The sequence below is a fragment of the Providencia sp. PROV267 genome (genome assembly GCF_028477825.1).
Lineage (GTDB): Bacteria > Pseudomonadota > Gammaproteobacteria > Enterobacterales > Enterobacteriaceae > Providencia > Providencia stuartii.
This window is the reverse complement of the sequence record NZ_JAMPLX010000002.1, coordinates 173,015-380,697: the sequence shown is the minus strand read 5'-3', so window position 1 is coordinate 380,697 and position 207,683 is coordinate 173,015. Positions and strand designations below refer to the sequence as shown.

Genomic DNA, 207,683 nt, shown 5'->3' with positions numbered 1-207,683 from the left:
AGACTGAACCAGCCGACGTTGACCCGCGTAAAGCCGCTGTCGCTGCCGCTATTGCCCGTGCTAAAGCGAAAAAAGCGGCGCAACAAGCAGAAGCTGAACCTGCAACGGCAGAAACTGAGCCAGCCGACGCTGACCCACGTAAAGCCGCTGTCGCTGCCGCTATTGCCCGTGCTAAAGCGAAAAAAGCAGCCCAAGAGAAAGCACAACTTGAGGCTCAAGTGAGTGAGGAGGAAATGCTGTCACCTGCTGCTGAACAACCCATTGAAGAAGAAACAGATCCTCGTAAAGTTGCGGTTGCTGCGGCGATAGCTCGCGTAAAAGCCAAACAAGCTCAAAAACAAAACGAACAAACAATGATAGAGTAAGTGATTAAACACCATGAAATTTAGGCCTATTGATCCAAATAACCGTCGTTTAAAAATCGCTAGCGCGCCATTTACCCATGATAACCAAAGCACTAGTCTTGTTATGCTTTGGGTTTTATTGGCTGCGATACCGGGTATTGCAGCACAAATTTACTTCTTTGGTATTGGCACTCTCTATCAAATTGTTTTAGCCATGCTGGCTGCTGTGATCACAGAAGGCATCGCTATCCGTTTACGTAAAAAGCCCGTTATTAACGTTCTTAAAGATAATTCAGCCATTGTTACCGCGCTATTACTGGGTGTGAGTCTACCGCCATTAGCACCTTGGTGGATGATCGTTCTTGGAACTGCCTTTGCCGTGATCATTGCTAAACAATGTTATGGTGGTTTGGGGCAAAATCCATTTAACCCTGCAATGGTGGGTTATGTCGTATTACTAATTTCTTTTCCTGTACAAATGACCAGTTGGCTCCCGCCCTCTGAATTACAGACTCTTAATATCAATGCACTAGAGAGCCTTTCAATTATCTTCACTGGACATACTCCAACGGGGATCACGCTGGATGCCTTGCGAATGGGTGTCGATGGAATGAGCCAAGCAACACCATTAGACAGCTTTAAAACAGGGCTATTAACTCATTCGATTTCTGATGTTTTACAGCAACCAATTTTACAAGGCTCTCTGGCGGGTATTGGTTGGCAATGGGTCAATATTGCCTATTTAATCGGCGGCCTCATAATGTTAAACCGTCGGATTATTAGTTGGCAGATCCCTGTTTCATTCCTTGCCACCTTAGCATTCTGTTCAGTAGTCAGTTGGTTATTAGATGATGGTCGCTACTCGCCACCACTAGTACAGTTACTCTCCGGCGCAACTATGCTAGGGGCATTTTTTATTGCAACAGATCCAGTTACGGCATCGACGACACCAAAAGGCCGCTTGATTTATGGTGTAATGATTGGCTTATTAGTGTGGCTAATCCGTGTTTACGGTGGTTATCCCGATGCTGTCGCTTTCGCTGTGCTACTAACTAATATTGCGGTGCCTCTCATTGACCATTATACGCAACCTCGTGCATACGGGCATGGACATAAGTAAGGAGCCTATATGTTAAACACAATGCGTCGTCATGGAGCCATCTTGGCTATTTTTGCAGCCGGCACAACTGCACTTAGTGCGGCTGTTTATACCTTAACGAAAGAGACAATCGCACAACAAGCGGCGATCGTACAAAAACAGCTACTTGACCAAGTCGTACCAACTAGCCTGTATGATAATGCATTTGGGCAGGAGTGTTATTTAGTCGGAGCAGAAGCTGAGCTAGGCAGCAAGCAACCACATCGGTTATATATTGCGAGAAAGAATGGTGAGCCTGTTGCCGCCGCCCTTGAATCTACAGCACCCGACGGCTATTCAGGTGCAATACATCTCTTAGTCGGTGCAGATTTTAATGGAAATGTGCTAGGTGTTAGAGTGACAGAGCATCATGAAACACCGGGTCTCGGCGATAAAATTGAAACACGAATTTCAAACTGGATCACTTTGCTCACAGGGAAAGTTGAATCCGACCATGACCCCAAATGGGCAGTTAAAAAAGATGGCGGTGATTTTGACCAATTTACTGGGGCAACCATAACCCCAAGAGCGGTTGTTAATGCGACCAAACGTACCGCCGTTTTTATGCAAAAAATACCACAAAATCTCTCTAGCTATCCTATTTGTGGAGCTGAATAATTATGAGTCAATCTAAAGAACTTTTTGTACAAGGCTTATGGAAAAACAACTCGGCACTTGTACAGCTTTTAGGCCTATGCCCATTACTGGCTGTTTCATCAACAGCGACCAATGCATTAGGGTTAGGACTTGCTACAACATTAGTGCTGGTTTGTACCAATGTTGCCGTATCCGCATTTCGTCGTTGGGTACCAGCTGAAATTCGTATTCCTATTTATGTTATGATCATTGCCTCTGTCGTTAGTGCAGTACAGATGCTTATTAACGCCTATGCGTTTGGCCTATATGAATCGCTGGGCATATTTATTCCGCTGATTGTGACCAACTGTATTGTAATTGGTCGCGCTGAGGCTTATGCCTCACGGAATCCTGTACCACTTTCTGCTATTGATGGCCTTGCGATGGGGTTAGGTGCAACGGCAGCCTTATTCGTTTTAGGGGCTATGCGCGAGATTTTAGGTAATGGCACACTGTTTGACGGTGCAGATTTACTACTAGGATCATGGGCCAAATCATTGCGAATAGAGGTTTTACACCTTGACTCACCATTTTTACTCGCTATGCTGCCACCGGGCGCCTTTATCGGCCTCGCCCTGATGCTTGCGGGCAAATATTTAATTGATGAGAAAATGAAAAAACGAGCCGCCCTAAAATCGGGCCAACAACCTGAACGTGAATACCAAAAAGAACAAGGATGCGGCAGCCATATTTCTAGATAAGATTAATTGTGAGCTATGAATAAATCAAAACGTATTGAGATATTGACTCGCCTGCGCGATAACAATCCCAATCCAACAACTGAGTTACAATTTAACTCCCCTTTTGAGCTGTTGATAGCGGTTTTGTTATCTGCACAGGCGACTGATGTCAGCGTTAATAAAGCAACAGCCAAATTATATCCTGTCGCTAATACTCCTGAAGCCATGCTCGCTTTGGGCGTCGATGGTATCAAAGAGTATATAAAAACAATTGGTCTGTTTAACACTAAAGCTGAAAGTGTTATCAAAACCTGCAAAATCTTAATTGAAAAGCATAATAGCCAAGTTCCTGAAGATCGCTCAGCTTTAGAGGCCTTACCCGGCGTTGGTCGTAAAACAGCAAATGTGGTGTTAAACACGGCTTTTGGCTGGCCAACCATTGCTGTTGATACGCATATTTTTCGAGTTTGTAATCGTACCAATTTTGCTCCGGGTAAAAATGTCGTTGAAGTCGAAGAAAAACTTCTCAAAGTCGTTCCCACAGAGTTTAAAGTCGACTGCCATCATTGGTTCATTTTACATGGTCGCTATACCTGTATCGCACGCAAACCGCGCTGTGGGTCTTGTATTATTGAAGATCTCTGCGAATTTAAAGATAAGGTGTACCCTGAGAATTAACATTACACTGCTCCCAGTTATTTGTTCACAATGCAAATTTTTTCTTGCTCTAAGACTTTGTCTTACGTAACAATGGGAGCCAAACTCAACCTCCATAAAAACGGTAAGTATGTTCCAAGACAACCCATTGCTCGCGCAACTTAAACAGCAACTGCACTCCCAAACGCCTCGCGTTGAAGGATTGGTAAAAAGCACCGATAAAGGTTTCGGTTTTCTCGAAGTAGATGGCCAAAAAAGCTACTTTGTTCCACCTCCACAAATGAAAAAAGTGATGCATGGCGATCGCGTTATCGCGGCCATTCATACAGACAAAGACCGTGAATTCGCTGAACCAGAAGAACTTGTTGAACCCTTTCTCAGCCGCTTTGTCGGGCGCATTCAGAAGAAAGATAATGACAACCGCTTATTTGTGATCCCTGATCACCCACTGCTAAAAGATGCTATTTCTTGTCGCCCAGTAAAAGACATCGACCATGAATTTGCTCAAGGTGATTGGGTTGTTGCACAGATGCGTCGCCATCCTTTAAAAGGTGATAAAGGTTTTTACGCTGATATCACTGAGTACATCACCGATGCTAATGACCATTTCGCCCCTTGGTGGGTCACTTTACGTCGTCATCAACTTGATCGTGCTGAGCCGCAAATGGTTCACAGTGAACGCGATGATGAAGGTATTGAGCGTGTTGACCTTACCGACCTGCATTTCGTGACTATCGACAGTGCAAGTACAGAAGATATGGATGATGCTCTGTATATTGAAAGAACAGCAGACGGTCATTTAAAACTTTATATCGCTATCGCGGATCCAACCAGTTATATCAAAGAAGGCAGTGAATTAGATAAGCTCGCTTTAGCTCGCGCTTATACGAACTACTTGCCTGGCTTTAATATTCCGATGTTACCTCGTGAGCTTTCAGATAACCTCTGCTCTTTACGCCCAAATGAGCGCCGTCCAGCATTAGTGTGTGCCGCAACCATTTTGGATGATGGTAACCTAGCTGAAGATATTCAGTTTTTCAGTGCATGGGTTGAGTCTAAATCAAAGCTGGTTTATGACGAAGTTTCCGATTGGCTAGAAAAATCAGGTAGCTGGCAACCAACTAATGATGCAGATCAGCAACAGATTGAATTACTGAAAGAAATGGCGGATAAGCGTCATCAATGGCGTCAACAAAATGCGTTAGTCTTTAAAGATCGCCCTGACTATCGTTTCTTATTAGATGACAAAGGGAATGTTATTGACATCGTCGTCGAAAGCCGCCGTACGGCAAACCGTATTGTCGAAGAAGCGATGATCACCGCTAACTTATGTGCCGCAACACAGCTCAAAAACACATTAGGCTTTGGCGTATTCAACGTTCATATGGGCTTTGAGCCATTACAAATAGAGCAAGTTGTACAAACATTGAAAGAGCATGGTATTGAGACAACGGCCGAATCCCTGCTCACCTTAGAAGGTTTCCGCCAACTACGCCGCCAATTAGATGCACAACCGACACAATTCTTAGATAGCCGCATTCGTCGATTCCAAACCTTTGCAGAAGTCAAAGGCGAACCCGGCCCTCACTTTGGATTAGGTTTTGAGGCTTACGCAACGTGGACATCACCAATCCGTAAATACACGGATATTGTTAACCATCGTCTACTTAAATCGGTTATTGCGGGTAAACCCTCAACTGATAAACCGACAGAAGAGTTATCGATTAAATTAGCGGAGCGTCGCCGAGCCAATCGCATGGCTGAACGTGATGTTGGTGATTGGTTATATGCGCGCTTTTTAAAACCTTTCGAAGGTACAGACAAGGCATTCCCTGCGGAAATTATCGATATCACACGTGGTGGTGTACGAGTGAGGTTAACCGACAATGGTGCCGTAGCCTTTATTCCAGCGCCGTTCTTACACGCTGTACGCGATGAGATCCAGTGCAGCCAAGAAACAGGTAGCGTGTTAATCAAAGGCGAACCCGCATACAAACTCAACGATATTATTAATGTTAATATCGCTGAAGTACGTATGGAAACTCGCAATATTGTTGCTCGCCCTGCCGCATAATTACTTTTGATGCTATAATAAATATGCTACTGGTTTTAGCAGTAGCATATTGTTTCTTACTTTTCCTTCTTAATGAGTTCCACTCAGATATATTGTCGCTTTTTATATACATTAATTCCCGATAATTCTGATTCGTATAATTACTGATTGTGATAATTTGGTAGCGTCCTTAAAACTCGGAGTCACTAAAATGAACACGACAAGTAAACGCATTATGACATTCACACTTGCAACCCTTATCGCAATAAGCGTTAGCGCATGCTCTAATATGTCAAAGCGAGATAAGAATACGGCTGTAGGTGCTGGCGTAGGTGCTGTAGGCGGTGCTATCCTAACGGGCGGTAGTGCACTGGGAACGGTTGGTGGCGCTGCAGTTGGTGGGATTATTGGTAACCAAGTCGGAAAATAAATCTATGGATAAGGGGGGATGCCCCCTTATCCTATATTGTGTTATCCACCCGCTAACTTCACTTGATAACCTTTTGCTTCAAGAAGTTGCTTAATCAGCTCTCTCTTATCACCCTGAATTTCAATATCACCGTCTTTTACTGAGCCACCGCAACCACATTTTTTCTTTAATTCCGCGGCCAATTTAGCCAGTGCATCATCTTCAAGATCGAGTCCTGTCACCACGCAAACGCCCTTGCCTTTGCGACCCGATGTTTCACGGCGGATCCTGACAATACCATCTCCTTTTGGGCGTTGTGCTTTCGGTTTTTCCTCTTCGATGCGACCGATATCCGTGCTATACACTAAACGGCTATTTGTATCCTTCATGCACAATCCTTAATAGATTGGTTGATCTGCTTTAATGTGAGTGCAGGGTTATCACTACGCGTAATAGGACGGCCGATAACCATATAATCAACCCCGACTTTTAATGCTTCTTGAGGTGTCATGATACGGCGCTGATCCCCAACATCACTACCAATTGGGCGAATACCTGGTGTCACTAATTTAAAATCATCACCACACAATGATTTCAGTCTTGCAGCTTCATGTGCTGAACACACCACACCATCTAAGCCACATGCTTTTGTCAATAAAGCTAAACGTTCAGCATGCTCAGCTGGCGTAGCATTAATACCAATGCCAGTCAGATCGGATTGATCCATACTGGTTAAAACAGTGACCGCTGTTAATAATGGCGCCTCTTTTCCATAAGGCTCTAATGCCTGACGAGCCGCTTCCATCATACGGCTGCCACCACCAGCATGAACGTTAACCATCCAAACGCCCATTTCTGCTGCTGCCCCAACCGCACGCGCAACCGTATTAGGAATATCGTGAAATTTTAAATCGAGAAATACATCAAAACCACGTTGGTGTAGTGATTTCACAAATTGAGGGCCATTGAAGGTAAACATCTCTTTACCGACTTTCAAACGACATTCACGCGGATCAATAAGGTCAACAAATGCCAATGCCGCGTTTGCATCTTCATAATCGAGCGCAACAATAACTGGCGAGTGAGTAGATACGCGAGCGTGGTTCTCAGTTGAAGAAATCATTTAGTAGTAGCCTTAATCATATTTGGTAATAAAGTGACGCTGTCACTGCCCATCTAAACCACGAATTGGCTTAATGGTGTCCCATGAACGACAAGACGGGCAGTGCCAATATAATGAATGCGAAGTAAAACCACATTTGTGGCAACGATAGTCAGGTTTGGTTCTAATTTGTTCCCCGACCATTTTCCGCAGCAAAATCAGGCTCTCTTTTGCTCGCCCTTCTTCTGCTTCTTTTAAATGGTAATCCATCAAACGATAAAATAACCGCATTGTTGGGTGACGTTGAATCTGATCGTTAATATAACTTGCGGCGGCTTCATGACTTTGCTTCTCAACAATAATGTCGGCGAGATACAGTTCAGCGACTGCCCCCGTATTACCCGCAACACATTGGCGTAGATACACTTCCCAAGCATCCATATCTGCGATTTGTTGATAGCAATCATAAAGTAAAGGTAAAGTTTCAGCCACCAGCTCTCTATCTTGTTCGTAGACTTGTTTAAGAACATTGATAGCTTTGTCGTAATGTTCCTGCTCGATAAAAATTCGCCCTTTCATAATTGAAACACGGGCACAATTTTTATCCGCCTGTTCGGCTTTATTCAGAAGGCTTAAAGCCCCATCAAGATCGTCACTGCCTAAGTGTTGATTGGCTAATTCACAATAAAAATGCGCAATATTTTCGCGTAACTCTTCATTACCCAATTTAACCAACTTAGTCGCCGTTTCGATTGCTTTCGTCCAATCACTGGTTAATTGAAAAATCGCCAATAATGACTGTAGTGCACTTTGCTTAAAATCCACCTCATCCGTCAATTGCTGGAACATATTTTCAGCACGATCGTAAACCCCTGCGGCCATATAATCACGACCGAGTTGTTGCGTGGCTAATAAGCGTTGTTCAAAGGATAATGCGGCACTTTCAACAAGTGACTGATGAATACGGATGGCTCGTTCAACTTCACCACGTGAACGAAATAAATTACCTAAGGTTAAATGCGCTTCAAAGGCGGAACTGTCTTCCTTGAGCATATCAAGGAATAAATCAACCGCTTTGTCTTGCTGATTTGATAAAAGAAAGTTAACGCCCGTAACATAATCACGTGACAGGCGGTTAGCATGTTGCTGCTTGTCTTGTTGAGCGCTTCGACGCCCCATATACCAGCCGTATGCAGCGGCGACAGGTAACAACAGAAACAGCAACTCAAACATACAAGATTATTCCTTGCTCTTTTGAGCCACAACTTCTGTAGATTCAGAGATGGTTTTATCATCCACACTCAATTGTGATTCAAGACGTCTAATTTTACGGCGTGCATTTTTCAAGCTCACCACAGCACGCAGATAAAATAGCCCTGCAACTAACCAACCCAGTACAAAGCCGACACCAAACAAAGAGGCTAAAAGTGAAGATAATGCAAAATCTCCTTGTGCAATCAGGTAGTTAAATGTAATAACCTGATTATTGCTTGAGCCTAGCGTGATTGAAATAATAAAAATAACCACAGCTAGTAATAATATCAGAAAATATTTCACATTCTTTCCCGTTATCCGTTCTTATGAAAACAAATTATCTACCTGATAAGGTAGCATTTCTGGCGCACTCAGACAAAGTAATTTATCTTATACGCCCACTTTGTTAATGTATATTGAACCTTATTTAACCTACATGTTTTTACTTTCACTCAAATTGGGTGTTTTATCCCTTAAGAGCGTACACGCCATCATCGCTAAAATTGCACTAATGATAATAGAAGCGATTGCATCTGAAGGCCAATGCATCCCTAATAATAACCGACTAAATACGATAGCTTCCGCCCATACCGCCAGCACGATGGCAAGTGCATATTGACGACGCTGCCAAAATAATCCAATCAATAAAAGTGCCCAGCCAGCCGCAAATAGTACATGCCCAGAAGGAAATGAGTAGCCAGTTTCCGCTTGCCAATGTTTGCGTAACCATGAAGGAACCTGATCACTTTGTTTAACGGTTTGTTTGATAACGTCTGCTCGCTGCTTTCTTTTTAAGTCATAAAATTCTGTCGCTGAAAGCCCATATTCTTTTTCTAGCCAAACCACATATGGGCGCGGCTCTTGGAAACTATTCTTAACAACGCTTTTGATCCCTTGTCCTACCAAAATACAGCATACAACAATAACAACCCATTGAAGGACACTTTTCAACTTTGGTTTACAGATATAAAGGGTCAAGGCTAATAATACGATAGAGGTTATCAGACTATAAGGGAGACCAGCCGTTTCTGTTAGCCAAAATAACCATTTAACCGATTCTACATTCTGAGACGGCAGCCAACTCCACCCTACCATCAGTAACGCTGTAGGAGGTATGATTAATAAAACAGCAAAGACTAATATCGGGTAAATTGATTTATTCATTTTATGCTATCCATGTCAGTTGACTGTTCGAATCAATAAAATTAGATTCACAAATGATTAACTCTGTTATAGTAATGCATAGTGGACTGTGTGCAAATAAATGTCTGCGCTATATGCTAGATGTCATATAGTATCGATAAGCAATATTTTTATCGATTAACGTTATTAATTAAGCAAGAGTTATCTCAACTAATGAATGAAAATATGCAGCTAAAACGCGTTGCCGAAGCCAAATTACCAACTCCTTTCGGCGAATTTTTAATGGTAGGGTTTGAGGAAATCGCAACAGGTCGTGACCATGTCGCACTGATTTTTGGCGATATTTCAGGTCCAGAGCCTGTTCTCAGTCGGATCCACTCGGAATGCTTAACCGGAGATGCATTATTCAGTTTACGCTGTGATTGTGGCTTCCAATTAGAAGCGGCACTGTCTCAGATCAGCAAAGAAGGTCGAGGCGTACTGCTCTATCATCGCCAAGAGGGTCGTAATATCGGCCTACTTAATAAAATTCGTGCTTATGCCTTGCAAGATCAAGGTCTAGACACCGTAGAAGCCAATCTCAAACTAGGCTTCAAAGCGGATGAACGCGACTTTACGCTCTGCTCTGATATGTATAAGTTATTAGGTATTAATGAGGTTCGCTTATTAACTAATAATCCAAAGAAAATAAATATCATGCGTGAAGCAGGTATTAATGTCGTTGAACGTGTGCCATTAATTGTTGGTCGCAATCCAAGTAATGCTCATTATCTCGATATTAAAGCTGAGAAAATGGGCCACATGTTATTTAAACATCAATAATCCTTCTCATAATGGAAGAGTATGACACTGCTCTTCCTTGACTAATATTAAAATGATAACAATCGGTTGTAGCACTTTTGCCGATTGATATATTCACTTTCATTTCATAAGGTTTATACTGTTTATCAACAATGATCTCGATGAATAAATTTAATACGTTAAGTTTATTTTTCTGATAACAAGGAGCTACGGTGAATAACCTGCATTCTATCCAACGCATGAGAAGATTACGTAAGACAGAAAAAATGCGTGATCTCTTCCAAGAAACGCATCTTTCTCTTAATGACCTGTGCCTTCCAATCTTTGTTGAGGAAGGGCTTGATGATTATAAGCAAATTGACAGCATGCCAGGTGTTGTACGTATTCCAGAAAAACGTTTAGCTTATGAAATAGAGCGTATTGCCAAAGCAGGTATTAAATCTGTTATGACTTTTGGCGTCTCTCATCATTTGGATGAAACAGGGAGTGATGCTTGGCAAGAAAATGGTCTTGTCGCACGCATGTCTCGTATCTGTAAAGAGACAGTACCTGAAATGATTGTGATGTCAGATACCTGTTTTTGTGAATACACTTCACACGGCCATTGTGGGGTAATGCATGGCGATATCGTTGATAACGATGCCACTATCCATAATTTAGGTTTACAAGCTGTTGCAGCCGCCCGTGCAGGTGCTGATTTTATCGCCCCTTCTGCTGCAATGGATGGGCAAGTTGCCGCTATCCGCCAAGCTCTAGATGCAGCTGGTTTTAAAGATACCGCCATTATGTCTTATTCGACTAAATTTGCGTCAGCACTCTATGGCCCATTTAGAGACGCGGCAGGCTCTTGTTTAAAAGGGGATCGCAAAACCTATCAAATGAATCCAATGAACCGCCGTGAGGCAATTCATGAATCCTTAATTGACGTACAAGAAGGCGCGGATGCATTGATGGTTAAACCAGCAGGTGCCTACCTTGATATTATTCGTGACCTACGTGAACGTACTGAATTGCCTATCGGTGCTTATCAAGTCAGTGGTGAATATGCACAAATTAAATTTGCTGCAATGGCTGGGGCTATCGATGAAACCCGCGTCACTCTGGAAACATTAGGCTCTATCAAACGGGCTGGCGCTGATATGATTTTCACCTATTTTGCCCTGCAATTAGCCGAAGATAAAATTTTGTCACGATAATGAGCGCGTGAGAAATAACAACATGCCCGCTGTCGAGTCGATTAGCGGGCATGTTATTTTAATAAACAGCAATGTTTGAGGGTACTTAAACAAAATCGCCTGTTATGCTTTTTGTGCTGCCAGTTGCTCTGTAAAGCGCTGAGCATAATTTAACGCAATGCGAGGTTCATAGAGACCCGTAATAAGTAATTTCTGTTCGCCATTCAATGTATTAGCCACAACGCCCCATGATCCAATATCCTCTCTTGTTTGATAGATTTCATCTGGAACTGGCGATTTTTCTGGCATTGTAACTATCTCATTAGCGAAAGATAATGGTACGATTTCAAACGAGGCATAATCGGCATTTCGTCCTAATGGGAATTCCCTATCAACCAATAAACGAAGATCGCAGACTTCAGTTTCTGGGGTTTGCATGACAATGGAATAGAGATTCGGAATATGTTCAAGAATATCTCGGACTTCATCTAAATAATGATGATTTGGCGAGGTGGTAATTAAAATGTCAGCCGCCCAAAGCGCCCCTTTGTAAAAATCCGTTGCGTTAATATCTGCCATATATTAATACCTCACGTTGGTGATTTTATTGGTTTTGTGACGTCTGATTTAATGTCAGCAACCCCACATTTATCTTGGCTAGTTTAAATATGAGCCATAATCTCTACTCGTTTTTGCCTCACGATAAAAAGTAAAACATACCTCTTTCCAATAACGAAATTTTTAAAATGATATCTCTGCATCACTCAATATAGATAGGCAATCATCATAGCCTAGACTCAATCCTCATATATTGCGAAATAACAATAAAAAACGCCCATCGTGCAAACAAACACAGATGGGCGTTGTTAACTTAGAGATTAAAGATTAATGGAGCATTTGGCGGATCACATAATGCAGGATGCCACCATGACGGTAATATTCCATTTCTGTTGAGGTATCAATACGGCAACGTGTTGCAATTTCTTTGACCTGTCCATCACCATAGGTAATTTTCACAATAATATGTTGACCCGGCTCAATGGATTGCAAGTGTTCTATATCGATACGTTCATCCCCTTTAAGGCCCAATGTCTTACGCGTTGTACCTTGTGGGAACTCTAATGGGATAACCCCCATACCAATTAAGTTAGAGCGGTGAATACGTTCGTACGATTCCGCAATAACGACACGGACACCAAGTAAATTAGTACCTTTAGCCGCCCAGTCACGGCTTGAGCCAGAACCGTATTCTTTACCTGCAATGATAGCGAGAGGCAGCTTTTCCTTTTGATACAGCATCGCCGCATCATAGATCGCCATCTGTTTACCTGTAGGGATATGTTTCGTATATCCACCTTCAACCCCCGGCACCATTTCGTTGCGAATACGGATATTGGCGAACGTACCACGCATCATCACTTCATGGTTACCACGACGAGAGCCATATGAGTTAAAATCGGCGGCAGCTACGCCATGCTCTTGCAAATAACGCCCAGCTGGACTATCCGCTTTGATATTACCCGCAGGTGAAATATGGTCAGTCGTTACCGAATCACCCAATATTGCCAAGATATGTGCGCCATGAATATCTTGAACCACTTCCGGCTCTGCTTTCATCCCTTCAAAGAACGGTGGATGGCGAATATAAGTCGAATCTGGCTGCCAATCATACGTGGAAGAGCTTGCCACTTGTAATGCTTGCCATGCCTCATCACCATCGAAAACCGCACTGTACTCTTTGCGGAACATTTCTGTTTTAACTTTTTCAACGGCTTGAGCAATTTCAGCACTGGATGGCCAAATATCTTTTAGATAGACATCATGACCTTGTGCGTCTTTGCCTAATGAGTCAGTTTTAACATTAATATTCATGTTACCCGCTAACGCATAAGCAACCACCAGCGGAGGTGACGCTAACCAGTTCGTTTTGACTAAAGGATGGATACGGCCTTCAAAGTTACGGTTACCCGACAATACCGCACCAACGGTTAAATCCGCCTCTTTGATCGCTTGCTCAATCGGATCAGGTAATGGCCCAGAGTTACCTATACAGGTTGTACAGCCATACCCCACTAAGTTAAAGCCGAGTTTATCAAGATAAGGTGTTAGTCCTGCCAGAGCTAAATAATCCGTTACCACCTTAGAGCCTGGTGCCAACGAGGATTTCACCCAAGGTTGACGAGTTAGACCTTTTTCTACCGCTTTTTTAGCGAGTAAACCTGCCGCCATCAACACACTTGGGTTTGATGTGTTCGTACAAGAAGTAATCGCTGCAATCACAACAGCACCATCGGTCATTTCAAAGGTTTGTCCTTGATAATTGACTGTCGGATGTGCACCTTTCTCTTTTTTGTTAAGCTCCAGCTCAATAGCGGCTTGGAATGCTTGCGGAACTTGACCCAGTTCAACACGATCTTGTGGACGTTTAGGACCGGCTAAACTAGATTCCACCGTCGACATATCCAATTCTAATGTGCTCGTAAAGATAGGTTCATCACCCGCATGACGCCATAAACCTTGCTCTTTACAATAGGCTTCCACCAGCGCAATTTCATCATCGCTGCGCCCAGTTAACTTCATATAATCTAATGTGACGTTATCGACAGGGAAGAATCCGCAAGTAGCACCATACTCAGGAGACATATTGGCGATAGTCGCCCTATCAGCCAGCGGAAGATCAGCTAAACCATCACCATAAAATTCAACAAATTTACCGACAACACCATGCTTACGTAGCATTTGTGTGACTGTCAGTACCAAGTCTGTCGCTGTAATACCTTCACGCAATTTACCCGTCAGTTTAAAACCGACAACGTCTGGGATCAGCATGGATACCGGTTGACCTAGCATTGCAGCTTCGGCTTCAATCCCACCAACCCCCCAGCCTAATACGCCAAGACCGTTGATCATCGTGGTATGCGAGTCGGTGCCCACAAGGGTATCTGGATAAGCATATAACTTCCCATCCACCTCTTCATACCAAACCGCTTTACCTAAATACTCTAAGTTGACTTGGTGGCAAATACCGGTTCCTGGTGGCACAACCCTAAAGCGATTAAAGGCTTTTTGCCCCCAACGTAAAAAGAGGTAGCGTTCATGGTTACGCTTCATCTCAATTTCAACGTTGTCATCAAATGCTTTATCCGTGGCAAATTCATCAACCATTACCGAGTGGTCAATGACCAGATCAACTGGCGAGAGAGGATTGACTTGCTCAACATTACCACCTAATGATTTAACCGCTTCACGCATTGCAGCTAAATCCACGACCGCAGGTACACCCGTAAAGTCTTGCATTAGTACCCGAGCTGGTCGGTAAGCAATTTCTCTATCTGCATGCCCTGTTTTCTGCCAATCAATAATGGCTTGCAGATCGGCTTCTACTACCGATTTGCCATCAATATTTCGCAATAAGTTTTCAAGTAATACTTTAAGGGATTTGGGTAATTTTGTGGCATCACCGAGTTGCTGAGTCGCAATCGGTAGACTGAAGTAATTATAGAGCTTGCTTCCGACACTGAGTGTTGCTGCACTCTGTGTTTTAAGACTCAACGACATAACTCCTCCTTGGTTTTTTATGATGATTATCGGTCATCTTATTTACCTAACAAATTACAGTGAATTTGTTAATTAGTTGTAATTATAGTTGCTGAAAATATTTACTTTATGGATTTTGTGTCAAATCCATAAATTTGCTGTGCTTATCATCAAAAAAACAGTAAATGGCGGGGAAATTTAGCCAAGTGACTCATAAAAAGAGTAGTAGAATGCTAGGATTTTGAACTTGTCAATTGAACGCTGACATTGGAATAGCTAAATAGAGAACAAAAAAGTGAGTCACTAAGCTTCTAGTTGAATTCACATCAGTCACTAAAAGCTTAGCTCTCGTTTGAAAGGCAACCTAAAGTTAGATGATAGGCAATTTAATGTCTTTAAACATTTCCTCAATATCTTCATTGTTGCGCAGTGCAATCGCCCTATCTACAACATCACGGGTTAAATGAGGGGCAAATCGCCAAATAAAGTCATACATATAGCTACGTAAAAAACTGGTACGTTTGAAGCCAATTTTCGTTGTGCTATAACTGAATTTATCGCGCATATCGATGACAACCAGATCACTATCCAACTCTGGGTTAACCGCCATACTGGCAATAATCCCAATGCCCAACCCAAGCCTTACATAGGTCTTGATAACATCCGCATCTGTCGCCGTAAAAATAATTTTAGGTTCTAAATTGGCTTTTTGGAATGCCACATCTAATTCAGAACGCCCCGTAAAACCATGGGTATATGTTACGATTTGGTATTGTGCAACATCTTCAATCGTCACATTTTTCTTTTCGGCTAACGGATGCCCTTTTTGCACCACAACACAGCGGTTCCAGTGATAACAAGGTAGCATGATCAAGTCACTGTATAGGTGTAACGCTTCAGTAGCGATCGCAAAATCACTATTCCCTTTGCAAACTTCCTCTGCGATTTGCGTTGGGGAACCTTGTTGCATATGCAGTGAGACATGCGGATAGCGCTCGATAAAACCTTTGATTACCGGCGGAAGCGCATAACGTGCCTGAGTATGTGTTGTTGCAATATGCAAAGTGCCTTTATCTGGATAAGTATGCTCCCCTGCAACGGAACGGATCGCCTCAATTTTTGAAAGCACTTCCCGTGAAATACGGATAACTTCTTCCCCTGCTGGCGTAACATGAGTGAGATGTTTTCCGCTGCGAGCAAAAATTTGGATCCCCAATTCGTCTTCCAACATACGCACTTGTTTGCTAATACCCGGCTGTGAGGTAAATAACCCTTCAGCGGTTGCAGAGACATTCAAGTCATGATTAACCACCTCAACAATATAACGTAATTGCTGCAATTTCATTTTTAGGTCCACCTATACAGAGCCGTAAGGAATTCGCTATAGCTAAAAATTATTATTTATAACTAAAAGCTATATGTATATGATTTGATATAACCAATATATCATCATTATGCTGAGTGTGAATAGCTAGATGATAAAATTTCACCTAAAATAGTTTAAATTTGAAATTATCTTCATTGTTAACTAGTAAGAAAATGCAAAGTTACATTTAAATTTTCCCAATCTATGCTTGAATAGCTGATAGGCAGTTTTGCAAGATAAATGAATCGGCTTTAATCTTAAGTAATGGAAACAATAATTCTCAACGAAGAGAGGGTATTACATGCAGAAAAAAATTTTGGCGCTCCTTATCAGTATGTCAACCATCGCTATAGCGCCTAGCCTTTATGCCAAAGAAGTTTCTTATGGCGACCAAAAGATTGTTTTATCTGATAATATCGCTTCAGGGGATGATTTTTATCGCTACGTCAATCAGGACTGGATAAGCAAAGCGAAGATCCCAACAGGCATGCCGCGCATTAACTCATTTGTTGAGTTATACCTCACGACAGAGAAACAACTACAAAGCATCATCGATCAGTTGCAAAGCTCACCAGAGAAGGAACTCAATCATAATCAACGCAATATTCGTAATTTATATGTAAGTTATCTTAATGAAGACGCGATAGAAAAAATAGGAATAAGCCCTCTCAAAGATGACCTTGATGCAATTACTAATGCAAAAAATCATAATGATATTAGTAAATTAATGGCACTTCCGGCCTATACGCCATTTATTTCTTATTGGGTAGACTTGGATGCTAAGCAGCCGGATACTTATGTTTTATACCTTGGGCAAGGCGGTTTAGGCTTACCGAACCGTAATTATTACCTCGACGATACCCCGCAGATGGAGGAGATCCGCAAAAATTATATCGCCTATATTGCCACTATTTTAAAACTGGCGGGCGAAAATGATGTTGAGAAAAAAGCCCAACAAATTTTCGCACTGGAAAAATCAATGGCACAGGCTCATTGGAGCCCAGAAGCGCGCCGTGACACAATCAAAAATTATCACCCAATGACACTGAACGATATGAAAAAGTTCACTCAAGGCTTTGCATGGGATAACTTTATTCAACAGTGGCAACTTTCAGACAAACAATTGAATAAGGTGATAGTTGAAACGGATACCGCAGTAGAGCAATTAGCCAAAATTTATGCCAATACCCCTGTATCGACACTTCAAGACTACCTACGTTTTCACTATTTAAGTGATCAAGCCCCCTATTTGAATCGCGATTTTTCTGACGCCCGCTTTGATTTTTATTCGCGTAAACTTAACGGCGTAGAAAAACAGCGGACACGCAAAGAGCGTGCTCTGGAAACCGTCAATCGCTTACAGGGCGAGCCTATGGGGCAAATCTATGTTGAGAAATATTTCAACCCTGAATCAAAAGCGAAAATTACCGATCTTGTCAGCTATGTCAGAGGAACGTTTAATTCTCGCTTAAAAGATAATGATTGGATGGATGATGCAACACGCCAAGAAGCGCTTAAAAAACTTGAGCAATTTACCGTTAAAGTGGGTTACCCTGACAAATGGAATGATTTCAGTAGTATCAATCTAAAACCCGATACGCTACTGGATAACTACAAACAGGTCTTAAACTGGGTCTATAACGACAATATGAGTAAGATAGGACAACCTGTCCGTAAATGGGAATGGGGGATGACGCCTCAAACCATTAATGCATACTTTAACCCAGTGCAAAATGAGATAGTGTTCCCAGCCGCAATACTACAGGCACCTTTCTTTGATCCTAATGTTGACCCTGCCTATAACTATGGCGCAATTGGCGCTGTAATTGGCCATGAAATGGGCCATGGGTTTGATGACCAAGGCAGCTTGTATGATGGTACTGGTCAGTTGCGTAACTGGTGGAGTGATGACTCTAAACAGCACTTTAAACAAAAAACCGATAAACTGGTTGAACAATATAATAGCTTCTCCGTTGATGGACAAAAGGTTAATGGTCAACTCACATTGGGTGAAAACATCGGTGATTTAGGCGGGCTGAACATTGCTCTGAGCGCTTATAAGCAATTCGTTAAAGAGAATTATCCAAATGGCGAAGCGCCAATTATTGATGGGACAACCGGTCTGCAACGATTCTTTATTTCTTGGGCAAGAACTTGGCAAGAGTTATCCAACAAAGAGTCCGAGCGTAATAAAATTTTGACCGACCCACATAGCCCTAACCAGTTCCGTGCCAATGGTGTTGTTCGTAATATGGATGAATGGTATCAAACTTTCGGTGTCGATAAAGACAGCAAATTATACCTTGAACCTGAACAACGCATTCGTATTTGGTAAATGCGCTTTCCCCCTTGATATCTGCGGCTTTCATTTGAAAGCCGCAACCTTCAATTCTCATATCGGTTATATCTACAGGTAACGTTCAATCGTATTAACCATTCCCTGTTAAAAACAAATAAATTTTCTTTAAGCACCTATTTTATTAGTTTTCAAATAGTTAAAAGCTCTGAGTATTTCAGAGCTTTTAGATTAAGTCTCAAAGTAGTACGGTTTTATCAATTACTGTTTAAATATACAGTATCAACTATTTGATCACACCACAAGCCATGCGTGCACCACCACCACCTAACGCTTCAGGATGGTCGGAGTAATTATCCCCACCCGCGTGTACCATCAGTGCACGGTTTTCAATCTCTTTTAGTGTTTTTAAGCGCGGTGCTAATACGGCATAATCGGCATTACCTTTGGCATCAACCACTAAGCCCGGAAGATCCCCTAAGTGGCCTGTATTGTCATAAGGCCCTTTATGGACACCTGTTTTTGCCGGATCCATATGTCCACCTGCTTTTAATGCTGGTACTGATTTGCCATCTTTTTCAGCAGGCTCACAGCTTGGGTTTTCATGGATATGGAAACCATGGATACCCGCTTCTAAACCTGCTAATTTTGGGGTAAACAATAATCCATAATCGGTTTCAGAAATAACAACTTCACCAATCGCCTTGCCTTCACCTTGTGGTGTAGCTTCTTTCAGTACTACTGTTGTTTCTGCTGCATTTGCTGCAAAAGCCGTTAATAAGCCGGCCAGTAAACACATTTTGAATTTCATTCTACCTCCAGTTGTGAGCTTTCTAACCTAATCGCTGCTTGTGATGTTTATTGCTTAAAAGCAAATACACATCAATAAATTATTATTTATTGATAATTGCTATTTATCAGCATAGCAAACCGTCATCATATTGCTTTGCGGTTAGCCACATAAATCAACACTTAAGCCAAATAAGTGCATTTTTAAGACGGCTCCTGAAAGGAGATCAAATCATCATAAAAATAAGATGGAGGGAGAGTCTGTCTGTGGTTAATGATAAAAACCTCGTAGGCTCACAGAAAATGATGAACAACAGAAATGAAAAAGGCGATAGAAATTAACCTATCGCCTTTTAATCGCTAACGTCAGTGAATGATTATTTCTCTTTCACTTCCCATTTGCCGTCTACAAAAAATGCACTCCAACCTGTGGCTTTGCCATTTTTCTCTGAAGAAACATATTGCTGTTTCGTCTTACGGCTAAAACGCACAACGGTTGGATTACCATCAGGATCTTTTGCAGGCGCGTCAGCTAAATAAACCAGCTTTTCAGGTAGTCTATCTCTAAAGCGTTGCAACTCCTCAACCAATGGCGCTCGCGTTTCTCGTGATTTCGGGAAGGTGTTTGCCGCTAGGAATACGCCAGCCGCACCATCGCGCAACACAAAATACGCATCTGATTTTTCGCAAGGTAATTCAGGTAATGGTACCGGATCCTCTTTTGGTGGAGCAATCTCACCATTTTTTAAGATCTTACGGGTGTTTTTACACTCTTCATTTGTGCACCCCATATAAGGCCCAAAGCGCCCTGTTTTTAGGTGCATTTCTGAACCGCATTTATCACACTCAATTACTGGGCCGTCATAACCCTTAATGCGGAACTCACCCTCTTCAATCTCATAACCTTCACAAGCTGGGTTGTTACCACACACATGCAGTTTGCGTTGATTATCAATCAGGTAGCTATCCATTGCTGTACTGCATTCTGGACAGCGACGCTTAGCACGCAGCGCGTTGGTTTCCGCATCATCCCCCTCAAGAATATTCAATACTTCATGTTCAGGGATCAAATTGATGGTTTTTTTGCAGCGTTCTTTTGGTGGTAACGCATAGCCTTCACAACCGAGGAACACCCCTGTTGAAGCTGTACGGATCCCCATATGACGTTCACAATCAGGACAAGTAATTGAAGTGATCACCATAGGGTTCGTGCGCATTCCGCCTTCTTCAGGATCTCTCTCTGCAATATCTAGCTGTTTGCTAAAATCAGAGAAAAATTCATCAAGCACCGCTTTCCACTCTGCTTCGTGATTAGCAATATGGTCAAGCTGATCTTCCATGCGCGCAGTAAAATCATAGTTCATTAGGTCATTGAAGTTTTCTTCCAACCTATCTGTCACGATTTCACCCATTTTCTCCGCATAAAAACGACGGTTCTCAACCTTAACGTAACCTCTATCTTGGATCGTAGAGATAATTGCCGCATAGGTTGATGGACGACCAATACCGCGCTTCTCAAGCTCCTTAACTAAGGAGGCTTCGCTAAAACGTGCTGGTGGTTTCGTAAAGTGCTGACTTGGCAACAATTCAACCAGCGACAATTCAGAGCCTACTTGGATTGGTGGCAATGTTTTGTCTTCATCATTTTTGCGCAGTGCAGGCATCACTCGCGTCCAACCATCGAAACGCAATGTACGGCCTTTCGCTTTTAGCTCAAAATCCCCTGCTTTCACCGTTAATGTTGTTGAATCATATTTTGCAGGCGTCATTTGACATGCCACAAATTGATTCCAAATTAACTGATAGAGCTTTTTCGCATCTGATTCCATATCTTTCAGTGCATCGGGTAGAACATCAACACTGGAAGGACGGATAGCTTCGTGCGCTTCTTGCGAATTATCTTTGCTAGTGTAAATATTGGCGTCTTTAGGCAGATATTTTTCGCCAAAATTATCGCTAATATAGCCACGTACCATATTTAATGCATCTTGGCTCAAGTTAGTTGAGTCAGTACGCATATAGGTAATATAACCCGCTTCATAAAGGCGCTGAGCCATCATCATGGTCTTCTTCACACCAAACCCAAGACGGGTGCTAGCGGCTTGTTGCAGCGTTGATGTGATAAAAGGCGCACTCGGCTTGCTGGATGTGGGTCGGTCTTCACGGTCAATCACTTGGAAGCGTGCTTTTTCTAGCAAACTCACCGCAGCGTCAGTTTGCGCCTTAGTGACTGGCTTGAACGCTTTGCCTAATTGATGCGTAACCTGCATACGTAATGCAGCCGTACTTTTATCCGCCAAATCCGCATGAAGTTCCCAATATTCTTCCGGCACAAACGCTTTAATTTCACGTTCACGTTCGACAATCAAACGTACCGCAACGGATTGTACGCGACCTGCAGATAACCCTCTCGCCACTTTTTTCCATAACAGCGGCGATACCATATAACCTACTACGCGATCCATGAAACGGCGAGCTTGTTGAGCATTAACTCTATCGATATTGAGTTCGCCAGGGCTATCAAACGCCTGAGTGATCGCATTTTTAGTAATTTCGTTAAACACAACACGGCTAAAGCGAGAGTCTTCACCACCAATCACTTCGCGTAAGTGCCATGCAATAGCTTCCCCTTCGCGGTCAAGGTCCGTCGCAAGATAGACATGGTCTGCATCTGCCGCTAAAGCTTGTAATTCAGAAACCACCTTTTCCTTACCCGGTAAGATCTGATAGTTTGCTTTCCAACCATGGTAAGGATCGACCCCCATACGCTTTACAAGCGCGGCTTGAGGATCTTTTTTAACCTTTTTAGTTTTGTCGGTAGATGAGCCTGTACTCTTTTGTGAGCCGGACCCGCTTTTCGGCAGATCGCGAATGTGGCCAACGCTGCTTTTTACAACGTAGCCACTGCCAAGATACTTATTGATCGTTTTGGCTTTTGCCGGGGACTCCACGATAACAAGAGCTTTACCCATATTTACCTTTACCTAAATTTCTACAATGGCGCATTTCTACATGAAAATGCACAAAATGAAAATCTCTTTTTTATATTGCGGCACAATTGCAATATATCAATATAATTTCTTCAAATAGTTTGCGTTTACGCAAAAACTACCAAGCTAATCACGCTATGCTAAAAAGAACATAAAGTGTTCTAGCTGACTGATTTTAGCCATATAATGGCTAATTATTGCCAACGAAAAGCACACACTCTACCTGATAAAACGCCAGACGCAACCAATTATTTTTTTAAGGGGGCTAACTTATGGACAACAATATCCAATCTATAACACAAAATGAACTTCTCGAAAAAGCTAATGAGATCATAAGGAAACACGAAGACTTCATTCATGGCATGTTCGTTGATACGGTAGAGCAGCATCGTGATACCTTAGTGTTCAAAGGTGAATGCTTTTTAGATGCCAATGGTATTCCAACAGCGAAAAGCACGGCGGCATTCAACATGTATAAACATTTGTCTCATATTCTTTCTGAGCAATACCGTCTTAAGTAAAGAGACGTAGCCAAAAAATTACCGGCTAAGCGCCGGTAATTAATGATAGTTACGAAATCTATTTTTTGCGAGAAAACCGAATCTTAATTTAATTACATAAAAGGTTTTTGCCCGCGCTGCCACCAACGCAATAACAATTTATCAATATTTTCAGACATGCTACCCGTAAAACGTTCTAACATCTTTTTACCTTGTGTATAGCGAATACTGATGATTTCTTTAGTCTCTATTGCTGAAATAATAATATCGTCACTCACGCCAATTTGGTCAATTAAGCCTTTATCAAGTGCTTGAGTACCATACCAATATTCTCCAGTAGCCACCGCGTCAATATCTAATGATGGACGATTATGATGCACAAACTGTTTAAATAACTCGTGAGTTTCATTCAGATCTTCGATGAATTTCTTACGTCCTTGTTCGGTATTTTCACCAAGCATAGTTAATGTGCGTTTGTATTCACCCGCCGTATGCAATTCAACATCTACATCATGTTTTTTTAATAAGCGGTGAATATTTGGCACTTGTGCAACTACCCCAATAGAACCAATGATGGCAAATGGAGCCGCAACAATCTTCGACGCAATACACGCCATCATATAACCGCCACTTGCGGCCACTTTATCAACCGCGATAGTCAACGGAATATTTTTTTCTTTTAAACGGGAAAGCTGTGATGCCGCTAAGCCGTATCCATGTACCATGCCCCCAGGGCTTTCAAGACGCAGCAAAACTTCATCGTCTTGTTCCGCCACGGCTAGAATAGCGCTGATTTCTTCTCTTAAAGAGCCGACTTCACGAGCATCCATACTGCCTTTAAAATCTAAGACATATAAACACGGTTTTTTGACCGTTGATTGGCCTGCTTTTGCCCCTGCTTTTTCACTTTTCGCCTTTGCTTTCTGTTGCTTTTTAAAGGCTTTTACCCAAGCTTTATGCTCAGAATCATTCATTTTTACTTGCTGCATTTGGCGCTGGCGTTCGCGATAACGTTCCCCTAAGTCGGTAATTTTCAATTCACCTCGCCCACCTTGGCGACGCATTCCGACACCAAAAACAAAAACAGCCAAAGCAATAATTGCAACGACTATTGTGACGACTTTTGCCAAAAACAGTCCATACAGAGAGAAATACTCCACAAAATCATCCTTCTCATATTTATCTTGATAAAAATAGTCTCATGATTGCTATTAAACAACCAGTAAAATAACGTCGTTTCTATCGTAATCTTACTTAAATTTCTACGCTACATTAGCCAATAGCATCAATCAATGAGATGATATCGTAACTGTTAACAAATAGGATAGGAAAAATACCATGCTCCACTATCAACCTAAACATGACCTTTTAAGTGGCAAAACCCTTTTGGTTACTGGGGCCGGTGATGGAATTGGCCGTGAAGCCGCATTAACCTATGCTCGCTTCGGCGCCTCTTTGATTTTAGTCGGTAGGACACAGCATAAACTTGAAGCCGTTAGCCAAGAAATCGAAACATTAACCGGTAAGGCCGCAGATATCTATGTCGTTGACTTGTTGACAGCACCTCATGAACAATATGTTGAGTTAGCCAACGATATTGCTAAAAAACACCCTTATCTAGATGGCGTATTGCATAATGCAGGTCTTTTAGGGGTTGTTGCCCCAATTATCGAACAACCTGTCGATTTATGGCATGACGTTATGCAAGTTAATGTCAATGCGTCGTTTATGTTAACTCAAGTGCTGTTGCCTTTATTACTGAAAGCACCAACAGCATCGCTCGTTTTCACCAGTTCCAGCGTCGGTAAAAAAGGCCGTGCAGACTGGGGAGCCTACTCAGTTTCTAAATTTGCCACTGAAGGCTTAATGCAGATCCTTGCCGAAGAGTATAAAAACAGTGGCTTGCGTGTTAACTGTATCAATCCAGGGCGTACTCGCACCAGTATGCGTGCCAGTGCAGCACCAGATGAAGATCCAATGACTATCAAAGCACCAGCCGACATTATGCCAATTTACTTATATCTTATGAGTAATGATAGCTTGCGTAAAACAGGCATTAGTTTTGACGCTCAACCCGCTCAAAATGTTAAAACAACGGAGTAATTTTTATGTCTCAAAGCCGGCATGAAGAGCGTCAACAACGTTTGAAAGAAAAGGTTGATGCTCGAATTGAATCTGCGCAAATCGAACGAGGTATCTTGCTAGTTTTTACAGGAAACGGCAAAGGTAAAACAACAGCAGCGTTCGGTACAGTATGCCGTGCTGTCGGTCATGGACAAAAAGCCGCTGTCGTGCAATTTATTAAAGGCAGTTGGGATAATGGTGAGCGAGAATTATTAGAGCCTCACGGCGTTCCTTTTTATGTCATGTCTACCGGTTTTACCTGGGAGACTCAGGACAAAGAAGCTGATACTCTCGCTTGCCTTGATACATGGCAATATGCGCTGCGGTTACTGGCTGATCCATCCATCGATTTAGTGGTACTTGATGAGATCACCTATATGATTAGCTATGACTATCTGCCATTGGAAGAGGTTATAGACGCATTAACTGATCGCCCTGAGCACCAATCAGTGATTATTACTGGGCGAGGCTGTCACCGCGAACTGCTTACTTTAGCTGACACCGTTACTGAAATGCGCCCTGTGAAACATGCTTTTGATGCTGGAATAAAAGCACAAAAAGGGATTGACTGGTAATCGTATTCATCTGCCGATACATAGCAACTGTGTATCGGCAATTTAATTACATCATCAGAATGCCGGCACCGAAGATCGCTCGGGTTTGCTGCATAAACTCTGCATATTTGCATTTTTCAAGTAATGCCGTGCCATCATTTCTCATTTGGCTATAAATCACTGCCATGTGTGAAATTTTATTGTGGTATTCGTTATAATAGAACTGTTTTCGTTGTGGGTCTAAAGAGCGACGAAAACTATTAACCAACCCAACCACTTCTTGTGCATACATTTGCAGAACTTCATCGGTAAAATTAGGTGTCGTGAGTGGGTAATCGAAATGCACTGTGACCGATTGCTTTTCACCATGAGGCACTTTTTTCACCATTAATTGTGATATAAAGGCATCGCCACGGTGGATTAGGTCAGTCAGCTCCTTATGTGTTAAACACTTCGTTTTTACTTGGCTAACGGCAGCCGAGCTTGATAGCGCTTCTGGTGCTTGTTCACCAACTGGAATATCACAGTTAAACACATTATTATCAATGATATAATCGTTACTGCTATTTATTCTACCACTGAGTTGATAGTGACCCACCACCAGCGATTGTTTGTTCAGATGGTGAAGTGATGGGATCCCTTCTGTCCCATACACATAATTGTACGCGTAATAAAATTGCTGAGTTGGGTTGAGAATGCCACCTTTATTGCCTGGGTAAACAATAAACTGAACAGGTTCCCCCGTCGTCGTTATCATAACGTGGACACCAGGCTTCAATAAGAGGCTTCCCACACTTTGATTAGGAACAACAATCGGATGGTAATCCATAAAAAAAATGAAACTATCTGATGTATCATTCGTAAAATAAAAACGCCCGCTTTCTGATATTATGCTTTGATTATTATCACATCCACTAATCATTACGCTTAAGCAAAGTATCATCAACGCCTTTATTAATCGAAAACTAAACATGTAGTATAATTTACCTTTGTTTATTCCTTTACATCATAACGGTAACTTAAACACAGAATATTCTCAAATGAGTTTGTATCATTTTGTGACAAATACATAACCAAAACTAATAAAAAAGGTTATAGATAACTCTATAACCTTTTCGATAAATCAACACAAGCCAAAGTCATTAAATGCGTGTACGACGCTTTGCTGTTGGTCGAGATGATTGACGTTTAGACGCAGGCCTTGCTGCTACTTGTGAATGGCGTTTAACCGCACGACGGATCTGGTTTGCTTTGATGCGTCGTTGGTCTCGTTCAACAGCCACCTTAGTTTCTGTTTCAGCTTCAAGCCCAACCAACTCTCTTAGGTAATTGGTTTGTTGTAGGCCTAACTCAGTCCAGCCACCACGCGGCAGACCTTTAGGCAGGTCAATATCACCGTATCGCACCCGGATCAAGCGGCTGACTTGGACCCCAACGGCTTCCCACAAACGGCGTACTTCACGGTTACGCCCTTCTGTTAAGGTCACGTTATACCATTGGTTCATCCCTTCACCGCCACGGAAAGAAACCGTTTTAAATGCGGCCGGGCCATCTTCAAGCTGAACGCCTTGAGTTAATTGACGTATTTTTGCATCAGTGATTTCCCCAAATACACGAACAGCATATTCACGCTCAACTTCGCGACTTGGATGCATTAAACGGTTAGCCAGTTCACCATCGGTAGTAAACAGTAATAACCCACTTGTGTTCACATCGAGGCGACCAACCGCAATCCAGCGAGCTCCCACAAGTTTTGGTAAACGCGTAAATACTGTCGGGCGACCTTCTGGATCATGGCGAGTACATAGTTCACCTTCTGGCTTGTAATAAGCCATGACACGACAGATCTCTTTTTCAGGTTCTTTTATCGCTAATATCCGACCATCTAATCTAATTTTAGTCGCCGGTTTTACTTCAATACGATCACCTAGCGTCGCGATTTTACCATCGACACTAATGCGCCCTTCTTTTAGAAAAGTTTCAATTTCACGACGGGAACCATGCCCAGAGCGGGCAAGAATTTTTTGTAGCTTCTCAGTTTTTTGCGGTTTAGCGCTCATATAACCCTCAAATGTCGCCTTCACAGGCGTCAAATAGTTTTTCGTACACAGTGACGAAAAATAACGAATTGGAAAACCTGCGTATTATACACAGGTTTATGAGGATGCCCTATTATTAATCGACCCGCGATGATTATCGCTTATTCGAAAGGAGATGGGTCACCAGTACCGACACGAACGACAACCGGGCTATCATCCGTGAAATCAATTACTGTTGTGGGTTTTTGACCAATGTAACCACCGTGGATAACTAAATCGACCTGTTTACCGAGTAAATCACGGATCTCTTCAGGATCTGACTGCGTAAAGTCATCCCCCGGCATAATGAGGCTGGTTGACATTAATGGCTCACCAACAGCTTCAAGGAGGTCTCGAGCGATAGGATTAGACGGAACCCTTAACCCAATGGTTTTACGTTTTTCATTCATTAAGCGGCGAGGTACTTCTTTAGTTCCGCGCAGAATAAACGTGTAGTTGCCGGGCGTATTATTTTTAATTAACCGGAATGCCGTATTATCAACATGTGCATAATTTGATAGCTCAGAGAGATCTCTGCACATCAAAGTAAAGTTATGGTTGGCATCAAGTTGACGTATGCGACAAATACGCTGCAATGCCTCTTTCTCTTCCAACCGGCAGCCTATTGCATACCCAGAATCGGTTGGGTAAACGATAACGCCGCCCTTATTTAAAATTTCAACACTCTGGTTGATTAACCGAGCTTGGGGATTATCCGGATGGATATAAAAAAACTGACTCATACAGACCTCTGATCTTTAGTATTGACAGCATCATCCGGTAAAAACCTTAAAATGGCACTATCTATTTACAATAAGAAAACACATCTCTAAAAAGACGCACTACTTTAATGACTTTCCAAATCACTCAGGTTGTTTCACTGGAAATGAGAATATCGAGAGGATAACTATGTGGCTAGCATCGTGCTCGGTATATCACTCCCACTGCACACTCAACCCAAATTGAAGTATCACTGTTATATTTTACACCGCATTTATTATACATCAACGCATTATGTCGTTTTTACTTCGTCCCATAATGTCCAAACCGCCCGTTGATCATCAGGCAGCCACAGGTTACGCCCAAGTTCAATCCACGAACATGGACGATGGAAATCGGAGCCCATTGACGTTTTTAAATTCGCGGATTGTGCAAGTTCATCTAGATACTGCTTTTCATTGGCAGGTTGCTGACAATGAGACACTTCCATTGCATCCCCCTGACACTGTTTAAAATAAGCTATCAAGCGTTTCAGCCATTTATTCGAAAGTTGATATTTCGAGGGATGCGCGAGTACAGCCACGCCCCCAGCTTGCTGGATCACCTTAACGGCCTCATCAATGGTGCACCATTTTGCCGGAACATAGCCCGTTTTCCCCTTTGATAGATAACGCTTAAAAACGTTACTGATAGTTTTCTCTTTCCCCGTTTTTACCAAATACTGAGCAAAATGCGCTCTGGTGACTTGTCCACCTTGGGCTATTTCTAACGCATTTTCCCATGCATCCGCTATGCCTGCTTTTTGTAGGCGACGGCCAATCTCCTTTCCGCGCTCGACCCGTAATACCGATTGCCGCTCTAATAGCTCAACCATTGCGGATGCTGTAGGTGAAAAATTTAATCCCACAATATGAATTTCAATATTTTCCCATAAGGTGGAAATTTCAACGCCATTAATCAAGGTTAAAGGGCGTTGTGCGTGTGAAAGGTATTCACGAGCCTCAATAACACCTTCACAGGTATCATGGTCAGTAATAGAAAGTACGTTAACCCCCATCTCAATTGCTCGCTCAACAACCTCAATGGGCGACAAATCACCGTCAGAAGCCTGAGTATGGCAATGTAAATCATATCGGGTCATTAATGGGCTCGAAAATTGTGACATAGCCTATTTCACTCCTTTTTCCCGTTTCTGGATATTTTTCCTAAATATAAATAACAAACCGCTTGACACAACTCACGTGATCCAGTTTACTAGTACACGAGACAAGTTACTGACCCGTATTAATGTGATTATCCAGAGAGGCACTGTATGAATATTCTTAATCTATCAAATCGTTGGTGGCGCAACTTCCCAAATTGGGCGGATGCCGCACACGCATAGATTAAATATGCCTAAGTGCCTAACCCGCCTTCACCAGCGGGTTTTTTTATGTCTAAAAACTGTTAAAAGGCAATAAAATGAATAACCAAAACACAACATTAGCACATTTTAGTTTTCTGGATAGTCCAATTAACTATCAGCAAGATCCAACATTGCTGTTTCATCACCTGTGCCACGACATTCCAGCAACTATGTTACTGGAGTCCGCAGAGATCAACAGCAAAGCCAATTTACAAAGCCTATTGATTGTCGAAAGTGCGCTACGCATTCGTGCATTTGGTCAACGGGTAGACGTTGAAGCATTGACTGAAAATGGTGCTCAATTACTCCCAGTCATAGCAACACAACTAGCTGATAAAGCTCAACATTATGAACTATCAGCACAACATTTGACGATGACATTTAGCCAACCGAATGGTGATCTTGACGAAGACAGCCGCTTAAAAAGCGCATCATGCTTAGATGTATTGCGTTTATTGCCAACATTGGCTCAAGCGACTTCACAAAAATCTGAAAACCTATTTGTCGGTGGGTTATTTGCCTATGATTTAATTGCCAGTTTTGAATCACTTCCTGAAGTGAAAACGATAAATAATTGCCCTGATTACTGTTTTTTTGTCGCAGAACACTATTTAGTGATCGACCATCAAAATCAAGCGGCACGCCTAAAGAGCGCTATTTTTTCGACTGTGGATAGCCATGTAGAAACGGTCACACAACGTCACAACGAGCTGATAGCGGCATGCCGTCCGTTCTTATCGCCTCTTCCATTAGGGAAAACGGAACAATTTCACGTTGAAACCAACAAAAATGATCAGCAATACGGTGCGGTAGTCAATGCAATGAAACAAGCCATTTATCGTGGTGATATTTTCCAAGTCGTGCCATCACGGAAATTTTCAATGCCTTGTCCTTACCCATTAATTGCTTATCAAAAGTTAAAGGCACAAAACCCGAGTCCTTACATGTTTTTTATGCAAGATCAGGACTTTTCACTGTTTGGCGCATCACCTGAAAGCGCATTGAAATACAGTGCAAGTGACCGCAAAGTTGAGATCTACCCTATCGCAGGAACTCGCCCTCGTGGTCGTGATGCCTCGGGAGCGATTGACTTAGATCTTGATAGCCGCATCGAACTTTCCATGCGTACTGACCAAAAAGAGTTAGCTGAACACCTCATGTTAGTCGACTTAGCCCGTAATGACTTAGCGCGTATTTGTGAGCCTGGTAGTCGCTATGTTGCAAACCTCACAAAAGTCGACCGCTATTCATTTGTTATGCATCTAGTATCACAGGTGGTTGGCACACTACGCAGAGATCTCGATATCTTTCATGCATACCAAGCGTGTATGAATATGGGCACGCTGACCGGAGCGCCCAAAGTTCGCGCTATGCAATTAATTGCTGAATATGAGCAGGAGCGCAGAGGCTCTTACGGTGGCGCTGTAGGCTATTTTACTGGTAAAGGGGATTTTGATACTTGCATCGTGATCCGCTCAGCCTATGTGGAAAATGGTATTGCTACGGTACAAGCGGGCGGAGGTGTCGTTTTAGACTCCTCCCCGCAAGGCGAAGCCGATGAAACACGTAACAAAGCTCGCGCAGTGATCCGCGCAATTGCCCAAGCACACCAAGCAGAGGAGTTATTTTAATGGCTAACATACTATTACTCGACAATGTTGACTCCTTTACTTACAACCTCGTTGACCAATTGCGCTCAGGGGGCCATCAAGTGGTCATTTATCGCAATACCGTCAGCGCAGAACGTATTCTATCTGTCCTCAATAACATGGATTCCCCTTTGCTGGTGTTATCACCGGGACCTGGGAAGCCAAGTGACGCGGGTTGCATGCCAGCGATCCTTCAACAAGTGATCGGTAAATTACCAGTGATAGGTATTTGCTTAGGGCACCAAGCGATTATTGAAGCCTATGGCGGGCATGTTTCCTCTGCTGGAGAAATTTTGCATGGTAAATCATCCATGGCCACCCATGACCAACAAGCGATGTTTGATGGTCTCGATAACCCAATTCCCGTTGCGCGCTATCACTCTTTGGTCGGCAGCCAAGTCCCTGAAAAACTGACAATTTGTGCACAATCTAACGGCATGGTTATGGCTGTTCGCAATGACAGTGATCGTGTTTGCGGTTTTCAGTTCCACCCCGAATCTATCCTAACAACTCAAGGGGCTATTTTACTGGAACAAACCGTTGCATGGGCGCTTTCAGCATCGATTGGCACAACAACACCATCATTTTAACCAGGGAAGAGACTCTATTATGCAAACTATTTTCGATAAACTATTCCGTGCACAAGCATTAACACAACAAGAAAGCCAACAGCTCTTTAATGGCATTATTCGCGGTGAATTAACGGAAGCCCAATTGGCTGGAGTGCTCGTCAGTATGAAAATGCGAGGTGAACAACCCGAAGAGATCGCTGGAGCCGCTTTAGCTTGCTTAGAAAACGCACAACCTTTTCCACGCCCTGACTACCCATTTAGTGATATCGTTGGTACTGGCGGTGATGGTGCCAATAGCATCAATATCTCAACGGCGAGTGCTTTTGTTGCCGCTCAAGCGGGGATCAAAGTCGCAAAACACGGTAACCGTAGCGTTTCTAGTCGTTCCGGCTCATCTGATCTACTCGCTGCTTTTGGTATTTCATTAGATTTAAGTGCACAAAGTGCGCGTGACGCATTGGATGAATTAGGCGTTTGCTTTTTATTCGCACCTCAATACCACAGCGGTTTCCGTCATGCGGCTCCTGTACGCTCTCAATTAAAGACACGCACGTTATTCAATGTGTTAGGCCCATTAATTAACCCTGCACGACCGCCTATTGCATTAATCGGTGTGTATCAAGCGTCATTAATTGAACCTGTAGCAAAAACGTTACAAATGCTTGGTTTTACACGTGCAGCTGTGGTACACAGTGGTGGAATGGATGAAGTTTCTCTTCATGCAACCACGCAAGTTGCAGAATTGAACCAAGGCGCTCTGTCTTTCTATCAGCTCAATGCCGACGATTTTGGGTTGCAAGCTTATCAGCTATCTGATTTAGAAGGCGGAACGCCAGATGAAAATCGAATTTTGCTAAGTAATTTGTTACAGGGTCACGGAAAGCCTGCACATGAAGCCGCCGTTGCAGCCAATGTCGCCATGCTAATGCGGATCAATGGTTATGAAGACCTAAAAGCCAATAGTGAACACGCTCTAAATATTATTCGTAGTGGTGCTGCATTTGATCGCGTCACTGCGCTCGCTTCAAGGAACCAATAAAGATGAAAGCAACCGTACTGCAAAAAATTGTTGATGATAAGCTAATCTATCTGGAAGAGCGTAAACAACAACAACCTTTAGACAGCTTTATTGATAAAGTGCTCCCATCGAGCCGTCGTTTCTATGAAGCACTGTCCGCAAAACGCCCTGTATTTATACTGGAATGCAAAAAAGCATCACCATCAAAAGGGCTAATTAGGGAAGATTTTGATCCTGCCGTCATAGCGAACATTTATGCACCCTATGCGTCAGCTATTTCCGTCTTAACCGATGAAAAGTATTTTCAAGGGAATATGGCGTATTTGACCACTGTCAGTCGTACGGTTAAGCAACCCGTTTTGTGTAAAGACTTCATTGTTGACCCATACCAAATCTACCTTGCGAGATATTATCAAGGCGATGCTATTTTACTGATGCTCTCTGTCGTGAGTGATGAGCAGTACATTGCACTTGCAGAAGTCGCACACCAACTGAATATGGGTGTACTGACTGAGGTGAGTAACGAAGAAGAGTTAGAGCGAGCCATAAAACTAAAAGCGCGAGTTGTTGGCATTAATAATCGTGACCTCCGCGATTTATCAATCGACCTCAATCGTACCCGCGAATTGGCACCGCGTCTGCCAGAAGGCACCATTATTATTAGTGAATCCGGCATTCACCGCCACCAGCACATTCAATCTTTGAGCCAGTTTGCCAACGGTTTTCTGATTGGTAGTGCTTTAATGGAGCAAGCCGATCTTAACAAAGGATTGCAAAAATTATTAATTGGGGAACATAAAGTTTGTGGCCTAACCCGAAGCCAAGATGCGCAAGCCGCCCTTGCTGCGGGAGCAACTTACGGCGGCTTAATTTTTGCTGAAAACTCCCCGCGAAAAGTGACCCTGTCACAAGCAAGGCAGATAATACATGCCGCTCCACTACAATATGTTGGTGTTTTCCGTGACCAATCTGCTGATTTTGTTGCCCATATGGTCGAACAGCTGGCTTTATCAGCAGTGCAGCTCCATGGTCATGAAGATGCCGATTATGTGAAAAATCTACGTAGCCATTTACCTGAGCATTGTGAAATCTGGAAAGCCGTCAATATGTCACAACCTGATTTCAGCCAGTTTGATGGGCAACCGATTGATTTGCTGCTACTTGATAATGGTCGTGGCGGCAGTGGTCAAACTTTCGATTGGAGCAAGATCCCAAATAGCAGCCAATTTCGCGTGATGGTTGCAGGAGGCTTAAATGCCGACAATTGCCGTCAGGCTGCGACACTATTATGCAATGGATTGGATTTTAACTCAGGCGTTGAAACTGAACCGGGCATCAAAAGCGAGAAAAAACTGAATCAAGTTTTCAGTTCATTAGCACTCTAATCATCAAGAAAAGTAGCGCAATAGTGACTAAGAACTGAAATTGAATATGAATAGCATGACATCAAGAGACGAATAATAATATGAGTAAATTAGACCCCTACTTTGGTGAATTCGGTGGACAATATGTTCCTGAGATTTTAATTCCAGCCCTTAACCAACTGGAAGATGCCTTTATTGAGGCTCAAAACGATCCGACATTTATTAAAGAATTTCATGATCTCCTTAAAAATTATGCCGGTCGCCCTACTGCATTAACACTCTGTAGGAATTTAACCGAAGGCACTAAAACGAAACTATATCTAAAACGTGAAGATCTACTTCATGGTGGCGCACATAAAACTAACCAAGTATTAGGCCAAGCATTATTAGCTAAGCGAATGGGTAAAACAGAAATTATTGCTGAAACGGGTGCAGGTCAACATGGCGTCGCAACCGCTCTAGCGTGTGCTTTGCTTAATATGAAGTGCCGTATTTATATGGGGGCAAAAGATGTTGAGCGCCAATCACCCAATGTTTTCCGTATGAAGCTAATGGGTGCGGAAGTGATCCCTGTACACAGTGGCTCAGCTACCTTAAAAGATGCTTGTAATGAAGCGCTTAGAGATTGGTCTGGCAGTTATGATAAGGCGCATTACTTGCTAGGAACAGCGGCAGGCCCACATCCATATCCAACCATTGTCCGTGATTTTCAGCGTATGATTGGCGATGAAGCAAAACAACAGGTACTCGAAAAAGAAGGAAGGCTGCCTGACGCCGTGATCGCTTGTATTGGTGGCGGCTCAAATGCAATTGGCCTCTTTGCATCATTTATTCCTGAAGAAAATGTGCGCCTTATCGGTGTGGAACCTGCGGGTTTGGGTATCGAAACAGGCCAACACGGTGCACCACTCAAGCATGGTCGCGTCGGCATCTACTTTGGTATGAAGTCACCGATGATGCAAACGGATGAAGGGCAAATTGAAGAGTCCTACTCTATTTCCGCTGGGCTTGATTTCCCATCTGTTGGACCACAGCATGCACATTTAAACAGTATTGGGCGAGCGGATTATGTTTCCATTACCGATGATGAAACCTTAGTTGCCTTTAAATTGCTATCACGTAAGGAAGGTATCATCCCTGCATTAGAATCATCACATGCATTAGCGTATGCACTAAAACTCGCGGAAAAAGAGCCAAATAAAGAACAATTACTGATTGTGAACCTTTCTGGCCGTGGCGATAAAGATATTTTTACCGTACATGATATTTTAAAAAGTAAGGGAGAAATCTAATGGAACGTTATACTCAACTTTTTGAACGCTTGAACCGCGTTAACCAAGGTGCTTTCGTTCCGTTCGTAACATTAGGCGATCCTGACGCTGAGCTATCCTTAAAAATTGTAGATGCCCTAATTGCTGGTGGCGCTGATGCATTAGAAATTGGTATTCCTTTCTCCGATCCTCTCGCTGATGGTCCTACTATCCAAAATGCGAATTTAAGGGCGTTTAAAAGTGATATTACCCCAACATTGTGCTTTGAACTTTTGGCTCAGATAAGGCAGAAACACCCTGATATGCCCATTGGCTTACTTGTCTATGCCAATTTGGTCTTTAGTAATGGCATCGATAACTTTTATTCACGTTGTCAACAAGCTGGTGTCGATTCAGTATTGGTCGCAGATGTTCCTATGCGTGAGTCAAAGCCCTTTCGCGAGTCTGCCTTAGCACATGGTATTGCGCCTATTTTTATTTGCCCGCCAAATGCTGATGAGCCATTACTCAAGCAAATTGGTGAATATAGCCAGGGCTATACTTACTTATTATCAAGAGCAGGAGTGACAGGAACAGAAAAACGTGCTGAAACACCATTGACTAACTTAATTAGTCGGTTAAATGAGTATCAGGCAGCACCACCACTACAAGGATTTGGTATTTCTGAACCATCTCAAGTTAGCGAAGCAATCGCTAATGGCGCAGCTGGTGCCATTTCAGGCTCTGCCGTGGTTAAAATTATCGAAAATAATCTTCATCGCCCTGATATTATGCTGGCAGAACTTACCCAGTTCGTGGCAAAAATGAAGGCAGCAACACAAAAATAACGATCCCCCCACCCTCGATAAACGCCATATCCTGTATGGCGTTTTTTATTTACGATTTTAATTTGCCATTACGGACGTCTATAAGTTGAATTTTTTCCACTTTCTACTGATACTAAAATTATCAGCAAGAAACTAATTGTAATCATTGTTTATTATGCTGATAAGATCTTGTTGGATGACTTAACCATCACGTATTTTGGCGTTTGACACCTTAGGAGATAAAGGATGAAACTATTCAAATCTGTTAGTGCATTACTTGTCGCTTTCTTTATGGCTTTCACGCTAGCTGCTTGTGCACCAACCGATAAATCTGAAGGCACTGGTGGCTACATTGATGATACTGTCATTACGACTAAAGTAAAATCTGCCCTACTGGCTGAGAAAAACCTAAAATCAACTCAGATTAGTGTTGAAACCTTTAAAGGACGCGTGCAATTAAGTGGCTTTGTCGATTCTAAAGCAGATGCAAATAAAGCCATAGAGGTCACTAAAAAAGTAAAAGGCGTCCAATCTGTCATTGACTCAATGAAAATCCGCTAATACATCATCAATCAACCATTATAAATATCAGCTCAAATTGGGCTGATATTTATATCAGAAATATGTCTTACATATTTCCTAAAAATAATAATTACGTTACTTTAATACATTAACAATTGTTGGTATTTTGTTATTTTATCGTTATAAAAAATAGAGGTTATTATTTTCTATGAAATCGTATAATAGATAAATTACATTTTTAGTTAAAAAAATATTCCTAATTTGTATCCAAAAAAAATCCGAGAATAAATATTCTCGGATTTACTACTACATTCCATTTCAAGTTAGGCATCTGCCTATTATGCATCCTGCAAATTCGATTAGAAGCGGTAACCTACGCCAAACATAAATACGAATGGGTCAAGGCGAGTATCAACTTTTTGTTGAGCGCCGTTAAATTTAAATTTAACATCCGTATCAATATCCATCCACCAAAGAGAGGCGTTTAACATCCAATTTTCAGTCAGCATGTAGTCCATACCGGCTTGCGCTGCAAAGCCCCAAGAGCTAGACAGGTCAAGGTCACTCAAGCCCAGCTGTTTTGCCCCTGAATTAAATTTCTCATCAAAGAAGAAAGTATAGTTAATACCTGCACCTAAGTAAGGGCGTAATTTATCTTCTTTACTACCAAAATAATATTGTGCCATCAAAGTAGGAGGTAAATGATGAACTGTCGCAATATTGCCTAATTCACCTAAACTAACTTTATGCTCGAATGGCGTTGCAGCTAATAATTCCACACCGATATTATCGGTAACCATGTAGCTGAATGTCAGCCCTAATTGAGTATTATTATTTGCATTAAAATGACCTAGGCCACCTAATACATCATCAGAGCCTGCATTCGGACGGACAGTTGCAGTACCTGCACGGAAAATAAAATCGCCAGCTTCATGAGCAAATGAAGCAGCTGGTGCAAGCGTTGCGGCAGCTAAGACAAGCGCAGTGAGTTTTTTCATTATTAATCCCATTCCTGTGTTTATTATTTTGGTTTAAATATACCGTTTAATTTTATTTAATGTTCAAATCAAGATCACATCTTTTAATAAAGATAACCTAATCTGACTAAGTTGAATTTATTATTCCATTTATAATTTTTTTGATTTTGATGTAAATCAATTTTTGTTATATATACTTTAAAATAAGAATTGATTACCTCACTTTTAAATTTAATACACCACTTAAAGTTGCATTTAAAATATCCCTTAATAAAGATAGTAAAAATAAATGAAATCGCCTTTGCTAATCAGTCTTCACGCTGACTGCTCCTTTTTTGCTCACCCCCAGTCTTTTCTGATCTTTCTCTACCTATGCGATAGATACTCAGTTACAATCAGCTAAAATTTTATCCCGTTTGTAGATAGGAGCAGTTACATGTCCATTTCGGCCAACTCACTCATCAATGATAGTGTGAATTTTTTCAAAAATCAGTTAGGTGGCCTATTCACAATAGCGCTGTTAGCAGCTGTTGTGAGCGTTATTATTTACGCTATATTGATACCCGATCCACAACTCTTTGTGACTTATCTAGAATCTCTTAAAAAACTCACTGAAGTAGGGAGTCAGGGCGCCCAATACTGGTTGGAAAATATGACAGATCAAGAAAAAAATGCGATCATCCATGTTTTCTTTGGTACACTCCTCCCCACTATCTTAGGTAGCACCATATTAATTTGTGGGGTTTTATCCTATATCAACCGTCTTTCACGTGGTGAAGATATTACTGCTATGCAAGCCCTATCCTCATCATTGCCAAAAATCCCTTCTATTTTTTTACTCGTCCTCATTTGCTCTTTGCTTGTGCAGATAGGGATTAACTTGTTTATCGTTCCTGGGGTTCTTCTTGCAATTGGCTTTTCCTTAGCCCCTGCCGTGCTAATCAGCGAAAATGTGAGTCCATTTAGCGCAATAGGTAAAAGCTGGAAAATAGCCTATGCAAATTGGCGTATCATCTTACCTATGATTATGATTTGGCTAGCATCACAAATGCTGATCGCTTTACTTTTTAATATGTTTGAACTGAATTATATCGTATCTAACGGGATTTCATTTTTTGTCAATAACCTGATTGCAGCCTTTGTCCTGCTTTATTTTTTCCGCCTATATATGCTGGTGAACCTCAAATAGTGTTGTTCACTGGCACCATAAAAAAACTGCACCTAGTTATTATTAGGTGCAGTTTTTCATTTTAAATCGAAACTAGAGCGTAACTTGTTCTTCCATCTCTTTTATCTGTTTTTGTTGCTTACTTTGGATCAAACGGATAGCAAAATAGATATCAGGTACGACTAACAGATCATCATCTGAGCGACTAATTTTATTTTTCTCTAGCCAACTGTTGATTGATGTTCTTCTCCCCGCGAGTACTAACGTCACTCCTTTTGCCTTTAATCCAGTCACGATATCGTTCAAGGCCGAAAAAACACTCACATCATTATGAGTGAAACTAACAGCAGCATCGACAATCACCCATGCAGGACGTTTAGGCTGGTTATCCAAATGCTTATTTAAACGCTCTTTAAAATAGTTAACGTTAAAATAGGTCAATGGAGAGTTAAACCGGTAGATAAGCACGTCTTCAACAGGTTGAACGCCATTATCTTTAGAAATCGAATGCAACATTCCTTGGTCATCGACCCCTAACAATTGGTCTGTTGGGCGGAAAATAACCCTGATAAATTGTAATAACCCCAGTAAAACTGCCAATCCCACGCCGTTAATCAACCCTGCCACCAGCACTGCACCTAACGTAAAAATGCTCAGTGTAAAGGCTTGCTTATTACGTTTACGCATCGATAAAATATTACGAAAACTAAGTAGTGACCATGTCGATACAACCAGTACCATTCCCAACGCTGGCATTGGGATGTACTCTAATAGATCAACCGAAAATAAAAGTACGATTAAAATAGCTAACGCCGCAACAATAGAGACGAGTTGGGTTTTACCCCCCATCATATCATTAACGGCAGTACGGCTGCTGGCGGCACTTACAGCAAATCCTTGTGACAACGCTGAGGCGAGATTTGCCATTCCCAATGCTCGTAACTCTTGATCGGCATCGACAGAATAGCCATTTTTACTTGCAAAACTTCTTGCCGTCATCATAAAACTAACAAAGCTAATAACGGCTAAGTTAAGTGACGGAGTGATCAGGTCACGCATTAAACCAGGATCAAACTGCGGCATTGGAATAAAAGGTAACCCCTCACCTAAATCCCCTACAATACTGATACCATATTTTTCAATATTAAATACATAACTGACCAAGGTTGCCAAAACCATTGCAATTAATAGTGATGGCCACAGATTACGTACTTTTTTGATCACAATGATAACCGCGAGCGTCGCAACTGACATCAGTAACGTAGGAATATGACTATCTAATAGCGCGGTAGGAAACGCCACCAAACGTTCAATAAAACCGCTCGGTAACTGAGTAATACCAAATATTTTCCCTATCTGGCTGACAATAATAGTTAATGCGACTCCATTTAATAACCCTTGCAAAATAGGTCGTGATAAAAAATCAGCAAAAGTTCCTAACCTAAATCGTGCGGCAATTAAACACCAAATCCCTGTCATCAAACTCATGACAATTATCAATTGCCATCGCGTCGCATCATCCCCCATAGCTAAAGGACTGACCGCCGCAGCGATTACCGCACAAGTCGCCGCATCGGGACCAATAATTAACTGTTTAGATGTGCCAAATAATGCGTAGATAATCATTGGAAAAACACAGGCATATAACCCTATAATCGCGTTTATTCCCATGAGTTCGGCGTACGCAATTGCAACAGGCAAAGCGACTGCAGCAACCGATAACCCCGCTTTTATATCAGGACCAAAATCAGCAAAACGATAATTAAATAACGTTGCTAAGCCGGGCATCCAGACAAACAGTCTCGCCTTTATCATTGTCGGAAAACTCTCTAAAAATTAATGAGTTAAATTATTATAAATACTATATATATCCGATATATTAAAGATTATCTATCACTTATCTCAAATAAAAGTAAAATAGTGCAAATATGATTGGTAACAAAGCATGTTTATTGGTAAAAAGAAGCAAATTTTTAACAATTAGCGCAAAAATCAGTTAAACTACCTCATTATTTTTTATGCAAGGCTTCGGTAACCACGGTTATGAAACAACTTATTGATTTTATCCCTCTGGTGATATTTTTTATTGTCTATAAAATTTATGGTATCTATTATGCCAGTGGTGCTCTATTAGTAGCGACGCCTCTTGCGTTACTCGCAACTTATTTAATTTATAAGCACGTCGAAAAAGTGGCCAAAATCACCTGTCTGATTGTGATGATTTTTGCTTCTCTCACTCTTATTTTCCACACGGATTCTTTTATAAAGTGGAAGGTGACCATTATCTATGCACTGTTTGCACTGGCATTATTGATTAGCCAATGGTTTACTGAAAAACCATTAATTCAACGTATGTTAGGCAATAATCAAGAAATTAGGCTGCCAGACAACATTTGGGTCAAGTTAAATAGTGCATGGGTGATTTTCTTTATTGCATGTGCTGCGCTGAATGTTTATATCGCATTTTGGTTGCCTTTAGATGTTTGGATGAATTTTAAGGTATTCGGTTTAACCGCTGGCACTCTGATTTTTACTGTGCTCAGTGTGATTTATATTTATAAAAATATGTCCAAAGAGCCTAGAGAGCAGCCAACAGAACAATCTAAAGAAGAAAAATAAACGTATTCAATAAAAAACCTGCAAAAGCAGGTTTTTTTGTCTTTAACGTCCTTTACCTAATGCTTGTTCGATTTTCTTATCTGTATTGTATTGCGATAATGCATACACTGACCAAATCGCTGCTGGAAGCCAACCGATTAAAGTAATTTGTAAGATCAGACAAATAATACCTGCAAATGGGCGACCAATAGTAAAAAATTGCAGCCACGGTAGCAAAATTGCCAATATTAATCTCATGTCACCTCTCCACTACAGACTTAAAAACCTAGGATATCGCCATTGTAGACAGTCAACTTTCAATATGAAATATAAAAAACACTTCTTGCAGTTTCTTTGCATTTTTTTAGTCTATTACATTGATTATGTTTATGGTTTACCCTGCATAATAAACAATTAAAGCTCCCCTTTGCTGTTTTTGGCAGCAATGAAGTCGTCGAAACATGATTCATCGTGACGAATACTCTGATTCTAGTTTATGATAAAAAACGAATTTGAATCGTTTTATATTTTGATAAAGAGTTTGATATGCAATTACCAAACGGGGAATTAGTTCTACGTACTTTAGCTATGCCTGCCGATACAAATGCAAATGGGGATATTTTTGGCGGCTGGCTAATGTCTCAAATGGATATAGGTGGCGCGATATTAGCCAAAGAGATCGCGCTGGGTCGTGTGGTTACTGTGGCGGTGAATGGTATTAAATTTCAAAAGCCCGTCGCCGTAGGTGATGTGGTATGTTGTTACGCTCGTTGCTTAAAAACGGGCAAAAGCTCCATTACCATTAATATCGAAGTATGGGTTAAAAAAGTGGCAACGGAGCCTGTAGGCCATCGTTATCGTGCAACCGATGCCGTTTTTACCTATGTTGCCGTTAATGATGATAATACACCTCGTGAACTGCCAAAAGAGAAACAGCATTTTCAGTTAGAAAGCACTGAATAGCGCCTGCATATCTATCGCCCTTAACGATAAAACCCCCACAACACTCTCTGTTATGGGGGTTTTATTTAGGGTCTATTTTGATTATTGCTTTAAACTTGGCTCACCGTACCATCAATTTTAAAGTAGATTTCTGTGACATAACCTTTTGCTGGAAGTTTTTCAAAAACCCAACGGTTCATCGCGCGTTTTACATCACGTTCAAATAAACCTTTAGGTGAAGATTCTACAAATTCAATATTCGTAACGCGGCCATCTTCAGTGATGTCATAACGTACTTTAACATAGCCATCTTTACCTAAGCGACGAGCGCGGTCTGGGTATGCAGGTGCCTGCTTGCGTAGCGCTTTAGGGCCACGACGCTCTGACGATTGAGCACTGTTCGTTGCCCCTTTGTTATTCGCCATGACGTTTGTATTCGATTTAGGTGCCCCTGCGTTAAGATTAGATAACGGTTTCAGATCATTTTTCGCTAACTGTTTCTCAACAGGTTTAACATCCTTTTTGATTTCACGCTTTTCTTCTTTCTTAGGTTTTGGTTTTTTCTTAACTTCAGGTTTCTTTTCTAGCGCGATCGCAGGTTTTACAACAGGCTCAGGCTCAACAATCGGCTCGGGTTCAGGTTCTGGCTCGGGTTCCGGTTCGGGTGCAGGTTGAGGTTCAGCGGCAGGCACCTCCGCTGGTTCATCTGATTCAAACGAGACCATGGCAACCGTTATTGGCTCCACCACAGGGGGCATTTTCGGTTGATTGAAAATCCATGCCATAGCAAGCCCTGCGTGAATAGACAATGAAATGATAATAATAAGAGGCCAACGGATCCAACGCATAAGAATTTTCTACCCTACGACTTTAAACCTTAAGAATATGACTGATAGTTTAAATGCAAATAGCAATCATATTCAATAAGGTTTGTCACTCAAAGCGAAAATTGTGAAACCGGACCTCAATCTTTTCACTCACTCCACTGGGTAAATAGCAAGGAGCGACGGCGTTTGTAGATATCAAATTTTCTTATCGCGTAAATAGTCATATTGCGCCTTGAGTGCCCTTCAAGCCAGCGACGACGGCGACGTAATGATTGTCTCAACATCCGCCAGCGACCAACTTCATGCCTACTACGTCTCATTTTTCTATCCTTTTATTACTGAGTTTAACTACGTATGAAATTGGCAAAATATTATAGACCTTTGGTCACGCTAGCCAAGAAATACCTGTCATTTGATAAAAAAACCGTTCGAATAACGATGTTCATGATGCTAAAGGGGAACTTATAAATAGAATTAATTGTTTTTTCACCATTAATCTATAAGATTTAGCAAAGCTTTTACGATGAATGTTTGCTAAATTCTATCAGTGTTAGCATCAATTTTTATTTTTTATCAAATCTGTTTCATTTTTTGACTATTTTTACACTCTCCAATTTGTGAGGCATGTAATCGATTATGGCAACTGTGTATACGCTATTGAGCTGGTTATTATTTTTCGTCTATTGGCTAGTCATTGCAGCAATTACCGTTCGAATCCTTGTTAAACGACGCCCTGTCACTTCAGCGATGACCTGGTTACTGATCATCTACATTCTGCCATTGGTCGGTATCATTGCTTATATTGCCTTCGGTGAGTTGCATTTAGGTAAACGGCGGGTTGATAAAGCGCAACAGATGTGGCCCTCTGTGGCAACTTGGCTCGAGAATTTACGTCACTCTAAACACATTTTTGCCACTGAAAATAGTCCTGTTGCCGAGCCTCTGTTTCAATTGTGTGAGAAACGGCAAGGTATTGCTGGCGTTAAAGGCAATCGAATTCAATTGATGACCACTTGTGAAGAGTCATTAAAATCGATTGTCAATGATATCAATAATGCACAGCACTCAATCGAGATGGTATTTTATATCTGGCAACCCGGGGGATTGGTAGATGGTGTCACTGAAGCCCTACTCAATGCCGCTAAGCGAGGTGTCAAATGCCGTATTATGGTTGACTCGGCGGGTAGCTGGCATTTCTTCCGTAGCGATTACCCCGATAAAATGCGTGCGGCAGGTATTGAGTTTATCGAATCCTTAAAAGTCAATTTAATGCGTTTTTTCTTACGCCGCATGGACTTGCGTCAGCACCGCAAAATTATCGTGATTGATAATTATATTTCATATACTGGAAGTATGAATATGGTTGACCCTCGCTACTTTAAACAGGATGCAGGGGTCGGTGAATGGGTGGATATCCTTGTGCGTATGGAAGGCCCTGTCAGCACGACATTAGGTATTGTCTACGCCTTTGACTGGGAAATGGAAACGGGGCAACGTATTTTGCCCCCCCCCCCAGACACGAATATTATGCCATTTGAGCAAGCTAACGGTCACACCACTCAAATGATTGCATCTGGGCCAGGGTTCCCTGATGAGTTGATCCAACAATCACTGATGACGGCTATTTTCTCTGCCCGCAAACAGCTTATCATGACGACCCCTTATTTCGTGCCGAGTGATGATCTATTGCACGCGATTTGTACTGCTGCCATGCGCGGAGTTGATGTCAGTATTGTTATGCCAAGGCAAAATGATTCATTTCTCGTGCGCTGGGCAAGCCGTTCGTTTTATACTGAACTACTTGAAGCTGGCGTGAAAATTTATCAATTTGAAGATGGCCTGCTACACACTAAGAGCGTTCTGGTCGATGGTGAACTAAGCCTCGTTGGTTCAGTTAACTTAGATATGCGAAGCTTATGGCTGAATTTTGAAATAACTGTTGTGATTGATGATAAAAACTTTGGTAGTGACCTTACTCTTGTTCAATATGATTATATCGCACGTTCCACACGCCTTGAGATAGAAGAGTGGGAGCAACGGCCTTTCTGGAACCGAGTTGTTGAACGTTTATGCTATTTCTTTAGCCCATTATTGTAATTTTTTATTTTAGGAACTGTCATGACTAAGCCACAATCCATTAAACTTATTGATGAAGATGAAATCATTGAGATAGCCTATGACCTGTTCCTTGAGCAAGCAATGGATAATTTAGAGCCAGCCGATCAGGTTATTTTTGCATTGCAATTTGAAGAGTGTGGCGCGGCTGAAATTGTTCCTCTCAGCCAACATTGGCAGGATGTTATTCAGCCTGATTTTGATTTAGATACATTGAGTGAAGTGATTATTGGGTTGGCGCAATCCGATGACGATGAAATTGCTGACATTTTTGCCCGCATTTTAATTAGCCGCCATCCAGCCCAACCTTTTCACCATATTTTATGGAAGCGCTAGTTTCGTTAAACATGCCGCAATGAAGATATAGCAACCTGCTATTATGCTATTAAAAGTAATCGTGAATTTAAATTCGCTAACCGCGCCCTAGCCTTTGAGTTAGGGCGCGATTTTTATGGTCAATATCAATAAATGATCCCAAGAAAAATGCCAGTCAGCATCACTAACTGGCATTCTAACTAGGCATACAAATCCGTTATAGTGGATCGACTTTTAAACAAGATACCGCATGTTTAAAGCTCCCTTCTAATAAAGGTTTTGTTTTAGCACAGCCTTCATCAGCAAGTGGACAGCGAGTTCTAAATACACAACCTGAAGGCGGATTAATGGGTGACGGCAGTTCCCCTTCAAGTAATTCAATGGTTTTATTTTTTTCCTTGTCAGGATCAGGAACGGGTACCGCAGACATTAGTGCTTTGGTATAAGGATGAAGTGGATTGTTATACACTTCATCATAGGTGCCTAATTCAACGGCATTTCCCAAATACATCACTAATACACGGTCAGAGATATGTTTGACGACCGCGAGGTCATGGGCAATAAATATTAAGGATAGGCCCATTTCCCTTTGAAGCTCTTGTAATAAGTTAACGACTTGCGCTTGAATAGAGACATCAAGTGCAGAAACAGGCTCATCACAAATGACCAGTTTAGGCTCAAGGATCAATGCCCTTGCTATCCCAATACGCTGGCACTGCCCCCCTGAAAATTCATGGGGATAACGGTTAATCAGATTAGGTAATAACCCTACCCGCATCATCATTTTTCTGACCTTTTCGATCACTTCAGATTGCGGCATTTTTGGATTATACGTTTTCAGTGGCTCGGCAATAATGTCGCCTATCGTCATGCGAGGGTTCAGCGATGCCAAAGGATCTTGGAAAATCATTTGAATATCGCTACGTATATCCCGCCACTGTTTTTCATTTAATCCTAATAAATTATTCCCCAGCCAGCTCACAGAGCCGCCTGTCGATTTTACTAAGCCAATAATGGCACGTGCGAAAGTTGATTTCCCGCACCCTGACTCCCCAACAACACCTAATGTTTCGCCTTCATACAGACGTAACGTCACGCCATCAACAGCTTTTAAGCTTTTATCAGGCTGCCAGAACCACTGTTTTTTATCTCGAATAGAGAAATGCACTTTTAAATCATTGACCTCGAGCAAAACTGGCCTATTTTCATGTTGTGTCATACCAGCTCCTCCACCGGCTTAAAGCAAGCTCTTAATCGACCCGCTGAAAATGCATTCAGCTCAGGCTCTTGTTCAATACATTGTGCATTCGCATATTGGCAACGTGGCGAGAATGGGCAGCCTTTTGGTAAGCGCAATAAGTTAGGAGGGTTACCCGCTATGGTCGCTAGGCTTTCATCATCGCCATCCAAACGCGGCACTGCGGCAAGTAGCCCTAATGAATAAGGATGAGAGGGTTGATAGAAAATATCTCGGGCTGAGCCATACTCCATAGTGCGCCCCGCATACATCACTAACACTTTGTCACACACGCCTGCGACGACACCTAAGTCATGGGTGATCAAGATAATAGCGGTATCAAACTCTTTTTTCAGTTCATTTAACAGAGTCATGATTTGTGCTTGAACCGTGACATCTAACGCGGTTGTCGGCTCATCGGCAATCAATAACTTAGGCTGACACAATAACGCCATCGCAATCATAACCCGTTGACGCATCCCCCCAGAAAACTCATGGGGATACATATTCATTCGTTTACGTGCTTCTGGCATTTTAACGGCATCTAACATGCGAACAGATTCCTCAAATGCCTCTTGCTTACTCATCCCTTTATGTAGCATTAACACTTCAGATAATTGTGTGCCAATCTTTAAATATGGATTGAGAGAGGTCATCGGGTCTTGGAAGATGATAGAGATTTCTTCCGCACGCATCTTATTTAACGCTTTTTCTTTTAAATTTAAAATTTCACGCCCGTTAAATATCGCTGAGCCACCTATTTTGCCGTTACGCGCTAACAGCCCCATTAATGCAAATGCTGTTTGTGATTTTCCTGAGCCTGACTCACCGACAATACCCAGTGTTTCGCCAGCACGTAGTTCAAAATTCAACTTGTTGACTGCGGTGACATCACCATCAGGAGTTGAAAAGGTCACATTGAGATCTTTTACACTCAAGAGAGGGTTAGATGATTGAATATTAGACATAATAGCTCCCTCTAACGGTCTTTCGGGTCGAGGGCATCACGTAAACCATCGCCGATAAAGTTAAAACAAAACAGAGTTACTACTAGAAAACCCGCGGGGATCAGTAATAGCCATGGCGTCACTTCCATTGAGTTTGCCCCATCACTCAATAACGCTCCCCAGCTACTAAGCGGCTCTTGTGTCCCTAACCCTAGAAAGCTTAAAAATGATTCAAATAGGATCATACTTGGCACCAGTAATGACGCATACACCACAACCACACCTAATACATTAGGAACGATATGGCGCAAAATAATATGGCGAGTACTCACCCCACAAACTAAAGCAGCCTCAATAAACTCTTTGCGTTTCAGTCCTAAAGTTTGCCCACGAACGATACGCGCCATATCCAGCCAAGAAACCATCCCTATCGCAACAAATATCAATAAGATATTTGTACCGAAGAGTGTTACCAACAAGATCACAAAAAACATAAATGGAAATGAGTTTAAGATCTCCAACAAACGCATCATGATGGAGTCCACTTTCCCGCCAACATAACCTGCAATAGAGCCATATAAGGTACCAACAACCACAGCAACCAATGCAGCAGCTACCCCTACCATCAGAGAAATTCGTCCACCAATCGCTACCCTCACCAAAAGATCACGGCCAGAGGCGTCGGTGCCAAAATAGTGACCACTTGCCAAATCAGGAGGCATCGACATCATTTCCCAATCAGTATCATCATATAAAAAGGGAGATAACATGGGGGCAAAGATGACAAATAAGGTGATCAAAAATAGGATAAAGAGGCTAAAAATTGCCGCTCGGTTATGCATAAACCGACGTCGTGCATCCTGCCATAAACTGCGCCCTTCAATATCTAATTGCTCAGAAAGCTTTTCCAGAGCTTCACTATTTTTTTGATTTAATAACATAGCGTTCTCTCCGGACTAATAGCGAATTTTCGGGTCGATAACGGCATACAGCACATCGACAATAGCGTTAAAGGTAATCGTTAATACGCCAACTAAGATTGTTAGGCTAAGCACCAAAGAGTAATCACGGTTCAACGCGCCATTAACAAACAATTGCCCTATACCTGGTAAACCAAAGATAGTTTCAATAACCATCGAACCCGTAATAATCCCCACAAAAGCAGGCCCCATATAAGAAAGCACAGGGAGTAATGCTGGTTTTAAGGCATGTCGTAAAATGATCGTACGCAGTGGTAAGCCTTTTGCGCGTGCTGTACGAATAAAGTTGGAGTGCATGATTTCAATCATGGAGCCACGCGTAATACGCGAAATGCTTGCAATATAAGCTAGTGATAATGCCACCATCGGCAAAATCATATGTTTGAGGTTACCACCATCCCAGCCACCACCGGGGAGCCATTTCAAATGAATGGCGAATATCAGCACCAATAACGGTGCCACAACAAAGCTTGGGATGACAACCCCCGTCATGGCGAACCCCATGACTGTAAAATCCCATTTGCTATTTTGATTCAATGCGGCAATAACCCCCGCTGTCACACCAAAGAAGACGGCGACGATAAAAGCAGTTGCACCTAATTTCGCAGACACTGGGAAGGCTTTTGCCACTAAGTCGTTAACGCTGTAGTCTTTATATTTAAATGATGGACCAAAGTCACCTTTAGATAATTGAACTAAATAGCTGAAATACTGTTTATACATAGGGTCATTCAGATGGTATTTCGCTTCAATATTTGCCATAACTTCAGGTGGTAATTTACGTTCCCCCGTAAAAGGGCTGCCTGGTGCTAAACGCATCATAAAAAATGAAATTGTAATAAGAATAAAAAGTGTCGGGATCGCTTCAAGTAAACGCCGTAAAATAAATTTTAACATTGCCCTTTCCTACTTCCGTTGCTTAGTCGGACCAATAATCATATTGTTATCCGGCTCCGAAGAGCCGGATTATTATTGTTAGTGCTTGATAATATAAAGGTCTTTTGTATGCAGGTTGTCTAGCGGGTCTTTTCCTGTATACCCACCTACATACGGCTTAACTAAACGAGTATTAACATAGTAATAAAGAGGCACAACAGCGGAGTCTTTATCTAGGATTTTTTCTGCTTTATTGTACAAATCAGAACGTTCTTCATCTGTTTTCACTTGCAAAGTCTGCTTCATCACCGCATCAAATTCTTTGTTCTTATAGTGAACCGTATTATTACTACTATTAGACAGTAACATATTGAGGAAGGAAGACGGTTCATTATAGTCAGCACACCATCCTGCACGTGCGACATCATAAGCACCTTGGTGTCGGCTATCTAAGAAGGTTTTCCACTCTTGGTTTTCCAATTTCACTTCTGCGCCGATATTTTTCTTCCACATTGATGATGCAGCAATGGCAATACGTTTATGTAAATCGGAGGTGTTATACAGCAGGTTAAATTTCAACGGATTTGATTTATTATAACCAGCCTCTTCAAGTAGCTGTTTCGCTTTTTCATTGCGTTGCTCTTGCGTCATGTTGGTATACCAATCCGGTTTTTCAGTTTTCATGCCACTGGTAAATGGCGGTGTGAAACCATATGCCGGAATATCCCCTTGAGCCTTCACTTTATAGGTGATCACATCCCTATCCATTGATAGCTTCAATGCCTCTCTGACTCGAGGGTCATTAAATGGCGGTTTTTCGTTATTAATTTCGTAGTAATAAATGCACAGATATGGGTTCACGCGTAACTCATTAGGCATGCTTTTTTGTAGGCTCTTAAATTGCTCAATTGGTAAATTGCTATAGGTCATATCAATTTCACCGCTGCGGTAGCGGTTAACGTCAGTCACCTCTGAAGAAATCGGCAGGTAGGTCACTTGATCGATAATGGTATTAGCGTTATCCCAATATGTTGGACTACGCTCAAGAACGATACGTTCGTTAACGGTCCAATCTTTTAGTTTATAAGCACCATTGCCTACAAAGTTTTGTGGTTGCGTCCATTTAGCGCCATATTTCTCAACCACTTTTTTATTAACTGGTGACATTGATGAGTGGATCATCAATTTGGGGATATAAGGAACCGCCTCACTTAACTCCAGCACAAGAGTATGATCATCTAATGCTTTAACACCCAGCTCTTCGGGTTTTTTCTTTCCGGTAATAATATCATCGACATTCTTAATGTGTGCATATTGTAAATAGCTCGCATAAGGAGAAGCGGTATCAGGGTCAACGATACGTTGGAAACTATAAACGAAGTCTTGTGCTGTTACAGGGTCACCGTTTGACCATTTAGCCCCTTCACGAATTTTAAACGTCCACTCTTTAAAATCTTTATTTTCCCAACTTACAGCTGAGCCAGGTAAGATTTCACCATTAGGACCCACGACCGTTAAACCTTCAAAGAGATCACGCGCTAAAGCCGATTCAGGAACACCTTCAATTTTATGTGGATCTAGGGATTGAGGTTCAGAGCCATTATTACGGACTAACGTTTGTTTTTCTGCAAGTTCAACACCAGCAGGCACTGTAGCGGCAAAGCTGCTCGCTATCCCCCCTGTCATCAATCCAGCGGCAACACCTAAAGCAATCATGGTTTTATGAATGTGTTTACTCATTTTATCCGTTACTCCCATACCATATATTATGGTGACATTGTGGATTAATATGTTTACCCATTCGGTAAACTGTTTTTTTAATTATTTAATTACTATTTATTATCTTGATTTATATATAACCGTTTAATATCCATATTATCAAGAGGGTCTTTTCCTTTGAATCCACCAACCGAAGGTTTAATTAAACGCACACTGACCCGATAATAGACGGGAATAATCGCTGAATCTTGATCGAGTAGTGCTTCCGCCTGCTGATAGATTTGTTTACGACTGGCGTCATCTGGCGCGCTCAATGCCTTTTCTAACAAAGCATCGAATTTTGAGTTTTTATAAAATGCGGTGTTATTACTGCTATCTGACGACATAATATTTAAAAATGCCGATGGTTCATTATAATCAGCGCACCAAGTCACACGCACAACATCATAGTTACCATCATGGCGACTCTGTAACGACGTCTTCCATTCTTGATTTTGTAAACTTACCTCGGCTCCAATATTTTTTTTCCACATTGAAGCTGCGACGATAGCCTGCTGTTTATTTTGATCGGATGTGTTATACAGAAGTGAGAATTTCAGTGGATTTTGCGCATTGTAACCCGCTTCTTCCAAAAGAGCCTTTGCACGCTGGTAGCGTTTTTCATTACTCCAATTTGCCCACTCTGGTGGGGAAAAATCGCCATTATTAATGAAAGTAGGTGTAAAACCATAAGCAACAATTTGCCCTTGTGCCATTATTTTATTCGTAATGGTTTCCCTATCTAACCCGAGCTTTATCGCCTCTCGCACTCTCGGATCGGTAAATGGTGGTTTGCTATTATTAATCTCGTAGTAGAACGTACATAGGTAAGGACGAATATATAATTCGTTCGGCCGTTCTATTTGCATTTTTTTATAAAGAACAGGCGGAATTGCTGAATTACTGATATCAATTTCACCGCTACGATAACGGTTTACATCACTCACTTCTGAAGAAATAGCTAAAAATGTCGCTTCATCAATTTTACTGTTTTGATTATTCCAATACTGTGGATTACGCTTCAAAACAATCCGTTCATTGACAACCCATTTATCTAATACATAGGCTCCATTGCCGATAAAATTTTTGGGCTGAGTCCATTTATCGCCATATTTTTCAATCGCCTTTCTGTTTACGGGCTTCATCGCCGTGTGATTAAGCATATCGATAAAATAAGGTACTGGATGGGTCAACGTGACTTGCAAATGTTTCTCATCCAACGCTTTCACACCAAGAGACTCAATTGGCTTTTTACCTTTTAAAATTTCAGAAGCATTCTCAATATAGGCATTTTGCAAGTAACTTGAATAAGGAGAGCCTGTTTTAGGGTCGGCTAACCGCTGCCAGCTATACACAAAGTCTTGTGCAGTCACTGGTGTACCATCGCTCCACTTGGCATTATCTCTGAGAGTAAACACCCATGTAGTATAATTATCATTAGTCCAACTTTCGGCAACACCGGGTGTCACCTTACCATCCACATCCGTATAAACGAGCCCTTCAAGAAGATTAAGAATAATATTGCTCTCAGGGATCCCTTCGACTTTATGGGGGTCTAATGACGAAACCTCTGTGCCGTTATTAATGGTAATCGCTTGCTTAATCGACGCAGACACTGGATCTGCATTAGTGTGTAATGCAACTAAAAATATAGGTAGTGAATACAAACTCTTGGTAAAAAAATTCATTATCACCCTCAACGGTTATTTGGTTGCTACAACAAACTTCAGCATCCTATCTGGTTATTTTGTTTCGCGTCATACCCTGAAACTTAGAGTATTTCCCTTTGGATTAGTTTTAATAATCCACTTTTGGCCTCTCACATTTTTGTTACAAAATGTTAAAATTGTGTAATCACCCGCAAGCTAGACAAGCCTGTGTTAAACTAAAAGCGTTATGATTTTATTGTATAAATAGATGATTATTCTGTTATTCATCTATTCGCGCAATTGAGACTTGTTTAAACATATCATTAACATTGAATAAATTAAATAGCGCAAAAATTTACTTGGCTCACATTTCCTTACTTTTTATGCCTTATTTAGCAAAAAATGCGACATATTATTATAAGAAAGGGGAATTGAAATCAGCACAAAATAACAGCAGATTAGCAGGCAAAAGATAATCTATTTATGACTATCATTTAGTAGAATAACACCATCATTTTTTATTAGTGATACCTATAAGGTAAAAAACGATAATGGTGTTTATTTGTTTGGCGTTTTTTTAATCGGAATATTATTACTAATGTAATAGACACTTATAGATCACCATATAATAGTGATCTATGAGCAAGAGAATTAGTATGTCAAAAAATGATTATAGAAGACCGGGAAATATTGCTTTAACCCCCGTAACAATAAACTCTATTCCCAGAGACATCAGAAGCAGTCCCATAATTCGCGTCACCACGTTAATCCCTGTTTGCCCTAAGTAGCGAACAAGCAATGATGCCGAGCGGAACAGTAACCAACAGCAAAATGCAAACACAATACTTGTCAGCGCCAGACCGATAAAGTTTTGCCAACCATGCCACCGAGATGACCAAACGATACAAGAGCTAATTGCCCCCGGCCCTGCCATTAGCGGTAATGCAAGTGGTACTACCCCGATACTATCTCGCACTGCTGTTTCTGTTTTCTCTTGTTTATTTTGTTTGTCTTCACCGATTTTCCCACTGATCATCGACATTGCAATCGTTACAATTAATATTCCACCCGCAATGCGGAATGAATCGATAGAAATACCAAATACTTGCAGAATTGAATCGCCGATTAATAATGATGTACATAAAATGATAGCGACAGAAGTATTCGCTATCGTATTTGTTTTGTTACGCCCAGCGCTACTTTGATAATTAGTCATGCTAATAAACACAGGCAGAATTCCCACTGGGTTTACTAACGCAAAAAGACCAATAAAAAATTTTATATAGCCTGATAAATCAAGTAATCCTGCACTCACGCATCAGCACCTTTAAATAATCAGATTTAAGAAAATCACAGATAGTTAAAGTTTATCACTAAATAAATAAAATAGATTCTGCTAAGTTTTATTTTAGCGGTTACTGTTAGTTATTCGCTTAAACTTCATGCAAATAATATGATTTTTTAGCTCTTTTTATTCGTTATCAAAAAATATTGTGTCTAATTTCAACAAAAAACATGCATTCCCTCAAAATAGGCTTGCTGAAAGGAGTCAGCTTTGGATTTTTGTGATCTAGATCACATCAATAAACACAAATAATGCTAATCTATTCTTAACTGATAGAGGGAGTTAATTTAAGAAAAGTACGCTTTTCACCTTGTACTAAAAGCTTTTTAAGCCAATAAGCGGATAAATAAAATATGTTAATAAATATAAACTATAATTTATCTACTCAGTTTTTAGCGTTTTAATGTTTCAAGAAGCACTGCTCATTGGCTTAAAAAGTTTAACATTTATCAGGAGTAATCTCTATGTCAGTAACTAATGTTACCGAACTCAATGACCTCGTTGCTCGTGTCAAAAAAGCTCAGCGTGAATTCGCTAACTTCTCTCAAGAGCAAGTTGACCGCATTTTCCGCGCAGCAGCGCTTGCAGCAGCAGACGCACGGATCCCGCTCGCTAAACTTGCTGTAGAAGAATCAGGTATGGGTATTGTTGAAGATAAGGTGATCAAAAATCACTTTGCCTCTGAATATATTTATAATGCCTATAAAGACGAAAAAACCTGTGGCGTGCTTTCTGAAGACCCAACTTTTGGAACAATTACTATCGCTGAACCTATCGGTATTATCTGTGGTATCGTTCCAACCACTAACCCAACCTCAACCGCCATTTTTAAATCTTTAATTAGTTTAAAAACGCGTAATGCAATTATTTTTTCTCCGCACCCTCGCGCTAAAAATGCAACCAATAAAGCGGCAGAAATTGTTCTTAAAGCAGCTATCGAAGCTGGTGCACCAAAAGATATTATCGGTTGGATCGATGCACCATCGGTCGAATTATCTAATGCATTGATGCATCACGAGGATATCAACCTGATTTTAGCAACAGGTGGTCCTGGTATGGTGAAAGCGGCATACAGCTCCGGTAAACCTGCTATTGGTGTAGGCGCAGGTAATACACCGGTTGTTATCGATGAAACAGCCGATATCAAACGTGCTGTGGCGTCTATCTTGATGTCAAAAACCTTCGATAATGGCGTCATCTGTGCATCCGAGCAATCCGTTGTTGTCGTCGATGAAATTTATAATCAGGTTCGTGAACGCTTCGCGACCCACGGTGGCTATATACTGCAAGGTAAAGAGCTTAAAGCCGTTCAAGATGTTATTTTGAAAAATGGTAGTCTGAACGCAGCAATTGTTGGTCAAACTGCATATAAAATCGCTGAAATGGCCGGTGTTACTGTACCTGTAACCACGAAAATACTTATTGGCGAAGTCAAGGTAATTGCAGATTCAGAGCCATTTGCCCACGAAAAATTATCGCCACTCCTTGCCATGTATCGCGCTAAAAACTTTGAAGAGGCTGTAGACAAAGCCGAGCAATTAGTCGAAATGGGGGGTATCGGTCACACCTCTTGTCTATATACAGACCAAGATAACCAAGCTGAACGTGTTAATTACTTCGGCGTCAAAATGAAAACCGCGCGTATCCTCATCAATACGCCCGCTTCACAAGGGGGTATCGGTGACCTCTATAACTTTAAATTAGCGCCTTCTCTCACACTTGGTTGCGGTTCATGGGGTGGTAACTCAATCTCTGAAAACGTTGGACCAAAACATTTGATCAATACTAAAACCGTGGCGAAAAGAGCTGAAAATATGTTGTGGCATAAACTTCCTAACTCAATCTATTTCCGTCGCGGTTGTCTCCCTATTGCACTTGAAGAGATCGCAACGGATGGCGCAAAACGTGCATTTATCGTCACTGATGGCTATTTATTTAACAATGGCTATGTTGAAGAAGTGGTAAATGTACTGAAAAAACACCATATTGAAACCGACGTTTTCTTTGAGGTTGAAGCTGATCCTACATTAACGGTCGTCCGTAAAGGTGCCGCTCAAATGAACGCCTTTAAACCTGATGTCATTATTGCATTAGGTGGTGGCTCCCCAATGGACGCGGCCAAAATTATGTGGGTTATGTACGAACATCCAGAAACGCATTTTGAAGAATTAGCACTACGCTTTATGGATATCCGTAAACGTATTCACCGTTTCCCTAAAATGGGAGTGAAAGCAAAATTAGTTGCGATTACAACGACCTCAGGAACAGGCTCTGAAGTTACCCCATTTGCAGTGGTAACGGATGATAAAACAGGTCAAAAATACCCATTAGCGGACTATGCACTGACTCCAAATATGGCTATCGTCGATGCAAACCTTGTGATGAATATGCCGAAATCACTGACCGCATTTGGTGGTCTGGATGCTGTGACTCATGCGATGGAAGCCTATGTTTCTGTATTAGCGAATGAATACTCTGATGGTCAAGCATTACAAGCGCTTAGCCTATTAAAAGAGTACCTACCGACGAGTTATCATGAAGGGGCAACCAATCCTGTTGCAAGAGAGCGTGTCCATAACGCTGCAACCATCGCTGGGATTGCATTTGCAAACGCATTCTTAGGGGTTTGTCACTCAATGGCCCATAAATTAGGCTCTGAGTTCCACATACCACATGGGTTAGCGAATGCCTTATTAATTAGTAACGTCGTTCGTTATAATGCTAACGATAACCCAACTAAACAAACGGCATTTAGCCAATATGACCGTCCACAAGCACGACGCCGTTATGCTGAAATAGCCGATCATTTAGGTTTAACAAAATCTAGCGACCGTACCGATGCTAAAATTGAAAAACTATTAGCATGGCTTGAGGAAATCAAAGCAGATTTAGGTATCCCTAAATCCATACGTGAAGCGGGTGTGCCTGAAGCAGACTTCTTAGCACGCGTTGATAAGCTCTCTGAGGATGCATTTGACGACCAATGTACCGGTGCAAACCCTCGCTATCCATTAATTTCTGAATTGAAACAGCTATTACTGGATTCCTATTATGGACGCGAATTCACTGAACAAACATCCACAGCAACAGCAGCAAAAGTGGAAAAGAAAAGTTCAAAAAAATAGTTAGGTAGCTAATTAATAAGAGAGGCACTGATTTAAAACTCAGTGCCTCTCTTTTTTAATAAGGATAATAAATGATTATTATCCTTATAATTTTTATGGGAAAGTGACTTTCCCTATTACACGATTAACTTAAATCTACTTTTAATTGTTATACGCAATTAATTAAAGTGAATCGCTTTTTTGGGAATAATGCCTTGGTTCATTAACTTAGCCTGTTCGATGGCTTCTGTATAATGCTTACGGCAGACAGAAATATACTTCTCATTACCGCCTATATCGACCTGTGCCCCTTCATAAAGAGGAATACCATCACTCCCTATCCTTAATACTTTATTGGCCTTACGGCCGCAATAACACACGGTTTTTAATTCAACTAATTTATCAGCCCAAGCTAATAAATATTGGCTTCCAACAAATAGTTCACCTGAAAAATCAGTTCTCAGCCCATAGCATAAAACAGGTATATCACTGTTATCGACAATATCGCATAACTCTTCAACTTGCTGTTTTGTTAAAAATTGACACTCATCAATTAAGACACAATGTACCTTTTTTGTGCTATTTTCATTTTTAATGACTTCCGCCATATTTGTGGTTGGCGTAAATAAAAGTGCATCTGCAGACAACCCAATACGCGATGAAACTTTACCCTGCGCAAAGCGATTATCGATTTCTGCCGTGAAAATCAGCGTACGCATCCCCCGCTCATTATAGTTATAAGAAGATTGCAACAAGGATGTCGATTTCCCTGCATTCATCGCAGAATAGTAAAAATATAGCTGAGCCATCAGCCTAGTTCCTCTAAATTAATAAACAAGATAATTTTACCATAAAACATGTCATTAGATTAACAGTCATCATCTGGAAGCACTTAAAAATACAGGCATCAAATAGAGATATCGCCATTGATTTTGCTAAATCTTACCAATAGTAATCACTCTTTTCCCTCTTAAAACAGGTAAAATATCGAACTATCATTGGTAATGATATAGCGTGCTCCTTAAAACATAGTACTAATTTACTGTATCAAAAAAAGAAAATTTACGTTTAGTCTCTCTTATTTGCTTCATTATCATGCCACTAATAACCTGACGTATTCTCGATGCGCCCTTCAAATTATAATCAAAAAAATTTCCAGCTAATTGAATCCGTTTTTCATTAGTTTGGATATTGATAATAGTGGTATATATATATCAGTGAAAAGTTAATATTTCTTTTGTAAAAAAATTGCTTTTACTAAAGATAACTTTTAAACTAATAGTGCAAATTAGCTATTGCAGAAAATAAAATAGCATTCTATTATTAGTGTACACAGGCCAACAATTAAATTTGAGACCAGGAAAATGAGCGAATCTTTAAAAGCATTAAATAACATCCGTACTCTTCGTGCTCAAGCAAGAGAAATTGCTTTAGAATCACTGGAAGAAATGCTGGAAAAATTAACTGTCGTTGTTGAAGAACGTCGTGAAGAAGAAAATCAAGTTCGTGCAGAGCAAGAAGAAAAGAACCGTAAGCTAGAAAACTTCCGTCAAATGGCAGAAGAGCAAGGTATTGATCTGAACGAACTGGTTCAAATTTTAGATACAGGTAAAGGCTCAAGCACTCGTGCTAAACGTGCTGCTCGCCCAGCTAAATATAAATACGTTGATGAAAATGGCGAAACTAAAACTTGGACTGGCCAGGGTCGTACCCCAGCAGTTATCAAAACCGCCATTGAAGAACAAGGTAAATCTTTAGACGATTTCCTAATCTAAGATCCATAACCTTATTCCCCAAAAACACCCTTATATAAGGGTGTTTTTTTTATCCTACGTTTAAGTTTTATTATCACTTATGCCGCTATTAGCCATTAAATTGTTAATCCCCTCCTGCTCCAAGGATAAGCAATCCTCTTTCGCTCGTTTTAGTCATCCTTTTATCTGCTAGTCATTTATTAATATTATTTAAATTTAAGCCATCGCTAAAAGTAAAGTTATGTAATCCTACTCAAACTTTTTAAGCATACGATTGAATAATAAAACTTATACGATACAAAAAAAATTGATGTATTTTTCTTCTAAATACGTAAATTAAATTAAGCAATAATTTACATTAATTGATACTTAACTATTGAAAAGCTACAAGGCGCACAAACAAAAAAAGCTAACATCTAGAGTTAGCTTTTATAAATCATCATAAGAAGAAACTGTTTATTTTTCTGCTTTAGAACTGTTCAATTTATTCGATATGGTTTGGATCCACTCAGAAAAATCTTCCCCTAATGAATCATGTTGCATACCATATTCTACGAATGCTTTCATATAACCTAGCTTATTACCACAGTCATGACTTTTACCACATAGATGGTACGCCTCTACAGGAGACTTATTTTCCATCATAATCGCAATAGCATCGGTTAATTGAATTTCATCCCCTGCCCCTGGTGCTGTTTTTGCTAGTGCATCCCAAATTTTTTCCGATAATACATAGCGGCCAACAATCGACAGATTTGATGGTGCTTCTTCTTTCTTCGGTTTTTCTACCATGCGGCTAATCGGTTTGCTTTCACCAGGAAGCAACGTTGCACCATTACAATCTACAATCCCATAATTAGAAACTTCATCTTCAGGAACGGGCTCAACCAAAATTTGGCTTGCTCCCGTTTCTTCAAAATGGGCCAGCATTTCGCTCAAATTAAACTTGGTTAAATCGGTGCTATAACGATCTAAAATAACATCGGGCAGAATAACCGCAAAAGGCTCATTCCCCACAAGAGGCTTAGCACATAAAATCGCATGACCTAAGCCTTTAGCAATACCTTGACGCGTTTGCATGATAGTTACGTGACTTGGGCAGATAGATTGCACTTCATCGAGTAATTGACGCTTAACACGAGCTTCTAAAATTGCCTCAAGCTCGAAACTCGTATCGAAGTGGTTTTCAATCGAGTTTTTTGATGAATGAGTCACTAAAACAATTTCATTAATACCAGCAGCGATACACTCATTAACAACATACTGAATTAAAGGTTTATCAACGAGTGGTAACATCTCTTTGGGAATTGCTTTAGTCGCGGGTAACATACGAGTGCCAAGACCTGCGACAGGGATTACTGCCTTGCGTACCTTTCTATTTGTCATTTTAGTCATAACTCCAGAATTCTCCTAAGCACCCAAACTCTTTATATAATCAACGGTAATAAAGGTGCGTTTTTAGTGCGAGGCAGTATAACAGGAATAATTTTTGGATAAATAGTACAAAGCCCTAATTAGAGCCAATATGACACTTACTGGAGTAAATTTAAACAAAACTTAAGATTCAGGATTAAACATTAATTTAATATTTTGGTGGTTATTCCAAATTCGACATTGCCAAAATGTCCCTCGTACATCGAGATGATTGGAGGGTTGATGTTTTAAAGTTCCCAATGGAACACTCCTAGATAAGCTATATTGAGCATTCTCTGTTGCAACTTCCGCTTCTAACCCTCCACTAGCCAGAATAATCGCTTTATTACGCGTATTGAAGTACCCCAGTAATATCGGAAATTGCCCACTAAATCCGGAATCCTCTAATAAATAATTTATTTGATTAATAATTTTATCGATATTAGGTAGTTTTTTATCTGGAAAACTTACCGCATTTTTTAATAAATCGTTAAATACAACACGGATCAAGAACGCTGCCATAATTCCCTCCTGTGGAGAGCGTTCTATATCAAGGCAATAAAAACCAATTTGAGTATCTGATATTGGTGCGAGATCAAGAAGTAGCCCGAATCGGTTAATTTCATTTAATTGACGGTAATTAACGCGATAGCCATTAATCACTTGATTTATAGGTGGCTGCAATTGCTTTAACACTGGCGTGATATCTTGGTTATCATAGTTTATCAGTGTGGGTTGTAACCTATTAACAACTTGATCGTTGTATTGCTCAGGATACAAGTTACTCTGAATAGTAACTTTCAACTCCTCTAAATTTTTTATTGGTTTCAATAAAGCATCTTTTGCACCTAACCGTAGCATACGGTCAAGCTGCGTGAAATCTGTTGTTGCAGAGATGACAATAACAGGGATGTGAATATTTCGTGTGACCAACTCTGCCATAAAATCTTCACCACTCATGACAGGCATATTCAAGTCACACAAAATCACATCAGGGTTAAGGTTTTCTTCGGTGAGACGTATTAATGCACTCTGACCATTATCCGCGACAAAGACTTGCATCCCCTGAGCATGTAAGTACCCTTCTAACATTGAACGAAAAACTTTTTCATCTTCAACGATGAGTATCTTTTTATTTTTCATATTTAACCTACTTCTAGCTTTCATCGGTTATTTACTACCAATACTATTATTCATATGACAAAATCATTGTACTGTCATTTTTAAAGTATAGTTATTTTTATACCTTATACTTATTTTTATAGAGTAGAAGATGGAACAATCCCTAAACAACTGTTGTTTTTGTGGCAATTCACTCCCTTTTAGCCAATGCTGCCAACCTTATCTCGATAATCAGGCAATCCCTGAAACACCCGAGCAATTGATGCGCTCTCGCTATAGTGCTTATGTGACAAAAAATGCCGATTACCTTATCGCAACTTGGCATCCTGATTGTCATGCCAATAACTGGCGTGAAGAAATAGAACAAAGCTTCTTACAGACACAATGGCTTTCTCTTCGTGTCATTAGTTCTTCTTATGCTAAAAATAGCGATGAAGGTTATGTGGAATTTTCAACTTGCTTTATTGATGAAAAAGCTGATCATAAACAGCTTATTCATGAACGTTCCCGTTTTCTGCGTATAGAAAAACGTTGGTATTACATAGATGGTATTACACCTAAAACAGGTCGAAATGATCTATGTCCATGTGGTTCCGGCAAAAAATTCAAAAAATGCTGTAACAATCATTAGTGGTCATGTTTTACCCATCGTAACGGAAATGCATAATGTATCGTTTGCTTATGTGCGCTCTAAGCCCTTCAAGCTACTGCTAAAACGATGCGCGAAAACATCTATTTATCGGATAGATGCAAGCCCTGTTTGCGCTATTTACAGTCACTTGAAGTATGATGAGTATGTAAGCTTTGTAAGTTAAGGATCAGACACTTCCATGCAACAAAAGAATGTACAAAAAAAAGTCCTTCGCACCATTTGTCCTGATGCAAAAGGCTTGATCGCAAAAATCACCAATATTTGTTACAAACACCAGCTCAATATCGTACAGAATAATGAATTTGTTGATCACCGCACTGGTCGCTTCTTTATGCGTACAGAGCTTGAGGGGATTTTTAATGATGAAACCCTACTCGCTGATCTCGATGACGCCCTGCCGGCAGGTTCAAAACGTGAATTAAATTCATCAGGCCGTCGCCGTATTGTCGTTATGGTCACCAAGGAAGCTCACTGTCTAGGTGACTTATTGATGAAGAGTGCATACGATGGTTTAGATGTAGAAATTGCGGCGGTTATCGGTAACCATGACACATTGAAAGGCCTTGTCGAACAATTCGGTATTCCTTTCCACCATATTAGCCATGAAGGTCTAACGCGTGAACAGCATGATGAAAAAATGATTGCGCAAATTGACCAATATCAGCCTGATTATGTGGTCTTAGCAAAATACATGCGTGTATTAACCCCAGCGTTTGTACAGCATTATCCGAACCAAATCATTAATATTCACCACTCATTCTTGCCTGCATTCATTGGTGCCCGTCCATATCATCAGGCATATGAACGGGGCGTTAAGATCATTGGTGCGACGGCTCATTTTGTTAATGATAATCTTGATGAAGGCCCTATCATTACGCAAAACGTTATTAATGTAGACCACACCTTCACAGCCGATGATATGATGCGCGCAGGTAGGGATGTTGAAAAAAATGTCCTTAGCCACGCATTATATTGGGTATTAGCTCAACGTGTTTTTGTTTACGGAAACCGTACTATTATCTTGTAATACGAATATTTGCTGTTTAAATATGCATGAAGCGCAAAAAAACAGCATTTGAACAGCTTTTAAAAAATTAATACTTTACAGGGGCGCGTCATTTGATATGATGCCGCCCGCTGTCAACGAATACAGCAACTCAAAATCTGGTGGGATACCCAAGCGGCCAAAGGGAGCAGACTGTAAATCTGCCGTCACAGACTTCGAAGGTTCGAATCCTTCTCCCACCACCATTCAAGCGTTCCCTTCACCTAAAGTATCAATTGTGTCTATAAATCGATTTAATACACTAGAGTGTGACTTAGACTTATAAACATAGCAGCAGCAATCCTCAATAATTGAATTCAACGGAATATAGTTAAGCAACTTATCATTCACGTCATTTTCAGGGTAGTAATCAATAATTGCAATAAAATCACCAACTTGAAGAAAACTCTGGCAGTTACCAATATTATCCATTTGCCGAATACTGGCCTTATTACCTTCTAGTTCAACCTGATTAAGCAGCTCCCCCATTAAACTGCTCTTATAAAATGCAGGATCACACAGCCATGTGCATTGCCTTAATAGCGCCATAATATTGTAATGATATTTTTCATATAATTCATTACGACAATAAATTCCTAATGATGCATTCTCTATTTTTCTTTGTAAGGAAAAACGCTCACTGACGACAGGTTGAGAACTTAAAATAACCGTATTACCATCGTAATCAACAATTTCATCAACCTCCTCATAATTAAACCTCAATATATTAATTTGAACATTATTTTTATTTGCTGCCTGATAAAGGTGAATAAGAAAATTTTCTTTCCCCCAGTCATAATAAATATTGGCTTCATTGACAATATAACCTGTGAAATGTTTCTTAGTTATTTCCTTCTCTTGTAAGTAAAGATCACGTAAGTCATTATATAACTCTTGACCATCCTTAGTTAAAGTCATACCAAACTTTTCTCGTTTAAATAGGCGTTTTCCTAAGCTTGTTTCAAAGTCTTTAATTGACTTAGCAATTGGTGGCGTCGTTCGGTTCATTACCCTAGCAGCCTTACTTAATGAGCCATTTTCAACAACTGCCATAAATGCCTCTAATTTTCTTGAAAAGAACATATCTATGACCCCATTCTGTTTATTAAACATGCAAAATTCAACATTATTAATCATTAAAAACAATATGTTGAATAGCCCATCACTTGACATATCAGATGAAAATTTTAATTTAATTTTTCATTGAATGAGTAACAATTTTTCATAAAACTATTTTTATATTTTCCAACAATGCAAAGCAATATATTATACTGTTTCATTTCATTATTTTTTATGACTCGACTATTAAATCACATTAAATATAAATCACCAATTTGAAATCAGTGAACATATTTTTCATTAATTGTATAACTAATAATCTTATTTAAATTTTAAGATAAAACATTACGATTATAATTAGAGCTATAAATATTCATTAAGCATAATTCAATTTATATTTAAATAGTTATTTAATAGTTACAGTCTAGTCATCATCTGTTAGAATCTCGATGTACAGACAAAAATCTAATAGGTGATAAAAGACCATGAAATTTATCTCTTTCAACATAAATGGCCTCCGTGCTCGCCCACACCAATTGGCAGCTATCATTGATAAGCATCAGCCAGAGGTGATAGGTCTACAGGAAACCAAAGTTCACGACGAAATGTTTCCTTACGATGACGTTAGCAAGTTAGGCTATCATGTATTTTATCATGGTCAAAAAGCACACTATGGCGTCGCTCTCCTGACTAAAAATAAGCCTGTTGCAGTTCGAAAAGGCTTTCCTACCGACGATGATGATGCACAACGCCGGATCATCATGGCAGATATTGAAACCAATCATGGTTTATTAACTGTCGTAAATGGCTATTTTCCTCAAGGCGAAAGCCGTGAACACCCAGTAAAATTCCCTGCTAAAGAGAAATTTTACCAAGACTTACAAGACTATATTACATCAACCCAGACCCCTCAATCACAGCTATTGATCATGGGTGATATGAATATTAGTCCAACTGATCTGGATATTGGTATTGGCGAAGCGAATCGTAAACGCTGGCTAAAAACAGGTAAATGCTCATTTTTACCCGAAGAGCGCGCATGGATGGAACGACTGCTAAATTGGGGGCTTGTCGATACTTATCGCGCAATGAACCCTGACGTGGATGATTGTTACTCGTGGTTCGACTACCGTTCAAAAGGTTTTGATGATAACAGAGGCTTACGTATAGATTTACTCTTAGCGTCTACGGCTCTTTCTACACGTTGTGTGGCAACAGGGATTGACTACGAAATACGGGGAATGGAAAAACCTTCAGATCATGCCCCCGTTTGGGCCGAGTTTGATTTAACCAAAGGCTAACTACTCTTTTTTGTTCGATAGGGAAGATTTTCCCTATCGACCTCTCCGATAACCATCAAATGGCTCACACTCACTAGTAGACTACTCTTGCTCACTTTTTTTCGGTTTTTTCGCCGATTTTGCGGGCTTTTTAGTCGTTTTATTCTTTGTGACAGGCGGTAACTCTCGAAATGCTCGTAAGTTAGTAAACTGACGGGCGTGATGAATAAGCTGCGTTAATGTCGCACTAAGCGGATTCATAAAATCAATATAACGCGTTTGTTTTTCACTGATTTGCGTCAAAATAGATTCCCAATGCGCCGTCATATCTGGCAATGTGGCCATATCAGGCAATACATGAATTAACGCTCTGCCCGCTGGAGTTGAGTGAATATAGCGACCTTTTTTATATAAAAACTGACGCTTAAATAGCAGATCAATAATACCTGCTCGCGTCGCTTCAGTGCCTAACCCATCAGTTTCACGCAATACCTTTTTTAAGGCTTTATCTTGAACAAAACGCGCAATCCCCGTCATCGCGGATAATAGTGTCGCATCCGTAAAAGGCCTTGGGGGTTGCGTTTGTTTTTCAAGCACTTCGCCTTTTTCACACAGTAACTCATCCCCCTTAGCAACAACCGGTAATGGGCTACCGTCATTTTCAGCATCGCGCTCTTTACTGCCTAATACGACTCGCCAACCCGCTTCCGCTAAAAAACGCGCTTTCGCAATAAACTTGCCCTTTTCAATGTCAAGCTCAATCGTACATTTACGGTAAACGGCATCTGACATAAATTGAATGATATATTGACGGGCGATCAGTTGATAAATATTGGCTTCATGCTCCGTTAGTTTTACTGATACGGCTTTTGCGGTTGGAATAATAGCATGGTGAGCATCCACTTTTTTATCGTCCCAGCAGCGATTTTTTTTATCTAATTCAGGTAATTCAAACTGGGTTAATTCAGGTTGATGTACTGAAATCGCATTCAACACAGAATGACGTCCAGCAAAATGCTCATCCGGTAAATAACGGCTATCTGAACGTGGATACGTGATCAATTTATGAGTTTCGTATAAACGCTGGCAGATATCTAAAACTTCTTGAGCGCTTAGCCCAAACTTTTTAGCAGCTTCAATTTGTAGTGCAGAAAGGGAGAATGGTAATGGCGCAATTTCAGATTCGCGTTTGTCCTGATACTGCGTAACAAAAGCAGGCTTCCCTGTAATACGCGACACCACATGTTCAGCAAGAGGACGATGAAATAAACGCCCTTCTTCATCTTGATAATCAATACAAGATTCACTTGGTTGCCAAGTAGCCACAAAACGTTCATTTTCTGGCGTCACAATATGGGCGCGTACCTCAAAATAATCTTTAGGTACAAAGTTTTCAATATCTTCATCACGGCGAACAACAAGGCCTAATACAGGGGTCTGTACTCTCCCTACTGATAATACGCCTTGATACCCGCCACGTTGCCCCAACAATGTGTAGGCACGCGTCATGTTAATACCGTATAGCCAATCCGCTCTTGCTCTTGCTAATGCCGAAACGCATAAAGGAATAAACTCTCGGTTTTCACGTAACCGTTCGATGGCTCTTTCAACGGCTTGAGGGTTAAGGTCATTGATTAAACAACGTTTGACTTGCTTTCTTTTCTCATCAGAAAGCTTCAAAAAATCTAATACCTCATCCACCAGCAGTTGCCCTTCTCTATCAGGGTCTCCGGCATGAACGACTTCCGTTGCCTGTTTGAGAAGGGAATCAATCGTTTTAAGCTGCTTTGTCACTGCGGAACGTGGTTTTAACAACCACTTTTCAGGAATGATCGGCAGATCTTGCAGATTCCAGCGAGCATACCGAGGCTCATACGCATCTGGCTCAGCTTGTTCCAATAAGTGGCCTATACACCATGTCACTATTTGGTCATCACCGCACTGGATAAAACCATCCCCTCTCTTATGAGGTTTTGGCAACACATCCGCTATTGCCCTAGCGAGGCTGGGCTTTTCCGCAATAAACAAACGCATGAATTAATCTATCACTTCAATTAAAGGTACATTTTCCCGATGGGGTAATAATTTGCCGATAGACTGTAACAAAACACCTTGCTGCTGTGCAATGTCTTTAATTTTAGCGACCTCAGAAGGTTCTACTGCTATCAGTAAACCACCCGATGTTTGTGGATCGCATAATAATTTGCGTTGAGCCTCTGTCATCGGCCCAATAAGATGCCCATAACTTTCAAAGTTGCGTTGGGTTCCCCCAGGCACACAACCGGCATCGATATAATGTTCAACATTTGCAAGTTTCGGTACTCGGCTAAAGGATATTTCTGCTCGTACCTTTGAGCCTTCACAAATTTCACTCAAATGCCCAAGTAGACCAAAACCCGTCACATCAGTCATTGCAGTCACGCCCGGTAACGGTGCAACAACAGCTCCCAGTTTATTCAACTGACACATTGTTTGTGCCGCAAGATTTTGGTGCTCTTCGGCTAATAACCCTTTTTTCTCTGCGGTCGTTAATACGCCAATGCCCAGCGGCTTAGTCAGAAAAAGTTCACAACCTGCTGTTGCTGCACTATTTTTCTTCACATGCTCTGTATTTACCACCCCAGTTACCGCTAAACCAAAAATCGGTTCTGGTGCGTCAATAGAGTGACCACCTGCAAGCGTAATCCCTGCATCGGCACAAGCCGCTCTCCCTCCTTCAATGACTTCTCTTGCCACTTCGGGAGATAGTTTCGCAATAGGCCACCCTAAAATAGCAATTGCCATAATGGGTTTACCGCCCATAGCAAACACATCACTAATCGCATTAGTCGCCGCGATACGACCAAATTCATATGGTGAATCAACAATGGGCATAAAAAAATCTGTCGTACTGATAATCCCTATGCCATTGCCTAAATCATAAACAGCCGCATCATCTTTTGTTTCGTTACCTACAAGCAGATGAGGATCATGAAATTTGGCCTGCTCTGTATGAAGGATTTGTTCCAAAACTTTTGGGGCAATTTTGCAACCACAACCTGCACCATGGCTATACTGTGTTAATCTAATTTTTTCCATTACGCTCGGCCTTATCAATTAAAAGTAAGAAACAAATTCTTGCATATCAGGGATCTGTACTTTTGCAGGTGCTTTCAGTTCAGGCGTACCTAAATATAAAAAGCCCACAATGCGATCTGTCGGTGCACAACCTAATCCTTCACGCACAACCGCATCTTCCGTCCAAGAACCTGAACGCCAAATTCCCCCAAACCCTTGGGCAACCGCCGCCATTTGCATCGCTTGTACCGTACAACCAGCAGCAACAACTTGTTCCCACTCAGGTACTTTAGGGTGTGCTTGAGTCTTCGCGATAACTGTAATAATCAAAGGTGCTCTAAACGGGGCATTACGCGCTTTCTCTTCCACTTCCGGCCCTAAGTTGCCCTCTTTCGCTGCTTTTTCAAGTAATTGGCTAAAGTGATTTAACCCTTCGCCTTGCATCACAATAAAATGCCAAGGCCGTAAAGCACCATGATCAGGAGCACGCATACCTGCCGCTAAAATATTTTGCAATTCATCGCCTTGTGGTGCTGGGGTTGTTAGCCGTGAAGCTGAACGGCGGTTCAATAAAAGGGTTAAAGCATCCATATTCCTCTCCGATTCAGAGTAAACTGATATAATAGTCATTCAAACAAGCAATCATTATTGCGCTGATTAATGATTAAATACCCCAACCAGGGTTAGGTACTCAGCTTAAAAACTTATCATTCATCTTATTCGCTAACGAGTACCATGGTGTTATATTGATTAATTGATTGAATTATATCATTTGTGTATGTTGAAAAATATCATCACGACATTGTACAACGCTCCAAAGCGTATTGTTATGAATAAAAATATTATTCATTTGCAGACAACTGTTTTTATTTCGTTAAGATAACAAGTGCAAATTCGTGTGTCGGAGAAATTATGCGTCAAACATGGAAAATCATCGCCACTGTATTTAAATTCAGTTGGCGAATACTAAATTTTATTCGGGAATTGGTTTTCAACACTATTTTTCTTATATTGTGTTTTTTAGTTATTGGTTCGATAGCGCTATATCAATCCGATTCTAAACCTGACCAAAACTATTTTGGTGCACTTTATGTTGACTTACAGGGTATTGTCGTTGATCAGGTCTCAACCCCCGATCCTTTTGGCCGCATGAGTCGTGAGTTATTGGGAACCCCTAACAACCGCATGCAAGAAAACTCACTATTTGACATTGTCGATACCATTCGTAGTGCAGCAACCGATGATCGTATTACTGGCATGGTATTACGTTTAGATAACCTCGTTAGTGCAGATCAGCCTTCCCTAAACTTTATCGGGAAAGCGATTACTGAATTCAAAGAGTCTGGAAAACCTATCTATGCTGTTGGCGATAGTTTTAGTCAGTCTCAATATTATTTAGCCAGTTACGCTGATCATATTTTTCTATCCCCTCAAGGTATGGTGGGGATCCAAGGCTTTTCAACAAACACCCTTTACTACAAATCCTTGTTAGAAAAATTAAAAGTCAGTAGCCATATTTTCCGTGTGGGGACTTATAAATCTGCTGTTGAACCGCTAATGCGAGACAATATGTCACCAGAAGCACGCCAAGCGACTAAACAGTGGCTAGATGCGTTATGGAATAACTATCTTGATACACTAGCCAAAAACCGCCAAACCACTGCGAAAGGTATCTTCCCTGGGGCAGATGTGTTACTTAGTAAGTTACGTGCCTCCGGTGGTGATAACGCAAAATACGCATTAAATCAAAAATTAGTTGATAAGATTTATACGCGTGAGCAAGCAGAAAATGTGCTTAAGAATCAATTTGGCTGGAATAAACAAGAGAAGCATTTCAATTACATCAGTATTTATGATTATTCAGGTAAGCTGACCAGCACAACTGGCTCTGAAACATCAGCCACAGCGGGTAATATTGCCGTTATCATCGTTCAGGGCGCTATCATGGATGGCCCTCAATCTCCGGGTATTGCAAGTGGTGATTTAATTAGCTCACAAATTCGCGAAGCCCGTTTGAACGAAAATATTAAAGCAATCATCTTACGCGTTAATAGCCCTGGTGGTAGCGTAACGGCTTCTGATCTTATCCGCAACGAACTCGCGTCTGCACGTGCTGCAGGTAAACCCGTCGTCGTTTCAATGGGCGGCATGGCTGCATCTGGCGGCTATTGGGTTTCAACCCCTGCGAACTATATTGTGGCAAGCCCGAATACGATTACGGGTTCGATAGGCATCTTTGGCGTAATCAATACCTTTGAAAATGCCTTAGATTCTGTCGGAGTGTATACTGACGGTGTATCAACCACCCCACTTGCCGATATCTCTGCAACCAAAGGAATTAGCCCTGAATTTTCCGATATGATGCAAATTACTATCGAAAATGGTTATAAAACCTTCATAGGTTTAGTCGCGAAGTCACGTAATAAAACGCCAGAAGAAATTGATAAAATCGCCCAAGGCCGTGTTTGGATTGGCAGTGACGCGAAAAAAATTGGCTTAGTCGACCAATTAGGAGATTTCGATGATGCCGTGACTAAAGCGGCTGAATTAGCCAAACTCAATGACGTCTCATTAGATTGGATGCAACCTGAGTTGTCATTTATGGATCAGTTAATTTTAGAACTCAGTAGCACTGCCCAAGCAGTGATGCCTGACATTCTACAGGTCTTCTTACCAGAAGCTGTTGCTACCGACATTCGTCAACAGGCACAATTCTTCTTAAAAATGAACGATCCTCAAAATCGTTACGCATTCTGTTTAAATTGCGCCGAAATTAACTAACTTCCCTGATCCCCTTTAGCACACCTAAAGGGGATCCCTCTATTTATCTTGCCTCTCCTCTCGCAAATCCCACTTAAACAGTAGATAACAATAATTAAATGAGTCAAAATTGTTATATCTTCATATAAAACAAAGGATAGTAATAGCTGCTTATATTGTTATTCATGCTATTCGTCGAACATTAGGTAACTCAATGCAGAAGAAATCGATTTATGTTGTGTATACTGGCGGAACCATTGGTATGCGCCACTCCCCACAAGGTTATATTCCAGTTTCAGGGCACCTTCAGGCCCAATTAGCTAAAATGCCCGAGTTCCATCGCCCTGAAATGCCTGAGTTTACCATCAAAGAACACCAGCCTTTAATCGACTCCTCTGATATTACGCCAGAAGATTGGCAAATCATTGCCGATGATATCAGTGAAAACTATGCGCTGTATGATGGCTTTGTTATCTTACATGGCACTGACACAATGGCTTATACGGCATCAGCATTATCATTTATGCTAGAGAACCTACGTAAGCCTGTAATTGTGACAGGGTCACAAATTCCCTTAGAGGCATTGCGTTCAGACGGCCAAACTAATCTACTTAATGCCTTATATCTCGCTGCGAATTACCCCATTAATGAGGTCGGTTTGTTCTTTAACAATAAACTGTATCGAGGAAACCGCACCGTAAAATCGCATGCCGATGGTTTCGATGCGTTCACTTCCCCCAACTGTCCACCATTAATGGAAGCAGGTATTCATATTCGTACTTTTAATACCTGCCCAGCCCCAATCGGTGTTGGCCCATTAATCTGCCACCGGATCACACCACAACCGATTGGTGTCGTTATGCTCTATCCCGGACTGTCTATTGAAATTGTACGTAACATACTCCAACAACCTGTAAAAGCTCTGATTTTACGCTCCTATGGTGTCGGAAATGCCCCACAACGCCCTGAATTACTGAAAATTCTCCATGATGCTACAAACCGAGGCATTATTGTGGTAAATCTGACACAGTGCATTTCAGGTCGAGTCAATATGGAAGGCTATGCGACAGGACATGCACTTGCCGAGGCAGGCGTTATCAGTGGATTTGATATGACATTTGAAGCTGCATTGAGTAAGTTACATTACTTACTTAGTCAAGAATATACACCGGCACATGTTCGGGAATTAATGCAACATAATCTTAGAGGTGAACTCAGCTATGCCGATGAATAAGCCAAATGAGGATTTAGTTAAATCCGCTTTACTGTTAGTTGATCTACAAAATGATTTTTGTACAGGTGGTGCCCTTGCTGTCGCCGATAGTGAAACGGTAATAAAAACAGCGAATAAGGCGATAGAGTTATGCCAACGACAAAATATTCCGATTATCGCTAGTCAAGACTGGCACCCCGCTAATCACCTGAGCTTTGCTGTTAATTCAGGAACACAAGTTGGTGACATTGGTACGCTTAATGGCATTCCCCAAGTGTGGTGGCCCGTTCATTGCGTTCAAGGGGAAGTTGGCGCTGAGTTTCATCCGGAACTCAACCAAGATGCCATTTGTGAAGTTTTTACGAAGGGTGAAAATCCGCAAGTAGACAGCTACAGTGCTTTTTTCGACAATGATAAAGTAAGCCAGACGCGATTACACGCTTGGTTACAAGAGCAACAAATTACCCAATTATTCATTATGGGGATAGCGACCGATTATTGTGTCAAATTCACGGTACTTGATGCGTTAAAGCTGGGATATAACGTTGATGTACTTACCGATGGTTGCCGAGGCGTAAATTTATCCGCAATGGATAGTGAACTCGCATTAGCCGAGATGTCACAAAAAGGGGCGACCCTACTCACCACCGATTCTCTGCAATAATTAACAACGACGTACCTTGCCCTTTTAAGGCAAGGTATTGGCTAGTCGCTAACACTATTGGTTGTTTGACATAGATTGAATAAAAAGCACACGCGAGTACCTCTCCCCCATATCCATGTTTTATCAACGCTGATTGCGCCATTTTCAACCACGGCGACAAGGCACACTGTTCATTTCGTTTTTCTGTATGCCTAGCGTGTTATTTCGCCTGTCGCCTGCCTCTAATTGCGATTATTCGTCTTTATTTTGTGGCTTCAAGGTTGCCAACATTTCCCCTTGAAACATCGATTTAAGTTCCTGCTTACTTTTCATCGTGATCTGCCCATCCGTACCAATGGTCATATGTTCAGGATCATGATTATGACGAGACTGCCATAACATCACCATCTGTAAGCTATGCTCTTTTTGCTCAGGGGTTAATGCGACACCATCAGGCCATTTTCCTAATTCAACGGCTGTCACCAAACGCTGATAAATTTCAGGGGTCATCACTGATAACAGTTGCTCTAATTGCTCTGGCTCTAAATTTACACTCACTTCACAACTCCTTCAAAGAGACCCAGTTAGTAGTTCATTTGACATATTATCTATTTCAACTTAGCTGAATCGATATTGCTTAATTTAGTTTTCAGCGTCAGCTAGCTTCAGCACCCTATCCACGGGTCTTTTCGCCAGTTTTCTCATCGATAAAACTTAATGATGCTGAATTAATGCAGTAACGTTGCCCCGTTGGTTGTGGACCATCAGGAAACACATGTCCTAAGTGGGCATTACAATTTTGACAACGCACTTCAATCCGATGCATTCCATGGGAGAAATCTTCGATATACTTAATCGCATCTTCAGTCATTGGTTGATAAAAACTCGGCCACCCGCACCCTGCATCAAATTTAGTGTCTGATAGAAAAAGTGGTGTACCACAACACAGGCATTCATACACCCCATCTTTACGATTATGCAATAACACACCAGTGAACGGACGCTCGGTCCCTGCCTGCTGAGTGACATATTGCTGAATATCATTTAGCTCCGAGATATCAATCGGTTGCTTACTTTTATCTGTCATATCAAACCCAAATATTGAAATAACTGAGTGGTATTAAGCTAAGAATACCCCCATTTGGTGCAACAAAAAATTAACAACACGTTTTATAAAGATATTCTAAACTAATTAACATAGTGCTTTGTGTTTTGATTTGTGACGAGTTTCACATATATCACTGATAGCAGGTTTCATTATCCCGCACAATCCCGATAATACGTGCGGATGTATTTGCCTCTAAAGTGGCTGACAAGTAAGCAATTAGTGCGAGTTGTTTTGATTTTTTTCAATAATTGACACGATTCCGCTTGACGGCTGGCAAGGTTTTGGTAACTTTAACTACAACTTAATTCACGAATAAATAGCTGGTGGAAATACTATGACTATCAAAGTAGGTATTAATGGTTTTGGTCGTATTGGCCGTATCGTTTTCCGTGCTGCACAAGAGCGTTCTGATATCGAAATCGTTGCTATCAACGACCTGCTCGATGCAGACTATATGGCATACATGCTGAAATATGACTCTACTCACGGTCGTTTCAACGGTACTGTTGAAGTTAAAGATGGTCACCTAGTTGTAAATGGCAAAAAAATTCGCGTCACTGCAGAGAAAGATCCTGCAAACCTGAAGTGGAACGAAGTTGGTGTTGACGTTGTTGCAGAAGCAACAGGTATCTTCTTAACTGATGAAACTGCACGTAAACACATCCAAGCAGGCGCGAAAAAAGTTGTTCTGACTGGCCCTTCAAAAGACGACACGCCAATGTTCGTTATGGGTGTTAACCATAAGAGCTATGCAGGTCAAGAAATCGTTTCTAACGCTTCTTGTACAACTAACTGCTTGGCACCTCTGGCTAAAGTTATCAATGACAAATTCGGCATTATCGAAGGTCTGATGACGACTGTTCACGCAACAACAGCAACTCAAAAAACTGTTGATGGTCCTTCTCACAAAGACTGGCGTGGTGGTCGTGGTGCTTCTCAAAACATCATCCCATCTTCAACTGGTGCTGCTAAAGCGGTAGGTAAAGTTATTCCTGAGTTGAATGGCAAACTGACTGGTATGTCTTTCCGTGTTCCTACTCCAAACGTTTCAGTTGTTGACTTAACTGTACGTATGGAAAAACCAGCCACTTACGCTCAAATCTGTGACGCTATCAAAGAAGCGGCTGCGGGCGAGCTGAAAGGTGTTCTGGGTTACACTGAAGATGACGTTGTATCAACTGACTTCAACGGTGAAAAACTGACTTCAGTATTCGATGCTAAAGCAGGTATCGCACTGAACGACAACTTTGTAAAACTGGTTTCTTGGTATGACAACGAAACAGGTTATTCAAACAAAGTTCTAGACCTGATCGCTCACATCTCTAAATAAGAGTTATTAGCGTTTTATGGTTAATTTGAGCCGCCTTTAGGCGGCTCTTTTGCTTTTATTCGCTCCTAAATTGTCAGGAGCCCCTCACTTACCTCTTAGAGTGAATGACGGTTTTCCTAAGTTCTGCTAACCTATTTGTATTCACTGTTTCTCTATTCACAGGCAAATAATTATGCACGATAAACTCTTTGCTTTACCGGTGATTAAGCAACTTTCAGCCTACATTAGCCAACGCCAATTGGGTGAATTACCCTTAATTATTGTTTCGCATCCTAAAGTGCGTGGTGCCGTTAGTATTCAAGGTGCACAATTAATCGATTGGCAACCTTGTGGTCAAAAACCGTGCATCTGGCTAAGCAGTGAAAGTGCTTTCAAAGCAGGTACAGCCATTCGTGGGGGTATCCCTATTTGCTGGCCTTGGTTTGGCCCCGCGGGTAGCCCAAGTCATGGTTTCGCCCGCATTTTACCGTGGCAATTTACTGCACATAATGAACATGAAGATGGCGTGATCCTCACCTTCACTCTGACAGATAACGAATATACACGCAAACTATGGCCGCATGAGTTTACATTGATATTGCGAATGAAACTCGGTGAGACCTGTGAGTTAGAATTAGAAAGCTATGGTGATTTTGAAACCACAGCCGCAATGCACACTTACCTCAATATTGGTGATATCCAAAAAACCACGGTGTACGGTTTAGGTGGCCACTACTTTGATAAAGTCAGTGACCGTGAAGTTTATGAAGATAAGCCGCTAAAAATTAATAGCCATACCGACAGAATTTACTCTGAGCCAGAGGAATATAGTTTGATCCGTGATGATAGCTGGTCACGAACCATTGAAATACACCATTACCATAACTCTGACGTTGTATGTTGGAACCCATGGGCTGAATTGTCATGTAGCATGCAAGATATGCCAAACAATGGCTACAAACAGATGGTTTGTGTTGAAACGGCGCGCATTAATCAACCGATGAAAAGTGAAAATCAGCACCCCGCTCGCCTTTCTCTCGTTATGATGACACGCGATAATAAGCCACAAGACTGATAGTGACCTCCGCGATGAGGCGGGCTCTTTTCTCGCCTCATCATGCTGTTACGTCACTAAGGATGGCGCAAGCAGCACTTCTTCATATACCTTTTCTCTCCAACGAAATAGTACGTGATATAAAAAACCGTCTACACATTGTAAAGCATCAATAATTAAATTTAAGATAAGTATTGATTTCTATCCCACTAAAAAATGAACTCAATGAATAAGTACACCTTGTTATTATTATTGTCTGCCCCTATTGCCGTCTCTGCCAACTACTGTGACGACTTATATAAAAAATATAGTAATAGTTGGATGAGAGATATGCCAAAACAGGTATGCGAAGATGCGGTTAATGGTGATGCCGAAGCACAATTTAGCGTCGCGTCATGGAACACACGGTATCTAAGGCAACCTGAAGAAACTTATCGCTGGATAAAGATGTCAGCAGAACAAGGTTGTGCTAAATCACAGTATGTTTTAGGACTGCACTATTATGAAGGAAAAGTTGTTGATACAGATTGGTTTAAAGCGTTTGCTTGGATTAAAAAAGCGGCTGATAATGGGATTCCCGATGCTCAGGCTATGCTTGGTTTCATGTATCAACATGGTCATGCAATTGGTCAAAATTATACAATAGCTCTAGAGCTGTATCATAAAGCGGCTGCACAACATAACGAAGATGCCTATCTCTATTTAGGCCGAATGTACGAAAATGGCATGGGGGTTACCAAAGATTATGCAAAAGCTTATGAGTATTTTGCAAAAGCCAAGATCGCTCACGTCTTATCCTACCTCCCCGATTATCCTTGCGATATTTATAAAGATCCTGACTAAAATAGCCATCTACCACCAGCAAATTCGCCATAATCAACCATGTCAGCAACTATTCGTGCCCTGTTCAAATACCAATAAAAAATCCCAAAAGCACAAAGCGCATTTTGGGATTTTTTGTCAAGTCGTGGTTAGCAATTAGAAGGTATAAGTTACCCCACTCCAAACAATTGCAGAAACTGATTTATTAACCATTGGACTATCTTTCACTTCATTTGGCAGACGGTCAATACGCCCCATTGCAAAGGCACTCCAATTATCATTGAACTTATAGTTACCTGATAATTCAACATATGGAGTCCAGCTATCACCCGGACGATAGCGAGCTAAACCACTATTACGCGACTCTTTTGAAGAGACACCATACTCATAGCGGTTTTGATTTTTGCTATCCCACTTGATACCTACACCTGGAACTAACGACCAATTGTCGCCATAGAAACCATAAAGGTAAGCAACTTCTGCACGCAAACCATTACTGATCCCTAACATATCCCCCGACGCAACGGTACGGATTGTTCCCCAATCGGCTTTGTGTTTGTACGTCAAGCCCCCCATTACCGTATCGCGGCGACGATCAAGCTCACGCATATCACGGTCGTCGTTATCTTTCGGTTTGAAGAATTGAGGGTAATAATAAGCATCAAGCGAAAGTTGATCCTCTTGGTCATTCCACAAGTAGTAACCTACTGCTAACGTACGAAAATAGAAGTTTTCACCTTCATAGTTAACAATCGGTACTGGCGTAACATAGTCTTTCGATTTTATACCTTTATAAGGTGTTGATTGCGCCAAAACCGAACCCCCTACAGACCAAGTTCCAGCCATAGCTGCGGAGGATAATAAACCTAATGCGACAGCAAGTGATGTTAATTTGATTGTTTTACGCATATTAACCTGAAATATTAGAAGATTGAACAATAGTGCGCATCATACCTTGATGTGCTCTTTAGCCAAAACACTCCCACGACTGATCACATTTTTAGTTAAATTTATAACTATGTCTAATACTGTTTACACAATCATTCTAATTTTCATATACGACTGGTACTCTTTTCGCCAACGCGCACATCAGTTCATAACCAATAGTGCCTGCCGCCTGAGCAACGTCGTCTATCGGTAAGTTTTTACCCCATAGCTCAACGCGATCACCAATCTTAGCAGTTGGGCATTCGCTAACATCTATTGTTAGCATATCCATTGAAACAGTTCCTAATAGAGGACAACGCGTTCCATTTAACCAAATGGGGGTGCCTGTTGGCGCATGACGTGGATAGCCATCCGCATAACCACAGGCGACTGTGGCTATCTTCATTGGGTAAGGTGCTGTAAATTTACTGCCATAACCAATAGATTCCCCAGCTGCAATCTCATGTGTTGCAATAATTTGTGATTGCAATGTCATTGTCGCACGTAAATCTTTATCCGCAATGTCTTGCCAACGACCACTTGGTGATGCGCCATATAAGATCACACCAGAGCGAACCCAATCATAATGGGTCTTTGGGTGCCATAACGTCGCCCCTGAATTGGCAATACAGACAGGAAACTGACCATCGCTAAACTGTTTAATTATCGCATGAGGTTTATCTGTGCCTGTCGATAAATCCGAATTCGCAAAATGTGTCATTAAGGTGACCGTCTCTACATTTTCCATTGCAGACAATCTATGCACCACTTGAGCATATTCCGGCGGCTCAAAACCTAAGCGATTCATTCCGCTATTTAGTTTGACATACACGGAGATGGGATTTTGAAAGTGCCTATTTTCAATCGCATCCAATTGCCAATAACTGTGCACCGCCGTAGTCAATTGGTATTGATCTATGACTTTTAAATCATCAGGCTGGAAAAAGCCCTCCAATAACAAAATAGGCCCCTTCCAACCTTGTTCACGCAATAAAATGGCTTCATTTAGATCTAAAATCGCGAAGCCATCCGATGCCGCCAGTGCTTTCCACACATGTTTAATACTGTGACCATAAGCGTCTGCCTTCATGACAGACCATATTTTTGCATGCCCAACGTGCTGACGAACTACGGACAAATTATGAGTAAAATTTTGCAGATGAATTACCGCACTGATTGGGCGAGGCATATCTCTTCCTTCTTTTTATACTATCCGAATATTTTTCAGCCAATTGCTCAACGCGCAGGCGATAAATCACCACTATGGGTTAATTTTGTATTAAAGCCATCAATATATCTAAATACCGATAAATCGTCGGATGCAATATCAGGCTTATTCCCTGAAATCAGATCAGCTAATAACTTACCTGAACCACATGCCATCGTCCAACCTAGCGTTCCATGCCCCGTATTTAAATATAAATTGCTATAAGCCGTTGGGCCGACTATCGGCGTTCCATCTGGCGTCATAGGCCTAAGCCCCGTCCAAAACGTCGCTTGAGAAATATCACCGCCACCTTGATAGAGATCTTGTACTACCATCTTCAATGTTTCGCAGCGTTTTTTCAGCACATCCAAATTAAAGCCAACCACTTCTGCCATGCCCCCAACACGAATGCGGTCATCAAAGCGCGTTACTGCGATCTTATAAGTTTCATCCAAAACTGTTGATGTCGGTGCGCGCTCAGCATTAATAATTGGCATTGTTAATGAATACCCTTTTAATGGATAAACGGGTATTTTCACTAAATTATGCAGTAATGATGTGGAATATGAGCCCATCGCAACTACATAGCGATCCGCTTGTAATATTTCACCATCACAACGAATACCACTCACTTTATTGCCATCCGTCAGGATCTGTTCAACATGACGACCAAACTGGAATTTAACCCCCGCATCTTGGGCCATTTTCGCCAGTTTCTTAGTAAATTGTTGGCAATCACCCGTTTCGTCATTAGGTAAACGTAAGCCCCCCGTCAATTTATCCTTCACATATTCAAGCGCAGGCTCCGCTTTCGCTAACTCATTGGCGGTCAACAGCTCGTATGGTACGCCTTCTTTCTGTAAGACAGCGATATCATTGGCGGCATTATCAAACTGCTTTTCGGTCCTAAACAGTTGCAATGTTCCACCTTGACGGCCTTCATAACTAATCCCTGTATCTGCACGTAATTGGCGAATACAATCACGGCTATACTCCGCTATCCGCACCATACGGCTCTTATTCATCGCATAATGTTGAATATCGCAATTTTTAAGCATTTGCCACATCCAACGTAATTGGAATAATGTGCCGTCAGGCCTGATGGCTAATGGAGCGTGCTTTTCGAACATCCATTTAACCGCTTTTAATGGGATCCCTGGGGCACCCCATGGAGTCGCATAGCCCGGGGAAATTTGTCCAGCATTACCCGCACTCGTCTCTTCAGCAACATCCATTTGCCTATCTAATACGGTCACTTCATGCCCTTCTTGTGCTAAATACCAAGCTGTAGTAACACCGATGACCCCCGCACCTAAGACCAAAACTTTCATCACTCCCCCTGCTGCTTAGCACGAATATTTTCATTAGAATAATATTCTAGTATTCATTTTCCAATATGGTTAATTAACACTTTTAACAATTCAGACAATTAATTCAAAAACAGTTACAATTACTTTACACCTCAGATTTAAATGCTAGTGCCCATTTCTAATTGAATAGTTAAAAACAGAATAAAAACAGTCAATTAATAGAAAATTAATTTCGATTGAATTATTTTCTCATACGTTAATTTAGAGTTTTATACTATCTTGTTGGTATATTATTTTGATGACCTATTTTTTAATATATGTTATTTCCATGCAATAACATAGAAAATAAATTCACAAATTTACCTTAAAATGAATTATAGTCTTGTTGATTTTTTTATTTCAGAATTGTAGATAATTTAGTGATTTCAAGCACAAAAACAATTACCCATTTTTATCGCAAAAAATGGTTTTTGCTCTTTTCTCGTATTGGATGAATCAGATTTACAAAGTATAAGCCTTCTGGGTCTCAGTCTGCTGAAAACGCCTCTTTCTCTATCTTATTGAATCCACAGTGTATAAAACAATATAGAAACGAACGTTAATAAACGTTAATTATTACTATAAATCAAAATGTTACCACGTGAAATTAGCTGCTAAAGTCAGCAGTCAATTAATAAAATCTGACGGAGGGAGCATGATAAAAAAACGACCATTTCTTATTTTAATCGTAATGTCCTGTTTAATGACCAATCGCAGTGTAGCAGATTCAGATTGCATATCATTTAAACATTTTAAAGTGGAGCACGAGGGAAAAATTTGTTTTAGCATTCGCCCTCTGCTCACTTGCCATACTGAATGTGAGGCTGTCGAAACAATCCATAGCAAAGTACTATTTCAATGTTATTATCCTGATATAAAGCCACAATCACCCGAAATGATCACTCAAGCAGAAAATATTGCTCTCAATATTGAATACCCCATATCATGTGTGCCCAAAAAAGCGTCAGGCAATATTCAGTAGCTGACCAAGTCACTTGCAATTTCTGGTTTTCTGACAGCCAAAAGGCCAGTTGGTTAATAGCACCAAACTGGCTTCAGACATCATACAGTAACGTGAGTTAAAATTAGGATGCGCGGAATGGTTAGCGCGCATTTGCGAGGTCGTTAGGCATATTCCCTTGCATACTATGCCAAATCGTACCACTTTCTTTACCGTAATTTCTAACGGATTCCATAATACGATCGTACGCTTGTTCGCGGCATAAGTTTGACAATTGTTGATAGAAATTGAGCGCAAGGCGTCGTGCTTCCGGGTTAGAGAAATAGTAACGACCAACACGGGTATAAAGCCCTTTTAAGCCATTAATAATCAAGCCATAAATAGGGTTACCCGACGCGAAAGCCAACCCGCGGAATATATTGTAATCTAAGGCACTAAACGCATCTGCGTTATCTTCGACCTTCTCACGCTCAGACAAAACTTCCAATGATTTTTCAGGATTTTGACGAAAAGCAGTACGGATAAAAATAGCAGCGATATTGGTTCTCACCGCTAGCAAATTATCAATCAGTTGTGGCACACGGTCATGATCTAACCTTGCTAAGGTTTCAAGAATATTCAGGCCTGAAGTCTCCCAATAATTGTTCACTTTGGTTGGTTTGCCATGTTGTATCGTCAACCAACCATCACGCGCTAAACGCTGTAATACTTCACGAAGCGTCGTACGTGTTACACCAATTAACTCCGAGAGTTCCCGTTCAGCAGGTAAAATCGACCCTGGTGGAAAGCGATTGTTCCAGATGCTCTCAATAATATACTCTTCCGCAAACCCTGCAGGACTTTGAGCTTTTATGACCATATTTTTATTATTCCAAACATTTTCAGACGGATTATTATAGAAATCATACCAGATTGTCGTAAATTGAGATAGTTAGACCCCACATAAACAACAAAACCAATCATAAACTCCCATATAATGAATATATTATCTATTACTGATCAGACTTAATTTATGTAAAAGATAAGAGTAGTATGTGAATTTACTGTACAATACATCAAGTAAGAGGAAAACAATTCATAATGGATTTTAGTGTAAAAAGAGCTTTTTTAAAAAATTTTCTAGGGAATTCTCCAGATTGGTATAAGCTCGCAATAATAATATTTCTAATTATCAATCCACTGGTATTTTATTTTGTCAGCCCGTTCATCGCCGGGTGGTTACTTGTAGTAGAATTTATCTTTACCCTCGCCATGGCACTCAAATGCTATCCGCTGCAACCCGGTGGGCTTTTAGCCATTGAAGCCGTCATCATTGGCATGACAACCCCAAAACAGATCTCTCATGAGATCAGTAACAATTTGGAAGTCATACTGCTGCTGATCTTTATGGTCGCCGGTATCTATTTTATGAAACAACTGTTGTTGTTCGTCTTCACCAAACTGTTACTGAATGTTCGTTCTAAACGTACGTTGTCATTAGCTTTCTGCTTAGCAAGTGCCTTCTTATCTGCTTTTTTAGATGCGCTCACTGTTATCGCCGTTGTGATTAGCGTCTCCATCGGTTTCTATTCTATCTATCATCAATACGCTTCTAGCCAACACAGCAATACTGATCTACAAAATGACAGTTATATCGATACGGCTGAGAAGAAACAAACACTTGAGCAATTTAGAGCTTTCTTGCGCAGCCTCATGATGCATGCCGGTATCGGTACAGCATTAGGGGGGGTCATGACGATGGTTGGTGAACCCCAAAATCTGATTATTGCTAAGCATGTCGATTGGGATTTCGTGACTTTCTTTATACGTATGGCCCCCATTACATTACCTGTTTTTGCGTGCGGTTTAATTGTGTGTTTTTTGGTCGAAAAATTTAAATTATTTGGATATGGGGCGGAATTACCTGCAACCGTTCGCCAAGTCCTGACTGATCATGACCAAAAAAATAGCACTAAACGGACACAAAAAGAGAAAGCACAACTTATTGTGCAAGGCTTGATTGGTATTTGGTTAATCGTCGCCCTTGCCTTCCACCTCGCTGAGGTCGGGCTTATCGGTTTATCCGTCATCGTATTAACCACCGCCTTCTGTGGCATTACAGAAGAGCATGCCTTAGGTAAGGCGTTTGAGGAAGCATTGCCCTTTACCGCACTACTGACCGTCTTTTTCTCCGTCGTAGCGGTGATCATCGACCAGCAGCTATTTACACCATTTATTCAATTTGTATTGCAATCGTCTGAATCATCACAACTCTCCTTGTTCTATCTATTCAACGGTCTTCTTTCCGCTGTTTCAGATAACGTCTTCGTCGGTACTGTCTATATTACCGAGGCATTAAAGGCATCAAGTGAAGGGCTAATTTCACACCATCAGTACGAGTTACTCGCCGTTGCCATTAATACGGGAACCAACCTTCCGTCGGTTGCCACGCCAAATGGGCAAGCGGCTTTCCTATTCCTGCTGACGTCTGCATTATCGCCATTAATTCGCCTCTCCTATGGCCGCATGGTATGGATGGCTTTACCTTATACCGTCGTCATGACTGTGGTTGGGTTAATCGGTGTTGAGTTTTGGTTAATACCTGTCACACACTGGTTAGAAAGCTTAGGTTGGATTAGCCTACCTTAAGTTTAATCACCACCAACTCACCTATATTCAAAGCTACTCACATCGTCAGATGGAGTAGCTTTTGTTTACTCTATCCCCCTAATTCGGCATTACTCCTTATTTGAAATTACAAATAAAATGGTTTAGTTTGTAATGTTAGGTAAAGGCTTATTTAAAATCGCATAATTATTCTCTGGCACCTTTTTTTGTCTTACCAATAGGGGCAAAATGTGCGTACCATTAATTTAGGGAAGTAAAGTATGTTCAGATTCTTTAACTACTGCTCACAAGGACGAGGCGCTTGGCTGTTAATGGCCTTTATTGCGTTTATGCTTGAATGTGCAGCGCTCTATTTTCAGCACATTATGAAATTGCAGCCTTGTGTCATGTGCATCTATGAACGTGTTGCACTGTTTGGCATTATGATTGCAGGGTTAATTGGCGCAATAGCGCCACGCAAAATCGCTTTACGTTGGGTTGCCATCATTATTTGGGGCTACGCTGCATGGCGCGGTTTAGATCTTGCTTGGGAGCATACCATGCTGCAACTCAACCCTTCACCATTTGCATCATGTGATTTCTTCGTCAATTTCCCCGAGTGGTTACCATTAGATAAATGGGCGCCTGCTGTCTTTGAAGCAACGGGTGACTGTACGGTTAGGCAATGGGATTTCTTAGGGTTAGATATGCCACAATGGCTAATTGGTATTTATGCAGCTTATCTTTTAGTGGCTATCATTGTCGCTATCAGCCAATTTTTTCCATCACACAAAAAAGCATAGCGTAAATAGTACAATTCGCGTCCTATAAAGCGCATTGGCAGGCGCTAATGCGATGGCTCCCGATGAATGCCATTGGGAGCCACTTCTTATCATGGCATCTAGATTAAAAAATAAAAACTCATTCTGTTTTATCCACTCATGCGCTGCATTCATCCCCCTAGCTAAAAATAGCCGACCTACTGCCAACGATTTTTAAATAAATAACAGCCGAAATTACCCGCATTATTTAGATAATTGCGTGCGCTTTATCATTTAAATGAAAAGCAAGGGAGCGAAACGTGGAAATAAACTCAACAAATGGGTTAACTACAAAATTGATATAAAAAAGCCCAACATGATGCGTGATGGACTTTTTATCTGAGGGAATTTAACTAAATACAACTGCCTGTAAGTATGACATCAGCGGCACAACGTTTACCATTAGCAAATTGACAAACGGCGGTTTGGGCGCCATTCAATTCTAGGTTTAATGAAGGTAATCCACCCGCAGAAACACACGCTTCTTGCGCTTGAGGCCCTAAATTAACCACCTGTTGCGCATATTGGGAAGCTGAGCGATCGACATGATGTGCCGTATTTATGGTTTCTGAACTCCCACAACCTGCTAAAACAAACAGACTACCAACGAATAGGCTATTCCAAAAAGTAAACTTAAGCAGACTGCTTTTTTTTCGATTCATCCTAATCCCCATCCATAACTGTTTCTGTTCCCTGAATCAGTGAACACTGCTTTTAGAAAACAGATTGATGACCAAAACACCGACTATGATTAATAGCATACCAATAATTGCAGGTAAATCGAGTTTCTGTTGATAAATAAATATTGCAGCGACCGAAACGAGTACAATGCCTAAACCGGACCAAATTGCATAAGCTATCCCTAAAGGGATCAATTTAACCACTTGGGATAATCCCCAAAAAGAGACCGCATACCCAATGACGACAATCAACGATGGCCAAAAACGACTAAAACCATCTGATGCCTTTAATGTCGTTGTAGCAATCACTTCTGCGACTATAGACATCAATAAAAAACCTAGCCCCTTCATCAAGTCACCTTTTTATTATCTAACTTTATCAAAATGCTAAGAAATTTAGCATAGTTATCAATTGCTGTAATGAGCAAATATAAAAAAATACCCTGCAATAGAATCATTACTATTACAGGGGATTAAACATGTTAAGTAGTTTATTTAGTGTGCCATTGGCGCTGTTTTAACTTGTTCGCGAAATGACGCGCTATAGCGTCTAAATATAAAAGTACACCAAATTAATGAGATCAAGCCAAATATCGCCCCCACATAACCGATACTTGCCATCCCCATATGCACAATCACTTGGTTACCGAGCAAAGCACCACCACCGATACCAATATTGAAGATCCCCGAATAGATTGCCATTGCAAGGTCAGTGGCATCCGGTGCAAGATCAATCACCTTCACCTGCATACCCAAGCCCACGCACATGATGGCGATCCCCCAGAATATGCTTAAGATAACCAGCCAGCTTACATGACCACTGATTGGCATTAACAATAATAAACATATCGTCAAAACAGCAATCGCCACAGGTAGAAATGATAGTGTATATTTACCACTATAACGGCTAAAGATCATACTTCCCGCAATCCCCGCCACACCAAAAATCAGCAATAATAGGGTTGCAAAATTTTGGCTCTGTAGCGCGATATCGCGAACAAAAGGTTCGATATAGCTGTAGGCGGCAAAATGCGCTGTGACGACCACGACCGTCAGAACAAACAATCCGACTAACGCTTGGCGTTTAAAAAGTACTGGCAAGCTTTTTAATGAACCTGAATGCTCACTCGGCAATTTAGGTAAAAAGCGAATCAATGCAATCATGGTTAATAATGCGATAGCACTAATACATAAGAAAGTGACACGCCACCCTAATAACTGACCAATAACACGCCCTATTGGTAAACCTAACACCGTTGCTAACGCAGTACCTGTCGCTAATAAACCTAACGCTTGAGCCTTTTTACCCGCAGGTGCAACGCGGATAGCTAACGAGGCGGTGATCGACCAAAATATCGCATGCGACAATGCAACCCCTACTCTCGCCACAATCAAAACTTCAAAATTCCATGCAAAACCAGAAAGGATATGGCTTAAAACAAAGACAATAAATAGTAATGCTAATAACTTACGCCGTTCAATTTTGCTCGTAAGTAGCATCAGCGGCAATGACATAATGGCCACTACCCACGCATAAATGGTGATCATCAACCCGGTATGGGCTACTGTCATGTTAAAACTCGCCGCAATATCACTCAGTAATGCAACGGGAACGAATTCGGTGGTATTGAAAACAAATGCGGCGACCGCTAGTGCCACAACTCGGATCCAAGCTGTTTTTCTAGAAACCTGTGTCATTGTCTTTGCTTGCGCCTTTGTTGATATCAGCAAAAACCCATCCCCCAATCAAAAGCTGATCGGTATAGAAGCCACGTTATTGGATTTAAGCTGAGGTTTGATATTGCTTCGTTTCAAGGATTGAAAAGCAATCTAATTTATGTGAATGGTATCACATTTTTCTCAGGTATTTAAAGTGAGTCAATGCGAGAACATCAATAAAAAGTTGCTCTATTTCTGATAGCTCGCGCCTCATCAATGATTTCATGAGCCGTTAACCCAATAGGGCCTATACCTTTTTCTATTAGTAAGTCTGCCGCTTTACCATGCAACCAAACGCCGGCTCTCACCGCTTCTTCAATGGGTAATGATTGCGCCAATAAACTGCCGATAATCCCTGATAACACATCCCCACTCCCCGCTGTAGCTAACCCACTATTACCCGTTTCATTGCGCCAAGTTTGGCCATTCGGGGCAGAAATTATTGTATGGTGACCTTTTAACACTGCCCAGCAACCAAACCGCTGGCTGAGATGTTGCGCGGCACTCAACCTATCCGCTTGTATCGCCGTGACTGTTGTTTGTAACAACCTTGCGGCTTCTTTAGGGTGCGGCGTGAGTACTGTTTGTGATGATAAGGTTTGAGATAGGGGCATCTGAGCAAGTAGATTCAGGCCATCAGCATCAATTAACACGCTTTGCTGCTGTTCAACAAATGATAATGCTCTATCTATCAATAATTGCGCATCTGAAGATATACCTAAACCACAACCAATAACCCATGCTGTTGGTGTTTCACCATTTATCACTTCATTGGCTTGGCGCAACATTAATTCGGGGGCATGCTCTATAAGTTGCAATGTGAGTGGCGATTGATTAAACCCAATAATCACTTTGCCACAGCCACTTTTGAGCGCGGCAACGCCAGCAAGTACGCAAGAGCCGGTCATTCCTGCACTACCACCAATAATATTTAGCGTTCCAAACGTGCCTTTGTGACTCTGCTCTGGTCGAGGCTTAACAAATAAAGGGAATTGCTCTGCTAGCCACTGTTTTTCTATTAAAGTTAACATCACTAATCCTTTTGATATTGCATTGCGACCTTTTAATTCCTATCTGAATTCTTCATCTTAATTCATCATGTTATGGCGCAATCTATAACCTTTCTATGATACAATATTAGCAAACTCACGAATTTTTAAAGGATACTTTATTAATGAAAGCACATTTTCCAACTCAACCTGATGTGAATGAATTAGCAGCAGAAGTGACCTGTATAAAAAACCTGCTTGCACATATGCTCAAAGCAATTGGTCAAGCTGATGCAGGTAAAATTCTGATTAAAATGGAGCGTGAAATTGTATCGATGGAAGATGAAAAACAAGCTGAGACTTATCGTAATACGCTTGAACAGATCAAAGCAGGTTTTCGCCAATAGATTATTTTAACGATAAGTGCTATTTAAGGGGCTTTGTTGTTCAATTACACTTAAAACTGCACAAATAACTAAATATCCTTTATCGAAATAATTTATCTTTGCTCTCGAATTAAACCATTCTTTATTCATTTAGCTCCCCCTTCAAATCTCTATGAAGGGGGCTTTTTTTATTCTAGATTAATCTTTGACTTTTCCGTTATAAATATCTTGGCAATGTTGGATATATTTTTCCAACGTTATTTCGCCAGATGGGTCACGGTGCGCTTTTTGTTCTTCAAAAGCCCATACAGTAAAAGCCTGACCTAAATTAGCACCGGACATTCCTACTTCTTTATACATGCGGTGATAAAAACCCGTTGGAGATTGGTAAATTTCAAATTTAAAGGGAACTAAGCGCGCTGGATTTTCTACCGTCATAAACTCATTGCCAAAAACCAACGTTTTTACAAGTATGTCCATTTTATATCCTTAATATTATCTAATTCTGTTAAGGCTCATTTTCATCATTTCTTCGTTCATCATAGACCCTTCATCTACCTGACCCCAAAGAAAATCTACGAAATTCCACTTAAAGAATACACTAATTTGATCTGCATTAAATTAATTTTTGCCCATAATAAAAAACCCATGATAGATTTTTCACTACCATGGGTTTTCATCAATTTTTATGGCTAATTAGCCAACTTAACTATTTCAAATATTCGCCAGAACGTAGCGCTTCAATACGTTTATCTAATGGCGGGTGTGACAAGAAAAGTTCACTAAATGCTTTGCCACGACCATTGATACAAAACGCCATTAAACGGCCTTCTTCTTGTGGTTCATAACTGGTTTTCAAACGTTGCAGCGCAGCAATCATTTTTTCTTTACCGACCAACTTCGCTGAACCAGCATCTGCATGGAATTCACGATAACGAGAGAACCACATGGTAATAATGCTCGCTAAGATACCGAATACAATTTCTAATACCATTGAAACGGCAAAGTAAACCATTGGGTTACCGTTACTGCTTTCGCTTTCTTCATCATTGCTCGACATAAAGCCAGAAACGAATTGAGCGATGATACGGGAAATAAAGATCACAAACGTGTTCACAACACCCTGTAATAGCGTCATTGTCACCATATCGCCATTTGCGATATGACTGATCTCATGGGCAATAACCGCTTCTGCTTCATCACGGCTCATATTTTCTAGTAAACCCGTGCTAACCGCTACTAATGATGCGTCACGACGTGCTCCTGTAGCAAATGCGTTAATATCCGGCGCGTGATAAATCGCAACCTGTGGCATTTGAATACCCACTTGCTGAGCTTGGCGGCTTACCGTATTGATTAACCATTGCTCAGTTTCATTGCGGGGCGATTCAATCACTTCTCCACCAACCGATTTAAGTGCCATCCATTTTGACATTAACAGCGAAATAAACGCACCACCAAAACCAAATAGGCCAGCCATAATCATCAGGCCTTGAACACTGCTCCCTTTAACACCTGTTAAGCTTAAAATTATCCCAAACACAAACATAACGGCTAAGTTTGTGAGTAAGAATAAGGCAATTCGCATCATCTTTTTTTGATTCCTTGGTAAAAATAAATATCACGAAGAATTTAGGGTATAAATAAGGTTTTTTCATACTTTTTCAAGTGTTTTAACACGAAAAAACCAAAAATTAACATAACTTTACACAGGCTATGAAAAAGGCCAGCGATTGCTGGCCCTAATTTAATTTACTGTTTAACCAAATTATTTTTTATTTGGCAATAAATGGGTATCAGGATTAGCAAGATCAATAGCAATTTTAACTGTTTCGTCCAAATACGGGTCAGGCCCTTCGTAATCCTTAGGTAAATCATCAATTGACTTCAATAGAGGCTTACCTTCTTTTGCATTACGCTCATTGATACGTTTTAGTTTCGTTGCTTCAATTTCATTATCTTCCTTCAGACGTTGTGCATAATTTAACGAAATAAGATTTTTACTCTCTTTATTCGCTTTATAATGTGCAATGTCCTCATCGATATACTTAAACTCTGTATCTTGGCTAATACGTGCTAAGTGTTTAGTTTTTAAGTCTGATAAATCGGAAGTCACATCCCCGACCTTACTATAATTGGCAGGCGGAATACTATCCCATGGCAATGCGTTATCTTCAAAGCTTTCCCCCGTTTCAGCAGGATCTTGCCCTGTAGGCATAACAATATCCGGTGTTACCCCTTTACGCTGAGTACTGCCACCATTAACACGGTAGAATTTTTGAATGGTGTATTGCACTGAGCCTAATGCAGGCCAATCAGGCTTCAGCATTTGGTCATAAACACGACTCAAACTTCTATGTTGTTGAACAGTCCCTTTACCAAAAGTTGGTTCGCCGACAATCAGCGCCCGACCATAATCTTGCATTGCCGCCGCAAAAATTTCAGAGGCGGAAGCACTAAAGCGGTCAACAAGAACAACTAACGGCCCTTTGTAGTAAATGACATCGTCATCGTCTGCATCCTGACGCACTTGCCCATTATTGTCACGGACTTGCACAATTGGCCCTTTAGGAATAAACAAACCGGATAATGAAACGGCCTCTGTCAATGCACCACCGCCATTACCTCGCAGGTCAATAACTAGGGCAGAAACGTTATCTTTCGCGATTTTCTGTAGTTGCGTTTTAACGTCATTGGTTAAACCAACATAGAAACCCGGAATATCTAGTACGGCGACTTTTTCATTCCCGACTTTTTTAATGTTCAGTTTAACGGCACGATCTTCTAAACGAATTTGTTCACGAACGATAGTGACTACATGGGGCTTAGCCCCTTTTGTGTCAGATACCACTTCCAAACGGACCTTACTTCCTTTAGGCCCTTTGATCAGTGCGACCACATCATCGAGTCGCCAACCAACCACATCAACCATCGGCTTACCAGTTTGGCCTACACCGATAATTTTATCGCCTACTTTTAATTCTTTACTTTTTGCTGCCGGCCCACCCGCAACCAATGAATTAATCACTGTATTTTCATCGTCTTGCTGCAAGACTGCACCAATCCCTTCTAACGACAAACTCATTTCAGAATTAAACTGTTCAGTATTGCGCGGAGAAAGGTAGCTGGTATGAGGGTCGATTTCGCGAGCAAAAGCATTCATGATTAATTGGAAAACATCTTCACTTTGCCCTTGCGTCAAACGTCTTAAAGCAAAGTTATAACGCTTAGTGAGTTTTTCCTTAATCTCTTTATCATCTTTGCCTGATAGCTTCAGGTTCAGCCAATCATACCTGACCTTTTGATCCCAAAGCTTATCTAATTCTTGCTTATCTTTTGGCCAAGGCATTTTACTACGATCGACTTCAATAAAGTCATTCGCATCAAAATTCATTGGTTGCTCAAGACGAGCTAATGCATATTGGAAGCGTTCAAAGCGTCTTTTCTGAGAAAGGTTGTACAGGTCATAGAACGTATCTAGTTTTCCATTTTCCAGCCATTCACCGACTTTAGCTTTATCTTTTGCATACTCATCAACATCTGACTGAAGCAAAACGTTATGACCGTAATCCAACATATTCAGATAACGATCAAAAATTTTACCGGAAAACGCTTTATCCAAATCAAATTGGCGATAATGAGAGCGGGTAAACCTAGATGTTACCCTTTCACTTACTGTGCCATGCTGAGTATCCTGTTTTAATACAGGTAACTGAGCAGCAGTGAACTGTGTCACTGCTTGAGGATTCGCAATTGCACTACCAAAAGTGGCAACACTAACGACTAATGCAATCTTTAAAAGTTTGTTCATGCCCTGATTGACCTCCGTATCAGAACTTTAAATGTTCCGCGCGCACAATCATTGCCATTCCTGTTGGCAACTGAACTCTGACACCATCTTTAGCAATTTCCAGCACAGACGCATCCATCAGACTTGTACCAACTTTCACTTTCAGAGTCTGACCGACCTGAAGTGCGTTAATATCAGTCACTGATTTCAATTTTTGCTCTGGAGATGCTGCACCACTACGGCGCTGAGGTTTAGTCGAAGAGTTTTGTGGGCGTTCTTTATTTTCTGACTGGCGATGGCGCGGCGCTTTGTCTTTTGCTGCTGCCGGATTGCGGGTGTTTTTATCACCTGATTTTTTGGCTGCTGGTCGTTTCTGCGCTTTTTGCTCTGCACGTTGCGCTTGAACTCGAGCTTTTGCCTCAGTCAATTGTTGACGAGCATGCGTAATATGCTCCGCCTCTAATTCACCACAATCATTACCATCTAAGTCAACGCGCTTAGCGCCTTCTTTAACACCGTAGAGATAACGCCAGCTAGAGGTATACATACGCAATGCCGAACGCAATTGCGTTTTGCTAATACCATCTTCTTCGGTCAAACGCCCTACGATATCTTGAAAAATTCCGACTTTTAACGGACGTGCTTCGCCTTCAGCGATAAAACAGCGTGGAAAACGCTCAGCCAAAAACGCGATAACTTCTTTACTACTATTCAACTTAGGTTGATTTTCCATGAAATTTCCTGATAACAACGATTTTGCCAACCAGCACGGGCATGAACAAGCCGACATTATAATAGCGTTGCAGACAATTGCCACGTTCCTATTAAGTTAACATACCAATATTTAATGATAATTTGGCATCGAACACATTGCCAGATGTTGACACAACTGGCTTACAAGATGTTTTAAACCAATTTCATCATTTTGATCAAAGTGATTGAAATTTGGACTATCAATATCCAGCACGCCTAAAACCTGACCATTAACTTCCAATGGAAGCACGATTTCGGCATTACTTGCCGAATCACAGGCTATATGACCAGAGAAAGCATGCACATCATCAACACGCTGAATTTTATTTTGGCTATATGCCGTACCGCAGACACCTTTGCCAAACGGTATTCTGACACAGGCTATCTTTCCTTGAAAAGGACCAAGCACTAACTCTTGTCCACTTCTTAAGTAAAAACCCACCCAGTTAATACCTTCTAGGCGCTCATACAACAACGCGCTTGTATTCGCCAAACTTGCAATTAAATCATATTCTCCTGCCAATAGTGCAGACAAACTATCTGAAAGTTCGTGATAATACTTGTTTTTATCCATAAAATTTTCTTGTAATAATTAAATGATGCAATAGAGTAAACAATTTGTGCACCCTGTAGGTTAGCAAGTTGTCACTAAGCCGTAAATTTTTTTACACTAGATTACACGCGCGGCTAACAACTCCATGAGTAAAACAATGAATCACATTAATCATAGTGACATAATTTCGCAACACTGCTGCTATTGCAATCTTAAATTATCTATTCCTTCACATGATACTCAACAGGTTGTGATATGCCCGCGTTGCCACAGTCAGCTTGACGATGGCCGTTCTTGGTCACTAAACCGCTTATTTATTCTTTCTATTACATTATTAATGTTGGCACCTATCGCATTTTGGCAACCATTGATTTCAATCCATTTATTGGGGACACAAATCTATGCCAACGTGATCGAAGGTATTAGGCTCATCAATTCTCAAGGTGACCCATTCACTGCGAGCATTATCGCCTTCTGTGCCATCGGCGCACCTCTGCTTTTGCCGATTTCTATCGTTTATCTCTATATAGGAAGGCGTGTTCGCCTAAATCTACGCCCCGTCCTACTGATACTAAGTCGTTTAAAAGAATGGGTTATGTTGGATGTCTATCTTATTGGATTGGGGATTGCTGCAATCAAAATGCAAGATTACGCCAGCGTATTTTTGGGAAATGGTTTAATCGCTTTTATTACCATGACAGTAATTAGTCTGTTAATATTAATCCACCTAAATGTCGAACAACTTTGGCAGCTCTTCTACCCTAAAAAAGAGCAAGCTAATGACCCTCATGCTTTAACATGCCAAGCTTGCCACTATACCGGGCCTGCAAATTCACGAGGAGTCTGCCAACGCTGCCATCGCCCCTTACACTACCGCGAGCCATATAGCCTACAAAAAACATGGGCCGCACTGATTGCAGCGATGATCTTGCTTTTTCCTGCTAACTTAATGCCAATTTCCGTTGTCTATCTTAACGGGCAACGCATGGAAGACACCATTTACTCTGGTGTCGTTTCATTAATTGAATCAGGTAATTGGCCCATTGCTATCATTGTTTTTATCGCCAGTATTTTAGTGCCTTTTATTAAGATCCTGATCATGATTTTACTGTTATGCTCCATTCAACGTTGCAGTCAGACGGATCCGGTATTGAGGATGAAGTTATTAAAATTTGTGACATGGATTGGCCGTTGGTCAATGCTGGATTTATTTGTTATCGCACTCATGATGACGCTGATTAACCGTGATCAGCTAATGTCTTTTACTATGGGCCCTGCCGCATTGTTTTTCGGTATCGCTGTAGTTTTAACCATACTCGCTGTCGAGTGGCTTGATAGTCGTTTAATTTGGGATTCTTATGGAAAATCAAAATCAACAAAATGAACCTGTAGAGCAAGAGGCGATTTTACGTAAACGAGCACGTATATCACCCTTTTGGCTATTGCCTCTTGTCGCTGTGTTTATCGCAGGTTGGTTACTTTTCCAACATTGGTTGGAACAAGGTACTGAGGTGACAATTGAATTTTCCTCTGCTCCCGGTGTAGTTTCAGGTAGAACACCGATCCGCTACCAAGGTGTCGAAGTTGGGTTGGTGCAATCTGTCACCGTTAGCCAAGATATGAAGAAAATTATTGTTAAGGCCAGTATCAATAAAGATATGAAGCCCGCACTCACCTCTGGCACCAAATTTTGGCTCGTCACACCTAAAGCCTCATTAGCCGGTGTTTCTGGCTTAGATGCACTTGTTGGCGGTAACTACATCGGTATGCAACCTGGGGCTGGTGAAGAGCAACACAACTTTATCGCTCAAGACTCCCCGCCACAACTACAAACCGAAGAGGGGCAATTACTCATTTATCTCACGGCTAAAGACTTAGGCTCATTGCATGAAAACTCACCGATTTATTATCGCAAAGTGCCCGTTGGTTATATTTCTGACTACACGATTTTGCCTAATGACCAAGGGGTTTCTATCGCTGCCATAATAGAAAAACGGTATACCCGATTAGTGAGAGAAAACAGTCAATTTTGGAATGTTTCAGGCTTCCAAGGCGGCTTTGATTTAAAATCTGGTGTGAATGTCAAAATGGAAAGCCTTTCTGCTGTAATCAATGGTGCTGTTGCATTTGATTCACCGACTAATAGTGCCCCAGCACAGGAAGGGCAACAATTTGTTTTGCATCCAAACAGGCATGATATTGGACAGGATGAACAGCAAAATAAAAATAGTTTAGTGGTTTCATTATGGTCTCCTGACACCTATGGCGTCGATGCCGGACAACCTATCGTTTATCGTGGAATAAAAATAGGTGAAGTGTTACAGCGTAACTTACTTGATGATAAAGTTACCTTCCAAGTTGCGATTTTGGATGAGTACCGCCATCTTATCCGTAACGATACCAAGTTTGTTGCCAATAGCCGCGTTGATGTCCAACTTGGCTTAACGGGGATCCAGTTTCAAGGTGCAACGCCGCAAGAGTGGTTAGATGGTGGAGTTCATTTATTGGTTGGAAAAGGTAAAGAGCCATTGCCTGAAACGTTCCCATTATATCGAAGTGATGATAATGCTAAGGCGGGTATAACAGGTTCATCACCCACCACCACAATTACATTAAACACTAACACCCTTCCTGATATTCAGGCAGGTTCAGTAGTACTTTACCGCCAATTTACTGTCGGTGAAATAGTCTCAATTAACCCAACCAAAGACGGTTTCGCGGTTAATATTCATATTTCTAGTCAATACCGTCATCTACTAACAGATAAAAGCGTCTTTTGGGCAGAAGGCGGCGCTAAAGTCAAACTCAATAGCAGTGGATTAACCGTTCAGGCCGCTCCTCTTACACGAGCAATTAGAGGTGCCATTAGTTTTGATAATATTCCAACGGCCAAACTTGATAGTGCAAGGCAACATACCCTCTATCCAAACGAAACTGCGGCAAAAGCCATTGGGAGTGTCGTGACTTTAACCACTTTTGATGCGTCTAAATTGTCAGAAGGGATGCCGATTCGCTATTTAGGTATCGATATTGGACAAATCGATTCATTGAAATTATCGCCAAATAACCGCGAAGTGAATGCACGCGCGATCCTTTATCCAGAGTATGTGCAAGCTTTCACGAAAAGTGGCAGTCGCTTTGCTATTGTCACACCAGAGCTTTCTCCTTCTGGCGTCAATAACCTCGATACCTTGATCCAACCTTATATCAGTGCCGAGCCAGGACGAGGAAATAGAAATCGTTACCAATTTGAACTACAAACGGCCAATATTACAGACTCGCGTTACTTAGATGGCTTAACAATTATATTAGATGCCACCGAAGTTGGCTCTATTCAGGTTGGAACCCCTCTTCTCTTTAGGGGAATGGAAATTGGTACAGTTACTGGTTTATATTTGGGAGAGCTTTCCGACCGCGTATATGTTGCGACTCGAATTGGTAAAGAGTTCCAATACCTGATCCGCGACAATACCCAATTTTGGATCTCTTCAGGTTATAACCTCTCCTTTGGCCTCACAGGCGGCATGATCAAGAGTGGCACCTTCAAGCAGTTTGTTCGGGGAGGTATCTCCTTGGCGACCCCACCAACGGTGCCTCTCGCGCCGAAAGCGAAGCCAGATCAGCATTTCATTCTAAAATTAGAACCTCCTAAAGACTGGTTAGAATGGGGAACATCCATCCCTAAACAGTAATCACTAGAAAGGTGCATATTTTAACAATATTGCACCTTTCTTTTAACTTGCCCTTAAAAAACATTTTGGAAATCGATTCCATTTGTACTATGCTTAATTTTGTTGAGTCGTAACGCCACAGCTACACATTAATCGAGAGGTAACATTATGCGCATAGTTAATTTGAAAATATCTTCCTATGAAATCAATGACGCCATCATGTCAGATCATAAAAGTGATACCCTCAGTATACCTTGTGACTCTGATACTGAGTTTTGTATGCAATTAGATGGTTGGGATGAAAATACCAGTATTCCTGCACTCATCAATGAGAAACCCGTTCTGTTATACCGTCATCGTTATGACAAAGATAATCATCATTGGGTGATGAGAGTGGCTTAATTGATGAAATCACTATTAGGTGGGCTACAAACAACAGGCAAAAAAAGAGGCCTGGTAGATTCCGATTACCGGGCCTTGGGAAATGGCTCTGGCAGAGCCGTGCGCTAAAAATTGCCATTGAGACGTAACAAAGTACAATTTAATACTAGCTTGCTAAACGCACTCTTACCATACTAATTATCAATTATTTTACATATTATTAACACAATTTATTTCTTAATATTCCAATATCGAGCTATTTGATTGATAGGTACACCCTATATCGATGATAAGTACAACCTTTCAACTTTTTGTTGATAATAAAAAATGCCACAAGTTATAAGCATAATCGCCTATAACCTATGGCATTGCTCTTCTTTAATAAAGATGAGGTTACGAGTTGTTACACAGCTTCTTTGCCGCTAATTTGAGTGGTTCTACGCGCTCTTCCGCGCTTTTTTCCGTCTCAATTGGCTTTAATAAAATATCGATCGGCTGTGCTTTGATCTCTTTTTTCTCCATTTGAGCCTGTGCCACATCATTGAGTGGGTACTGCATGAGTGTGGCAGGGTTGATAACAATCAGTGCACCATTACTTCTACATTCCAGCATCACTTCTTCTCGGGTAAATGGCCAATCATCACCAAACTGCTTTTTACTTACTGTCTCAATGGGTGCCGCAGCCACCGTAAAGCTAGTACTTGCCAGTAATACAGAACACAGCGCTAATTTCAGTTTCATACAACTTACCTTGTTAAAACATCAAGTTCACTATCAGGTGATTATACAGGTTGATAGGTCGCAAAAATAGCAACGGCTAAAATTGCCGTAGTACCTAACAGTAGCTCAATCCAACTATTAATAATCAAATACTGTAACCGCCCTTTTCTTTTAATATTCGGGACCAGTATATAGCGGTTCACTAAGGCTAAAATGACCATTAGTGCAACTAAGCTGATTTTTAACCAAAGCCACGATTGGTATTCTGAACCGGTATAATTAAACGGCCAATTTGGCAGTAATGTCATCGAGCTGATTATGCCTGTCACCACAACAATAATGACAGCAACGTGCCCTACACGAGAAAAACGGATCAAACTAGCAAAAATTTGCTTATCTAAGCCTGGCGCTAATTCTTTTTTATCTCGCAAGAACTGAATGCAAATCAAAAACGGCCATAATCCGCCAAACCAATAGGCTGAACTTATAAGATGAAGAAATTGATTTAAACGGTTTAACGCCCCAATGACACCACCATACATCGCGGCATGGCCAATCAAGGCATGTAAACCGAGGAGCACAATAGAAAGTAGTAATAACAGATAAAGCCGGATATTTTGTGAACGGATAAAAATCACACCTAATGTGATGACAGCAAACACCAATTCCCAACGCCAAACCAGCCCAAACGTTGTGCCAAATACACTTGACCAAATATCAAAGTCTAGTGCTTCTTCCCAGCCATCCCCCATCAGCCCAGCTTGGGCAGCCATCCAGCCAAAGGCTGTAACCACGGTGACTACTGCACTAAAGATAATCGCTCGATTAAGATAGCGACGAAGGATTTGACTAAAAGCACCCACACTTAATATCGCTGCGAATATTGACATTCCACACATCAACATCGCAGCAATAAAATGGGAAAAGCGTATAACTGTATAAAATGCCTCTAAAGACATGATTATTTCACAGTAAAGCTATATTCGCCTTTCGTTTTATGACCATCAACGGATACCACACTCCAATTTACATCATACTTTCCTGCTTCTAATTTGCTTTCAATTGGAATGATAACCTTGGTGTCATTGTTTGAATCTAACGCAGGCTTGCCTGTTTTCACGACGCTGTCATTAGGCCCCGTCACTTTCACTTTTGCAAAATTAATCTCAATACCTTCAGAGAAATTAAGGGTGATTGATTCAGGAGCCTTTTCAACCGCCGCACCTTCTGCTGGTAGTTGATCTTTTAAGTGCGCATGAGCGAATGCCTGTTGAAATGACATACCTAAAAATAGGACTGCAACAGCACTCAATTTACGCCAAGATGATTTGATTTGATAGATTGCCATAATTAGTAACCCCTTAATTTGCAGGTGAATTTGGATTATTTAGCAATCATTATACGAAAGAAACAAGCTTTCGCTGCCAAAAAATGAATTTGGCTGTTGAAGATGTGATTATCAACACAAAATGAAAAGAAAAAGGCTCATGAGCATTGAAATTAATCACTACAAATCATGAACCTATTGATGTTTTATATTAAACGTGGGCGGATGTAGACATATTTTTTAAATCTTTATCCAATAGGAATAGCGCTTTGCCACTTTCACCGACCATATCCAATTTGTCTAAGATTGATTTGAACAATTTCTCTTCTTCATGTTGTTCAGCAACATACCACTGTAAGAAGTTAAATGTGGAATAATCTTGGGTAGTGATGGCTAAATGAGCCAGTTTATTAATTTCCGCTGTAATTTGTTGCTCGTGCTGATAAGTCAGCGTAAATACATCACCGATTGATTTAAAATCAACAGGAGGCGCGGCGATTTGACCTAATTTTGGCAGTGCACCAGTATCGCTAAGATAGTCAAATAAACGCTGCATATGCTCCATTTCTTCTTGAGAATGTGCTTTTAAAAATGCCGCAGCACCTTCAAAACCTTTATCGCTACACCATGCGCTCATCTGTAAATATAAATTCGCAGAATAAAACTCGAGGTTTAACTGCTCATTTAATTTATTGATCATGTCATTCGTTAACATATTTTCTTTCCTTAGTTATCAAGATTAATGCTTTTATTATGCACATTCTAAAAATAATTAAAACCCTAAAACAATAATAAAACAAAAAAATACAATTTACTGATAATTAATAACTTTTTGTAAAATTAATAATAATCAATCTCATTATCCTTAGTGGTATTTACTTGTGTTTTAATGAAAAAAATTATCATTGTTATTTAATAAAATAATACATTCTCATTATAATCAATAGTTGAGTTATTAAATATAATCTTACGTAAAAATAATTATTTCTCTCAATCAATTCAAAATATTATTTCCCTATATTTACGCCATAAGTAACGAGGCAGCTAGTGATTTTTTCCGATAAATTGCTACACTACCCCCTCTACATTGAAGTGATTGAGAGTGGATATGAGTCATAACCTTGCATTGTTACCCAAAGACGAAATGGATAAAGTCAATGTTGACCTACAAGCCTCGGGGGTTGCCTTTAAAGAGCGCTATAATGTTGCCGTGATCGCAGAAGCTGTCGAGCAGGAGCAACCTGAGCACCTTAGAGCCTATTTTCGTGAACGGTTAGCCCACTACCGCCAGCTTTCACAACATTTTTCTCGTCTACCCTACGAGCCCAAAAATCGCTAAATATGATTTTTAGGCACGAATAACTAAAAAGGAGAAGCATCACTTCTCCTTTTTAGGACATCGCTACAAATCGAGATAGATTATTTTACAGAGTGATATGTAATAGTGGATTTTTCACAATCAACAGTCACATTATATTGCAGATCTTGCTTAGAGCCTCTGACTGTTAATGGCACTTGGTAACCCGTCTCTGTTTTCGTCACATCTTGATTATTAACCCATGCGACGGCTTTTTTACCAACTAATGCCTTTTCTTCTGCCCAACGTGGCAAGCGATTATTCATAAAATCGTTTTTAACTTGTGCAGCAATTTGAGGCTCTGCCAATTTTCCACAACTAATAAACGGAGCCGCTTTACCTTCTTCTTGGTTGGCGCTGAATGCAATCGAACTAAATAACAGTGCGCAGCCACCTAAAGCAAAACCAATTTTCTTACCAGCCTTCATGCTTCCTCCGATCCCTATAAAAATGTTGGGTAACAAATTATATCAGTGACCATAGTTAATTTTATACGACATTTATCTAATATAACTAAAATAGTAGAAATAATTATAAACTGCCAGAATGGTATGACTTAACTAATATGTATCAGATTTTAGCATAAATGTTAATAGTTTGTTTTGTTAACGTTCATTTTCTTCATCAAAACGTACTTGAATCTGCTCTTTATCTTTGTATCTTTCACGGATTTCCTGTGCAACGAGCGCAATCGCTTCTCCGCTACTCATCCCATCAGCCATTAATTGGTGGATACGTTCAACCGCTTCTTGCTGTTGTTGATGATTAAGCGCTGGCATACCTGAAAACATGTCAAAACCCCTTCTTAACTGGTTAGTTTTAAATCGTGCGGAGAGAAAATAAAAAATTTTAGCTTAATTTTAACAGCTCTTGGCTTCTTAAGATAAGATATATGCTAATCTGGTTATCAGTTCTTTTTTATCGACTTAGCGTTTAGTATATACAAATGGTTATCAATAAAATACAACTCCCCTATTATCCTGATGTTGCTATTGACTATTTTACGCCACTAGCCCATCAACCTTGGTCAATGCTGCTCCATTCAGGCAATGCCGAGCATTCGCATAACAGATACGATATTGTTGTGGCTGATCCTATTGCAACGCTAACCACTATTGGCGATAAAACGACGATCACCCACCCGCATTCGGTTGAGAGTTCAGACGCAGACCCATTTAACCTCCTTCAACAAACTATTGAACACTACGCCCCTGACCATGCTAGTGATGATACGCTTCCTTTCACTGGCGGTGCTCTCGGTATTTGGAGCTACGATTTAGGTCGTCGTATCGAAAAAATGCCACACATAGCGACTACGGATTTATCGTTTCCAGATATGGCCGTTGGGATATATCAATGGGCGTTGATTGTCGATAATCAAGAAAAAACGGTCACCTTATTCAGTTATTCTGATACCAATAAACGCCTTGATTGGTTGAAGAAACAAAAAGCTTCACGTAAAACCAAGTTCGCCCTTACCAGTTCATGGCATTCAAATATGTCACAAGAGCAGTATCACGAGAAAATCGGCCAAATACATGAATACTTGCGTAGCGGTGATTGCTATCAAATAAATCTAGCGCAGCGTTTTCAAGCAAAATATAAGGGTAATGAGTGGGATGCATTTTTATTATTAACCCGAGCAAATCGCGCCCCTTTCTCTTCTTTCATTCGTCTTCCTAATAATGCGGTGATCAGCATTTCGCCTGAACGCTTTATTCAGTTACAAGATGGTGAGATACAAACACGTCCAATCAAAGGCACACTACCTCGTTTAGAGGATGAACACGCCGATGCCATGCAAGTCGAAAAATTGGCGAATTCCCCTAAAGATCGTGCTGAAAACTTGATGATTGTCGATTTACTCCGTAATGATATTGGTCGAGTTGCACAACCAGGAACAGTCAAGGTCCCTGAATTATTCGCTGTCGAAGCCTTCCCAGCGGTTTATCACTTAGTTAGCACAATTACTGCAACACTTGATAAACCCTATACGGCAACAGATCTTCTGCGTGCAAGTTTCCCGGGAGGCTCAATTACTGGTGCCCCTAAAATTCGGGCAATGCAAATCATTGAAGAGCTTGAACCTCATCGTCGTCATGGCTATTGTGGCGCTATAGGCTATATTAGTTTTTGTGGCAAAATGGATACCAACATTACCATCCGTACACTGTTAACAGATAAAAAACGGATTTTTTGCTGGGCTGGCGGTGGTATTGTGGCAGATAGCCAAGCGGATAAAGAGTATCAAGAAACCTTTGATAAGTTACGGCTGATATTACCCGTGTTAGGAGAAGTAAAGCACGATGACCAAACTGAATGAGTTTATAAACCGCTTTCAGTTTACCCTGCCAGTGACTCGCCGAACTCAACGGACGGCGAGCAAATCTGCTGCCGTTCTTCTGCCTATTATCAATAAAACCACTCCCACATTATTATTAACGCAGCGTTCCCCTTTTTTGCGTTCACATGCCGGACAAGTGGCTTTCCCAGGAGGGGCACGTGACCCTGAAGATGGCTCTCTAGTGACTACCGCGCTGCGAGAAGCCTATGAAGAAGTGGCTATTCCCCCAGAGAAAGTCCAAGTACTTGGGCAACTCTCGCCACAACAAAGTATTGGCGGTTACGAAGTCACCCCAATCGTCGGCCTGCTCCCCGAAGGCATTAATTATCGCCCTAATCCTAGTGAAGTGGCCTCTGTATTCGAGGTTCCGCTATTTGATGCGCTGTCACTGAATCAACATAAATATGTTGATATCAAACGTGCTGGTCAAAGTAACCGTATTTTCTTCTATTGGCATAATGGACATCTCGTTTGGGGTCTCACTGCCGCCATCCTTCATCAGCTAGCTCTGCAACTCAAGTAGTCATTTTGTGCCATAATTGAATACATTTTGTGCTATTCTGTAGCAATTGGCCTTTTGTTACTACCTTATTTTAAAAAATAATTTAAACTTACTGGTTAACACTACTAAATAACAGTAAAGTAGCGCCCTTTAAAATAAATCACTAAATATCTACTTTTTTTAAGGAGTCCTGCGTGATAAGCGTATTCGACATGTTTAAAGTGGGCATAGGTCCTTCAAGCTCTCATACCGTCGGCCCAATGAAGGCGGGAAAAGAATTTGTCGATGATTTGGTAAGCAAACAATTATTACCAAGCGTCACACGCATTGCGGTCGACGTTTATGGCTCTCTTTCACTCACTGGAAAAGGCCACCATACTGATATTGCAATCATTATGGGCCTTGCTGGCAATTTACCTGCTACTGTTGATATCGAATCTATTCCTGGCTTTATTGAAAACGTTGAAAAGACTGAAAAGCTACCCTTAGCTAACGGCACTCACACGGTAGATTTCCCACGGGAAGGTGGAATGAACTTCCGCCTAGATAATCTGCCTTTACATGAAAATGGTATGACTATCCATGCCTTTGCAGGCGAAGAAGAAATTTATACCAAAACTTACTACTCAATTGGTGGCGGTTTTATTGTTGATGAGGAACATTTTGGTCAATCTGTTCTGGATAGTAAACCCGTTTCCTACCCATTTAACTCAGCAGAAGAACTTTTGCTTCACTGCAAAAAAACGGGGTTATCCATCTCTAGCTTGATGATGAAGAATGAGCTTGACCTTCACACGAAAGAAGAGATCGATGCCTATTTTGCCGATGTGTGGAAAACCATGCAGGCTTGTATTGAACGCGGGTTAAATACCGAGGGAGTTCTACCGGGGCCACTGCGCGTACCTCGTCGTGCGCCAGCATTGAACCGTCTTGTCACATCATCAAGCAAACTGTCCAATGACCCGATGAATGTCGTTGATCTCATTAATATGTTTGCATTAGCGGTTAACGAAGAAAATGCGGCAGGTGGTCGCGTTGTTACTGCCCCAACCAACGGTGCCTGTGGTATCGTTCCTGCGGTTTTGGCTTATTACGACCACTGCATTGAGCCTGTTACGCCGGAATTATACACACGTTATTTCCTTGCGTCGGGGGCTATTGGTATTCTTTATAAAATGAATGCGTCTATCTCTGGTGCGGAAGTGGGTTGCCAAGGCGAAGTTGGTGTTGCTTGCTCAATGGCAGCGGCAGGCCTTGCTGAATTGTTTGGTGGTAGCCCTGAACAAGTTTGTGTTGCCGCTGAAATCGGTATGGAGCACAACCTTGGTTTAACCTGTGACCCTGTTGCAGGACAAGTTCAAGTACCTTGTATTGAGCGTAATGCGATTGCATCCGTCAAAGCCGTCAACGCAACGCGTATGGCACTCCGCCGTACGAGTGAGCCACGTGTTTCTCTCGATAAAGTAATTGAAACGATGTACGAGACGGGCAAAGACATGAATGCCAAATACCGCGAAACTTCTCGCGGAGGTTTAGCAATAAAAGTCCAATGTGACTAGGGTCTTTATTCACTAGTCATTAATTGAATCACTTCACCGATGCCGCGTATTTTACTTTGATTAAACACGCGGCATTTTTTATCAAGTATTGTTGATTATTATCTGACTTAATTGTTTAGGGTGATCTTTAATACGTCATTTTTCGCCTACTTGGCTTTTCTATTTTTAATTTGTAACAAAAACTTAATTAAATCGTTACTTAAATCCCTTGTTTACAAAACAAACGTTTTTCAGAACTTCCTACTGCTGAAACGTGTCATTTTTCGTCTATTTTTTGCCCAACATTTTAAATCCCTTACTCTTTTTGCTATTTTTTTGTTACCGATAACAGTCACATACACTGTTTTTGTCATATATATAGTTTATTTATTTAATAAAACCAATATACTCAGACAATATATGTATTTTATTTAAAATAAAATACATGTTTTTAATTTTCTGACGCAAAACAAGTTTTTACACTAATGCGAAATGTTATGCTACGGATATTGACTCTAATGGTTAGCAAATTAACAGTTTTCTAACTGAATAAAATAGAGTGAATTTATTCAGCTAAAATTATCAATATCATTTTCTATTAGGAGGTTTAATTAAGCTGATTCAATTTTGACCTGATTTACAAATTCCGTTCTATATCTGTTAAGAGGGAAATCAAGTGAGTATAGCTATTATGATTGGTACACACGGTGTGGCGGCAGAGCAACTTCTACGAACCACCGAAATGTTGATAGGCGAGCAAGAAAATGTCTCGTTTATTGACTTTGTACCAGGGGAAAACGCAGACACCCTATTTGATAAGTACACAGCAAAACTAGCTGATTTAGATACCTCCCAGGGGGTAATATTTTTAGTTGATACATGGGGAGGTAGTCCCTTTAACGCAGCTAGCCGTATCGTAAACGAGCATGAAAACTATGAAATAGTCACTGGCGTTAATGTGCCTATGTTAGTTGAAACTTTTATGTGTCGTGACGATAACCCTTCAATAGACGAATTAATCTCCGTTGCTTTAGAAACAGGCCGTGGTGGTATTCGGGCACTGAAATTTAAAGAGCCAGAAGCCGCTGCTACTCCATCCCCAGCACCCGTTCAACAACCTGCTCCAGTACAAACAGTCACTGCTGGCCCTGGCGAACATATGGTGATTGCACTTGCGCGTATTGATGACCGATTAATCCATGGTCAAGTAGCTACACGCTGGACAAAAGAAACTCGCGTTAAACGCATTATTGTCGTCAGCGATGAGGTGGCAAAAGATCAGGTACGTTCAACATTACTAAAACAAGTTGCTCCTCCTGGCGTAACAGCACATGTCGTTGATATTGCTAAGTGTATTCGTGTTTATAACAACCCAAAATACGCAGGCGAACGCGTCATGTTATTGTTCACAAACCCAACGGATGTACAACGTTTGGTTGAAGCTGGTGTTGATATCACCTCTGTCAATATCGGTGGTATGGCGTTCCATGAAGGAAAAACTCAAGTTACGAATGCGGTTTCTATCAACCAAAAAGATATTGAAGCGTTCAACTATCTGAATGATAAAAATATTGAATTAGAAGTACGAAAAGTCGCTTCTGACAGCAAAGTTCAGATGATGGATTTGATTAAAAAATTTAAAAATTAGTCTTAGTTAAACCGTTAATATTATTTAATTTTAACCATTACTCGAAAACAGATTTACCAAACTTGTTTGGTTACAGGAGATTAAACAATGGAACTCACCGTTGTTCAAATAGTACTGGTTTTCATCGTGGCCTGTATCGCTGGTATGGGTTCTATTCTCGATGAATTCCAGTTCCATCGCCCACTCGTTGCCTGTACGCTTGTCGGTATCGTTTTGGGAGATATGAAAACCGGTATCATCATCGGTGGTACGCTGGAAATGATCGCATTAGGTTGGATGAACATTGGGGCTGCTGTCGCACCTGATGCCGCACTTGCATCAATTATTTCAACCATTCTGGTCATTGCTGGTGGACAAAATATCGGAGCTGGTATCGCCATCGCAATTCCACTGGCGGCGGCTGGACAAGTCCTTACCATTATTGTGCGTACCGTTACCGTTGCATTCCAACATGCTGCTGACCGTGCTGCCGTCAGTGGTAATTTAACTGCTATCAGTTGGATCCATGTTTCTGCATTATTACTTCAAGCAATGCGTATTGCGATCCCAGCGCTTATCGTTGCAGTTTCTGTTGGTACCTCTGAGGTAAGAGAACTACTGGATTCAATTCCACAGGTCGTTACTGATGGTCTGAACATTGCTGGTGGTATGATCGTTGTTGTCGGTTATGCAATGGTTATCAATATGATGCGTGCAGGCTATCTAATGCCATTCTTCTACTTAGGCTTTGTTACTGCGGCATTTACCGAATTTAACCTTGTTGCGCTGGGTGTGATCGGTGCGGTTATGGCTATCCTGTATATCCAACTCAGCCCGAAATACAATAAATCTCAAGTTGTTGTCGCACAAAATAATAGCAACAACAACCTTGATAATGAATTAGACTAGGAGGAGCGCAACCATGGTAGATACAACAAATCCAACAGCGAAAAAGCTTACACAAAGCGATATTCGCGGCGTCTTCTTGCGTTCTAACTTGTTACAAGGTTCTTGGAACTTTGAACGTATGCAAGCGCTGGGCTTCTGTTATTCAATGGTTCCGGTGATCCGTCGCCTGTATCCTGAAAATAACGATGAGCGTAAACAAGCAATCAAACGCCATCTTGAGTTCTTTAACACCCACCCTTACGTTGCTGCGCCTGTTTTAGGTGTCACCATGGCGATGGAAGAGCAACGTGCGAATGGTGCAGATATTGATGATGGTGCCATCAACGGTATTAAGGTGGGTTTAATGGGACCTCTTGCCGGGGTTGGTGACCCAATCTTCTGGGGTACTGTTCGTCCTGTATTTGCAGCCCTAGGCGCCGGTATTGCAATGACTGGTAACCTACTCGGCCCAATCCTCTTCTTTGTTCTATTCAACCTTGTTCGCCTATTAACGCTCTACTATGGCGTTGCGTATGGCTATAAAAAAGGGGTTGATATTGTTCAAGATATCGGTGGCGGATTCTTACAAAAACTGACTGAAGGTGCATCAATACTGGGGCTATTTGTTATGGGTGCCTTGGTGAATAAATGGACCAAGGTCAACATTCCCGTCGTTGTTTCCAATATTGAGAACCCAACAACAAAAGTTATGGAAATCAAAACCATTCAAGATATTTTGAATGATTTGATGCCTGGTTTAGTTCCATTATTACTAACTTTTGCATGTATGTGGCTACTTCGCCGTAAAGTTAACCCACTGTGGATCATCATTGGCTTCTTTGGCCTTGGTATCTTAGGTGCTTGGTTGAAGTTCTTAGCACCATAATTTGCTGTAATAAACTGAAATGGGAGGTTGCAGCCTCCCATTTTTACTTTTAAGCTCTCTAGCACGTTTACTTAGCCAAGGGCACTGAAAATGACCTTAAATGATTTCATACTAGCCATTATTATTTTACTGATGCTGCTGTATGCAATTTACGATGAGTTTATTCAACATTTACTTAAGGGAAAAACCCTACTCAAAATTAACCTCAGACGTAAACATCGTGTCGATGCAATTATCTTTATTGTCTTAATCTGTATCGTTATTTATACCAATATTTCACGACACGGTAGTATGTTAACCACTTATTTATTAATGGTTACAATTTTAATGTCAGTCTATTTGGCTTTTATTCGAGCACCAAAGCTATTTTTTAAACAAACAGGTTTTTATTTTGCAAACACATTTATATTGTACGACAGAATAAAAACAATGAATTTATCAGAAGACGGAATTCTAATTATCGGATTAGAGCATAAGAAAATCCACATTCAAGTTTCTCAACTTGATGATTTACAAAGAATATATGAATTTTTCATTAATCATAAATAATGGTTATATATATTCACATTAAGATTGAGGTTAATAACAAATTTAATTAACCTCAATTTTTTTATTTCTGCAAATGAAAATTATTCTCAATAAATTTTAATATCCACATAAAATTAAGTGTTGCCTTTCAATTAATTTATGATATCTTTCGAACCACGTCATTGGGGAGTAGCCTGTTCTGGAAATATATCCAGAATGTCCGTATCAACATACTCGTTTGTTTTTTAAACGTGGTGCGGACGCCATCTTGGTTGGCAAGACCATAGACACATGAATAAGCCTTTTGGTTGGGGGTAATTCATGTGTATATGGATGCACCCAACCGAGGTTTATATTATGAGCTTTTACGCTACGCTTATTTTAGCACTCGCCCTTTCCATGGACGCATTTGCTGTCGCTATCTGTAAAGGTGCTGTTCTGCACAAACCCCGCTTTAAAGAGATCCTCCGCACTGGTTTTATTTTCGGTATTATTGAAGCACTCACCCCAATTATAGGCTGGGGAATTGGTATTCTCGCAAGCCAATATGTTATTCGTTGGGATCATTGGATTGCTTTTGGCCTGCTCTTCATTCTTGGCTCTCGTATGATTTGGCAAGGTATTAAAGCCAAAAGCGATGATGACTGCTGCACACCGCCTTCACGCAACAGCTCTCTTAGCTTAGTACTTTCTGCTATTGCCACTAGTCTTGATGCAATGGCTATCGGACTTGGTCTTGCATTTTTACAAGTTGATATTGTGCATACCGCAATGACAATTGGCCTCATGACCATGATCATGGCCACGGTAGGTATGATGATTGGTCGTTATGTGGGGCCACTATTAGGAAAAAAAGCAGAAATTATCGGTGGGATAGTATTAATCGCTATTGGCTTTAATATCCTCTTCGAACATCTCGAAGTATTTATGTACAGCGCATAATTTATAACCCCCTACTGAACTGGTAGGGGGAGTAACCTCATTTTGTTAATCAATAAGTTGATACACCCGTATCAGAAAATCAGCCGTATAATCTTTTGGTTCTGACTGTTGTAATGTATTTTTAACATCCACAGAAGCTCGCCATGCAAAAGGGGTCATTTCTAATAATGCAAATGCTTCATCCCCTGTTAAGTGCATTGAGTACTTTAAATTGGTTTCATCCACTAATTTAAATTGCGGCAAGGCTTCTTCTTTAATTGGATGTAATTTAACCTCACTATAAATCAACTGTTTCAATTCCTGTAAGTGTTCAGGAGCCGGTGTTACAGTAATCAGTATTCCCGAACGTTGCAGAACTCTAGCTAATTCTTCCGCTTTGCAAGGTGCATAAATACGAACAATCGCATCAATACTTTGTTCAGGGAAAGGCAAACGGTGACTAGAGGCAACACAAAAATTGACTGATGGATAGCGTTTTGCTGCATAACGAATAGCGGCTTTTGATACATCTAACCCAAAAACAGCTTTAATTGCCCGCTGTTTTATTAAGCTTTGCATAAAATAGTCAGTGTAATACCCTTCTCCACAACCAATATCTAATACATTTTCACTCTGCTCAGAAAGGTATTGCGCTAATTTCTCAGTCACACATTGACGCATTGGATCATAATGACCTGCATTTAAAAATTGCCGCCGAGACTGCATCATTTCGGCACTGTCACCAGGATCCTTAGAACGCTTATGTTGTACTGGCAGTAAGTTCACATAACCTTCTTTTGCACGATCAAATTGATGGTTATTGGAACACTGCCAACTATTATTATTCAATTTTAAAGGACTAAAACACAGGGGGCATTGATAGCTCATAACAGGTATATCTTGATAAATAAAAAGCAGTATACCATATAGATTCAGCGCCACGGGCTGTATATTTCCCATGGCACTGAGACTGGATTGACATTAGTGGTGGCTCATTAACCTTTAGTAGAGTCTGGAGTCTTTTTCTTTACTGGTTGATTATGAGCTTTGCTGTTGCTCGATGAATGCGATTGGCTACTTTGCTGTGTTTTCACCGTAGGCGATGTTTTCCCCTCTTTTGCTGTACCTGCAGCGAGTGCCGAACCCGAAATGGCTAATGACAATACCGTCGCAATTGCTAATAACTTTTTCATTCTAAATACCTTCAAATTTATGTATACAAGGATGTTCTTGCGATATCAATAAATCATATTTTTTAAATACACTACAATAGGAAAAACTTAAAGATTTATAAATTTTTTATAGGTTATTTATGGGGTAATATTTATGCGATTTGTTGATGTTCTATTTACTTTATTAACAATGAGTCTAATGATAGAAAATTCCTTTTAGTGATAACTTTATTTTCTTTACCTATTCATTTTTATTAAAAAAATAACACCAATTACTCATTGATTTATTTATTAAACAAAAACAACAAGATAACAAAATGCGAGGCACTCATAAAAACCAATTGAATTTATTTATTGAGTAATATCATGATAAAGAAGCCATTTTACCGCTTCAAAGTAAATATAAAAAACCACATAACACAAATTACAACATTTTAAATTATCCGACAGGCAACAAATCAAAAAAAATCGTCATCTATTGGCTGTGAAATATCAATGAAAGCTCAACAAGGAGTCAATCTATTTTTTATTTTCCAAATTTACTCTTTTTACATATAAAAACGATCGCTTGTTTTAATTGAGCGATCGTTTCATATTTATTAAGTATATTATTTGTTTAGATAGTTATTAATTGCATTAAAAACTAATGAGGCTTCTAACGGCTGCCCATCTTCTGCTGGATGAGCAACTGGCCATGTGGACCACTGAACAATGACTAGCTGCTCTTTTGGATTGACCACAATAATTTGCCCAAAAATTCCCAATGCCCACAATGTATTGTTCCCATCTAGGCCCTCTTTAGGTTGTGCATTTTGCATTTTTTGCGGAACGCTATTGTTCCACCATTCAAAGCCATAGATCCCTTCTGGGTAACTTGGATTCACCGAGTTTTTCGCTTGTACCCAGCTTTTAGACTCATTCACCCAATTATCCGGTAATGATTTGTGACCATCTGGCAAGACTCCATTCCCTGCAAAAAATAGCCCAAACTTACCCCAATCCTCTAACGTGGCATTAAAACCATGTGCCCCTGTATTATGTTTATTTAATTCATAGCTTTGCCATACCCCGTCGCTCGTCATACCAAAAGGTTGCCATATCTTATTTTCGAGATATTGTGCTATCGATACACCCGTTGCTTTTTCAAGTGTATCCCCTAATAACCACGCACCGCCTGAATTGTATTGCCACACTTCCCCAGCTTTTGCATAGGATTTTCGTTTAGGATTGATAACTAACTGTTGCACACACTCATAGATTTTCGGGTTTGCTTCACACTCGGTCATTTTGGCAAAATCTGAGTTTAGGTTTTCATAATCTTCCCCCCACTCAACCCCAGAGGTGTGTTGTAACAACTGCCTTATTGTCACATCTTCCCAAGCGGTTCCTTTAACACTTGGATTGTATTTAACGATGGCATCGTCTAATGAGGCTATTTTACCTTCCTGTAGTGCTATCCCAACTAGAGTTGAAACAACTGATTTTCCGACCGAACGCGAGGTCCATAACGTTTTTGGCGTGTTTCCTTTACCATAATATTCAAAGACGACTTTTCCCTGTTTTATCACCATTAATGCAGTAACATCATTACGCTTAATATAGTCATCAAGGTTATATGTCATCCCTTTCAATTGGTAAGTGACATCAACTAAGTTTTGAATTTCTCTTTCTAGCGGTTTGGGATTAATTGCATGGAATACATCTCCGGGGTAAGAGCGGTAATCATTACGAAAACCAAGCAATCGTTCATTTTGATCCCATGTCAGCATGTCTTTAACATTTGGGTAGTGACTATCAACAGGCTGAGGGCATTGCGATAAAGCAGGCACATGACATTCGTTGTCAGTTTGATTTGCATAACCATAGAGCGATGTAAAGAATAAAGCCGAGAATAAACATACATTTACTTTGTATTTTTTCATAGGGTGACCTTTTATAATAATAATAACAACTAGCTCTTTTTATTGTCATTAATATCTTAGCGTTGGATTTTATTATCGCTATCGACCAAAAAGACGAAGGGATACGGCTCTTTTATGGGATTACTTTTAATCTTCAGCAGTACTTTGGTGATTAAGTTGTTTATTAATCTGATTTCTGATTTGATAACACAGAAATTTATTATGTAACTGGGGGCTTAATGGAAATTAGACTCGCTGTACCATCTGAAGCCGAACAACTTTGGTTTATCAGAAATAACGCGATTCGTCACTCTTGTAAACAAAGCTTTAGCCATAGTGTGATTATGGCGTGGACGCCAGACAAAATGCCAGAAAGCTATCGAACTATGGTGGAAGAAAATCCATTTTTTGTGGTTGTTAATGAGCTTAATATTCCAATCGCCACAGGTTTCTTAAACCTTAAACAGCACAGTGTTGATGCTATTTTTACTTTACCTGAATATTCAGGTTTAGGCGCAGCCCGTTTAATTATGGACAGGATCAAACAAGAAGCTAAATTCCGTCATATCAAACAACTCACTTTAGAATCGACACCTAATGCCGAACGGTTTTATCAAAAGCAAGGGTTTATTTCTCAAAACAAAGGCCAATATTATTCTGCATTAGCTCAAAGCTATCTTCCTTGTATTAATATGACCTTATCGCTTTAGCAACCTATTTCAGCCGTTTAATGATGACTAAACGGCTTTATAATTTAAAAATCAGCAAATTCAGGAATGGCTTTTCTTCCATGTGATTCAAGAAAATCCAATACCCTGCGGGGAGTGACATTTAAGATCTGCTCTTGGGGAAAATCAATCGCGGTTAACATCTCAACCACTTTATCAAAATTACCTAAATATCCCGCATAATGTGAATCAGAGCCCAATGAAACCCAGCCACCCACTTCTTTCACTGCTTTAGCTATTGCCAGACAATTTGATTCACTGCCAACGCGAGAATGCAAAAATGATGAGTTATTCATTTCCAATGCGACATTACACTCTTTTGCTGCTTGAGCAACCGCACGAATATCAATCGGGTATTTAGGGTTCCCCGGATGCGTAATAATGTGTACTTTGCCGCTTTGAATTGTGGCAATCATCGCTTCTGTATTATCTGCCTGACTTTGTGGTGCAAGAACTGGTTCATGAAAGCCCGCTAAGATAATATCTAATTGCCTGTTCATTTTTTCATTACAGTCGATTTCACCTTGCTTATTTTTAATATTCGCTTCAATACCGTAGAGCAAACCAACGCCATTCACAATACGTGGCAAAATAGGCATATTGGCAAAATGCCACTGATGTGGAGCATCGTCCATTTCAGGGCCATGATCTGTAATGGCAAACAGTTTTATCCCTCTACGTGCTGCCTCGGAAAAATACTCATTAACCGTGCTATAGGCATGTGTGCTGGCAATAGTATGCGCATGCAAATCAACTTGATACATATGCTACCCTTCTAATTCTATTGTGTGCCTTCCGACACTATCAAATAATCAAATGATCATTCAAGCTAACATATCAAGATGTTATTACGATAGCGATGCCATAACTCATATTTTAATGGATACGCCAATATCAGCAGTGACACGCCTAAATAACAAATAAAAAGAGCGAATATCTACTCGCTCTCTTTTCCTACTGCAATGCTATCTTTAATCAACAAGAATACGTTTGTTGGTCGCTCCCCAAAGAATTGACATTTCAGTAAATAATGCTCCACTGATATCTTCAACCTCTTCGGCAGTGATTTCACCATTACCTTGTTTACCAAAGAAAACAACTTCATCTCCGGGTTGGACTTGCTTTAAGTCAGTCACATCGACCATCACGGTATTCATTGATGTTTTTCCTAATACAGGCACCGTCTGCCCATTAATTAATGCGTGCCCCGCATTGCTGAATACTCGGCGGTAGCCGTCAGCATAACCGACAGGAATATTAGCCAATACAGAGTCACGTTTTAACGTATAGGTTCTGTCATAACCGACCGTGTTTCCTTTAGGGTAATGATTCACCGAGGCAATATTCGATTTTAATGTCATGACACGCTTATAGTCTTTCGTTGCTACCGTGTCACCATAGAAAATACCGCCAACACGCACCATATCAAGCCATGACTCAGGTACAGTGATGGTTGCATAGGTATTCGCTACATGCAAAATGACATCTTCACGCTTCAATCCAGTTACATCAAGGACTTGTTGTGACTGCTTTTTAAACTTCGCTAAATCTTTGCGGATTTGAGCCTCATCTTCTTCAGGGTAATGCGACATGATGCCAACAACTTTTAGCTGAGGTAATTGAGCAATCATTTTTGCGTCATTGAGGCCTTGCGCATGACTCACTTCTAGCCCATTACGTGACATTCCCGCTGAATTCAACGCTAATTGGATTGGTATTACTTTATTTTGCTTTTTACCAATATCATTTAAACGCTGTGCCATATCGAGATTACCGATAAGCTCTTCAACGTCATAGGCTGTTGCTTGTGCCATTTCTTGTTCAGTGGCATTACGCACTCTCATCAAACGGCCTTTGAAACCTAACTCTCTGACTTGTTTAAATTCTTGATTATTTGTTAAGCCAATACATTGCACATTATTTTCAATCATCAGAGGCGTTACCAGCGTCAAATCATGACCATACGCATCCCCTTTCAATACAGCACAAAGCGATGACTTATCCCCCAGCAACGCCTGCACTTTTTTAATATTGAAATCGAGTGCACTACGAGAAATTTCTATCCAAGAATTATTCACAATAATGGGTTGGACTTGTGCGTCAGGGATCGCTTTGGTGTTGGTGTTTGCAGGTTGCTGGCAAGCTGTTGCGACCAATAGAGGAAGTAAAGCAAGATATCTCAACCGAAATGACATCTTTTATATCCTTAGTAATCAATGAAATAGATTCTCCAATAAATTATTTTTATAATTATGGAGAGTGAAAATATACATTTGATGCATATAGGATAGAAATAATATCAAGTTGAATATTTTGAACAAGCAATTAATGCAGTAAAAGTGAATAATTAATTATTTTGATTAAGGGTAAATAATAACCAGGTCATTCAACAAAACAAACATAACCATTTGATAAATTTACATTAAAAAAGGTTTTCCTATCGGCATTAGCTAAAAGTACGTTTCTATGACGCGCATACAAACCCGATTAATCATGCTATTTATCAACGTTGTTTAGCCCATCATGGAAGTAACGTATTTAGTCACTTCCATAAAGCGAGCTTTACATCTAGTTATTTTGACGAATTGACAATATTAGTTAACTTTGTCAACATCCAAATAAGATTGTCTAATAATGTCAAATTCGCATTAGCCTATATGGAGCGTGGATGTGCCAATAAAGATGCACCAAGAAGAAATTAATCAACGACAAACGCATATTTTACAATCTGCTCGTTGGTGCTTCTTAAATTTTGGATTTAAAAAAACCTCACTTGAGGATATTGCGAACAGAGCCCATCTTTCTCGTACACTGTTATACAAACATTTTAAAGATAAAGAGCAAATTTTTATCAACGTATTTGTTGAATGGTTGGTATCAAGGCAACCTAGCGCCAAAAAAGTGGCTCACTCACAACGCTCCTCACAAGAGCGTTTAATGCAAGTTAGCCAATTACTGATCCTCGAACCTTGGGCTGACAGGATAGGCGCACCGATGGGTGCAGAATTTTATGATATCTGTGAGCAGCTTGCCCCTGGTATTGTGCAGCAGCACCAGCAATTTATCCTGCAATGTGTTGCAGTCATTTTACAAGATGAGATGGCAGCAAAGGTCTTTTTATTGGCATTAAATGGCCAACTTGCAGATAACCCAACCACCACCGAATTATTTCAACGCACAAAAATACTCGTTGACTGTTTTACAGCTCCCGTTTCGATTTGTTAAAAAATCAGTCAATCACCATCATGTAGTAAGTTGTTTTCCATATTGAAATTAAGAGCGCGGGGCTTTTTTAGTGCTCATATATTAAGGAGAATTACATGAAAAAGAACCTATTCGGTGCCACCTCCACCGCTGATGACGTTTTAAATAACATCGATTTAAGTCATAAACGTATTCTCGTTACAGGAACTTCTTCTGGTCTTGGCGTTGAAATTGCTAGAGCATTAACCGCACGTGGCGCTCATGTTATTGGTACCGTTCGCCATACTGCTAAAAGTGAAAAGCAAGCTCACGCTATTCGTGGCGCTAACCCACAAGGCAGTTTCGAGCTCGTTGAATTAGATCTTTCATCGCTTGCCTCTGTACGCACATGCTCTGACAAACTACTCGCAGCCGGAAAACCAATTGATATTATCATTAATAACGCTGGTGTGATGGCGACACCATTTGGTCATACTGCCGATGGTTTTGAAACTCAGTTTGGTATTAACCACTTAGGTCATTTTGTACTTGTTAATCGCCTAATACCTTTATTAAATTCAGGCGCTCGTGTTATTAGCGTTTCCTCAGCAGGACACCGTTTATTCGATTTTGATATTAACGATCTTAATTTCTCCTATACTGACTATCAGCCACAACTTGCCTATAGTCGTTCAAAGACTGCCAACATTTTATTTGCTGTTGAATTTGACCGCCGTTATCGCAACCTGGGTATTCGCGCTTGCGCTATTCACCCCGGTAATATTGCTACTAACTTGAGCCGCAATATGTCAGCTGAAGATCAAGCCGAAATTGGCACCATGATCAATTCACTTAACCAGCAAGCCGGTTTATCCAGTTTAGAAACTAAAACAATCCCACAAGGTGCAGCAACCACCGTATGGGCTGCTGCCGTCGCTGATGCGGATGAAATTGGTGGTCAATATTGCGAAGATTGCCAAGTTGCACAAGTTAATGATGGACCGGGTTTTTTCGGTCTTCGCACTTATGCTATCGACCCACAACTCGCCAAAGCATTATGGCTAAAAAGCGAACAAATGGTTGGTGAAACATTTCCTCAGAATAGTTCACTGCCGATAACTTAATTACCCCTTTGCACGGTAAAAGTTATCTAGTCCATCCGCCCCTTTTCAATTAAGGGGCTTTCAAGCGTGTTTGCCTTTACGCGGTTTATCAACAACAAATAAACTAATCTTTATAAAGTTCCATTTTAGTTACTTTAAATGAGTATTTTTATGCTAAAGCTCTTTTTTGGTTACACTACCAGCAACCTTTACTTAATAAAAATAAAGTACCAAAATAGTTACATTATCAGTTATTTTTGCATTTAAAGTCACCAAATAGGGTCTTTATATGAATAATAAAATAAGTGCTATTGCACTTGCAGAGCAACTTGGAGAACGATTAAAACAGGCTCGCTTGAATCAAAACCTAACACAATCTGAGGTCGCAGAATTTGCTGGTGTCGCACGTAAAACAGTTATCAATGCTGAGAAAGGTAAAGCGCAACTAGAAATTTTTATCGCTATCATGCAGGCTTTAAATTTAACGGAGCAACTTGATTTATTTTTACCTGCACAACCTATTTCACCTATACAACTAGCTAAATTACAAGGAAAAAAGCGCCAAAGAGCATCTGGTCAGCGACAAGAGAATGAAGAGGAGCACATTGAATGGTAATGGAAGTTATTAATGTCAATTATCATAATCAAACCATCGGTGCACTCAGTTTTGATACAGAGAGAAAGATTGGTGCGTTTGAATATGAGCCCAGTTTTCTCAAAAAAGGGATTGAACTATCCCCTTTAAAAATGCCTTTGTCTTCAACAATATTTCGCTTCCCAGAATTAGACTTTAACACCTTTAAAGGCCTTCCTAGTTTAATCGCAGACTCCCTACCCGATGACTTCGGTAATGCAGTCATCGATGAAACGATTGAACATGTCTCGAAATGGCCAACGTTAGCGAAGGAATGGGATGTGCCAAAGTCATTAATCGACGAGGTAAACGCGAATTTAAGGTTGAACATTTAATAAGGCGGCAATCACTTTCCGACCATTCGATTAATACTTCTTCACGCGTAAAAACCATCTATCCATACTCTCTCTCTTAGCTAACGCTTTGTATTTTATCGCCTCTTTAATGATGCTTAGCCTTGTTCTTAATCACCTAATAAAAAATTCAATCTTCAATTATCTTACGCTTAGTAAATTGACATTACGACATCATGATGTCATGATTAGCGAATGAAAATTGAACAAGAACACACTCCACTTTATGCTCAAGTCCAAGCGGCTTTAGCAGCTGACATCTCTACCGGTATTTTACCCCCCGGTAGTCAGCTCCCATCCGAAGAACAATTGGTCGAAAGGTTCAATGTCAGCCGCACGACTATCCGTAAGGCTATTGAAAACCTAGTTTCTCGTGGGCAAGTCGAAATCCGAAGAGGCAAAGGCACTTTCGTCACAGAGCCTAAAATCACACAAGAGTTGACCGAATTGACAGGCTTTGTTGAAGATATGTTGGCTCTAGGCCGTACACCAACGGCTCGTTTGCTCGGAACACAGGTCGTGCCCGCTAAAGCTGATGTCGCTAAGCAGCTTTCAGTTTCAACAGGCAGCTTGGTGATGCAAATTTAAACGCGTCCGTCTAGCCGATGGTGTCGCAATGTCTTTTGATGAGACGTACCTACCACAGGAGATTGGTGAAAAGATCACTACGCATAACCTTGATGTTGAGCCAATTTTTTCTCTACTGGAAGATAAATATCACTTACCACTGACCGAAGCAGAATATCGACTTGAAGCGGTTACCGCTTCTGCTGAAGTCGCACAGGCTCTCAATATTCAGCCGGGGGGTGCTGTCTTTATGATTGAACGTACATCCTATACTCATGGGCATCGCCCTATTGATTACGAAAAACTCTATTACCGTGGCGATCTAATTCGTTTTGTGACTCGCTTGGTTCGACGTCCACGTGACCGTTCATGATAGGGAAATTAAGTCATGGGATCTTTATGGCTAGTTTTAGCTGCATTTAGCGCAAGCGCCCTTGGCGGCGTATTAGGTATGGCAAGTGGCATCTTTATTGTACCCATCCTGATATTCATCTTTGGTATTGATATTCATATTGCGATCGGAGCAAGTCTTATTTCTGTGATTGCTTGCTCATGTGTGAGTGCTGCTCCCTTTCTTAAAAGACGCCTTGCAAATGTAAGATTGGCCATCGTTCTTGAAACGGCTACGACGATTGGAGCATTAACGGGTGTGTTTCTTATCGGAATAATTTCAACGCCAGTGTTATATGGGCTATTCGCTATTATTCTTGGGCTTTCTGCTAAACAAATGTTGACTCGAAGGCATCAAACACATCATGTCACTTCTCCACCTACAAGCTGGGCAAGTCGATTACAATTACACGCCAGCTACCCTGACCGTGTCGGAAAAGAAGTCAGTTATCAAATAGGGCATTTACCACTCGGTATGTTACTTATGTACGGTGCAGGTTTACTTTCCGCACTACTCGGTATTGGTTCTGGTGTTCTTAAAATTCCTGCGATGGATTCTGCTTTACGACTCCCTCTTAAAGTTTCTTCTGCCACATCAAACTTTATGATCGGTGTTACTGCGACTGCCAGTGCCTGCGCTTATTTTGTTCGTGGTGATATCGATATTGATATTGCGGGGCCTATCACTTTAGGCTCGGTTATTGGTGCGCTCATTGGCGCGCGCTTACTGATGTGGTTACCAGCGGAAAAATTGCGGATCTTTTTCGTCATCATTCTCGCACTATTGGCAGTTCAAATGCTGTTAAGTGCTTTTGATATCCAACTTTTGGTTGAGTCTGTGTAGAATGAAGAAGCTCACAAGAAATATAGAAATACGGGATCAACTTATTGCGAATTTGCTCTGGTATGGTACATGGTTTGCGACAGTACTGATAGCCATCGGCGTTATTATCAATGCACTTGCTGCCTATTTCCCATTATCATTCGGCGGTTATCCCATCATAAAAATAGGTATTATTTTATTTATTTTTCTTCCTGTTGCTCGAGTCATACTCATGCTAGTGCTATTTTTACGTGAGCACGATTATCTCTACGCTACGATTGCTTGTTTTGTTCTATGTACAATAGCGGCAGGTGTATTTATTGAAATAGACCTCCCCTAGCCTGACGTGTTGTCTATTCTTCTTGGATCACAAAAGTTTATACGTCTGTTTTAGAGCCTTCTCTGTAGAAAATAAGGAACATTATTCACCAGATGGAAAAACTAGCCCAGATGGGAGTTTAGCGTACTTTAGCAATAACTAATCATAATCCTAAAGCAAATTCATTATATGTTTGATAAAAAGGAAACTCTCTATCCTGAATTTCAAAGAATAAAATGAAACGGTTCTATTTATATTTTTTGTTATTATTTTCAATATCATTACATGCCAATGAGCAATGCGATCTTATCGCTTCTATATATGGTGCTGAAGCTGGATTTAATTACCAAACAATGGTAGTCAAAGACGGAAGTAGAGCTTATTTTTATTCTGCACCGGATAAGAATTGCCGATTAGCAACATTTATTATTTCAGGTGATCAAGTAGAAGTCTTCCGTGAAATTGGTGAAATAAAGGGTGTAGAGTATTTATATATTCGTTATCGAGATATAAATAATCAATTTGTCACAGGATGGGTACAAGCACAATTTTTTCAAAGTCTGAAAAGTAAAATCACAACCTCTAAAAAGTGTGCGAATATAAAAGAACAACAAATCGGTATTAGTTTTCCTGTAAAGAATAATCACTATCAAATTATCGGTAATAAAAAAGCGAATTTTTACTCAGCACCTGATGACTCATGCATCGTTGACGACGTATTTGTTATCCCTGGAGACCAAGTTTCAGGGCAAGAAGATGCTGAAGGTACATTTATTCTTGTTAATTATTATACATCAACGGGTGAAATTGTTAGAGGATGGATAAAAAAAGAGCGGTTGTGGCAGTTAAATCATGGTGACAGTTATCGCAATGATATTAATCCATCCAGCCTTGATTTAGCCATTAGAGTTGTTTCGCTCTGGATGAATGTAGAATATTCCTGCCACTTTTATGAAGGTATAAATGATAATAATAGGTTTCGTTTATTAGTACGTGAAGATCACCAGTCGTCGCGCTGTCGAGGGGGAGGTGGTGATCCAGCAACCACTCCCGTTGTTGCTTATTTTGATATTGATAAAATAACAGGTGAAGTCGACTTTGATGGACTAAACAATGAACTATAAGTATATAGGCGATATATTAAGGCTAAGAGTTTTTTTGACTACGTAGATAATTAAAGCATTATTCGCTAAATTTTCTAAGTAACTAAGCTCAATTGGATTCTTAATTTTAATACTACCAATAGCTTGATCGCCCTTTTTAGCCATTATTATTTCTGATAGCGTCAAAATTATCGGCAATTATCAACAATTAAAGACTGTTAAAAACAAAAAGGCACCAGTAAGTAACTGATGTCCTTAGATTTATCGACAACTAAAAACTGTTATCAACAATAGCTAAATTATTCCCACTCAATTATAAATCACCAAATAATAATCATATAAATCAACATATTGCAAGGAGACTGACTTACTGAACCATGAAAAATACCATGTTCAAATCAGCGAAGTAGAGTGCGCCCTCTCTCGGCATCATGCAACCTCACATTACCTGCTAAGAAAGTGTCTATCTGCCGCAGCAGAATGGCCAGCTCGCCCGGGTTGCCGTCGCGGCGAACTTCAGCAAGCAGCTCCGCTGCATAGGTCGGATCGGCGCGGAAGTGTTCGGCCATCGCCGTGTCATGCGATCTATCTCTCACGTACTCTCCTCATCCCGCTTATTCTTCGGTCAAATGCTCCTATGGGCCAGTCAATGTTACCAGTTCACCACATCTCCTACACCATAACTTTCGAGGTCAAATCTGCTTACTTAGACTTAGCGATTGAAAACGGAAAGCCTTGGCCTTTGTCATCAGCAGCAGAGCATGCGATAACATACTATCCAACACAATGATGCAGACAAATCATGCGGAACATACTTAATCGAGTTATGAGAAGAAAATCCTCCGACGAAGAGAGTGCTGTGAAAACATATTCAGGCCCAAACACGCCCCTAGCAAATTATCTAGCATACTATAGCAATCTCAAGTCTCCGGGTTACGCCGTTCTAATAACGGGACCATGGGGTGTTGGCAAAACTTATCAAGTAAAGCAATTAATACCAGATTCTGAGAGTTACTTTGTTAGCCTGTACGGCATTGATACTGTTGATGGCATTCACGATGCGGTGCTTGCATCATGCTTACCGAGCCTCAATGCCAGCGAATATGTATCAACAATCGGAGAGGTAGGAAAGGCAATGGGCGATAAGTACGCTCTTGCCGGCTTCGCGAACAGTGTATGGAATGTTTTTCTAAGACAACGGTTAAAACCAGATCGGACGATTATTTTTGATGATTTAGAACGCAGCTCTTTATGGGCAAATCAAAAGAGTGAATTACTGGGTGCAATTAATCACTATGTTGAACATCGCGGCTTCCGCGTTATAGTTATTTGTCACGATGAGCGCATAGCTGATCAACTAGCCGAGCTTAAGGAAAAAACATTTGGCCATACTGTTATGGTCGAACCACAAATTCATGCGGCTTTTGAAGCGTTTCTAACTGATATTCAAGATAAAGTTGCACAAGATTTTGTCACCAAAAGAAAATCAATTATTGAAGAAGTTTGGTCGCAATCCGAGCAGTCTTCTTTGAGAATACTGAAACACGTTATCAACGATGTTGCTAGACTTCGTTTAATAATGAAAGACAGGCATCTAGAAAATAAAGACGCTATAGAGCACATTATAAAATTTTTCTGCGCCTTGGATATAGAGGTGCGTGCGGGAAATTTAACACGAGATCTACTCCTTAACCGGATGAAACTACATATCGAGGAGAGGATGGATCGCAACAATCAAGACAATATTCGGCCATTAAGTAAAATAATTTCAAAATATTCATCATCTGATATTACAGGATCAATTCTCAGCGATGAAATTTTAGAGTCAACCCTCATAGAGGGTAGATTTGATTCTGAAATGCTTGCAGCATGGCTCGATCAAACACCTTATTTTATCCAAGCCTCAGATACCCCTCCGTGGCTCATAGTAATGAAATTCGATGAGCTCGATGATGAAATTATTAAAGAAGGCATATCTCGGATGCAAAAGCAGTTCGATGAGCGTGCCGTAACTGAAATCGGAGAGTTTCTTCACATCGCGGCACTTCGGCTAATGATGGTTGAACAGGGCGTTATTGCCCACTCTATGGAAGAAGAAACATCACTCTGCACCGCGTATATTGACGACCTTTTAGCAACCAAAAGAATGCCTCCAAAACCTTTGGAATACTCATTTGAGAGGCTATTTGAGGCTTATGGTGGTTATGGTTATTGGGTTTCAGAGGTTGCGAGACCACATTTCAGGGCCATTTGTGAGCACGTGGACCAAGCGCGGCAACAAGCGCTAGAGGCCACTTATCCAAGTCATGCCGCAGAAATTTTGCGTCAACTCAAAGAAGATCAAGCGTCTATCTTTAAGACAATTTCACCAACAAACTCTGGAAGCAACACTCTCGCGCATGTTCCTATCCTCAATCATATACCTGTGAATTCTTTCTTGGACGCTTGGCTTAGCGGTCCGCGCAGTGGATGGCGACAAACAACTATGGCACTCGACAATCGATATGAACATGGTCAACTCGATCGGAACTTGAGTACCGAAAGACCTTGGTTAATTGACCTAGAGCGGGAAATGAATGCGCGAATAGATAAGGAGACTGGTCTCGACGCATTTCGATTGAAGCGAATAAAACCAAAAATATTTAGTGAGTTACAAGAAATAGAGGCACCAGATCAAAGATAGGGAAATATGGATTGCGCAATCCAAAAGCATCGTATGGTGGCAGGTGATCCCACCTCCACCATAGTTCTTGGACCTAAAAACCAAGAGCGCTAGATCAAATTTCCACCCCTGCACTCTGACCATCTTTGCTGCCGCGACGGCGAGAAGTTTTCCTTGAGTCAGCCTTACCTGAATTCTCCATTTCCTTATGCTCGACCGTCTCGCGGCGCACCTGCTCCATCGCCGGATCGGTGAACGTGACCTTGAGGCTGTGCATACCGGCGAGTTGGGCGACTTCAAGCCGGAACTCGTCTGTGCCTTCCACGATGAGGGCTTGGCCCTCGAACCGCTTGGACGCCAGTTCGAGCGCAACCAGTGCCGCGCCGGTCGTGGCTTTCTGCGCCTGCACGTGCGTCTTCCGGTCGATCACCATGCCGCCGTCGATGGTGCTGTACGCCACCGTCCCGTCTTTCCGGGCCTTGGGCTTGAGCTTGTCGAGAACGATAGCTTTGGCCTTGTCGGCCCGGTCGGCAGTCAGTAGCTCCCCGTTCCAGCGGCGTGTCCGTTCCTCGCGGTCGCGCAGCACGGCCAGCGCCTCGGAGTTGCCGCGTTCCGCCTGCTGCGTTAGCCAGTCGGCCCAAGTGGGCATCGTCGTCTGTTTGAACAGTGCCTGACGGCGAGCGTCTGCGCTCTGCCGGTTCTTCTGGCGCGAGGCGTCGGCCTGCTGTTTGATAGTGCCGTACATCAGACGTTTGGTGGGCCCCTTGCCCGCGACCTTCAAAAGCATTCGCTCTGTCTGGCTCCACTGCCTCACTTGCGCATTGAAAGCCGCACTCTCGCGCTTGATCTGGTCGAGGCCCTGACGGCGGGCCAGAATGGCCGCCTGTCGCTCGCGCTGGTAGTGGTTGAACAGGCCCGCTGTCGTTGGGTTGTCCGGCCGCCGGGGTCGTGGCTTGTACCGCTTGCGGTTCGCCTTTGCCTCGGCCTGCCGTTCGGAAGGCTGGAACGGGCCAAGAAGGTCGGTCAGGGCCTTCATGGAAAGGTCGCGGCCGACGTTGCTGGCCTTCGCCCAAATGCCTAAATCCGGCTCGCCGATGACAAGGCCAGCGCCGCGCTGGCGAACCTCTAGGCCGTGCTCGGCCGCTGCGTCGTGCAGCTCCTGCCAGCTCGTCGCCTGCCGCATCGCCGGGGCCAGCTCGCGAGCCGCGTACCCGGTCAGTGTCTCGATGCCGGAGTGCGCCTCCACGCTGGCCACCTTCGCGCCGATGCGGACTGCCTCTGCTTTATCTGCTGACTGCTTCTGTAGACGGGTATCGGACAGCTTGCGCAACCCGTTCAGGGTTTTGGCTTCGGGAGGCTCCGATATGCTGAGGTCGCAAGCGTTTCTAAGGTGTTTACGGAAAAGGCTATCGCGCTGCTCTGGGGCTTTCGCTGGCAACAGCTCAATGTCGCGGTTCTGATGCCGCTGCTTTGCCTCCAGACCATGAAACGTTCTTTGCAAGCCATGCTCTACCTCAAGACGCTCACAGGCCTCCATCAGGCGGAACTGATCGTAATAGGGTTCGATGTTCTGTAAACCGGTCGGGTGAACCTTGTTGATGGCTACATGCACATGCAGGTTATCGGTGTCGATGTGAACCGCTGATACACGCTGGTGCTCATCGAGGCCGATGGCAGCGCATAGTTCGTCTTCGATGGCGTGCAGCGTCTCAAGGTCTGGCTGCTCGCCGGGCGGGAAGGAATAGACAAAGTGGTAGGTCTTTTCTGCCTTCGACCTAGTGTTCGCCGCTTGCGTGGCTTGGATTAAGATTGCGGCATCTGCCGGATCATCCGTGCCGCAGTTGGTAACGCGGTAGCTGGCGACCTTCTCGCCCTCGGTCGTGCCATTGGCGGAATCCAGAATGTAATCGGCCGTGCGCTCCCAGCTCGTCGGGTCAATGCCGCCCTTGGCCGCCACCATATACTTGATTAACCGGGCTGGGCTTGAGGCCTTGCGTTCACGGTTGATGCGATGTGCGATCATTTGGAAATCCTCCCCATGAGCGCCCGCATGTCCTCTTGGATTGCGCGGAAATCCATCATCATCGCTTCTACGTCAATCGGTCGCGCGCCCTGACCGCGTTTCTCAGCGAGCCACAATTTCAGCAATCCGGCCACCCGGCCTAGGTCGCCATTCACCTTTGCCAACTGGCGAACAGCTTCCAAATCGGCCCGTGAACCTATAGGCAGATTCAGCCCAACAGCGCGAAGGAAAGCGGCATTCGACAATCCCGCCTGATCGGCCCTTTCGGCTAACTCTTTTTTCTCATCAATGCTGACCCAAACCTCAATTCGCTCCCGCCGTGGACGTGTCCCACGCGAATGCGGCTTGATAGCCTCAATCGCATTTTCACCGGCCATAAGCCTTTCCTCTTTGGTGTAAATGTCGCGGAGCGACTGACAGCCTCGCAGAGCAAGATGCCGTCGAACCGCAGGTGAGTAAGGGGCGGTGTTGGACTGGTGCGGGCTTGCCCGTACCGGTACAACACACATCTTGCCGTACTGCTCAGTGCAATTTTAGGCAATTTAACGCTAATGGCCAGCTTCGCTAACATCAGTTGCGTTCATTTTCCTATAATTGCGCTAGTTTTCCTTAAATCGCGCAGCGTCGCGTTATTACGAGCGCAGAATTGCGTAAAATTGCGCTAATTTTCTTTGCTTGGATATACTGGTTTGGACCGAACGTCGAGAACGGAGAAAGGCACATGACCGACCATCAAAATGCAAATACTGAACGTCGCCCTCAACGCCGTGGCCGCGCATCGTTCGTGGCGGTACTGGATGAGGTGCGGAAGGAGCACGAACGCGGGGTACCGCTGGTATGGATTTATGAGGCATTCGCGGACCAGCTCGAAATGGGATACACCCAGTTCACCAAATACGTCACACGATACATCAAGCAAGGTCAGCCAATCCTCGCTCCCTACAAGCACGACGGGAAGCGATGATCCTGTTATGGCCAAACATGCCGACGGCCGTTAGAATGCAATTACATTCAACGGCGTAAAGCCAAAATGGCACCAAAGAGGAGTGGATAAATTGGCCAGAAAGACACTTTCAGAGCGGCGAGCTGATGCGCTTTCGGAGCTTGAAACGGCAAAAGCAAGGCTGGCAAAACTTGACAATGAGGCAGCCGAAAGAATCGGAAGAATTGCAATAAAATCAGGATTGGTTAATCTTGAACTGACGGACGATCAAGTCCGGGAAGAATTCGACAGAATCGTGGAAAGGATCAGCAAGGGGAATTGATCATGAAGACAGCTCACCGCATCAGCGCATTGGCCAATCAACTCAACGAACTGCAAGCCTGCCTCGGTCGAGCCAGTGGGCGGCCTAGCAAGAGCGTTATGGAAGCCCAGCGCATTGCGGCCGAGCTGGCTTCTTTACTCGAAGAGTGGCACCTTGAAACGTTGCACATCCCTGAAACAGAGCGTGACCTCTATCGCGTACAGAATCCCTATTACGCGGCCCACTGACGCCACGCACCGGCTTATCAAAAGCTCACTTCGGTGGGCTTTTTTTGTCCGCAAAACGTATCAAAACGGACAGCCAAGCCCGTTCCGCTCGTCATGAAAAACGCGATCAAAATCATAGTGTTGAGAAACAATCTCGTGAAGATTGACGGACAGTTTACGGACATAAATCATTGAATTCTATGCGGATACAAGATTATCCGCATATTTAAAACCGCTCCATATCGGTCAATAATTAAACCTCGGACGATGACAAAATGAGGTATTCGGTATGGAAATGGAATCGCAAAAAACGTCGGCTTATGCCGCCCGAAAATTCGGTCGAGGCGCGGCGCTCGCTCTAGCAATGGCAAGCGCAGGCCTTGGTGTAAGTCTCTACATGGCACCGGCTCCGGCCTATGCCATCTACTGCTCGAACTGCTCGACGTTCTATCAGCAGATGTACGAGTACGCCGAAGCGGTGAATACGCAACTGAACACCGCGCAGCAGTTGCAGACGCAGATCCAGCAGTACGACAACATGATTAAGCAGGGCATGTCGCTGCCCAGCCGCATGTTCAACACCATCACTGGCGACCTCCAGCGCGTGGCCAGCGTCTACAACTCGGCGCAGTCACTCGGCCGCAACATCAGCAATCTGGACGAACAGTTTCGCCAGCAATTCAAGGGCTATGACAGCTATCTGAACTCGATTGGCCAAGGGCAAAACAACATGCCGCAGCGCTATCGGGACTGGGCACAATCCGGCTTCGATAACGCCCGCACGGCCATGCAGGCCGCTGGCGTAAATACCAGCACATTCGAGGATGAGAACGCGATGCTGGATCAGTTGGTGAGCCGTTCGCAGTCGGCCGTTGGCCGTCAGCAGGCCATTCAAGCCGGGAACGAGATTGCGGCGCAGAACGTGCAGCAGCTCCAGAAGCTGCGCGATCTGGTAGCCACACAAATCACCCTGCAAGGCAACTACATGGCGCAGCAAAACGAACGACAGTCCGTTAGCGATGCCTCCGAACAGCAATTCCGCAGCCGTGAAAATACACGCGGCCCGTCTGAGGGGTTCTAACCATGATGATTTCTAAGGCGCTGATTGCCGCCCTCTGCCTCGTCTCGGCCCTTGGTGGGTCGGCACTGACGGCCGTAGTTGTCACGAACACCGCCGCGCCGGAATGCGCAGCGGTCGGCAATGGCCATCAGGATGACCAATTCCGCAGCCGCCCAAACACTCGCGGCCCGTCTGAGGGGTTCTGACTATGCGACGTTCAACCGTTTTCGCGCTTGTCGGCGCGGTGCTCTTGCTATCTGCAACTAGTGCGATGGCTGCCGGGGTCGATTTGGCGCAGAGCAACACGTCTATGAACAGCCTTCTGCGGCTGATTCAGAACGCTTCAAACCAATGGGCACCGCGCCTGCATGATTACGCCTTGTGGCTCTTGGGATGCCTTGCCGTCATCCAGCTAGTTTGGACTTTTGCTCCTTTGGTCATGCGCGGAGCTGAACTGGGCGACATCCTCCATGAGCTGGTGAAATTCATCCTCGTGATAGGGTTCTTCTATGCGATGCTCGATCACGCGACCGAGTGGGGCGGGGCCATCGTCAACAGCTTCCGGCAGGCCGGGGCGCACGCGGCAGGGTTGGGTAGTGCGGAGCTGATGCCGGGGGATATGTTCTCAACTGCTGTGGACTTTTCACGGCAGGTGCTGACGGCCGGTGTTTCGATGTTCAGCCCAATCACATCGGTTGTAGTGGCCGTATCTGCATTGATCGTCCTGATGTGTTTTACGTTCATAGCGGCTCTGGTGTTCGTGACGCTGGTAGAGGCCTACGTCATCATCAATGCCGCCGTCCTGTTTATGGGTTTCGGTGGCTCTCAATGGACACGCGAATATGCACTGGCTCCCATTCGCTATGCCGTTGCAGTAGGTGCCAAGCTGTTTGTCCTGACTCTGATTGTGGGTCTGATCATGCAGGTTTCCGCAGAATGGTCGGCAGCCTACACCAACGACGAAGCGTCGTTGATGACCTTGGTCGGCCTGTCTTTGGTGTGCGCCTACCTGACCAAAACCATCCCTGAACTGATCGGCGGCATGATTAGCGGCACGTCGATGGGCGGCGGCTCTGCAATTGGGGGCATGGCCGCAGCCGGTGCAGCCGGTGCGGCGGCCGCAATCGCTACTGTTGCAACAGCAGGGGCAGCAGCCCCGGCCGCAGGAGCACTAGGGGCCGCAGGAACTGGCGGAGGCGCTGCCAGTGCCGCGGGTGGTGGACTGGCCTCCGCACTGAACGCCAGCATGGCAGGCGGCAGTACCGCAGGGGGCATCGGTGGTGCTACGGGCGTCGGCAGCGCTGGAATTGGCGCAAGCACAGGAGGGGGCAGCGGTGCGGCCGCAAAGGCCGCAGGTTCTCGCGTCGGGGGTGGTGCCGCGTCAGGATCGGCGAATCCAGTGTCGGCGGCCGCTTCGCCAGCTAGCCAAGAAGCAGGCAGCGGCTTGAAGCAAGCCGCCAAACAGGCCGGAAGAGCTGCCAATGACGGTGACGACGATACGGATCAGCAGGCCGTCGCTCAGCAACGGCAGATGACACCAAAAGGAGGGACCGGCGGCAACGGCAAGGCTGTTGCGCAGGTCGCCGAGGTAGCCACACGGGCGCTTGGCGTGCTGGGCGCGATCAGCGTACCCGGTATGGAAAGCTCCCACGGGCTTTCGCTCGGGGGCACCGGGTCTCCCCCTCCAGTCCCCGGCGACGACAGTCCAACGCCTGACGACGGCGCAGAGCCGACTACACAAGCGGAATCCAACATTATTCGTCCGATATCGGACACAGCTAGGACCGGAGATGTCGGCGCGCTCAAAGTGCCCGGCATGGATTCTGGCGTTAACTCTCAATCGGAGGCGTAATCATGATGAACGATGTATTTTTTGGCCTGATGATGCTCGGCGGCTTTTTTGTTCTCGGTATTGGTATGTGGGCGCTTGGCCAATGGCTCCGACGCAAAGGCTTTGGCCCGCAGCTCGATGCACTGGATAAGCAGTACACGGCACTACAGCATCGGGTGAACCGATTGGCTCTGCCTGCCGCTGCGCAATTCTACGGCGGCATGGGTATGCTTAATCGCATGCCACTTTTCGGCAGCAAGAATCAGGTGGTACTGGTAGAGCGTGTGAGAATGGCCATCCTTCAGATGGAAGAGGAAGAACGGCAGCGAGGCAGGGTCATCAATCGCTGACGAGCACAGCCAGTTCCATCACCCACAACCCCGCCTGAGTGCGGGGTTTTGTTTTCCTGCCGCAGCATCTCCGTCTATTACACACCGCAAAAACGGCCTGTATCGCTCTGTGAGAAGTTTTCATACATGACAGACAAACACCCATACCGACACTGAAAAAACGCCACCACGGCCCATACGGGAGGGATTTTGGACGCTTTCGCAGGCCGTTAGAGGCCTTGTGCCGGTTTTGGCCCTGCCCTTCCCTTTTTGGTGCCTGAGGGGTCCGCTTGGAAAACGGAAATTATCCCACGCTAAGACTGTTTTTTGTACAGCAGTGGAGAAGGATGAGAGACCAGTTGCTCATTTATCGGGATACCCTTTCGTTTTAGTGACTCAATAGCTCTTTCTATATATACCGTATTCCAGAGTGTTATCGCCGCCGTATGTAGTGTCAGCGCCGGTGGCGTGGTAACGCTGATCCTCCCACCCCCAGATCCCTGATTTCATTCAGCCGGTGCATGAAGGAAGCTAGCCCAAGGGCCTCACCCTTATTCAGCCCCGCCTGTATGCATCGGCCTAAGCCTTTATCGCAAAATCAGTCCAGCATAAACAGCGTCCGATCTCTGCAGAAAATCGCCCTCTGCGCTACGAGTTTGAACGCATTTACTCTGTTTATAGGTAACATTCGCTCCACGATATAATGATATCGGCAACGTATTCAGCATCCTGAGCATGAGTCAGAAGGTGATCCGCCTTACCCAACGAAATGAAACTCTTGGGATGCTTTGCTGCTTTGAATATTTTTTCGGCCTGCTCAATTAACACAGTATCATCTTCAGTCGCATGAAAAATAAGCAGAGGCTTGTTCATGGCGAACACCTTATGAGCGATTTTGTGTTCCTGAATATTGTCCAGCATCTGTTTCTTTAAGGTAAATACCCGCCCGGCCAGCTCAACGGGATAGGCTCCATGCTGGTTAATGTTTTCAACATCATCCTTAAAAAGACGTTTTACGTGTGTCAGTTCTCCGGGTGATCCTATGGTGACAACGGCCTTTGCCTCAGGAACTTCGCCGGCAATAGACAGAATGGCCGATCCCCCCAGGCTATGGCCAATGAGCAAAGAAGGCGCTTCGTACTGTCGGCGGAGATAATCTACCGCGCAAAGCAGGTCCGAAATATTGGATGAGAAGTTGGTGTTGGAAAAATCCCCTTCGCTGTTTCCCAGACCAGTAAAATCAAACCGGAGAACGGCGATAGCATTCTCTGTCAGTTTCCGCGCAATACGCGCCGCGCCTTTGAGGTCTTTGCCACACGTAAAACAATGAGCTAACAGCGCAAACGCTTTAGGATTTTCAGGAAGTTCAAGCAATCCGGCCAGTTCTTCACCAGCCGCATTTTTGAACGTAAATTTTAGTTTTTTCATAGGATATTCCAGGTCTTAAACTGATTTCATATGTTTGATCGCAGGGAAAAATAATCTTCTGCTCTGCATCTGGCATTACGCGTTTTCCTTCCTCTACTGGGGATGTGAAACAGAATTCATTCCGAATGCTTGTCCTCACCTTCCAGTTTGAAAGCTGATTATTGCTTCCTGTTCGGTGATCACTTACGCTATGCTACCAACTAGATGGTAGTTTACAAGAATTTTATGAGGTCTCACTGAATGGCCAATTGCGCGCTCATTCTTAAAATATCCCTGGCAATGCTGGCGTTTGCTGCAAACTCTATTCTGTGCCGTCTGGCCCTGCAGGGAGGCCACATTGATCCCCTTTCATTCAGCAGCCTCAGGCTGGCCAGTGGTGCACTCGTCCTGTCACCTTTCTTGTTTTATCACGCAAAAACTACATTATCGCTGTGGCGTCCGCTGAGCGGATTTTACCTCATGGTGTACGCAGTGCTCTTCTCTGTCGCCTATATCCATCTCGATACCGGGGCAGGTGCGCTGTTACTTTTTGGTGCCGTACAGTTTGCGATGGTGATCCACGGATTATTTAAAGGGGAATCACTCTCCGTTATGCGGGCTTGCGGTTTAGTTATTGCTCTGGCAGGAATTGCTGCCCTGCTGTTACCCGGGGCGAAGGCACCGCCGCTTTACAGTGCACTTATGATGATCGTTGCCGGATTAGCCTGGGCCGCCTATTCCGTCAGGGGGAGGGCGGGCCAGGCGGCCGGGGCTTCAACGGCGGCAAATTTTGTACTCGCCACGCCGATGGCTCTCGCTCTTTCGTTGCTGTTTATGAAGCAGGGTCACTATGATGCTGCGGGCATTGCTTTGTCATTGCTGTCCGGTGCCGCCGCCTCAGCCGGTGCATATGTATTGTGGTATACCCTTTTACCCTCTCTCGGCTCTATCACCGCCAGTACCCTTCAGCTCAGCGTTCCCTGTCTGGCAATGCTAGGGGGTGTGGTATTCCTGGATGAATCACTGACGGTCAGAACGATATTTTCTGCCCTGGCGGTGCTGACTGGCATTGTGATGGTGACACGCGAGAAATCCCCCCGTCAGTCGATGACAAAGGCGAGAGAACCTTAATAACGCAATTAATTCATGCAGTTGTGATGATTCTCTTATGTTAATCACACGAGCCAGTTTTCCCGCTTCGGCATCAGACTGACAGTAATACTGAGGTCGACGTTTCTGACTACACCTAAGGCAGGTTTATGAAATGAAATATGATTTTGATGAGTACGTAAGCAGAGAGAAAACAGACAGTCTCACCGTGGACGGCTGGCGGGAATACCTGTTTTCGGGACAGTCCGAATTTGCAATGCGGTATCCGGCAGAAGGGCTAATCAACCTCTGGGTTGCTGACATGGCTTTTGCCACACCAGAGCCGATTCTTCAGGCCATCAGAGACCGTCTGGATAGAAAAATACTCGGCTACACTAAAATCTACGACGAAGAATACTATGAGATCTTTGGCAGCTGGTGTGAGCGACAATATGGTCACCGTTTCAAAACGGAAGACATTGTGCTGTCTCCGGGCATTATTCCCGCGCTGAACCGTCTCGTCCCGCTTCTGACCGACATGGATGACAGTATTCTTATTATGACGCCTTCATATGGCCCGTTTAAAAAGGCGGGTGAATACAGTCAGCGTCGCGTGGTGTACTCGGCGTTAAAAAAATCAGCAGGCGGCTGGGAACCTGACTGGGAAGACTTTGCACGCAAAGCCAGTCAGGCCGATTTACGTGTGAAAATTCTTTTCCTGTGTAATCCGCATAACCCGACCGGACGAGTCTGGCGGCCTGATGAACTTAAGCGGATTATTGAAATTTGCCTGGCCAATGACATCTGGGTGATATCTGACGAAATTCACTGCGACCTGTCCCGAAGCGGTATCGGTCATACACCGGCCGCCTCTCTTTTCCCTGATTCTACACGCATTATTACCTGCATGTCCTCGAGTAAAACATTCAATCTGGCCGGGAATTTGTTGGCAAATATTATTATTCCGGATCCCGGTGTCAGAAGCGAGTGGCGTCTCAGACACGACGAGTTCATCTCTCCACTGAGCCTGGCAGCAAACAAAGCGGCGTGGAGTGAATGTGATGACTGGCTTGTCCATCTGAGGGAATATATTGACGGCAATTTCCAGTACCTGCACGACTATCTCAAAAGCTATTTACCCGAAACCAGGTTCTCGATCCCCGAAGGGACATATCTGGCCTGGATAGATATTAGCCGCTACCTGCCCGACACCGCAGGTGAGGATTTATCGCTGTATTTTGCCCGGGAGTCAGGGGTCCTTCTTGAAGGGGGCTTGCTGTTTGTCGACAATGGGGACGGATATATCCGGTTAAATCTGGCCTGCCCACGGAGTATGCTGACAGCAGGGATGAAAAGAATTTCACAGGTACTGCGGATACCGGCTCCTCATCGTGTATAACCCCTTTCTCTCTGGCCGTTTTGTCCTGTCAGGATGTCGTCAGAACCCGGCATAACACCCTGTGCCGGGAACACAAAAGGCACGGATGAACAGGTCGTGAATATTCTTAGTGAAGCCTGCTGATGACATGTCTGGCGACAAAAAAATGCCGCCCTTAAGGGGCGGCTTATGCCAGCGTCACGGGGTTATCGTCTGACCGCCATGATGCCCGCATCGACATCCCAGATAGCGCCCGTCACCCATGAGGTTTTGTCAGACAACAGGAAGAGAATAGTGTTTGCCACATCTTCGGCAGTTCCGACGCGTCCCAGCGGGTGGAAATCGTTCAGCGACTTCATAGCATCTGCGATATCCGCTTTGTCCATGAAGCCTTCGTATATCGGCGTATGAACAATCCCGGGAGACACCGCGTTGACACGAATACCCGCGCTGGCCAGCTCAATCGCCAGATTACGCGTCAGGGCATGCAGACCCGCTTTTGCCATTGAATAGGCCGAGGCCGGCGAGTCACCCAGTGCAGCCTGAGCACCAATCGAACCGACGTTGACGATAGACCCTTCGAGCTTCGCGGCGAGCATGTTCTTCACGACATCCTGTGTAATAAAGAACGTGGCTCGGTTCAGCGAAAGATACATGTCATAATCGGCAAAGCTGTGCTCGGTAAATCCTTTGGGCATGAAGATACCGGCGGCATTCACCATCAGGCTGATATCGCGATGGTGAGCATTAATTTCCTGACGGATAGTTTCCATACCTTCTTCGGTCATCAGGTTCGCCGCGATGACCGCAACCGGTCCCAGAGGGCTCAGTTCTTTTTGCACCGCTTCGGCTTTGTCTTTTTTATTCCCGGTCAGCACGACACTGCCGCCCGCTTCCAGTACCATGCGTGCCACGGCCAGGCCCATGCCGCTGGTACCGCCGACGACGAGCAGTTTTTTACCTTTGAAAAAAGTGTTCATTTTCTGACTCCATTACTGGTGGGTAAGACGTTGCCGGCAGCGTGAAACTGCCGGCGGTTGACGGATTAAATACTGCAGCCATCCGTTCCGCAGGTCTGACCCGCAGTGGCTGAAAATTCGGTTTGCTGTTCATCCCAGACCTGACGCAGGGCATTCAAAAAGTTATCTGCTGCCTGAGCCCCGCTGATGGCATATTTTTCGTTCATCACAAAAACCGGAACGCCGCTGAGGCCAATAGACTGTGCGTGGGCTTCATCGTCGGAAACGGTGGCGCGAAAATCGTCATTTTCCAGGGCGGCTTCAGCGTCAGCTTTCGGCATACCGGCTTCTACGGCCATGGCAACGAGCTGCTGACGGTCAAAGAGAGAGCGACCTTCGGTGATACTGCCATGATAAAAACGTTCTTCCACCGCGTCCGCAATTCCGGCCTTACGCGCGGCAACCAGCAGGATGTGTGCATCTTCTGTATCACCAAACATCATGCCGTCGAAGTTGTAGATCAGACCTTCAGATTTACCGGCGGTGCCCACCTGATTCATCATCAGCTCCGCTGAATGCTGACTGCCCAGCTTTTTAACGATGGCATCCTTAAAAGGCATCGCGGGAGTACCACCGGCCAGACGGTAGCTGTGATGGCGGATCACCACCTGGTCGCGAAATTCAAAGCGATTCAGACCCTGTTCAAATCTTTTTTTAGCAATCCAGCACCACGGGCAGACCAAATCTGACCAGATATCGATGGTAAGGGTGGGTTTCAGCGTTTGCATAATGATTCCTCAAAGACGTTGGGCGGTCGGATCTCACTTATCAGAGAACCGCGACCGTATGGGATTTATTGCGCCTGCCAGACCGGGTAATCGGTATAGCCTTTTTCCGGGGAACCACTGACGCCGTAGTAGGTGGCGCGGTCACTTTCTGCCAGTGGCCAGCCGTTTTGCATTCTTTCAACCAGATCCGGGTTAGCGATGTAGGGCACACCAAATGCCACCAGATCCAGCTCATCATCTTCCAGAGCCTGCTCTGCGATATCACGGGTAAAACCGCCGGCAGCGATGATGGTGCCTTTAAACGTGTTGCGAAAACGGCGGCGGAAGCCTTCCGGAAGTGGCGCTTTGGTGTACACCGGCTGATAGTAAAGGTGTACGTAGGCCAGTTCCCGCTGACCGAGCGCGTCGGTGATGGCTGACCAGGTTTGCTCTTCACCTTCATACGGCGCGAGGTCATAAATGCGGCCGAACGGTGACAGGCGCACGGCAACGTGGCTGTTACCCACGGCTTCCGCCACGGCGTCAATGGTCTCCAGCAGGAAACGCTGACGATTTTCCACCGAGCCGCCGTATTCGTCGGTGCGGGTGTTCAGTTCGCTACTGAGGAACTGGTCAAAGATGAATCCGTTTGCCGCCATGATTTCCACGCCGTCAAAGCCGGCTTCCATCGCCAGGCGTGCGGAGTGCACGAAGTCTGCAGTGATGCGTTTAACTTCATGCGTTTCCAGCGCGCGTGGCTGGCTTGGTACAACCGGGCCCGGTTCTCCGGATTCGGTCAGCGCAAAAACGGTGGTATTGACCGCCTGAACGGTGCCCGCTGAAACCGGCGCTATGTGGCCTGGCTGAAGAGAGACGTGAGACATACGGCCGACGTGCCAGAGCTGCGCGAAAATACGGCCACCTTTGGCGTGAACCGCTTGTGTCACCTTACGCCAGCCCTGGACGTGTTCGTCGTTGTAGATACCAGGGGTATAAAGGTAACCCCGGCCTTCTTCTGAAACCGGCATCCCTTCGGTGATGAGCAGGCCAGCAGAAGCACGCTGTGCATAGTACAAAGCCACGACCTCATCCGGCACGTCATTCATGGTGCGGGTGCGGGTCATCGGTGCCATGACTACACGGTTTTTTAACGCCAGGCCAGACAGATTGTAGGGGGTGAAAAGCTTACTCATCGTATACCTCACAAAAAACAAAAAGGAGTATCCCGGCAGGGATTTGCACAGCCCGGCAGTATCATCGACTGGACGTCGCGCACTGGAGTTGCATAAACATCTGATGGGTGGCAATATACCAACCATCTAGTAGGTAGGTCAATGGGTGTGTCGTATTTTTTTGTCATAACGCAGCCATTTCTGAATTGTCACTCATTTTGCGAGGTCATCACCATGCGTACATTAACAGCTTATAACGAAGATAATTACCGCCAGATAGAGCAGTACAAAGGAATATCGGTGGTACGTTTCTCTGCACCCTGGTGTCCGCCCTGTCAGGCCAGCGAAGAAATGTTCAGTCAGTTTGCAGACCGGCTCGATAGAGATATTCAGGTGGGGAAAGTCAATGTAGATCAGGCGCCGGTGCTGACAACCAAATACGAGATCTGGGGGCTGCCGTCTGTGCTGATATTTCATGAAGGGCAATTAGTTAAACGCATACCGGGTGTGAAACCTGCATCGGTATATGCTCAGGCTATTGCGGACATAAAAAAAGGGCAGTAATGCCCTTTTAACGTGGAATTTATTAATGCTTAACCGCGTGCCTGACCGACGGCATCCAGAGTGCGGGCTGAATAAATGACCGCCGCGCCAGCGTTGAGGTTAATCGCCACGCCCAGCGCTTCAGCAATTTCAGCGTCGGTTGCACCGGCTTTCACAGCGGCGTCGGCGTGAAAAGCAATACAGCCGTCGCAGCGGGTTGTGACTGCGCACGCCAGGGCAATGAGTTCACGCACTTTTGCGCCCAAAAGGTCAGTTTTGTTACCTGCGTTGCCCAGGGCAACCACGCCTTTCATGGTCTCGGGGGTCAGTTTGCCCAACTCGCCTAAACGTTGCATTAACTCTGAGCGATAGTTGTTCCAGTCCAGCATAGTGTCATTCTCCTGAATAAGGGGTATTAAGAAGCAGTTTTATATACTTAAGGCTGTTGGCGAAGACTTCGGGTCTGGCCGTTGCATGCGCCACTACGCTTGAGCCTTCACAGACATTAATGATCATCAAAGCAATATCTGATGGTTCGGCATGGGATGAAAACTCACCTGACTCCATGCCCGCCCTGACGACTTTTGTGAGCCACTCGATTTGCATATCGAAATAAAGTGATGTCTGTACAGTAATTGCCTGAGGCAGATTGGCGGTCTCTGCTGACAACGCACAACACAGTGGCAGTAGCGAAGCTTTATGGCTTTGCGCGAAGATATCGATGTAAGCCGCAATTCTTCTCTCCGCGCTTTTCTCAGTCGCCTCTATCTGCTCAAATACGCGTTGTGTATCAGAGAACGCCTGTATTACCACCTGCTCACCCAGAATATCTTTGGTCGGGAAATGGTGATGAATACTGGCCTTGGTGATACCCACTATTTTTGATAAATCAGCATAGCTGAATGCTGAATACCCTTTTTCGCGCATCAGGTGTTCTGCTTCGCTGAGCAGCCGTTCCCGTGTCATGGTTGTCATAATTACTCCATATAATCTACTAGTTGATAGATTATATTGTTGCTATTTTTCCGTAGCAAGTTGTATCACTGACTCAGTATCGTGCAGAGCTGAACGTCACTGCCATCCTGCATTCTGAATGGCAGCATTACATCTCTGACATCACGCCAGGCGTGTAATCATTTCAACCGGATTAGCCAGAGTATCGTGGATTGGCGAATTCTTTTGCATTTCGCTGACCAGCGCTTCTAACTCCTCGCGACTGGCGGTCTTGCTCGTAAGGTGAACATCGACGCGAATAGATTTCGCACCTTTACGCACGTTGCTGTCCAGCCCAAGGAAGCCGTTGAGGTTGATATCGAAATTAAGATCCAGCTCGATACCGTCCAGGTCGATCCCTTTTTCAGCAGCCATCATGGTAAGGGTGGCGGTATAACAGCCAGCCAGCGCCTGCATGATGTATTCAGTCGGGCTCATGCCGGTATCGGTGCCGAGTAAACCTGCGGGTTCATCACCGATATTAGAAAATTTCCCCACACGGCTGGTATCGATAACGCCGTTCTGGATTGTGGCGCCGGTCTCTGTGCGAACGGTTAATCCGCCGCTGGAACGGGCTTTCATCTGGAAAGTCAGGTTACCCAGGCCAGGCTGGCTGCGAACTGCTTCACGGGTATTGTGGATCGCAGCTGCGTCTGCAGAAGGTTTAACGGTAGTAGACATAATGGCTCCTGTAATTTCTTGATAAAAGGTATAGCTGGTGTAATCAGTACCAACCATCTAGTTGGTAGATTAATATCGCGAACCTCTTTTGTCTACTCTTTTATAAAAAATAGGGGGAAAAGAACCCAGCAGGCTGTTTTATTTCATAATAACCATTTGATTTTTTTATAATCTTCCCAGCCGCTCACTCTTGCAGCAATCCAGCCTTTACCCGAAGGATAGTCTGGCGGGTGGTATTAAATTCCCGGGCAATAGCACTGATACTGATGCCAGCATTTAGGCGCTCTGTCACTGTTTGCTTTTGTTCCTCGCTCAGGATGGGGGGGCGACCGAAGCGTTTTCCAGCCGCTTTTGCCCTCGCAATACCTGAATACGTTCGCTCAAGCAGCAAATCCCGCTCAAACTCCGCTACAGCAGAAATTACCTGCATAGTCATTTTTCCGGCCGGACTGGTCAAGTCAACGCCTCCGAGTGCGAGACAATGAACGCGAATATCTAAAGCCGCCAGTTGCTCTACTGTTTTTCGGATATCCATCGCATTACGACCCAGACGGTCAAGTTTGGTGACAATCAGTACATCCCCATTTTCCATGCGATCTAGCAACCGGATAAATCCGGGGCGTTCGCTGGCAGCAACCGAGCCACTGATATGCTCCTCAATAAGTCGTTGGGATCTGATGGCAAAACCCGCCGCTTCAATTTCACGACGCTGGTTTTCTGTGGTCTGTTCCAGAGTTGAGACCCTGCAGTAGGCAAAAACACGTGACATGGGAAACTTTCCGTACGAAATGGATGTCCGAATTATAACGTGTGTCCGAAATTAATTTCACTAAGTTTCGGACATGTGCTGTAAGTGGTGTACGAAACCGACCGGTTTCGGTCACAGCGAACAAATAACAGATGAAAACTATACGCGAGGGAGGCATTTATGCCACGGCGACAGATACTGAGCAGCGAAGAGCAGGAACGCTTACTGGTTATACCAGATGATGAAATTATTCTGACCCGAATGTGTTTTCTGAACGAACCGGATATTGCGCTCATTAATAAGCACCGAAGGCCAGTGAATCGCCTGGGCTTTGCTGTATTACTCTGTTATCTGCGTGGACCTGGATTTATTCCGGACAAAAGCAGTGCTCCTCACAATGGCGTTGTATCCAGGGTTGCTTCCCGACTGAAACTTCAGCCTGATTTATGGCCGGAATATGCATCCAGAGAGCAAACCCGCTGGGAACATCTGACCGAACTTTATCGCTACCTGGAACTATCCCCGTTCAGCCGGTCAATGCAAAAAGACTGTATCCGTCATCTGCACCCCTATGCCATGCGAACTGACAAAGGATTTATGCTGGCGGAAGAAATGCTCAGCTGGCTACATAACAATAATGTTATTTTCCCTTCTGTTGAAGTGATCGAACGGACGCTTGCCGAAGTCGTCACGCTCGCTAACAGATCGGTATTTTCGACACTTACCGCGCAACTGGAAAAGCAGCATAAATCAGCACTCGACAGCCTGCTCATATCAGAGGGTGAACAACCTTCCCGTCTGGCATGGCTGCTACAGCCTCCGGGTAAAATAAACGGTAAAAATGTGCTGCAACATATCGACCGGCTTAATTCCATCGCTGCGCTGGGGTTGCCTGATGGTATTGCACTTTCCGTTCACCAGAACAGGTTGCTTAAACTGGCGCGTGAGGGCCGGAAAATGAGCAGCAGGGACCTGGCAAAATTCACCGATGTCAGACGTTACGCTACGCTGGTTTGTATAATAACAGAGGCCAGGGCCACCCTGACTGACGAAGTGATTGATCTGCACGAGCGTATCCTGGGTAGTCTGTTCAGCAGGGCAAAACGCACGCAGGCCGAACGGCTCCAGCAAACGGGAAAGCTTATTCAGAGCAAGCTGAAGCAGTACGTTACCGTCGGGCAGGCGTTACTTAACGCCAGAGAATCCGGGGAAGATCCCTAGACTGCAATAGAAGATGTCCTTCCCTGGCAGGAATTCATCAACAGCGTGGAAGAAACGCGGTTTCTTTCCCGTAAGGGCAATTTCGACGCGCTTCATCTGATCACCGAAAAATACAGTACGTTGCGTAAATATGCCCCGCGTATGCTGTCAGCATTGCAGTTCATAGCGACACCTGCGGCGCAGGCGCTCAGCGATGCGCTGGACACCATAACGGAAATGTACCGTAAACAACTTCGTAAAGTGCCGCCATCAGCGCCAACAGGGTTTATCCCTGAAAGCTGGCGAAAACTGGTGCTCACGCCTTCAGGCATCGACCGCAAGTACTACGAGTTTTGCGTACTGAATGAACTCAAGGGTGCATTACGTTCCGGTGATATCTGGGTAAAAGGATCGCGCCGCTACAAAAATTTTGATGATTATCTCATCCCGACTGCTGAGTTTGAGAAATCCCGACATAATGACCAGTTACAGTTGGCCGTTCAGACCGATAGCCAGGCATACCTTCAGGCCCGTATGACTCTTCTTGCATCTCGGCTGGAAGAAGTTAACGCGATGGCGCTTGCCGGTGATTTGCCCGATGTAGATATCTCAGATAAAGGCGTAAAAATCACTCCACTGGAGAACAGCGTTCCTTCAGGTGTTTCGCCCTTTGCAGATTTGGTCTATGGCATGCTTCCCCATCCGAAAATTACGGAGATACTGGAAGAAGTTGATAGCTGGACGGGATTTACGCGTCACTTCGCGCACCTCAAAAATAATAACATCAGACCAAAAGACGGAAGACTGTTGCTGACCACCATTCTGGCTGACGGCATCAACCTTGGGCTGACAAAAATGGCGGAATCCTGCCCTGGGGCCACAAGATCGTCACTCGAAGGTATTCAGGCATGGTACATCAGGGATGAAACTTATTCAGCGGCACTGGCCGAGCTGGTCAACGCACAGAAAGAGCGGCCTCTGGCCGCATTCTGGGGCGACGGGACAACATCGTCGTCAGACGGGCAGAACTTTCGGGTAGGCAGTCACGGACGTTATGCCGGTCAGGTCAATCTTAAATATGGTCAGGAGCCGGGCGTGCAGATTTATACGCATATCTCAGACCAATACAGCCCGTTCTACGCCAAAGTGATCAGCCGGGTGCGCGACTCAACCCACGTGCTTGATGGCCTGCTGTACCATGAAAGCGATCTGGAAATTACCGAGCATTACACCGATACCGCAGGCTTCACTGAACATGTTTTCGCCCTGATGCACCTGCTGGGATTCGCTTTTGCGCCAAGGATCCGTGATCTTCATGACAAGCGGCTGTTTATTCATGGAAAGGCCGAGCGCTATCCGGGGCTTCAGTCTGTCATATCAACAACCTGCCTGAATATCAAAGACATTGAGTCGCACTGGGATGAGGTATTGCGCCTGGCAACCTCGATTAAGCAGGGGACAGTCACCGCATCACTGATGATGAAAAAGTTAGCCAGTTACCCAAAACAGAATGGACTTGCCAAAGCGCTGAGAGAGATTGGCCGCATCGAACGGACACTATTTATGCTGGACTGGTTCCGTGATCCCGGTCTGCGCCGACGCGTGCAGGCGGGGCTGAATAAGGGTGAGGCCCGTAATGCCCTTGCGCGAGCGGTCTTTTTGCACCGTCTGGGTGAAATAAGGGATCGTGGGCTGGAGAATCAGAGTTATCGCGCCAGCGGGCTGACATTACTGACAGCAGCGATCACGTTGTGGAACACGGTATATATAGAAAGAGCTATTGAGTCACTAAAACGAAAGGGTATCCCGATAAATGAGCAACTGGTCTCTCATCTTTCTCCCCTGGGCTGGGAACATATCAATCTGAGTGGAGATTACGTCTGGCGTAATAATCTTAAGCTGGGATCCGGAAAATACCGCTCATTACGTACAGTCGATACCGCTTTGTACAAAAAACAGTCTTAGCGTGGGATAATTTCCGTTTTCCAAGCGGACCCCCCTGATGTCTTTTTGCCGGTTTCAACGGCTCGACCAGGTGCTGCGACCGGTGGGTAATCCACGGAACTAACCGCGTCGACGACGGCAGGCCCGCCCTACCTTTTTTGGTGCCCAACGGCCGTAGGCCGACCAAGAGCAGCAAGCGATGAGCTGCGCCATCAAGGCGCGGCGCTTAGCGCGCATGCTGGAGATTCTTAGAGAATCTTGGGTGGAATTTGCGAACGGCCCGCAAAGGCCCACCGTTGCTGGGTTTTCAGAAACTGGCCGGGTGCCGTTAAACAGGGGGTTGGGTACTGTTAAACAGGGGGTGGGGTGCCGTTAAACAGGGGGGAGCAGCGTTACAGTCGGATGCCTTGGGTCGCCCGATTTCCCATTTGCCCTTAGCATACTGGTCCAGCCTCCAACCCACGGCAGCAAGCTCGGCCAGCGCCTTGCGTGCCGTCTGGCGGCGCTTTTTGATGGTATTCGGGTTCGTCGGTTCATCCGGCCAAACATAGCCGCATAGCGTGTCCAGCTCTACCCGCCCCGACTTACCGAGGTCGATCCAGCCGCATAGTCGTTGATGAATCAGGCGGGCGGGGTCGGTCTGTAGCTTCCTAACTTCGGCCATGTCTATGCGGATGTGCTGCCCGCCCATGATTGCGCGAGCAATAAGAGGGTTCAATGCCACATACAGCTTGCCGTCCTGCTCATCACTTGCGTACTCGGACAGCAATCGGAAGCCCTGCCGCTTCCTTCCATTTTGCGCAATGATAGAGACTTTCCAGAGCCTCTCAATGCAATCGCGTACTGGCCTAGTATTGTCGATATCCGCATAGCCAACCTCACGGGCCAGCGACCGATAGCTACCCTTGACCACCATCGCATCCTGCTGGACGGCTTCCCACTTGGGTTCGAGAAATAGCCGCAGCTGCCGACCGGCTTCTGTCTGAGGATCGGGAGAAAGCACAAGGCCAGAAGGTCCAGCCATTGCTACCAGTCCTTGCAGAATGCGGAGATCGTCGGCCCCCAGCGGTTCCGGCCCACTGAACTCGATACGCTTGCCGTTGCCGTAGTCATATACAACGTCCAGCTTGCTACGCTTGCGTTCGCCACGTTTGAGGCTACGGAACAGGCCGGGTGCCAGACAATGCACCGGGTCGTGCCGGGCGTGAGTCAAGTCATGCTTGCTCACGTTGACGCCCCTTTCCGCTGTCCTGCTTGGCGTCCAACAACTCCACCGGCAGCAACACGCCGCCGTCATGGCGCTGATACCAACGATCAGCGTCAATCTCGGCGTAGTTCTGTTTGCTAACGCCGAAACGAACAAAGAACTTCCGGCGGTTTTCCCCGATAGGCTGTCGGTCATATATGCGATCACTGAGGCGTTCGGCCTCAGCCTCGGTCATTCTGGCGACATAGCCACACCAGCGGGCATTGTCGATTAGAGCGGATGCGCCTCGTGCCGCCTGCTGTTGATCCGTCTGCCCCTCGCGGGCACTGCCCTTGCTGACATGATGCAGATACAGAACTGACGCCCCGGTGCTGGCCGCAATATGCTCCAGCGTGGCGACAAGCCTTGCCATGTCGCCATTGCTGTTCTCGTCCCTGTCATGAATGCGGCTCAGGGTATCCAGTACGATCAACCGGGCATCGGCGCAAAATTCAATGACGCGGGCAAGGTGCCGCTCATCCATCACGTTCAAGCGCTTACCCATGATCGGCTCAAGGGTGAGGTTCTGCGCGATGGCGTCGCGTGACTGCTGGTTCAGGTGCTGGCCAATGGAATGAATACGGCGCACCAGTGCGACTGCCGGGTCTTCTCCGGCGCAATAGACCACGCGGCCAGTACTGGCCGGGGAAAGCCCTAAAAGATCACCACCCGCGACGCTGCACGCGATGGTCATTGCGGCTTCCAGCGCCCAGAAGCTCTTACCTGTGGCTCCGGGAGCCACCAACGCGCCTACTGTCCCTGCGAGGAAGCCCGGCCAAATAAAGTCTAGTGTGGGCGGTTCGTTCTCGAACGCTGCCCGTAAGTCAATCGCCACAATTCAGGCCCCCATTCCGGGACGAGGGGCAGGGCTGGAATGTTTGCACGCATCAATCCATGCCTCGACCTCCGCCAAATCCCACACGACCTTGCGGCTACTGAGCGCAATGCGCTGAGGAAATTTCCCCTGCTTTTCAAAGTTGTAGATCGTGCGCTCGCACAGCGGAATCATCTCCAGCAGTTGCTTTTTGCTAATGAGAACTTTACTTGCTCTCCTTAATTCTTTTTCCACACCAAATACCTCGTTTTGTCATCATCCGAGGTTTAATTATTGCTACATAATTCCGGAAAATTCCAGCATCTACTCCCATATTATTTCAATTAAATCAATCACTTAGTGTCCGTAAATTCAACGTTTGACGGACAATATTGATAACGCAAACCGCTGTTTTAATTAGTTTTGCAATAGGCACTTAAAGCCAATTTATCGCGTCCGGTAATTAATACGTTTTACGGACAAAAAAATGCCCACCGAAGTGGGCATTTCGCGACAAAATGCAGGTCTCAAGGCTCCGAATCAGTCCTTGAGGCGGGGCTTCCTGATTGTCCACTCATCGATCATGTCCGCCCAATCCTGAAGCATTGCCCGGCGCTGATCGCGGTACTCGGCCTTGTTGTAGACGGCTCGAACGCCCTTCTGTTCGTGCGCAAGGCACTTCTCGATCCAGTCAGTGTTATAGCCCGCCTCATGCAGCAGCGTGCTGGCGGTGCGCCGCAAGTCGTGCGGTCCGAACTTGCCAAGCGACTGCCCTTCCTTCTGTGCCAGACGATAGGTCAGCGTGTGCACCTGATTGAGCGTGGCGCTGCTCATCGGCAAGTCCGAGTCATAGCGCGATGGCAGCACGTACTCCGAGCCGCCTGCGAAGGTTTTCAGAGCTATGAAAATGTCGAGCGCCTGCCTAGACAGGAACACCAAATGGGGATTGCGGCGCTTCATCCGCTCCTTGGGGATTGTCCAGAGCGCTTCGGTGAAATTGATTTCGCTCCACGTTGCGTTGGTCAGTTCGCTTTTGCGTACCATCGTCAGCAACAGCAACTTGGCGGCCGCGCGGATCGAAGGTGTGGTGCCAATGCGCTCCATGTACTGGTACATCAAGCTGATTTCATCGGGCGTCAGCGCTCGATCTCGCGGCTCAAACTTTGCAATAGTCGACGGGCGCACCAAATCGGCCGGGTTCTCAACCTTCTGGCCGCGTTCTATAGCCCAACGGAAGACCTGCATCACAATTTCGCGGCAAAGCACGGCCGTTGCCGGTGCCCCGCGCTCCACGATCGCATCAGTCAGCGCCCGTAAGTCCTCATGGGTGATTTCTGTCAGCTTCTGGTTACCGAACTTCGGCTTAAGCTCGCGCTCGAAGGTAGCTCGACGCATATCGCGGGTAACGTCAGCCATTTGATAGCCGCGCAGCCACTTTTCGCCCCAAGCACCAAAGTTTTCAGCGTCCTTAACGCGGGCTTTGTCCCGCGCCTTCTCTTTGGCTGGAGATTTCCCTGCGGCGATCATCTTCTTGGCTTCGCCCAGCCGTTCGCGGGCTTCCGCTAGCGTGATCCCTCCGACACCGTAGCGGCCGAAGGTGATTGTCTCCTGCCTGCCGTGGATCGAGTAGTTGTAGCGGAATGAAATCGAACCCGCTGGCGTGATGGCCACGTAGAGGCCGTCACGGTCATTCACTTTGTAGAGCTTGTCCTTTGGCTTGAGGTTGCGCAGCTTGGTATCAGTCAGCATGGTCTGGTTGGGTTTCCTCTCAAAAATACCATGCTCAAAAATCCTCGCGCCGCCCATAAAAAATCATTACAGAACAATGCGTTATATGAACCCAATACCATGACCACCCCATTATGAGCGACATGGTATCGAGTGCTGAACATGGCATCAGGTTCAAATCGTACCATCTACCATGCCATAGAAACCGGGTGCTTGGCGATGCGAAAATTTGCCAGACTGTGCCAAGCCAATAATGAAAAAAGCCCGCAGTTACGCGGGCTTATAGGTCTTTTAGTGCTCTTTGATGCCAGTCTATGCCGGACGCTGGATCACTCCCATTCGATCGTTGCTGGTGGCTTACCGCTGATATCATACACGACCCTTGAAATCCCATCGACCTCATTGATAATGCGGTTTGAAACACGGCCTAAGAAATCATATGGTAAATGAGCCCAGTGTGCGGTCATAAAGTCGATTGTCTCAACTGCACGTAAAGAAACAACCCAATCGTATTTACGACCATCACCCATCACACCAACAGAACGCACAGGCAGGAATACCGTAAATGCTTGGCTAACCTTGTGATAAAGCTCTGCTTTGTGTAGCTCTTCAATAAAGATAGCATCGGCACGACGCAGAAGATCACAATACTCTTTTTTCACTTCACCTAAAACACGTACGCCGAGGCCTGGGCCTGGGAATGGGTGACGATATAGCATGTCGTATGGCAAGCCAAGTTCAAGACCAATTTTACGAACTTCATCTTTGAACAGCTCTTTCAATGGCTCAACTAGGCCTAACTTCATATCTTCTGGTAACCCACCGACGTTATGGTGAGATTTAATGACATGCGCTTTACCCGTCGCTGACGCCGCAGATTCAATAATATCTGGATAGATAGTACCTTGTGCCAACCATTTAACTTGCGTTTGTTTTGAAGCTTCTTCATCAAACACATCGATAAATACATGACCAATCGCTTTACGTTTTGCTTCTGGGTCATGAATACCTGCTAATGCACTCAGGAAACGATCTTCTGCTTTCACATGGATAATGTTTAGGTCAAATTTACCTGCAAACATCTCCATCACTTGATCAGCTTCGTTTAAACGCAACAAGCCGTTATCAACAAATACACACGTGAGTCGTTTACCAATCGCACGGTTTAACAACAAAGCGGTTACAGAAGAATCGACACCGCCAGACAGTGCTAAAATCACATGATCATCGCCAATCTGCTCTTTGAGGCGTGCTACAGTATCATCAATAATCGCCGCTGGCGTCCACAGAGCTTCACATTGGCAAATATCCTGCACAAAGCGCTTCAGAATATTGAGGCCTTGGTAAGTGTGTGTTACTTCTGGGTGGAATTGAACACCATAGAATTTTTTCTCTTCATTTGCCATGATTGCAAATGGGCAGTTTGGTGTACTTGCGATAGTTTTAAAATCCGCGGGGATCGCAGTCACTTTATCGCCATGGCTCATCCAGACATCCAGCACTGGCGTACCATTTTCGTTGAGTGAGTCTTGAATATCACGGAACAAATCGCATTGCTCAGTGATTTCAACTTTTGCGTAACCAAATTCACGCTCACCAGAAACCTCGACGGCACCACCAAGTTGCATTGACATGGTTTGCATGCCATAGCAGATACCTAAAACGGGTATACCTGCATTAAATACATACTCAGGAGCGCGTGGGCTATCATTTTCTGTGGTGCTTTCTGGGCCACCAGAAAGGATGATACCGTTTGGATTGAATTCACGGATTTGCTCTTCTGAAACGTCCCACGCCCAGAGTTCACAATAAACGCCAATTTCACGAACACGGCGAGCAATCAGTTGTGAGTACTGTGAGCCGAAATCAAGGATAAGAATGCGATGCTTATGGATATTTGTTGTCATTTGAGGAGAATTCCAAAAATTCAAGTCAAAAATAAAAAATTGGTAGCTCCGTAATTAACTACGGAGCTACCCTGAATCATTATCTGTTATTGTCCCAGACGGTAGTTCGGGGACTCTTTAGTGATGGTTACATCATGTACGTGGCTTTCTTGGATACCCGCACCACTAATACGGACAAACTCGGCTTTAGTACGAAGATCATCAATAGTACCACAACCTGTCAGCCCCATACAGGAACGTAATCCACCCATTTGTTGATGGATGATATCTTTTAGACGGCCTTTATAAGCAACGCGCCCTTCAATCCCTTCTGGAACTAATTTGTCAGCCGCATTATCAGACTGGAAGTAACGGTCTGAAGAGCCTTTAGACATTGCGCCTAATGAGCCCATACCACGATAGGCTTTATAGCTACGTCCTTGGAAAAGGATAGTTTCACCCGGAGATTCTTCTGTTCCTGCAAACATGGAGCCAACCATAACACAGGCTGCCCCTGCGGCAATCGCCTTAGAAATATCGCCAGAAAAACGAATACCGCCATCGGCAATTACAGGGATACCTGTTCCTTCTAATGCCTCGACAGCATCAGCAATTGCCGTAATTTGCGGTACACCGACCCCCGTCACGATACGCGTAGTACAAATAGAACCAGGGCCGATACCCACTTTAACGGCACTCACACCCGCTTCCGCTAGTGCTTTTGCACCTTCAGCCGTTGCGACGTTACCACCGATAATCGGTAAGTCTGGATATTTTTTGCGTGTTTCACGAATACGTTGCAATACACCTTCAGAGTGACCGTGTGAAGAGTCGATCAATAATACGTCGATTCCCGCAGCCACCAGCGCATCAACACGTTCTTCGTTACCCGCGCCAGCACCAACTGCCGCACCAACACGCAGACGACCTTGTTCGTCTTTACAAGCATTTGGTTTACGTTCTGCTTTTTGGAAATCTTTAACTGTGATCATCCCTAACAGGTGGAAGTTATCATCGATCACTAGGGCTTTTTCAACGCGTTTTTCGTGCATTTTTTGCAGTACAACTTCACGAGCTTCGCCTTCTTTTACCGTAACGAGACGCTCTTTCGGTGTCATTACCGCAGTGACAGGCTGATCCAGATCGGTAACAAAACGAACGTCACGACCTGTAATGATCCCCACAAGCGATTTATCCGCAGCCACAACAGGATAACCAGCAAAACCATTACGTTCTGCCATTTCTTGAACTTCGCGGATCGTTGTCTCAGGGGTAACGGTAACCGGATCAGTTACAACCCCACTTTCATGTTTTTTCACGCGACGAACTTCTTCCGCTTGGCGCTCAATAGACATGTTTTTGTGGATAAAACCAAGGCCACCCTCTTGAGCCAGTGCAATCGCAAGATCAGATTCAGTCACTGTATCCATCGCTGCAGAAAGCATAGGAATATTCAGGCGGATAGTTGCAGTCAGTTGGGTTGATAGATCGGCCGTGTTTGGTAATACGGTTGAGTGTGCAGGAACGAGCAATACGTCGTCGAAAGTTAGAGCTTCTTTTTTTATGCGTAACATAGGCAATATCTCACCAGGCAGCGTTATGGAAAGGTATAAAATATTGCCGCGGCATTATACACACCGAAACCGATTGCCTCCAGTCCTTTTTTGAAAAAAAACTTGATAACTCCTCTGACTAGGTTAGTATCAACCAATTAAGTCATTGTTTTAGAATTTGATCTAGCTCACATGTCGACTCAACAAAATAGTGGAATTTATTCTGTCAGCAAACTCAATCAAGCTGTCCGTGAACTTCTAGACCGCCAAATGGGTAAAATATGGCTGACAGCCGAAATATCAAACTTTTCGCAACCTAGCTCTGGTCATTGGTATCTCACATTAAAAGATGACAAAGCTCAGGTTCGTGCGGCTATGTTTCGCGGACAAAATGCACGCGTCACATTTCGTCCACAAAATGGTCAACAAGTTTTAGTACGGGCAAGTGTCACACTTTATGAGCCTCGTGGTGACTATCAAATTATCATTGAAAGCATGCAACCGGCTGGCGAAGGTCTGCTACAGCAGCGTTTTGAGTTACTCAAACAAATGTTAGGCGCAGAAGGCTTATTTGATGTAACACATAAGCAGCCTTTACCCTCCCCTGCAAAACGCATTGGTGTTATTACCTCAGCAACAGGCGCTGCATTACACGACATTCTGCATATTTTACGTCGCCGTGACCCATCACTCCCAGTTGTGATCTACCCAACAGCCGTTCAAGGAGATCAAGCTCCTGCACAAATTGCCCGAGCGATTGAGTTAGCCAATAAACGAGGTGAGTGTGATGTACTGATTGTGGGGCGTGGTGGTGGCTCATTAGAAGATTTGTGGGCGTTTAATGAAGAAATTGTCGCTAGAGCTATTTTTGCTAGCCGATTACCTATTGTTAGTGCGGTAGGTCATGAAACGGATATCACGATCGCCGATTTTGTGGCCGATGTTCGCGCTCCGACGCCTTCGGCTGCCGCTGAATTGGTTAGCCGTAACCAAGTGGAATTAATTCGCCAATTACATTCTGCTCAACAGCGTCTTGAAATGGCGATGGATTATTACCTTGCAGGGCAGCAGCAACGTTTTAGTCGTTTACAGCATCGCTTACAGCAACAACATCCACAACTCCGTTTAGCAAGGCAACAACATCAATTGAGCCTGCTTAATCAGAAACTGACCCAAACTATCACAAGGCGGTTGCAAACCGCTCAGCTACGTCATGACCAATTGCAACGTCGGCTGTCACAACAAGACTTGCGGCCTCAATTACAACGGCAACATCGGTCGCTACAACAGACACAATACCATTTACAGAATATGATGACCGAGTTACTGAATAGCTATAAGCAGCGTTTTGCGGTCGCTTGTTCAAAAATGGAAACGGTCAGCCCACTGGCTACATTGGCTCGTGGCTTTAGTATTAGTGAAACCTCTGACGGTGCAGTATTGAAAAAAACCTCTCAGGTGAAATTAGGCCAAAAGCTTAAAACACGCCTAAATGATGGGTGGGTAGAAAGTGAAGTCACTGATATCACTAAAATGAAAATGAAACGTGCACCTCGTTCTGTTTTAAAATAGGCGTAAAGGGTATCAACACGTTGATACCCTGATATTGATTACGAGTTAGAAGCGAACGACACCACCTAGCATATATGAACGCCCTCTTGCCGTTGCGTTATTATTACCACGCACTTCCATAATGGCCGTCGAATTTGAACGGTTCAAGGCGTCAGAATAAACCTCATTGGCCACATTATTCACTGTAAACATCAATGTGACATTTTTATTGATTTCATAATCAGCATACAAGTCAATAACTGTCGGTTGCTTTTCATATTTATCTTTCAATGCATCACCATTATTATCAACTAATGATTCAACGCCAATACGCTTTGCTGGCCCTGTAACAGTAATGACTGAGCCTAATGTCAACTTTTCATCTAATAACCGAACACCTGTATCTAGCGTCAAATAATAGTCTGGTAACTCAGTAAAATCCCCCGCACTAAAATCAGCAACGCTGGCTATCGAATTAGGCTGGTCACCCGTCTCTTTGGTATAAGATAATGTTGAATAAAAAACGCCTGCATCATAATTAGCTTGTAATTCATAACCCCGTAAGTTGACCTCGCGTGGATCGTTCATATAGATATAACTTTTCTGCATAAAATCCGGGAACTCTTTATCCCAGACACTTTCATTCATCAAACACCATGTAAATTCAGCGTATGTTCTTGGTCGACACAACAAATAAGGCTTACTGGTAATATAATCCTTAATTCTAGTATGGAACCAAAGCGCTTTCATCGTGAATTGGTCATCTTGCACGATGAGATCAGGTCTCATGCTATTGAAACCAATTTGCCATGTTTGTGCTTTTTCTCCTTTTAAGAATGGGTTCATTGAGTTACCGCCATTCTGAGAGAAAAATACCTCTTGGGAATTTGGTGCTCGCATTGAGTGTGCGTAACTTACAAAAGGTTGAAATTCAGGAATGATTTCTGCCGAAAGCAATACCCCCGGGTTGAAGCCTCCCTCTTTTAAGTTTATTGATGCGTCGCCTTGAGGAAAACATTTAACGTCATCATCGCAAGCGGGTTTAAACCCTTTTAGCTTGTAATGTGCATAATTCAGATTAAAAGTGGCTGAGTAAATATCATATTTAGCATTGAATTGCGTATACAAACTCATTAAGTCTAATGTGCCACTGGGTGAGAACTGGTTATAAATGATTGTATTTTGGTCAGATACCGAACTTACTTTACGTTCATATTTATTTTTTAACAGCTTAGAACCTATTTTCCATTCATAGTCCGTCTCCCCATAAGAAAAACGACTCGTATTGGCAAGATTGATCCCATCTGCATTATTTTTGGATTCACCTTGACGTAATGCCCAACCCAATGAATCCCCTTCAAATGTCTGCTTACTCTCTCCATGACTAATAATAAGCTCAGTATCAATTAACTCATTAAGTGGCGTATATTTATATTTAAGATAATAATCCTCGCTATTTATTTTACGGCGAGTTAATTTATTTTGATAAAAACGCCCACTAAATTCTAATTCATGGCTATCATCAGGTTTATATTTCAATTTGGTGAGTTGCGATTGGGGTTTTTGTTTAAAAGTATGATCAGTGGCAAAATCATCACTATCATAACCTGCTCCATTTTTATAATTCGCGGGGATATTATGACCACTGACTGCAATTAAGCCACCTAAATATCCATCATTGGTATTAACTGGCGTTTTCCCTGCAACGGCAACCATGCCATTATAGCCTAATCCATTATCCCCCCAACGGGCTTTGCTTCTTAAGCCATATAAGTTGTCATCAAAAATCACATCGTCAATACCGATAGTTCTAAAATTAGCGCTACCTACAAGTGCATTGACACTCTCTCCACCATTTAACTGCCCTTTTTCAACTTCAACTTTAACAATAAAATTGGGATCAATTAATGCCCCAAAATCATTATTTGGTTGTTGACCATGGGTGTAGTTACTCGGTGAAATGCCATAATATGTTTGGCTAATACCATCCACCATCATATTAACACGACCAAATCCACTCAAACCGCGGATATTGACATTGACTGTACCTTGGCTCGCGTCCATTTGGGTGTAGGTTCCCGGCATAGTACGAATAATTTTATCTAATCCTTCCAGTTTATTTTGCGTACCTACTGCACTAAATGCCCCTGGCTTTTCCAAGGCTTTAACTAATGGCGTTTGTTTCTCAGCACCTGAAATTTTTAATTTACTAAATTGTACGATACCTTTATTTTGTTGTTGCTGTGTATCTTCTGCAAAAGCAATACTATGAAGCCCAGCACATAATAAGCTGGCTCCTACTATTTTTAATTTATTATTCATTAAACCATTCCTGTAAACGCGATAATTAAACATGCGCTCACATGCATCCAAATAAAATTTAATGCTTTAATTTTGCCATGCAACTGTTCGGCTATCGTTAAGAAACAATAGCCGAACCATTTTACAATAATTAGTTATTAGTATATTCGTTTTTCAATTGTGGAAAATAATGTTTTTTATCTTCCAGCATTAAAATAAAGCTGTAATCTAGGGCAATATCATCCAATGCATTATAGCGGCCTGATTTACCACCATGCCCTGCATTCATATTTGTCTCTAACAATAATAATGAATCTCCTTGTTTATATTCACGCAATTTTGCCACCCATTTTGCCGGCTCCCAATATTGCACTTGAGAATCATGTAAGCCCGTTGTCACTAACATATGAGGGTATTTTTGTTTTTTGACATTATCATAAGGGCTATAAGCCTTAATACGCCAATATGCCTCTTCATTTTCAGGATTACCCCATTCGTCATATTCACCGGTGGTCAATGGAATTGATGGATCTAACATTGTCGTCACCACATCAACGAATGGAACAGAAGCGACAACCCCTTCATACAGTTCAGGCGCCATATTCACTACGGCTCCCATTAACAGTCCACCTGCACTTCCTCCCATGGCATAGACATGGCCTTGTTTTCCATAACCCTGATTTATCAGTGCATTTGTCACGTCAACAAAGTCAGTGAATGAGTTCATTTTATTCACTGTTTTCCCTTGTAGATACCACCGTTTACCCAGTTCACCACCACCGCGAATATGGGCAATCGCGTACACAAAGCCTCTATCTAGCAGTGACAGACGTGAAGAGCTGAATGAGGGATCAATGCTGTAACCATACGCACCGTAGCCATAGACTAATAATGGATTTTGCCCCTCTTTAAATAAATCTTTTCGGTAAACTAATGAAACAGGAACTTTCACACCATCTTGTGCCGTCACCCACAAACGTTCACTTTGATATTTGGATTTATCAAAATCTTTCACTTCTTGCTGTTTTAATAACTGCCTTTCTTGTGTCTGCATATTAATTTCATACACAGAAGAAGGTGTCGTCATTGATGAATAGCCATAGCGCAACTTATCGGTATCAGACTCTGGGTTGTTATCAATCCATGCCATATAAGCGGGATCATCAAAACGGACATAATTTTCAGCTTTGGTTTGCCAATTAATTTGACGGAGATTAACCAAACCGTTTTGCCGCTCTTCCAGTACTAACCATTGGTTAAATAGCTCAAAATCTTCCAAATCCACATCATCACGTGGAGCGACTAAAGTCTCCCAATCGCTTTTGCCATCATGACTTGTGATATACAGACCAAACAATGGGTGTTGATGGTTCGAACGAATATAAAATTGACCGCGAAAATGATCAGGATAATATTCAACGCCCGTTTTACGAGGTTGGAAAACGTTAGCCTCATTATGTGGCTTGTTTGCATCAATTAAGCGATATTCCGACGTCTCAGTACTTGTTATTCCAATAAAAATATAATCTTTGGAAGTTGATTTAGAGATGCTGACATAAAAAGTATCATCTTTTTCTTCATACATCATGACATCTTGATGCTGTTGTTCACCGATTTGGTGGCGGAACACTTGATATGGCAACAAGGTTTGTAGGTCTTTATTTACATAAAATAAAGTGTTGCTATCATTGGCCCAAACAATATTGCCCGATGTATTCGTTAACTCATCATTTTTCCACGCTTGGCTGTCTAATGAACGGAAAGAGACCGCATAGTTATTACGACCCTCTCTATCTTCCGCAATCGCCACGATTTTATTGTCTGGTGAAACGGTAAGCGCACCTAAACGGTAATACTCGCTCCCCTCCGCTCGTTGATTACCATCAACCAGTGTTTGCCACTCTCCTTCGCTATTCACAGGTCTGCGTTCATAAATAGGATAGTTTTTACCTGCTTCAAATCGGCTACGATAGGTATAGCCATTAAAGTCATAAGGTACAGACTCATCATCTTGTTTCATGCGTGAAAGTAATTCATCATAAATCTGTTTTTTTAATGGCTGACCCAACTCCAGTTGCTGTTGACTATAGGCATTTTCTTTTTCTAAATAATCAATAACTTCTTGTGATTTTCTATGGTCGTCTCTCATCCAATAATAGTTATCGACACGCACATCACCGTGTGTCGTCATTGTATATGGCTGCTTTTTCGCTTTTGGTGCTGACATCTGTTCCTCCGCAAGGGCATGGCCTGCATGTAGTCCAATAAATGCTATTAGACAGAATTTAGCGATTCGAGTGGATACTGACAATAAATCTGTTCTTATAATCATTCTGTTACCCTGATTAACCGTTAGTTTTCAAGTGTGAAGTCTATTGGCATTCTTACCGTAACTTTGCCATTCCTAAGCATTTCGGCTGGAGGGATGGGAAGTGGTTGTGCTCGAGAAAGGACTTTTTCGGCTTCCCTATCAAGAGAGCGAGTTCCTGACCCTTTAATCAGTGAGCTTTTAATAACATAGCCCTGCGCATCAACGTCAAATTCAACCACAGGAATTCCTGTGCGGTTACGTCGCCGAGCATCATCAGGGTAGCGTTTAAATTTGTTCAATTGGCCGAGAACGAGAGCCTGCCACGCTTTTTCTGCATCCAGTTGCGATTGTGATTGACTATTGAAATCAGCCGCAATCTTATTGCTCTGTTTCAATGCAGCAGCATCACTAGTCACAGGCGCTGAATTTGATTTTGAGTTATCACTTTCAAGCTTTTTAATAGGCTTTTTAGGCGGTTCTTTCTTCTCTTTTTTAGGCGTCGGTTGCGGCTTTTTCTTTTCGGTTTTGGTTACTAACAGTTCAGCATTTTCATTTACAGGTGCGGTAGGTAGCTCAGACTGCTCAGGTTCAGCTTCTTGGGCTTTACTTGCCACAGAGACCTCCTGCACTTGGCCGATATTCACTTCTGTGACCTGTTTAGCTTCCGCTTCCATGGAAACTTCCACCACAACGGATGGTGGTGGCACGGGATTATCCCACTGTTGATCGTCAGAGCTGCGTAAAAAAAGTCCAATAACTAAAAAATGTAATGCAATTGCAACAATAACCGCACTACCCATTTTCATACTTTGGTTCTGGTAGTGCTCAAATGTAATCGTACTCATTTTAATCTTATTTGCTGTGCCAAAAACTCAAATGATAATCAATTACATATGCAAATGAAAACTATTTTTATTCAAATTTGTTTCATTATCACAATTACATTACAAATAATTATAAAATGATTATTTTTCAACCGCTTGATTTACACTAGGCGTATACCAAACATAATCCGCATGAAGATTATCGATAGCATTCCCTTTTTCTGAAATGATCAGCACAGTAAATTCAGCATCAGGAGCCAGATCTTGCACATGTAACGGTACACCAATAGCTCGTGTCGCATGATACCCCCCCACAAACAACAAGGCTGGGGTTGGTGCTTGTAACAGTGATTTAGCCATACGACGATCACGCATTTGTTGAATAACCGTCATCTTTTCAACCTGCTCCGGTGTTAATTTGCCGTCATGAGAGGTTTCAATCGTCTTACTGATCAACTCCTGCACGACAGGTTGAGTCGAATATACGCCATTTAATACTGGCGGATTTTTGTATGCTTCCTTGACCTCTTCCTTATTCAAATTTGCTGAAAGTAGTGGGTACGGGGCTTTTAATAGTTGTTTAGTCAACTCGCCATACTGCTCCCACGGCCATCCACTATTCCATTTAATCGACGACTGCAATTTTTCATCGCGAATATACGGATCTCCCTGCATTTGTGCTTTCACTGAGTTAATACTTTTTTGCTGATCTGGTTGGAGCATTTCAAGTAACACTGAGCCTTGTGGACGCGTTTTGTGCATCTCTTGAGCCAGCCACTGCTCTATTTGGTGATGATACATATTGTCGTGTTTTTCACCGACAATAACGCGAGATGATTGAGATAACTGCTCAATAAGCTGTTGAGGTGTAATGGATTGACCTGATTGTAAGTCAATGATTTGCCCTTGTCCGGTAAGCTGACTATCTAGCTCTACCGGCTTTTGTTCTATTTGCTGTGCACACCCCGCAACCAACAATAGCGCCATTGCGATAAGGGAGGACTTTGCCTTCAATGTTACTGATATCATTATCTTTTCCATCTATTGAGTACAGGATTACCCAAAATACAGATAATGAGAATGATTTTCAATTAAAAAGGCCTCTAAATATTAAAATTTAGAGGCCTTTAGATATTAAGTTAAATTATAGTGGATGTGTTTGTGCTTCAACAGCAGCCAATGCCACCATATTAACAATACGACGTACAGAAGCTATCGCGGTGAGGATGTGTACAGGTTTTGAAACCCCCATTAACACCGGACCTACCGTCACACCATCAGAGCTTGTTACACGTAATAAGTTATAGCTAATACGTGCCGCTTCCATATTTGGCATGATCAACAAGTTTGCTGACCCTTTTAGTGGGCTATCAGGCATGACATCTTTACGGATAGATTCAATCAATGCAGCATCAGCATGCATTTCGCCATCGATTTCAAGATGCGGCGCTTGAGCCTTGACCAGCGCTAATGTATCACGCATTTTTTGTGCGGATGCACAATCAGAAGAGCCGAAACTGGAACGGGATAACAGTGCCACTTTCGGTTCAATACCAAAACGGCGCACCGTATCGGCTGCCATTAAGGTAATTTCCGCTAGCTCTTCTGGTGTTGGATCTTCGTTCACATAGGTATCGGCAACAAACGTGTTACCCGTTGGTAATAATAGTGCGTTCATCGCCCCTGCTGCATGAGCGCCTTCACGGAAACCGAACAGATTTTTTACTACGCTATAGTGTTCGCTGTAACTACCAACGGTTCCACAGATCATACCATCCGCTTCACCACGAAGTACCATGATACCGCCGATTAAAGTGGGGTTACCAATCACCGCACGACGTGCCATCTCTTGTGAAACACCACGGCGTTTCATGATTTGGTAATATTCTTGCCAGTACTCTTTGAAACGTGGATCGTTTTCATTGTTAACCACTTCAAAATCTTTCCCTAGCTCAATATGCAGGCCAAGTTTTTGAATACGTTTCTCAATCACACTTGGGCGTCCAACTAGAATTGGGAATGCTAAGCCAAGGGAAACCAACTCTTGTGTCGCATGTAATACGCGCTCTTCTTCCCCTTCTGCCAAAACAATACGTTTTTTCTCTTTTTTGGCTTGTGAAAAGATAGGCTTCATAAACAAGTTTGTTTTATAGACAAACTGGTTCAGTTTTTCGATATAAGCATCAAAGTCTGCAATTGGACGTGTAGCAACCCCTGAATCCATCGCCGCTTTTGCCACTGCTGGCGCAATTTTAACTATCAAACGTGGATCAAAAGGCTTCGGAATAATGTATTCAGGGCCGAAGAATAAGTCTTGGTTGCCATAAGCAGAAGCAACTTCCTCACTCTGCTCTGCCAACGCTAAATCAGCAATTGCATAAACACAAGCGAGTTTCATCTCTTCGTTGATGGTCGTTGCGCCAACATCCAACGCGCCACGGAAGATGAACGGGAAACACAATACGTTGTTCACTTGGTTAGGATAATCAGAGCGGCCTGTACAAATAATGGCATCTGGACGTACTTCTTTTGCTAATGGCGGTAAAATTTCAGGTTCAGGGTTAGCAAGTGCTAAAATAAGCGGGTCTTTCGCCATGGTTTTCACCATGTCTTGGGTCAGCACACCAGGACCAGAACAACCTAAGAAAATATCTGCATTTGGGATCACATCCGCAAGGGTTCTTGCGCCATTATCTTCAATGGCATAGGCGGCTTTTGTGACATCCATTTTTTCATCACGGCCTTTATAAATCACCCCTTTGGAGTCGCAGACTATGATATTTTCGTGTTTTAAACCTAGTGCAACAAGCAGGTTCATACATGCAATTGACGCTGCACCTGCACCTGAAACGACTAGGCGAACATCACCGATATCTTTTTTAACAATACGAAGGCCGTTGATCACCGCCGCCGTACAAATAATTGCGGTTCCGTGCTGATCATCATGGAACACAGGGATATTCATTCTTTCGCGCAGCTTCTGCTCAATATAAAAACATTCAGGCGCTTTAATATCTTCTAGGTTGATACCCCCAAAAGTTGGCTCAAGAGAAGCAATAATATCAACAAGTTTATCGGGATCGGTTTCATCAACTTCGATGTCAAACACATCAATGCCAGAAAACTTCTTAAATAGCACCCCTTTCCCTTCCATAACGGGTTTACCCGCCAAGGCCCCAATATTACCTAATCCCAAAACCGCTGTACCGTTTGAGATCACACCGACAAGGTTCCCTTTCGCGGTATAACGATACGCTGATAGTGGCTCTGAGGCGATTTCAAGACATGGAACCGCAACCCCTGGTGAGTATGCAAGAGCCAAATCGCGTTGAGTCGTTAATGGTTTAGTCGGTGTTACAGTTATTTTTCCTGGATGAGGAAACTCATGAAAATCAAGAGCACTTTGTTTTAATTTATCATCCATCATCAAGTCCTTTCAAAGTAGGTAGGGTAAAAGCAGTAAACAGTATAAACAGTTCAGACAAGCAAATCATGATCTTGATGACAATTTCCAGAAAATTCTTTCGGTTACATCAGTTAGTAATACGAGTTAGCCTAAAATATCACCTCAAACTCTCACTCAATCAATATACTTGAAGGCCAATTATATATTATAGATATAATTACTTTTGATAATTTTAATCATATAAAAATCGAGTTATTATTTTTTTGGTTTTCTATTTCGGGGTTCTGAATATTAATTATATAAATTAATAATTAAATACAATGAGCATTAAAAAATAGTAATAAAGGCGAAAATTGAAGGCTATAACATATTTAATGTAATGGCGTGTTTGCTATTAAGCTGTCCTCTTTTATTATTGTCAGGCATAAAAAGGAATCTACTATGTCTTCCCAAACCGTTATGATTATTGATGAACATCCTATTTATCGCTATGGTTTACGGCACCTTATCGACTCAGATGCATATTTCACTGTCGCAGCTGAATGCTGTAATTGCTCTGAAGCACTTGATATTGCTGACAAACTACAACCTGACATAATACTAACTGATATCAATATTTATGGTACTAAAACATTCGAAACAATTCGCTTATTACGTAAACGCTGCCTTAAGTCGTATTTATTAGTTTTATCATTTTCAGCTTTAAAAACAGATATCTACAATGCTATTGATGCAGGCGCACAAGGCTATCTGCTTAAAAATAGTGAACTTGATATGCTGATGAATAGCATGCGAAAAGCAGCGGCTGGGCACCATGTATTTAGCGAAAAAGTCTATCAATATCTCGTTAATCGCCATAAAATTAATGACCCATTATCATCATTAACGCGCAGAGAATGCGAAATATTGCATGAAATGGCGGCTGGATTAAAAAATAGGGAAATTTCCCAATTACTTTTTATTTCAGAAGAAACAGTAAAAGTGCACATCCGTAATTTACTTAAAAAACTAAATGTACGCTCCCGATTAGAAGCAAGTCTAATATACATGAGAGCAAAATAATATATTTACTATAATTAATTTATTATGAAATAATTTAATTAACTATTAATTTAATCATTAGATTAACTTTTCTTTCCCACAGAAAGCTAGATCCTGAATAGATTTTCGCGCATTATGTAGGGCTAACAGTAAATCATCAAAGGAAAATTTTATGTCAAACAGCACTTCTTCCCCTTACATTATGTATGGTATTAAAAATTGTGACACGATCAAAAAGGCGCGTCGCTACTTGGAAGATAATGGCATTAATTATCAATTTCATGATTACCGTGTTGAGGGGATTGATGATGCCTTATTATCGGCGTTCATCGCTCAGCTCGGTTGGGAAGTTTTAGTTAATAAAAGAGGCACAACTTGGCGTAAACTCAGTGATGCTGAAAAAAATGCCGTTGTTGATGCTGAAAGCGCCAAAAAAGTGTTATTGGCTGAACCTGCGATGATCAAGCGCCCAATTCTCGTTTCAGCAGACAACCGCTATCTTGTCGGTTTTTCCGCTGATGAATATCAACAATTTACTCAATAAGCCGGAGCGCAGTGATGGATTGTCCTGTTATACAACTCGCTCAAGAACTCATCTCTCGCCCATCAATTAGCCCTGATGACCAAGGGTGTCAGGCATTATTAATTGAACGACTCGAAAAAGTAGGGTTCACCGTTGAAAAAATGTTATTTGATGATACGGCTAATTTCTGGGCTTATCGAGGTGCCGACGGCGAGACCTTAGCATTTGCAGGCCATACGGATGTCGTTCCCGCTGGGGATGAGACAAAATGGCAAACGCCCCCTTTCATACCAACCATTATCAACCAACACCTTTATGGTCGTGGTGCAGCGGATATGAAAGGCTCCGTTGCAGCTATGGTCGTCGCTGCCGAGCGTTTTGTACAAAAACATCCCGATCATCGTGGTCGGTTAGCCTTTTTAATCACGTCCGATGAAGAGGCAAAGGCGACAAATGGTACGGTTAAGGTCGTTGAAACGTTGATGCAACGTAATGAGCGGTTAGATTACTGTTTAGTGGGCGAGCCTTCTAGCCAAACTCAACTCGGTGATATCGTTAAAAATGGCCGCCGAGGCTCTATCACAGCGAATTTAACGATTTTAGGCACGCAAGGGCATGTCGCATATCCACACCTTGCCGATAATCCAGTACATCGAGCGACAAATTTTTTACAAGAACTTGTATCAACACAGTGGGATCAAGGTAATGAATTTTTCCCCGCGACCAGTATGCAGATCGCCAATCTTCATGCGGGTACTGGTGCGACAAATGTTATTCCGGGTGAGTTTTTCGTTCAGTTTAATTTCCGATTTAGCACAGAATTAACCGACAAAATCATCCGTGAGCGTGTTGAAGAGATGCTAGCACGACACCAATTACGCTATGAAATTGAATGGAAGCTTTCGGGCCAGCCTTTCTTAACCCGTACAGGGAAATTAGTCGACGCCACCGTGCAAGCTATTCATGAATTCACGGGGCGCACTACAGAGCTCTCAACGAGTGGTGGGACATCTGATGGGCGTTTTATTGCTCAAATGGGGGCACAGGTCATTGAATTAGGGCCACTCAATGCCACTATTCATAAAGTTGACGAGTGTGTCAGTGTACATGACCTACAGCAACTGGCACGGATTTATGAACGCATAATGGAGCTACTGTTACTATGATGACCATCGCCATGCTCACCGGCCGTTCAACCGACCATCTCGTGACATTAGGCGGTAATCACCGCCTACAATTTAATGCGACAAAAGCATTTTTGTCCATGCAACAAGCGGCGGCGAAGGCTGGCTTCAAGCTCCAATCCGCCAGTGCATTCCGTGATTTTTCACGTCAGCAACTGATTTGGAATGAGAAGTTTACCGGAAAGCGCCCCGTTCTTAATAAACAAAGTAATCCGCTAGATATTAGCGTATTAAGCGAAGGCGAATTATGTGAAGCTATTTTGCATTGGTCCGCCCTGCCGGGCGCAAGCCGCCACCATTGGGGCACGGAAATTGACGTCTATGACCCATTGCGTCTCCCTGAAGGGCAATCACTGCAACTTGAGCCATGGGAATACGAACAAGGCGGCTATTTTGCTGAGCTGAATCAGTGGCTAAGTGACAATATGGCCACATATGACTTCTACCGCCCTTTCACCGCTAAAAATGCAGGTGTTGCCTATGAACCTTGGCATATTAGCTATTGGCCCTTATCCCATGACGCTGAGCAACTGTTGACCCCTCAAGTGGTTCAATCTGTTTTACAAGAAGAAGTTATCTTGGGTAAAGATTGGCTATTAGCGAATCTAGAATATGTTTTTAATCGCTACATTAAAATTCCAGAATAGCCTCAAAAAGCGCCAAATCTCTTGGCGCTTTTTCATTTAACACCATCATACTTTATTATCATTCGATACAGGTTTATCTATCACCGGTAATCGATACATAAAAATCACTAGCCAGCATAACAGGACAAATAGACCTAACTTTAACCACCAAAAGTTCACAACCCAAATTGAAATCGTAAACGTAACTAATATCACGGCTATCGCTTTAGGTTTAGCGCCTTTTGGCAAACCTTTATACGTTTGCCAATGTCGGATATAGCCACCAAACCATGAACGATAAAGTAACCAGTGATGAAAACGCGGCGATGAGCGAGAAAAGCACCATGCCGCCAATAAGAGAAAGGGGGTTGTTGGCAGTACCGGCAATACAACGCCTAAGCATGCTAATATTACCGCGAGCCAACCTATTAGGATCAACAATCCTTTTTTTATATTCAAAATGGCTCTCCCAACGGCTTCAAAAACATGATTAAATAAACCCAATGACTAGGGTATACCCTATCGAAATTCAAATAGTAATGTGATGCCAAATGTGTGCCTGTAAAAGTTTCAACTTTTCATCCACCTTTTTAATCACCTCTTATTAGCAAGCACAAAGGCGACATATGCATTGGTTAGCAGATTATTGGTGGGTGATCCTACTGATTTTAGTTGGCGTCATCTGGAATTCTATCAAAGAGATGATGCGAGTAGATCATAAAAAATTTCTTGATAATAAACCCGAGCTTCCCCCTCATAAAGATAACAATCATCTTTGGGATGATAACGATGATTGGCCTAAAGATAAGAAGGGCTAATTTTTTGCGCTATCGTTTTAACAAGCTCAGGGTGGTCACGTTGCACAACGTCTTTAACTTCTGCCCTTGCTTGTTGTAACCACGCTTTTTGCCCCGTTAATGATAGCTGTTGGCAAATCTCTTCCAAAGATAACTGTAGTTGAAAATAGAAACGCAGCAGCTTCAACCCACCTTCTTGATGCGCTAATAAACGTTGTATCGCCGCACTACTCGCTGCCAACGTACGATGATAAAAGCCAAATCCAACCAGTTCAATCCAATCTTCGGGCGTTAAATGCTGCTTATCACATGTCGGCAAGTGGAATGGCTCAAGGTCACGACGCCAAAAGAGATCCCTTGGCAAGTTGTGTTTGGCTTGCTCACACATGCGTTGTGCTTGTGATGATAGCGGTAAAATCGCCATCGCCGTGTAACATCCACTGCTTGCTTCAAGGTGTTCACCAACACGTACTAATTGATAACCCGCTTGTTGCCAAAAACGTAATAACTCCGGTGTCAGACCAAAACTCACTGATAAAAAATCTTTGCCTTGGTAAACGGCCTGCTGTTTTTGAGCGTCAAGCAGTTGTGAGCCAATTTTTTGTCGGCGATAAGCAGCCTCAACCGCGATCCTCGTTGCACGTAGTGATGACATCTGAGGCGCCTCAGGGAAGTAATAATGAGCAGCAAGGGATTGTGCCACTAAACTCCCCCTAGGGCGGCGGAGACCAGCCCAAATTTGCCAACTTAGTTGGCTATCTAACCCACCTTCTTCAACCATCCATAAGGCTCCAATCAATTGCGTCGCCGATTTGGCCAACATAAATTGCTGGCGACTTGCATCAAGTAACCGACGAAGATCGAGAGGGGATGTTCGATAATGTGCACTGGTGAGTAATCCATAAAAACTTTTCAGTTGTTTAGGATCATCAACTAATTGTTGCTGGCTGATAGGCTCAATTAGCTGTAATGGCGAGTGATCGTTTACACCTTCAGGCTCTTCTAGTAATAATGCCTGATTGAGCCAATGTTCAAGGGGATCATGCTTAGCCCAGCGGATAGGCTCGACTAAATCGAGAGCAGTAAAACCGCCCAATTGCGCACAAAACTTATTGATAAAGCCTCGCCCTGTTCCTTCATAGCCATCCACCGTTGTCGTTAATAAAACACGTGGAAAATAATTGACCAGTTGGCGCAGAATATAACTTGGAATCGCTGCCGCTTCATCAATAATCAACCAGTCAGCTTTTATGTCACCATTCTTCTTACAGTAACGTAATAATTCATCTGGCGCCCAAAAATTGAGCGGCTGACCGGCTGATTTTTCTAGTGTTCGTATCGCGACTTTAGCAGGCGCACAGCACCAGCACTCCCCTTGCCAGTTGCGGATCAACATTCCTGCAAGGGTCGATTTCCCTCGCCCACGGGGAGCGATGATCCCCCAAACACCGTCATTTGCGGATAACAACTGTTCCAGTACATATTGCTGAGCCGGTGTCGCCTCACCCGAAGGTGGTTGCCAATGCTCTTTTTCGGGTAAAAGAGAAAAATGCGCTGGCTTATCTTGTTGCCAAACCAGCACGTCAGATTGCGCCTGTATCAACTGCTGTAAATGATGCACAAAATTAGGCGTGGCGATCATGCCATTTTGCTCATTCCATCGAATACTATCGTTATCCAATGAATACGCCCACTCAGTTTGTGGTGGCGTACATAAAACCAGCAAGCTCCCAGCCTTTAATGCCCCAGCAAGCATAGCGAGAGCCTCGCTATGCAAACCTTCTCTTGCATCAAAGACCCCATGTAAAAACTCTCTGCCTAATAATAAATGTGCATTTTTAACGGGCAATGCCCCCGTTATTGTTGATGAAAGGGCCTGCCAATCACCCGCGATAATTGATTGAATTTCATTTAATTGTTTATCTATCCACAAGCTCTCACCAGAGAGCACCAACAAGCGCCGATGACCACAATCATTAAGTTGAGCACAGATTTTAGGAAGTGAATAATTCATATACCCGCTAAGATTTACCGATCAATAATGACAAGATCCCTGCTGCGATAAGAGGACCAACAGGAACACCACGGAAGAGTGCTACGCCGATAACCGTGCCAACAAGTAGGCCTGCTACTGTTGAAGGTTGATGTGACATTAACGTAACACCACGGCTTCCCAACCAAGAAACTAACACCCCGATCACAATAGCAAGCAGTGATTTCCAATTTAAAAAGGAACCTAATACATCTTGTGCTGAAATTTTACCACTAGCAATAGGAGCCATCACACCAATAGTTAATATTAATATCCCAATCGTTAACCCATATTTCTCTACCCAAGGAAAGAAATTATTTAAAGGTGTGATCCGCACCACCAGCAAAAATAACATAGCTAATGTCACCGTCATATTATGACTGATGATCCCAAGGCCTGCTAAAACCAGTAAAATTATCAAGGTAGGATCGACTTGACTCATATTGTATTCCCTGTAAAACGTGCTGCTTTTGCTTATAAAATTAGCGAAAGATAAAAAGTACGGCTTATGTTATTGGCTCACCGAATAAGAAGCAAACGTCACGGCATATTATTGCCCGATATATTGTTGAAATAAGATATTTACAGGCTCTCCTCCGATAGCGATCATTTTATTTTTGAAAGATGCGGGTAAATCACCATTCGACTCGGAAGGTAATGTCATTAATTCAGTAATGAACGGGTCTAATCCTGATGGATTATTGGCGACCTTCTGTAAAATAGTATCTAATTTTCGCCAAAATGTAGCGCCTTGAGAATAGAACTCAGCATAAACAGAGCGATCCCCTGCTTTAAATCGCTTATCTAGTTCAATAAAAGTATGTGTCACTGGAGCATTTAATGGCATCATTGCAGATTCAATTGACGAAACAATTTGTGGCTGGCTTTCCATCTGTTTTAATGCTTTCAAAGCATAATATTGAGCAAGGCCTTCCTCAACCCAAGCTGGCTGCGTTGATTTATTTTCCCTTACCATATCAATAAGTTGATGAAATTGCTCATGGGCAATAACAAGTTGGGTTTTTGCATTATTGAGATTAATGTTTTTATCATCCTTTTTATCAGAATATAAATAGTTAGCCACGAAACTGCGACCACCCGCCGCCCCACCAATAAAGCCATTTTTTTCATTACTGCCGAGCCAAATCACCAACAATGTATTATCACGCTTGTCTTGAGGTGAAATTGATAACGCTTTGGTTAAATACTTTAAGGCTTGTTGGTGATAACCATTTAGCTGATATTGATCGGTTAACGTGACGTTGTCACTAAAATAGCGAACTTTCATATTCGTTAAGTCCACTTGTTGCAATCGAATATCCCCCACTAAATAAAATTCAGGCGCCTTATAATAGGCAGGAACCGACCACGCGCTTGTATTTTCAGCTTTCGCGCCATAGATAGCGATCCCATCGGCAGCACGAATAATCCCTTCTTCATCATTGACTAAGCGCAATAATGACGTAGGCTCAGAAAGCAATATCTGTTTTTTGTTTTGATATTCACTGGTAATGAAAATAGTCGCTTGCTTCGAGGCGTCAACATGCCCTTTTGCAACTTTATTAGGGAGGACATGCCACGAAACCCGTTCACAACCTATAGGCACAATCCATTCATTTTCGGTATTTTTCTTTAACAACGTACCTTGGCACTGAGGATGGTTAATTTGCGGTTTTAACCCCCACGCTTCCCCTCTCACGATCAATTTTTGTTCCTGCTCGGATTTAGGTAAATCCATGGAGAGCGTTAACATCCCCTCCGTTGATAGATCATCAATGGTATAATGGGTTTTCGCTGACGCATTTATCAACCCGAAAAATAAAAGCGTGGTTATCAATATGGTACGCGTCAAATAGAACACTTTAACCTCATATTTGGGCAGGTCATACATTAATATAGAGCGACTTCCCACTCTTCAAAAGGAGGGTCAACGTTAAAAGAAGCATCACAGTAACTTCGAATATAATCCGTTGCTCTTTTCTGCGCATGAGTAAAATTCAATACTTCCCCTGCCTCATCAATTTCCAGTGTATTGATAAATATTGCGTACGCTTGTTCAATAGCACTCGGCTCCTCGCCATACAGCGACAAATAATCAATCCCCTCGAGCATGTAATGTGAACCACTTGCTATAAAATAGCTGAAAGTTCTAATCGCCCCACTAACGCTATGGCTGAGCTTCATCTGAGCCTCCTTAAAATGTATTTTGCGCTGAAAAGGTGTTGCAGCTATTGATATCTCCCGTCTCAAACCCTTTTTTAAACCAAAAATAGCGCTGTTGTGAGGTGCCATGCGTAAAACTATCTGGGATCACGCGACCTTGGCTCTGCTGCTGTAATCTGTCATCACCAATTGCCTGAGCCGCATTCAACGCGGATTGTAAGTCGCCATCGTCTAAGATGCCCTCTTTATCCATATTGTGCCCCCAAACACCCGCAAAACAATCGGCCTGTAATTCAAGTTTCACCGACAGTTTGTTGGCTTCTTTTGTACTTACACCTTGCTGTAATTTTCTTACTTGCCGTTCAATGCCTAATAAGTGCTGCACATGATGGCCGATTTCATGAGCCACGACGTACCCTTGCGCAAATTCACCACCAGCCCCTAATTTGGTTTTCATGTCATTATAAAATGACAGGTCGATATAAACTTTATTATCAGCTGGACAATAAAACGGCCCCATAAATGCTTTACCTTGCCCACACGCTGTCGAAGTACCATTGCGATAAATGACTAATTTAGGCTGCTGGTATTGTTTGCCTAGCTTTTTAAATTCCGTTTGCCAAACATCTTCTGTGGAAGCAAGCATCACTGACGTAAAGTCGGCTAACTGTGCCTCTTGTGGGCTAATGGTACGATTTTGGGCTTGTTGCGAAGAGTGATTACCGATAGGCTCTCCGGTAATTAACCCCGTGAGATCAACGCCATAATAGCCAGCTACGACAATAACAATCAGAATAACAACGCCACTTTTTCCTCGTAATGGAATTCGTATCCCCCGACCATTGCCTTGAAAACCCCCTGATGAATTTTCTGATCTTCTATCTTCAATATTGTCGCTACGACGACGGTCTTGCCAACGCATAATCACCTCTATAATCAGCAAATAAACGGTTTAGTCACAGTTTAAACCCAAAATCGTTACAATTGACTTAATTATTTTTATTCATACCACGTCATCGCCTGCTTAGCACTCTGAACTAACACAGATGTTCAACATTTTAACCTTATTAATTAAGTGGATATATTGTTTTTTAACTGATTGTTTTTCACTTAACGCAAATTAATCGCAATTCCAATTAAATAAGCGATAGAAAACACTTCGTTACTGATATCTCCTTGATTGTTACTTATAATAATATGAGGTCAATATAAAATTATTATCACTGACGATATCACTGTATTTCGCCGAGTTGACAAATCACCTTATATTCAAGTCGTCATATAATTAGGATCACTCATATGAATGTAGCTTTCCCTCCCGCCTCCAATGCGCGCTATTTTGCCCTACGATTACGGCCCGGCGAGGATGTTATTCCAACACTGCGTCATTTTATTCAGCAGAACCACTTAAAAGCCGCTTTCATTGCTGGCTGTGTTGGTAGCTTAACTCGCGTTAATTTGCGTTTTGCAGGAAAAGAGACAACCGATCAATTTGTTGGTCGATACGAAATTGTTTCACTTATCGGCACATTAGATAGCGAAGGCGAACATTTGCATTTAGCCATTTCAGATGAAAATGGTCATGTGCAAGGGGGGCATATGATGCTTGACTGTACCGTTAGAACAACGTTAGAGCTTGTTATTGGGGAATTAGAGCATATCACTTTCACTCGTCAATATTGCGAATTATCTGGATATGACGAATTAGCAGTTTCTGAACGCACGCCCCACAACTCCCATTCTTCTGTTCATCGCTAAGGAGCGGTGTATTCATGCCAAAATCATCTACTCTTTCGAGCCGTACTTTAGCGTTAATTGTTTTTTCAATCGCTATTAACATGTTAGTTGGGCAAATAAGCTCAAGCATTAAGTTGCCAATTTTTCTTGATTCAATTGGCACAATCATTTGTGCTTTATTAGCCGGCCCTTGGATCGCTGCATTAACCGGATTATTAACCAATCTATTATGGGGATTACTCAGTGGCCCAATTGCCGCCGCTTTTGCCCCTGTTGCGATGATGATAGGCCTCAGTGCAGGGTTACTCGCTCATGCTGGATTTTTTCGGACGTTACCTAGAGTTATCTTTTCCGGCATCGTCATTACATTGGCATTGATGTTAGTTGCTGTACCTATCCGTACTTATTTATTTGCAGGTACAACAGGTAGCGGAGCCGATTTTTTCGTCGCTTACTTCCATGCTGTGGGAGAAAACCTACTTGAATCTGTTGCCATTACCGTATTAGGAGCCAACATTGCAGATAAAATAGTGTCGGCACTCATTGCGTGGTTATTAGTGCGTCGCTTACCGCTGCGTGCACAACAAAACTTTCCAAATATGGCGCGAGTAAGATAAATATGCATCCTTTTACCTCGCTGACATTATGGTTCTGGCTCAGCTTTACTGTTGTTCTATTACCATTTGACTGGCCGTTAATTGTCGTCAGCCTGGTGACTTTTGCTATGCTACTCGCATGGCGCCAAGCACGTTACCGCTATCGCTATGTTATTGGCTTGATGCTACCAATGGCATTAGGGCTATGGCTGATCCATAGTGGTTGGCTAACCTACTGGCTGACAGGCGAGTTTTCTGTTGCAACACAGCAACAAAAAGCCTTGGCTTTATGGTTTCGGCTTTTAGCCATTATCAGTAGTGCACAACTGTGGCTACAGTATGTGTCGACTGAAAAATTGATTAGAGCGCTATTTGCTAGCCGTTTACCAACCAGCTTTTCATATTTATTAGCTGGGCCACCCTTGTTTGTTGAACAACTACGGCAACAAATCAGCAGTATCAAAGAGGCACAGTTGGCACGAGGCGTCCCCCTTGATGGCAATCTGTTACAACGATTTATGTCATTACCGGCATTGATACTGCCACTCGCAACCCAAGCACTCAGTGAACTGGCTATCCGTGGAGCTGCCTTGGATATGCGTGGTTTTCGTGCCGTGAGTCAGCGAACAACGTTGGGCGCCCCAAAAGACAACCTCTTTCAAGCCATTTGTCGTTATGCCATTTTAGTCATTATCATCATTGAAGGAGGGATCGACTGGTGGTGGTAAATTTACAACGGCTATGTTTTACCCACAAAGGTGCGGGATCAACCACCTTAGGCCCTATTGATATACAATTAGCAGCAGGACAGTGGCTTGCCATCTTAGGGGGCAACGGTAGCGGTAAAAGTACACTCGCTCAACTGCTCTGTGGTTGGTTACCTGAATTGATTACAGGTGAACTTAGTGGTGCCGCTGAGGTTTTATCACACCCCATATCACAAGGCCACTTAGCAGTACTCAGTGCGCAACGCCAACTGATCCAACAATCACCACAATTACAATTATCCGGTTGCACATTCAATGTGGAACAAGAAATTGCCTTTGGCCCTGAAAACCTTGGGTTACCCGAAGCACAAATCAGGCAGCGGGTTAACGAAGCCATTGCGCTTACGGACTGCGAAGCTTTACGCCATCGACACCCCGCGACCTTATCAGGTGGAGAAGCCCAACGCGTTGTCATCGCAAGCGCACTCGCCATGCAGCCTAAGTTATTATTATTGGATGAGGCATTTAGTCGCCTCACACCAAAAGCCGCCCATACCCTGCTACTTGCGTTGAAACACTATTCTCAACGTACCAATTGCAGTGTGATCCTGTTTGAGCGCCAACTACTTCCTGCGATGAGTTTTTGTGAGCAACTGATGTTATTAGATGCGGGTAACGTTATTGCCACAGGTACTGATAGAAAAAAACTTTTTTCGGCGGCACAAACCACCATTAATATGCCCGATGCTTGGCGTGCACTTGGTTATTTAATCAATCAAAATGCTTGGCCTACTGACATTCCCAATGATAACAACGCATTACTTAAGGCATTTAAGGAGTATTATGCTACTTTTTGAACATATTGATTATCGTTGGCCTAAAAGTACCCAAGAGACCATTTCACAGCTTTGTTTGCGTCTCGAAGCGGGCGAATGGGTTGCATTAGTTGGTGACAATGGTGCTGGAAAATCGACACTCCTGCGGCTTGCTGCGGGTCTATTGCGCCCAACACAAGGTGAGATCCACTTTAATCACCAAAAACTTGCCTCACTGAACGCTATACAACGTGCCAGTCAAATTGGTGTTTTATTCCAAGAGGTCGAAAAACAAGTTTTCCATAGTCGAGTAAAAGATGAAGTCGCATTCGGCCTTAAACGACAAAAGCTATCTCAATCAGAGATAGAAAAACGGACGTTGGAAGCCCTTGAATGTTGCCATTTGCAAGATGTTGCCAATAGTCACCCTCTTGATTTAGATGCAGGTCAACGGCGTATGGTGGCTGTCGCCAGCCTGAGTGCGATTTCCCCCAAAGTGCTGCTATTAGATGAACCTACTCGTGACTTTGATGCACGTTGGCTCGCTTGCTTTGAGCGTTGGTTGGCATTACAGCGTACGATGGGCACGACGCTACTCGCCATTAGCCATGATCTTGATTTTGTTGCTCGCCATTTCAAGCGGGTTATTCATCTATCAGCAGGTAAAATCATTGCTGATGGTCCGCCTGAAACCGTACTTAACCACCCTGATTTACAACCGGAATCCGTGCTTCCAACACCAACACTGTATTCATTGAGTCACGCATTGGATATCGCGTTAGAAAGCGACCCTAAACGTTGGGCTGATAAATTTATCCGTATTAGCCGCGAGCCAATCTGACTTTTCAGCTTGAACGTTATCAGTTTTTATATGGTTGTCGACCCTTGATATCAACACTAAGGTTTGATTTATTGCGGTGATAACGTCTTAGCTTATATCTAGATATCGATATCAGACAGGTAAAAAATGCCATGTTAATGGTAAACTATCCCGAGTCAAGGTTGGGCAAGTGTGTGTCATGCTGCTCTGTTTTATTATTTGTAGCATGATAGGCCCGATGTATATAAATAACCCGTAAGAGAACTTTGGCTGTATAGACGAATTAAAACCAGAAAACTAATTATCTTCCTAAGTAAAAGCTGTAAACATCCATTATGCAGCTTCCCCACTAAAACAGCTCAGTAAAACCGATAACCTAAACGCCAAGATGTTAGTTAAAGCGTCAATACAGTTGTATAATGAAAAGTGGTCACAATTATCTGTGTTATATGTATGAAACTAAAATATGAATTCCTTAAATATCACTTTGTATTCTATGATCTGATCTTCGAACAGATGACTAAGGTTTAATCATGCGGGCAATCCAAACGCTATTTTGTATCTTCTCCCTACTATTTTCGGTGATAGGATACTCTGCTGACAATAAGTTAACCTTAGTTATTGCAGGTATGACTTCGCAACAAGTGGTTTCTATTATGGGGGAACCTTCTGATTCAGCAACGATAGAAAATGCCACCCTATTGCTCTATACCAAGCGCCCTACCATGCTTAAAATGCAAAATACTGTTCAACACTTTATTTTCCTTGATAACAAATTGGTAGAGTACGGTGAAAAGCATATTGAACCCACACATTCAGCCTATAACCTGATACCTGCCACTGAGCAACTACAGTTATGGTTAGCAGAGCAAGGCAAAGATCTTAATCCATCTGCGGCGGCTCATGACCTTACGACCAACAAAAAATAGCACCAATAATAGCGGCTTAGCTTTCTGACATCCCCCTCGTTTAAGGGCATTTCGTCCAAAAAATCGAATGTCGAGTGTATTCGCAAAGTTGCCCATCGTATTTTCAAAGCTAAAAGTGTTGATAAGACAGCCATCATTCTCCTTATCGCCCATGAATAACAGATGAGCAGCTAAAGATACCAAACCAACTCATCGCTGACGTAATCAACTCGCCCTTTACACCATGATTTAAAAAAAAGAAATTCTTTGAAAACGGAAAATGAGCAACATGCGTGTCCATTGTAATGCCATGTTTCTCACCTACGACACGATAGTTGATAGGTGGTCGTTCTTCGGGGTGTGTCGGTGTACAACAGCATCACAGCATCGATTTTGCGAGTGAGATGATTTTCGACCTAATGCCATGGTTTCGAACTGACATCATTGAGGGGAAGGTTTTTTAGGTTGCCGCTTAGTGCATTATTCATACTGATTAGTTCAAAGCCCTCACTAAACAGCGAAGGCTTTGTCAGCACTCTAAGCGACTTTTTAAAACCGATTAGATAACAAATTAATCTAATTTTACGCCGATACGACGCGCAACTTCCTCGTAAGCTTCAATTAAGCCACCGAGGCTTTGACGAAAACGGTCTTTATCCATTTTATTGAGGGTCTCTTTATCCCACAGGCGGCTACCATCTGGAGAGAACTCATCACCAAGTACGACTTTGCCTTTGAACAGGCCAAACTCCAATTTAAAATCAACGAGGATCAGCCCTGCATCCGCAAAAATTTTTGATAACACTTCATTGGCTTTATAACTTAAGCGCTTCATTTCCGCCAAGTTTTCTTTGTTCACCCACCCAAAAGTTTCACAATACGACTCATTCACCATCGGGTCATGTTTTGCATCATCTTTTAAGAACAAATCAAACAATGGTGGATTTAATTCCATCCCTTCTTCGACGCCAAGACGTTTAACCAAAGAGCCTGCTGCACGATTACGAATAACGCACTCTACGGGCACCATATCCAGTTTTTTTACCAATGCTTCTGTGTCAGAGAGCAACGCTTCCATCTGTGTTGGAATACCCGCCTCTTCTAATTTGCTCATAATAAAATGGTTAAACTTATTGTTTACCATCCCTTTACGCTCGAACTGCTCGATACGCTCGCCATCGAGTGCTGATGTATCATTACGGAATTCCAGAATTAAAAGGTCAGGATCCTCAGTGGTATAGACCGTTTTCGCCTTACCACGATACAACTCAGCTTTCTTTTGCATCTTACACACTCCAGAGATGGGATTATTCAATTAGGGTATCAACCTGCAAAATTGTGTCTGCAGATCCAGATAAGTAACAATAAAATGGTTGAAATTTACCCTTTTACCGTTACTTTTCTGCTCTGTTTCAATAAGTTATTGAATAAAAGCACCTGACAAGCTAACTAACTGATATTCAATATTTTATCTACTGTACCTAATTATAATAATAAAATCCACGCACAGACGCAAACGATTACTTAAGCTTAAACACTGGTTTTTTGTCCATTTCGCTGACCATAAAAATGAAGCTATTAATCGATTGGCATAAAGAAAGGTTGTAGGTATGACTTAAATGCAAAAAAGCCGCAACCTCAAATAGAGGCTGCGGCTCCATAACAAAACAAAGTAATAATTACTTGTCGCCGACTTTACTGAAAGCCGCTTTCAGTGCAGACACCATCTCATCATTTTGTTTCTGAGTCAGTGGTGTACCCTTAGTATTAATAAACTGCAAGCTACTGCGGTTATTCAAATCACCGACTTGAATTTTATAATCCGCTTCTGGAATTGATGGGTCATCAATCCCTAAATTTTGCCATTCTGAACTGCTCAGGCCTTTATAAGTTACCATCACAGAGCCATTTGAACGACTGCGATCACCCACTTTCATACCGATGCTTTCCAGTTTACGTGGTAAACGCTCCCAAACAGCATCAAATGGTGCACGTACGATGACAACAGGCAAGCCCGTGGCATCACTGCCAGATTGAACATCAATAATGCCATATGCACTTTGGATACTATTTTTATTGGATGTATCACGTAAAGCATACAGGCTATCGGTTAACTCATTTAGCAATAATTTGTTATAACGCTGAATTTCAGCCTGATCCGTCACCGCTTCTGTACCTTGACGTAGGCCTAAATTCGTTACCGTCAGCGCGATCATGCCCCCTTGAGGTTGCACAGTGACTTTATGACGGCTTTCTAATGGAACGTCTTCATCCGCACGTTCCCATTTTACCCAATCCGTTTCAATCGAGCGCGACCCATCGTCTTTTGTCGTGACTGGAATATTACGCTGTTCCAAAATCATAGTGACTTGTGACCATAGCGCACTATTCTCAGGTGTATTTTCAAGCAACAAGCGGCTTGCTTCCGCGCTATCTTCAGTACGTGAACCCGCTAATTGCGAAATAGACAGTACAGGAGGGCGAATATCGAGTGCTTTACCTACTGGGCCAGATGAGGCAACTTTAGGGACGTCATATTCGCCATTTTGCAATGGTAATGTCATTCCCTGAGGTATATTCAACACTTTCAATGGCGCGGCATCGAGATAATCTTCGTTACCGCTGACCTGACGTTTATAGCGCTGATCGCTGGAACAGGCTGCCAGTAACACAACGAGTGACAGGCCAGCAACCTTCATAACCTTCGATTTTTGCAATAATGTTGCCATTAAAATTCCCTAAATTTTACAGTAGCCCAGCGAATCTCAGGGCCTGCTCCACTTTTTGTTGGCCTGACTCTGTTAACGGTGTCATTGGTAACCGTAATGTAGCGTCAGCAATCAAGCCAAGACGGTGGCAGCCCCATTTCGCTGGAATTGGATTAGGCTCAACAAATAACTGATGATGCAGACCCATCAGACGTTTGTTTAATTCACGAGCCTCAGTATATTTGCCCGCAAGCGCTAAGTCACACATTTTTACCATTTGTGCGGCTGCAACGTTAGCTGTAACAGAAATAACGCCCTGACCACCCAACTGCATGAAGTCGAGTGCCGTTGCATCATCACCGGTGAGCAACACAAAATTATCATCAACCAGTTCTTTGATTTGGTGAACCCTTGCTAAGTTCCCTGTCGCCTCTTTAATTGAAACAATATTCGCCAATTTAGCCAAGCGACCTACCGTTTCAGGCAATAAGTCACAGCCTGTACGTGATGGTACATTATAGAGAATTTGTGGCAAGCTCGTGTTTTCTGATATTGCTTTAAAATGCTGATACAACCCTTCTTGTGAAGGCCTATTATAATAAGGTGTGACTGTCAGACAAGCAACAACACCTGAATTTTCAAACTCTTTTGTCAGAGAGATAGCTTCTGCAGTGGCATTTGCGCCAGCTCCTGCAATGATGGGGATGCGTCCGTCTGCCAGTTCTAGAGTTGTATGCACCACTTCAACATGTTCTTTATGAGTTAAGGTGGCAGACTCACCCGTTGTCCCAACAGACACAATCGCAGAAGTGCCGCTCTCAACGTGGTAATCAACTAATCTTTTCAAACTTTGTTTATCCAAACGACCATTTGAATCCATTGGTGTAATTACCGCAACAATACTGCCAGTTAAAAATTGTTTATAGTTTGTGTTTGAGTGAGACATAGCTATACCCCCTAAATAGTTTAGTCTCCATGGTACTTTTTCATTTCAAAGAAGAAAACCACCCAACCACAGGTTTTTAATGAATTTTGTTAATACCGCTAGGATTAACTTAAATAGAAGTAATAATTCTCGATCATGACTCGCAAGAGTGAATCTGCCCTCTTGGCAGATTCTTATTTTTGTGGTTTCCTTACCATCATCACCAAGCAGATTTTGTGCTTGAAAACATTGAGCAAAAAAGCGAATCTGCAAATTAAAAAATAAGGAACAGACTTTGCCTAAGACTGAACAGCAATTTCTTGTAATTACTGCGCTGGGTACCGATCGTCCGGGCATTGTGAATACCATCACTCGACTGGTGAGTGAATGTGATTGCAACATCGAAGACAGCCGTTTAGCGATGTTTGGTAAAGAATTTACCTTTATTATGATGCTTTCGGGTAGTTGGAATGCGATTGCACAAATTGAGGCTATTTTGCCACTAAAAGGGGCTGAATTAGAGTTACTCATTGTGATGAAACGGACGCAGAGCGTACAGACGACAGATTACCCATCAACGGTAACCGTCAATGTCGTCGTCGATGATGCACCACGCATCGTAGAACAATTTACGAATTTATTTACAACCCAGCAATGTAATATCGCGGAGCTTGTGTCAAAAACACAGCCTGCAAGTAATGGTATGCCGGCGCAACTTGAAATACAAATCACGGCACATCATCCATTGGATGATAATGGCATAATTATAAAGAATAAATTTCAACAACTATGTACAATGCTCAACGCTAAAGGCAACATAAGCATTGTAAATAATCCCAAAATGCAGAGTTAACGGAGATATATGTAATGAACCCATTGAAAGCCGGTGATAAGGCGCCTCAATTCAGCCTTCCTGACCAAGATGGTGAAATCATCAATCTTTCAGATTATCAGGGTCAACGCGTATTAGTTTACTTCTACCCTAAAGCTATGACCCCAGGGTGTACCGTTCAGGCATGCGGCCTGCGCGACGAAATGGAGACACTAAGAGAAAAGGGTGTTGAAGTTTTAGGCATTAGCACAGATAAACCCGAAAAATTGTCTCGTTTCGCTGAAAAAGAGCTATTGAACTTCGCACTGTTATCAGATGAAGATCATCAAGTATGTGAACAATTTGGTGTATGGGGTGAAAAACAATTCATGGGTAAAACTTATGACGGCATTCACCGCATTAGTTTTCTCATTGATGCAAATGGAACTATTGAACATGTATTCGATAATTTCAAAACAAGCAATCACCATGAAATTGTTCTCGAGTACATAAATACTCACGCTTAACATTTAATTTGATAGGGTTGTTTAGCTTTATGCAACCCTTCTCATCCCCCTTCCCTTTATATCTTTCATTGCTGACTAACCTAAAAGCTAAAAGTTTTTTAGTCATCTGATTGACTGAATCATTTGAGTTAAATGGCATACTGATGGTAATGAAAGGGAAGATAGAAAAGATAGCCAAATACAGGCTCAACTTAGACTTGTTGAACCTGTTTAGGCATTAATACTATTTGCTACCGTTGAAGCTGTTGTTGGTATAAACGGTAGTTTTCCTCATCGAAGCAAACAAAAATAACTTTCTTTGGCAAGCTATTGGCGGCGAGATAGTTAGCCACAGTTTCACAGGCAATCTGTGCCGCTAATGGCTTAGGAAAGCGATAAATGCCTGTACTGATATTGGGAAAAGCAATGGTTTCGATTTGATATTCGCTCGCCAACCTCAAACTAGATAAATACGCATTGGCTAAGATTTGTGCCTCTTCATGGGTTCCATCTTGCCAAACAGGCCCTACCGTATGGATAACATACTTAGCAGGTAACTTACCTGCGGTGGTGATCACCGCGTTTCCAGGCTTACAACTACCCTATTTTGCTCTAATTTGCCGGCATTCATCAAGGATTGCACTACCACCCGCGCGATGAATCGCGCCATCAACGCCACTACCACCGAGTAAAGCACGATTCGCGGTATTAACAATCGCATCGACGGCAGTTTTCGTGATATCACCTTGCTGTAGTTCAATTTGAGTTTGCATTTCCCTCTCCATCATTCCAATTTTTGCTGACTCTCGGACGTATCCTCTGGCCACACATTGATAACAGCCTTAATCAGCGTTGCCAATGGAATAGCAAAGAAAACGCCCCAAAAACCCCATAAGCCACCAAAAATCACGACCGATAAAATAATCACTAACGGATGAAGGTTAACCGCTTCAGAAAAGAGTAATGGAACAAATAAATTACTATCTAACCCTTGAATAACAAGATAAACAATAATTAATGACCAAAAATCACTGCCGATTCCCCACTGGAATAGCGCCACCAATACTACCGGGATCGTCACAGCCACCGCACCAATATAGGGGATCAAGACTGAAACCCCAACCAGCACTGACAACAATACTGAATAGCGCAAATCAAAGTAAGCAAATCCAGCGTAGGTACAGACCCCGACAATCACCATTTCGGTCACTTTGCCGCGTAAATAGTTGGTGATTTGCTGATTCATCTCGACCCAAACTTTCCCCACCAACAAGCGGTTTCTTGGCAATACCTTTTGAACGCTACTGATAATTTTTTGTTTATCTTTTAATAAGAAAAACATCATTAAAGGCACGAGTACGGTATAAATTGCCAAGGTAAATACGCCAATGAGCGAGGCCACCGACATTTTAACCACCGATTCCGCCACTCCAGATAAACGGCTGCGGAGATTATCTGCCATCATATCGATAATACCCGCATCAACCAACGCTGGGTAACGCTCTGGTAATGTTTGCGCGAACTCGTTAAAACGCGTTACCATTTTAGGTAAGTCACCAACGAGATTGATCCCTTGTTGCCACGCCGTTGGTGCAATAATTAAAATAACCATGGCACTAATTCCAGCAAACAAGGTCAAAATAATACTGACTGCAACAACACGCGAGCAACCGATACGCTCAAGTAAGTGTGTTGGCCATTCAAGGAGATAAGCCAATACTATCGCGACCAATAAAGGGGCTAAGATATTGCTGAAGAAAAAGATGATACAGAAGCCGACAATGAGCAACGTAAACAGTGCAACAGCCTGTGGATCAGCAAAACGTCGCCGATACCATTGTAATAACATTTCCAGCATTTATTAGCTCCTTGGAAATTAATGCTTTAAAGACAGTTCCTAAATTATCGAAAATTATACCAATTAACAGACATTTCGGTAGCTTTTGCTATCATGGATTGATCTCAAAATTAATCGTTGTACGGGATGCAATTGTTTCATGAATAAAAAACTGAAAAATCCACTTCTAGTTTTATTGATAGCCGCGTGCGTCAACGGCGCTGTGCTCCCTGCTTACAGTGCCGTTGAGGACACACTTCCTGATATCGGTACGACAGCGGGTGGTACACTGAGCATCAATCAAGAAATTATTATGGGTGATGCTATCACTCGCCAGATCCGTGCCAGTACACCATTGATTTACGACCCACTGCTTAATCAATACATCAATAAGCTGGGGATGCGGTTAGTGAAAAGTGCCGACTCCGTGAGAACGCCCTTTAAATTCTATTTGGTGAATAACCCCAATATTAACGCCTATGCCTATTTTGGGGGGAATGTGGTGCTGCACTCCGCACTATTTCGCTATAGCCAAAATGAGAGCCAATTAGCTTCTGTCATGGCACACGAAATTTCTCACGTAACGCAGCGTCACTTAGCACGCATGATGGAAGACCAAAAAAGCACCACTCCCCTTGCGATTGCCGGTACGATTGGGTCGTTATTATTAGTTATGGCAAACCCACAAGCAGGGTTCGCCGCTTTAACGGGAACCATGGCAGGCGTCCAACAAGGAATGATCAGTTTTACTCAAGCCAACGAGCAAGAAGCAGACCGTATTGGCTTACAGACCTTAAGGCGAGCAGGTTTTGATCCTCACTCTATGGCCGACTTTATGCAGGTGATGTCAGATCAAACCCGTTATATGTCAAAACCCCCTGAAATATTGCTGACTCACCCACTACCAGATAGCCGTTTAGCGGATGCGCGTAACCGCTCTAATCAGTATCCAAAGGTTACCATACCTTCATCAGAAGACTTTATGCTAGCCCGTGTTCGTATTTTATCCATGTATACGTCAGGACAACAGCATGCATTAGATCAAATTCTGGATAATTATAGTCGAGGCACTCCTCAAGAAAGGATAGCGGCTGACTATGGTCGTGCTTTGAAGTTATCGCAAGATAAGAAATATGCCGAAGCGACCAAGATCATAAGCAACCTACTGGAAAAACAACCCGATAATCCTTGGTTTATCGATGTTATGACAGATTTGGATATTGAGCAAAATCGTGCAGCCCAAGCGGTGACTCGTTTACAAAATGCATTAAAAAAATCACCAAGCAACCCCGTATTACAAATCAACCTTGCCAACGCTTTAATTAACAATAAGCAGTATCAAACGGCTATTTCATTACTGAACAAATATACCTTCAATTATCCCGAGGATCCTAATGGTTGGGATCTGTTAGCTGAAGCCTCGGCGAAATCAGGTAAGCGTAATGAAGAGCTAGCCGCTTATGCAGAAGGTATGGCGCTTCGAGGTAACTATGATAACGCGATTAATTATCTCAGCGAAGCGAGTCGAAAAAGTCGTCTGGGAAGTTATGAGCAACAACGCTATGATGCTCGCATAGATGAGCTAAGAAAATTACAATTAAGAGACAGTAAAGCTAAACCGTAAGGAATGATGACCATGACGGATACAATTACCATTTATCATAACCCTCGTTGCTCTAAAAGCCGTGAAACGCTTGCATTATTAGAATCTAAAGGGGTCACACCAACAATCGTTGAGTATTTAAAAAATCCCCCTAGCGTTGCTGAAATCAAACGGTTATTAAAGGCATTAGGCTTCTCTGATGCACGGCAATTAATGCGTAGCAAAGAGGATATCTACAAAGAATTGGGTCTTGGAAACGACGCTTTAACGCAAGAGCAATTAATTCAAGCCATGCATGATAACCCAAAATTAATTGAGCGCCCTATTGTTGTCAAAGGGAAAACGGCAAAATTAGGTCGCCCGCCAGAGCAGGTTCTTGATGTTCTCTAATGGCTCAAAAAAAGGCAGTGGATCACTGCCTTTATAATTGGAGGATATCTTTAACAAACGGGATAGTCAGTTTGCGTTGTGCAACGATCGAGGCATGATCCAGTTTGTTCAAAATATCAAACAATGTTCCCATTTTTCTATCTAACCGTTTTAATACAAAACGGCATACATCTTCGGGTAATTCAAACCCTCGCATTCTTGCCCGCAATTGTAGCGCACAAATTTTATCTTCATCGCTAAGTGGATGGAGTTTATAAATCTGCCCCCAATCCAACCGAGAGGCTAAATCAGGCAGTGAGAGATCGATTTGTCTTGGTGGTCTATCACCGGTGATCAGCAAACAAGTTCGACCAATTTCTAAAATGCGATTATACAAATTGAAAACGGCCATTTCCCATTCAGGATCGCCTGCGATACATTGAATATTATCAATACAAACCAGTGAAAGGTGTTCCATCCCATCAAGGACTTCAGGTACAAAATAGGCACGCTTATCAAGCGGAACATAGCCCACGGCCATATCTTGTTCTGATAATTCAGCGCATGCGGCATGCAGTAGGTGACTCTTACCGCCCCCTTCACGAGACCAATAATAAATATAACTACCATGCGATTGGTTAATGGCGAGTTTAATAGCAGATAGCAACGCCTCATTTTCGCCTGCATAAAAGCTGGCAAACGTTTCGTCATCGGGTAGATACAGTGGTAGTGAAAGTTGCGATGGTGTGTTCAGAAGCACCTCTGACTGTGCAAAACAATTAACACTTGCAAGTTTACCATAAATTTCAAGCATAAATGAACAAGAAGAAACTTAATTGCCGATGCTTTCATCACATCGGCAATGAGACAACTGTTTTATTTCGTGGAATGTTTCGTATCAACTTCTTCAATATCTGAGGTTACAAACTGCTTTTCAGGACGAACAAAAGTGATAAAACGGAATAATAGTGCCATGACAATACCCACGATGGTTGCCAATGCCATGCCTTTCAATTCGGCTTGACCAATATGAATAACCGCACCACTAACACCAATAATCAAGATCACAGAGGTCAAGATCAAGTTTTGGGGTTTATTGTAGTCAACTTTAGAGTCGATTAGCACACGAATACCTGAAGCCCCGATCACCCCATAAAGCAGCAAAGACACCCCTCCCATTACAGGTACTGGCACTAACTGAATCGCCGCCGCTAATTTCCCCACACAAGAAAGTAAAATTGCGATGATTGCTGCCCCACCAATGACCCAAGAGCTATACACCTTAGTGATCGCCATTACACCAATATTTTCACCGTAGGTGGTATTAGGTGTTGAACCAAAGAACCCTGACAACACCGTAGAGAAACCGTTTGCAAACATTGAACGATGTAAGCCAGGGTTTTTCAATAAGTCACGCTCAACAATATTTGCAGTTACCACCAAGTGGCCTACATGTTCAGCAATAACGACTAATGCGGCAGGTAGAATAGTCAAAATAGCGAACCATTCAAAACGTGGCGTATAAAACGTTGGAATTGCAAACCATGGTGCTTCAATAACAGGCGTAAAGTCCACAATGCCCATAAAGTAGGATAAGGCGTAGCCAACTAAGAAACCAATCAAAATAGGAATGATGGATAAGAACCCGCGGAACACGACAGCACACAAAATAGTCACTGACAGTGTTGTGATAGAAATAATTAACGTATTAGGATCTACTGCGACCCCTTCTTTTGGCAGTAACCCTGCCATACCGGCGGCCGTTTGAGCCAATTCGAGGCCAATAACCGCGACAATCGCTCCCATCGCAGCAGGAGGAAACATGACGTTAATCCAACCTCGACCCGCCACCTTAACAATCAAGGCCACAATGCAAAACAGTATTCCGCAAATAATAAAGCCACCCAATGCAAGTTCATAACCGAGTGGTAGCAAAATCATGACTGGTGAAATAAAAGCAAAACTCGACCCTAAATAGGCAGGAATTTTCCCTTTACAAATAAATAAATAAAGTAAGGTGCCAATCCCATTGAACAGCAAAATAGTTGCTGGGTTAACACCAAACAAGATCGGTACAATTACAGTCGCGCCAAACATGGCAAACAGATGTTGAAAACTAAGCGGTATGGTTTGTAATAATGGTGGCCTTTCTTCAACACTAATTGCACGACGTGTCATTTCTTTTCATCCCCTTAATGTATTTTTATAATCAAAAAAAAGCCGACTTCTAAAGTCGGCTAATTATTATTTAGTACCAAATATCTTATCGCCAGCATCACCTAGCCCAGGAACAATATACCCGTGTTCATTTAAATATTGATCAATAGACGCGGTATATAGCTCAACATCTGGATGGGCAGCTTCTAATGCTGCAATTCCTTCAGGAGCAGCAACAAGTACGAGTACTTTAATAGATTTACAACCTGCGCCTTTTAATAGATCGATAGTTGCAATCATTGAACCACCCGTTGCTAACATTGGGTCAACAACCAACGCCATACGCTCATCAATGTTTGAAACTAATTTCTGGAAGTAAGAGACAGGTTTAAAGGTTTCTTCATCACGATAAACACCCACCACACTGATACGTGCGCTTGGAATGCTTTCTAAAACCCCGTTCATCATACCAATACCGGCACGAAGGATAGGTACGACAGTGATTTTTTTCCCTTTTATTTGCTCTATTTCTACAGGACCACACCAACCTTCAATGGTGACTTTCTCAGTTTCTAGGTCAGCGGTTGCTTCATAAGTCAGTAGGCTACCAACCTCTGAGGCCAGTTCACGAAAGCGTTTAGTGCTTATATCATGATCTCGCATCAGGCCGAGTTTATGTTTAACGAGAGGGTGTTTTACCTCAACGATCTTCATGGGATTCTCCTACTATTTTAGTCGCCAGCGCACAAAAAAATCGCGGGATTATAACTCTTTTTACAGAAGATGCCACTAGGCAGCGTTTGATTGATGTCAAAACAATCAGAAATAACCTATTTTTATTATTACACTGTAAGTATATCCACCACTATTTTATCTGTTTGATTGAACATGGCAGCAATATCAATGCCATGATAAATACGCACACCAATCTCAATTTAAGATTATAGATGTATCCCATTATTTTACCCTAATGTGATAGACATAAATTCTTGCCATAAAAAGCAGGAACCAGATAACGGCAATGCCTTATTTCCCACCAGCCAAAATCCCCTCATTTTTTCATTCACAAAGCTATCGCAAACGTTTGCTTTGCCTGTTAGAATAGTATTTATTGAAGTTTATTTTCCGAAACGCAATTGCCTTGGGGGCCGTAGTGACTGATAAAACCTCTCTCAGCTATAAAGATGCCGGTGTTGACATTGATGCAGGTAACGCATTGGTTGATCGAATTAAAGGTGTAGTGAAAGAAACTCGCCGACCAGAAGTTATGGGAGGATTAGGCGGATTTGGCGCATTATGTTCCCTGCCACAAAAATACCGTGAACCTGTTTTAGTTTCAGGTACAGATGGTGTAGGCACTAAACTACGCCTCGCGATGGACCTAAACCGTCATGACACTATCGGTATCGATTTAGTGGCGATGTGTGTTAATGACTTAATTGTCCAAGGTGCTGAGCCTCTATTTTTCCTTGATTACTACGCAACAGGTAAGCTAGATGTTGATACTGCCACCAGCGTGATCACAGGTATCGCAGAAGGTTGTAAACAATCAGGTTGTGCCCTCGTGGGGGGTGAAACCGCTGAAATGCCTGGCATGTACCATGGTGACGATTACGATGTAGCGGGTTTCTGCGTTGGTGTGGTCGAACGCGCCGAGATCATTGATGGTAGCAAAGTCAGTGCTGGTGATGCGCTGATCGCCCTCGCCTCAAGCGGTCCTCACTCTAACGGCTACTCTTTGATCCGCAAAATTTTAGAAGTCAGTCAAACTAACCCAGAGGTCACGCAACTGGAAGGCCAATCACTGGCAGATCACCTGTTAGCGCCTACACGTATTTACGTCAAAAATGTATTAGCGCTGATTGAAAAATGCGATATTCACGCCATCGCGCACATTACTGGTGGTGGTTTCTGGGAAAATATTCCTCGTGTATTACCTGAAAACACCCAAGCACAAATCGATGAAAATAGCTGGCAGTGGCCGGCGGTATTCAATTGGCTACAAACGGCGGGCAGCGTGACCACTCACGAAATGTATCGCACATTTAACTGTGGTGTCGGTATCATCATCGCGCTGCCACAAGCTGAAGTCGATGCGGCACTCACTTTACTTAATAGTTTAGGTGAAACCGCATGGCAGATAGGTACCATTGCTGAATTGCCTGCTGGTGAAGAGCAGGTTGTTATCCGCTAATGAAAAAAATCGTCGTGCTTATCTCAGGCAGCGGCAGTAATTTACAGTCGCTGATGGATGCCACTTCGCATGATCTTCAAGCGCAAGTTGTGGCAGTGATCAGTAATCAACCTGAGGCTTACGGGCTTATTCGTGCGCAGAAGGCTGGGATCCCAGCCTTATCACTCAGCGCGAGCGCTTTTGCTAACCGCGAAGCATATGATGCTGCACTAATGGGGATGATTGACGAATATCAGCCTGATTTGGTTGTGTTAGCTGGATTTATGCGAATTTTGACCGCGGGCTTCGTTAAACACTATGCAGGAAGAATGCTCAATATCCACCCTTCTCTATTGCCTAAATATCCGGGCCTACACACCCATCGTAAAGCGATAGAAAACGGCGATAGCGAGCATGGAACATCAGTGCATTTTGTTACCGAGGAGTTGGATGGCGGCCCAGTGATCTTACAGGCCAAAGTTCCTATTTTCCCGGATGATACCGAAAAAGAGGTCATTGAGCGGGTAAAGGCGCAAGAGCACAATATTTACCCCCAAGTTGTGCAATGGTTCGTCAGTGGTCGTTTGGCCATGGTCGGCAACCATGCTTACTTAGATGGTCAGTGTTTACCGCCCCAAGGCTATGTAAATGAATAACACTTGGTTATTTCCACATTGATTTATGTTGAGGGCAAAGAGAAATCTCTGCCCTTTTTGCTGTTCACGAAAAGTCGCAGTATAAATAAAGTGCATTAATCTTCACCAGTTAGAAAGAGTCACTGCTTTGTGTCATTATTTTATCGTAAATTAGTGGTATCCTTATCAACTGAGAGTGAAAATAAATTTGCTCTGTTATTTATCGTGATGATCTGCAAAATCGATAATTAACTATCTACTTTTTAAACAAAACTGAGGTGTTATATGACGACCGGGCAAGTTCATCCGTTTAGGTTGCGCCCACTTGAACGTGAAGATTTAGCGTTTATCCACCAACTTGATAATAATGCCAGTGTTATGCGCTACTGGTTTGAAGAGCCTTATGAGGCTTTCGTCGAGCTGAGTGACCTTTATGATAAACATATTCATGACCAATCAGAGCGGCGTTTTATTGTTGAAAATGACAGTGAAAAAGTCGGCTTAGTTGAATTGGTGGAAATCGATTATGTTCACCGTCGTTCTGAGTTTCAGATCATCATCGCACCAAGCCATCAAGGCCACGGTTATGCAACTCGCGCTGCGAAATTGGCTATGGATTACGCTTTTTCTGTGCTCAATCTATATAAGCTTTACCTCATTGTAGATAAAGAAAATATCAAAGCTATCCACATTTATAATAAACTGGGCTTCCACACAGAAGGCGAACTAATTGACGAGTTTTTTGTCAACGGACGTTATCATACCGCGATCCGTATGTGCATTTTCCAGCACCAATATTTTGCGAGTAAAGCACAGTCAACGCATCCTGAAAGTGTTGTCAGCCCGCATGCGACCATCAAACAGCAAGTTTAGTGCTCTATCCTCGCGACGTTATTTGAGGTGCAACTAAACACAAGATAAATGTGTCGCCAGAGAAATACAGAAATCTGTAACTCATGCGAATAAAAATAGCCATAATATGGCGAAAACTTAAGGTGTGCTGTCGCTAGGTTATACACCTTTAAGTTTATGTATTTAGTACAATATGGAGCAACAATGTCCCAAGAACGCCTATACCACGAAAAAGAGTTAAGCTGGCTTGCTTTTAACGAACGCGTTTTACAAGAAGCAGCAGATAAGCGAAATCCTCTTATCGAGCGTATGCGCTTTTTGGGCATTTATTCCAATAACCTAGATGAATTCTACAAAGTCCGTTTTGCAGACGTGAAACGGCGTATCTTAATCAATGAGGAGCGTGGCTCCGCCAGCGGTGCACGCCACCTACTTAAGCGCATTCAAAATAAAGTAGCCAAGCAAGATCAAGAGTTCGACATTCTCTATAACGACCTTTTGCTTGAAATGGCGCGCAACCAAATTTTCTTAATTAACGAGCGGCAAATATCGCCCCGCCAACAAATTTGGTTACGTCAATACTTTCGCCAACATTTGCGCCAACACATTACCCCTATTTTGATTAATCCAGATACCAACCTAGTCGAGTTTCTCAAAGATGACTATACCTATCTGGCTGTTGAAATTATTAACGGCGGTAATGTGCAATATGCTCTGTTAGAGATCCCCTCTGACAAGGTGCCTCGGTTTGTCAATCTACCACCGGAAATGCCCAAACGGCGCAAATCAATGGTGCTTATCGACAACATTTTGCGCTATACCTTGGATGAAATCTTCAAGGGCTTCTTTGATTATGATGAATTAAACGCTTATTCCATGAAAATGACCCGCGATGCGGAATATGACATCGCCACCGAAATGGAATCAAGCTTACTGGAAATCATGTCATCGACATTAAAACAGCGCTTAACCGCAGAGCCTGTCCGTTTTGTTTATCAGCGCGATATGCCCGATGAAATGGTTGCCGTCTTACGTGAAAAACTGGGATTATCCAATGATGACTCAGTTATTGCGGGCGGGCGTTACCACAATTTTAAAGATTTTATTAACTTCCCCAACGAAGGCAATAAAACCCTTTTAAACAAACCATTGCCACGGTTACGCCACCGCTGGTTTGATAACTTCCGTAACGGTTTTGATGCCATTCGCGAACGCGATGTGCTGCTCTACTACCCTTATTACACCTTTGAGCACACGCTCGAGTTGCTCAGGCAAGCCTCATTTGATCCCAGCGTATTATCTATCAAGATCAATATTTATCGTGTGGCAAAAGATTCACGCATTATTGATTCGATGATCCATGCAGCCCATAACGGCAAAAAAGTCACTGTTGTGGTTGAATTACAGGCTCGATTCGATGAAGAAGCGAATATTCATTGGGCGAAACGGCTGACAGAGGCTGGGGTCCACGTCATTTTCTCGGCCCCGGGTCTGAAAATCCATGCGAAACTCTTTATTATTTCGCGAATGGAAGATGGCGAAATTATTCGTTATGCCCATATCGGTACAGGTAACTTTAATGAAAAAACCGCGCGCCTCTATACTGATTACTCGTTGTTAACAGCAAATGAACAGATCACCAATGAGGTTCGTCGGGTATTTAGCTTTATTGAAAACCCATATCGTCCTGTCACCTTTGATAATTTAATGGTTTCACCACAAAATACACGGATCCGCCTCAATGCGCTAATTGACCAAGAAATTGCTAATGCGCAAGCGGGGCTTCCCAGTGGGATCACCTTAAAAATTAATAATCTGGTTGATAAAGAACTGACTGATAAACTGTATGATGCTTCCAATGCGGGTGTTAAAATTCGTCTACTAGTAAGAGGGATGTGTTCACTTGTTGCAGGGCAACCGGGCTACAGTGAAAACATTCAAGTCACCAGTATTGTTGACCGCTTTTTGGAGCATGACCGCGTTTATGTCTTTACTAATGCGGGTGATGAAAAAGTCTTTATCTCCTCGGCAGATTGGATGACTCGAAATATTGATTACCGTATTGAAGTGGCGGTGCGCTTAGTCGATGACCGGCTCAAACAACGGGTTTTAGATATCCTTGAGCTCCAATTTAACGATACCGTCAAGGCACGTTATGTTGACAAAGATCTCAGTAATCATTATGTTCCCCGCGGTAATAAGCGCAAAATTCAGGCGCAACTTGCTATATACGACTATTTGAAATCACTCGAAACGCCTGAGACAAGGTCCTAACATACTATGCCATTAACTAATATATCGACGCCTAGGCCTCAAGAAATTGCGGCTATCGACCTTGGTTCTAACAGCTTTCATATGGTGATTGCACGTATTGTCAACGGTGCACTGCAAATCCTGACGCGTTTAAAAAAACGGGTACACCTTGCTGACGGATTAAGTGATACCAATGAGCTTAGTGAAGAAGCCATGGAACGCGGTTTGGCTTGCCTTGCGCTTTTTGCCGAACGCCTACAAGGTTTTACAGAAGAAAACGTCTGTATCGTAGGCACTCACTCTTTGCGTGTTGCAACCAATGTTGAAGAGTTTTTGAACCGTGCAAAAAAAATAATTCCCTATCCCATTGAAATTATTTCTGGGCAAGAAGAAGCGCGTTTGATTTTTATGGGGGTGGAACACACCCAGCCTGAAAAAGGCCGTAAACTGGTAATAGATATTGGTGGTGGCTCAACAGAATTAGTCATTGGCGAGAAATTCGAACCATTATTAATTGATAGCCGCCGTATGGGGTGTGTCAGCTTTGCACGTAACTATTTTCCCAATGAAACCATTACGGCAGATAATTTCAACCGAGCCTACCTCACGGCCTGCTTAAAACTTGAGCAAACCGCCACAAAATTTAAGCGTATGCACTGGGATGTTGCCATGGGGGCATCAGGTACGATTAAAGCGGCTCATGCCGTGATTGTTGAAATGGGTGAGCGCGACGGCATCATTACGCGTGATCGGCTAGAAAAAATTAAGCAAATGGCGCTGAAATATAAAACCTTTTCGGCAGTGGATCTACCGGGTTTATCCGTTGAACGTAAACATGTTTTTGTGCCCGGATTAGCCATTTTATGTGCTGTCTTTGATACATTAGAGATTAAAGAGTTACGGCTCTCAGATGGCGCATTGCGTGAAGGGGTGCTTTATGAAATGGAAGGCCGTTTCCGTCATCAAGACATTCGCCAACGTACGGCACTTAGCCTTGCCGAGCATTATAATATCGATAGAGAGCAAGCTAGACGTGTATTAAAAACCATGGAGGAGCTGTATCACCAATGGAGCCAGCAAAATCCAAAGTTAGCCAACCCGCAACTTGAGTCTATCCTTATTTGGGCGGTTATGCTGCATGAGGTCGGTCTACATATCAACCAAAGTGGGTTACATCGCCACTCCGCCTATATTTTGCAAAATACTACGTTACCGGGGTTTAATCAGGAGCAACAGCTGTTACTTGCAACACTGGTTCGTAACCATCGGCGTGCTATTAAATTTGATGATATCCCTAAATTTAATTTATATAAAAGAAAACAATTTTTACCCTTGATACAAATTTTACGCTTATCAATACTTCTGAATAATCAAAGACAATCAACAACTACCCCATCATCATTACGCTTAGAAACCGATGATGGCCACTGGACACTGTATCTACCTGCCCAATATTTGACTCAGAATGCGTTGATGCAGCTCGATCTTGAGAAAGAAAGCGCTTACTGGGAGGATGTCCCTGGCTGGAAATTAGACATCCGCGAAGAGCCAAATTAGTTATAATATTAATGCACTACATGGCGTTTTTTTGCACTACTCATAATGAATCGGTTTTCGCCCATTTGTTATAATTATTAATATTTATTTGGGTTAATGGACAATAAATGGCAAAATAAAGGTATTTATTTGTAAATGGACCCATAAAAGGTACAAAAGTGCCTATAAAGCTTTAAGGATTAAAATGTCACAAACTGCTTTTTCAACCGATGCGGTACAAACAATCAATCCGCACTCTCAAAAACTGGCCTATATCCGCCAGCAAATCCTAACACTATTTTTGGATGACGAGGAGTTCGTCCAAGCTCTGATTGAGCACGACCAACATGTTAGTTTGAGTGATAAAGCATTAAGTGAAAAAATCAATGCTGTAAAAGAATTATTGATTGACTTACATGCCGCGGATATCGCCGATATTTTAGAGATGTTGCCTTATGATGAACGTCTCGCACTTTGGCATCTGATCGATAACACCGAACGCGGTGAGGTGTTAGTCGAAGCTTCTGTCGCTGTTTGGGATAGCCTGATTAAGGATATGTCTGACAGGGAACTTCTACGCGCTGTTGCTAACCTACATGTTGATGAACAAGCGTATATTGCAGAGCATTTACCACAAGATACCATGCGTAGGTTATTGACCTACCTTGATCCAAGCTTACGAAGTCGTATTCGTGAAGTTCTGCAATATGCAAAAGACAGCGTCGGTCAAATGATGGATTTCGAATTTGTCACCGTACGTCCAAATGTCACGCTAAAAACCGTTCAACGCTATTTACGCCAGCGCGGTAAAATTCCAGAAGCAACAGATAAAATCTTTGTTGTCGACAATAATAACTATTTGCAGGGTGAATTACCTCTAACAACCATATTAACGCAATCCCCTGAGCGGATTGTGGCTGACGTGATGAAAACAGACACGGTCACTTTCTTGCCAGATGAAAAAGGCGAAGATGCAGCCAGTGCGTTCGAACGTTATGACTTGATCTCCGCCGCGGTGGTTGACAGCAGTGGTCTATTGATGGGTCGTTTAACCGTTGAAGATATCGTTGATAACTTAAATGAAGAAAACGATAACAGCATCCGTCGTATGGGGGGGTTAAGCCCTGAAGAAGACGTGTTCGCCCCTGTCGGTCAAGCCGTCAAAACGCGTTGGACATGGCTAGCCATCAACCTGTGTACTGCGTTCGTCGCATCACGGGTGATTGGGGTATTCGAAGATACCATTTCCCAATTGGTTGCCTTAGCCACCTTAATGCCTATTGTTGCAGGTATTGGGGGGAATACGGGTAACCAAACAATTACCATGATCGTACGTGCGATTGCGTTACACCAAATCCAAACCGGAAGCTTCTCATTCTTAATGCTCAGAGAGCTAGGCGTTGCCTTTATTAACGGTGTTGTTTGGGGGGGGATCATGGGGGTTATCACCTATTTCCTCTATGGCGACCTTGCCATGGGAGCCGTAATGACGCTCGCGATGATCTTAAACTTACTCATGGCGGCAATTATGGGGGTACTTATCCCTCTCATTATGCTTAAACTTGGTAAAGACCCTGCCATCGGCTCCAGTGTGATGATCACCGCTATCACTGACACAGGTGGTTTCTTTATCTTCTTAGGCTTAGCCACCCTGTTCTTGGTTTAACCGCCTACTTGGCATACCCAGAAAATAATACGCTGGGTATGCCTAATGATAATATTCCGCCCTTCTCGCCTTTGCCGACATATTTAGACTGAAAATTTCCTAAATAACGACTCAATGAATGCTATTTCATTTTTCAGCTATTTTTAATTTTCATTACTATTATTAAGATTATTAATTACGAATAATCAAATTAATAATTTGTTACTTTATCGATGAATTAATCGGCGAAAACAGATGTGAAATAACCAATTCCCCTGCCTTTTTTGAAAAAGAACTATATGATCTGCTGCAAAAAATCATTTATTAACATCAAATAATGTTATTGTTTTAAGCAATAGATGATAAAATCAATCAATATAATACAAATAGAATATTCATCTTGTTTTGAGAGTTGCGGTTTACAAAATATGGAATTTCCTGCTATAAATGAGGGCATGCATAAAGATACAGAGTATTAACTAGGTTATTCCATCCAACGTTTTATACCATTTATCTGCACATACTTAATATTATTTACTGACGCGTAGTCGGTAAATATAGCTGTTATTCCGAATTTAAAACAAAAAATATATTCGGTATTTTAAAAGGATAATATTATGACATCGCAAACAACCAGCCAGCCCTCGGCAAGGCCATTGAAAAAAGAGGATTATAAAACATTAGGGTTGTCATCTTTAGGTGGAACTCTTGAATTTTATGATTTTGTTATTTTCGTTTTTTACGCGAAAATTATTTCACAACTCTTTTTCCCTAGTGGTAACGCAGTTCTCGCCCTCTTGGCAACGCTCGGTTTGTTTGCGGCCGGTTATCTCGCGCGCCCACTCGGTGGCATCATCATGGCACACTTTGGTGATAAACTCGGCCGTAAGAAAATGTTCACCCTCAGTATTTTCATGATGGCATTCCCGACATTCGTGATCGGTTTCTTACCAACCTATGCATCTATTGGCGCTGCCGCACCAATATTGCTGTTATTGATGCGTATTATGCAAGGCGCCGCGATTGGCGGTGAAATGCCTGGGGCATGGGTATTTATCGCTGAACATACCCCAAAACAGCGCTACGGCCTCGGTGTTGGAACATTAACCTCTGGTATCACAGGCGGTATTTTATTAGGGTCTATCGTCGCTATCATCATTGAGAACAGTTATACCTCACAAGAGATCCATGACTTTGCATGGCGTATTCCATTTATTCTTGGTGGTATTTTTGGCTTTATTTCTGTTTATTTACGCCGTTTTTTGGAAGAGACACCTATTTTTAAAGAGTTAGCTGCTAAAAAAGCTTTAGCGGATGAGTTACCCGTTAAGACTGTTGTGAAGTCTCATAAACAAGCCTGCTTGATCACCGCGGCACTGACATGGTCATTATCAACAGCCATCGTTGTAACCATTTTGATGACGCCTGATATCGTGCTTCAAGGGATCTATCAAATTGACCGAAATATCGCCTTACAAGCTAACTGTGCAGCAACATTGACATTAACTTTAGGCTGTATTTTTTGGGGTTGGTTCGGCGATAAGATGGGAACGCGCGCTTCAATGACCTTGTCATGGGGTGGTCTGGCGGTGACTGCATTGTATTTTTATTCATCTTTGTCGCCAGAGATTTCAGCAACGACTTTGATTTTTAACTATGGCTTAATGGGCTTTTTTGTTGGCGCGATTGCAACGACACCAATTGTCAGTACGCGCGCGTTTCCACCTGAAATCCGTTATTCCGGCTTATCATTTGCCTACAATATTGCCTATGCAGTCTTTGGGGGTCTGACACCAATGTTAACGGGAACATGGTTGCAACAATCTCATATGGCACCTGCCTACTATGTTGCCGCGGTTTCTTTACTGGCTGTCGCTGTCGCCTATATTCCTTTAGCATGGAAAGGATGGACAGTGAATGCTGAGCAAGACAAAGAAACATTAGGGGCATTAAACACCAGTACAACTCGCTAATTGACCTCATTTCTTTAATCCATTAACGTATAAACCTGTGGTGATTAATTCCCACAGGTTTTTTTATACAATGTTAGTCAACTAATCTGCCGATTCTGCACACTAGTTGACGTTTTTTTCATATTTCCTTCATTTTTACGTGTAACCCCCACGCTAAACTATTAACATATCGCAACTGACTAATTTTTAACTATATAGCAGGTTCATCTCTGCTAATTTAATCATCATAATATGATGCTTTTTTACTCGACTTTGAATTAAGCGAAAATATAAATGAATAAACAAAAACGCCGTACCACTCTAACCCGTTCAGCCATTTTCGTTGCCATCATTGTCGCTGCAGGTGCCGGTTGGTATTTTTATTCTCAAAATACGCCATCTGATACAGCACAAAACAGTGCTCGTCCTACACGATCAAATAGTGCGCCACACCGTATGCTTGCCCCCGTTCAATACGCTAATGCGCAAGAAAAAGTGGTTCCTCGCTATTTAACTGGTCTCGGCACAGTACAAGCTGCCAATGTTGTCACGGTCACGAGCCGTGTTGAAGGGCAATTGATGTCTTTGCATTTTACCGAAGGGCAACAGGTAAAAGCGGGCGATTTGCTTGCTGAAATCGACCCTCGCCCTTTTGAAGTCCAATTAGCTCAGGCAGAAGGCCAACTGGCTAAAGATAAAGCGACGTTGGCAAATGCTCGATTAGACTTAAATCGTTATCAAAAGCTTGCGGGAACAAAAGTGATTTCACAGCAAGAGCTAGATAACCAAAAAGCGCTCGTTTTACAGGCAGAAGGCAGTATTAAGGTCGATCAAGCCGCCGTTGATAATGCGAAGCTACAATTAACCTACAGTAAAATCACAGCCCCTATTTCAGGCCGTGTTGGTTTAAAACAGGTCGACGTCGGTAATTTTATTTCTGCGGGCACAGCAACCCCAATCGTGGTTATCACACAGACTCAACCTGCTGATGTGCTTTTTGCCCTTCCCGAGGGAGACATTCCTGCCGTACAAAAAGCTCAATCCTCAAATCAACCGGTAAAAGTGGAAGCTTGGGATAGAAATAATATCGCGATGATCAGCGAAGGCTATTTGTTAAGTATAGATAATCAGATAGACCCTGCCACTGGCACACTAAAAATGAAAGCACGTTTTACGAACGAGCTACAAACTTTATTTCCAAATCAATTTGTGAATATCAAAATGCAGATCGAAACCTTGCAAAATGCCGTCGTTATCCCTACTGCGGCATTGCAGATGGGTAACGAAGGTCATTATGTTTGGGTACTGAACGATGATAATCGTGTGAGTAAACATGTTGTGACGGTAGGTATGCAAGATAGCCAGCAGGTGGTGATTGAAAGTGGGCTAACTGCAAATACAAAAGTGATTACTGACGGTGTCGACCGTTTAACAGATGGCACCAGCGTGGAAGTAGTTAACACCGAAACGGCTTCTAAATCCGCAAAACCACAAAAAAATAAAAATACAGCGGAGAAAGCCTGATGCAACCCGGGATCCAAAAAGGTGGCGGCCCTTCCCGCTTATTTATTTTACGTCCAGTCGCTACCACCTTATTTATGGTAGCCATTCTGCTTGCAGGGATCATTGGCTATCGTTTCCTACCTGTATCGGCTTTGCCGGAAGTCGATTATCCAACGATCCAAGTGGTCACCCTCTATCCGGGGGCGAGTCCTGAAGTCATGACATCCGCGGTAACCGCACCGCTAGAAACCCAGTTTGGGCAGATGTCTGGGCTAAAACAAATGTCTTCCCAAAGTTCAGGGGGCGCATCTGTGATCACCTTGATGTTCCAGCTAACACTCCCCTTGGAGGTTGCAGAACAGGAAGTTCAGGCCGCCATTAATTCAGCTTCAAGTTTACTGCCTTCAGATTTACCTTATCCGCCTATTTACAATAAGGTCAACCCAGCGGATCCACCGGTACTCACTCTCGCCGTCACTTCTGACGCCATGCCTTTGACACAAGTTCAAGACATGATTGAGAACCGTATTGCGCAAAAAATATCACAGGTCAATGGTGTGGGGCTTGTCACCCTTGCGGGTGGACAACGCCCAGCAGTGCGAGTGAACTTAAACCCACAAGCGATGGCAGCAAAAGGATTAGACAGCGAGACGATCCGAGCCGCGATAAACAATGCTAACGTCAACTCAGCAAAAGGCAGTTTTGATGGCCCAACACGCGCGGTAACCCTCTCTGCAAATGACCAAATGAAATCCTTAGAGGACTATCGCCGCTTAATTGTGGCCTTTCAAAACGGTGCTCCCGTCCGTTTAGGTGATATCGCCACTATTGAGCAAGGGGCGGAAAACGCCTATCTAGGCGCGTGGGCAAATGCACAACAGGCTATTGTTATTAATGTACAACGCCAACCTGGCGCTAACGTTATCGAAACCACTGATACCATTCGCAACCTGCTTCCTGAGCTAATTGAAACACTGCCTAAATCGGTGGATGTGAAAATTTTAACGGATAGAACCAGCACAATCCGTGCCTCCGTTAGCGATGTGCAGTTTGAATTAATGCTTGCGATTGCACTGGTTGTCATGGTGATCTACCTGTTCCTACGCAACGGTATCGCGACACTCATTCCCGGTATTGCCGTTCCTCTTTCCCTTGTCGGCACCTTTGCCGTCATGTATTTCTGTGGTTTCTCTGTCAATAACCTCACTTTGATGGCTCTCACTATCGCCACAGGGTTTGTGGTCGATGATGCCATCGTGGTTATTGAAAATATTTCGCGCTACCTTGAACAAGGTGACAAGCCTGTCGTCGCCGCTTTAAAAGGCGCGGGAGAAATTGGCTTTACCATTATTTCATTAACATTTTCTTTGGTGGCAGTACTGATCCCATTACTGTTTATGGGCGATATTGTTGGTCGGTTGTTTAGGGAATTTGCCATCACCCTTGCCGTTGCCATTCTGATCTCGGCGGTAGTGTCCTTGACACTCACACCAATGATGTGTGCTCGCTTGTTAAAACCTGAATCAGAGCATAAACATAACCGCTTTGAAATCGCCTGCGAGCGCTTTTTTGACCGCATGATTGCAGGATATGCCATTTGGTTAAAGCGGATATTAAATCACCGCTGGCTAACACTTTCCGTTGCTATCGGCACGCTGGTTTTAACCGTATTACTGTATATGTGGATCCCGAAAGGTTTCTTTCCATTACAAGATAACGGGATCATTCAAGGCACTATTGAAAGCCGCCAATCCATCTCCTTTGTGGCTATGTCACAGAAACAGCAGGAAGTGGCTGAAAAATTACTGTCTGATCCTGCGGTAGAAAATATCACCACTTATGTTGGGATAGATGGAACCAATCCGACTCTCAATAATGGGCGCATTCAAATTACCTTGAAGCCTTTAGATGAACGTCCAGATCGCGTCAATACGATTATTCCACGCTTGCAACGTTTAGCTGATAGCGTTTCTGGGGTCAATTTGTATTTGCAACCGATGCAAGATCTCACGATTGATACCCAATTGGCTCGCACCCAATATCAATTTACGCTGCAAGCAGGCTCGCTAGATGAACTTTCTCTTTGGGTGCCTAAGCTATTGAGCCAATTAAAACAACAGCCCGAGTTAGTGGATGTCAGCAGTGATTGGCAGGATAAAGGACTTGTCGCCTACGTTAATGTTGATAGAGATACGGCGAGTCGTTTTGGTATCACGATGGCTGCAATTGATAACGCCCTATACAATGCGTTCGGTCAACGCATGATCTCGACCATTTATACCCAATCGAATCAGTACCGCGTTATTATTGAGCATGATACGCAAACTCGCGATGGTATTAACGCCCTGAATGATATTCGTCTCAAAGGCACCGATGGCGCCATTGTGCCATTAAGCACGTTAGTCAATATTCAGGAAGGCTATGGGCCGCTTGCGATTAACCATTTGGATCAGTTCCCAGCAGCGACCTTCTCGTTTAATCTTGCTGACGATGCGTCTCTTGAGTCTGCGGTTAATGCGGTGAAAAATGCAGAAGCGCAAATTAATATGCCAAAATCCATTACGACTCAGTTCCAAGGCGCTACTTTAGCGTTTGAAGCCGCACTGAGTAGTACGGTTTGGTTAATTGCCGCCGCAATCATCGCCATGTATATCGTTCTTGGGATTTTATATGAAAGCTTTATTCATCCTATTACTATCCTCTCAACACTCCCTACTGCTGGCGTAGGGGCATTATTAGCTCTGATGATGGCTGGCAGCGAATTAGATGTGATTGCTGTTATTGGTATTATTTTGTTAATCGGGATAGTTAAAAAGAACGCAATCATGATGATTGACTTTGCACTTGCCGCCGAACGTGAGCAAGGCATGTCTCCTAAAGATGCTATTTACCAAGCCTGTTTATTACGATTCCGCCCAATATTGATGACCACCATGGCGGCTCTGCTCGGCGCATTACCGCTGATGCTCAGTAGCGGCGTAGGTGCAGAGCTTCGTCAACCACTTGGGATCTGTATGGTGGGAGGGCTGATTATGAGTCAGATCTTAACCCTATTTACGACACCGGTGATTTATCTGTTATTTGATAGCCTTTCAAATAACTTAAAAGCACGCCGCCAAAGTCGCAAACAACAGGTGTCATAATGAAGCGTTTCTTTGCCTTATTCATTAGTCGCCCTGTTGCAACCACACTGATTAGCGTTGCAATCTCGCTATGTGGTGCACTGAGCTTCATTTTTTTGCCCGTTGCACCACTGCCACAAGTTGACTACCCCGTAATAAACGTGACAGCGTCACTTCCTGGGGCATCCCCGGAAACCATGGCATCGTCTATCGCAACGCCGTTAGAGCGTTCATTGGGAAGTATTGCGGGTATCAGTGAAATGACCTCCAGCAGTTCGCTTGGTCGTACCACCATTACCCTCGAATTTAATCTTGATAAAGACATTAACAACGCTGCCCGTGAAGTACAAGCCGCGATAAATGCGGCACAAACCTTGTTACCGAGCGGAATGCCAAGCAAGCCTCGATACTATAAATCGAACCCTTCCGACGCCCCTATTATGATCTTAACCTTAACCTCTAAGACGATGAGTACAGGTGAGATTTATGATATTGCATCAACCCGTTTATCACAGCGTATAGCGCAAATTGAAGGGGTCAGTGAAGTCTCCGTTGGTGGTGGCTCCCTGCCCGCGGTACGTGTTGAGCTCAATCCAACGGCTCTATTTAATCAAGGCGTCTCCTTAGATAAGGTGCGCTCCGCAATCAGTAGCGCCAACGTGCGCCAACCTCAAGGCTACATTAACAACGATGACAGCCGCTGGCAGGTACAAACCAATGATGAGCTAAAAAAAGCAGTGGACTATCAACCTATCATCGTCCACTACAAAGAGGGCAATGCCGTCAAACTCAGTGATGTGGCGAATGTGAAAGATTCGGTTCAAGACGTACGTGCAGCAGGGATGTCAGGTGGTGAGCCCGCTATTTTGATTGTCATCCGTCGCGAAGCGGGAGCTAATATCATTGAAACCGTAAATCGCATTCGCGCAGAGCTTCCTGACTTCCAAGAAATGATCCCTGCCGCGATTGACCTAAAAGTAGCGCAAGACAGAACGCCGACGATCCGCGCTTCACTCGTTGAAGTCGAGCGCGCATTGATGATCGCTATTGCGTTAGTCATATTAGTTGTGTTGTTATTTCTGCGCTCTGGTCGCGCCACCCTGATCCCTGCAATTGCGGTTCCTGTATCTCTCATTGGCACCTTTACTGCCATGTATCTTTGCGGTTTCAGTTTAAATAACTTGTCATTAATGGCATTGACCGTCGCAACAGGCTTTGTTGTCGATGATGCGATTGTGGTACTCGAAAACATTTCACGTCATATCGAAAATGGCTGTAAACCCTTTATTGCTGCGGTCAGAGGGGTGAGTGAAGTCGGTTTTACGGTTGTTTCAATGAGCATCTCCCTCGTAGCCGTTTTTATTCCTTTATTATTAATGGAGGGGTTAGTTGGCCGGCTATTTCGTGAGTTTGCGATTACCCTCGCCACGGCAATTGGCATCTCGCTGGTCGTTTCGCTGACCCTCACCCCCATGATGTGCGCCCATTTGCTTAAACGACACAAAGGCAAACAGGCTGAAAAAACCAGTGTTATCGGCGGCTACTTACACCGTATACAAAACGGTTACGGTGCGACATTAAATTGGGTACTGTCTCATAAACGCAGTGTACTCGCTATCTTGTTCGCCACTATCGGATTGAACATTTATTTGTATATCGCTATCCCAAAAACATTTTTCCCTGAACAAGATACAGGCCGTTTACTTGGCTTTGTTCGTGCCGACCAAAGCATTTCATTCCAAGCAATGAAAGAGAAAATGACGCGCTTTATGCAGCAAGTGAATGCCGATCCTGCCGTGGATAGCGTGACAGGTTTTACTGGCGGAAGCCGTGTAAACAGCGGCTCCATGTTTATCTCATTGAAACCGATTGATGAACGTAAAGAGAGTGCCAACGCGGTAATCAACCGACTTCGAGCTAAGTTAGCTAAAGAGCCGGGAGCTAATTTATTTATGATGCCCGTGCAAGATATCCGTGTTGGTGGCCGTCAAGCGCATTCCAGTTATCAGTTTTCATTACTTGCCGATGAACTCAATGCGTTACGTGAATGGGAGCCTGCGGTACGTAAAGCCATTGCCGAACTCCCGCAAGTGACTGATGTAAACTCAGATAAAGAAGATAAAGGCGCTGAGATGGCCATTACCTATGATAGGGATTTAATGGCCCAACTTGGTATTGATGTGCGAGCCGCCAATGACCTGTTGAATAATGCCTTCGGACAACGTCAAATATCCACCATCTATGAGCCCATGAACCAATACAAGGTGGTGATGGAAGTGGCGCCTGAATATACTCAGGATGTCAGTTCTCTCGACAAAATGTTTGTTATCAATAGTCATGGAGACGCTATTCCATTATCTTATTTTGCTCGTTGGCAGCCCGCCAATGCCCCTTTGAGTGTTAACCACCAAGGGTTATCGGCATCATCCACTATCGCATTTAACATCGCTGAAGGTTATACCCTCAATGACGCCATTTCAGCTATCGAAAAAACCATGACCACACTTGGTGTGCCATCAACAATACGAGGCACTTTTGCGGGTACGGCTCAGATATTCCAAGATACCTTAAAATCACAATTGTTTTTAATTTTAGCGGCCATTGTCACTGTCTACCTTGTTTTAGGCATTTTGTATGAAAGCTATATTCATCCACTGACCATTTTATCCACACTACCTTCGGCGGGGGTCGGCGCTCTCCTCGCCTTAGAGTTATTTGATACCCCATTTAGTTTAATTGCTCTAATCGGCATTATGCTGCTGATTGGTATTGTGAAGAAAAATGCCATTATCATGGTGGATTTTGCTATCCAAGCACAACGTCAGCATGGTTTAACCGCACGTGAGGCGATTTTGCGTGCGAGCTTACTGCGCTTTAGGCCCATTTTAATGACAACGCTGGCAGCAATTTTTGGTGCCCTACCACTTGCTTTAGGCAGTGGTGATGGCGCGGAGTTACGCCAACCATTAGGTATCACTATTGTTGGTGGCTTAGTGATGAGTCAACTACTCACCTTATTCACAACACCGGTCGTCTATTTATGTTTCGATCAACTCAGACAGCGCTATACCAAAAAAGCGGTAGCTCTAAACGAATAAGGGCTTATATATAATGAAACTCAGATTTAATAGCGTCAGTACTCGATTATTTTTGGCTATCTTTGCGACATGCATACTCCTTGTTGTGATCATGCACCAAGGAGTACGTTTAAGCTTCCAGCATGGTTTTACCGACTATATTAAAGAAAATGACCAACAGCGTGCTGAGCTGATCGCTGACGCTCTTGCTGAGCAATACGATGAAACGGGGAGTTGGCGCTTCTTGATCCGTAATGAACGTGCTTTCTTTCATATTTTACGCAGCATTGAACACCACCAGCGCACCCTACCGCCGACTAAACCAAAGGGGTGGCGCTCATATTTTTGGGTTTATGATAGCCAAGACCGCCGAATATTAGGCCGCGATGTTCCTTTACCGGATGATGTTATCCGACAACCCGTC

At 42.9% G+C, this 207,683-nt stretch carries 192 protein-coding genes, 1 tRNA gene, 5 pseudogenes, 1 riboswitch and 1 other annotated feature (1 of these 200 cut by a window edge); of the genes and pseudogenes, 100 read left to right on the top strand and 98 right to left on the bottom strand.

Annotated features, from left to right (window positions below; translation table 11 throughout):
* The 7 genes and pseudogenes from PR709_RS02625 to osmB all read left to right on the top strand — a co-directional run.
* Window positions 1-365 (top strand): annotated as a pseudogene (locus PR709_RS02625) (electron transport complex subunit RsxC); the annotation flags it as partial.
* Between the two features lie 13 nt (window positions 366-378).
* On the top strand, window positions 379-1,464 hold the full coding sequence (gene rsxD / locus PR709_RS02620) for an electron transport complex subunit RsxD (protein ID WP_004920098.1): 1,086 nt from the start codon (window positions 379-381) through the stop codon (window positions 1,462-1,464).
* A gap of 9 nt (window positions 1,465-1,473) precedes the next feature.
* Entirely contained in the window at window positions 1,474-2,100 is a 627-nt protein-coding gene (gene rsxG, locus PR709_RS02615; RefSeq protein ID WP_004920100.1) for an electron transport complex subunit RsxG, read from the top strand.
* A 2-nt stretch (window positions 2,101-2,102) separates the two neighbouring features.
* Window positions 2,103-2,819: an electron transport complex subunit E gene (locus PR709_RS02610; RefSeq protein ID WP_004920103.1), complete on the top strand. Its 717-nt coding sequence runs from the start codon at window positions 2,103-2,105 to the stop codon at window positions 2,817-2,819.
* Between the two features lie 15 nt (window positions 2,820-2,834).
* Entirely contained in the window at window positions 2,835-3,476 is a 642-nt protein-coding gene (nth, locus tag PR709_RS02605; protein ID WP_004920106.1) for an endonuclease III, read from the top strand.
* 109 nt (window positions 3,477-3,585) lie between these two features.
* The gene (locus tag PR709_RS02600) at window positions 3,586-5,529 is read left to right on the top strand and encodes an exoribonuclease II (protein WP_004920109.1); all 1,944 of its coding nucleotides are present in this window, start codon (window positions 3,586-3,588) and stop codon (window positions 5,527-5,529) included.
* A gap of 190 nt (window positions 5,530-5,719) precedes the next feature.
* Window positions 5,720-5,938, top strand: a complete 219-nt coding sequence (gene osmB, locus PR709_RS02595; protein ID WP_004920113.1) for an osmotically-inducible lipoprotein OsmB — start codon at window positions 5,720-5,722, stop codon at window positions 5,936-5,938.
* A gap of 41 nt (window positions 5,939-5,979) precedes the next feature.
* Here the strand turns inward: osmB and yciH are convergent, their stop codons facing one another.
* The 5 genes from yciH to pgpB all read right to left on the bottom strand — a co-directional run bounded on the left by yciH (window position 5,980) and on the right by pgpB (window position 9,437).
* Window positions 5,980-6,306 (bottom strand): stress response translation initiation inhibitor YciH, encoded by a 327-nt coding sequence (yciH, locus tag PR709_RS02590; protein ID WP_004920116.1) that lies wholly within the window; start codon window positions 6,304-6,306, stop codon window positions 5,980-5,982.
* Complete coding sequence (gene pyrF, locus PR709_RS02585) at window positions 6,303-7,040, bottom strand: orotidine-5'-phosphate decarboxylase (protein ID WP_004920118.1); 738 nt, start codon at window positions 7,038-7,040, stop codon at window positions 6,303-6,305. The genes yciH and pyrF overlap by 4 nt, the downstream gene beginning before the upstream one ends.
* 42 nt (window positions 7,041-7,082) lie before the next feature.
* The gene (lapB, locus tag PR709_RS02580) at window positions 7,083-8,252 is read right to left on the bottom strand and encodes a lipopolysaccharide assembly protein LapB (RefSeq protein ID WP_004920122.1); all 1,170 of its coding nucleotides are present in this window, start codon (window positions 8,250-8,252) and stop codon (window positions 7,083-7,085) included.
* 6 nt (window positions 8,253-8,258) lie between these two features.
* Window positions 8,259-8,576 (bottom strand): LapA family protein, encoded by a 318-nt coding sequence (locus PR709_RS02575; RefSeq protein ID WP_004920126.1) that lies wholly within the window; start codon window positions 8,574-8,576, stop codon window positions 8,259-8,261.
* A gap of 129 nt (window positions 8,577-8,705) precedes the next feature.
* Entirely contained in the window at window positions 8,706-9,437 is a 732-nt protein-coding gene (pgpB, locus tag PR709_RS02570; protein WP_004920131.1) for a phosphatidylglycerophosphatase B, read from the bottom strand.
* Window positions 9,438-9,641: 204 nt separating this feature from the next.
* Between pgpB and ribA the strand changes: the two genes are divergently transcribed.
* Together ribA and hemB are read left to right on the top strand one after the other, a co-directional pair.
* A complete protein-coding gene (gene ribA / locus PR709_RS02565; protein ID WP_014656044.1) occupies window positions 9,642-10,238 on the top strand; it encodes a GTP cyclohydrolase II in 597 nt (198 codons plus the stop codon).
* Between the two features lie 191 nt (window positions 10,239-10,429).
* Complete coding sequence (gene hemB, locus PR709_RS02560) at window positions 10,430-11,413, top strand: porphobilinogen synthase (RefSeq protein WP_014656045.1); 984 nt, start codon at window positions 10,430-10,432, stop codon at window positions 11,411-11,413.
* Window positions 11,414-11,515: 102 nt separating this feature from the next.
* Here hemB and PR709_RS02555 read toward each other — a convergent pair whose 3' ends face one another.
* The 3 genes from PR709_RS02555 to cysB form a co-directional block, all read right to left on the bottom strand.
* Window positions 11,516-11,971 carry a hypothetical protein gene (locus PR709_RS02555; protein ID WP_004920143.1) on the bottom strand — a complete coding sequence of 152 codons (456 nt, stop codon included), beginning with the start codon at window positions 11,969-11,971 and terminating at the stop codon, window positions 11,516-11,518.
* A 306-nt stretch (window positions 11,972-12,277) separates the two neighbouring features.
* On the bottom strand, window positions 12,278-14,950 hold the full coding sequence (gene acnA, locus PR709_RS02550; RefSeq protein WP_004920147.1) for an aconitate hydratase AcnA: 2,673 nt from the start codon (window positions 14,948-14,950) through the stop codon (window positions 12,278-12,280).
* 349 nt (window positions 14,951-15,299) lie between these two features.
* On the bottom strand, window positions 15,300-16,274 hold the full coding sequence (gene cysB, locus PR709_RS02545) for an HTH-type transcriptional regulator CysB (protein WP_004920151.1): 975 nt from the start codon (window positions 16,272-16,274) through the stop codon (window positions 15,300-15,302).
* A 322-nt stretch (window positions 16,275-16,596) separates the two neighbouring features.
* On the opposite strand from cysB, the gene PR709_RS02540 reads away from it, so the two are divergent.
* Window positions 16,597-18,630 (top strand): M13 family metallopeptidase, encoded by a 2,034-nt coding sequence (locus PR709_RS02540; protein ID WP_004920153.1) that lies wholly within the window; start codon window positions 16,597-16,599, stop codon window positions 18,628-18,630.
* Window positions 18,631-18,877: 247 nt separating this feature from the next.
* On the opposite strand, the gene sodC is transcribed toward PR709_RS02540, so the two are convergent.
* Window positions 18,878-19,402, bottom strand: coding sequence for a superoxide dismutase family protein (sodC, locus tag PR709_RS02535; protein ID WP_004920157.1), 525 nt, complete (start codon window positions 19,400-19,402; stop codon window positions 18,878-18,880).
* A 355-nt stretch (window positions 19,403-19,757) separates the two neighbouring features.
* A complete protein-coding gene (gene topA / locus PR709_RS02530; protein WP_004920164.1) occupies window positions 19,758-22,352 on the bottom strand; it encodes a type I DNA topoisomerase in 2,595 nt (864 codons plus the stop codon).
* 290 nt (window positions 22,353-22,642) lie between these two features.
* On the opposite strand from topA, the gene PR709_RS02525 reads away from it, so the two are divergent.
* Window positions 22,643-22,891: a DUF2498 family protein gene (locus tag PR709_RS02525; protein ID WP_004920169.1), complete on the top strand. Its 249-nt coding sequence runs from the start codon at window positions 22,643-22,645 to the stop codon at window positions 22,889-22,891.
* Between the two features lie 92 nt (window positions 22,892-22,983).
* Here the strand turns inward: PR709_RS02525 and sohB are convergent, their stop codons facing one another.
* Window positions 22,984-24,030, bottom strand: coding sequence for a protease SohB (sohB, locus tag PR709_RS02520; RefSeq protein ID WP_004920172.1), 1,047 nt, complete (start codon window positions 24,028-24,030; stop codon window positions 22,984-22,986).
* A gap of 178 nt (window positions 24,031-24,208) precedes the next feature.
* Between sohB and PR709_RS02515 the strand changes: the two genes are divergently transcribed.
* Window positions 24,209-24,973 (top strand): YciK family oxidoreductase, encoded by a 765-nt coding sequence (locus PR709_RS02515; protein WP_060561047.1) that lies wholly within the window; start codon window positions 24,209-24,211, stop codon window positions 24,971-24,973.
* A 5-nt stretch (window positions 24,974-24,978) separates the two neighbouring features.
* Window positions 24,979-25,569 (top strand): cob(I)yrinic acid a,c-diamide adenosyltransferase, encoded by a 591-nt coding sequence (gene cobO / locus PR709_RS02510; protein WP_272570701.1) that lies wholly within the window; start codon window positions 24,979-24,981, stop codon window positions 25,567-25,569.
* 46 nt (window positions 25,570-25,615) lie between these two features.
* Here the strand turns inward: cobO and PR709_RS02505 are convergent, their stop codons facing one another.
* The 4 genes from PR709_RS02505 to rnm form a co-directional block, all read right to left on the bottom strand.
* Window positions 25,616-26,305 carry a hypothetical protein gene (locus PR709_RS02505; protein ID WP_131728126.1) on the bottom strand — a complete coding sequence of 230 codons (690 nt, stop codon included), beginning with the start codon at window positions 26,303-26,305 and terminating at the stop codon, window positions 25,616-25,618.
* Window positions 26,306-26,690: 385 nt separating this feature from the next.
* Window positions 26,691-27,608 (bottom strand): 23S rRNA pseudouridine(2605) synthase RluB, encoded by a 918-nt coding sequence (gene rluB / locus PR709_RS02500; protein WP_014656052.1) that lies wholly within the window; start codon window positions 27,606-27,608, stop codon window positions 26,691-26,693.
* Between the two features lie 140 nt (window positions 27,609-27,748).
* Entirely contained in the window at window positions 27,749-28,369 is a 621-nt protein-coding gene (locus tag PR709_RS02495; RefSeq protein ID WP_004920184.1) for an L-threonylcarbamoyladenylate synthase, read from the bottom strand.
* Between the two features lie 269 nt (window positions 28,370-28,638).
* Window positions 28,639-29,511, bottom strand: coding sequence for an RNase RNM (gene rnm, locus PR709_RS02490; RefSeq protein WP_014656053.1), 873 nt, complete (start codon window positions 29,509-29,511; stop codon window positions 28,639-28,641).
* A 168-nt stretch (window positions 29,512-29,679) separates the two neighbouring features.
* Window positions 29,680-29,780, top strand: a sequence feature (Trp leader region).
* A gap of 27 nt (window positions 29,781-29,807) precedes the next feature.
* On the opposite strand from rnm, the gene PR709_RS02485 reads away from it, so the two are divergent.
* The 6 genes and pseudogenes from PR709_RS02485 to PR709_RS02460 all read left to right on the top strand — a co-directional run bounded on the left by PR709_RS02485 (window position 29,808) and on the right by PR709_RS02460 (window position 36,992).
* On the top strand, window positions 29,808-31,382 hold the full coding sequence (locus tag PR709_RS02485) for an anthranilate synthase component 1 (protein WP_036940367.1): 1,575 nt from the start codon (window positions 29,808-29,810) through the stop codon (window positions 31,380-31,382).
* Window positions 31,382-33,011, top strand: a pseudogene (trpD, locus tag PR709_RS02480) (bifunctional anthranilate synthase glutamate amidotransferase component TrpG/anthranilate phosphoribosyltransferase TrpD). The gene PR709_RS02485 and the pseudogene trpD overlap by 1 nt, the downstream one beginning before the upstream one ends.
* 2 nt (window positions 33,012-33,013) lie before the next feature.
* Window positions 33,014-34,375 (top strand): bifunctional indole-3-glycerol-phosphate synthase TrpC/phosphoribosylanthranilate isomerase TrpF, encoded by a 1,362-nt coding sequence (gene trpCF / locus PR709_RS02475; RefSeq protein ID WP_004920201.1) that lies wholly within the window; start codon window positions 33,014-33,016, stop codon window positions 34,373-34,375.
* Window positions 34,376-34,455: 80 nt separating this feature from the next.
* A complete protein-coding gene (gene trpB, locus PR709_RS02470) occupies window positions 34,456-35,646 on the top strand; it encodes a tryptophan synthase subunit beta (RefSeq protein WP_004920204.1) in 1,191 nt (396 codons plus the stop codon).
* On the top strand, window positions 35,646-36,452 hold the full coding sequence (trpA, locus tag PR709_RS02465; protein WP_004920208.1) for a tryptophan synthase subunit alpha: 807 nt from the start codon (window positions 35,646-35,648) through the stop codon (window positions 36,450-36,452). Before trpB ends, trpA begins: the two co-directional genes overlap by 1 nt.
* Window positions 36,453-36,677: 225 nt before the next feature.
* The gene (locus PR709_RS02460; RefSeq protein ID WP_004920212.1) at window positions 36,678-36,992 is read left to right on the top strand and encodes a BON domain-containing protein; all 315 of its coding nucleotides are present in this window, start codon (window positions 36,678-36,680) and stop codon (window positions 36,990-36,992) included.
* Window positions 36,993-37,312: 320 nt separating this feature from the next.
* Here PR709_RS02460 and ompW read toward each other — a convergent pair whose 3' ends face one another.
* On the bottom strand, window positions 37,313-37,951 hold the full coding sequence (gene ompW, locus PR709_RS02455; protein WP_014656056.1) for an outer membrane protein OmpW: 639 nt from the start codon (window positions 37,949-37,951) through the stop codon (window positions 37,313-37,315).
* Window positions 37,952-38,366: 415 nt separating this feature from the next.
* On the opposite strand from ompW, the gene PR709_RS02450 reads away from it, so the two are divergent.
* Window positions 38,367-39,119, top strand: coding sequence for a YciC family protein (locus tag PR709_RS02450; protein ID WP_004920220.1), 753 nt, complete (start codon window positions 38,367-38,369; stop codon window positions 39,117-39,119).
* A 72-nt stretch (window positions 39,120-39,191) separates the two neighbouring features.
* Here PR709_RS02450 and PR709_RS02445 read toward each other — a convergent pair whose 3' ends face one another.
* Complete coding sequence (locus tag PR709_RS02445) at window positions 39,192-40,913, bottom strand: SulP family inorganic anion transporter (protein WP_004920224.1); 1,722 nt, start codon at window positions 40,911-40,913, stop codon at window positions 39,192-39,194.
* Window positions 40,914-41,141: 228 nt separating this feature from the next.
* On the opposite strand from PR709_RS02445, the gene PR709_RS02440 reads away from it, so the two are divergent.
* The gene (locus PR709_RS02440; RefSeq protein ID WP_004920227.1) at window positions 41,142-41,717 is read left to right on the top strand and encodes a septation protein A; all 576 of its coding nucleotides are present in this window, start codon (window positions 41,142-41,144) and stop codon (window positions 41,715-41,717) included.
* Between the two features lie 42 nt (window positions 41,718-41,759).
* Here the strand turns inward: PR709_RS02440 and PR709_RS02435 are convergent, their stop codons facing one another.
* Window positions 41,760-41,954, bottom strand: coding sequence for a YqaE/Pmp3 family membrane protein (locus PR709_RS02435; protein ID WP_004920230.1), 195 nt, complete (start codon window positions 41,952-41,954; stop codon window positions 41,760-41,762).
* 288 nt (window positions 41,955-42,242) lie between these two features.
* On the opposite strand from PR709_RS02435, the gene yciA reads away from it, so the two are divergent.
* Complete coding sequence (yciA, locus tag PR709_RS02430; protein WP_004920237.1) at window positions 42,243-42,659, top strand: acyl-CoA thioester hydrolase YciA; 417 nt, start codon at window positions 42,243-42,245, stop codon at window positions 42,657-42,659.
* An 89-nt stretch (window positions 42,660-42,748) separates the two neighbouring features.
* Here yciA and PR709_RS02425 read toward each other — a convergent pair whose 3' ends face one another.
* Entirely contained in the window at window positions 42,749-43,486 is a 738-nt protein-coding gene (locus PR709_RS02425) for a TonB family protein (RefSeq protein WP_004920238.1), read from the bottom strand.
* Window positions 43,487-43,611: 125 nt separating this feature from the next.
* Entirely contained in the window at window positions 43,612-43,785 is a 174-nt protein-coding gene (locus PR709_RS02420; protein WP_004920240.1) for a YciY family protein, read from the bottom strand.
* Window positions 43,786-44,101: 316 nt separating this feature from the next.
* On the opposite strand from PR709_RS02420, the gene cls reads away from it, so the two are divergent.
* Together cls and PR709_RS02410 are read left to right on the top strand one after the other, a co-directional pair.
* Window positions 44,102-45,562 carry a cardiolipin synthase gene (cls, locus tag PR709_RS02415; protein ID WP_004920244.1) on the top strand — a complete coding sequence of 487 codons (1,461 nt, stop codon included), beginning with the start codon at window positions 44,102-44,104 and terminating at the stop codon, window positions 45,560-45,562.
* A gap of 21 nt (window positions 45,563-45,583) precedes the next feature.
* Window positions 45,584-45,916 (top strand): HI1450 family dsDNA-mimic protein, encoded by a 333-nt coding sequence (locus tag PR709_RS02410; RefSeq protein ID WP_004920246.1) that lies wholly within the window; start codon window positions 45,584-45,586, stop codon window positions 45,914-45,916.
* A gap of 196 nt (window positions 45,917-46,112) precedes the next feature.
* Here PR709_RS02410 and oppF read toward each other — a convergent pair whose 3' ends face one another.
* From oppF to PR709_RS02375, 7 genes are all read right to left on the bottom strand, one after another.
* Window positions 46,113-47,114, bottom strand: coding sequence for a murein tripeptide/oligopeptide ABC transporter ATP binding protein OppF (oppF, locus tag PR709_RS02405; protein ID WP_004920250.1), 1,002 nt, complete (start codon window positions 47,112-47,114; stop codon window positions 46,113-46,115).
* Window positions 47,111-48,100 (bottom strand): ABC transporter ATP-binding protein, encoded by a 990-nt coding sequence (locus PR709_RS02400; protein WP_004920252.1) that lies wholly within the window; start codon window positions 48,098-48,100, stop codon window positions 47,111-47,113. Before PR709_RS02400 ends, oppF begins: the two co-directional genes overlap by 4 nt.
* 11 nt (window positions 48,101-48,111) lie before the next feature.
* Window positions 48,112-49,020 carry an oligopeptide ABC transporter permease OppC gene (oppC, locus tag PR709_RS02395; RefSeq protein ID WP_014656062.1) on the bottom strand — a complete coding sequence of 303 codons (909 nt, stop codon included), beginning with the start codon at window positions 49,018-49,020 and terminating at the stop codon, window positions 48,112-48,114.
* A gap of 15 nt (window positions 49,021-49,035) precedes the next feature.
* Window positions 49,036-49,956 carry an oligopeptide ABC transporter permease OppB gene (gene oppB / locus PR709_RS02390; protein ID WP_004920256.1) on the bottom strand — a complete coding sequence of 307 codons (921 nt, stop codon included), beginning with the start codon at window positions 49,954-49,956 and terminating at the stop codon, window positions 49,036-49,038.
* A gap of 78 nt (window positions 49,957-50,034) precedes the next feature.
* Entirely contained in the window at window positions 50,035-51,675 is a 1,641-nt protein-coding gene (gene oppA, locus PR709_RS02385) for an oligopeptide ABC transporter substrate-binding protein OppA (protein ID WP_014656063.1), read from the bottom strand.
* Between the two features lie 92 nt (window positions 51,676-51,767).
* Window positions 51,768-53,381, bottom strand: coding sequence for an ABC transporter substrate-binding protein (locus PR709_RS02380; protein ID WP_004920261.1), 1,614 nt, complete (start codon window positions 53,379-53,381; stop codon window positions 51,768-51,770).
* A 631-nt stretch (window positions 53,382-54,012) separates the two neighbouring features.
* Window positions 54,013-54,657 carry a YchE family NAAT transporter gene (locus PR709_RS02375; RefSeq protein ID WP_014656065.1) on the bottom strand — a complete coding sequence of 215 codons (645 nt, stop codon included), beginning with the start codon at window positions 54,655-54,657 and terminating at the stop codon, window positions 54,013-54,015.
* Between the two features lie 494 nt (window positions 54,658-55,151).
* Between PR709_RS02375 and adhE the strand changes: the two genes are divergently transcribed.
* Window positions 55,152-57,812: a bifunctional acetaldehyde-CoA/alcohol dehydrogenase gene (gene adhE / locus PR709_RS02370; RefSeq protein WP_004920270.1), complete on the top strand. Its 2,661-nt coding sequence runs from the start codon at window positions 55,152-55,154 to the stop codon at window positions 57,810-57,812.
* A 158-nt stretch (window positions 57,813-57,970) separates the two neighbouring features.
* Here adhE and PR709_RS02365 read toward each other — a convergent pair whose 3' ends face one another.
* Window positions 57,971-58,600 carry a thymidine kinase gene (locus PR709_RS02365; protein ID WP_004920273.1) on the bottom strand — a complete coding sequence of 210 codons (630 nt, stop codon included), beginning with the start codon at window positions 58,598-58,600 and terminating at the stop codon, window positions 57,971-57,973.
* A 555-nt stretch (window positions 58,601-59,155) separates the two neighbouring features.
* Here PR709_RS02365 and PR709_RS02360 point away from each other — a divergent pair.
* Window positions 59,156-59,566 (top strand): H-NS family histone-like protein, encoded by a 411-nt coding sequence (locus PR709_RS02360; RefSeq protein WP_004920278.1) that lies wholly within the window; start codon window positions 59,156-59,158, stop codon window positions 59,564-59,566.
* Between the two features lie 435 nt (window positions 59,567-60,001).
* Here PR709_RS02360 and galU read toward each other — a convergent pair whose 3' ends face one another.
* Together galU and rssB are read right to left on the bottom strand one after the other, a co-directional pair.
* Window positions 60,002-60,931 carry a UTP--glucose-1-phosphate uridylyltransferase GalU gene (gene galU, locus PR709_RS02355; RefSeq protein ID WP_169342231.1) on the bottom strand — a complete coding sequence of 310 codons (930 nt, stop codon included), beginning with the start codon at window positions 60,929-60,931 and terminating at the stop codon, window positions 60,002-60,004.
* A 171-nt stretch (window positions 60,932-61,102) separates the two neighbouring features.
* Window positions 61,103-62,101, bottom strand: coding sequence for a two-component system response regulator RssB (gene rssB / locus PR709_RS02350; RefSeq protein ID WP_014656067.1), 999 nt, complete (start codon window positions 62,099-62,101; stop codon window positions 61,103-61,105).
* A 130-nt stretch (window positions 62,102-62,231) separates the two neighbouring features.
* Here rssB and PR709_RS02345 point away from each other — a divergent pair, with 130 nt between their 5' ends.
* The 3 genes from PR709_RS02345 (at window position 62,232) to PR709_RS02335 (ending at window position 63,983) form a co-directional block, all read left to right on the top strand.
* A complete protein-coding gene (locus tag PR709_RS02345) occupies window positions 62,232-62,711 on the top strand; it encodes a YchJ family protein (RefSeq protein ID WP_014656068.1) in 480 nt (159 codons plus the stop codon).
* 199 nt (window positions 62,712-62,910) lie between these two features.
* Window positions 62,911-63,759, top strand: a complete 849-nt coding sequence (gene purU / locus PR709_RS02340) for a formyltetrahydrofolate deformylase (protein WP_004920291.1) — start codon at window positions 62,911-62,913, stop codon at window positions 63,757-63,759.
* A 139-nt stretch (window positions 63,760-63,898) separates the two neighbouring features.
* A tRNA-Tyr gene (locus PR709_RS02335) sits at window positions 63,899-63,983 on the top strand.
* Between the two features lies 1 nt (window position 63,984).
* Here the strand turns inward: PR709_RS02335 and PR709_RS02330 are convergent.
* Window positions 63,985-64,860, bottom strand: coding sequence for a LysR family transcriptional regulator (locus PR709_RS02330; RefSeq protein WP_041705365.1), 876 nt, complete (start codon window positions 64,858-64,860; stop codon window positions 63,985-63,987).
* A gap of 461 nt (window positions 64,861-65,321) precedes the next feature.
* Here PR709_RS02330 and xthA point away from each other — a divergent pair, with 461 nt between their 5' ends.
* Window positions 65,322-66,137: an exodeoxyribonuclease III gene (xthA, locus tag PR709_RS02325; RefSeq protein WP_004920298.1), complete on the top strand. Its 816-nt coding sequence runs from the start codon at window positions 65,322-65,324 to the stop codon at window positions 66,135-66,137.
* 81 nt (window positions 66,138-66,218) lie between these two features.
* On the opposite strand, the gene PR709_RS02320 is transcribed toward xthA, so the two are convergent.
* The 3 genes from PR709_RS02320 to PR709_RS02310 are packed head-to-tail and all read right to left on the bottom strand — an operon-like array spanning window position 66,219 to window position 69,764.
* On the bottom strand, window positions 66,219-68,150 hold the full coding sequence (locus tag PR709_RS02320; RefSeq protein WP_004920303.1) for a DNA topoisomerase III: 1,932 nt from the start codon (window positions 68,148-68,150) through the stop codon (window positions 66,219-66,221).
* Between the two features lie 3 nt (window positions 68,151-68,153).
* On the bottom strand, window positions 68,154-69,194 hold the full coding sequence (gene selD / locus PR709_RS02315) for a selenide, water dikinase SelD (protein WP_004920307.1): 1,041 nt from the start codon (window positions 69,192-69,194) through the stop codon (window positions 68,154-68,156).
* Window positions 69,195-69,212: 18 nt separating this feature from the next.
* On the bottom strand, window positions 69,213-69,764 hold the full coding sequence (locus PR709_RS02310; protein ID WP_042116627.1) for an NAD(P)H nitroreductase: 552 nt from the start codon (window positions 69,762-69,764) through the stop codon (window positions 69,213-69,215).
* A gap of 321 nt (window positions 69,765-70,085) precedes the next feature.
* Between PR709_RS02310 and sppA the strand changes: the two genes are divergently transcribed.
* The 3 genes from sppA (at window position 70,086) to pncA (ending at window position 73,810) form a co-directional block, all read left to right on the top strand.
* Window positions 70,086-71,954 carry a signal peptide peptidase SppA gene (sppA, locus tag PR709_RS02305; protein WP_004920315.1) on the top strand — a complete coding sequence of 623 codons (1,869 nt, stop codon included), beginning with the start codon at window positions 70,086-70,088 and terminating at the stop codon, window positions 71,952-71,954.
* 193 nt (window positions 71,955-72,147) lie between these two features.
* Entirely contained in the window at window positions 72,148-73,167 is a 1,020-nt protein-coding gene (gene ansA, locus PR709_RS02300; RefSeq protein ID WP_004920319.1) for an asparaginase, read from the top strand.
* Window positions 73,154-73,810: a bifunctional nicotinamidase/pyrazinamidase gene (gene pncA / locus PR709_RS02295; RefSeq protein WP_042116629.1), complete on the top strand. Its 657-nt coding sequence runs from the start codon at window positions 73,154-73,156 to the stop codon at window positions 73,808-73,810. The genes ansA and pncA overlap by 14 nt, the downstream gene beginning before the upstream one ends.
* Window positions 73,811-74,041: 231 nt before the next feature.
* On the opposite strand, the gene PR709_RS02290 is transcribed toward pncA, so the two are convergent.
* Window positions 74,042-74,347: a YeaC family protein gene (locus tag PR709_RS02290; protein ID WP_004920326.1), complete on the bottom strand. Its 306-nt coding sequence runs from the start codon at window positions 74,345-74,347 to the stop codon at window positions 74,042-74,044.
* A gap of 115 nt (window positions 74,348-74,462) precedes the next feature.
* Entirely contained in the window at window positions 74,463-74,876 is a 414-nt protein-coding gene (gene msrB, locus PR709_RS02285) for a peptide-methionine (R)-S-oxide reductase MsrB (RefSeq protein ID WP_004920330.1), read from the bottom strand.
* Between the two features lie 355 nt (window positions 74,877-75,231).
* Between msrB and gapA the strand changes: the two genes are divergently transcribed.
* The 3 genes from gapA to PR709_RS02270 all read left to right on the top strand — a co-directional run bounded on the left by gapA (window position 75,232) and on the right by PR709_RS02270 (window position 78,103).
* Entirely contained in the window at window positions 75,232-76,227 is a 996-nt protein-coding gene (gapA, locus tag PR709_RS02280; RefSeq protein ID WP_004920333.1) for a glyceraldehyde-3-phosphate dehydrogenase, read from the top strand.
* Between the two features lie 172 nt (window positions 76,228-76,399).
* Window positions 76,400-77,281: a D-hexose-6-phosphate mutarotase gene (locus tag PR709_RS02275; RefSeq protein WP_004920336.1), complete on the top strand. Its 882-nt coding sequence runs from the start codon at window positions 76,400-76,402 to the stop codon at window positions 77,279-77,281.
* Between the two features lie 204 nt (window positions 77,282-77,485).
* Window positions 77,486-78,103 carry a tetratricopeptide repeat protein gene (locus PR709_RS02270; RefSeq protein ID WP_004920340.1) on the top strand — a complete coding sequence of 206 codons (618 nt, stop codon included), beginning with the start codon at window positions 77,486-77,488 and terminating at the stop codon, window positions 78,101-78,103.
* 135 nt (window positions 78,104-78,238) lie between these two features.
* Here PR709_RS02270 and PR709_RS02265 read toward each other — a convergent pair whose 3' ends face one another.
* From PR709_RS02265 to fadR, 4 genes are all read right to left on the bottom strand, one after another.
* Window positions 78,239-78,991, bottom strand: a complete 753-nt coding sequence (locus tag PR709_RS02265) for a MipA/OmpV family protein (RefSeq protein WP_004920345.1) — start codon at window positions 78,989-78,991, stop codon at window positions 78,239-78,241.
* A gap of 136 nt (window positions 78,992-79,127) precedes the next feature.
* Window positions 79,128-80,198: an alanine racemase gene (gene alr / locus PR709_RS02260; protein ID WP_272570700.1), complete on the bottom strand. Its 1,071-nt coding sequence runs from the start codon at window positions 80,196-80,198 to the stop codon at window positions 79,128-79,130.
* A gap of 47 nt (window positions 80,199-80,245) precedes the next feature.
* Window positions 80,246-81,547 (bottom strand): D-amino acid dehydrogenase, encoded by a 1,302-nt coding sequence (locus tag PR709_RS02255; RefSeq protein ID WP_004920353.1) that lies wholly within the window; start codon window positions 81,545-81,547, stop codon window positions 80,246-80,248.
* A gap of 1,121 nt (window positions 81,548-82,668) precedes the next feature.
* Entirely contained in the window at window positions 82,669-83,385 is a 717-nt protein-coding gene (gene fadR, locus PR709_RS02250; RefSeq protein ID WP_004920358.1) for a fatty acid metabolism transcriptional regulator FadR, read from the bottom strand.
* Between the two features lie 221 nt (window positions 83,386-83,606).
* Between fadR and nhaB the strand changes: the two genes are divergently transcribed.
* Window positions 83,607-85,154, top strand: coding sequence for a sodium/proton antiporter NhaB (nhaB, locus tag PR709_RS02245; protein ID WP_004920360.1), 1,548 nt, complete (start codon window positions 83,607-83,609; stop codon window positions 85,152-85,154).
* Between the two features lie 239 nt (window positions 85,155-85,393).
* Window positions 85,394-85,915, top strand: a complete 522-nt coding sequence (gene dsbB / locus PR709_RS02240; protein WP_036940423.1) for a disulfide bond formation protein DsbB — start codon at window positions 85,394-85,396, stop codon at window positions 85,913-85,915.
* Window positions 85,916-86,286: 371 nt separating this feature from the next.
* On the opposite strand, the gene PR709_RS02235 is transcribed toward dsbB, so the two are convergent.
* From PR709_RS02235 to PR709_RS02225, 3 genes are all read right to left on the bottom strand, one after another.
* On the bottom strand, window positions 86,287-86,595 hold the full coding sequence (locus PR709_RS02235) for a DUF333 domain-containing protein (RefSeq protein WP_014656080.1): 309 nt from the start codon (window positions 86,593-86,595) through the stop codon (window positions 86,287-86,289).
* A 36-nt stretch (window positions 86,596-86,631) separates the two neighbouring features.
* Window positions 86,632-86,964, bottom strand: a complete 333-nt coding sequence (locus PR709_RS02230) for an SMR family transporter (protein WP_004920375.1) — start codon at window positions 86,962-86,964, stop codon at window positions 86,632-86,634.
* Window positions 86,965-87,108: 144 nt separating this feature from the next.
* Window positions 87,109-88,272, bottom strand: a complete 1,164-nt coding sequence (locus PR709_RS02225) for a sugar transporter (protein WP_272570703.1) — start codon at window positions 88,270-88,272, stop codon at window positions 87,109-87,111.
* On the opposite strand from PR709_RS02225, the gene PR709_RS02220 reads away from it, so the two are divergent.
* Complete coding sequence (locus tag PR709_RS02220) at window positions 88,184-88,405, top strand: hypothetical protein (RefSeq protein WP_223854892.1); 222 nt, start codon at window positions 88,184-88,186, stop codon at window positions 88,403-88,405. The two genes, PR709_RS02225 and PR709_RS02220, sit on opposite strands and share 89 nt — an antisense overlap.
* A gap of 100 nt (window positions 88,406-88,505) precedes the next feature.
* Here PR709_RS02220 and PR709_RS02215 read toward each other — a convergent pair whose 3' ends face one another.
* On the bottom strand, window positions 88,506-89,363 hold the full coding sequence (locus PR709_RS02215; RefSeq protein WP_004920381.1) for an NAD(P)H-hydrate dehydratase: 858 nt from the start codon (window positions 89,361-89,363) through the stop codon (window positions 88,506-88,508).
* Between the two features lie 143 nt (window positions 89,364-89,506).
* Between PR709_RS02215 and PR709_RS02210 the strand changes: the two genes are divergently transcribed.
* A complete protein-coding gene (locus PR709_RS02210) occupies window positions 89,507-89,728 on the top strand; it encodes a DUF2594 family protein (RefSeq protein WP_004920382.1) in 222 nt (73 codons plus the stop codon).
* 6 nt (window positions 89,729-89,734) lie between these two features.
* Here PR709_RS02210 and PR709_RS02205 read toward each other — a convergent pair whose 3' ends face one another.
* The 6 genes from PR709_RS02205 to PR709_RS02180 form a co-directional block, all read right to left on the bottom strand.
* On the bottom strand, window positions 89,735-89,857 hold the full coding sequence (locus tag PR709_RS02205; RefSeq protein WP_004920387.1) for a hypothetical protein: 123 nt from the start codon (window positions 89,855-89,857) through the stop codon (window positions 89,735-89,737).
* A gap of 48 nt (window positions 89,858-89,905) precedes the next feature.
* Complete coding sequence (locus PR709_RS02200; RefSeq protein WP_004920390.1) at window positions 89,906-90,187, bottom strand: hypothetical protein; 282 nt, start codon at window positions 90,185-90,187, stop codon at window positions 89,906-89,908.
* 229 nt (window positions 90,188-90,416) lie between these two features.
* Window positions 90,417-91,298, bottom strand: a complete 882-nt coding sequence (gene htpX, locus PR709_RS02195) for a protease HtpX (RefSeq protein WP_004920393.1) — start codon at window positions 91,296-91,298, stop codon at window positions 90,417-90,419.
* A 177-nt stretch (window positions 91,299-91,475) separates the two neighbouring features.
* Window positions 91,476-93,518 carry a carboxy terminal-processing peptidase gene (prc, locus tag PR709_RS02190; RefSeq protein WP_004920397.1) on the bottom strand — a complete coding sequence of 681 codons (2,043 nt, stop codon included), beginning with the start codon at window positions 93,516-93,518 and terminating at the stop codon, window positions 91,476-91,478.
* 19 nt (window positions 93,519-93,537) lie between these two features.
* Complete coding sequence (gene proQ, locus PR709_RS02185) at window positions 93,538-94,230, bottom strand: RNA chaperone ProQ (RefSeq protein ID WP_004920399.1); 693 nt, start codon at window positions 94,228-94,230, stop codon at window positions 93,538-93,540.
* A gap of 111 nt (window positions 94,231-94,341) precedes the next feature.
* On the bottom strand, window positions 94,342-94,824 hold the full coding sequence (locus PR709_RS02180) for a GAF domain-containing protein (RefSeq protein ID WP_004920404.1): 483 nt from the start codon (window positions 94,822-94,824) through the stop codon (window positions 94,342-94,344).
* A gap of 136 nt (window positions 94,825-94,960) precedes the next feature.
* Between PR709_RS02180 and yebS the strand changes: the two genes are divergently transcribed.
* The 3 genes from yebS to PR709_RS02165 all read left to right on the top strand — a co-directional run bounded on the left by yebS (window position 94,961) and on the right by PR709_RS02165 (window position 98,876).
* Window positions 94,961-96,187 carry a membrane integrity lipid transport subunit YebS gene (yebS, locus tag PR709_RS02175; protein ID WP_042116632.1) on the top strand — a complete coding sequence of 409 codons (1,227 nt, stop codon included), beginning with the start codon at window positions 94,961-94,963 and terminating at the stop codon, window positions 96,185-96,187.
* Entirely contained in the window at window positions 96,162-98,495 is a 2,334-nt protein-coding gene (locus PR709_RS02170; protein ID WP_004920408.1) for an MlaD family protein, read from the top strand. Before yebS ends, PR709_RS02170 begins: the two co-directional genes overlap by 26 nt.
* Before the next feature lie 147 nt (window positions 98,496-98,642).
* Window positions 98,643-98,876: a DUF1480 family protein gene (locus PR709_RS02165; RefSeq protein WP_004920410.1), complete on the top strand. Its 234-nt coding sequence runs from the start codon at window positions 98,643-98,645 to the stop codon at window positions 98,874-98,876.
* Window positions 98,877-99,248: 372 nt separating this feature from the next.
* On the opposite strand, the gene PR709_RS02160 is transcribed toward PR709_RS02165, so the two are convergent.
* The 4 genes from PR709_RS02160 to ftnA form a co-directional block, all read right to left on the bottom strand.
* On the bottom strand, window positions 99,249-99,596 hold the full coding sequence (locus tag PR709_RS02160; protein WP_004920411.1) for a DUF2511 domain-containing protein: 348 nt from the start codon (window positions 99,594-99,596) through the stop codon (window positions 99,249-99,251).
* Window positions 99,597-99,637: 41 nt separating this feature from the next.
* Window positions 99,638-100,534 carry a copper homeostasis membrane protein CopD gene (copD, locus tag PR709_RS02155; protein ID WP_040133207.1) on the bottom strand — a complete coding sequence of 299 codons (897 nt, stop codon included), beginning with the start codon at window positions 100,532-100,534 and terminating at the stop codon, window positions 99,638-99,640.
* Between the two features lie 2 nt (window positions 100,535-100,536).
* On the bottom strand, window positions 100,537-100,923 hold the full coding sequence (gene copC, locus PR709_RS02150) for a copper homeostasis periplasmic binding protein CopC (protein WP_004920415.1): 387 nt from the start codon (window positions 100,921-100,923) through the stop codon (window positions 100,537-100,539).
* A gap of 190 nt (window positions 100,924-101,113) precedes the next feature.
* Window positions 101,114-101,617, bottom strand: coding sequence for a non-heme ferritin (gene ftnA / locus PR709_RS02145; RefSeq protein ID WP_004920416.1), 504 nt, complete (start codon window positions 101,615-101,617; stop codon window positions 101,114-101,116).
* A gap of 393 nt (window positions 101,618-102,010) precedes the next feature.
* Here ftnA and PR709_RS02140 point away from each other — a divergent pair, with 393 nt between their 5' ends.
* Window positions 102,011-102,241, top strand: coding sequence for a DNA polymerase III subunit theta (locus PR709_RS02140; RefSeq protein WP_014656087.1), 231 nt, complete (start codon window positions 102,011-102,013; stop codon window positions 102,239-102,241).
* An 80-nt stretch (window positions 102,242-102,321) separates the two neighbouring features.
* Here the strand turns inward: PR709_RS02140 and yebF are convergent, their stop codons facing one another.
* Together yebF and PR709_RS02130 are read right to left on the bottom strand one after the other, a co-directional pair.
* Window positions 102,322-102,687, bottom strand: a complete 366-nt coding sequence (gene yebF / locus PR709_RS02135) for a protein YebF (RefSeq protein WP_004920419.1) — start codon at window positions 102,685-102,687, stop codon at window positions 102,322-102,324.
* Window positions 102,688-102,864: 177 nt separating this feature from the next.
* Window positions 102,865-103,050: a YoaH family protein gene (locus tag PR709_RS02130; protein WP_004920422.1), complete on the bottom strand. Its 186-nt coding sequence runs from the start codon at window positions 103,048-103,050 to the stop codon at window positions 102,865-102,867.
* A gap of 155 nt (window positions 103,051-103,205) precedes the next feature.
* On the opposite strand from PR709_RS02130, the gene pabB reads away from it, so the two are divergent.
* The 8 genes from pabB to mntP all read left to right on the top strand — a co-directional run bounded on the left by pabB (window position 103,206) and on the right by mntP (window position 111,514).
* Complete coding sequence (gene pabB, locus PR709_RS02125; RefSeq protein WP_004920424.1) at window positions 103,206-104,582, top strand: aminodeoxychorismate synthase component 1; 1,377 nt, start codon at window positions 103,206-103,208, stop codon at window positions 104,580-104,582.
* Window positions 104,566-105,126 (top strand): CoA pyrophosphatase, encoded by a 561-nt coding sequence (locus tag PR709_RS02120; RefSeq protein ID WP_004920428.1) that lies wholly within the window; start codon window positions 104,566-104,568, stop codon window positions 105,124-105,126. The genes pabB and PR709_RS02120 overlap by 17 nt, the downstream gene beginning before the upstream one ends.
* A gap of 173 nt (window positions 105,127-105,299) precedes the next feature.
* Window positions 105,300-106,664: an L-serine ammonia-lyase gene (locus PR709_RS02115; protein WP_014656089.1), complete on the top strand. Its 1,365-nt coding sequence runs from the start codon at window positions 105,300-105,302 to the stop codon at window positions 106,662-106,664.
* A 655-nt stretch (window positions 106,665-107,319) separates the two neighbouring features.
* Window positions 107,320-108,291, top strand: a complete 972-nt coding sequence (gene manX, locus PR709_RS02110) for a PTS mannose transporter subunit IIAB (protein ID WP_204282976.1) — start codon at window positions 107,320-107,322, stop codon at window positions 108,289-108,291.
* Between the two features lie 87 nt (window positions 108,292-108,378).
* On the top strand, window positions 108,379-109,179 hold the full coding sequence (locus tag PR709_RS02105) for a PTS mannose/fructose/sorbose transporter subunit IIC (protein ID WP_004920443.1): 801 nt from the start codon (window positions 108,379-108,381) through the stop codon (window positions 109,177-109,179).
* A 13-nt stretch (window positions 109,180-109,192) separates the two neighbouring features.
* Entirely contained in the window at window positions 109,193-110,044 is an 852-nt protein-coding gene (locus PR709_RS02100; RefSeq protein ID WP_004920447.1) for a PTS mannose transporter subunit IID, read from the top strand.
* A 90-nt stretch (window positions 110,045-110,134) separates the two neighbouring features.
* Window positions 110,135-110,593, top strand: a complete 459-nt coding sequence (locus PR709_RS02095; RefSeq protein ID WP_004920450.1) for a DUF986 family protein — start codon at window positions 110,135-110,137, stop codon at window positions 110,591-110,593.
* A 151-nt stretch (window positions 110,594-110,744) separates the two neighbouring features.
* Window positions 110,745-110,923, top strand: a riboswitch (yybP-ykoY riboswitch).
* A 6-nt stretch (window positions 110,924-110,929) separates the two neighbouring features.
* Window positions 110,930-111,514 (top strand): manganese efflux pump MntP, encoded by a 585-nt coding sequence (gene mntP / locus PR709_RS02090; RefSeq protein ID WP_014656091.1) that lies wholly within the window; start codon window positions 110,930-110,932, stop codon window positions 111,512-111,514.
* Between the two features lie 45 nt (window positions 111,515-111,559).
* On the opposite strand, the gene rlmA is transcribed toward mntP, so the two are convergent.
* From rlmA to PR709_RS02075, 3 genes are all read right to left on the bottom strand, one after another.
* Window positions 111,560-112,381: a 23S rRNA (guanine(745)-N(1))-methyltransferase gene (gene rlmA, locus PR709_RS02085; protein WP_041705372.1), complete on the bottom strand. Its 822-nt coding sequence runs from the start codon at window positions 112,379-112,381 to the stop codon at window positions 111,560-111,562.
* 107 nt (window positions 112,382-112,488) lie between these two features.
* Entirely contained in the window at window positions 112,489-112,686 is a 198-nt protein-coding gene (locus PR709_RS02080; RefSeq protein ID WP_004920458.1) for a hypothetical protein, read from the bottom strand.
* Window positions 112,687-113,273: 587 nt separating this feature from the next.
* Window positions 113,274-114,587, bottom strand: a complete 1,314-nt coding sequence (locus PR709_RS02075) for a serine hydrolase domain-containing protein (protein WP_004920462.1) — start codon at window positions 114,585-114,587, stop codon at window positions 113,274-113,276.
* Window positions 114,588-114,805: 218 nt separating this feature from the next.
* Here PR709_RS02075 and PR709_RS02070 point away from each other — a divergent pair, with 218 nt between their 5' ends.
* A complete protein-coding gene (locus PR709_RS02070; RefSeq protein ID WP_004920466.1) occupies window positions 114,806-115,276 on the top strand; it encodes a GNAT family N-acetyltransferase in 471 nt (156 codons plus the stop codon).
* 44 nt (window positions 115,277-115,320) lie between these two features.
* On the opposite strand, the gene PR709_RS02065 is transcribed toward PR709_RS02070, so the two are convergent.
* Together PR709_RS02065 and alr (PR709_RS02060) are read right to left on the bottom strand one after the other, a co-directional pair.
* Window positions 115,321-116,058 (bottom strand): phosphatase, encoded by a 738-nt coding sequence (locus PR709_RS02065; protein ID WP_004920468.1) that lies wholly within the window; start codon window positions 116,056-116,058, stop codon window positions 115,321-115,323.
* A 207-nt stretch (window positions 116,059-116,265) separates the two neighbouring features.
* Window positions 116,266-117,489 carry an alanine racemase gene (alr, locus tag PR709_RS02060; protein WP_272570699.1) on the bottom strand — a complete coding sequence of 408 codons (1,224 nt, stop codon included), beginning with the start codon at window positions 117,487-117,489 and terminating at the stop codon, window positions 116,266-116,268.
* A 475-nt stretch (window positions 117,490-117,964) separates the two neighbouring features.
* Here alr (PR709_RS02060) and PR709_RS02055 point away from each other — a divergent pair, with 475 nt between their 5' ends.
* From PR709_RS02055 to PR709_RS02015, 9 genes are all read left to right on the top strand, one after another.
* On the top strand, window positions 117,965-118,519 hold the full coding sequence (locus PR709_RS02055) for a TetR/AcrR family transcriptional regulator (RefSeq protein ID WP_231405919.1): 555 nt from the start codon (window positions 117,965-117,967) through the stop codon (window positions 118,517-118,519).
* Window positions 118,520-118,614: 95 nt separating this feature from the next.
* Window positions 118,615-119,601 carry an SDR family NAD(P)-dependent oxidoreductase gene (locus PR709_RS02050; RefSeq protein ID WP_004920477.1) on the top strand — a complete coding sequence of 329 codons (987 nt, stop codon included), beginning with the start codon at window positions 118,615-118,617 and terminating at the stop codon, window positions 119,599-119,601.
* A gap of 268 nt (window positions 119,602-119,869) precedes the next feature.
* Window positions 119,870-120,196: a helix-turn-helix transcriptional regulator gene (locus tag PR709_RS02045; RefSeq protein ID WP_004920481.1), complete on the top strand. Its 327-nt coding sequence runs from the start codon at window positions 119,870-119,872 to the stop codon at window positions 120,194-120,196.
* Window positions 120,190-120,549, top strand: a complete 360-nt coding sequence (locus tag PR709_RS02040) for a HipA N-terminal domain-containing protein (protein WP_004920484.1) — start codon at window positions 120,190-120,192, stop codon at window positions 120,547-120,549. Before PR709_RS02045 ends, PR709_RS02040 begins: the two co-directional genes overlap by 7 nt.
* A 213-nt stretch (window positions 120,550-120,762) precedes the next feature.
* Window positions 120,763-121,155 (top strand): GntR family transcriptional regulator, encoded by a 393-nt coding sequence (locus PR709_RS02035; RefSeq protein ID WP_004920487.1) that lies wholly within the window; start codon window positions 120,763-120,765, stop codon window positions 121,153-121,155.
* Window positions 121,156-121,183: 28 nt separating this feature from the next.
* Window positions 121,184-121,507, top strand: coding sequence for a GntR family transcriptional regulator (locus PR709_RS02030; RefSeq protein ID WP_004920489.1), 324 nt, complete (start codon window positions 121,184-121,186; stop codon window positions 121,505-121,507).
* A gap of 15 nt (window positions 121,508-121,522) precedes the next feature.
* A complete protein-coding gene (locus PR709_RS02025) occupies window positions 121,523-122,368 on the top strand; it encodes a sulfite exporter TauE/SafE family protein (RefSeq protein WP_004920492.1) in 846 nt (281 codons plus the stop codon).
* 1 nt (window position 122,369) lies between these two features.
* The gene (locus tag PR709_RS02020) at window positions 122,370-122,687 is read left to right on the top strand and encodes a DUF1634 domain-containing protein (protein ID WP_004920497.1); all 318 of its coding nucleotides are present in this window, start codon (window positions 122,370-122,372) and stop codon (window positions 122,685-122,687) included.
* Window positions 122,688-122,902: 215 nt separating this feature from the next.
* Window positions 122,903-123,790, top strand: coding sequence for a hypothetical protein (locus tag PR709_RS02015; protein ID WP_004920500.1), 888 nt, complete (start codon window positions 122,903-122,905; stop codon window positions 123,788-123,790).
* Between the two features lie 377 nt (window positions 123,791-124,167).
* On the opposite strand, the gene PR709_RS02010 is transcribed toward PR709_RS02015, so the two are convergent.
* Window positions 124,168-124,365 (bottom strand): hypothetical protein, encoded by a 198-nt coding sequence (locus PR709_RS02010; protein ID WP_001205642.1) that lies wholly within the window; start codon window positions 124,363-124,365, stop codon window positions 124,168-124,170.
* A gap of 263 nt (window positions 124,366-124,628) precedes the next feature.
* Between PR709_RS02010 and PR709_RS02005 the strand changes: the two genes are divergently transcribed.
* Window positions 124,629-126,452, top strand: a complete 1,824-nt coding sequence (locus PR709_RS02005) for a P-loop NTPase fold protein (RefSeq protein ID WP_171820783.1) — start codon at window positions 124,629-124,631, stop codon at window positions 126,450-126,452.
* A 94-nt stretch (window positions 126,453-126,546) separates the two neighbouring features.
* Here the strand turns inward: PR709_RS02005 and traI are convergent, their stop codons facing one another.
* Window positions 126,547-128,454 (bottom strand): TraI/MobA(P) family conjugative relaxase, encoded by a 1,908-nt coding sequence (gene traI, locus PR709_RS02000; protein WP_121560242.1) that lies wholly within the window; start codon window positions 128,452-128,454, stop codon window positions 126,547-126,549.
* Window positions 128,451-128,831, bottom strand: a complete 381-nt coding sequence (locus PR709_RS01995; protein WP_000896705.1) for a plasmid mobilization protein — start codon at window positions 128,829-128,831, stop codon at window positions 128,451-128,453. Before PR709_RS01995 ends, traI begins: the two co-directional genes overlap by 4 nt.
* 344 nt (window positions 128,832-129,175) lie before the next feature.
* Between PR709_RS01995 and PR709_RS01990 the strand changes: the two genes are divergently transcribed.
* The 6 genes from PR709_RS01990 to PR709_RS01965 all read left to right on the top strand — a co-directional run bounded on the left by PR709_RS01990 (window position 129,176) and on the right by PR709_RS01965 (window position 133,166).
* Entirely contained in the window at window positions 129,176-129,418 is a 243-nt protein-coding gene (locus PR709_RS01990; RefSeq protein ID WP_000129517.1) for a TraK family protein, read from the top strand.
* Between the two features lie 91 nt (window positions 129,419-129,509).
* The gene (locus PR709_RS01985; RefSeq protein WP_000101796.1) at window positions 129,510-129,719 is read left to right on the top strand and encodes a TraC family protein; all 210 of its coding nucleotides are present in this window, start codon (window positions 129,510-129,512) and stop codon (window positions 129,717-129,719) included.
* A 2-nt stretch (window positions 129,720-129,721) separates the two neighbouring features.
* Entirely contained in the window at window positions 129,722-129,946 is a 225-nt protein-coding gene (locus tag PR709_RS01980; RefSeq protein ID WP_000844753.1) for a hypothetical protein, read from the top strand.
* 268 nt (window positions 129,947-130,214) lie between these two features.
* Complete coding sequence (gene trbJ, locus PR709_RS01975) at window positions 130,215-131,006, top strand: P-type conjugative transfer protein TrbJ (RefSeq protein ID WP_000425121.1); 792 nt, start codon at window positions 130,215-130,217, stop codon at window positions 131,004-131,006.
* Window positions 131,007-131,193: 187 nt separating this feature from the next.
* Entirely contained in the window at window positions 131,194-132,837 is a 1,644-nt protein-coding gene (gene trbL / locus PR709_RS01970) for a P-type conjugative transfer protein TrbL (protein WP_016241391.1), read from the top strand.
* Between the two features lie 2 nt (window positions 132,838-132,839).
* The gene (locus tag PR709_RS01965; RefSeq protein ID WP_000980775.1) at window positions 132,840-133,166 is read left to right on the top strand and encodes a hypothetical protein; all 327 of its coding nucleotides are present in this window, start codon (window positions 132,840-132,842) and stop codon (window positions 133,164-133,166) included.
* A gap of 314 nt (window positions 133,167-133,480) precedes the next feature.
* Here PR709_RS01965 and PR709_RS01960 read toward each other — a convergent pair.
* Window positions 133,481-133,794, bottom strand: a pseudogene (locus PR709_RS01960) (Tn3 family transposase); the annotation flags it as partial.
* A 26-nt stretch (window positions 133,795-133,820) separates the two neighbouring features.
* Window positions 133,821-134,573 carry an alpha/beta hydrolase family protein gene (locus tag PR709_RS01955; protein WP_004729622.1) on the bottom strand — a complete coding sequence of 251 codons (753 nt, stop codon included), beginning with the start codon at window positions 134,571-134,573 and terminating at the stop codon, window positions 133,821-133,823.
* 240 nt (window positions 134,574-134,813) lie between these two features.
* Here PR709_RS01955 and PR709_RS01950 point away from each other — a divergent pair, with 240 nt between their 5' ends.
* Together PR709_RS01950 and PR709_RS01945 are read left to right on the top strand one after the other, a co-directional pair.
* A complete protein-coding gene (locus PR709_RS01950) occupies window positions 134,814-135,683 on the top strand; it encodes a DMT family transporter (RefSeq protein WP_001567390.1) in 870 nt (289 codons plus the stop codon).
* A 133-nt stretch (window positions 135,684-135,816) separates the two neighbouring features.
* A complete protein-coding gene (locus tag PR709_RS01945; protein ID WP_023287190.1) occupies window positions 135,817-137,040 on the top strand; it encodes a MalY/PatB family protein in 1,224 nt (407 codons plus the stop codon).
* A gap of 185 nt (window positions 137,041-137,225) precedes the next feature.
* On the opposite strand, the gene PR709_RS01940 is transcribed toward PR709_RS01945, so the two are convergent.
* The 3 genes from PR709_RS01940 to PR709_RS01930 all read right to left on the bottom strand — a co-directional run bounded on the left by PR709_RS01940 (window position 137,226) and on the right by PR709_RS01930 (window position 139,938).
* A complete protein-coding gene (locus PR709_RS01940; protein WP_004729618.1) occupies window positions 137,226-137,999 on the bottom strand; it encodes an SDR family NAD(P)-dependent oxidoreductase in 774 nt (257 codons plus the stop codon).
* Window positions 138,000-138,064: 65 nt separating this feature from the next.
* Window positions 138,065-138,766 (bottom strand): DsbA family oxidoreductase, encoded by a 702-nt coding sequence (locus PR709_RS01935; protein ID WP_121560240.1) that lies wholly within the window; start codon window positions 138,764-138,766, stop codon window positions 138,065-138,067.
* Between the two features lie 65 nt (window positions 138,767-138,831).
* Window positions 138,832-139,938 carry an alkene reductase gene (locus PR709_RS01930; protein WP_006687059.1) on the bottom strand — a complete coding sequence of 369 codons (1,107 nt, stop codon included), beginning with the start codon at window positions 139,936-139,938 and terminating at the stop codon, window positions 138,832-138,834.
* A 213-nt stretch (window positions 139,939-140,151) separates the two neighbouring features.
* Here PR709_RS01930 and PR709_RS01925 point away from each other — a divergent pair, with 213 nt between their 5' ends.
* Window positions 140,152-140,481 carry a thioredoxin family protein gene (locus PR709_RS01925; RefSeq protein WP_121560244.1) on the top strand — a complete coding sequence of 110 codons (330 nt, stop codon included), beginning with the start codon at window positions 140,152-140,154 and terminating at the stop codon, window positions 140,479-140,481.
* 29 nt (window positions 140,482-140,510) lie between these two features.
* Here PR709_RS01925 and PR709_RS01920 read toward each other — a convergent pair whose 3' ends face one another.
* From PR709_RS01920 to PR709_RS01905, 4 genes are all read right to left on the bottom strand, one after another.
* Complete coding sequence (locus PR709_RS01920; RefSeq protein ID WP_000888080.1) at window positions 140,511-140,849, bottom strand: carboxymuconolactone decarboxylase family protein; 339 nt, start codon at window positions 140,847-140,849, stop codon at window positions 140,511-140,513.
* Window positions 140,850-140,853: 4 nt separating this feature from the next.
* Entirely contained in the window at window positions 140,854-141,435 is a 582-nt protein-coding gene (locus PR709_RS01915) for a TetR/AcrR family transcriptional regulator (RefSeq protein WP_121560238.1), read from the bottom strand.
* A gap of 141 nt (window positions 141,436-141,576) precedes the next feature.
* Window positions 141,577-142,134, bottom strand: a complete 558-nt coding sequence (locus PR709_RS01910) for an OsmC family protein (protein ID WP_000108589.1) — start codon at window positions 142,132-142,134, stop codon at window positions 141,577-141,579.
* Window positions 142,135-142,318: 184 nt separating this feature from the next.
* Window positions 142,319-142,903, bottom strand: coding sequence for a recombinase family protein (locus PR709_RS01905; RefSeq protein WP_012695450.1), 585 nt, complete (start codon window positions 142,901-142,903; stop codon window positions 142,319-142,321).
* A gap of 159 nt (window positions 142,904-143,062) precedes the next feature.
* Between PR709_RS01905 and PR709_RS01900 the strand changes: the two are divergent.
* Window positions 143,063-146,047, top strand: a pseudogene (locus tag PR709_RS01900) (Tn3 family transposase).
* 307 nt (window positions 146,048-146,354) lie between these two features.
* Here PR709_RS01900 and repC read toward each other — a convergent pair.
* The 6 genes from repC to guaB all read right to left on the bottom strand — a co-directional run bounded on the left by repC (window position 146,355) and on the right by guaB (window position 153,274).
* Window positions 146,355-147,254, bottom strand: a complete 900-nt coding sequence (repC, locus tag PR709_RS01895; RefSeq protein WP_121560234.1) for a replication protein C, IncQ-type — start codon at window positions 147,252-147,254, stop codon at window positions 146,355-146,357.
* Window positions 147,241-148,107 carry a helicase RepA family protein gene (locus tag PR709_RS01890; protein WP_016241392.1) on the bottom strand — a complete coding sequence of 289 codons (867 nt, stop codon included), beginning with the start codon at window positions 148,105-148,107 and terminating at the stop codon, window positions 147,241-147,243. The genes repC and PR709_RS01890 overlap by 14 nt, the downstream gene beginning before the upstream one ends.
* Before the next feature lie 3 nt (window positions 148,108-148,110).
* The gene (locus PR709_RS01885) at window positions 148,111-148,341 is read right to left on the bottom strand and encodes a helix-turn-helix transcriptional regulator (RefSeq protein ID WP_000410046.1); all 231 of its coding nucleotides are present in this window, start codon (window positions 148,339-148,341) and stop codon (window positions 148,111-148,113) included.
* A 285-nt stretch (window positions 148,342-148,626) separates the two neighbouring features.
* Window positions 148,627-149,835 (bottom strand): tyrosine-type recombinase/integrase, encoded by a 1,209-nt coding sequence (locus PR709_RS01880; protein WP_272570702.1) that lies wholly within the window; start codon window positions 149,833-149,835, stop codon window positions 148,627-148,629.
* Between the two features lie 308 nt (window positions 149,836-150,143).
* Window positions 150,144-151,721, bottom strand: coding sequence for a glutamine-hydrolyzing GMP synthase (gene guaA / locus PR709_RS01875; RefSeq protein WP_004920518.1), 1,578 nt, complete (start codon window positions 151,719-151,721; stop codon window positions 150,144-150,146).
* A gap of 86 nt (window positions 151,722-151,807) precedes the next feature.
* Window positions 151,808-153,274, bottom strand: a complete 1,467-nt coding sequence (gene guaB / locus PR709_RS01870; RefSeq protein ID WP_004920523.1) for an IMP dehydrogenase — start codon at window positions 153,272-153,274, stop codon at window positions 151,808-151,810.
* Between the two features lie 171 nt (window positions 153,275-153,445).
* On the opposite strand from guaB, the gene xseA reads away from it, so the two are divergent.
* Window positions 153,446-154,825: an exodeoxyribonuclease VII large subunit gene (gene xseA / locus PR709_RS01865; protein WP_004920526.1), complete on the top strand. Its 1,380-nt coding sequence runs from the start codon at window positions 153,446-153,448 to the stop codon at window positions 154,823-154,825.
* Window positions 154,826-154,870: 45 nt separating this feature from the next.
* On the opposite strand, the gene PR709_RS01860 is transcribed toward xseA, so the two are convergent.
* From PR709_RS01860 to maeB, 5 genes are all read right to left on the bottom strand, one after another.
* Window positions 154,871-157,126 (bottom strand): TonB-dependent receptor domain-containing protein, encoded by a 2,256-nt coding sequence (locus tag PR709_RS01860; RefSeq protein WP_004920530.1) that lies wholly within the window; start codon window positions 157,124-157,126, stop codon window positions 154,871-154,873.
* Window positions 157,127-157,256: 130 nt separating this feature from the next.
* Complete coding sequence (locus tag PR709_RS01855; protein WP_004920533.1) at window positions 157,257-159,437, bottom strand: S9 family peptidase; 2,181 nt, start codon at window positions 159,435-159,437, stop codon at window positions 157,257-157,259.
* Window positions 159,438-159,457: 20 nt separating this feature from the next.
* Entirely contained in the window at window positions 159,458-160,261 is an 804-nt protein-coding gene (locus tag PR709_RS01850; protein WP_004920535.1) for an energy transducer TonB, read from the bottom strand.
* A gap of 120 nt (window positions 160,262-160,381) precedes the next feature.
* On the bottom strand, window positions 160,382-161,269 hold the full coding sequence (locus PR709_RS01845; protein ID WP_041704990.1) for a ChaN family lipoprotein: 888 nt from the start codon (window positions 161,267-161,269) through the stop codon (window positions 160,382-160,384).
* Window positions 161,270-161,384: 115 nt separating this feature from the next.
* Window positions 161,385-163,664 (bottom strand): NADP-dependent oxaloacetate-decarboxylating malate dehydrogenase, encoded by a 2,280-nt coding sequence (maeB, locus tag PR709_RS01840; protein ID WP_272570698.1) that lies wholly within the window; start codon window positions 163,662-163,664, stop codon window positions 161,385-161,387.
* A 423-nt stretch (window positions 163,665-164,087) separates the two neighbouring features.
* On the opposite strand from maeB, the gene PR709_RS01835 reads away from it, so the two are divergent.
* The 4 genes from PR709_RS01835 (at window position 164,088) to PR709_RS01820 (ending at window position 167,041) form a co-directional block, all read left to right on the top strand.
* Window positions 164,088-164,708, top strand: coding sequence for a LuxR C-terminal-related transcriptional regulator (locus PR709_RS01835; RefSeq protein ID WP_014656110.1), 621 nt, complete (start codon window positions 164,088-164,090; stop codon window positions 164,706-164,708).
* A 151-nt stretch (window positions 164,709-164,859) separates the two neighbouring features.
* Entirely contained in the window at window positions 164,860-165,231 is a 372-nt protein-coding gene (locus tag PR709_RS01830; RefSeq protein WP_040133223.1) for an ArsC family reductase, read from the top strand.
* A gap of 14 nt (window positions 165,232-165,245) precedes the next feature.
* Window positions 165,246-166,376, top strand: a complete 1,131-nt coding sequence (gene dapE, locus PR709_RS01825; RefSeq protein WP_004920549.1) for a succinyl-diaminopimelate desuccinylase — start codon at window positions 165,246-165,248, stop codon at window positions 166,374-166,376.
* Window positions 166,373-167,041, top strand: coding sequence for a M15 family metallopeptidase (locus PR709_RS01820; RefSeq protein WP_272570697.1), 669 nt, complete (start codon window positions 166,373-166,375; stop codon window positions 167,039-167,041). The genes dapE and PR709_RS01820 overlap by 4 nt, the downstream gene beginning before the upstream one ends.
* Window positions 167,042-167,086: 45 nt before the next feature.
* Here the strand turns inward: PR709_RS01820 and PR709_RS01815 are convergent, their stop codons facing one another.
* Entirely contained in the window at window positions 167,087-167,473 is a 387-nt protein-coding gene (locus tag PR709_RS01815) for a DUF454 family protein (RefSeq protein ID WP_181710202.1), read from the bottom strand.
* A 173-nt stretch (window positions 167,474-167,646) separates the two neighbouring features.
* On the opposite strand from PR709_RS01815, the gene PR709_RS01810 reads away from it, so the two are divergent.
* Window positions 167,647-167,838: a YpfN family protein gene (locus tag PR709_RS01810; RefSeq protein WP_004920559.1), complete on the top strand. Its 192-nt coding sequence runs from the start codon at window positions 167,647-167,649 to the stop codon at window positions 167,836-167,838.
* On the opposite strand, the gene PR709_RS01805 is transcribed toward PR709_RS01810, so the two are convergent.
* From PR709_RS01805 to ypfJ, 5 genes are all read right to left on the bottom strand, one after another.
* Window positions 167,819-169,831 carry a tRNA(Met) cytidine acetyltransferase TmcA gene (locus PR709_RS01805; RefSeq protein ID WP_113532671.1) on the bottom strand — a complete coding sequence of 671 codons (2,013 nt, stop codon included), beginning with the start codon at window positions 169,829-169,831 and terminating at the stop codon, window positions 167,819-167,821. The genes PR709_RS01810 and PR709_RS01805 overlap by 20 nt on opposite strands.
* A 7-nt stretch (window positions 169,832-169,838) precedes the next feature.
* Entirely contained in the window at window positions 169,839-170,291 is a 453-nt protein-coding gene (locus tag PR709_RS01800; RefSeq protein WP_004920564.1) for a DUF441 domain-containing protein, read from the bottom strand.
* A gap of 108 nt (window positions 170,292-170,399) precedes the next feature.
* Window positions 170,400-171,710: a hypothetical protein gene (locus PR709_RS01795; RefSeq protein WP_227698392.1), complete on the bottom strand. Its 1,311-nt coding sequence runs from the start codon at window positions 171,708-171,710 to the stop codon at window positions 170,400-170,402.
* 29 nt (window positions 171,711-171,739) lie between these two features.
* Entirely contained in the window at window positions 171,740-172,033 is a 294-nt protein-coding gene (locus PR709_RS01790) for a DUF7677 family protein (protein WP_272570696.1), read from the bottom strand.
* 10 nt (window positions 172,034-172,043) lie between these two features.
* Window positions 172,044-172,934, bottom strand: a complete 891-nt coding sequence (ypfJ, locus tag PR709_RS01785; protein WP_116820361.1) for a KPN_02809 family neutral zinc metallopeptidase — start codon at window positions 172,932-172,934, stop codon at window positions 172,044-172,046.
* 377 nt (window positions 172,935-173,311) lie between these two features.
* Between ypfJ and PR709_RS01780 the strand changes: the two genes are divergently transcribed.
* The 6 genes from PR709_RS01780 to PR709_RS01755 all read left to right on the top strand — a co-directional run bounded on the left by PR709_RS01780 (window position 173,312) and on the right by PR709_RS01755 (window position 177,616).
* A complete protein-coding gene (locus PR709_RS01780) occupies window positions 173,312-173,770 on the top strand; it encodes a PPC domain-containing DNA-binding protein (protein WP_014656117.1) in 459 nt (152 codons plus the stop codon).
* Between the two features lie 14 nt (window positions 173,771-173,784).
* Window positions 173,785-174,366: a membrane protein gene (locus PR709_RS01775; RefSeq protein ID WP_014656118.1), complete on the top strand. Its 582-nt coding sequence runs from the start codon at window positions 173,785-173,787 to the stop codon at window positions 174,364-174,366.
* A 2-nt stretch (window positions 174,367-174,368) separates the two neighbouring features.
* Window positions 174,369-175,073: an energy-coupling factor transporter transmembrane component T gene (locus PR709_RS01770; protein WP_272570695.1), complete on the top strand. Its 705-nt coding sequence runs from the start codon at window positions 174,369-174,371 to the stop codon at window positions 175,071-175,073.
* A complete protein-coding gene (locus tag PR709_RS01765) occupies window positions 175,064-175,909 on the top strand; it encodes an energy-coupling factor ABC transporter ATP-binding protein (RefSeq protein WP_272570694.1) in 846 nt (281 codons plus the stop codon). Before PR709_RS01770 ends, PR709_RS01765 begins: the two co-directional genes overlap by 10 nt.
* Complete coding sequence (locus PR709_RS01760) at window positions 175,896-176,708, top strand: energy-coupling factor ABC transporter ATP-binding protein (protein WP_076914055.1); 813 nt, start codon at window positions 175,896-175,898, stop codon at window positions 176,706-176,708. The genes PR709_RS01765 and PR709_RS01760 overlap by 14 nt, the downstream gene beginning before the upstream one ends.
* A 512-nt stretch (window positions 176,709-177,220) precedes the next feature.
* On the top strand, window positions 177,221-177,616 hold the full coding sequence (locus tag PR709_RS01755) for a hypothetical protein (RefSeq protein WP_102780501.1): 396 nt from the start codon (window positions 177,221-177,223) through the stop codon (window positions 177,614-177,616).
* Window positions 177,617-178,166: 550 nt separating this feature from the next.
* On the opposite strand, the gene purC is transcribed toward PR709_RS01755, so the two are convergent.
* The 3 genes from purC to dapA all read right to left on the bottom strand — a co-directional run bounded on the left by purC (window position 178,167) and on the right by dapA (window position 181,249).
* Window positions 178,167-178,880, bottom strand: a complete 714-nt coding sequence (gene purC, locus PR709_RS01750; RefSeq protein ID WP_004920604.1) for a phosphoribosylaminoimidazolesuccinocarboxamide synthase — start codon at window positions 178,878-178,880, stop codon at window positions 178,167-178,169.
* A 394-nt stretch (window positions 178,881-179,274) separates the two neighbouring features.
* Window positions 179,275-180,324 (bottom strand): outer membrane protein assembly factor BamC, encoded by a 1,050-nt coding sequence (bamC, locus tag PR709_RS01745; protein ID WP_004920611.1) that lies wholly within the window; start codon window positions 180,322-180,324, stop codon window positions 179,275-179,277.
* A gap of 16 nt (window positions 180,325-180,340) precedes the next feature.
* Window positions 180,341-181,249, bottom strand: a complete 909-nt coding sequence (dapA, locus tag PR709_RS01740) for a 4-hydroxy-tetrahydrodipicolinate synthase (RefSeq protein WP_004920614.1) — start codon at window positions 181,247-181,249, stop codon at window positions 180,341-180,343.
* 274 nt (window positions 181,250-181,523) lie between these two features.
* On the opposite strand from dapA, the gene PR709_RS01735 reads away from it, so the two are divergent.
* Both PR709_RS01735 and bcp read left to right on the top strand, forming a co-directional pair.
* Window positions 181,524-182,081 (top strand): glycine cleavage system transcriptional repressor, encoded by a 558-nt coding sequence (locus tag PR709_RS01735; RefSeq protein WP_004920620.1) that lies wholly within the window; start codon window positions 181,524-181,526, stop codon window positions 182,079-182,081.
* Window positions 182,082-182,095: 14 nt separating this feature from the next.
* A complete protein-coding gene (bcp, locus tag PR709_RS01730; RefSeq protein WP_004920623.1) occupies window positions 182,096-182,566 on the top strand; it encodes a thioredoxin-dependent thiol peroxidase in 471 nt (156 codons plus the stop codon).
* A 230-nt stretch (window positions 182,567-182,796) separates the two neighbouring features.
* On the opposite strand, the pseudogene PR709_RS01725 reads toward bcp, so the two are convergent.
* Both PR709_RS01725 and PR709_RS01720 read right to left on the bottom strand, forming a co-directional pair.
* Window positions 182,797-183,318, bottom strand: a pseudogene (locus PR709_RS01725) (O-acetyl-ADP-ribose deacetylase).
* An 11-nt stretch (window positions 183,319-183,329) separates the two neighbouring features.
* Window positions 183,330-184,403, bottom strand: a complete 1,074-nt coding sequence (locus PR709_RS01720; protein ID WP_004920629.1) for an AI-2E family transporter — start codon at window positions 184,401-184,403, stop codon at window positions 183,330-183,332.
* Between the two features lie 139 nt (window positions 184,404-184,542).
* Here PR709_RS01720 and PR709_RS01715 point away from each other — a divergent pair, with 139 nt between their 5' ends.
* Both PR709_RS01715 and arsC read left to right on the top strand, forming a co-directional pair.
* Window positions 184,543-186,006, top strand: a complete 1,464-nt coding sequence (locus PR709_RS01715; RefSeq protein WP_272570693.1) for a beta-barrel assembly-enhancing protease — start codon at window positions 184,543-184,545, stop codon at window positions 186,004-186,006.
* Between the two features lie 12 nt (window positions 186,007-186,018).
* Complete coding sequence (gene arsC / locus PR709_RS01710) at window positions 186,019-186,375, top strand: arsenate reductase (glutaredoxin) (RefSeq protein ID WP_014656124.1); 357 nt, start codon at window positions 186,019-186,021, stop codon at window positions 186,373-186,375.
* Window positions 186,376-186,406: 31 nt separating this feature from the next.
* Here arsC and hda read toward each other — a convergent pair whose 3' ends face one another.
* The 3 genes from hda to upp all read right to left on the bottom strand — a co-directional run bounded on the left by hda (window position 186,407) and on the right by upp (window position 189,225).
* Window positions 186,407-187,168: a DnaA inactivator Hda gene (gene hda / locus PR709_RS01705; RefSeq protein ID WP_004920642.1), complete on the bottom strand. Its 762-nt coding sequence runs from the start codon at window positions 187,166-187,168 to the stop codon at window positions 186,407-186,409.
* A 62-nt stretch (window positions 187,169-187,230) separates the two neighbouring features.
* Entirely contained in the window at window positions 187,231-188,532 is a 1,302-nt protein-coding gene (uraA, locus tag PR709_RS01700; protein ID WP_004920645.1) for a uracil permease, read from the bottom strand.
* 66 nt (window positions 188,533-188,598) lie between these two features.
* Complete coding sequence (gene upp, locus PR709_RS01695; protein WP_004920648.1) at window positions 188,599-189,225, bottom strand: uracil phosphoribosyltransferase; 627 nt, start codon at window positions 189,223-189,225, stop codon at window positions 188,599-188,601.
* Window positions 189,226-189,664: 439 nt separating this feature from the next.
* Between upp and purM the strand changes: the two genes are divergently transcribed.
* The 11 genes from purM to baeS all read left to right on the top strand — a co-directional run.
* The gene (gene purM, locus PR709_RS01690; RefSeq protein WP_272570692.1) at window positions 189,665-190,705 is read left to right on the top strand and encodes a phosphoribosylformylglycinamidine cyclo-ligase; all 1,041 of its coding nucleotides are present in this window, start codon (window positions 189,665-189,667) and stop codon (window positions 190,703-190,705) included.
* Window positions 190,705-191,340, top strand: a complete 636-nt coding sequence (gene purN, locus PR709_RS01685) for a phosphoribosylglycinamide formyltransferase (RefSeq protein WP_004920661.1) — start codon at window positions 190,705-190,707, stop codon at window positions 191,338-191,340. Before purM ends, purN begins: the two co-directional genes overlap by 1 nt.
* 264 nt (window positions 191,341-191,604) lie before the next feature.
* Window positions 191,605-192,192, top strand: a complete 588-nt coding sequence (gene speG, locus PR709_RS01680; RefSeq protein ID WP_004920666.1) for a spermidine N1-acetyltransferase — start codon at window positions 191,605-191,607, stop codon at window positions 192,190-192,192.
* A 183-nt stretch (window positions 192,193-192,375) separates the two neighbouring features.
* Window positions 192,376-194,445 carry a polyphosphate kinase 1 gene (ppk1, locus tag PR709_RS01675; RefSeq protein ID WP_014656128.1) on the top strand — a complete coding sequence of 690 codons (2,070 nt, stop codon included), beginning with the start codon at window positions 192,376-192,378 and terminating at the stop codon, window positions 194,443-194,445.
* Window positions 194,446-194,451: 6 nt separating this feature from the next.
* Window positions 194,452-195,981 carry an exopolyphosphatase gene (gene ppx, locus PR709_RS01670; protein ID WP_004920671.1) on the top strand — a complete coding sequence of 510 codons (1,530 nt, stop codon included), beginning with the start codon at window positions 194,452-194,454 and terminating at the stop codon, window positions 195,979-195,981.
* A 184-nt stretch (window positions 195,982-196,165) separates the two neighbouring features.
* A complete protein-coding gene (gene mgtE / locus PR709_RS01665) occupies window positions 196,166-197,626 on the top strand; it encodes a magnesium transporter (RefSeq protein ID WP_004920674.1) in 1,461 nt (486 codons plus the stop codon).
* Window positions 197,627-198,222: 596 nt separating this feature from the next.
* Window positions 198,223-199,578 (top strand): MFS transporter, encoded by a 1,356-nt coding sequence (locus PR709_RS01660; protein ID WP_004920676.1) that lies wholly within the window; start codon window positions 198,223-198,225, stop codon window positions 199,576-199,578.
* Between the two features lie 273 nt (window positions 199,579-199,851).
* Window positions 199,852-201,081, top strand: coding sequence for an MdtA/MuxA family multidrug efflux RND transporter periplasmic adaptor subunit (locus tag PR709_RS01655; protein WP_004920679.1), 1,230 nt, complete (start codon window positions 199,852-199,854; stop codon window positions 201,079-201,081).
* Window positions 201,081-204,203, top strand: coding sequence for an MdtB/MuxB family multidrug efflux RND transporter permease subunit (locus tag PR709_RS01650; RefSeq protein WP_004920682.1), 3,123 nt, complete (start codon window positions 201,081-201,083; stop codon window positions 204,201-204,203). Before PR709_RS01655 ends, PR709_RS01650 begins: the two co-directional genes overlap by 1 nt.
* Entirely contained in the window at window positions 204,203-207,280 is a 3,078-nt protein-coding gene (gene mdtC, locus PR709_RS01645) for a multidrug efflux RND transporter permease subunit MdtC (RefSeq protein WP_004920683.1), read from the top strand. The genes PR709_RS01650 and mdtC overlap by 1 nt, the downstream gene beginning before the upstream one ends.
* A gap of 13 nt (window positions 207,281-207,293) precedes the next feature.
* Window positions 207,294-207,683: the 5' end (the start) of a two-component system sensor histidine kinase BaeS gene (gene baeS / locus PR709_RS01640; RefSeq protein ID WP_004920685.1), read on the top strand. Its footprint extends 1,005 nt past the window's final position; 390 of the gene's 1,395 nt are visible here — the first part of the coding sequence; its start codon is at window positions 207,294-207,296; its stop codon lies beyond the right edge, outside the window.

Bases quoted from the DNA above. Each gene is read 5' to 3' on its own strand.
- rsxD (WP_004920098.1), top strand. From the start codon at position 379: ATGAAATTTAGGCCTATTGATCCAAATAACCGTCGTTTAAAAATCGCT.
- rsxG (WP_004920100.1), top strand. From the start codon at position 1,474: ATGTTAAACACAATGCGTCGTCATGGAGCCATCTTGGCTATTTTTGCA.
- PR709_RS02610 (WP_004920103.1), top strand. From the start codon at position 2,103: ATGAGTCAATCTAAAGAACTTTTTGTACAAGGCTTATGGAAAAACAAC.
- nth (WP_004920106.1), top strand. From the start codon at position 2,835: ATGAATAAATCAAAACGTATTGAGATATTGACTCGCCTGCGCGATAAC.
- PR709_RS02600 (WP_004920109.1), top strand. From the start codon at position 3,586: ATGTTCCAAGACAACCCATTGCTCGCGCAACTTAAACAGCAACTGCAC.
- osmB (WP_004920113.1), top strand. From the start codon at position 5,720: ATGAACACGACAAGTAAACGCATTATGACATTCACACTTGCAACCCTT.
- yciH (WP_004920116.1), bottom strand. From the start codon at position 6,306: ATGAAGGATACAAATAGCCGTTTAGTGTATAGCACGGATATCGGTCGC.
- pyrF (WP_004920118.1), bottom strand. From the start codon at position 7,040: ATGATTTCTTCAACTGAGAACCACGCTCGCGTATCTACTCACTCGCCA.
- lapB (WP_004920122.1), bottom strand. From the start codon at position 8,252: ATGTTTGAGTTGCTGTTTCTGTTGTTACCTGTCGCCGCTGCATACGGC.
- pgpB (WP_004920131.1), bottom strand. From the start codon at position 9,437: ATGAATAAATCAATTTACCCGATATTAGTCTTTGCTGTTTTATTAATC.
- ribA (WP_014656044.1), top strand. From the start codon at position 9,642: ATGCAGCTAAAACGCGTTGCCGAAGCCAAATTACCAACTCCTTTCGGC.
- PR709_RS02555 (WP_004920143.1), bottom strand. From the start codon at position 11,971: ATGGCAGATATTAACGCAACGGATTTTTACAAAGGGGCGCTTTGGGCG.
- acnA (WP_004920147.1), bottom strand. From the start codon at position 14,950: ATGTCGTTGAGTCTTAAAACACAGAGTGCAGCAACACTCAGTGTCGGA.
- cysB (WP_004920151.1), bottom strand. From the start codon at position 16,274: ATGAAATTGCAGCAATTACGTTATATTGTTGAGGTGGTTAATCATGAC.
- PR709_RS02540 (WP_004920153.1), top strand. From the start codon at position 16,597: ATGCAGAAAAAAATTTTGGCGCTCCTTATCAGTATGTCAACCATCGCT.
- sodC (WP_004920157.1), bottom strand. From the start codon at position 19,402: ATGAAATTCAAAATGTGTTTACTGGCCGGCTTATTAACGGCTTTTGCA.
- topA (WP_004920164.1), bottom strand. From the start codon at position 22,352: ATGGGTAAAGCTCTTGTTATCGTGGAGTCCCCGGCAAAAGCCAAAACG.
- PR709_RS02525 (WP_004920169.1), top strand. From the start codon at position 22,643: ATGGACAACAATATCCAATCTATAACACAAAATGAACTTCTCGAAAAA.
- PR709_RS02515 (WP_060561047.1), top strand. From the start codon at position 24,209: ATGCTCCACTATCAACCTAAACATGACCTTTTAAGTGGCAAAACCCTT.
- cobO (WP_272570701.1), top strand. From the start codon at position 24,979: ATGTCTCAAAGCCGGCATGAAGAGCGTCAACAACGTTTGAAAGAAAAG.
- PR709_RS02505 (WP_131728126.1), bottom strand. From the start codon at position 26,305: ATGATAACGACGACGGGGGAACCTGTTCAGTTTATTGTTTACCCAGGC.
- rluB (WP_014656052.1), bottom strand. From the start codon at position 27,608: ATGAGCGCTAAACCGCAAAAAACTGAGAAGCTACAAAAAATTCTTGCC.
- PR709_RS02495 (WP_004920184.1), bottom strand. From the start codon at position 28,369: ATGAGTCAGTTTTTTTATATCCATCCGGATAATCCCCAAGCTCGGTTA.
- rnm (WP_014656053.1), bottom strand. From the start codon at position 29,511: ATGTCACAATTTTCGAGCCCATTAATGACCCGATATGATTTACATTGC.
- PR709_RS02485 (WP_036940367.1), top strand. From the start codon at position 29,808: ATGAATAACCAAAACACAACATTAGCACATTTTAGTTTTCTGGATAGT.
- trpCF (WP_004920201.1), top strand. From the start codon at position 33,014: ATGAAAGCAACCGTACTGCAAAAAATTGTTGATGATAAGCTAATCTAT.
- trpB (WP_004920204.1), top strand. From the start codon at position 34,456: ATGAGTAAATTAGACCCCTACTTTGGTGAATTCGGTGGACAATATGTT.
- trpA (WP_004920208.1), top strand. From the start codon at position 35,646: ATGGAACGTTATACTCAACTTTTTGAACGCTTGAACCGCGTTAACCAA.
- PR709_RS02460 (WP_004920212.1), top strand. From the start codon at position 36,678: ATGAAACTATTCAAATCTGTTAGTGCATTACTTGTCGCTTTCTTTATG.
- ompW (WP_014656056.1), bottom strand. From the start codon at position 37,951: ATGAAAAAACTCACTGCGCTTGTCTTAGCTGCCGCAACGCTTGCACCA.
- PR709_RS02450 (WP_004920220.1), top strand. From the start codon at position 38,367: ATGTCCATTTCGGCCAACTCACTCATCAATGATAGTGTGAATTTTTTC.
- PR709_RS02445 (WP_004920224.1), bottom strand. From the start codon at position 40,913: ATGATAAAGGCGAGACTGTTTGTCTGGATGCCCGGCTTAGCAACGTTA.
- PR709_RS02440 (WP_004920227.1), top strand. From the start codon at position 41,142: ATGAAACAACTTATTGATTTTATCCCTCTGGTGATATTTTTTATTGTC.
- PR709_RS02435 (WP_004920230.1), bottom strand. From the start codon at position 41,954: ATGAGATTAATATTGGCAATTTTGCTACCGTGGCTGCAATTTTTTACT.
- yciA (WP_004920237.1), top strand. From the start codon at position 42,243: ATGCAATTACCAAACGGGGAATTAGTTCTACGTACTTTAGCTATGCCT.
- PR709_RS02425 (WP_004920238.1), bottom strand. From the start codon at position 43,486: ATGCGTTGGATCCGTTGGCCTCTTATTATTATCATTTCATTGTCTATT.
- PR709_RS02420 (WP_004920240.1), bottom strand. From the start codon at position 43,785: ATGAGACGTAGTAGGCATGAAGTTGGTCGCTGGCGGATGTTGAGACAA.
- cls (WP_004920244.1), top strand. From the start codon at position 44,102: ATGGCAACTGTGTATACGCTATTGAGCTGGTTATTATTTTTCGTCTAT.
- PR709_RS02410 (WP_004920246.1), top strand. From the start codon at position 45,584: ATGACTAAGCCACAATCCATTAAACTTATTGATGAAGATGAAATCATT.
- oppF (WP_004920250.1), bottom strand. From the start codon at position 47,114: ATGACACAACATGAAAATAGGCCAGTTTTGCTCGAGGTCAATGATTTA.
- PR709_RS02400 (WP_004920252.1), bottom strand. From the start codon at position 48,100: ATGTCTAATATTCAATCATCTAACCCTCTCTTGAGTGTAAAAGATCTC.
- oppC (WP_014656062.1), bottom strand. From the start codon at position 49,020: ATGTTATTAAATCAAAAAAATAGTGAAGCTCTGGAAAAGCTTTCTGAG.
- oppB (WP_004920256.1), bottom strand. From the start codon at position 49,956: ATGTTAAAATTTATTTTACGGCGTTTACTTGAAGCGATCCCGACACTT.
- oppA (WP_014656063.1), bottom strand. From the start codon at position 51,675: ATGAGTAAACACATTCATAAAACCATGATTGCTTTAGGTGTTGCCGCT.
- PR709_RS02380 (WP_004920261.1), bottom strand. From the start codon at position 53,381: ATGAATTTTTTTACCAAGAGTTTGTATTCACTACCTATATTTTTAGTT.
- adhE (WP_004920270.1), top strand. From the start codon at position 55,152: ATGTCAGTAACTAATGTTACCGAACTCAATGACCTCGTTGCTCGTGTC.
- PR709_RS02365 (WP_004920273.1), bottom strand. From the start codon at position 58,600: ATGGCTCAGCTATATTTTTACTATTCTGCGATGAATGCAGGGAAATCG.
- PR709_RS02360 (WP_004920278.1), top strand. From the start codon at position 59,156: ATGAGCGAATCTTTAAAAGCATTAAATAACATCCGTACTCTTCGTGCT.
- galU (WP_169342231.1), bottom strand. From the start codon at position 60,931: ATGACAAATAGAAAGGTACGCAAGGCAGTAATCCCTGTCGCAGGTCTT.
- rssB (WP_014656067.1), bottom strand. From the start codon at position 62,101: ATGAAAAATAAAAAGATACTCATCGTTGAAGATGAAAAAGTTTTTCGT.
- PR709_RS02345 (WP_014656068.1), top strand. From the start codon at position 62,232: ATGGAACAATCCCTAAACAACTGTTGTTTTTGTGGCAATTCACTCCCT.
- purU (WP_004920291.1), top strand. From the start codon at position 62,911: ATGCAACAAAAGAATGTACAAAAAAAAGTCCTTCGCACCATTTGTCCT.
- PR709_RS02330 (WP_041705365.1), bottom strand. From the start codon at position 64,860: ATGTTCTTTTCAAGAAAATTAGAGGCATTTATGGCAGTTGTTGAAAAT.
- xthA (WP_004920298.1), top strand. From the start codon at position 65,322: ATGAAATTTATCTCTTTCAACATAAATGGCCTCCGTGCTCGCCCACAC.
- PR709_RS02320 (WP_004920303.1), bottom strand. From the start codon at position 68,150: ATGCGTTTGTTTATTGCGGAAAAGCCCAGCCTCGCTAGGGCAATAGCG.
- selD (WP_004920307.1), bottom strand. From the start codon at position 69,194: ATGGAAAAAATTAGATTAACACAGTATAGCCATGGTGCAGGTTGTGGT.
- PR709_RS02310 (WP_042116627.1), bottom strand. From the start codon at position 69,764: ATGGATGCTTTAACCCTTTTATTGAACCGCCGTTCAGCTTCACGGCTA.
- sppA (WP_004920315.1), top strand. From the start codon at position 70,086: ATGCGTCAAACATGGAAAATCATCGCCACTGTATTTAAATTCAGTTGG.
- ansA (WP_004920319.1), top strand. From the start codon at position 72,148: ATGCAGAAGAAATCGATTTATGTTGTGTATACTGGCGGAACCATTGGT.
- pncA (WP_042116629.1), top strand. From the start codon at position 73,154: ATGCCGATGAATAAGCCAAATGAGGATTTAGTTAAATCCGCTTTACTG.
- msrB (WP_004920330.1), bottom strand. From the start codon at position 74,876: ATGACAGATAAAAGTAAGCAACCGATTGATATCTCGGAGCTAAATGAT.
- gapA (WP_004920333.1), top strand. From the start codon at position 75,232: ATGACTATCAAAGTAGGTATTAATGGTTTTGGTCGTATTGGCCGTATC.
- PR709_RS02275 (WP_004920336.1), top strand. From the start codon at position 76,400: ATGCACGATAAACTCTTTGCTTTACCGGTGATTAAGCAACTTTCAGCC.
- PR709_RS02270 (WP_004920340.1), top strand. From the start codon at position 77,486: ATGAATAAGTACACCTTGTTATTATTATTGTCTGCCCCTATTGCCGTC.
- PR709_RS02265 (WP_004920345.1), bottom strand. From the start codon at position 78,991: ATGCGTAAAACAATCAAATTAACATCACTTGCTGTCGCATTAGGTTTA.
- alr (WP_272570700.1), bottom strand. From the start codon at position 80,198: ATGCCTCGCCCAATCAGTGCGGTAATTCATCTGCAAAATTTTACTCAT.
- PR709_RS02255 (WP_004920353.1), bottom strand. From the start codon at position 81,547: ATGAAAGTTTTGGTCTTAGGTGCGGGGGTCATCGGTGTTACTACAGCT.
- fadR (WP_004920358.1), bottom strand. From the start codon at position 83,385: ATGGTCATAAAAGCTCAAAGTCCTGCAGGGTTTGCGGAAGAGTATATT.
- nhaB (WP_004920360.1), top strand. From the start codon at position 83,607: ATGGATTTTAGTGTAAAAAGAGCTTTTTTAAAAAATTTTCTAGGGAAT.
- dsbB (WP_036940423.1), top strand. From the start codon at position 85,394: ATGTTCAGATTCTTTAACTACTGCTCACAAGGACGAGGCGCTTGGCTG.
- PR709_RS02235 (WP_014656080.1), bottom strand. From the start codon at position 86,595: ATGAATCGAAAAAAAAGCAGTCTGCTTAAGTTTACTTTTTGGAATAGC.
- PR709_RS02230 (WP_004920375.1), bottom strand. From the start codon at position 86,964: ATGAAGGGGCTAGGTTTTTTATTGATGTCTATAGTCGCAGAAGTGATT.
- PR709_RS02220 (WP_223854892.1), top strand. From the start codon at position 88,184: ATGTTAAAACTCGCCGCAATATCACTCAGTAATGCAACGGGAACGAAT.
- PR709_RS02215 (WP_004920381.1), bottom strand. From the start codon at position 89,363: ATGTTAACTTTAATAGAAAAACAGTGGCTAGCAGAGCAATTCCCTTTA.
- PR709_RS02210 (WP_004920382.1), top strand. From the start codon at position 89,507: ATGAAAGCACATTTTCCAACTCAACCTGATGTGAATGAATTAGCAGCA.
- PR709_RS02205 (WP_004920387.1), bottom strand. From the start codon at position 89,857: ATGAATAAAGAATGGTTTAATTCGAGAGCAAAGATAAATTATTTCGAT.
- PR709_RS02200 (WP_004920390.1), bottom strand. From the start codon at position 90,187: ATGGACATACTTGTAAAAACGTTGGTTTTTGGCAATGAGTTTATGACG.
- htpX (WP_004920393.1), bottom strand. From the start codon at position 91,298: ATGATGCGAATTGCCTTATTCTTACTCACAAACTTAGCCGTTATGTTT.
- prc (WP_004920397.1), bottom strand. From the start codon at position 93,518: ATGAACAAACTTTTAAAGATTGCATTAGTCGTTAGTGTTGCCACTTTT.
- proQ (WP_004920399.1), bottom strand. From the start codon at position 94,230: ATGGAAAATCAACCTAAGTTGAATAGTAGTAAAGAAGTTATCGCGTTT.
- PR709_RS02180 (WP_004920404.1), bottom strand. From the start codon at position 94,824: ATGGATAAAAACAAGTATTATCACGAACTTTCAGATAGTTTGTCTGCA.
- yebS (WP_042116632.1), top strand. From the start codon at position 94,961: ATGAATCACATTAATCATAGTGACATAATTTCGCAACACTGCTGCTAT.
- PR709_RS02170 (WP_004920408.1), top strand. From the start codon at position 96,162: ATGGAAAATCAAAATCAACAAAATGAACCTGTAGAGCAAGAGGCGATT.
- PR709_RS02165 (WP_004920410.1), top strand. From the start codon at position 98,643: ATGCGCATAGTTAATTTGAAAATATCTTCCTATGAAATCAATGACGCC.
- PR709_RS02160 (WP_004920411.1), bottom strand. From the start codon at position 99,596: ATGAAACTGAAATTAGCGCTGTGTTCTGTATTACTGGCAAGTACTAGC.
- copD (WP_040133207.1), bottom strand. From the start codon at position 100,534: ATGTCTTTAGAGGCATTTTATACAGTTATACGCTTTTCCCATTTTATT.
- copC (WP_004920415.1), bottom strand. From the start codon at position 100,923: ATGGCAATCTATCAAATCAAATCATCTTGGCGTAAATTGAGTGCTGTT.
- ftnA (WP_004920416.1), bottom strand. From the start codon at position 101,617: ATGTTAACGAATGACATGATCAATAAATTAAATGAGCAGTTAAACCTC.
- PR709_RS02140 (WP_014656087.1), top strand. From the start codon at position 102,011: ATGAGTCATAACCTTGCATTGTTACCCAAAGACGAAATGGATAAAGTC.
- yebF (WP_004920419.1), bottom strand. From the start codon at position 102,687: ATGAAGGCTGGTAAGAAAATTGGTTTTGCTTTAGGTGGCTGCGCACTG.
- PR709_RS02130 (WP_004920422.1), bottom strand. From the start codon at position 103,050: ATGTTTTCAGGTATGCCAGCGCTTAATCATCAACAACAGCAAGAAGCG.
- pabB (WP_004920424.1), top strand. From the start codon at position 103,206: ATGGTTATCAATAAAATACAACTCCCCTATTATCCTGATGTTGCTATT.
- PR709_RS02120 (WP_004920428.1), top strand. From the start codon at position 104,566: ATGACCAAACTGAATGAGTTTATAAACCGCTTTCAGTTTACCCTGCCA.
- PR709_RS02105 (WP_004920443.1), top strand. From the start codon at position 108,379: ATGGAACTCACCGTTGTTCAAATAGTACTGGTTTTCATCGTGGCCTGT.
- PR709_RS02100 (WP_004920447.1), top strand. From the start codon at position 109,193: ATGGTAGATACAACAAATCCAACAGCGAAAAAGCTTACACAAAGCGAT.
- PR709_RS02095 (WP_004920450.1), top strand. From the start codon at position 110,135: ATGACCTTAAATGATTTCATACTAGCCATTATTATTTTACTGATGCTG.
- mntP (WP_014656091.1), top strand. From the start codon at position 110,930: ATGAGCTTTTACGCTACGCTTATTTTAGCACTCGCCCTTTCCATGGAC.
- rlmA (WP_041705372.1), bottom strand. From the start codon at position 112,381: ATGAGCTATCAATGCCCCCTGTGTTTTAGTCCTTTAAAATTGAATAAT.
- PR709_RS02080 (WP_004920458.1), bottom strand. From the start codon at position 112,686: ATGAAAAAGTTATTAGCAATTGCGACGGTATTGTCATTAGCCATTTCG.
- PR709_RS02075 (WP_004920462.1), bottom strand. From the start codon at position 114,587: ATGAAAAAATACAAAGTAAATGTATGTTTATTCTCGGCTTTATTCTTT.
- PR709_RS02070 (WP_004920466.1), top strand. From the start codon at position 114,806: ATGGAAATTAGACTCGCTGTACCATCTGAAGCCGAACAACTTTGGTTT.
- PR709_RS02065 (WP_004920468.1), bottom strand. From the start codon at position 116,058: ATGTATCAAGTTGATTTGCATGCGCATACTATTGCCAGCACACATGCC.
- alr (WP_272570699.1), bottom strand. From the start codon at position 117,489: ATGTCATTTCGGTTGAGATATCTTGCTTTACTTCCTCTATTGGTCGCA.
- PR709_RS02050 (WP_004920477.1), top strand. From the start codon at position 118,615: ATGAAAAAGAACCTATTCGGTGCCACCTCCACCGCTGATGACGTTTTA.
- PR709_RS02045 (WP_004920481.1), top strand. From the start codon at position 119,870: ATGAATAATAAAATAAGTGCTATTGCACTTGCAGAGCAACTTGGAGAA.
- PR709_RS02040 (WP_004920484.1), top strand. From the start codon at position 120,190: ATGGTAATGGAAGTTATTAATGTCAATTATCATAATCAAACCATCGGT.
- PR709_RS02035 (WP_004920487.1), top strand. From the start codon at position 120,763: ATGAAAATTGAACAAGAACACACTCCACTTTATGCTCAAGTCCAAGCG.
- PR709_RS02030 (WP_004920489.1), top strand. From the start codon at position 121,184: ATGTCTTTTGATGAGACGTACCTACCACAGGAGATTGGTGAAAAGATC.
- PR709_RS02025 (WP_004920492.1), top strand. From the start codon at position 121,523: ATGGGATCTTTATGGCTAGTTTTAGCTGCATTTAGCGCAAGCGCCCTT.
- PR709_RS02020 (WP_004920497.1), top strand. From the start codon at position 122,370: ATGAAGAAGCTCACAAGAAATATAGAAATACGGGATCAACTTATTGCG.
- PR709_RS02015 (WP_004920500.1), top strand. From the start codon at position 122,903: ATGAAACGGTTCTATTTATATTTTTTGTTATTATTTTCAATATCATTA.
- traI (WP_121560242.1), bottom strand. From the start codon at position 128,454: ATGATCGCACATCGCATCAACCGTGAACGCAAGGCCTCAAGCCCAGCC.
- PR709_RS01995 (WP_000896705.1), bottom strand. From the start codon at position 128,831: ATGGCCGGTGAAAATGCGATTGAGGCTATCAAGCCGCATTCGCGTGGG.
- PR709_RS01990 (WP_000129517.1), top strand. From the start codon at position 129,176: ATGACCGACCATCAAAATGCAAATACTGAACGTCGCCCTCAACGCCGT.
- PR709_RS01980 (WP_000844753.1), top strand. From the start codon at position 129,722: ATGAAGACAGCTCACCGCATCAGCGCATTGGCCAATCAACTCAACGAA.
- trbJ (WP_000425121.1), top strand. From the start codon at position 130,215: ATGGAAATGGAATCGCAAAAAACGTCGGCTTATGCCGCCCGAAAATTC.
- trbL (WP_016241391.1), top strand. From the start codon at position 131,194: ATGCGACGTTCAACCGTTTTCGCGCTTGTCGGCGCGGTGCTCTTGCTA.
- PR709_RS01965 (WP_000980775.1), top strand. From the start codon at position 132,840: ATGATGAACGATGTATTTTTTGGCCTGATGATGCTCGGCGGCTTTTTT.
- PR709_RS01955 (WP_004729622.1), bottom strand. From the start codon at position 134,573: ATGAAAAAACTAAAATTTACGTTCAAAAATGCGGCTGGTGAAGAACTG.
- PR709_RS01950 (WP_001567390.1), top strand. From the start codon at position 134,814: ATGGCCAATTGCGCGCTCATTCTTAAAATATCCCTGGCAATGCTGGCG.
- PR709_RS01945 (WP_023287190.1), top strand. From the start codon at position 135,817: ATGAAATATGATTTTGATGAGTACGTAAGCAGAGAGAAAACAGACAGT.
- PR709_RS01940 (WP_004729618.1), bottom strand. From the start codon at position 137,999: ATGAACACTTTTTTCAAAGGTAAAAAACTGCTCGTCGTCGGCGGTACC.
- PR709_RS01935 (WP_121560240.1), bottom strand. From the start codon at position 138,766: ATGCAAACGCTGAAACCCACCCTTACCATCGATATCTGGTCAGATTTG.
- PR709_RS01930 (WP_006687059.1), bottom strand. From the start codon at position 139,938: ATGAGTAAGCTTTTCACCCCCTACAATCTGTCTGGCCTGGCGTTAAAA.
- PR709_RS01925 (WP_121560244.1), top strand. From the start codon at position 140,152: ATGCGTACATTAACAGCTTATAACGAAGATAATTACCGCCAGATAGAG.
- PR709_RS01920 (WP_000888080.1), bottom strand. From the start codon at position 140,849: ATGCTGGACTGGAACAACTATCGCTCAGAGTTAATGCAACGTTTAGGC.
- PR709_RS01915 (WP_121560238.1), bottom strand. From the start codon at position 141,435: ATGACAACCATGACACGGGAACGGCTGCTCAGCGAAGCAGAACACCTG.
- PR709_RS01910 (WP_000108589.1), bottom strand. From the start codon at position 142,134: ATGTCTACTACCGTTAAACCTTCTGCAGACGCAGCTGCGATCCACAAT.
- PR709_RS01905 (WP_012695450.1), bottom strand. From the start codon at position 142,903: ATGTCACGTGTTTTTGCCTACTGCAGGGTCTCAACTCTGGAACAGACC.
- PR709_RS01880 (WP_272570702.1), bottom strand. From the start codon at position 149,835: ATGCTGACTGATACCAAGCTGCGCAACCTCAAGCCAAAGGACAAGCTC.
- guaA (WP_004920518.1), bottom strand. From the start codon at position 151,721: ATGACAACAAATATCCATAAGCATCGCATTCTTATCCTTGATTTCGGC.
- guaB (WP_004920523.1), bottom strand. From the start codon at position 153,274: ATGTTACGCATAAAAAAAGAAGCTCTAACTTTCGACGACGTATTGCTC.
- xseA (WP_004920526.1), top strand. From the start codon at position 153,446: ATGTCGACTCAACAAAATAGTGGAATTTATTCTGTCAGCAAACTCAAT.
- PR709_RS01860 (WP_004920530.1), bottom strand. From the start codon at position 157,126: ATGAATAATAAATTAAAAATAGTAGGAGCCAGCTTATTATGTGCTGGG.
- PR709_RS01855 (WP_004920533.1), bottom strand. From the start codon at position 159,437: ATGATTATAAGAACAGATTTATTGTCAGTATCCACTCGAATCGCTAAA.
- PR709_RS01850 (WP_004920535.1), bottom strand. From the start codon at position 160,261: ATGAGTACGATTACATTTGAGCACTACCAGAACCAAAGTATGAAAATG.
- PR709_RS01845 (WP_041704990.1), bottom strand. From the start codon at position 161,269: ATGATATCAGTAACATTGAAGGCAAAGTCCTCCCTTATCGCAATGGCG.
- maeB (WP_272570698.1), bottom strand. From the start codon at position 163,664: ATGGATGATAAATTAAAACAAAGTGCTCTTGATTTTCATGAGTTTCCT.
- PR709_RS01835 (WP_014656110.1), top strand. From the start codon at position 164,088: ATGTCTTCCCAAACCGTTATGATTATTGATGAACATCCTATTTATCGC.
- PR709_RS01830 (WP_040133223.1), top strand. From the start codon at position 164,860: ATGTCAAACAGCACTTCTTCCCCTTACATTATGTATGGTATTAAAAAT.
- dapE (WP_004920549.1), top strand. From the start codon at position 165,246: ATGGATTGTCCTGTTATACAACTCGCTCAAGAACTCATCTCTCGCCCA.
- PR709_RS01820 (WP_272570697.1), top strand. From the start codon at position 166,373: ATGATGACCATCGCCATGCTCACCGGCCGTTCAACCGACCATCTCGTG.
- PR709_RS01810 (WP_004920559.1), top strand. From the start codon at position 167,647: ATGCATTGGTTAGCAGATTATTGGTGGGTGATCCTACTGATTTTAGTT.
- PR709_RS01805 (WP_113532671.1), bottom strand. From the start codon at position 169,831: ATGAATTATTCACTTCCTAAAATCTGTGCTCAACTTAATGATTGTGGT.
- PR709_RS01800 (WP_004920564.1), bottom strand. From the start codon at position 170,291: ATGAGTCAAGTCGATCCTACCTTGATAATTTTACTGGTTTTAGCAGGC.
- PR709_RS01790 (WP_272570696.1), bottom strand. From the start codon at position 172,033: ATGAAGCTCAGCCATAGCGTTAGTGGGGCGATTAGAACTTTCAGCTAT.
- ypfJ (WP_116820361.1), bottom strand. From the start codon at position 172,934: ATGCGTTGGCAAGACCGTCGTCGTAGCGACAATATTGAAGATAGAAGA.
- PR709_RS01780 (WP_014656117.1), top strand. From the start codon at position 173,312: ATGAATGTAGCTTTCCCTCCCGCCTCCAATGCGCGCTATTTTGCCCTA.
- PR709_RS01775 (WP_014656118.1), top strand. From the start codon at position 173,785: ATGCCAAAATCATCTACTCTTTCGAGCCGTACTTTAGCGTTAATTGTT.
- PR709_RS01770 (WP_272570695.1), top strand. From the start codon at position 174,369: ATGCATCCTTTTACCTCGCTGACATTATGGTTCTGGCTCAGCTTTACT.
- PR709_RS01760 (WP_076914055.1), top strand. From the start codon at position 175,896: ATGCTACTTTTTGAACATATTGATTATCGTTGGCCTAAAAGTACCCAA.
- PR709_RS01755 (WP_102780501.1), top strand. From the start codon at position 177,221: ATGCGGGCAATCCAAACGCTATTTTGTATCTTCTCCCTACTATTTTCG.
- purC (WP_004920604.1), bottom strand. From the start codon at position 178,880: ATGCAAAAGAAAGCTGAGTTGTATCGTGGTAAGGCGAAAACGGTCTAT.
- bamC (WP_004920611.1), bottom strand. From the start codon at position 180,324: ATGGCAACATTATTGCAAAAATCGAAGGTTATGAAGGTTGCTGGCCTG.
- dapA (WP_004920614.1), bottom strand. From the start codon at position 181,249: ATGTCTCACTCAAACACAAACTATAAACAATTTTTAACTGGCAGTATT.
- bcp (WP_004920623.1), top strand. From the start codon at position 182,096: ATGAACCCATTGAAAGCCGGTGATAAGGCGCCTCAATTCAGCCTTCCT.
- PR709_RS01720 (WP_004920629.1), bottom strand. From the start codon at position 184,403: ATGCTGGAAATGTTATTACAATGGTATCGGCGACGTTTTGCTGATCCA.
- PR709_RS01715 (WP_272570693.1), top strand. From the start codon at position 184,543: ATGAATAAAAAACTGAAAAATCCACTTCTAGTTTTATTGATAGCCGCG.
- arsC (WP_014656124.1), top strand. From the start codon at position 186,019: ATGACGGATACAATTACCATTTATCATAACCCTCGTTGCTCTAAAAGC.
- hda (WP_004920642.1), bottom strand. From the start codon at position 187,168: ATGCTTGAAATTTATGGTAAACTTGCAAGTGTTAATTGTTTTGCACAG.
- uraA (WP_004920645.1), bottom strand. From the start codon at position 188,532: ATGACACGTCGTGCAATTAGTGTTGAAGAAAGGCCACCATTATTACAA.
- upp (WP_004920648.1), bottom strand. From the start codon at position 189,225: ATGAAGATCGTTGAGGTAAAACACCCTCTCGTTAAACATAAACTCGGC.
- purN (WP_004920661.1), top strand. From the start codon at position 190,705: ATGAAAAAAATCGTCGTGCTTATCTCAGGCAGCGGCAGTAATTTACAG.
- speG (WP_004920666.1), top strand. From the start codon at position 191,605: ATGACGACCGGGCAAGTTCATCCGTTTAGGTTGCGCCCACTTGAACGT.
- ppk1 (WP_014656128.1), top strand. From the start codon at position 192,376: ATGTCCCAAGAACGCCTATACCACGAAAAAGAGTTAAGCTGGCTTGCT.
- ppx (WP_004920671.1), top strand. From the start codon at position 194,452: ATGCCATTAACTAATATATCGACGCCTAGGCCTCAAGAAATTGCGGCT.
- mgtE (WP_004920674.1), top strand. From the start codon at position 196,166: ATGTCACAAACTGCTTTTTCAACCGATGCGGTACAAACAATCAATCCG.
- PR709_RS01660 (WP_004920676.1), top strand. From the start codon at position 198,223: ATGACATCGCAAACAACCAGCCAGCCCTCGGCAAGGCCATTGAAAAAA.
- PR709_RS01655 (WP_004920679.1), top strand. From the start codon at position 199,852: ATGAATAAACAAAAACGCCGTACCACTCTAACCCGTTCAGCCATTTTC.
- PR709_RS01650 (WP_004920682.1), top strand. From the start codon at position 201,081: ATGCAACCCGGGATCCAAAAAGGTGGCGGCCCTTCCCGCTTATTTATT.
- mdtC (WP_004920683.1), top strand. From the start codon at position 204,203: ATGAAGCGTTTCTTTGCCTTATTCATTAGTCGCCCTGTTGCAACCACA.